The 230,686-nt window shown below is 46.0% G+C and carries 188 protein-coding genes, 3 tRNA genes, 2 pseudogenes and 3 riboswitches (1 of these 196 cut by a window edge); of the genes and pseudogenes, 67 read left to right on the forward strand and 126 right to left on the reverse strand.

The features are described 5' to 3' along the window. Positions 1-130: 130 nt before the first annotated feature. Both DWX84_RS03090 and DWX84_RS03095 read left to right on the forward strand, forming a co-directional pair. The gene (locus DWX84_RS03090) at positions 131-358 is read left to right on the forward strand and encodes a hypothetical protein (RefSeq protein ID WP_010182987.1); all 228 of its coding nucleotides are present in this window, start codon (positions 131-133) and stop codon (positions 356-358) included. Between the two features lie 77 nt (positions 359-435). Continuing rightward, the gene (locus tag DWX84_RS03095) at positions 436-687 is read left to right on the forward strand and encodes a hypothetical protein (RefSeq protein ID WP_005862263.1); all 252 of its coding nucleotides are present in this window, start codon (positions 436-438) and stop codon (positions 685-687) included. A gap of 61 nt (positions 688-748) precedes the next feature. Here the strand turns inward: DWX84_RS03095 and DWX84_RS03100 are convergent, their stop codons facing one another. After that, positions 749-1,210, reverse strand: coding sequence for a type I restriction enzyme HsdR N-terminal domain-containing protein (locus DWX84_RS03100; protein WP_005856901.1), 462 nt, complete (start codon positions 1,208-1,210; stop codon positions 749-751). Between the two features lie 56 nt (positions 1,211-1,266). Between DWX84_RS03100 and DWX84_RS03105 the strand changes: the two genes are divergently transcribed. From DWX84_RS03105 to DWX84_RS03125, 5 genes are all read left to right on the forward strand, one after another. Further along, positions 1,267-2,043 (forward strand): AMP nucleosidase, encoded by a 777-nt coding sequence (locus tag DWX84_RS03105; protein ID WP_005862265.1) that lies wholly within the window; start codon positions 1,267-1,269, stop codon positions 2,041-2,043. A 19-nt stretch (positions 2,044-2,062) separates the two neighbouring features. Beyond that, positions 2,063-3,085: a DNA polymerase III subunit delta gene (holA, locus tag DWX84_RS03110; protein ID WP_005862267.1), complete on the forward strand. Its 1,023-nt coding sequence runs from the start codon at positions 2,063-2,065 to the stop codon at positions 3,083-3,085. An 841-nt stretch (positions 3,086-3,926) separates the two neighbouring features. Next, positions 3,927-4,376 (forward strand): helix-turn-helix domain-containing protein, encoded by a 450-nt coding sequence (locus DWX84_RS03115; protein ID WP_005856911.1) that lies wholly within the window; start codon positions 3,927-3,929, stop codon positions 4,374-4,376. Positions 4,377-4,441: 65 nt separating this feature from the next. Further along, positions 4,442-5,227, forward strand: a complete 786-nt coding sequence (locus DWX84_RS03120) for a dihydroorotate dehydrogenase electron transfer subunit (RefSeq protein WP_005862271.1) — start codon at positions 4,442-4,444, stop codon at positions 5,225-5,227. Then, a complete protein-coding gene (locus tag DWX84_RS03125) occupies positions 5,215-6,132 on the forward strand; it encodes a dihydroorotate dehydrogenase (protein WP_005862273.1) in 918 nt (305 codons plus the stop codon). Before DWX84_RS03120 ends, DWX84_RS03125 begins: the two co-directional genes overlap by 13 nt. A 101-nt stretch (positions 6,133-6,233) precedes the next feature. On the opposite strand, the gene DWX84_RS03130 is transcribed toward DWX84_RS03125, so the two are convergent. Beyond that, positions 6,234-6,995, reverse strand: a complete 762-nt coding sequence (locus DWX84_RS03130) for an exodeoxyribonuclease III (RefSeq protein WP_034530498.1) — start codon at positions 6,993-6,995, stop codon at positions 6,234-6,236. A 136-nt stretch (positions 6,996-7,131) separates the two neighbouring features. Between DWX84_RS03130 and DWX84_RS03135 the strand changes: the two genes are divergently transcribed. Then, positions 7,132-7,836 (forward strand): MgtC/SapB family protein, encoded by a 705-nt coding sequence (locus DWX84_RS03135; protein ID WP_005856919.1) that lies wholly within the window; start codon positions 7,132-7,134, stop codon positions 7,834-7,836. Positions 7,837-7,845: 9 nt separating this feature from the next. Here DWX84_RS03135 and DWX84_RS03140 read toward each other — a convergent pair whose 3' ends face one another. From DWX84_RS03140 to serB, 3 genes are read right to left on the reverse strand one after another with little or no spacing between them, the layout of a single operon-like run. Beyond that, on the reverse strand, positions 7,846-8,316 hold the full coding sequence (locus DWX84_RS03140; protein ID WP_048927304.1) for a C-GCAxxG-C-C family protein: 471 nt from the start codon (positions 8,314-8,316) through the stop codon (positions 7,846-7,848). Then, complete coding sequence (locus DWX84_RS03145) at positions 8,303-8,608, reverse strand: Dabb family protein (protein WP_005862281.1); 306 nt, start codon at positions 8,606-8,608, stop codon at positions 8,303-8,305. Before DWX84_RS03145 ends, DWX84_RS03140 begins: the two co-directional genes overlap by 14 nt. Positions 8,609-8,633: 25 nt before the next feature. Then, positions 8,634-9,860 carry a phosphoserine phosphatase SerB gene (serB, locus tag DWX84_RS03150; protein ID WP_005856925.1) on the reverse strand — a complete coding sequence of 409 codons (1,227 nt, stop codon included), beginning with the start codon at positions 9,858-9,860 and terminating at the stop codon, positions 8,634-8,636. Between the two features lie 101 nt (positions 9,861-9,961). Between serB and DWX84_RS03155 the strand changes: the two genes are divergently transcribed. Next, the gene (locus DWX84_RS03155; protein ID WP_005862283.1) at positions 9,962-10,555 is read left to right on the forward strand and encodes a hypothetical protein; all 594 of its coding nucleotides are present in this window, start codon (positions 9,962-9,964) and stop codon (positions 10,553-10,555) included. Between the two features lie 24 nt (positions 10,556-10,579). Here DWX84_RS03155 and DWX84_RS03160 read toward each other — a convergent pair whose 3' ends face one another. From DWX84_RS03160 to DWX84_RS03180, 5 genes are read right to left on the reverse strand one after another with little or no spacing between them, the layout of a single operon-like run. Then, complete coding sequence (locus tag DWX84_RS03160) at positions 10,580-12,889, reverse strand: outer membrane beta-barrel protein (protein ID WP_048927303.1); 2,310 nt, start codon at positions 12,887-12,889, stop codon at positions 10,580-10,582. A gap of 45 nt (positions 12,890-12,934) precedes the next feature. After that, positions 12,935-13,342, reverse strand: a complete 408-nt coding sequence (locus DWX84_RS03165; RefSeq protein ID WP_048927302.1) for a hypothetical protein — start codon at positions 13,340-13,342, stop codon at positions 12,935-12,937. A gap of 8 nt (positions 13,343-13,350) precedes the next feature. After that, positions 13,351-13,719, reverse strand: a complete 369-nt coding sequence (locus tag DWX84_RS03170) for a GntR family transcriptional regulator (protein ID WP_048927301.1) — start codon at positions 13,717-13,719, stop codon at positions 13,351-13,353. Further along, positions 13,716-14,432: a hypothetical protein gene (locus tag DWX84_RS03175; protein ID WP_005856935.1), complete on the reverse strand. Its 717-nt coding sequence runs from the start codon at positions 14,430-14,432 to the stop codon at positions 13,716-13,718. Before DWX84_RS03175 ends, DWX84_RS03170 begins: the two co-directional genes overlap by 4 nt. Before the next feature lie 12 nt (positions 14,433-14,444). Further along, on the reverse strand, positions 14,445-15,272 hold the full coding sequence (locus tag DWX84_RS03180; RefSeq protein WP_121961124.1) for an ATP-binding cassette domain-containing protein: 828 nt from the start codon (positions 15,270-15,272) through the stop codon (positions 14,445-14,447). A gap of 657 nt (positions 15,273-15,929) precedes the next feature. On the opposite strand from DWX84_RS03180, the gene DWX84_RS03185 reads away from it, so the two are divergent. Both DWX84_RS03185 and DWX84_RS03190 read left to right on the forward strand, forming a co-directional pair. Next, complete coding sequence (locus DWX84_RS03185; protein ID WP_005856939.1) at positions 15,930-16,430, forward strand: thioredoxin family protein; 501 nt, start codon at positions 15,930-15,932, stop codon at positions 16,428-16,430. A gap of 242 nt (positions 16,431-16,672) precedes the next feature. After that, positions 16,673-17,353: a hypothetical protein gene (locus tag DWX84_RS03190; protein ID WP_048927299.1), complete on the forward strand. Its 681-nt coding sequence runs from the start codon at positions 16,673-16,675 to the stop codon at positions 17,351-17,353. Between the two features lie 98 nt (positions 17,354-17,451). Here DWX84_RS03190 and DWX84_RS03195 read toward each other — a convergent pair whose 3' ends face one another. After that, a complete protein-coding gene (locus DWX84_RS03195) occupies positions 17,452-18,825 on the reverse strand; it encodes an aminopeptidase P family protein (RefSeq protein ID WP_005856943.1) in 1,374 nt (457 codons plus the stop codon). A gap of 112 nt (positions 18,826-18,937) precedes the next feature. Here DWX84_RS03195 and DWX84_RS03200 point away from each other — a divergent pair, with 112 nt between their 5' ends. From DWX84_RS03200 to DWX84_RS03225, 6 genes are read left to right on the forward strand one after another with little or no spacing between them, the layout of a single operon-like run. After that, entirely contained in the window at positions 18,938-19,282 is a 345-nt protein-coding gene (locus DWX84_RS03200) for a hypothetical protein (RefSeq protein WP_005856945.1), read from the forward strand. A gap of 18 nt (positions 19,283-19,300) precedes the next feature. Next, positions 19,301-19,726 carry an ATP-binding protein gene (locus DWX84_RS03205; protein ID WP_005856948.1) on the forward strand — a complete coding sequence of 142 codons (426 nt, stop codon included), beginning with the start codon at positions 19,301-19,303 and terminating at the stop codon, positions 19,724-19,726. Positions 19,727-19,729: 3 nt separating this feature from the next. Further along, positions 19,730-21,109, forward strand: coding sequence for a [Fe-Fe] hydrogenase large subunit C-terminal domain-containing protein (locus tag DWX84_RS03210; protein WP_008772157.1), 1,380 nt, complete (start codon positions 19,730-19,732; stop codon positions 21,107-21,109). After that, entirely contained in the window at positions 21,096-21,440 is a 345-nt protein-coding gene (locus tag DWX84_RS03215) for a DRTGG domain-containing protein (protein ID WP_005856952.1), read from the forward strand. Before DWX84_RS03210 ends, DWX84_RS03215 begins: the two co-directional genes overlap by 14 nt. Then, on the forward strand, positions 21,437-22,183 hold the full coding sequence (locus DWX84_RS03220) for a PHP domain-containing protein (RefSeq protein ID WP_048927298.1): 747 nt from the start codon (positions 21,437-21,439) through the stop codon (positions 22,181-22,183). The genes DWX84_RS03215 and DWX84_RS03220 overlap by 4 nt, the downstream gene beginning before the upstream one ends. After that, positions 22,176-22,709 (forward strand): ATP-binding protein, encoded by a 534-nt coding sequence (locus DWX84_RS03225; protein WP_005862300.1) that lies wholly within the window; start codon positions 22,176-22,178, stop codon positions 22,707-22,709. Before DWX84_RS03220 ends, DWX84_RS03225 begins: the two co-directional genes overlap by 8 nt. A gap of 299 nt (positions 22,710-23,008) precedes the next feature. On the opposite strand, the gene DWX84_RS03230 is transcribed toward DWX84_RS03225, so the two are convergent. Together DWX84_RS03230 and gyrA are read right to left on the reverse strand one after the other, a co-directional pair. Next, positions 23,009-24,226: a lipopolysaccharide assembly protein LapB gene (locus DWX84_RS03230; RefSeq protein ID WP_005856958.1), complete on the reverse strand. Its 1,218-nt coding sequence runs from the start codon at positions 24,224-24,226 to the stop codon at positions 23,009-23,011. Positions 24,227-24,268: 42 nt separating this feature from the next. After that, positions 24,269-26,881, reverse strand: coding sequence for a DNA gyrase subunit A (gyrA, locus tag DWX84_RS03235; RefSeq protein ID WP_122377420.1), 2,613 nt, complete (start codon positions 26,879-26,881; stop codon positions 24,269-24,271). Positions 26,882-27,085: 204 nt separating this feature from the next. On the opposite strand from gyrA, the gene DWX84_RS03240 reads away from it, so the two are divergent. Further along, entirely contained in the window at positions 27,086-29,644 is a 2,559-nt protein-coding gene (locus tag DWX84_RS03240; RefSeq protein ID WP_005862303.1) for an ATP-dependent Clp protease ATP-binding subunit, read from the forward strand. A gap of 139 nt (positions 29,645-29,783) precedes the next feature. On the opposite strand, the gene DWX84_RS03245 is transcribed toward DWX84_RS03240, so the two are convergent. From DWX84_RS03245 to DWX84_RS03275, 7 genes are all read right to left on the reverse strand, one after another. Continuing rightward, positions 29,784-29,867, reverse strand: a tRNA-Leu gene (locus DWX84_RS03245). A gap of 13 nt (positions 29,868-29,880) precedes the next feature. Then, a tRNA-Leu gene (locus tag DWX84_RS03250) sits at positions 29,881-29,964 on the reverse strand. A gap of 16 nt (positions 29,965-29,980) precedes the next feature. Then, positions 29,981-30,053 (reverse strand) — tRNA-Gly (locus DWX84_RS03255). Between the two features lie 79 nt (positions 30,054-30,132). Then, on the reverse strand, positions 30,133-30,960 hold the full coding sequence (locus tag DWX84_RS03260) for a purine nucleoside phosphorylase I, inosine and guanosine-specific (RefSeq protein WP_005862304.1): 828 nt from the start codon (positions 30,958-30,960) through the stop codon (positions 30,133-30,135). A gap of 11 nt (positions 30,961-30,971) precedes the next feature. Next, positions 30,972-32,228, reverse strand: coding sequence for an amidohydrolase (locus tag DWX84_RS03265; RefSeq protein WP_048927296.1), 1,257 nt, complete (start codon positions 32,226-32,228; stop codon positions 30,972-30,974). An 11-nt stretch (positions 32,229-32,239) separates the two neighbouring features. Beyond that, positions 32,240-33,595, reverse strand: coding sequence for a dipeptidase (locus tag DWX84_RS03270; RefSeq protein ID WP_009017450.1), 1,356 nt, complete (start codon positions 33,593-33,595; stop codon positions 32,240-32,242). Between the two features lie 145 nt (positions 33,596-33,740). Continuing rightward, positions 33,741-34,886 carry an acyltransferase gene (locus tag DWX84_RS03275; RefSeq protein ID WP_008772162.1) on the reverse strand — a complete coding sequence of 382 codons (1,146 nt, stop codon included), beginning with the start codon at positions 34,884-34,886 and terminating at the stop codon, positions 33,741-33,743. A gap of 96 nt (positions 34,887-34,982) precedes the next feature. On the opposite strand from DWX84_RS03275, the gene DWX84_RS03280 reads away from it, so the two are divergent. Beyond that, entirely contained in the window at positions 34,983-35,714 is a 732-nt protein-coding gene (locus DWX84_RS03280; protein ID WP_057318756.1) for an SDR family oxidoreductase, read from the forward strand. Positions 35,715-35,748: 34 nt separating this feature from the next. On the opposite strand, the gene DWX84_RS03285 is transcribed toward DWX84_RS03280, so the two are convergent. Then, on the reverse strand, positions 35,749-36,081 hold the full coding sequence (locus DWX84_RS03285; protein ID WP_048927295.1) for a DUF3795 domain-containing protein: 333 nt from the start codon (positions 36,079-36,081) through the stop codon (positions 35,749-35,751). Positions 36,082-36,195: 114 nt separating this feature from the next. Here DWX84_RS03285 and DWX84_RS03290 point away from each other — a divergent pair, with 114 nt between their 5' ends. Continuing rightward, complete coding sequence (locus DWX84_RS03290; RefSeq protein ID WP_005862312.1) at positions 36,196-37,854, forward strand: amino acid permease; 1,659 nt, start codon at positions 36,196-36,198, stop codon at positions 37,852-37,854. A gap of 146 nt (positions 37,855-38,000) precedes the next feature. On the opposite strand, the gene DWX84_RS03295 is transcribed toward DWX84_RS03290, so the two are convergent. After that, positions 38,001-38,381: a GtrA family protein gene (locus tag DWX84_RS03295; RefSeq protein WP_005856979.1), complete on the reverse strand. Its 381-nt coding sequence runs from the start codon at positions 38,379-38,381 to the stop codon at positions 38,001-38,003. 101 nt (positions 38,382-38,482) lie between these two features. Between DWX84_RS03295 and DWX84_RS03300 the strand changes: the two genes are divergently transcribed. Next, positions 38,483-38,758, forward strand: a complete 276-nt coding sequence (locus tag DWX84_RS03300) for a putative quinol monooxygenase (RefSeq protein WP_005856980.1) — start codon at positions 38,483-38,485, stop codon at positions 38,756-38,758. 112 nt (positions 38,759-38,870) lie between these two features. Here the strand turns inward: DWX84_RS03300 and DWX84_RS03305 are convergent, their stop codons facing one another. The 5 genes from DWX84_RS03305 to aspT all read right to left on the reverse strand — a co-directional run bounded on the left by DWX84_RS03305 (position 38,871) and on the right by aspT (position 47,401). After that, the gene (locus tag DWX84_RS03305) at positions 38,871-40,214 is read right to left on the reverse strand and encodes a citrate/2-methylcitrate synthase (protein WP_008772165.1); all 1,344 of its coding nucleotides are present in this window, start codon (positions 40,212-40,214) and stop codon (positions 38,871-38,873) included. A 5-nt stretch (positions 40,215-40,219) separates the two neighbouring features. Continuing rightward, the gene (icd, locus tag DWX84_RS03310) at positions 40,220-41,497 is read right to left on the reverse strand and encodes an NADP-dependent isocitrate dehydrogenase (RefSeq protein WP_005856984.1); all 1,278 of its coding nucleotides are present in this window, start codon (positions 41,495-41,497) and stop codon (positions 40,220-40,222) included. A 24-nt stretch (positions 41,498-41,521) separates the two neighbouring features. Continuing rightward, positions 41,522-43,771 (reverse strand): aconitate hydratase, encoded by a 2,250-nt coding sequence (locus DWX84_RS03315; RefSeq protein ID WP_048927482.1) that lies wholly within the window; start codon positions 43,769-43,771, stop codon positions 41,522-41,524. A 270-nt stretch (positions 43,772-44,041) separates the two neighbouring features. Continuing rightward, positions 44,042-45,691 carry a bifunctional aspartate transaminase/aspartate 4-decarboxylase gene (locus DWX84_RS03320; protein ID WP_008779874.1) on the reverse strand — a complete coding sequence of 550 codons (1,650 nt, stop codon included), beginning with the start codon at positions 45,689-45,691 and terminating at the stop codon, positions 44,042-44,044. 12 nt (positions 45,692-45,703) lie between these two features. Beyond that, a complete protein-coding gene (aspT, locus tag DWX84_RS03325) occupies positions 45,704-47,401 on the reverse strand; it encodes an aspartate-alanine antiporter (RefSeq protein ID WP_036610880.1) in 1,698 nt (565 codons plus the stop codon). A gap of 86 nt (positions 47,402-47,487) precedes the next feature. After that, a riboswitch (cobalamin riboswitch) is annotated at positions 47,488-47,685 on the forward strand. Between the two features lie 127 nt (positions 47,686-47,812). On the opposite strand from aspT, the gene DWX84_RS03330 reads away from it, so the two are divergent. The 12 genes from DWX84_RS03330 (at position 47,813) to thiC (ending at position 64,560) form a co-directional block, all read left to right on the forward strand. After that, positions 47,813-48,730 (forward strand): sirohydrochlorin cobaltochelatase, encoded by a 918-nt coding sequence (locus tag DWX84_RS03330; RefSeq protein ID WP_005862321.1) that lies wholly within the window; start codon positions 47,813-47,815, stop codon positions 48,728-48,730. 146 nt (positions 48,731-48,876) lie between these two features. Beyond that, positions 48,877-51,258: a TonB-dependent siderophore receptor gene (locus DWX84_RS03335; protein WP_008779872.1), complete on the forward strand. Its 2,382-nt coding sequence runs from the start codon at positions 48,877-48,879 to the stop codon at positions 51,256-51,258. Positions 51,259-51,276: 18 nt separating this feature from the next. Continuing rightward, complete coding sequence (locus tag DWX84_RS03340; RefSeq protein ID WP_009017440.1) at positions 51,277-52,740, forward strand: PepSY domain-containing protein; 1,464 nt, start codon at positions 51,277-51,279, stop codon at positions 52,738-52,740. 56 nt (positions 52,741-52,796) lie between these two features. Beyond that, positions 52,797-54,209 carry a precorrin-3B C(17)-methyltransferase gene (gene cobJ, locus DWX84_RS03345; RefSeq protein ID WP_005862324.1) on the forward strand — a complete coding sequence of 471 codons (1,413 nt, stop codon included), beginning with the start codon at positions 52,797-52,799 and terminating at the stop codon, positions 54,207-54,209. After that, complete coding sequence (locus DWX84_RS03350; RefSeq protein ID WP_011966305.1) at positions 54,206-55,405, forward strand: bifunctional cobalt-precorrin-7 (C(5))-methyltransferase/cobalt-precorrin-6B (C(15))-methyltransferase; 1,200 nt, start codon at positions 54,206-54,208, stop codon at positions 55,403-55,405. Before cobJ ends, DWX84_RS03350 begins: the two co-directional genes overlap by 4 nt. After that, complete coding sequence (gene cobM, locus DWX84_RS03355; protein ID WP_121961125.1) at positions 55,402-57,183, forward strand: precorrin-4 C(11)-methyltransferase; 1,782 nt, start codon at positions 55,402-55,404, stop codon at positions 57,181-57,183. The genes DWX84_RS03350 and cobM overlap by 4 nt, the downstream gene beginning before the upstream one ends. Then, the gene (cbiD, locus tag DWX84_RS03360; protein ID WP_121961126.1) at positions 57,183-59,117 is read left to right on the forward strand and encodes a cobalt-precorrin-5B (C(1))-methyltransferase CbiD; all 1,935 of its coding nucleotides are present in this window, start codon (positions 57,183-57,185) and stop codon (positions 59,115-59,117) included. The genes cobM and cbiD overlap by 1 nt, the downstream gene beginning before the upstream one ends. A 152-nt stretch (positions 59,118-59,269) precedes the next feature. Then, a complete protein-coding gene (locus tag DWX84_RS03365) occupies positions 59,270-60,499 on the forward strand; it encodes a BamA/TamA family outer membrane protein (protein WP_005862328.1) in 1,230 nt (409 codons plus the stop codon). 103 nt (positions 60,500-60,602) lie between these two features. Further along, a riboswitch (TPP riboswitch) is annotated at positions 60,603-60,700 on the forward strand. Continuing rightward, positions 60,695-61,543, forward strand: coding sequence for a bifunctional hydroxymethylpyrimidine kinase/phosphomethylpyrimidine kinase (gene thiD / locus DWX84_RS03370; RefSeq protein WP_048927291.1), 849 nt, complete (start codon positions 60,695-60,697; stop codon positions 61,541-61,543). It overlaps the preceding riboswitch by 6 nt. Next, positions 61,536-62,132, forward strand: a complete 597-nt coding sequence (locus tag DWX84_RS03375) for a thiamine phosphate synthase (protein WP_048927290.1) — start codon at positions 61,536-61,538, stop codon at positions 62,130-62,132. The genes thiD and DWX84_RS03375 overlap by 8 nt, the downstream gene beginning before the upstream one ends. Further along, positions 62,123-62,851 (forward strand): thiamine phosphate synthase, encoded by a 729-nt coding sequence (locus tag DWX84_RS03380; protein ID WP_048927289.1) that lies wholly within the window; start codon positions 62,123-62,125, stop codon positions 62,849-62,851. The genes DWX84_RS03375 and DWX84_RS03380 overlap by 10 nt, the downstream gene beginning before the upstream one ends. Before the next feature lie 11 nt (positions 62,852-62,862). Then, positions 62,863-64,560, forward strand: coding sequence for a phosphomethylpyrimidine synthase ThiC (thiC, locus tag DWX84_RS03385; RefSeq protein WP_048927288.1), 1,698 nt, complete (start codon positions 62,863-62,865; stop codon positions 64,558-64,560). A 40-nt stretch (positions 64,561-64,600) separates the two neighbouring features. Here the strand turns inward: thiC and DWX84_RS03390 are convergent, their stop codons facing one another. Together DWX84_RS03390 and DWX84_RS03395 are read right to left on the reverse strand one after the other, a co-directional pair. Further along, positions 64,601-65,437 (reverse strand): patatin family protein, encoded by an 837-nt coding sequence (locus tag DWX84_RS03390; protein WP_048927287.1) that lies wholly within the window; start codon positions 65,435-65,437, stop codon positions 64,601-64,603. A gap of 101 nt (positions 65,438-65,538) precedes the next feature. After that, on the reverse strand, positions 65,539-66,537 hold the full coding sequence (locus DWX84_RS03395; protein ID WP_005862334.1) for a 2-hydroxyacid dehydrogenase: 999 nt from the start codon (positions 66,535-66,537) through the stop codon (positions 65,539-65,541). A gap of 112 nt (positions 66,538-66,649) precedes the next feature. Here DWX84_RS03395 and DWX84_RS03400 point away from each other — a divergent pair, with 112 nt between their 5' ends. Next, positions 66,650-68,608: a biosynthetic peptidoglycan transglycosylase gene (locus DWX84_RS03400; protein ID WP_048927481.1), complete on the forward strand. Its 1,959-nt coding sequence runs from the start codon at positions 66,650-66,652 to the stop codon at positions 68,606-68,608. On the opposite strand, the gene DWX84_RS03405 is transcribed toward DWX84_RS03400, so the two are convergent. The 8 genes from DWX84_RS03405 to DWX84_RS03440 all read right to left on the reverse strand — a co-directional run bounded on the left by DWX84_RS03405 (position 68,559) and on the right by DWX84_RS03440 (position 79,027). Next, positions 68,559-69,734 carry a HAMP domain-containing sensor histidine kinase gene (locus DWX84_RS03405; protein WP_048927286.1) on the reverse strand — a complete coding sequence of 392 codons (1,176 nt, stop codon included), beginning with the start codon at positions 69,732-69,734 and terminating at the stop codon, positions 68,559-68,561. The genes DWX84_RS03400 and DWX84_RS03405 overlap by 50 nt on opposite strands. Then, positions 69,731-70,408, reverse strand: a complete 678-nt coding sequence (locus tag DWX84_RS03410; RefSeq protein WP_048927480.1) for a response regulator transcription factor — start codon at positions 70,406-70,408, stop codon at positions 69,731-69,733. The genes DWX84_RS03405 and DWX84_RS03410 overlap by 4 nt, the downstream gene beginning before the upstream one ends. A gap of 230 nt (positions 70,409-70,638) precedes the next feature. Continuing rightward, complete coding sequence (locus DWX84_RS03415) at positions 70,639-73,764, reverse strand: efflux RND transporter permease subunit (RefSeq protein WP_122297238.1); 3,126 nt, start codon at positions 73,762-73,764, stop codon at positions 70,639-70,641. A gap of 9 nt (positions 73,765-73,773) precedes the next feature. Continuing rightward, positions 73,774-74,859, reverse strand: a complete 1,086-nt coding sequence (locus DWX84_RS03420; RefSeq protein WP_048927284.1) for an efflux RND transporter periplasmic adaptor subunit — start codon at positions 74,857-74,859, stop codon at positions 73,774-73,776. Between the two features lie 16 nt (positions 74,860-74,875). After that, positions 74,876-76,135, reverse strand: a complete 1,260-nt coding sequence (locus DWX84_RS03425; protein ID WP_122297239.1) for a TolC family protein — start codon at positions 76,133-76,135, stop codon at positions 74,876-74,878. Between the two features lie 90 nt (positions 76,136-76,225). After that, the gene (locus DWX84_RS03430) at positions 76,226-77,158 is read right to left on the reverse strand and encodes a UDP-glucuronic acid decarboxylase family protein (RefSeq protein WP_122297240.1); all 933 of its coding nucleotides are present in this window, start codon (positions 77,156-77,158) and stop codon (positions 76,226-76,228) included. 10 nt (positions 77,159-77,168) lie between these two features. Next, positions 77,169-77,630, reverse strand: a complete 462-nt coding sequence (locus DWX84_RS03435; protein WP_005857026.1) for a septal ring lytic transglycosylase RlpA family protein — start codon at positions 77,628-77,630, stop codon at positions 77,169-77,171. Positions 77,631-77,647: 17 nt separating this feature from the next. Beyond that, the gene (locus DWX84_RS03440; RefSeq protein WP_005857028.1) at positions 77,648-79,027 is read right to left on the reverse strand and encodes a cytochrome c peroxidase; all 1,380 of its coding nucleotides are present in this window, start codon (positions 79,025-79,027) and stop codon (positions 77,648-77,650) included. Positions 79,028-79,355: 328 nt separating this feature from the next. Between DWX84_RS03440 and DWX84_RS03445 the strand changes: the two genes are divergently transcribed. Then, the gene (locus DWX84_RS03445; protein ID WP_005857030.1) at positions 79,356-79,943 is read left to right on the forward strand and encodes a LemA family protein; all 588 of its coding nucleotides are present in this window, start codon (positions 79,356-79,358) and stop codon (positions 79,941-79,943) included. 14 nt (positions 79,944-79,957) lie between these two features. Next, positions 79,958-80,929, forward strand: a complete 972-nt coding sequence (locus DWX84_RS03450; RefSeq protein WP_005862349.1) for a TPM domain-containing protein — start codon at positions 79,958-79,960, stop codon at positions 80,927-80,929. A 73-nt stretch (positions 80,930-81,002) separates the two neighbouring features. Here the strand turns inward: DWX84_RS03450 and DWX84_RS03455 are convergent, their stop codons facing one another. The 15 genes from DWX84_RS03455 to ppdK form a co-directional block, all read right to left on the reverse strand. Then, positions 81,003-81,491: an NAD(P)H-dependent oxidoreductase subunit E gene (locus DWX84_RS03455; RefSeq protein ID WP_005857033.1), complete on the reverse strand. Its 489-nt coding sequence runs from the start codon at positions 81,489-81,491 to the stop codon at positions 81,003-81,005. 3 nt (positions 81,492-81,494) lie between these two features. Continuing rightward, entirely contained in the window at positions 81,495-83,285 is a 1,791-nt protein-coding gene (locus DWX84_RS03460) for an NADH-dependent [FeFe] hydrogenase, group A6 (protein WP_005862352.1), read from the reverse strand. 14 nt (positions 83,286-83,299) lie between these two features. Further along, positions 83,300-85,090, reverse strand: coding sequence for an NADH-ubiquinone oxidoreductase-F iron-sulfur binding region domain-containing protein (locus DWX84_RS03465; RefSeq protein ID WP_044546036.1), 1,791 nt, complete (start codon positions 85,088-85,090; stop codon positions 83,300-83,302). 21 nt (positions 85,091-85,111) lie between these two features. Continuing rightward, complete coding sequence (locus tag DWX84_RS03470) at positions 85,112-85,510, reverse strand: ferredoxin (RefSeq protein ID WP_044546039.1); 399 nt, start codon at positions 85,508-85,510, stop codon at positions 85,112-85,114. A 74-nt stretch (positions 85,511-85,584) separates the two neighbouring features. Continuing rightward, complete coding sequence (locus DWX84_RS03475; protein WP_005857041.1) at positions 85,585-86,481, reverse strand: serine O-acetyltransferase; 897 nt, start codon at positions 86,479-86,481, stop codon at positions 85,585-85,587. Between the two features lie 2 nt (positions 86,482-86,483). Next, on the reverse strand, positions 86,484-88,646 hold the full coding sequence (locus DWX84_RS03480) for a kelch repeat-containing protein (protein WP_048927282.1): 2,163 nt from the start codon (positions 88,644-88,646) through the stop codon (positions 86,484-86,486). 12 nt (positions 88,647-88,658) lie between these two features. Next, the gene (locus DWX84_RS03485) at positions 88,659-89,615 is read right to left on the reverse strand and encodes a hypothetical protein (protein WP_036629346.1); all 957 of its coding nucleotides are present in this window, start codon (positions 89,613-89,615) and stop codon (positions 88,659-88,661) included. Between the two features lie 41 nt (positions 89,616-89,656). Next, a complete protein-coding gene (locus tag DWX84_RS03490) occupies positions 89,657-91,450 on the reverse strand; it encodes a serine/threonine-protein kinase (RefSeq protein ID WP_158556951.1) in 1,794 nt (597 codons plus the stop codon). Positions 91,451-91,491: 41 nt separating this feature from the next. Next, positions 91,492-92,295 carry a PP2C family serine/threonine-protein phosphatase gene (locus DWX84_RS03495; protein WP_005862361.1) on the reverse strand — a complete coding sequence of 268 codons (804 nt, stop codon included), beginning with the start codon at positions 92,293-92,295 and terminating at the stop codon, positions 91,492-91,494. A 12-nt stretch (positions 92,296-92,307) separates the two neighbouring features. Beyond that, complete coding sequence (locus tag DWX84_RS03500; protein WP_048927280.1) at positions 92,308-92,823, reverse strand: FHA domain-containing protein; 516 nt, start codon at positions 92,821-92,823, stop codon at positions 92,308-92,310. Next, on the reverse strand, positions 92,820-93,074 hold the full coding sequence (locus DWX84_RS03505) for a hypothetical protein (protein ID WP_005857054.1): 255 nt from the start codon (positions 93,072-93,074) through the stop codon (positions 92,820-92,822). The genes DWX84_RS03500 and DWX84_RS03505 overlap by 4 nt, the downstream gene beginning before the upstream one ends. Before the next feature lie 142 nt (positions 93,075-93,216). After that, a complete protein-coding gene (locus tag DWX84_RS03510; protein WP_005857056.1) occupies positions 93,217-93,870 on the reverse strand; it encodes an FHA domain-containing protein in 654 nt (217 codons plus the stop codon). Between the two features lie 4 nt (positions 93,871-93,874). Then, positions 93,875-94,264, reverse strand: a complete 390-nt coding sequence (locus DWX84_RS03515) for a LytTR family DNA-binding domain-containing protein (RefSeq protein ID WP_005857058.1) — start codon at positions 94,262-94,264, stop codon at positions 93,875-93,877. A gap of 58 nt (positions 94,265-94,322) precedes the next feature. Continuing rightward, positions 94,323-95,417, reverse strand: a complete 1,095-nt coding sequence (locus DWX84_RS03520) for a HAMP domain-containing sensor histidine kinase (RefSeq protein WP_005862364.1) — start codon at positions 95,415-95,417, stop codon at positions 94,323-94,325. A 212-nt stretch (positions 95,418-95,629) separates the two neighbouring features. Further along, positions 95,630-98,350 (reverse strand): pyruvate, phosphate dikinase, encoded by a 2,721-nt coding sequence (gene ppdK / locus DWX84_RS03525; RefSeq protein WP_008772196.1) that lies wholly within the window; start codon positions 98,348-98,350, stop codon positions 95,630-95,632. A gap of 603 nt (positions 98,351-98,953) precedes the next feature. Between ppdK and rlmD the strand changes: the two genes are divergently transcribed. Together rlmD and DWX84_RS03535 are read left to right on the forward strand one after the other, a co-directional pair. Continuing rightward, the gene (gene rlmD / locus DWX84_RS03530; RefSeq protein ID WP_048927279.1) at positions 98,954-100,366 is read left to right on the forward strand and encodes a 23S rRNA (uracil(1939)-C(5))-methyltransferase RlmD; all 1,413 of its coding nucleotides are present in this window, start codon (positions 98,954-98,956) and stop codon (positions 100,364-100,366) included. A 12-nt stretch (positions 100,367-100,378) separates the two neighbouring features. Beyond that, positions 100,379-101,764 (forward strand): transglycosylase SLT domain-containing protein, encoded by a 1,386-nt coding sequence (locus DWX84_RS03535; RefSeq protein ID WP_048927278.1) that lies wholly within the window; start codon positions 100,379-100,381, stop codon positions 101,762-101,764. 68 nt (positions 101,765-101,832) lie between these two features. On the opposite strand, the gene DWX84_RS03540 is transcribed toward DWX84_RS03535, so the two are convergent. After that, positions 101,833-102,714 (reverse strand): DUF3078 domain-containing protein, encoded by an 882-nt coding sequence (locus DWX84_RS03540; RefSeq protein ID WP_048927277.1) that lies wholly within the window; start codon positions 102,712-102,714, stop codon positions 101,833-101,835. 165 nt (positions 102,715-102,879) lie between these two features. Here DWX84_RS03540 and DWX84_RS03545 point away from each other — a divergent pair, with 165 nt between their 5' ends. After that, positions 102,880-103,113, forward strand: a complete 234-nt coding sequence (locus DWX84_RS03545) for a YecH family metal-binding protein (RefSeq protein WP_048927276.1) — start codon at positions 102,880-102,882, stop codon at positions 103,111-103,113. 93 nt (positions 103,114-103,206) lie between these two features. Here the strand turns inward: DWX84_RS03545 and DWX84_RS03550 are convergent, their stop codons facing one another. Next, positions 103,207-103,470 carry a hypothetical protein gene (locus DWX84_RS03550; RefSeq protein WP_227154340.1) on the reverse strand — a complete coding sequence of 88 codons (264 nt, stop codon included), beginning with the start codon at positions 103,468-103,470 and terminating at the stop codon, positions 103,207-103,209. Positions 103,471-103,570: 100 nt separating this feature from the next. On the opposite strand from DWX84_RS03550, the gene DWX84_RS22150 reads away from it, so the two are divergent. Together DWX84_RS22150 and DWX84_RS03560 are read left to right on the forward strand one after the other, a co-directional pair. After that, positions 103,571-103,642, forward strand: coding sequence for a hypothetical protein (locus DWX84_RS22150; protein ID WP_350453580.1), 72 nt, complete (start codon positions 103,571-103,573; stop codon positions 103,640-103,642). A 331-nt stretch (positions 103,643-103,973) separates the two neighbouring features. Continuing rightward, positions 103,974-104,324, forward strand: coding sequence for a DUF1622 domain-containing protein (locus DWX84_RS03560; protein ID WP_005857075.1), 351 nt, complete (start codon positions 103,974-103,976; stop codon positions 104,322-104,324). A 356-nt stretch (positions 104,325-104,680) separates the two neighbouring features. On the opposite strand, the gene DWX84_RS03565 is transcribed toward DWX84_RS03560, so the two are convergent. Continuing rightward, entirely contained in the window at positions 104,681-104,902 is a 222-nt protein-coding gene (locus tag DWX84_RS03565; RefSeq protein WP_005862373.1) for a helix-turn-helix transcriptional regulator, read from the reverse strand. 2 nt (positions 104,903-104,904) lie between these two features. Beyond that, positions 104,905-105,384 carry a DUF2975 domain-containing protein gene (locus tag DWX84_RS03570; RefSeq protein WP_048927275.1) on the reverse strand — a complete coding sequence of 160 codons (480 nt, stop codon included), beginning with the start codon at positions 105,382-105,384 and terminating at the stop codon, positions 104,905-104,907. A gap of 925 nt (positions 105,385-106,309) precedes the next feature. Here DWX84_RS03570 and DWX84_RS21450 point away from each other — a divergent pair. The 3 genes from DWX84_RS21450 to DWX84_RS03585 all read left to right on the forward strand — a co-directional run bounded on the left by DWX84_RS21450 (position 106,310) and on the right by DWX84_RS03585 (position 110,980). After that, complete coding sequence (locus DWX84_RS21450) at positions 106,310-106,447, forward strand: hypothetical protein (RefSeq protein ID WP_008772202.1); 138 nt, start codon at positions 106,310-106,312, stop codon at positions 106,445-106,447. 102 nt (positions 106,448-106,549) lie between these two features. After that, complete coding sequence (locus tag DWX84_RS03580; protein ID WP_048927274.1) at positions 106,550-109,786, forward strand: FAD-dependent oxidoreductase; 3,237 nt, start codon at positions 106,550-106,552, stop codon at positions 109,784-109,786. 105 nt (positions 109,787-109,891) lie between these two features. After that, positions 109,892-110,980, forward strand: coding sequence for a phage integrase SAM-like domain-containing protein (locus tag DWX84_RS03585; protein ID WP_048927273.1), 1,089 nt, complete (start codon positions 109,892-109,894; stop codon positions 110,978-110,980). 69 nt (positions 110,981-111,049) lie between these two features. Here the strand turns inward: DWX84_RS03585 and DWX84_RS03590 are convergent, their stop codons facing one another. From DWX84_RS03590 to DWX84_RS03650, 13 genes are all read right to left on the reverse strand, one after another. After that, positions 111,050-112,195, reverse strand: coding sequence for a DUF4906 domain-containing protein (locus tag DWX84_RS03590; RefSeq protein WP_229103451.1), 1,146 nt, complete (start codon positions 112,193-112,195; stop codon positions 111,050-111,052). 79 nt (positions 112,196-112,274) lie between these two features. Continuing rightward, positions 112,275-113,285, reverse strand: a complete 1,011-nt coding sequence (locus tag DWX84_RS03595) for a fimbrillin family protein (protein WP_229033058.1) — start codon at positions 113,283-113,285, stop codon at positions 112,275-112,277. Between the two features lie 17 nt (positions 113,286-113,302). Next, positions 113,303-114,256 carry a fimbrillin family protein gene (locus DWX84_RS03600; RefSeq protein ID WP_227806139.1) on the reverse strand — a complete coding sequence of 318 codons (954 nt, stop codon included), beginning with the start codon at positions 114,254-114,256 and terminating at the stop codon, positions 113,303-113,305. Between the two features lie 30 nt (positions 114,257-114,286). Next, positions 114,287-115,162: a hypothetical protein gene (locus DWX84_RS03605; protein WP_229033059.1), complete on the reverse strand. Its 876-nt coding sequence runs from the start codon at positions 115,160-115,162 to the stop codon at positions 114,287-114,289. Positions 115,163-115,192: 30 nt separating this feature from the next. Next, complete coding sequence (locus DWX84_RS03610) at positions 115,193-116,089, reverse strand: fimbrillin family protein (protein WP_229033060.1); 897 nt, start codon at positions 116,087-116,089, stop codon at positions 115,193-115,195. 21 nt (positions 116,090-116,110) lie between these two features. Further along, on the reverse strand, positions 116,111-117,250 hold the full coding sequence (locus DWX84_RS03615) for a fimbrillin family protein (RefSeq protein ID WP_229103450.1): 1,140 nt from the start codon (positions 117,248-117,250) through the stop codon (positions 116,111-116,113). A gap of 16 nt (positions 117,251-117,266) precedes the next feature. After that, positions 117,267-118,370, reverse strand: coding sequence for a fimbrillin family protein (locus tag DWX84_RS03620; protein WP_121961018.1), 1,104 nt, complete (start codon positions 118,368-118,370; stop codon positions 117,267-117,269). 158 nt (positions 118,371-118,528) lie between these two features. Beyond that, entirely contained in the window at positions 118,529-119,758 is a 1,230-nt protein-coding gene (locus DWX84_RS03625; protein ID WP_005862552.1) for a fimbrillin family protein, read from the reverse strand. Positions 119,759-119,807: 49 nt separating this feature from the next. Further along, complete coding sequence (locus DWX84_RS03630) at positions 119,808-120,866, reverse strand: fimbrillin family protein (RefSeq protein WP_048927270.1); 1,059 nt, start codon at positions 120,864-120,866, stop codon at positions 119,808-119,810. A 22-nt stretch (positions 120,867-120,888) separates the two neighbouring features. Next, on the reverse strand, positions 120,889-121,932 hold the full coding sequence (locus tag DWX84_RS03635) for a hypothetical protein (protein WP_048927269.1): 1,044 nt from the start codon (positions 121,930-121,932) through the stop codon (positions 120,889-120,891). Positions 121,933-121,984: 52 nt separating this feature from the next. After that, positions 121,985-123,673, reverse strand: a complete 1,689-nt coding sequence (locus DWX84_RS03640) for a fimbrillin family protein (protein WP_048927268.1) — start codon at positions 123,671-123,673, stop codon at positions 121,985-121,987. A 170-nt stretch (positions 123,674-123,843) separates the two neighbouring features. Then, positions 123,844-124,611 carry a DNA-binding domain-containing protein gene (locus DWX84_RS03645; RefSeq protein ID WP_048927267.1) on the reverse strand — a complete coding sequence of 256 codons (768 nt, stop codon included), beginning with the start codon at positions 124,609-124,611 and terminating at the stop codon, positions 123,844-123,846. Between the two features lie 68 nt (positions 124,612-124,679). Further along, positions 124,680-127,127 carry a DUF4906 domain-containing protein gene (locus tag DWX84_RS03650; protein WP_048927266.1) on the reverse strand — a complete coding sequence of 816 codons (2,448 nt, stop codon included), beginning with the start codon at positions 127,125-127,127 and terminating at the stop codon, positions 124,680-124,682. Between DWX84_RS03650 and DWX84_RS03655 the strand changes: the two genes are divergently transcribed. Both DWX84_RS03655 and DWX84_RS03660 read left to right on the forward strand, forming a co-directional pair. Next, positions 127,015-129,414: a DUF4906 domain-containing protein gene (locus tag DWX84_RS03655; protein ID WP_229040474.1), complete on the forward strand. Its 2,400-nt coding sequence runs from the start codon at positions 127,015-127,017 to the stop codon at positions 129,412-129,414. The genes DWX84_RS03650 and DWX84_RS03655 overlap by 113 nt on opposite strands. Positions 129,415-129,567: 153 nt before the next feature. Beyond that, entirely contained in the window at positions 129,568-131,253 is a 1,686-nt protein-coding gene (locus DWX84_RS03660; RefSeq protein ID WP_005862565.1) for an AAA family ATPase, read from the forward strand. 948 nt (positions 131,254-132,201) lie between these two features. Here DWX84_RS03660 and DWX84_RS03665 read toward each other — a convergent pair. From DWX84_RS03665 to DWX84_RS03675, 3 genes are read right to left on the reverse strand one after another with little or no spacing between them, the layout of a single operon-like run. Further along, positions 132,202-133,215 (reverse strand): ABC transporter ATP-binding protein, encoded by a 1,014-nt coding sequence (locus DWX84_RS03665; protein ID WP_008779842.1) that lies wholly within the window; start codon positions 133,213-133,215, stop codon positions 132,202-132,204. Position 133,216: 1 nt separating this feature from the next. Further along, positions 133,217-134,254 (reverse strand): iron ABC transporter permease, encoded by a 1,038-nt coding sequence (locus DWX84_RS03670; RefSeq protein WP_008772222.1) that lies wholly within the window; start codon positions 134,252-134,254, stop codon positions 133,217-133,219. A 9-nt stretch (positions 134,255-134,263) separates the two neighbouring features. Next, positions 134,264-135,427: an ABC transporter substrate-binding protein gene (locus tag DWX84_RS03675; RefSeq protein WP_008772223.1), complete on the reverse strand. Its 1,164-nt coding sequence runs from the start codon at positions 135,425-135,427 to the stop codon at positions 134,264-134,266. 62 nt (positions 135,428-135,489) lie between these two features. After that, a riboswitch (cobalamin riboswitch) is annotated at positions 135,490-135,689 on the reverse strand. A gap of 66 nt (positions 135,690-135,755) precedes the next feature. Between DWX84_RS03675 and DWX84_RS03680 the strand changes: the two genes are divergently transcribed. After that, positions 135,756-136,460 carry a precorrin-2 C(20)-methyltransferase gene (locus DWX84_RS03680; protein WP_044546061.1) on the forward strand — a complete coding sequence of 235 codons (705 nt, stop codon included), beginning with the start codon at positions 135,756-135,758 and terminating at the stop codon, positions 136,458-136,460. Between the two features lie 48 nt (positions 136,461-136,508). Here the strand turns inward: DWX84_RS03680 and DWX84_RS03685 are convergent, their stop codons facing one another. After that, positions 136,509-137,021, reverse strand: a complete 513-nt coding sequence (locus tag DWX84_RS03685) for a hypothetical protein (RefSeq protein WP_048927265.1) — start codon at positions 137,019-137,021, stop codon at positions 136,509-136,511. A gap of 393 nt (positions 137,022-137,414) precedes the next feature. Between DWX84_RS03685 and DWX84_RS03690 the strand changes: the two genes are divergently transcribed. Further along, positions 137,415-139,082, forward strand: a complete 1,668-nt coding sequence (locus DWX84_RS03690; RefSeq protein ID WP_048927264.1) for a formate--tetrahydrofolate ligase — start codon at positions 137,415-137,417, stop codon at positions 139,080-139,082. 98 nt (positions 139,083-139,180) lie between these two features. Here DWX84_RS03690 and proS read toward each other — a convergent pair whose 3' ends face one another. Beyond that, positions 139,181-140,662 (reverse strand): proline--tRNA ligase, encoded by a 1,482-nt coding sequence (proS, locus tag DWX84_RS03695; RefSeq protein WP_005862574.1) that lies wholly within the window; start codon positions 140,660-140,662, stop codon positions 139,181-139,183. A gap of 108 nt (positions 140,663-140,770) precedes the next feature. Between proS and DWX84_RS03700 the strand changes: the two genes are divergently transcribed. Continuing rightward, positions 140,771-141,874 (forward strand): Gfo/Idh/MocA family protein, encoded by a 1,104-nt coding sequence (locus DWX84_RS03700; RefSeq protein ID WP_048927263.1) that lies wholly within the window; start codon positions 140,771-140,773, stop codon positions 141,872-141,874. A gap of 4 nt (positions 141,875-141,878) precedes the next feature. Here DWX84_RS03700 and DWX84_RS03705 read toward each other — a convergent pair whose 3' ends face one another. From DWX84_RS03705 to DWX84_RS03715, 3 genes and pseudogenes are all read right to left on the reverse strand, one after another. Further along, on the reverse strand, positions 141,879-143,618 hold the full coding sequence (locus DWX84_RS03705; RefSeq protein ID WP_048927262.1) for a thiamine pyrophosphate-dependent enzyme: 1,740 nt from the start codon (positions 143,616-143,618) through the stop codon (positions 141,879-141,881). Between the two features lie 72 nt (positions 143,619-143,690). Next, positions 143,691-143,837, reverse strand: a pseudogene (locus DWX84_RS03710) (cytochrome-c peroxidase); the annotation flags it as partial. Positions 143,838-143,976: 139 nt separating this feature from the next. Beyond that, positions 143,977-144,381: an HsmA family protein gene (locus DWX84_RS03715; RefSeq protein ID WP_048927261.1), complete on the reverse strand. Its 405-nt coding sequence runs from the start codon at positions 144,379-144,381 to the stop codon at positions 143,977-143,979. Between the two features lie 114 nt (positions 144,382-144,495). Here DWX84_RS03715 and DWX84_RS03720 point away from each other — a divergent pair, with 114 nt between their 5' ends. Continuing rightward, on the forward strand, positions 144,496-145,653 hold the full coding sequence (locus DWX84_RS03720) for an MFS transporter (protein ID WP_048927260.1): 1,158 nt from the start codon (positions 144,496-144,498) through the stop codon (positions 145,651-145,653). 12 nt (positions 145,654-145,665) lie between these two features. Continuing rightward, positions 145,666-148,776 (forward strand): glycoside hydrolase family 2 TIM barrel-domain containing protein, encoded by a 3,111-nt coding sequence (locus DWX84_RS03725; protein ID WP_048927259.1) that lies wholly within the window; start codon positions 145,666-145,668, stop codon positions 148,774-148,776. Positions 148,777-148,866: 90 nt separating this feature from the next. Here the strand turns inward: DWX84_RS03725 and DWX84_RS03730 are convergent, their stop codons facing one another. From DWX84_RS03730 to DWX84_RS03740, 3 genes are read right to left on the reverse strand one after another with little or no spacing between them, the layout of a single operon-like run. Beyond that, positions 148,867-150,033 carry a MalY/PatB family protein gene (locus DWX84_RS03730; protein WP_005862585.1) on the reverse strand — a complete coding sequence of 389 codons (1,167 nt, stop codon included), beginning with the start codon at positions 150,031-150,033 and terminating at the stop codon, positions 148,867-148,869. Positions 150,034-150,038: 5 nt separating this feature from the next. After that, positions 150,039-150,905, reverse strand: a complete 867-nt coding sequence (locus DWX84_RS03735; protein WP_005862587.1) for a DUF3737 family protein — start codon at positions 150,903-150,905, stop codon at positions 150,039-150,041. Between the two features lie 8 nt (positions 150,906-150,913). After that, positions 150,914-151,987 carry an alpha/beta hydrolase gene (locus DWX84_RS03740; protein ID WP_048927258.1) on the reverse strand — a complete coding sequence of 358 codons (1,074 nt, stop codon included), beginning with the start codon at positions 151,985-151,987 and terminating at the stop codon, positions 150,914-150,916. A 232-nt stretch (positions 151,988-152,219) separates the two neighbouring features. Here DWX84_RS03740 and DWX84_RS03745 point away from each other — a divergent pair. Together DWX84_RS03745 and DWX84_RS03750 are read left to right on the forward strand one after the other, a co-directional pair. After that, positions 152,220-153,137: pseudogene (locus tag DWX84_RS03745) on the forward strand (helix-turn-helix domain-containing protein). A 15-nt stretch (positions 153,138-153,152) separates the two neighbouring features. Continuing rightward, positions 153,153-154,040, forward strand: a complete 888-nt coding sequence (locus tag DWX84_RS03750) for an AraC family transcriptional regulator (protein WP_048927257.1) — start codon at positions 153,153-153,155, stop codon at positions 154,038-154,040. Positions 154,041-154,083: 43 nt separating this feature from the next. On the opposite strand, the gene DWX84_RS03755 is transcribed toward DWX84_RS03750, so the two are convergent. Next, positions 154,084-156,600 (reverse strand): glutaminase domain-containing protein, encoded by a 2,517-nt coding sequence (locus tag DWX84_RS03755; RefSeq protein ID WP_048927256.1) that lies wholly within the window; start codon positions 156,598-156,600, stop codon positions 154,084-154,086. 4 nt (positions 156,601-156,604) lie between these two features. Then, entirely contained in the window at positions 156,605-157,288 is a 684-nt protein-coding gene (locus DWX84_RS03760) for an SGNH/GDSL hydrolase family protein (RefSeq protein WP_048927255.1), read from the reverse strand. A gap of 132 nt (positions 157,289-157,420) precedes the next feature. Here DWX84_RS03760 and DWX84_RS03765 point away from each other — a divergent pair, with 132 nt between their 5' ends. Further along, entirely contained in the window at positions 157,421-158,605 is a 1,185-nt protein-coding gene (locus DWX84_RS03765) for a dicarboxylate/amino acid:cation symporter (protein WP_122297243.1), read from the forward strand. Between the two features lie 75 nt (positions 158,606-158,680). Here the strand turns inward: DWX84_RS03765 and DWX84_RS03770 are convergent, their stop codons facing one another. Then, positions 158,681-159,514 (reverse strand): helix-turn-helix domain-containing protein, encoded by an 834-nt coding sequence (locus tag DWX84_RS03770; protein WP_005857181.1) that lies wholly within the window; start codon positions 159,512-159,514, stop codon positions 158,681-158,683. Between the two features lie 150 nt (positions 159,515-159,664). On the opposite strand from DWX84_RS03770, the gene DWX84_RS03775 reads away from it, so the two are divergent. From DWX84_RS03775 to cysK, 4 genes are all read left to right on the forward strand, one after another. Continuing rightward, positions 159,665-160,774 carry an efflux RND transporter periplasmic adaptor subunit gene (locus tag DWX84_RS03775; protein ID WP_008772235.1) on the forward strand — a complete coding sequence of 370 codons (1,110 nt, stop codon included), beginning with the start codon at positions 159,665-159,667 and terminating at the stop codon, positions 160,772-160,774. A gap of 5 nt (positions 160,775-160,779) precedes the next feature. After that, on the forward strand, positions 160,780-163,983 hold the full coding sequence (locus DWX84_RS03780) for an efflux RND transporter permease subunit (protein WP_008772236.1): 3,204 nt from the start codon (positions 160,780-160,782) through the stop codon (positions 163,981-163,983). Positions 163,984-164,009: 26 nt separating this feature from the next. Then, on the forward strand, positions 164,010-165,374 hold the full coding sequence (locus DWX84_RS03785) for an efflux transporter outer membrane subunit (protein ID WP_122377421.1): 1,365 nt from the start codon (positions 164,010-164,012) through the stop codon (positions 165,372-165,374). A gap of 169 nt (positions 165,375-165,543) precedes the next feature. Next, positions 165,544-166,491, forward strand: a complete 948-nt coding sequence (gene cysK, locus DWX84_RS03790) for a cysteine synthase A (protein ID WP_005862606.1) — start codon at positions 165,544-165,546, stop codon at positions 166,489-166,491. 130 nt (positions 166,492-166,621) lie between these two features. Here the strand turns inward: cysK and hisB are convergent, their stop codons facing one another. The 9 genes from hisB to DWX84_RS03835 all read right to left on the reverse strand — a co-directional run bounded on the left by hisB (position 166,622) and on the right by DWX84_RS03835 (position 177,652). Further along, on the reverse strand, positions 166,622-167,758 hold the full coding sequence (hisB, locus tag DWX84_RS03795; protein WP_122377422.1) for a bifunctional histidinol-phosphatase/imidazoleglycerol-phosphate dehydratase HisB: 1,137 nt from the start codon (positions 167,756-167,758) through the stop codon (positions 166,622-166,624). Beyond that, on the reverse strand, positions 167,755-168,792 hold the full coding sequence (gene hisC, locus DWX84_RS03800; protein ID WP_057326548.1) for a histidinol-phosphate transaminase: 1,038 nt from the start codon (positions 168,790-168,792) through the stop codon (positions 167,755-167,757). Before hisC ends, hisB begins: the two co-directional genes overlap by 4 nt. Then, positions 168,789-170,069, reverse strand: coding sequence for a histidinol dehydrogenase (hisD, locus tag DWX84_RS03805; RefSeq protein ID WP_122377423.1), 1,281 nt, complete (start codon positions 170,067-170,069; stop codon positions 168,789-168,791). The genes hisC and hisD overlap by 4 nt, the downstream gene beginning before the upstream one ends. A 1-nt stretch (position 170,070) precedes the next feature. After that, complete coding sequence (hisG, locus tag DWX84_RS03810) at positions 170,071-170,922, reverse strand: ATP phosphoribosyltransferase (RefSeq protein WP_005857196.1); 852 nt, start codon at positions 170,920-170,922, stop codon at positions 170,071-170,073. Positions 170,923-171,166: 244 nt separating this feature from the next. After that, positions 171,167-171,499 carry a type II toxin-antitoxin system RelE/ParE family toxin gene (locus tag DWX84_RS03815; protein ID WP_036615831.1) on the reverse strand — a complete coding sequence of 111 codons (333 nt, stop codon included), beginning with the start codon at positions 171,497-171,499 and terminating at the stop codon, positions 171,167-171,169. After that, entirely contained in the window at positions 171,489-171,755 is a 267-nt protein-coding gene (locus DWX84_RS03820; RefSeq protein WP_036615828.1) for a hypothetical protein, read from the reverse strand. Before DWX84_RS03820 ends, DWX84_RS03815 begins: the two co-directional genes overlap by 11 nt. A 54-nt stretch (positions 171,756-171,809) precedes the next feature. After that, a complete protein-coding gene (locus DWX84_RS03825; protein WP_122377424.1) occupies positions 171,810-174,338 on the reverse strand; it encodes a M1 family aminopeptidase in 2,529 nt (842 codons plus the stop codon). Between the two features lie 9 nt (positions 174,339-174,347). Continuing rightward, positions 174,348-174,803, reverse strand: a complete 456-nt coding sequence (locus DWX84_RS03830) for a DUF4268 domain-containing protein (protein ID WP_005857205.1) — start codon at positions 174,801-174,803, stop codon at positions 174,348-174,350. Beyond that, positions 174,803-177,652: a pitrilysin family protein gene (locus DWX84_RS03835; protein WP_121962316.1), complete on the reverse strand. Its 2,850-nt coding sequence runs from the start codon at positions 177,650-177,652 to the stop codon at positions 174,803-174,805. Before DWX84_RS03835 ends, DWX84_RS03830 begins: the two co-directional genes overlap by 1 nt. Before the next feature lie 142 nt (positions 177,653-177,794). On the opposite strand from DWX84_RS03835, the gene DWX84_RS03840 reads away from it, so the two are divergent. Then, positions 177,795-178,964: a mechanosensitive ion channel family protein gene (locus DWX84_RS03840; protein WP_005857209.1), complete on the forward strand. Its 1,170-nt coding sequence runs from the start codon at positions 177,795-177,797 to the stop codon at positions 178,962-178,964. A 69-nt stretch (positions 178,965-179,033) separates the two neighbouring features. Beyond that, a complete protein-coding gene (locus tag DWX84_RS03845; RefSeq protein WP_057326544.1) occupies positions 179,034-180,323 on the forward strand; it encodes a mechanosensitive ion channel family protein in 1,290 nt (429 codons plus the stop codon). A gap of 277 nt (positions 180,324-180,600) precedes the next feature. Here DWX84_RS03845 and DWX84_RS03850 read toward each other — a convergent pair whose 3' ends face one another. From DWX84_RS03850 to DWX84_RS03965, 24 genes are all read right to left on the reverse strand, one after another. Next, positions 180,601-182,121, reverse strand: a complete 1,521-nt coding sequence (locus tag DWX84_RS03850) for an MBOAT family protein (RefSeq protein ID WP_011966257.1) — start codon at positions 182,119-182,121, stop codon at positions 180,601-180,603. A 9-nt stretch (positions 182,122-182,130) separates the two neighbouring features. Then, on the reverse strand, positions 182,131-183,462 hold the full coding sequence (locus tag DWX84_RS03855) for a GDSL-type esterase/lipase family protein (protein WP_048927247.1): 1,332 nt from the start codon (positions 183,460-183,462) through the stop codon (positions 182,131-182,133). Next, positions 183,434-184,882, reverse strand: a complete 1,449-nt coding sequence (locus tag DWX84_RS03860) for a hypothetical protein (protein WP_036650953.1) — start codon at positions 184,880-184,882, stop codon at positions 183,434-183,436. The genes DWX84_RS03855 and DWX84_RS03860 overlap by 29 nt, the downstream gene beginning before the upstream one ends. A 98-nt stretch (positions 184,883-184,980) precedes the next feature. After that, the gene (locus tag DWX84_RS03865; RefSeq protein WP_005862629.1) at positions 184,981-185,586 is read right to left on the reverse strand and encodes a rhomboid family intramembrane serine protease; all 606 of its coding nucleotides are present in this window, start codon (positions 185,584-185,586) and stop codon (positions 184,981-184,983) included. A gap of 72 nt (positions 185,587-185,658) precedes the next feature. Continuing rightward, entirely contained in the window at positions 185,659-186,423 is a 765-nt protein-coding gene (locus DWX84_RS03870) for a hypothetical protein (protein ID WP_005862631.1), read from the reverse strand. A 119-nt stretch (positions 186,424-186,542) separates the two neighbouring features. After that, positions 186,543-187,661, reverse strand: coding sequence for a universal stress protein (locus DWX84_RS03875; RefSeq protein ID WP_005862634.1), 1,119 nt, complete (start codon positions 187,659-187,661; stop codon positions 186,543-186,545). Between the two features lie 114 nt (positions 187,662-187,775). Then, a complete protein-coding gene (locus DWX84_RS03880) occupies positions 187,776-188,048 on the reverse strand; it encodes a hypothetical protein (protein ID WP_005862635.1) in 273 nt (90 codons plus the stop codon). Between the two features lie 139 nt (positions 188,049-188,187). Then, entirely contained in the window at positions 188,188-188,880 is a 693-nt protein-coding gene (locus DWX84_RS03885; protein ID WP_008772270.1) for a phosphatase PAP2 family protein, read from the reverse strand. A gap of 3 nt (positions 188,881-188,883) precedes the next feature. Next, a complete protein-coding gene (locus DWX84_RS03890; RefSeq protein WP_008779812.1) occupies positions 188,884-189,651 on the reverse strand; it encodes a tetratricopeptide repeat protein in 768 nt (255 codons plus the stop codon). 4 nt (positions 189,652-189,655) lie between these two features. Continuing rightward, positions 189,656-191,467 (reverse strand): BatD family protein, encoded by a 1,812-nt coding sequence (locus DWX84_RS03895; RefSeq protein WP_048927246.1) that lies wholly within the window; start codon positions 191,465-191,467, stop codon positions 189,656-189,658. A 32-nt stretch (positions 191,468-191,499) separates the two neighbouring features. After that, the gene (locus DWX84_RS03900; RefSeq protein WP_005862642.1) at positions 191,500-192,240 is read right to left on the reverse strand and encodes a tetratricopeptide repeat protein; all 741 of its coding nucleotides are present in this window, start codon (positions 192,238-192,240) and stop codon (positions 191,500-191,502) included. A 12-nt stretch (positions 192,241-192,252) separates the two neighbouring features. Continuing rightward, positions 192,253-193,272: a VWA domain-containing protein gene (locus DWX84_RS03905; RefSeq protein ID WP_005857235.1), complete on the reverse strand. Its 1,020-nt coding sequence runs from the start codon at positions 193,270-193,272 to the stop codon at positions 192,253-192,255. 13 nt (positions 193,273-193,285) lie between these two features. Then, positions 193,286-194,272, reverse strand: coding sequence for a VWA domain-containing protein (locus DWX84_RS03910; RefSeq protein WP_121961023.1), 987 nt, complete (start codon positions 194,270-194,272; stop codon positions 193,286-193,288). A 3-nt stretch (positions 194,273-194,275) separates the two neighbouring features. Further along, positions 194,276-195,250, reverse strand: a complete 975-nt coding sequence (locus DWX84_RS03915; protein ID WP_121961024.1) for a hypothetical protein — start codon at positions 195,248-195,250, stop codon at positions 194,276-194,278. 9 nt (positions 195,251-195,259) lie between these two features. Beyond that, a complete protein-coding gene (locus tag DWX84_RS03920; RefSeq protein ID WP_005857241.1) occupies positions 195,260-196,129 on the reverse strand; it encodes a DUF58 domain-containing protein in 870 nt (289 codons plus the stop codon). A 123-nt stretch (positions 196,130-196,252) separates the two neighbouring features. Then, positions 196,253-197,248, reverse strand: a complete 996-nt coding sequence (locus DWX84_RS03925; protein WP_005857243.1) for a MoxR family ATPase — start codon at positions 197,246-197,248, stop codon at positions 196,253-196,255. A gap of 168 nt (positions 197,249-197,416) precedes the next feature. Further along, positions 197,417-198,508, reverse strand: a complete 1,092-nt coding sequence (locus DWX84_RS03930) for an HU family DNA-binding protein (protein WP_005857245.1) — start codon at positions 198,506-198,508, stop codon at positions 197,417-197,419. Further along, on the reverse strand, positions 198,501-198,791 hold the full coding sequence (locus DWX84_RS03935; RefSeq protein WP_008778384.1) for an HU family DNA-binding protein: 291 nt from the start codon (positions 198,789-198,791) through the stop codon (positions 198,501-198,503). Before DWX84_RS03935 ends, DWX84_RS03930 begins: the two co-directional genes overlap by 8 nt. Positions 198,792-198,868: 77 nt before the next feature. Next, positions 198,869-200,167, reverse strand: coding sequence for a 30S ribosomal protein S12 methylthiotransferase RimO (rimO, locus tag DWX84_RS03940; RefSeq protein ID WP_048927244.1), 1,299 nt, complete (start codon positions 200,165-200,167; stop codon positions 198,869-198,871). Continuing rightward, positions 200,164-201,117, reverse strand: a complete 954-nt coding sequence (gene ftsY / locus DWX84_RS03945; RefSeq protein WP_005857252.1) for a signal recognition particle-docking protein FtsY — start codon at positions 201,115-201,117, stop codon at positions 200,164-200,166. Before ftsY ends, rimO begins: the two co-directional genes overlap by 4 nt. A 23-nt stretch (positions 201,118-201,140) precedes the next feature. Then, complete coding sequence (locus tag DWX84_RS03950) at positions 201,141-201,482, reverse strand: type II toxin-antitoxin system RelE/ParE family toxin (protein ID WP_048927243.1); 342 nt, start codon at positions 201,480-201,482, stop codon at positions 201,141-201,143. Further along, positions 201,472-201,711, reverse strand: coding sequence for a hypothetical protein (locus DWX84_RS03955; protein WP_005857256.1), 240 nt, complete (start codon positions 201,709-201,711; stop codon positions 201,472-201,474). The genes DWX84_RS03950 and DWX84_RS03955 overlap by 11 nt, the downstream gene beginning before the upstream one ends. A gap of 20 nt (positions 201,712-201,731) precedes the next feature. After that, on the reverse strand, positions 201,732-202,871 hold the full coding sequence (nspC, locus tag DWX84_RS03960; RefSeq protein ID WP_048927242.1) for a carboxynorspermidine decarboxylase: 1,140 nt from the start codon (positions 202,869-202,871) through the stop codon (positions 201,732-201,734). A gap of 413 nt (positions 202,872-203,284) precedes the next feature. Further along, positions 203,285-205,624 (reverse strand): ATP-dependent helicase, encoded by a 2,340-nt coding sequence (locus DWX84_RS03965; protein WP_048927241.1) that lies wholly within the window; start codon positions 205,622-205,624, stop codon positions 203,285-203,287. Positions 205,625-205,745: 121 nt separating this feature from the next. Between DWX84_RS03965 and DWX84_RS03970 the strand changes: the two genes are divergently transcribed. Further along, positions 205,746-205,979 carry a hypothetical protein gene (locus tag DWX84_RS03970; RefSeq protein ID WP_005862659.1) on the forward strand — a complete coding sequence of 78 codons (234 nt, stop codon included), beginning with the start codon at positions 205,746-205,748 and terminating at the stop codon, positions 205,977-205,979. Positions 205,980-206,150: 171 nt separating this feature from the next. On the opposite strand, the gene DWX84_RS03975 is transcribed toward DWX84_RS03970, so the two are convergent. Next, positions 206,151-208,364 (reverse strand): outer membrane beta-barrel family protein, encoded by a 2,214-nt coding sequence (locus DWX84_RS03975; protein ID WP_048927240.1) that lies wholly within the window; start codon positions 208,362-208,364, stop codon positions 206,151-206,153. 231 nt (positions 208,365-208,595) lie between these two features. Between DWX84_RS03975 and DWX84_RS03980 the strand changes: the two genes are divergently transcribed. Further along, on the forward strand, positions 208,596-209,522 hold the full coding sequence (locus DWX84_RS03980; RefSeq protein WP_048927239.1) for a helix-turn-helix domain-containing protein: 927 nt from the start codon (positions 208,596-208,598) through the stop codon (positions 209,520-209,522). Between the two features lie 28 nt (positions 209,523-209,550). Here DWX84_RS03980 and DWX84_RS03985 read toward each other — a convergent pair whose 3' ends face one another. Continuing rightward, on the reverse strand, positions 209,551-209,922 hold the full coding sequence (locus DWX84_RS03985; protein ID WP_005862667.1) for an RNA-binding protein: 372 nt from the start codon (positions 209,920-209,922) through the stop codon (positions 209,551-209,553). 212 nt (positions 209,923-210,134) lie between these two features. Next, on the reverse strand, positions 210,135-215,669 hold the full coding sequence (locus tag DWX84_RS03990) for an alpha-2-macroglobulin (protein ID WP_048927238.1): 5,535 nt from the start codon (positions 215,667-215,669) through the stop codon (positions 210,135-210,137). A 168-nt stretch (positions 215,670-215,837) separates the two neighbouring features. Here DWX84_RS03990 and DWX84_RS03995 point away from each other — a divergent pair, with 168 nt between their 5' ends. Genes DWX84_RS03995 through pbpC form a run of 3 tightly spaced genes read left to right on the forward strand, consistent with a single transcriptional unit; the run spans position 215,838 to position 219,848 of the window. Beyond that, positions 215,838-216,881 carry a virulence RhuM family protein gene (locus DWX84_RS03995; RefSeq protein WP_048927237.1) on the forward strand — a complete coding sequence of 348 codons (1,044 nt, stop codon included), beginning with the start codon at positions 215,838-215,840 and terminating at the stop codon, positions 216,879-216,881. 11 nt (positions 216,882-216,892) lie between these two features. Next, positions 216,893-217,330, forward strand: a complete 438-nt coding sequence (locus tag DWX84_RS04000; protein WP_121961027.1) for a DUF6078 family protein — start codon at positions 216,893-216,895, stop codon at positions 217,328-217,330. Then, a complete protein-coding gene (gene pbpC / locus DWX84_RS04005; RefSeq protein ID WP_122377425.1) occupies positions 217,302-219,848 on the forward strand; it encodes a penicillin-binding protein 1C in 2,547 nt (848 codons plus the stop codon). Before DWX84_RS04000 ends, pbpC begins: the two co-directional genes overlap by 29 nt. Positions 219,849-219,856: 8 nt before the next feature. Here the strand turns inward: pbpC and DWX84_RS04010 are convergent, their stop codons facing one another. After that, a complete protein-coding gene (locus DWX84_RS04010) occupies positions 219,857-221,305 on the reverse strand; it encodes an alpha-amylase (RefSeq protein WP_122377426.1) in 1,449 nt (482 codons plus the stop codon). Positions 221,306-221,410: 105 nt separating this feature from the next. Here DWX84_RS04010 and DWX84_RS04015 point away from each other — a divergent pair, with 105 nt between their 5' ends. Together DWX84_RS04015 and DWX84_RS04020 are read left to right on the forward strand one after the other, a co-directional pair. Then, positions 221,411-223,177 carry an alpha-glucosidase gene (locus tag DWX84_RS04015; RefSeq protein WP_121961030.1) on the forward strand — a complete coding sequence of 589 codons (1,767 nt, stop codon included), beginning with the start codon at positions 221,411-221,413 and terminating at the stop codon, positions 223,175-223,177. Positions 223,178-223,274: 97 nt separating this feature from the next. Next, entirely contained in the window at positions 223,275-223,526 is a 252-nt protein-coding gene (locus DWX84_RS04020) for a GlsB/YeaQ/YmgE family stress response membrane protein (RefSeq protein ID WP_048928452.1), read from the forward strand. Positions 223,527-223,638: 112 nt separating this feature from the next. Here the strand turns inward: DWX84_RS04020 and nhaA are convergent, their stop codons facing one another. The 6 genes from nhaA to DWX84_RS04050 all read right to left on the reverse strand — a co-directional run. Beyond that, complete coding sequence (gene nhaA, locus DWX84_RS04025; protein WP_005862682.1) at positions 223,639-225,000, reverse strand: Na+/H+ antiporter NhaA; 1,362 nt, start codon at positions 224,998-225,000, stop codon at positions 223,639-223,641. A gap of 113 nt (positions 225,001-225,113) precedes the next feature. Next, positions 225,114-226,322, reverse strand: coding sequence for a cation:proton antiporter (locus DWX84_RS04030; RefSeq protein WP_036611485.1), 1,209 nt, complete (start codon positions 226,320-226,322; stop codon positions 225,114-225,116). Between the two features lie 107 nt (positions 226,323-226,429). Next, on the reverse strand, positions 226,430-227,029 hold the full coding sequence (locus tag DWX84_RS04035) for a YigZ family protein (RefSeq protein WP_005857285.1): 600 nt from the start codon (positions 227,027-227,029) through the stop codon (positions 226,430-226,432). Positions 227,030-227,032: 3 nt separating this feature from the next. Continuing rightward, the gene (locus DWX84_RS04040; protein ID WP_005857287.1) at positions 227,033-227,254 is read right to left on the reverse strand and encodes a hypothetical protein; all 222 of its coding nucleotides are present in this window, start codon (positions 227,252-227,254) and stop codon (positions 227,033-227,035) included. Beyond that, complete coding sequence (gene uvrA / locus DWX84_RS04045) at positions 227,251-230,106, reverse strand: excinuclease ABC subunit UvrA (protein WP_121961031.1); 2,856 nt, start codon at positions 230,104-230,106, stop codon at positions 227,251-227,253. Before uvrA ends, DWX84_RS04040 begins: the two co-directional genes overlap by 4 nt. A gap of 102 nt (positions 230,107-230,208) precedes the next feature. After that, a protein-coding gene (locus DWX84_RS04050; RefSeq protein WP_048928450.1) for a potassium channel family protein crosses the window boundary here: on the reverse strand, positions 230,209-230,686 show its 3' portion. Its footprint extends 278 nt past the window's final position; only the last 478 of its 756 coding nucleotides appear in the window; its start codon lies beyond the right edge, outside the window — the gene reads right to left on this strand; it ends in the stop codon at positions 230,209-230,211.

The raw sequence follows: 230,686 nt of genomic DNA on the forward strand, positions 1-230,686 counted from the left end.
CGTGTGAAGTAAATCTGTATCATGTCACTTCTATGTCGGCACATTAAAAATGTAATTATTTTGAAATAATATGCAGCGTTTATCGTTTTATAAGCATCTAAGCTTATATAGTCATAAAAACAAGTTAGACATGAAGCCATTGATTTTATCTTTTTTTGCGGTTTTATTAGGATACTCATTCTTTTTCGATAAAGATGATGAAATAAAATTGCGTAATGTTGACCAGATATCGTTGGAATCTAATTCTACGATGCCTGAGAGGGGTGATTCTGTCACTTTGTATGCGAAAAGGCTCCCTAATACTCCGGAATATATTTTACGAATCGCAAAACCGGAGGATTATCTCTTTACGAAGTGAAATTTTCGTGTTAAAATATTTGTTTATTTGACGAATATTGCTATGTTTGTGCCCATGTAACTTTTAATGCGTGGGATATGGATTTGAAATCTACTCAATATATAGAAAAAACAGGAAGTGTCGCAAAGGCATTCCTGTTTCTTTTTCTTCTCTTTCTATCAAGCATATATAATCTGTTTAAGTTTGCCAGCCTTGAAAATGAGGAGGTAGAAGTATCAGATATGGTGCTACCTTCTAAGACTTCCGGTGATGTCGAGTATATAGAACAAGATGACTTATCTGCAAACTGTAAATTCCTAATCGATAGAACTACTCACTGGTTGGGCTGAGTAAGCCCTTATCTGATCCGTGCGAGTGCATAGAAGGGTAAGGGGGACTTATTTTAGATAATTAAACGATTTTCTCCAATAGATTGTATTCCGGTATATCTTCGAGGAAAGCATACGTCTGTTTCTCATAGTCAATTTTGCAACAAAAATGACGGATGCCGTTGCTTACGGTTAAGTATTTTACGTGTAAGACCATGTTATAACGTACGATTTGATCGAATACAGCGCTTGTTATCTCGATATGTGGAGCTTTATATTCAATAATCATTAGAGGTGCTAGAAACCGATTGTATGCAACGGTATCGCATCGTTTGGATGTTCCGTTTAGTTTTACCGCTACTTCATTCGCTAAAAGTTCTTGAGGATAGTTTTTTTCCGTGACCAAATAGTTCACGAAATGTTGTCGTACCCATTCCTCTGGCGTTAATGCGACAAATTTTCGGCGTACAGGATCCCAAATAGAAGGCTTTCCTGCTTTCTCCGTAACTTTGACTGAGAATTTTGGTAGATTTAATGGGAGCATTTGCTATATTTGCTATTTATATTCTAAACTAAAATGCACCTCAAAGGTAGTTATTTATGAGAACAAAACAAGAAATCGTAGAAAATTGGCTGCCTCGTTATACCGAGCGAAAGCTAGAAGACTTCACTAAGCACATATTACTCACTAACTTTACTAAATATGTCGAGATATTTGCGGATCATTTTAATGTCCCGATTTTGGGATTGAAAAGTTCGATGCCCAATGCCTCGGCAGAAGGGATTACCATTATCAATTTTGGGATGGGAAGTGCGAACGCTGCTACAATCATGGATTTATTGTCAGCAGTCATGCCCAAAGCGGTGCTTTTCCTCGGTAAATGTGGAGGATTAAAAAGAGCGAATGTATTAGGGGATTATGTATTGCCAATAGCGGCGATCCGAGGTGAGGGAACGTCGAATGAGTATTTACCACCTGAGGTACCTTCATTGCCCGCTTTTTCAATGCTTCGTGCCATTTCTTCCGCCATACGTGATCATGGAAAAGATTATTGGACAGGTACGATTTACACGACAAATCGCAGGGTTTGGGAATACGATAATGATTTCAAGGAATATCTTCGTAGTACGCATGCCACTGGTATCGATATGGAAACCGCAACCTTGCTTACTGCCGGTTTCGCTAACCAAATACCTACGGGTGCATTGTTGATGATATCGGATAAACCGATGGAAGAAGATGGTGTAAAAACAGAAGCGAGTGACCGGAAGGTAACTCAACAATTTGTAGGAGAACAGGTAATGTTGGGAGTTGAAGCTCTTCAACAGATTTTGGATGGTAAGAAAACCATCCGTCATATCCGTTTTAGTTGGTAATAGCGAAACCTCATAATTTATGGCAAAAAAAGAAATTACTTTCGAGGAGATTTGTAGGGATATAACAGCAAGGAAGTTTCAGCCTGTTTATGTGTTAATGGGCGAAGAGCCTTTCTTCATCGATCAAATAACAGATTTGTTATTAAAAAGCGTATTAGAGGAATCTGAGAGAGATTTCAATCAGATTATTCTATACGGCGCAGATACAGATGCCATTTCTATTATCAATGCGGCACGTCGTTTTCCGATGATGTCCGAATATCAATTGATCGTTGTTCGAGAGGCTCAATTAGTGAGAGATATAGAGTTGCTGAGCAGTTATGTGAAGAATCCTTTGTCATCAACTATTTTGGTCATAAATTACAAATATAAGACTTTAGATCGCCGTCGTGCGTTAGCGGCCGCAACCGATAAAAACGGTATTTTATATGAGTCAAAAAAGATCCCGGATTATAAAATGCCGAGTTTTATCACCTCTTTGATGCAACAGCGTTCTATCGGTATCGATCCAAAAGCCGCTCAAATGCTCTCAGATTTCCTTGGAAACGATTTAAACCGTCTCAATAAGGAATTAGATAAGCTGGCAATTATCTTGGCTGAAAAGGCCTCAAAACGCATCACACCGGAATTGATCGAGCAAAATATAGGGATTAGTAAAGAATACAATAACTTTGAGCTGATAAAGGCACTTGCCATGAAGGATATATTAAAGGCTAACCGGATCGCTCAGTATTTTGAGAAAAACCCTAAAAGTAATCCGATACAGATGACACTTCCTGTATTATTTAACTATTTCTCAAACTTGCTGATTTGTTATTATTCAAAGGATCGATCGGAATCAGGATTGATGACCGCACTTGGTTTACGGGGAACTTATCAAGTAAAGGACTATCTTTTGGGGATGAAAAATTATCCAGCGATGAAAGTTTTTAATTTGATCAGCGATATCCGAACAACTGACGCAAAATCTAAGGGAGTGGAAAACTCTTCAGCGACAGATGCAGATTTACTAAAAGAATTACTTTACAAAATTTTACATTAAACAGAAATCATAGACTTAGTGCAGGCAAAAGGGCCTTTTTTCCTAGAATGATGAAAAAGTCAAACTGGAAAAAGAGGCCTTTTTGTTTATTTATCAATTAATTACGCATATTTTATCTCTCTGAGATTTTAAAATTTATTCAATCACGTACCTTCTTCCTCAAAAATTCCAAGAAATCCATACTTAAAGCTATAATCGGTATAGCCATAGATTGCCTTCATTATCCGTTAAAGGAAAAATAGACAAGTTGGCAGTAAAATAAATAGAGTAAAATTATATTGTATACAAATATAACCGAGAAATGGATGTTTACAATCATATATACAATAAAAGTATTTGGGTAGATTACAAATGTTGGTGGTTTTTGTAATCATTATATAGGCGTTACAAATGTACCATGTTTACATTACTAATATAAATCATGGATTACTATATATTTCTTTATCCACGTAAGATTTGCTATAAATTATAAATAACCAGTTTTTTATATAGAAATATTGATTGTTTACATTAACTAAACATGTTTTTTCGTCTACAAACGTATAAAAACCCCCTAACTATACATCATATGTATTATTATATTTACATATAAATCAGATATATATGCTATTTTTCTAAAGTTTTTCTAAATACTCTATACCTCCTTCTTGAACACGGTTTACAGTTCTACCCATCACATATGTATCGGCTTGACACATATGTATCAATTTAGTTTTATAAAAATAAATTGCACAAATGGAAATATTGATTTATCTTTGTATCTGGTTTACTTTATGGAGATTTATCTTAGTAAACGGTCATAATGGCAGTATTCTAGTAAGAATTTAAGATATATATGAATATGAGAGATCGTATTTTAAAAATAATGGAACGTGAAGGACTTACCCCTTCTAAATTTGCCGAATCGATCGGTATACAGCGTTCGGCAATGTCACATATTATATCTGGGAGAAATAATCCGAGTTTGGATGTTCTGCTAAAAATACTGGAACGGTTCACTTATGTTGATTCTGACTGGCTATTGTTTGGCAAAGGCGAAATGATCCGAGAACATGTGTTAACTGAACCTAATTTGTTTACAAATATGCTTGAAAATCGTCCCAATGTACAAGTTGTTGCCGAAAATCGCAAGGAAATTGGGGTTGAGACACCTGTAAACATCCAGAAACAACCTGTTGTAGAGCAAGTTATATGCCAAGAAAAGCCTTCTAAAAATGTTAGTAAAATAATGATATTTTACTCCGACAATACGTTTGATACTTTCGTCCCTGAAAAAAACAAGAAAGACTAAGGTAAACTGTTCGGTATATACGTTATATTCATGTATCTTTGCGGATAAATTGAGTAATCGTGTATATGAAGAAGTACATCTTAGACATGAAGGTGACTGAAAACTGTCACCTTCATAAAAATTATTGCCTGCTAAAGTTAACCTCGGATGGGAATCTTCCAGAGATGCTTCCCGGACAATTTGTAGAGGTTCATGTAGAAAACTCTCCTACAACATTCTTACGTCGTCCGATTTCCGTCAACTATGTAGATAAGTCTAAAAATGAGTTGTGGTTATTGATTCAACTTGTTGGTGATGGCACGAGAAAAATGGCAGAATTCCGTCCCGGTGATATTGTAAACATAATGCTACCACTGGGTAATAGTTTTACAATTCCTTCCAAGGAACAGGAGAACAAAAGACTTTTGCTGATTGGTGGTGGTGTTGGAACCGCTCCGATGTTATATCTAGGAGCTTGTTTAAAAGATGCCGGTTTTGAGCCTACTTTTCTACTTGGGGCTCGTTCTAAGGATGATGTATTGCAATTAGATGAATTCCAGAGATTTGGTAAGGTTTATATCACAACCGAAGATGGTTCGCTAGGCGAGAAAGGGTATGTGACTAACCATACGATCCTTAAAGAGGTTCGATTTGACCAGATTTATACTTGTGGTCCTAAACCAATGATGGTGGCGGTAGCGAAATACGCAGGTGCGGAAGCTATTTCTTGCGAGGTTTCTCTTGAGAACACGATGGCTTGTGGCATAGGTGCTTGTTTGTGCTGCGTAGAGAAAAACAAGGAAGGTCATAATGTGTGTGTATGTACAGAAGGTCCCGTATTTAATATTGAGAAATTGTCATGGCTGAATTAAATGTAAACATTGGGAATTTACCGTTGAAAAATCCGGTAATGACAGCATCCGGCACGTTCGGATATGGTATAGAATATGCTGATTTCATGGATATTTCACGTTTGGGGGGTATTTTCGTGAAAGGTACCACTATCCAACCTCGTGAAGGTAATGATTATCCAAGAATGGCGGAGACTCCTTCCGGAATGTTGAATGCCGTGGGGCTTCAGAATAAGGGCGCCGATTATTTCGCAGAGCATATTTATCCGGAGATCAAGGACATCGATACGAATATGATCGTAAATGTGAGTGGATCTTCGGTTGAAACGTATGTCGAGTGTGCGGAAAAGATCGCAGAGTTGGATAGGATTCCCGCTATCGAACTGAACATTTCTTGTCCGAACGTAAAGCAAGGTGGTATGGCTTTCGGCGTTACTACGTGTGGTGCAGGAGAGGTTGTTAAGGCTGTTCGTAGGGTTTATCCAAAGACACTTATTGTAAAACTTTCTCCTAATGTAACTGATATTACGGAGATCGCTAAAGCTGTTGAAGCGGAGGGTGCGGATTCTGTTTCGTTAATTAATACGATGCTTGGAATGGCCATCGACGCAGAGAAACGTAAACCTATATTATCTACAATAACTGGAGGTCTTTCCGGGCCTTGCGTAAAACCTGTAGCTCTACGTATGGTATGGCAAACGTATCATGCGGTAAAGATCCCAATTATAGGTTTGGGAGGTATTTCAAATTGGAAAGATGCCGTGGAGTTCATGTTAGCTGGGGCTAGTGCTATCCAGATCGGAACTTATAACTTTGTAGATCCAACTGTTTCTATCAAGGTTATTGATGGATTGAATGACTATTGTGACCGACATGGTTTTAAATCAGTAAAAGAGTTGATCGGAGCATTGGATATTCAGAGATAATCTAAGTTCATTTATAGACTTTATTTCCATTTTTTCAATAATAAAAAAGGATGTGTTCGCTTACGCAAAAAGAACACATCCTTTCTTTTTATTATGAAAGATTATTCGATCTCTAATACGGCCGGACAATGATCAGAATGTACGGCATCGTTTAATATATAAGCGGCTTTAACTTTCGGCTTCATATTGTCGCTAACCATACAATAATCAATACGCCATCCTTTATTTTTAGATCTGGAATTGAAGCGATAACTCCACCATGTATATTCTTGCTTATCCGGGTTCAAGAAGCGAAATGTATCCGTAAAACCTGCGGATAAGAAGCGAGTCATCCATTCCCGTTCTTCCGGAAGGAAACCACTGTTCTTTGCGTTCCTGATCGGATCATGAATATCTATCGGCTCGTGGCAAATGTTGTAATCGCCACAGAGAATTAAGTTCGGACGGGATTTCTGTAACTCAACGACATATTTCTGGAAATCTTCCAACCATAACATCTTAAAATCCTGCCGTTCATCCCCACTAGTCCCGGAAGGATGATAGACACTTACGATCGATACATCCCCGAAATCCGCACGGAGAAAACGTCCCTCATTATCATACTTCTCGATCCCCATTCCATACTCGATATGATCCGGTTCCTGTTTCGTAAGAATGGCCACGCCACTATATCCCTTCTTTTGGGCACTAAACAAATAAGACTTATATCCTAAAGCCTCGAATGTTTCCGATGGAAACTGGTCTGGTTGTAACTTTGTCTCTTGGATACATAACACGTCTGGCTGTTCTTGAGCCAACCATTCGGGCAAGCCTTTACCTACGGCAGCCCTTAATCCATTTGTATTGTACGTTATTATTTTCAATTTTTCTAAGTTTAGAGGTGAATGACTTTTATTCTGTCTCAAAGATACAACTTTTGACGATTTTACATTGTTTTCATTCCATAATCGGTACATAGAAATTTTCTATATTTGTATAACTTAGAATGAATGACAGACTATGCTGGAACATTTGAACGATATTTTAGAGAATACTCAGATAACGGCCTCGACCGCCGCCGTACGATTAGCTATCAGCTTCGTGCTTGGCGCTATTATCGGTGTAGAAAGACAATTTCGCCGCAGGGACGCTGGTATGCGAACCTTTACCTTGATCTGTATGGGATCTGCCGCCGCCATGTTGATATCTATCTGGATACCACAAACCTATCCGAATTTCTTGAATGGAGATCCGGGGCGTATCGCCGCCCAAGTCCTTACAGGTATTGGTTTCTTGGGAGCAGGAGCTATTATTCAAAGTCATGGAAGCGTGCATGGACTCACTACGGCGGCTTGTATTTGGGTAATGGCTGTAGTAGGTTTGGCCGCTGGTGCCGGTATGTTCTTGGCCGCTTCTATCACTACGGCATTTACCTTGTTCGTATTGGTTTCTTTAGAAAGGCTGGAGCGACGTATGTATTTGGATGGTGTTAATAAAATACTTACGATAAATTGCTCAACCTCGACTCCCGATCTTAAAGGTATCCGGAAAATCTTGGAAAATAGGAGCATATTTATCGTAAGTCTTTCTTATGAGCATAATTACGACAAGAATACATCGACAATTACCTATAAAGTCAATGTGAAATCCAAGTCCTCTTACAGTGAGTTATTCACTGAGATTCGAAAACTTGGTTACATTTCACAAATACGTCTTCTAGCTTGACAATGCCGTTTATTCAAGTTCACCCTTTAGCATATGCCCGGCGATACGAGCCGCTTCCTCAACGTATTTACCGCAAGGACGTTTGGCATAATACTGTTGCGTGCGTGCGGAAGGAGCGGGATTCGTCGATGTCTCTTCCGGAGGAAGAAGGCTACGGCAAATGATCGTCCCATGTTTCTCCTTGAATAAATCCGCCATTTTTTGTACCATGCCATAGTTGCGGGCACGCGCCTCTTGATCTAGCGGATCAAATACCGGATACTTAAATCCGGCTAACATCGCCATTGCGTTTACGGTACCACAAACCTCACGCATGCGTCCGACACCTCCTCCAAAAGATACAGACATCTTTTTCGCCAGCTCTAAATCCAACTCGAAGACATCCGAATAAGCGAGGAATACAGATTGAGCGCAATTATATCCGGACTCGAAGTTGTGGACCGCTTGGTTCACACGCTCCTCTATATCAAAGGATTTCATAGTCAACACAAGCTCTGTCCGCCTTTACCGGGCCAATAATTCCTTTAGCGACCGCTACATGTTCCGGATGATTAGCGTATGTATTTACATCTTCCAAGGTAGGCAATTCAGTAGTTAAAATAATATCCCAAGTCTCCGCCGGATTACAATTAAAATCTACACGGATCATTTTCAATACGTCTATCTTATTGATTAAGGCTTCCAGTTTATCCTTAATTTCTTGCATTTTGGCTTGCTTCTCAGCCGGAGTTTGAAACTCCCTCAACTTAAACATTACAATATGTCTGATCATAATCGCTATACGTTAATTATATATATTACATCTGTTCATCCAAATACGAATCCTTGTATCCAAGGAAATATAAGATACCATCGAGGCCAATCGTAGAGATAGATTGCTTGGCGGTCGCCTTAACCTTTGGTTTGGCATGGAAGGCGATACCTAGACCGGCGATACTAATCATCGGCAAGTCGTTCGCCCCGTCGCCAACCGCTACAGTCTGGCGAATATCTACGTTCTCCACTTGCGCGATCAGGCGTAATAACTCCGCTTTACGCTTCCCATCTACGATATCACCCACATGATTACCCGTTAGCTTGCCATTCTCGATCTCAAGCTCGTTGGCGTATACATAGTCGATATTATATTTTTGTTTAAGGAAATTACCGAAATAAGTGAAACCTCCGGAAAGGATAGCGATCTTGAAGCCCACCTTTTTCAAGATACGCATCAAGCGGTCCACACCTTCGGTGATCGGCAGATTCTCGGCGATCTCCTGCATCACGGATACGTCCAACCCCTTTAATAAGGCACAACGCTGGCGGAAGCTCTCGCAGAAATCGATCTCTCCACGCATGGCTGCCTCTGTAATCGCTTTTACTTGATCGCCAACTCCGGCACGTATCGCCAACTCGTCGATAACCTCCGTCTCTATCAAGGTAGAGTCCATATCGAAACAAATCAGACGGCGCATACGGCGATACATGCTATCCTCTTGGAAAGAGATATCCATCTCAAGCTCCGTGGAAAGTTTCATGAACTCCGCTTTCATGCACTCCTTGTTTTTCGGGGTACCACGTACGGAAAACTCCACGCTCGCCTTAGGAGTACGGGCATTCTCGTCCAACGGGATACGTCCCGTGAGCCGCTTGATATCATCAATATTCATATCTTGCTCCGCTACGATCCGGGAAACACCCGCAATTTGCTTGGCCGTAAGCTTTCGGCTTAATATCGTGATGATATACCGGTTCTTGCCTTGCATACCTACCCATTTACTATATTCTTGCTCTGTAATGGGATTGAAACGGATATTGACGTCTAATTCGTAACTCTTGAACAGTAGTTCTTTTAATATATCGCCGGAATTTCCTTCCGTGCTTTGAAACAAAATACCCAATGATAAATGGTTATGGATATCCGCTTGACCGATATCGAGGATAACAGCGTTGTTCTTGGCTAGAATCTCCGTAAGAGCTGCCGTTACACCCGGACGATCCGCACCATTGATATTTATCAGTATTATTTCGTCGTTTTGTGCCATATTTGTCATTCTATTAGGCAAAAGTACGTAAGAATTATCGAAAAAGAGTACATTATATTGAACATTTTTGCTTATATTTGTTTTATCGTATTAACGACAAAATGTTTAATGAGAACCTGGCAACCTTAAAAAGTCCTGACCGGCAGGCGAAATGTATGAGAATCCAATTTGAAATCAAGGAAAAGTTGCCCGACATTATTTCTGAAATACTTCATTCAGATAAGTGGCTGACTTTAGTGAGAGATGAGAATCATGGATTGCGACGTGTGACGATTAAAGATCCCTACTTTGATTCAGAGGCATGCGTCGATATCTGGGAGCATGAGATTCATGTAACGACAGCTTGGTCTAACTACACCTATCGAATCTATCAAAAAGGTAATTCTGTTTGGTGCGAATACATTGGCGCTTATAGAGGATTGTTGGAACAAAACCTTTTGCCGACAATGACTCCGAAAGAAAACATTCTGGATTCGGAAGTATTGAACAGTTCTTTGTTTGGTGACAGAAAGGAGACCTTGAGAAATTACAGCGCGGAAAACCTTAAGCTGAAGAATTTTAGGCGGGATAATTTCGCCGCGGAATATCAACTGGCTTCTCCGCAAGACCATCCTAAGATCGTATATGATGAGTTTATTAAAGAAGGGGTTCCAATTCCCCCTCCTGAAGATAGAAAAGAAAAGTCCGGTAATTAATACCGGACTTTTTTTATTTGAGGATCATCGCATGATACCCGAATCCTCGTCACTATTCCAAAGTTTCTTGTTGGTCTCCTTGAACTTGCGGCCGAAGTCAAAATTCCAAGAGAAGGTTAGCATCAACATTCGGCTGAAGTCGTTCGCGTACATGTTCGTACGGCTGGGAGCGTAAGCGTTCCGATTTTCCTCTACCCGTTTGTACTGGCTGGAGAAAGGCATCATCAATCCGGCTCCAACGGCGAATTTTCCTTGATTGTACCGGAACATAAACATATGGATATTCTCGCCGCCATGCAATAATTCGCCGACAAACGTATTATAGCTACTTTGTATCTGGAACATAGCCATGAATTTCTTGTACATAGCCATGACGGAAGCCCGGTAATACCAATTGTTATAGGTATGCGAATAACTATTTCCTTCGCTGATATAACGATTGACTCCACCTGTCACGGATAGGCTTATGATCCGCTTGATGATAGGGCCGACACGTAATGTCAAGTCACCGCTTAGTTTCTGCCATCCTTTTTGGTTATCGGTAATGCGAATGAACTTATTGTTTTCCCGTATCACTTCCTCCATGATCCGGTCCGGGCTATTACTGTAATAAAAGTTTAAGTCTCCGGTGAATATTCCTTTTTTATATAGATAATTGGCTTGCATGTCATAACTCTTATAGGGTTTCAGATAAGGATTTCCCCGGCGTATCTGTAGCGTATCGATATATTGCTCGATGGCGCTTAGTTCCGATAGGCTAGGTGAGACATTATTTACGCTACCGTTTACCCGGAAATACATATTATCCGTAAAGTTATATTGTAAGGATACCTTTGGGCGGAACGTATAATATTGATAATCTTCCTCGCCTTCTTGCTTGAACCATGAGCGGGAGACACCTATTCCGGCGGTATAATTCAACTTCTTGACACGTCCGCTGAATTCCGTATAGAGATACGTCTCCGACTGTTTCATCTTGGTTCGTCCTCCAACCGTTCCGCTGTAGGTGTTATCCGTCCACGATTGGGTGTGTTTCAATCCTCCTCCCAATCGACCGGCCTCGAATTGCCGTTCGTAGATTCCCTCGCCGATGATGGAATATTTGTCTCCGTCCACGTTCGACAAGATATCCGATAAGAGGATATCGTTTTTCCATTCTTGATACATTTGGTTTGCGTTCGTATGTATGTACGTACCTACCATATTAAGTATCAATGTCTGCTTATGTGGTAAGGAGCGTTGGTAATAAAGGTCGAGGGAAGGACGTTTGGTAGAGTTGCTATTTGGATTCCAAGCGTATGTCTTATCTTCGGGATTATTGTTGGTATACAGGTTCTTGCCGCCACCTTTATCCTCGTCTGATAAGAAATAGCGTAGCGTAGCATTGAAATAATAATGGTCGTTATCTACCAGATTATAATTAAGAGAGAGGTTATGAGCGGTCTCGGACATTCCTCTTGGCAGACCTTCCGAGGTACGTTCCATCGTCTCGCCACTCTCTAAGCGGAAGGTCTCGACTCCTTCCGTCCAGATATGATACGGATTCCGGTAACGGACGGCGTATTGCAATCCGAACTCTGATTTCTTATGATTGAACTTCGTCGATACCTGATCGTCTCCAAAAGAGGTGGTCGGTGAATTACTAAGATCCAGATTGACAGAACCGCCGCTAGTTTCCCTCCGGACAATGTAGTCGAGTACGACAGAGGCGTTACCGTAACGTAAGCCCGGATTATCATGATATTCTACCCGGATTACCTCCTGTGGCGATAAGCCCCGGATATCGGATAGCTCCACCTTGATACCGTTGATGCAGAATTGAATCGTCCCTTCATTCGGTAGCGATACGCTATTCCGGATCGGGTCTACTTCCAAACGAGGAAGCATCAAGGCGTTCAATAGGTTGATGCCATTGCTGGAGGCCGCTTTTTGCTCGGAGGTAGGGAACGCGATCTTACGGTCCGCCGTATTACGGATAGCGGAAGCGTTGACCGTGACTTCATCTAAGGATATAGAGGAGGATGCCAATGAGATCGTACCGAGATCTATAGGCTGGGAAAGTCCCAGCACGGAGACTACCGAAGTCTTGTAACCTATGGAGGAAACAGATACTTGATAATCTCCGGCCTTGACTTTCTCGATCCGGAAAAGTCCTTTACTATCCGTCGTCGTCCCTGTGATGAATGCGGAATCGGCTGTTTGAAGCGTGATATTCGCGAACTCAAGAGGAGACTTGTCGGATAGATCGATGACTTTCCCCCGGATCTGTAATTGTTGTGCCCGAATACCCCAAGAAAAGGATATAAGAAGGGCTGCCATAATGATTTGTTTCATTATAGTACGATTTAATGATTAAGAAATAATGTGTGTATGTGCTTGTTACTTAGTCCAAATCTCTTCTCCGTTCAGACGGATCTTCTGGATATTGTTGATACGGATATGCAACGTGAGATTTTTATCTTTCCCGGCGTACCTCGCCCCGCTAACCAATAATAGAGAATCATGGCGGCTGACTTCCGGCAAATACCGTTTCATTCCCTCGTAATAGAGTAACGACCGGTCCTTTGCTTCCAGTATTTGCCCCCGGGGAAATTCGGAGGCGGTTCTCGTATCGACTTTTATGTTTTCTGCTTTCAACTCCGGATTATCTATCTGGATAATCTGAAACTTTTGCGTGAAACCTGTAAGGCATTTTTCCGACGTAAACTGGGCAACGCCGAAAGTGAGGGCTGGAACGATATATAATGTCGCTATCAAGGCGATAAATACGCGATTACTTTTTTTCATGATTGTCTTTATTTAATGGTAGATATATATAATGTATAGGCTTTCGTAAGCTCGTCGATACCTACATCTAGCAGGTGCATCTCCTTGAAGACGGCGGGAAGTACCTCTTCCACGAACTGGTTATGGCGCATCTCACGGATTTTTTGCTCGGCGTCGGAAGCGACGAAGTAGCCGATCCCACGCTTATTGTAAATAATCTCATTCGCTTGCAGACGTTCGAAGGAACGCATGACCGTGTTCGGATTCACTTCCATCTCTACTGCCAGTTCCCGTACGGACGGGATACGGCTATCGGCTTTGTAATTACCACTCAATACCCGGTCGCAAATCCGCTCGGCTATTTGGATAAATATGGATTGATTCGTATTGTAGTTCATCTTAGTTCCTTTTCTTTAAGTTTTAGATAAGCGACGTATAAGACCACGAGGGTCGCGATGAGAAATGCGGGTGTAAAGGCAAAGCTCAGCCAATACACGGCGGTATAAAGCGGGGAAGATTCATAACAAAAACTATTCATACCCGGCTGGATATTCAAGATGTTTATGCATAGATAAACAATCCCTATGATAGAAGCGATTATCAATATATATCCACCACAAGCGATTCCTAAAGCATACTTCTTGAATGTGACGTAAGAGAGGAACATCAAGGAACCGACAAACGCCAGCATGGTGAAATCTTGCAAGGTCATGATAATGTCCTTGAATGCTACAGGCTGTATATGAATGAGCATTGAGGCTATTCCCGTCCCAGTCCAGAACGTGACTTGGTATGCTAAGAATACCACGATGCCTTCGATTAGGATAGCGGCATATTTCTCTTGGTTGCTCGCGGGAAGCGTTAAGAACAATCCTCTAGGGCGGTGTATCATTAAGTTTACGTAGCTACAGAAAGCGATAAAAGTTCCTAATGATCCCAATACATATAATGTAAAGGTACGGAATCTCGTATCCCATAAAATGGAGGATAACAGGAAAAAGAAGAGGACTCCGAGGATGACCAACACCCCATAAGCTAATTTCTTCTTATTCTCTATCCAATCTTTGCGAAGTAAAAGATTGATGCGTTGTATACTGAAATCTGTTTTCATAACTATGTGTATTTAGGAGTTCATGATTCTTTGGATCTCTTTGGGATACGTTATCGCCGCGTTAAAGAGCAACTCTAAGGATACGGCTGTCTCTTCCTTGTCCTCCCGTGCGGTGACGCCTATTGTCCCTTGCGGGGTAGGCTCGGAATAAAGAGCTTTCTCTTCCGGTAGGAGTGGTCCGAAATAAAGTTTCTCGCCGATCTCGTTCAACGTCTTATTCAATAGGGTTTGCCTTTGGTCTAAGATCAATACCGTGTCGATCAAGCTTTCCAGATCCCTGACCTGATGCGTGGAGATAATAACCGTCTGATTGTCATCTATCAAAGAGGCTACCAGTCTGCGGAATGTCGCTTTCGAGGGAATGTCCAGCCCATTTGTTGGTTCATCCATTAGAAGCAGGGGCGTATGAGCGGCCAGCGCCAAGGTTATCGCCACCTTTTTCCGTTGTCCTTGAGACATTTTCGACAGGCGATCGGATAGATTGATCTCAAACGATTCTACGCAAGCCTTACAGATATCGTCCCTAAATGTCGGATAAAAAGGCGCGTACATCTTTATATATTCTATGGCGGTGACCTCAGGCATGGAGATTTCCTCCGGCAATAAGAAGATCTGTTGCAAGAAACGAGCGTTTCTCTCGGAAGGAATTTCCTCCAATACGAGGCAAGAGCCTTGATCCGGAAAGATCTGTCCGCTTAGAAGGTTTAGAAGCGTAGTCTTTCCTTCACCGTTCTTTCCCAATAAGCCACAGATGTGTCCCGATCCAACCTCAAGATTGATACGATCAAGTACCTCTTTTTTGCGGCTATAGCTGAATGAGAGTTCTTTTAATGTAATCATATGTTTAGCTGCTTTAGTGTATTAGTTTAATAGTACACTGCAAATGTAGTGGAAGTTTTTGAATAAACAAGAGGGAAGGGTATTTTTTTCCTTTTATTTTTCAAGATGGCAGTACAAGGTGATTAAAGGGAATCTCTTAATGCTATTAGCCTCTTTTCCAAGAAGGATTAGCGGTTTGCTCTTGAAGCATTGCTAATTTTTCAGTTGGTGCATGATCATCTAACGGCTGTTGGAAGATCATGCACCAACTGTTAGATGATTATGCAACAGCCGTTGGATAATCTATACTTAAAGATGAAATCGCTAAGGATTCCCTGTTATCGGTCTAAAGGTAGGGGAGCGGGAAGCTAATGATTCTTGATGATTTTGCGGTTCTCTCGGGGAGAAAAAGGTACTCTACTTCTAAATTTATGTTGCAAAACAGTTAATTTTTTGTCGATGTGTGCGCTAAAACATATAAAAAAGCTTGCTAATTTGCAGAAAATCGCTATATAATTTGGTGGAAAGAAGTATTTGGCTTTATATTTGCACCCGTTAAAGACAAGTAAGTGTCTCTTTAGCGAAAGAAACATGCTTGTTTACGATCCTGAAAATCAGGAATCGGGAGTTTGTCCCCCGGGAGATTCCCCCGATTAAGTTTAACGTAAAATTGAAAATATGAAGGTAAGAGCTTATGTTCTCATCGCATCGGTAGCGTTATTAGGAATGTCTGCCGGTTCGAAAAAGGCGAAACTTACCGAGGGTGTGAATCCCGGTGATCTAGCTCCGAGAATAGAGTTTTTGGGAAACGACGCTAAAGCCAGTTTCCACAACCAATTAGGACGTTATACATTGCTCAACTTTTGGGCGGCTTACGATGCGGAATCGCGGGCTCGTAACGTGCAATTGGCGAATGAGGTTAACAAGTTTGGTCCGGACAAAATCGCGATGTGTTCGATCTCTATGGATGAGAAAGAATCTATTTTTACCGAGACGGTAAAGATTGACAAGTTGGATCTGTCAACGCAATTTCACGAAGGACTGGGTAAAGAGTCAGAGTTGTACAAGAAGTATGATTTAAGAAAAGGTTTCAAGAACTTCTTGATTAACGACGAAGGAGTGATAATCGCCGCCAACGTCACCCCGGAAAAACTGACCGAGATTCTGAAAGCAATTTAATCAGTATTATTTAGCAAAGAGGGCTGTTCCACTTCAAGATGGGACAGCCTTTTTTTTATCGATTCACGAGTTTTCGTTTCGAGATGATGAAATATCATGTATAGTCTGAGAAGGAAATGTACGCTTTCTTTTTAAGTCCGTGTTTATTATTAACTCTTTTTGATTTATTAACCCTAATGGATAGGGTGATTGAGAAGGTCCTCTGTCTTTACTGTAAATGAACAACTAACATCCTATAAATAATGAGATCTATACTTTTCTTTATTTGTTTGATCTTTACCTTTGGGGGACAGGCGCAAGAGGAAGAAAAATCCCATATGTGGAAAGTAGAACTCTCCGGTGCCTTGAATAATAATTCAGCATGGGAGGTAGAGCCATCTGTTACTTATCTACCGATTCCTTATGTGGGAATTACTATGGGGTTGCTTTTCTGTAATACGATTGAGAAAGATAGTTATACGGGGTTTTCAAGAGATAATCAGTGGTTCTGGGATTCAGATGAGAGTAATCCGGGCTGTCATTTCTTTGCGTTACGTCCGGCCATCCAGTTAGTAACTCCCGCTTTTAAATTCGGGAAAGACAAGGATACGGGACTCTCTTTGGTCGTTTCACCCGGATTAACCATTCCTTTGCCTGTCAATCAAGAGTTTAATATAAGCTATGTTCCAAACACTCCAGGGGTATGGATACCTCAAAAATTCGATCATATAAAGAACAAGGGAGGTAAATCGTTATTTTATCATATTAAAAGTATGTTGAGCCTCTATATAGACCAGCGGTATATATTCTCTTTGGGGTATATATTCTCGAATTTTGATTTATATAGTGGAGGGCGAAACTTCGTTGTAGAGGGGAAAAGGCTTAGTATGCCTCGGATTCGTTTTATGCATTCGTTCTTTCTAAGTATTGGATACCGCTTTTAAATCGTTTCATACATTGTCTTTATCGTTTAGCCCAAAAAGGGAGAGCTGTTTTAAGGCTCTCCCTTTTGCATAAGCTTATATATAATAATGTATAGGATTTATCGAATAGCTTCCACTTCTTCCGTACGCAAAGGGATCTTCTTTCCTAATAGACGAGCGCCGTTCTCGGTAATCAGATAGTCTTCCTCGTTACGTATGCCACTGAAATCCTTATATGTAAACAACTTCTCGTAATTGATGAATTCGGTGAACTTGTTCTGGCCTCTCCATAAATCCATTAATTCAGGGATGAAGTATACACCCGGCTCGATGGTCAAGACAAAACCCGGTTCCAGCTTACGTCCCAAGCGCAATGACTTACGTCCGAATTCCGTACTCTTCGGCTGTCCGTCATAACCAACGTATACCTCTCCCAGATTCTCCATATCATGTACATCCAATCCCATCATATGGCCTAAGCCACAAGGCATAAACATGGCGTGAGCACCGGCTTTTACGGCCTCCATCGGATCTCCTTTCACGAAACCAAGGTCCTTTAAACCCTCCATGATCACTTTACAAGACAACTCATATACATCCACGAAAGGAATACCCGGGCGCAAAGCCGCTACGGCAGCTTCATGGGCGGCTACTTGAATATCATAGATGTCTTTTTGACGGGTCGTGAACTTAGAGTCGGCCGGGATGGTGGATGACATATCTCCGGCATATCCCATCTCAGTCTCGGCACCGGCGTCCAATAACAGCATATCGCCGCTCTTAATCATATGACTATGATCATGGTTGTGCAAGGTCTGCCCATTGATCGTGGCGATGATAGGGAAGGAGAGCTGGTAATTGTTGGCGAAAGCGACTTCCGCAACGGCAGCCGCTACATCCGACTCCCGGATTCCCGGACGTACGGTACGCATGGCAGTCAGGTGCATATCAGCGGTTACGATACAAGCTTTCTCGATCTCGGCGATTTCTTCCTCGCTCTTGTAATTCCGTTGGTTTACGACACCCATGATGAAAGGCACGGAAGGTTTCTCCGCGCCGGGTACGATACCCAACCATTGGAATAACTTGATCTGGTGTTCCGCACGATACGTCGGCAGATAATGGATTGGCTGGCCTTTTTGCTGGGCATTCTTCAAGTAAGTCTCGATCTCCTTGAAAGGACGGACTTCCTTGATACCTGCGGCCTCGCTCTTCTCTTTTAGGGTGGGCTGCGTACCCATCCATACAATCGCGTCTATAGTCAACTCATCGCCAAAGATGATCTCCTTATCGTTATCGATATCGATGATAGCGGATAACCCGGCGTATGGCAATCCGAAGAAATACAAGAAGGTAGAGTCTTGACGGAAGTGATACGTATTATCGGCGTAGTTCATCCCACTCTCGTCGTTTCCAAGGAATAGCAACAAACCGGAACCTATGGTTTGTTTCAGCTTAGCCCGGCGGGCCATATAAGTTTCTTTACTGAACATAAGGATTATTTTTTGTTAGTGTACCAAAGATAGTAATTAATGTAATATACTAGGCCGACATTCGAAATTATTTCTTACATTAGCCCATGTAAAATGTAACCTCTGGTACCTTATGAAGATTCAAAGAATTCAAGAACTTACCGATGCCTCCATCGTCTGTGGCTCAGAGAAACGGGAGAACGATGTGCAGTGCGCTTTTGCCAGCGATCTGATGAGTGACGTGCTTACGCTGGATTGTGGCGATGTGCTGTTGGTGACAGGACTTTGTAATTTGCAAACGATCCGTACCGCGGAGATGGCGGAAGTTTCTTATATACTTTTCGTGCGGGGGAAGAAAGTAACCCCGGATATGCTGGAGCTGGCTCGTGAGAACAATATGGTTCTTCTGGAGACAGATCATTCTATGTATCATACGGTCGGAGAGCTTTATAGCGCGGGGCTCCTTCCTATATATTAAGAAAGGAGGTCGTGAGATATGCTATTTAAGTTTGAGTTGGAGGGCGGTAATTTCTCGAAGGCGGGTTATGCGTCTAGCCAGATAAAGAAGGTCTTGAAGCAATTGGCTATCGATCCCCGGATCATTAAGCGGGTGGTCGTGGCGCTTTATGAGGCGGAGGTGAATATCGTGGCTCACGCTTGGAGAGGAACGGTTGTCGCTGAATTGGACGCTGATAAAATATCTTTGGAACTGAAGGATGAAGGGCCCGGAATCCCGGATATATCGCTAGCTATGCGTGAAGGGTATTCGACGGCATCCGAGGCCGTGCGTGAGATGGGATTTGGTGCCGGAATGGGACTTCCAAATATGAAGAAGAACGTAGATGAATTAACGATCGAGAGCCAAGTAGACGTAGGTACCACGGTACGTATGGTCACATGGTTTAATAAAGAAGGAGCGTAGACCATGGAGGAAGCTAATTTTTATCATGCCTTGAAGATTGACAATGACCGCTGTATAGGCTGTACGCATTGCATGAAAGAGTGCCCTACGGGAGCGATCCGTATCCGGGATGGTAAGGCTTTGATCCATAAGGATTGGTGCGTGGATTGCGGCGAGTGCTTGAAATCGTGCCCGACAGAGGCTATCTATGTGGAGCAGGATGACTTCCAGCGTATATTTGATTATAAATGCAGGGTAGCGTTGATGCCCACGGTATTTATCGGGCAGTTCTCAAAGTACACGACCGAGAAGGAAATTATCAGCGCCGTTATGGAACTGGGCTTTACCCATGTTTTCCAAGTAGAGTTTACCGCCGATATGATCCATAAGGAAATGGTACGGCAGATGGAAAACGCCGAGGAAAAGCCGGTGATCAGTTCTTTTTGCCCCGCTATCGTCCGGTTGATACAAGTCCGTTTCCCTGCGCTGGTGGATAATATCTTATTGGTGAAAGCGCCGGTAAACGCCTCGGCCACTTATTATCATAAGATATTGGAAGGGCAAGGTATTCCCTCGGAAGAGATCGGTATCTTTTATGTTACGCCTTGCGCGGCGAAAATCGCGGCGTTGAAGGGAGCGGAAGGTTATTCATCTACGATCAAAGGCGTGATAAATATGGATACCCTATATAATAAGGTATACCATATTCTTAAGAATCGCCCGAGAGGATATGAGCCGGAATGTGAGCTTCCTCCGCCATTAACGAAAAAAGAGATGCGATGGAGCCAGACAGGAGGGGAGGCCAAACATTTCTCCGGTCGTTGCCTCGCGATCGATGAGATCCATAATGTGATCGATTTCTTGGAACGAATGGAAACGACCAGCGAGGTACGTAACGTGGACTTTCTGGAACTGAGGGCTTGCGACCGTAGCTGTGCCGGAGGTGTATTAGCCGTAGCGAACCGTTTCCTCACGGCCGAGCGTATCATGAAGCGATCCATGAACCGGGATAAAGTACCGATGATATACGCCGCCGATAATTTCGAGGCTTTATCCTATTTGAGGCAGCATATTACGATCCGTCCGGTGCAACCGAATCCCAAACGGTTGTACGATGGAACGATCGATGAGATGCTGAAGAAAATGGAGCAAGTGCGGAAATTGATGTGCTACCTACCGGGAATCGATTGTGGCGCTTGCGGCAGCCCGAACTGTCAAAGCTTGGCCGAGGATATCGTACGCCACGAGGCTCAATTCAGTGATTGCGTATTTATGCAACGTAATATGGAGAAGCACGGTAAACTAGACCAAGAGCATGCCTTCCGTATCGTTGAGAAGACATGGGGGAAAGATCGTTTAAATAAGGATTGTTATAAGAAAGGAGCTAAATATGAAGGTTTGTGATTTAGTGAAGATGTTGAATCTTACTGTATTTTGTGGAGAAGAGGGCCTTGATACAGAGATAACCGGGGGCTATACGAGCGATTTACTAAGTGATGTCATGGGACATATCGAGGAGGGTATGCTATGGATTACCATGCAAACGCATCAGAATATACTGGCCGTGGCTACTTTAAAAGACGCCTCCGCGGTATTGATCGTGAACGGAACCTCTCCAGATGATGAGACCTTACAAAAAGGTAGGGAAGAGGCTGTCCCTCTTTTAGGAACTACACGTTCCGCGTTCGAGGCTTCCGGTATGATTTACCGCTTATTACAGAATGAGAATGGATGAAACAGTATTTAGCTGATTTACATATCCATACTTGCCTGTCGCCATGCGGCAGTCTGGAAATGAGTCCATCGGAGATCGTGCGTCGTTCCTTAGCGAAAGGTTTGGATGCTATTGCCATTACGGACCATAATACGACCTTACAATGCCCGGAGATTCAATCCCTTGGCGAGAGATTCGGACTAAGGGTCTTTGCGGGCGTAGAAGTTACGACCCGTGAGGAAGCGCATTGTCTGGTTTATTTCCCGACCGATGAATCCCGTAAGCGATTCCAACGATATTTAGAAGAGCATCTCCCTCCAATTCCAAATGATCCGGAACGTTTTGGCGATCAAGTTTGGGTGAATGCGGAGAATGAGATTCTAGGAGAAGTACCCTATCTTTTGCTCTCCGCCTTGGATCAAAGCGTAAACCAAATAGCCGCTCAAGCACGTAAGGTGGATGCTCTATTTGTAGCCGCCCATGTAGAACGTCCGTCATTCAGCTTGATCAGTCAATTAGGTTTTATAGACCCCTGCTTATCTTTAGATGCTATTGAATATAATAATCAGCAAAGATACAGTAAGTTATTGTCTATTCACGGGTATTTGAAAGAGCAGACTCAATACTCAGCCTCGGATGCTCATTGCCCCGAACAAATAGGTACTCAGCCCTCCATTTGGCAAACGGAGGAATTAACCTTCGATGGCTTACGAAAGGCTTTTGATCAAAAAGACAATCACTTAATTTTCGCCTCTCATGGATAATCTCTCGTTTCATATCACGGATATAACCGCTAATAGTATCAGAGCAAAAGCTTCTGACATAGAGATAGATATACAGATAAAGGACACATCCATATGTATTCGTATCGCGGATAATGGCTGTGGTATGGATCCGGAAACAGTCTCTCTGATCCGTAATCCGTTTTATACGACTCGCACGACACGAAAAGTGGGTCTAGGCTTACCTTTCTTGATACAAAACGCGGAGCAAACAGGCGGGAATGTGGAAATATCTTCCATACAGGGAAAAGGTACGGTAGTTGTTGCTTGTTTTGTCTCATCTCATATTGATTGTCCGCCTTGGGGAGATTTGGCGGGTACAATGGCTATGCTTATAGGCAGTAATCCAGACATAAACATTCATTTCTCATATCATTCAGATCTGGTTTCATTTGATATCAGTACGCGAGAGCTTAAAGAAATCCTAGAGGACATGCCATTAAGTCATCCGAAAGTCATGCTTTATTTGAAGGAGTTAATAGCGAATCAAATAGTTGCGTCAAGCTGAATTAATCTTTTCATATAGGTGATCTGATCTTTTCACAGCTGTGATACGATCTTTTCACATCCATGAAACAAACGTTTCACAGCCGTGAAAAGATCTGTGTCTTTACTCAAAGCAGCTACAAGCTTTGCTTGAATGCACTAATTTATCCTTATCTTGCTATTAATTTTATAATTCCCATTATGTTTAATAGTATTATGAACGATCAAAAAATGACTACTCTGCGATACATGATACACAAATAAAAAACCGCCTAGTAACCTTATATTACTAGACGGTTCCATTTATTCTGAAAGAAGAAATTACTTATTCATCTCTGCTTCAATAGCATCGAATTTATCACCCATATTCAAGTTGTAGTAAATACCTCTTAAAGCGGTCATATATTCTCTTTCTTCTGGTTTCATTTGGTGAGCTTTCTCAAAGTAAGGAAGAGCTTGCTTAAAGAATTCCTTAGCTTTGCCTAATTCCTCTTGATATTGTTTTGCGTCGTTGATCATATTAGCCTCACCTTGCTTGTTTACACCTTGGTTATAATATACACGACCTAAGTTAGAGAGAGATTCGATATAGTCAGGATTGATCGCCAATGCTTTCTTGAAATACTCTTCAGCTTTAGCGTAATCTTTCAAACCAGTCTCATAAACACGGCCCATTACATCGTAAAGCTGTGGATTGTTGGAATCCTTAGCGATAGCTGTGTTCAAATATTCAATAGCTTTCTCATTTCTATTAGAATAGATGTAATTGTTTATAAGGCTCATTAAGAAATACTGTTCCTCAGGGAATTTATTCAAACCTTCTTCCAAAGTCTTCTCTAAATTCACGGTATCTTTAGCTTGCTCATACTCATAGCATAAGTATTGATATACCTCGCTTGCTCTATAATCCGTATTTTTAGCACGCTCTAACGCTGCGATAGCTTTTTGAGAATCGCCAAGTTGGGTCGCTGCTACAGCGGCATAGAACTGAACTGTCATGAAGTTTGAATCTCTTTCAGCGACAGCCTCACCTTTAAACATCGGCATATCAGATATTTTCAGGTATTGCTCGAAGAAATCGTAAGCTTTGTTATAATCTTTCTGATCGAAATAGTAAGCACCACCATTGATGTAATATACGTGGTTTGCTCCTAGGATACCTTTGATATCTTTCGTGAACTTAGGTTTAACTTTTCCTTTTTCATTAGGAAGTTGATCTAACTCATATGCTTTCTCAAAGTATGGCAAAATACTACCCAATGCCTCGTACATAACAGGCTCGTCCGGTTGTTGGCCCAAGACTTGTTTAGTTCTTTCGTTGCTGAACTGTTGATCCTCGATAAAACCGGCAACATACCAAGTTTTAGCGTCATCCTTTGTTTCTGGATTTTCCAAAGCTCCTTTAATAAGAGTTCTGGCTTCCGAGAAATCAGGAGTTGAACCCTTAGCTATACTTTGAGCCTCATTTACAGCTTTTTTCTGTGCAAAAGAGACCGATGCTGCGACACATAGTGCCACTGTTAATAATACTCGTTTCATTGCGATAGTAATTTTGAGATTAATATTTCTATTTGTTTAAAATTATTCAGTTATTTCTTCGTTATTATCTAGCTCGTTATCCTTCTCTGATTCCGGCAGATCAACATCGGTACCTAGACTAGCTTGATTCTCACTCAACTCTCTTCCCTCATTCTCTTGTCTGGCTTCTTGTTCCGCTTTTTGCTCGGCTATCTCCTCTTCACTCTCAGACAATACTTTACATACAGAAGCGATTTCGTCGTTGCGCTTTTCTAGATTAATCAAACGAACACCTTGAGTAGCACGTCCTATTACGTTCAAATCGGCCACTTTCATACGGATAGCGATACCCGACTTATTGATAATCATTAAATCGTTCTCGTCCGTAACATTCTTGATGGCAACTAATTTACCAGTCTTCTCCGTGATATTAATGGTTTTTACGCCTTTACCGCCACGATTCGTTATACGATAATCCTCGATAGAGGAACGTTTTCCATATCCCTGCTCCGATACGACGAGTACGGTCTCTTTTTCCTTGTCCTTGATACAGATCATACCAACGACTTCATCGGTATTATCCTCGTCCAAAGTCATACCTTTCACTCCGGAAGCCGTACGGCCCATTACACGTACCGCGCTTTCATGGAAACGGATCGCCCGGCCGTTACGGTTCGCTATGATCACCTCGTTGTTGCCATTCGTCATACATACTTGGATCAAGCCATCGTCTTCACGCAATGTAATAGCGTTCACACCGTTTTGACGAGGACGGGAATAGGCCTCCAACAAGGTCTTTTTGATCACACCTTTCTTCGTACAGAATAATAGGTAATGAGAATTAATGAATTCCGTATCGGTGGTTAATTTCTTAACACGTATAAAGGCTTGTACCTTATCATCCGGCTCGATATTCAGAAGATTCTGGATCGCACGTCCTTTAGCGTTCTTAGCTCCTTCCGGAATCTCGAATACCTTCAACCAATAACATTTACCTTTTGCCGTGAAGAATAATAAGGTCGCGTGCATGGATGCCGGATAGATATACTCAACGAAATCCTCGTCTCTAGTCTCGGAACCCTTCGCTCCTACACCACCACGGCCTTGCGCACGGAACTCACTTAACGGGGTACGTTTGATATATCCCATATGAGATACGGTAATGATCATCTCATCATCCGCATAGAAATCCTCCGGATTTAATTCCTCAGAGGCGTAAACGATATCCGTCTTACGTTCGTCGCCAAATTTATCCTTGATTTCCAATAATTCATCTTTGATAACCTTCATACAAAGGTCCTCATTCTCCAGAATCTCATTCAAATAAGCGATCAACTTCTCGATCTCCTCATATTCCGCACGCAATTTGTCTTGTTCCAGACCTGTCAACTGACGAAGTCTCATCTCGACAATCGCACGTGCTTGAAGCTCAGATAAAGAAAAACGTTCGATCAAACGCTCGATAGCCTCTTGCGGGCTCTTGGAAGACTTGATAATCGCGATTACCTCGTCTATATTATCGGAAGCGATGATCAAGCCTTCCAATATATGAGCTCTCTCTTCCGCTTTCCTCAATTCATATTTTGTACGCCGGATAACGACCTCATGACGGTGCTCAACAAACGCCTTGATTAAGTCTTTTAAGTTAAGCAATCTCGGACGGCCGTTCACCAAAGCGATATTATTGACGCTGAATGAGGATTGCAGAGCCGTAAGCTTATACAATTTATTCAGCACGACACTCGAGTTTGCGTCACGTTTCACGTCAACTACGATACGCATACCGCTACGGTCGGACTCGTCATTGACATTGGAAATGCCATCGATACGCTTCTCGTTTACCAGGTCAGCGATATACTTGATCAACTCAGCCTTATTTACCAAATAAGGAATCTCGGTAATAATAATCTTCTCATGATTATTCTCCACCTCAATCTCGGCTTTACCGCGAAGGATGATACGTCCCCTACCCGTCTCGAAAGCGTCTTTCACGCCTGCGTAGCCATAAATTGTAGCGCCTGTAGGGAAGTCCGGAGCCTTGATATATTGCATTAAGCCTTCTACCTCGATATCTCCCTTGGCATCGATATAAGCGATACAACCATCTAATACCTCGCTCAAGTTATGAGTCGGCATATTCGTAGCCATACCAACGGCGATACCCGATCCACCATTTACAAGTAAGTTAGGAACACGAGTCGGCAATACGGTCGGCTCCTTCAACGTATCATCGAAGTTAAGCTGGAAATCTACCGTGTCCTTATCGATATCCCGGAGCATTTCTTCGGCGAGTTTACTCAGTCGTGCCTCTGTATAACGCATAGCGGCAGGACTATCACCGTCCACTGAACCGAAGTTACCTTGTCCGTCTACTAACGGATAACGCATAGACCATGTCTGGGCCATACGAACCATGGCGAAATATACAGACAAGTCGCCATGTGGATGATATTTACCTAAAACTTCACCAACTATTCTCGCAGATTTTTTATAAGGTTTGTCGGATGTGTTACCCAGTTCATTCATTCCAAATAAAATACGGCGGTGAACCGGCTTAAAGCCATCCCTAACATCAGGAAGAGCACGTGAAACAATGACAGACATTGAATAATCAATGTATGCCGATTTCATTTCCTCTTCGATGTTAATCTTAATAATTCTGTCTTGATCAACCATTTAGTTTTATATTAATTACACTCAATATCTCACCTCTGAAAAATTGCACTAAGGTAAGGTTTTTCCGTATACTACGAAAGAATTTGTCTTGAAATTTTGCGCCTCTGGGCTTTTCAAGGCTTATTAAGGAATAATGGCACGAAATTTGATGATAGTTGGAATAGATTATGTAACTTTGCGTAATCAGTACATATATAATATAGTATGAAAAATTATTCGAAAAGATTGATTGACGTGATTGAGTATAGCCGTGAAGAAGCGGCTAGGCTCCAGAATAGCTATATCGGGCCGGAACATTTGATGCTAGGCATCATTCGGGAAGGCGAAGGCGAGGCAATGCGTGTCTTGCGAGAGCTACATACCGATCCGATGGATATTAAACGCAAGATTGAGCAAGAAATAAAGAACACATTCGATTCTGAGGATTCTGTCCAGCATGAGATCGCTATAAGTAAGACTACAGAACGTGTCTTGCGTATGAGTATGCTGGAATCTCGTTTATTCAAGGAAGATGAGACCGATACGGAACATCTCCTATTGGCGATATTGAAAGAGGAGTTTAATGTAGCCGCCAAGGTGTTGAACGATGCGGGTATTACTTATCGTTCCGCATATAATATATTAGTAAGCGGAACCGGTTTGAACAATATGGAGGAATTCGACGAGATCAGCGACGGATATACGGATGATGACGAAGATGACGAGGACGAAGGTTTCTCCTCTCGTCGTGAGGCATCTCGCCCCTCTTCCGGTGCTGGAGCGGGAGCCGCTCAACCGAAATCCCCTAATGATACACCTGTTCTGGATAACTTCGGAACGGATATGACACGTGCCGCCGCAGAAAACCGTCTAGACCCGATTGTGGGACGTGAGAAGGAGATCGAGCGTTTGGCCCAGATATTAAGCCGTAGGAAGAAAAATAATCCGGTATTGATTGGTGAGCCGGGTGTGGGTAAGTCGGCTATCGTAGAGGGATTGGCTTTACGCATTATTCAGCGTAAGGTTTCCCGGGTGTTATTCGATAAGCGTGTGATTAGCTTGGATATGGCTTCTATTGTCGCCGGCACGAAATACCGCGGACAATTCGAGGAACGTATTAAGGCTATCTTGAATGAGTTATCGAAGAACCCGAATATCATCCTCTTTATCGATGAGATTCATACGATTGTTGGCGCTGGTTCCGCTTCCGGGTCTATGGATGCGGCGAATATGCTGAAACCTGCGTTGGCTCGTGGTGAGATTCAATGCATTGGCGCTACTACTTTGGATGAATATCGTAAGAATATCGAGAAAGACGGTGCGTTGGAACGTCGTTTCCAGAAAGTGATCGTTGATCCGACTACGGCGGAAGAAACTTTGCAGATCTTGCGTAATATCAAACCTCGTTATGAGGAGCACCATAACGTGATCTATACTGAAGATGCTTTACAAGCGTGTGTAAAATTGACAGAAAGATATATCAGCGACCGTAATTTCCCGGATAAGGCGATCGATGCTTTAGACGAGGCCGGTTCCCGTGTACATATATCTAATATCATTGTTCCGAAAAGTATCGAAGAGCTTGAGGCAAAGATCGAGGATACGAAGAATGAGAAATTAGCGGCCGTGAAATCTCAGAACTTTGAATTAGCCGCAAGTTTCCGCGATAAGGAGCGTCAGTATTTATTGCAACTAGAGGCCGCGAAAGCTAAATGGGAACAAGAGCTTCAAGAACATCGGGAGACCGTTGATGAAGAGAAGGTCGCTGAAGTTGTTGCCATGATGTCCGGTGTACCTGTTCAACGTATCGCTAAGGCAGAGAATGTCAAGCTTCTGGAAATGGCGGACGTATTGAAAAGTAAGGTGGTCGGGCAGGATGATGCTGTTCAAAAGATCGTAAAGGCAATTCAACGTAACCGTGTTGGCTTGAAAGATCCGAATAAGCCGATCGGAACTTTTATGTTCCTAGGACCGACGGGTGTAGGTAAAACTCACTTGGCCAAGAAGCTTGCTGAATATCTATTTGATTCGGCGGATTCTTTGGTACGTATCGATATGAGTGAATACTTGGAGAAATTCGCTGTTTCCCGTTTGATCGGAGCGCCTCCCGGATACGTTGGTTACGAGGAAGGTGGCCAGTTAACAGAGAAAGTACGTCGCAAGCCCTATTCGGTGGTCTTATTGGACGAGATCGAGAAGGCGCATCCGGATGTATTTAACTTGCTGCTGCAAGTCTTGGATGAAGGCCGTTTGACGGATAGTCTGGGTAGACGTATTGATTTCAAGAATACGATCTTGATCATGACTTCCAATATTGGTACCCGGCAATTGAAAGATTTCGGCCGTGGCGTTGGTTTCAATACTCAGATGGCTGGTGAGCCGGATAAGGATTTCTCCCGTAGCGTGATCCAGAAAGCGTTGAATAAAGCATTTGCTCCAGAGTTCTTGAACCGTGTGGATGATATCATTATGTTCGATCAGCTTGATAAAGCCGCTATTCATAAGATTATCGATATTGAGTTGCAGGGTCTGTATCAGCGTGTATCAAATCTGGGCTATGAGTTGTCGATCACAGACGAGGCAAAAGATTTCATTGCGACAAAAGGCTACGATATCCAGTTCGGTGCCCGTCCGTTGAAGCGTGCGATCCAGAAGTATCTGGAAGATGAGATGGCGGAGATGATTATCCGTGCCTCAGTAGGTGAAGGCGATACGATTATCGTAGACTTTGATAAGGAAGAGCAGAAAATCACGACTTCGATAAAAAAGAAAGATGCTGAATAAGTTTGTCTATGAATATAGAAGCCGGGCGTGAGTCCGGCTTTTTTTATGTTCGTCCATCTTATTCGTCTGTCATTTTGACACGCAAAAAAAGCATGACCTAATTGAATAGATCATGCTCTTATTTCTTTTTTTACTTAAGTACGCAGGATGAGACTTGAACTCACACGCCGTAACCGGCACTACCCCCTCAAAGTAGCGTGTCTACCAATTCCACCACCTGCGCATTTTAGGAAGGGTGCCCAGAACAGGACTCGAACCTGCACGATCGCAAAACCACTCGCACCTGAAACGAGCGCGTCTACCAATTCCGCCACCTGGGCAATCAATACGAGAAAGAGCGGAAGACGGGACTCGAACCCGCGACCCTAACCTTGGCAAGGTTATGCTCTACCAACTGAGCTACTTCCGCATATACAACCGCTTTGTTCTCGATTGCGAGTGCAAAGGTAGTGATTTCATTGAAACCACCAAGCCTTTGCGTTACTTTTTTATTGGATTTTTTTGACCAATTCCGTAAATAGTTGTGTCATAACAGATGCTGCTTTATTAGCCGCTACGATAACATCGGCACCATCATTTACAAAGTCGTCAGCGAAGTGATAACCTTCGTTCGTGATGACAGACATACCGAATACACGCAAGCCCGCATGACGTGCCACGATTACTTCCGGTACCGTACTCATGCCGATCGCATCTCCCCCGACTTTTCCATAGAAAGCGTACTCGGAAGGAGTCTCGAAGGAAGGGCCTGTCAAACCTACATATACACCTTTCTTTAACGGGATAGATCGGGAGGCGGCTATTTCTTCCACATAGCGGATAAATTCACGATCATAAGCACGGGTCATATCCGGGAAACGAGTGCCGAAATCCTCATTGTTCGGACCGATCAGCGGGTTCGGCATCATATTGATATGATCCCGGATGATCATCAGATCACCTACCTTGAACGTATTATTGATACCTCCGGCGGCGTTCGAGACCAAAAGGTTCTTGATTCCTAAGAGCTTCATTACACGTACGGGAAAAGTGACCTGTTGCATTGTGTAGCCCTCATAGTAATGAAAACGGCCTTGCATAGCCAAGACTTGCTTATCCCCTAGTTTGCCACAAATAAAATTCCCCTTATGCCCGGTAGCGGTAGATTTCATAAAATGTGGGATCTCCGCATAAGGTATCACTATAGGATCTGTTATTTGATCGGCTAAAGAGCCTAAGCCACTACCAAGGATAATGGCGGTCTCCGGGTTACCTTCGATCCGGCTAGCTAAATAGGCGGCCGCTTCCCGATATTGTTCGGTTTTAATCATTTCCATATTTAATCAATTTAACGTTTCATCAAGTTATAAGCTATCTCTGTCGCTTTCTCCATAATCTCGTCCTCTCCCGGTACCTTCTTATTCTCCATCAATATTTTACCATCACAGATAACGGTATCCACGCAACTGCCGTTGGCGGCGTATACAAGATTTGAGACGAAATTGAAGTTCGGGGTAAAAGCGGGGGTGTTGAGATCTATCAAACATAGATCGGCTAAATACCCTTCCTTGATCTGCCCGGCTTTTAAACTGAACATAGCGGCTCCTTCCGCAGTAGCGGCTTGCAGCATCTCATTTGCGGTCAAGGCTTCGGGATCCTTTCGCCAAGCTTTTCCTAACAGGGAAGCCAGCTTCATCGCCTCGATCATATCCAAGTTATTGGAAGAGGAACAACCGTCCGTTCCCAATCCCACGGTAATACCCAATTGGCGCATTTCCTTAAACTTAAAATGAATACCGGAAGCCAGTTTCATGTTTGAGGCCGGGTTATGTACGACTTTCACCTCGTGATCGGCCAACATGCGAAGCTCGTCATCATCGATGTAAATTCCGTGAGCGATAATCAAACGTGGAGAAAGCACACCTAACTTATATAAATAACGTACAGGAGTGAGTCCGAATCTATCGAGAGAGTCTTTCACTTCCCCCTCTGTCTCTGCTAGATGCAGATGGATCGGGATTTGATGTTCCATAGCGAACCGATGCGCCCATTTCAGAAGCTCACCGGAAACGGTATAGATGGCGTGCGGCCCGATCGAGAAGCGAACCCGTTTGCTGTAGTTATCCACATCTTGGATCAGTCGCTCGTTATGGCGTTTGCATTTCTCCGCCTCTTCTTTATCAAAACCATCGAAGCAAACGCCGGCTATGATACCTCGCAATCCCATCTCCTCCGTCACATCGGCCGTGACACGAGGGCGTTGATACATGTCGAAGAAAGTGGTCGTGCCACTTTTTATCATTTCCAAGCACGCTAATTTCGCTCCCCAATATACATCCTCACGGGTCATTTTCGCCTCATTCGGCCAGATCTTTTGCTCAAGCCATGGCATAAGCGGCATATCATCGCCGAAGCCGCGGAACAAAGTCATGGCAGCATGTGTATGAGCGTTCACGAAACCGGGAATGACGGCTTTACGGCTACCATCCAGTATCTTATCGGCAGGAAAAGACAAGCCCTCTCCTATTTGCTTGATCTCTTTTCCTTCGATATAGATATCAATCGTCCTATCGTTAAACAGGACATTCTTTATTAATATACTCATCTTCTTCCTTCTTATTTATATAAACGGTAGAATTCCGCTACCGACTCGATTCCCTTGAAGAAGATATCCAACTCCTGACTCTCGTTGGGCGAATGGATCGCGTTTTGCTCCAAGCCGAATCCCATCAGTACGGTCTTGATACCTAATACCTGCTCGAATGTAGAGATAATAGGAATGCTACCTCCGCGACGAACCGCCAACGGTTTCTTCCCGAATGCGATGCCAACAGCCTTTTCTGCCGCTTGATAAGCTGGCAAGTCTATCGGACAAACATATCCTTGCCCGCCATGGCTGGGCGTAACTTTCACTTTAACATAAGGTGGGGTCACACGAGCTATATACTCCTCAAACATTTGGGAGATCTTGGCATGATCTTGGTGTGGAACCAAACGAGTGGAAACCTTGGCATAAGCCTTTGAAGGCAATACAGTTTTGCTTCCTTCCCCCGTATATCCGCCCCAAATACCACAGATATCGAAAGAAGGCCGACAACTATTACGTTCTAGCGTAGAATAGCCTTTCTCTCCGAAAAGAGCGTCTACCCCGATCGCTTTCTTATATTTTTCCTCGTCGAATGGGATTTGGGCGATCATCTCCCGTTCTGCGGGAGATACATCCTCCACGTCGTCATAAAAACCCGGGATCGTGATGCGTCCATCCACGTCGGTGATATCTGCCATCAATTTGCAAAGTACATTGATCGGATTCGCTACGGCTCCGCCAAAATGACCGGAATGCAAATCGCGGTTCGGTCCGGTTACTTCTATTTCCCAGTAAGCCAAACCACGTAAGCCTGTCGTGAGCGACGGTGTTTCAGCGCTGACCATGCTTGTATCGGAAACGAGGATTACATCCGCTTTCAATAATTCTTTATGTTCCCGGCAAAAATCTTCCAAGCTAGGAGAACCTATCTCCTCCTCTCCTTCGAAAATAAACTTCACGTTACACTGTAACAAGCCTTCTTTAATCGCTGTCTCAAAACCTTTTACTTGAATCATACCCTGTCCCTTATCATCGTCTGCTCCACGGGCCCAAATGCGTCCGTCCCGGATCACCGGCTCGAAAGGTTCACTCTTCCACAATTCCAAAGGTTCGGCGGGCATCACGTCGTAATGAGCGTAAACCAATACGGTCGGAGCATTGGGAGATACCATTTTCTCGGCGTATACGACAGGATTGCCTTTCGTAGGCATTACCTCGGCCTTATCCGCACCAGAAGACAACAGCACCTCAGTCCAACGCTGGGCACATGTCAACATGTCCGGCTTATTCTCATGCTTGGCGCTGATTGACGGAATGCGGATTAAAGAGAACAATTCCTCAAGAAAACGATCCTTATTGGATTCGATATAAGATTTTACTGACATAGCGTTTTATTTTATCAAGTTTATAAATTGTAGCAAATATAACGAAACAGATGGGGATTGCAAGGAGTTTTATGGTATTTTAGCCGTGTTACTACAATAGGCGTGCAGTAACACGGCAAGGCGGGTTGCAGTATACGAAAGAGTTTCATCCCATGATCCATTTAGCTCGTTCACCTAATATACGGTACATGAACCAAGTAAACGCCCATGAGATTATGAAAATCAAAAGTGCCATTATGGGTACTTGCAAAGGTATCGGTAAATCAAACTTCCCGATCAAGATAAAGATCGGACCTACGACAAAATAATGTACGATATAGATTCCGAAACCATATTTGGATATTTTCGATAGTTTTTTAGCTATGAGAGTATTATGAATACGTACCTTTTGAAGAAGAATAAATACAGCTGCCGTCATTAAGACTACATTCGGACTACAGAAGGTGAAAAATAACTCCATATCCAATTCTGTTGCCTCGGGATTCGCTGCGGCCGAACTGAATCCACAATAGGTTATGGCATAACCAACCACAAACATGGCTGCGCAAATAGCGAAGGTTTTCCAAATATTCCAATTATTACCTTGTTTTAAGTAATGTCCTAATAGGAGATATCCGTTGAATCCTGCGAAATAATAAAACATGCCGAATTGATTCCACGTCGCTTCCCCGTATAAATATTTGCTGATATAGGCAGACATATAAGGCAAGAAAAGAGATACGAACCATATCCCTAAATAGACCCTCTCTTTGGAACGATCCGCCTTCTCGATCCATGCGGAGAAGAATGGCATATACAGATACAATCCGATGAGTAAATAAATATACCACATATGGTTTTCCTTAAAACTGAAATTGAACGGGATCATGGCGATGTCTTTCAATGCGTCGGATAAGGATTGTGACTCATTTCCTTGCACATAGCAGAAAAACTCACCGATTATCTCTTTCGGCAAACCTAATAGCCCTGTAACCCAAGGGAATATATTGTATAATACAGACCATATCAAAAAAGGAAATAATACCCTATATATTCTCTTTTTATAGAAAACACCTAAAGATTGTTCCCGTATAGGCAATAGTAAAAGTCCCGTCATCATAACGAAAAGAGGAACGGAGGGCCGTAAAAGAGAGCCGTAAACAGCGGCCCAATGTTTATATTCCGGTAAACTTCCGAGTGTAGGTGAGATATAAAAAGGATCTATACAATGTACTCCAATAACCATCAGCATAGCTACGGTTCGTATTACATCGAGCCACACGATATGTGACTGTGTTGTTGCGTTGTTCATGGATTTATGTGTTAAATTTAAAAGATGGGTGACAAAGATAGAGCTTAGTATGAGAATTTTGTTTATCTTTATTGTTAATTTATTGTATCAAGTATTATGGTCAAACGAATTATCATTATCGGCGCTACCTCCGGTATCGGCTATGAGGTTGCTAAGATTTATTGGAAACGAGGATATCAACTGGGATTGGCTGGTCGTCGGGTTGATCGGTTGGAGGAGTTTCGTAAGCAAGATCCGGAGCATATCCAGATAAAGCAGTTGGACGTGACCGCCGAGGATGCCGCTGATCGTTTAGACGAATTAATCCGTGATTTGGGAGGAATGGACATCTTCCTGCTTAGTTCAGGGATCGGCAACCAGAATAAAAACTTAGATACTTCCATTGAACAAGCTACGATACAGACGAATGTGACAGGCTTTACACGTATGGTACTAGCGGCCTATCGTTATTTTTCCAGTCAAGGTGGCGGGCATATATCTGTAATCAGCTCTATTGCCGGAACCAAAGGATTAGGTGTCGCTCCCTCCTACTCGGCTACCAAACGATACCAAAATATTTATATAGACGCTTTAGCCCAACTTTCCCGTATGGAGAAACAGCCTATTACATTTACGGATATCCGTCCGGGATTTGTCCGTACGGATTTATTGAAAGACGGCAGGAATTATCCTATGCTGATGTCTCCCCAATACGCCGCCTTGCGTATCGCTAACGCTATAGACCGGAAAAAGAGAAGGGCGATCATCGATTGGAGATACGCTATCCTTGTCTTTCTCTGGAGACTGATCCCTGAATGGCTTTGGGAACGGCTGCCAATACGGAATTAGGATCGGATATGTTAGAGGTTCATCTTTTTTGCTTCTACATTAGATTTTCTCTTGTGTCGGGAGCATGCTGAAGGACCGCACCGACTATCTGGCAACTATCCAATTCATCACAATCGCCACATGTATTAAAGCCTTTTCCGGATACACATTTGCGTATTTCACAATAATCACTGCAATACGCAAATTTCACTCCGTCCGTACGACACCCCATACAGTTTATAGTTGCGGCTGTAATTTCGGGCGCATTGTTCATGGCACTCCACTTTTGGGCGGTTTTTTCTCTTAGCTCATTATCATTCTTAACTGTGGCTATGCGGGCATCGCAACTTTCGCAATCTAATCCGCAACAGGCTATCAATTGTTTCATTATTTAGTTGTCTATTTATTTTCTTGTTTGTTTCTGTCCTTGCTTTTACTTTTCGGCAAACATAATAAAAATTCCTACCTTTGCGCCCAATTACTAATTTTTTAATCTATACAGATGGGTTTATTTATTAAGAAGCCTTTAGCGGATTTGATGACCGAGGCAAATGATTCGGGCAGTAAATCGCTGAAGCGTATCCTTGGCCCGTGGAGTTTGATCGCCTTAGGTGTCGGTGTTATTATCGGTGCCGGATTGTTCTCCATTACGGGTGCGGTGGCCGCCGGGTATACGGGGCCTGCCATTACTTTATCTTTCGCTATCGCCGCCTTAGGCTGTTGTTTCGCCGGGTTATGTTACGCCGAGTTCGCATCCATGATCCCGGTGGCAGGTAGCGCATATACCTATTCGTATGCCACGATGGGTGAGTTGGTCGCTTGGATTATCGGTTGGGATTTGGTGCTCGAGTATTGCGTGGCCGCTACGACCGTTAGCATAAGTTGGAGTCGGTATTTGGTCGTTTTTCTGGAAGGATTCGGAGTACATTTACCGCAAGCCTTGACGGCTTGCCCTTGGGATGGCGGTATCGTGAATATCCCGGCTTTCGTGATCGTGGTGTTAATGAGTATTTTGTTGATACGAGGGACGGAAGGAAGTTCTATCTTCAATGGGATTATCGTATTCTTGAAAGTCTCCGTAGTCTTGGTGTTCGTAGTCTTGGGATGGAAATATATCCGTATGGAGAATTATACGCCTTATATACCCGCTAATACGGGGACCCTAGGCGAGTTCGGTTTCTCCGGTATCCTACGAGGGGCGGCTATCGTATTCTTTGCTTTCCTCGGTTTCGACGCTGTAAGTACGGCGGCGCAGGAAACCAAGAACCCGAAACGGAATATGCCGATCGGGATCTTGATGTCATTAGTGGTTTGTACTATATTATATATGTTGTTTGCCCACGTGATGACCGGAGTCGTACATTACTCAGCGTTTGCTGGCCAGAATGGAATCGCTCCTGTGGCAATAGCTATCGATCATATGGGGCAAATGGATGCTTCTGGTGTGATTCGTCCGGATTACCCTTGGATGAACCGGGCGATCGTAATAGCTATTTTACTGGGGTATTGCTCGGTTATCATGGTAACGTTATTAGGACAGAGTCGTGTATTCTTGAGTATGAGCCGGGATGGGCTGCTCCCTCCCCTATTTTCCCATATCCATGAGAAATTCCGCACGCCGGCACGAAGTAATTTCCTGTTTATGTTATTGGTCGGTGCATTGGCAGCTTTCGTTCCGGCGAGCGTAGCGGGCGAGATGTGTAGTATCGGGACTTTGTTCGCTTTTACGCTAGTTTGCGCCGGGGTATTGATTGTCCGTAAGACAATGCCGGACGCTCCCCGATCTTTCAAGACCCCGTTGGTTCCGTTCGTGCCTATCGCCGGTATCATAACTTGTCTGGTAATGATGCTTTTTCTCCCGGCTGATACATGGATTCGTTTGGTATTATGGATGTTAATCGGTCTGGATATATATGTCTGCTATGGAATCAAACATAGCAAACTGGAACATATGCAGAAACATCGCTCGGGACAGACCACATTGGATATGATCGGTATTACCCTATCCGTGCTTTGCGTGATCACGGGGCTTTGGCACCAGCAAACCGTGGGATGGGGCGAGAGCAAAATCTTATTGATTATCTCATTCGTATTCGCTTTTACGCATCTAGCTTTCTATCTTTACAGACTCGGGAAGCAGTTTACGAGCCTTACCCGTTAGCGATTCAGCACGATTAGTCTCGATGGCTCACGCGACTAGTCCCGATGGTCAATACCAGTAGTGGTGAAGGCTTATGCGAGTAGTCGCGTTGACCTTCACCACTACTGGCGTACTATACCACTTCCTTTGATACGATTTATCGGATTCTAGCTCTTAAAAGTAAGCCTCTTATTCATCATAAAATTAACGGCTCCGTAAACGAAAAGTCCAAGGAACTGACCCAGATATTCATTTAGATCGATCACCTCCACCATTAAAAGCAAGAATATGAATTGAGTAGCGTAAGCGCAACCAAAAGCGATTAGGAATAAAGGAATCTCCTTCCAGAAATTACCTTTTCCGGAAGAAAATACCCAGTATTTACTCCAAAAGAAGTTATTCACCAAGGCAGCCACATATCCAGCCATGTTCGACCACAAGTAATTACAATCCAGAATATCCATTAATATCCAGATTACCAATGCGGTGATCAAAGCGTTAGAAGAACCTACAATGGCGAAACGAAGAATACGAACAGATTCCTTCATGCTGTTAATTATACGTTTCGAATGACAAATATACGGGTTTATTTCTATATTTGTGCTGTACTTTTGATCAAGTATGTAACATTCTTAAAACAATTATGAGTATGATTAGACTAAATGTATTTATTCAAGTAAGTGAGGAGAATCGTCCAGCCGCATTGGAGACAGCGAAAGAATTGGTTGAAAAGTCTTTGAAAGACAATGGCTGTATAGCTTATGATATTTTCGAGAGCTCTACTCGTAGTGATGTATTGATGATTTGTGAGACGTGGAAAGACGCTGAATCCTTATCAGCTCACGAAAAAGCTGAGCATTTCGTAACGTTGGTTCCTAAATTGCAAGGATTAGGTGCGATGAAACTTGAGAAATTTACATTTTAAGGGTTTTATGTAGGATATTATTATCAGCCTGAGCATGCTAAAAAATCATAGTTATGAATCCTTCAACTTATAACTATGAATGAAAGAAAACATAACTATGATTTTTTTAGTGTTATCGCTCGTTGATTGAGATATATTCCCTATCGTCCAAAACGTTCTTGTAAGCCGGACGGATGATGCGTTTTCCGTCAAAGTTCAACTCCTCGATACGGTGAGCGGTCCAACCCACGATTCGGGCCATGGCGAATAAGGGCGTATAGATTTCCTGTGGCAAACCGATCATCTCATAAACGAATCCGGAATAGAAGTCCACGTTCGAGGAAACCCGTTTCTTAGTTCCTTTATGCTTGGCGAAACATTCGATCGCTCTTTCCTCTAATAACTCAAGGAAGGCGAATTCCTCAGAGCGACCTTTCTCTTTTGCCAGATCACGAGCCAGTTCCTTTAATACGACCGCACGGGGATCGGAAATCGTATAGACCGCATGGCCGATACCATAGATCAAGCCTGTCTTGTTATAAGCCTCTTTGTTAAGCATCCGCATGAAATAAGTATCGATCTCGTCCACGTTCTTCCAATCCGCGATATTCTCTTTTAAATGATGGAACATATCTACTACCTGAATATTGGCGCCTCCGTGCAACGGGCCTTTCAATGAGCCGATACCAGCTGCGATAGATGAGTACGTATCCGTTCCCGTAGAACTAGTGACGCGTACCGTGAACGTAGAGTTATTACCACCACCATGTTCTGCTTGCAATACCAAGAGCAAATCCAACGTACGTGCGTCCAGATCCGTGAAATCACGTTTCAGCATGTGAAGGAAATTTTCTGCGATCGATAAGTTCTCGTGCGGATGACGGATGTGTAAAGAACGCCCCTGTGTGCTATGACGATAAATATTGTAGGCATAAGCGATAATCGTCGGGAACTTAGAGATCAATTCAATAGATTGGCGCATTAAGTTATCTCGGGAGGTGTCGTCCGGGTTTGCGTCGAAGGTATACATCTCCAATACGCTACGAGCCAATATATTCATGATGTTCTGTCCTTCCAGATCCAGAATATTCATCTTGGTCTTTTGCTCCAAGGGCATATTATCGTTCAACAGTTCTTTAAAGGCTGATAATTCCTCTTTATCGGGGAGTTTACCAGAAAGTAATAAATAAGCCACTTCCTCAAAACCGAACCGTTTTTCCTTGATGAAATCACGCGCTAAATCCTCTACGTCGTAACCTCTATAGAATAACTTACCGGGGATCGCTTTAAGACCGCCCTCTGGCAAGCGTTCGTATCCTACTACATTACCGACTTGGGTCAATCCTACTAACACGCCGCTACCATCCTCGTTACGAAGGCCACGTTTCACATTATACATCGGGAAAAGTTCGTTGTCAATCTTGCAAGCCTCTCTGGCAGCCTCGGACAATTTGTAAATTAAATATTCTTTCTTCAACATGACTATACTAATTTAATTGTTTCGATAATAGAGATGATACGATCACCAAATTCTTTGGTGCCGAGAGATTTGCCATTCGGCATAAAACGAGCCAAGTCATGAGTGGCCTCTCCAGCGGAGAAAGCTTGCTCCATAGCGGATGTAATCAGGTTAGCTGCATCACTCCATCCCATATATTCCAGCATCATCACGGATGATAATAATAAGGAAGAGGGGTTTACGAGATTCTTTCCCGCGATATTCGGAGCGGTTCCATGTGTTGCCTCGAAGATCGCATGACCACTGTTATAGTTGATATTAGCGCCGGGAGCAATGCCAATGCCACCTACCATTGCCGCTAATTGATCGGAGATATAATCGCCGTTCAGGTTCAAGGTAGCGATCACGGAATATTCTTCCGGAATTAATAGAGTGTTTTGCAAGAAAGCATCGGCTATGACATCCTTGATAATGATTTTACCGGCCTTTGAAGCTTCCACTAAGGCGGTATTGGCCGCTTCCTCGCCTTGCTCTTTCTTGATCTTCTCATATTGAGGCCATGTGAAAGTGAGATCCGCAAACTCCCGTTCCGCTAAAGCGTATCCCCATAGTTTGAAACCACCTTCCGTGAATTTCATGATGTTACCTTTGTGTACCAAAGTCACGCTCGGTAACTGATGCAATATCGCGTATTCGATAGCGGCACGCACCAGACGCTCCGTACCTTCCACAGAAACCGGCTTGATGCCGAAAGAGGAAGTTTCCGGGAAACGTATTTTCTTCACTCCCATTTCCTCGGTGAGGAACTTCAATAACTTTTGTGCCTCCGGAGTCCCTTGTTGCCATTCGATTCCGGCATAGATATCTTCTGTATTCTCACGGAAGATATACATATTCACTTTTTGCGGCTCCTTTACCGGAGATACGACTCCTTTAAACCAACGAACCGGACGGAGACAAACATATAAATCCAACGTCTGACGGAGGGCCACATTTAATGAACGGATACCTCCACCAATCGGAGTTGTCAACGGTCCCTTAATACCGACGATGTATTCACGGAATGCTTCCATAGTCTCATCGGGAAGCCAACTTCCGGTTTGCTTAAACGCCTTTTCGCCGGCTAAGACCTCTTTCCATTCAATGGAACGGGTTCCGTTGTAAGCTTGCTTGATGGCAGCGTTTACTATCTTTTGGCTAACGGGAGTGATCTCATGCCCCACGCCATCTCCTTCAATATAAGGGATCGTCACGTGATCCGGAACGAAAATATGATTACCTTTCTTTGTTATCTTACTCATGATATCAAGATTTTTTTGTTTGTCTTAGTGAGCTGTATTTAAAGCGGAACCCGCCTTGAACCATTTAATTTGTAAATCATTATACGTATGGTTAACCGGGAATGATTCTTGCGTACCATCCGCATGAAGAAGAACGGCCGTCAACGGTTTGCCCGGCTGAAAATCTTTCAATCCGATGATCGAGATATGGTCATTCTCACGGATCTTGCTATAATCCTCCTTATCGGCGAAAGTCAGTGCTAACATTCCTTGTTTCTTCAAGTTTGTTTCGTGGATACGGGCGAAACTCTTGGCTAGGATCACTTTTACATTTAGGAAGCGAGGCTCCATGGCTGCATGTTCCCGGGAAGAGCCTTCACCATAGTTTTCTTCCGCTACGACGATCGAGGAAATACCATTTGCCTTGTATTGTTTCGCTACGGCAGAAACTGCTTCATATTCATTGTTCAGTTGATTCAATACAGAGTTTGTCTTCCCATTGAAAGCGTTTACGGCTCCCATCAACATATTATCCGATATATTTTCCAAATGCCCACGGAAACGTAACCATGGACCGGCCATCGAGATATGATCCGTCGTACATTTACCTTCAGCCTTGATAAGAAGGGGCATATTCGTGAAATCCTCTCCGTTCCAAGGAGCGAAAGGCTTTAATACCTGTAGGCGATTGGATTCCGGATCGATGTTCACCACTACGTTCTTACCCGTAGGTGCCAGATAGCCGTTATCCTTTACCTCGAAACCTTTCGGCGGAAAATCCGTGCCTTTCGGTTCTTTCAGTTTCACAACCTTACCATCCTCTGTCTTCAAGGTATCGGTCAAAGGATTGAAACATAGATCACCTGCGATGGTCAAGGCTAGTGTCAGTTCCGGAGAAGCGACAAAAGCATGTGTATTCGGATTACCGTCCGCACGTTTAGCGAAGTTACGATTGAATGATGTAACGATCGAATTCTTACGGGTATTATCATCCGTATGACGTTTCCATTGTCCGATACAAGGACCACAGGCATTCGCCATAATGGTTGCGCCAATCCGTTCAAAATCACCGATAATACCATCTCTTTCCGCCGTATAACGGATTTGCTCGGAACCCGGGTTGATGATCAAGGGTGCCGCTACCGGTATTTTATCCTCATAAGCTTGGCGAGCAATGGATGCCGCACGGCTTAGATCTTGATAAGAAGAGTTGGTACAGGAACCGATTAATCCGACCTCCATCTTTCGGGGATAGCCATTCGCTTTTACTTTTGCGGCAAACTCCGAGATAGGCGTAGCTGCATCCGGCGTGAACGGACCGTTAATATGCGGCTCCAATTCGGAAAGGTTAATAACGATTACACGATCGTAAAACTTATCTGGCTCGGCACGAACGTCCATATCCGCTTCCAGATATTCACCAATAGCTTCGGCCCAGCTCGCTACCTCGTCACGTCCCGTGGCACGAAGATATTGAGCCATTGTATTATCGAATGGGAATAAAGAAGTAGTCGCTCCTACCTCGGCACCCATATTACAGATCGTAGCTTTTCCGGTCGCCGAGATGGAGGCGGTGCCCGGACCGAAATACTCGATGATAGCGTTCGTTCCACCTTTTACGGTTAAAATGCCCGCTAGCTTAAGAATCACGTCCTTCGGCGAGGCCCAACCATTCAAACTACCAGTTAACTTAACACCAATTAGTTTCGGCATCTTCAGTTCCCATTCCATTCCGGTCATGACATCCACGGCGTCGGCTCCTCCTACTCCGATAGCGACCATTCCAAGTCCTCCGGCATTCGGGGTATGTGAATCAGTTCCTACCATCATACCGCCGGGAAACGCATAATTTTCCAATACCACTTGATGGATAATGCCTGCTCCGGGTTTCCAAAAACCGATTCCATATTTATCGGAGACCGATTTCAAGAAATCATAGACCTCGCTATTGCTCTTGGTAGCCGTATCGATATCCGTCTTGGCTCCCATATTCGCTTGGATCAAATGGTCGCAATGCACGGTAGCCGGTACTGCGGATTTTTCTTTTCCGGCGTTCATGAATTGTAAAAGCGCCATCTGAGCGGTGGCATCTTGCATAGCCACACGGTCGGGACGGAAATTCACATAATCCTCACCTCTTTTGAAAAGGCGAGTCGAGCTTTCATCGTATAGATGCGCATATAAGATTTTCTCGGCCAAGGTCATCGGGCGACCACCGATACGTTCGCGGGCTGTGTCCACTCTTCTGGGGAAATTCGCATAGAAATTTCTAAGCATGTCAATGTCGTACACCATATTCATATTCGTTTTTTATTGTAAGCCTTTTCGCAAATATATTTATCTATAACCAGCTAAAATGTAATAAATAAGACATCTGCCAATGAGTCTTTGTTTTTATTATCAACAAATATATAATATAATGAAATACAATTTGTTCGATAATTTCTATGAGGTTATAGAGGTTATTTATAATCTCCCGGATAACTTAGAAAAACGGGCTAATCGCACGTTTATTAATAAAACGTACCATTAGCCCGTTTTGTTCAAGCCTTGGAGCTGTTTTTTCTACTTATCGAGACTTTCTTTCCATCTTTGAGCATAACTATGTAAAATAGATGCGATACCCTCTCCAATCCGGACATAATCTTCCCGTTTAAGGTTGGCTAAAGATGCGCGGATAGACCACTCGGGAGCATCAAAACCTCCTCCGTTCAGTAAAACCAAGGAAGTTTCCTGTGCCAGACGGAAAACGACATCCAGAGGTTCGTAATTCTTTTTTAGATATTCCACGAAATCATCCCCATAGAATTTCTTAGCCCAGACAAGCATATCGATCTCACTATAGTATCCCGCACGCAAAGGGTCGTCCAATAAGGTGAATCCGGTGCTTTCCCACAATGTGTGTAAACGCTCGTGGATCATATCCTGCATCCTTTTCTTATAGGTATTTTCCGCATCTAATAGAGCGAAAGACGCAAACAGAGACATTTGTGTTTGTTGTGGCAAGGAAAGACCGGCCGTATGATTCAAGGCTACTTGACGGCTATCGGCTACCATACGATCAATAAAGCGGATATCCTCGGGATGTAAGGATAGACTGCTATATCGTTTTTTTAGAAGCTCCTGTTTATCTCTTGGCAATTCACGGATCATCCGGTCGTAAATATTATCTTGATGTAAAGCGATTACCGCCAATCTCCATCCGGTTGCCCCGAAATATTTGGAGAAAGAATAGACACATAACGTATTCTTTGGTAATTCGGCCATCATCGAGCGAAAATGCGGAATAAATGTCGCATACACATCATCCGTAATAATCATAAGGTTGGGATTGTCGTTCCGTACGATCTCAACGATCCTATTCATCAATGCTTTTGTCAATCCGTATGAAGGCGGGTTGCTCGGGTTTGTTATGAAAGCGGCTTTCACGCTAGGATCTTTCAGGACATCTAAATCCTTTTCTTGATATTGCCACGTGTGATAGCCGTCTTTTGTCATCTTCAAGGCTTTTATCTCTATGACATTAAAAAGATAACGAGCCTGTTCCGGAATCTCTATATAAGGAGTGAATACCGGAGCGAAGAGAATGATCTTGTCTCCCTTATTCAACAAGAAATTCTGCTGCAAGGAATCGAAGATATAACACATGGCGGCAGTTCCGCCCTCGGTAGCGAAAAGGTCGAATATTCCCTCAGGGGGCTGGTTATCACATAATTCTTGGTCTAAATAATCCCGCACGAGCATTTCCGTATATTTCAAGATACGATCGGGAACCGGATATTGATCACCAATGACACCTTCCGCCCATTCGTATACAAGCTCATTCTCATCTACACCTTTTTCCGTGACCAGATATTCATAGGTACCCTTCAATAAAGTAGCGCCGGGAGATTGCGCATGTTTCTTTAGAAACTGTACGAAGCGAGACGCGATCCTTTTGCGGTTGGGAACCCCTGCGGCTCCGGCCATCTCATCTGCCAATTCGGTTTCCCGCTGGCATTCCTCCAAGGCGAACTGCCCTAATAGGAAGAATGCCTCCCGTGGAACCGTACTGATCCAGTTTGGATTTCCCCTTCCTGCGTTCAGCATGATGTGCGTACTTTTACGAGCGCTCTCATCCGCTAACTCTATCAAGATGTTCTTTAGCTCGAAAGGGCTAATCTCCGACATCTTTTTCTCATATTCTCTCGTGACATGTATTTTCTTCTTGTCCATACATTATATATATTACATGATTAGCACAATAACGACACCCCAGATGATTAATAAAGTATTACCCACCGCATAGGTAACGGTATAGCCTAAGGCTGGAGTCTCACTTCCTACGGCATCTTCCACCGCTCCTAATGCGGCAGTTGTCGTACGTGAACCCGCCGTACAACCTAAAGTAATAGCCGGGTGGAACTTAAAAACGTAACGTCCCATCAGAATACCGATGATAAGCGGGATAGATGTCGCTAAAGCACCGATAATAAATAAACTTATACCGACTTCCTTCAATCCGGTCACGAAACTGGGACCCGCCGTGATACCGACTACGGCGATAAACATATTCAATCCCAAATTATTTAATATCCAGACGGAAGGCTCCGGAATACGCCCGAAGGTCGGATGCTTAGAACGAAGCCATCCAAAGACGAGCCCGGCTATCAAAGCACCTCCACTCGTACTTAGGCTAATCGGGACACCCCCGAAATGAATCGCGAGCGAACCTAAAATTCCCCCTAAGAAAATACCGATACCCACGAAAATCAAATCGGTCTGATTGGTTGGGCGATCGGGATATCCTAAAGCCGTCGCCGCTTTATTTACCTCTGATTTCATGCCTACCAATTCCAGCATATCACCGGAATCTATCACCGTAGCGGCCAAGACCGGGATATTGATACCCGCACGCCTTACGGACTTGATGCTAACACCATGCATGAACGATTGATTGCGTAAATAGCAGATCTTTTTCCCCACGTATTCCTTATGGATCACTAGTACGGGTAACGTCTCTGCCGGAAAATCGAGCAATTCAATGTCATTGACCTCGTCGCCAATCCAGTTCTCCTCTCCGATCACGAATTCCCGGCGACCGCTTAGGACAACCTCATTTCCGGTATGTAAAACCAAATCCGGTTTAACATCGGTTACTACATTATTAATACGGACACGCTCCACGAACAAATGCCGTCCCAATTGGTCTAAATACACCTCCAACTGCTTTACGCTTTTGCCATCCTTGAACCATTCATTACTAATCTTATAGGCCCGGAAAGTTACCGGACGGGCGGCAGGCATAAAGCCCGGTTGCTCGCTCTCGTCGTTATTTCCCATTTTAGCCTCTAGCTCTTTACACGCTTTTTTCACGTAGTCGAGTCCTCCTAAAAGACGTGGCCCGATATCACTCACTAACCATGCGGATCCTGCCGTACCGAAAATATAAGTTACCGCATAGGCCACGGGCATTACATTTACCATAGCACTTTTATCCGTATCGCTAATATTCATCTGTCCGATCGTATCTTCGGCAACTCCTAATACTGCCGACATCGTCTGGGAGCCCGCCAATAATCCTGCGGCCTCGCCTGCGTTATATCCCATAAGTTTCGCTAACAAAAAAGGAGCGATCAAACAAAATATACACATGACGGCGGCGAAAAGCATTTGAGGAAGACCTTCCTTTTTCAATCCCCGGAAGAACTGTGGCCCAACGCTATATCCTACAGCGAAGAGGAACATCAAGAAAAAGACGGACTTTAACGGTCCGCTTATATCGATTTTTAATTGCCCGATCAATACACCGACCAATAATACGCTGGTAACCGTTCCCAGCGTGAACTTCTTTATCTTAAACTTGCCAATCCAGAAACCGAGAGCTAAGGTTATGAAAATAGCTAGCTCCGGATAATGTTGAAGTAAATTAGTTATCCATTCCATATCTATTTATTTGATGTTAAACAAAAAAGATGCTATTGGAACAGGGATTCTTTGAAAGATGTTGTTACTTTTCGGGATTATTTATATAAATTTGCGACCGCTTAGGTGATAGAGTTTGTCTACCGACAACTCTATAAAAGGGAATCCGGTTAGAATCCGGAACAGTGCCCGCTACTGTGAAGCTCTTGAAAAGGAAAGCGTTCTGCTATGCCACTGTCTTAAGAAAGATGGGAAGGTTGCTTTCCGAGCCAGTCAGGAAACCTGCCAAGCGAAGTAATGATTAATTCCTCCCGGGGTCAGGAGTAATTAAGAGGATAGAAATATCACCTATATCTAAAAGATGTTGGAGACGTAATAATACGTTGTCTCCGTGGGATTGATATGTAATCTAATTATTAATATATTCATATGATGAGGAAACACTTACTATCTTTCTTCTTGCTGGTCATCAGCCTAGTTTGTCGTGCGCACGATGGCGAGAATTTTGTAGCATCCGATTTATTCGCCTCTTTACAACCGGGCGATAAGGCCGCTTTATTGATGGTACATTTTGGAACAACCCATGATGATACCCGTGCCTTGACAATCGACGCGATCAATCAAAAAGCGAAAGAAGCTTTCAAAGATGTTGAGTTGCGTGAGGCATGGACTTCTCGCATTGTAATGCGCCGCTTAAAAGCTCGTGGCGTAGAGAAACTGAACCCGATCGAGGCCTTGGAAAAATTAAAGACTGATGGTTATACACATGTCTTGATCCAATCCACGAATATAATCGAAGGTATCGAGATGGAATCCTTACGTAAGGATGTTGCCACCATGAAATCTTCTTTCAAGGAGATTCGTATCGGTAATCCTTTATTGTATACACCGGAGGATTATGAGGCGGTAATCGTCGCTATCACAAAAAATGGGGCGAAAGAAGGCGCTACTTTATTGGTAGGCCATGGCACTTATACTCCGGCGACGGCTCAATATGCCATGTTGGATTATATGTTGAAGGAGAAGGGATTCAAGGATTATTCCGTAGGAACCATCGAGGGCTATCCTACTTTTGATACGATGGTAGCCCAAGTAAAGGCCAATGGAACGAAGAAAGTCTTGTTGATGCCATTTATGTTTGTCGCCGGAGACCATGCGAAAAACGATATCGCCGGTGATTGGAAAGAGGAACTGGAAAAGAAAGGCTACGAGGTAAGCGTATTTATGGAAGGTCTGGGACAGAATCCGGATATTCAGAAGATCTTCATCGAACATGCCCGTTTCATGGCTAAACATAAGATGATCGATATCGTTGATAAGAAGAAAGCTTATGCGGTAGAGAAGGACTAAAAAAGTTCTCCAAATCTATGTTTTATTCCTTTCGGAAGAAAAAGTAATTCCTTCCGAAAGAAACTAAATTTTCATTCGAAGGAAAATGGAATTTCTTTCGAAAGGGATTTCACATGCATACAATAAACAGTTATAATGCTAAATATATGAAAAGAGTTTTGACAATCTTACCGTTGACAGCCTTATGTATCAGTACGATGCAGGCACAACACAAGAATGAGTACACGAATTTCGCCGATACGACATTCAATATTCAAGAAGTCGTAGCGACCGCCGCACGCAAGCCACGTCCACAAATCACGAAGTTGGACGTACCTATGAAATATCTTCCTATTTCAATTAATAGCATTACGGCGAGTAGTTTGGAGTTGCGAGGTATCCGTAATATCCAAGATGCGGTACGCTTTATGCCGGGCGTACGATTCCAGACATCTTATGGCGCATTTCAACAATTGTCGATCCGTGGTTTCGATCATTCTATCATGATGATAGACGGTATCCGCGATGAACGTTCGGCAATAAACAACTCTTATCCCGTACCCGATCTATCCTGTATCGAGTCTATTGAATTATTAAAGGGACCGGCTTCTGTACTTTACGGACATTCAGCCGTAGGTGGAACCTTGAATATCGTTCGTAAATCCCCGTCAGAGAAACAGAGCGTTAATGCTCGATTGGCCTACGGTAGTTACGAGAATAAAGAGGCGACACTTGGCATGGGCGGTAAATTGGTCGGTCCGGTCAATTATTACGCCAATGTCAACTTTTCCGATCAAGAGGGCTGGCGTGATAATGGCAACCGTCGCTTTTCCGGTTATCTGGCATTGCAAGCTAAAATGACGGAACGTGACATATTAGATGTTCGCGGAGGTTTTAACCGCGACTTCTATGGGACGGAGATCGGTCTTCCCGATTTAATGGCAAATGATGTATATAATGTGCAAACAGGACAGTTATATCTCCATAAAAATGAGATGCTACCGGGACTTGACCGTGAGGCTCGCTACAATAACGAGTCCGACTTTATGAAGAATCACGCATGGAACGTATCGACGCAATACACACATACTTTTTGGAACGGCGCGAAACTAACAGATCGCCTTTCTTACAATAACGACGATATCAACTATTTTGGGACGGAAGCCCTCGACTATCTCGAAAGTGATGATCCGATCTATGATCATTATTATATGAAAAACGGCCAGAAAAAATATATCTGTTTGGACAGTGTATATCTTTCTTTCCCGCTTCGCTTCTCCCATATAGCCAAGACGGTAGCCAATACGCTCGAGCTAAGCGGTAAATTCAGGACGGGTGAGATAAAGCATACGTATATGGGAGGTTACTCTTTCGTCGCCTTGAATCGTACCAGCTATTCGGGCTATAATTTAGGAGATGATGTTCAGGGTCCCGGCCTTTATTCGCATGTATCCGTTTATGATCCGCATAGCATGGGATATATGACCAGTAAATTCTCGAAAGCAACGGTTACGCATCATTATTCCAACAGCCTTTATCTTCAAGATATGGTTGAGTTCAACGAGCAATGGAAGGTATTAGCCGCTCTACGTTACGACTTTTTCCGTTATATGTCCGCCAGCGCTACAACTCCTACCGGACGACGTGAGTATGAGGAGCATTCAAGCTTCAATATGATAAAGAATAAGGCGTTGACTTATCGTTTCGGAGCGGTCTATCTGCCCCATCCGAATACATCCATTTATGCGTCTTTCGCCTCTTTCTTCAAGCCGATCCGTACGTTCTATCAAGATAACGTCATTTATGTAGGAGGTGATGGAAATCGTTTCGAGCCTGCTCGCAATGAGGAAGTATTTAAGCCGGAGAAAGGATACCAAGCCGAGGTGGGTCTTAAATATCAATTGAACAATATATTAAGCGCCAATGCCAGCTTGTTCTATATCCGGAAGATGAACAGTACGGCTACGTTGACCAACAACTATCAAGAGGAAGTAAACGGCGAGACTACCACGATGAGTGTAATCGGACAGGTGGGTGTACAAGATTCCAAAGGTTTTGATTTTGATGTCACTCTTTCTCCGGTAAGCACCTTAGCGCTGACGATCGGTTATGGATTGAACGACTCCAAGATCCGGGAGATGAAAGAAATAAAGGATCCGGAATTGATCGAGGCTATCTATGGCAATAACCCGGATGAGACAAAGCAACAATTGAATAGCCAAGAAGGAAACTGGCAGAGCAACGTACCGAACCAGACTTTCTACGCATACGGCAGTTATACCATCCCTCGGGGTGTCTTGAAGAATCTGGAATTTCACTTGAGTAGCAGTTATACCGGTAAAGTATACCGTAATACATCTAACAACTCTTGGTTCGATCCGTATTGGGTAACCGATTTCGGTATGTCTTATTTGTTGAACAACAATATTCACCTTACATTCAACTTGAATAACTTGTTTGACAACAATTATTATAACCAAGCGCTCGGACAACAGATGGTGCCAAGCATGCCTCGTAATTTCCAAGTGGCTATCTCCTATACATTATAATATATAGAACATACGCTCATGAATCTATTGACAAAGATCATGCAATTTATACACAGGATACTGGGCACGGCACTCAGTATCCTGTTCCTCGTTTGGTTCCTATCGGGATTGGTAATGATCTACCATACGTTCCCGCGAGCGGACCGGGCCGATAAACGGGCGAAGATGGATATTCTCTCTCCGGAGAATCTTCCTTCGTTAGACCAGATAGAGAAACGTTTACCGCAGAACGAGCGGATAAACCATGTTACCTTAAACAGCTATTTGGGACAAACTGTTTTTCATCTCCGGACGGAGAAAGGGAGCTATGATATTCCTGCCGACTCGACGGAAAGATTACCCGTAATCGACTGGAATCATATCCAACGTGTGGCATCACTATGGAATACCTCTTCCATAGCGAAGGTAGATTCCTTGTACACCTTGGACCAATGGATTCCATTCGGTCGTTTAAAAGAGGAATTTCCGATCTATAAATTCCATTTCGCCGATCCGGAACGACATGAATTATACATATCCTCTAAATCCGGGGAGGTTTTGCAATATACGGATAAAAACAGTCGTTTCTGGGCTTGGCTCGGGGCGATCCCTCATTGGGTCTATTTCACTTCCTTGCGGCAAGACGCTGAATTATGGATAAAGGTAGTTGTCTGGTTATCCGGAATCGGGTGCGTTATGTGTATCGCCGGGATCTATTTAGGAATACGGGATTTCCGGTTAGCGAGGAGACGTCATTTGATTTCCCCTTATAAGAAGTTCTGGTATAAATGGCATCATATTCTTGGGGTGTTATTCGGTTTATTCGTCCTCACCTTCTGCTTTAGTGGTATGATGTCTTTAGCTCGTGTACAGGATTGGGGGTTGAAAGCCAAGCTCGATATAAACCCGGTTCAAGAACTGCGGAAGATGGCTCCTTCCCCACTCGATTATCCGTTGGATTACAGGGCGGTCATACAAGCCTATCCCGGCCAGATCCGTCAATTGGAATGGAGTAGTTTTGGTGATATACCCTTTTACATCGTACAAACAGACACGAAGGATATTGTCGTGAACGCAAATAAGAGTGACGGGATATCTTTATTGAACCTGCGACCGGAAGAAATCCGTTCCGTATTGTCTCAGATACATGGTATCGGGACCACGGCTGATATCAAACTGTTGGATGCTTATGATACGTATTATATCTCACGAAAAAGGAATTTAGAACTCCCGGTCTGGAAAGTATCTATTCAAGACGTGGATAATAGTTGTTATTACATTAATCCCCGTAATGGACAATACCGTTATGTAAATACGCCGTCTCGTTGGAACCATTGGATGTATCCGGCATTGCATAGCTTGAATCTGAAATTCTTGGTAGATCATCCGGTCTTATGGAATATCGTGATGTGGGGAACCATGTTGGGAGGCACGTTCGTTTCCTTATCCGGTGTATGGCTTGCGATAAAATATATCAGGCGAAAAGCGAGAAGAAAGAAGTAAAGCCTGTATATTTGTATTATATTTATTGAGAACATTGTATTATAAAATAGATTTGAATGAATAAAGGCAAGATTATAGTCGCCGGAATCGGCCCCGGTAGCGAGGCCGATATAACGCCTGCGGTTTTGGCCGCTATCCAAAGCTCGGATGTCATCATAGGATATAAATATTATTTCCGTTTTATCACCCACTTGCTTCGTGAGGGAACGGAATGTATAGATACAGGTATGAAACGTGAGCAAGCTCGTGCCGAGCAAGCTTTCGCTTATGCCAACGAGGGAAAGACTGTTTGCGTGATCAGTTCCGGTGACGCCGGTATTTATGGCATGACTCCTCTGATTTATGAGATGAAGAAAGAATCCGGAAGCGAGATCGAGATCGAGTCGTATCCGGGCATCAGCGCTTTCCAGAAAGCTGCGTCCTTGCTTGGCGCTCCTATCGGACATGATTTCTGTGTGATTTCCCTCTCAGACTTGATGACTCCTTGGGAACTGATCGAGAAACGGATTCACGCGGCGGCCATGGCCGATTTTGTTACGGCGATCTATAATCCAAAAAGCGAGGGACGTTATTGGCAACTCTATCGCTTAAAAGAATTGTTCCTGCAAGAACGCAAGCCGGAGACTCCGGTCGGTTATGTACGTCAGGCCGGACGGGAGGAGCAAGAAGTATTCGTCACTACGCTCGCAGATCTGGACCCCGAGCAGATCGATATGTTTACGGTAGTCTTGATCGGAAACTCACAAACATATCTTTCCGGGAATCATATGATCACTCCCCGGGGATATTATGGCGAGATCAAACAAAAGAAAATGGATACGGGTATCGGACAGGACATCATGATCCGTAGTTTCCGTACGATCGAGAAGGAATTGAAAAACCAAGAGATCCCGTTGGATAAGAAATGGGCATTGCTTCATGCCATTCATACGACGGCCGATTTCGATATGGAAAATATCCTTTATGCCGACCCGGATGCTGTCTCTACATTATATAATAAGATCAGCGGCGGGGAAGTTCCTACGATCATCACCGATGTAACGATGGCTGCTTCCGGCATTCGTAAGGGAGCTCTGCAACGTCTGGGTGTCGAAGTGAAATGCTACCTTCAAGACGAGCGGGTCGCTGAGATGGCTTCGAGCAAAGGAATTACCCGTACCCAAGCCGGTATTCGTCGGGCCGTGGAAGAGCATCCGACCGCTCTGTTTGTCTTCGGGAACGCCCCGACCGCCCTTATGGAATTATGCGATTTAATACGTAAAGGTAAAGCCACTCCAGCTGGCATTATCGCGGCTCCGGTAGGTTTCGTACATGTGCAGGAATCCAAACATATGGTGAAACCTTTTATCGGTATACCGAAACTAATCGTGGAAGGTCGTAAAGGAGGTAGTAATTTAGCGGCTACGCTAGTGAATGCCATCCTTTGTTTTAATGACGCAGAACAATTAAAGCCGGGAAGAGACGTATGAACCGATTTTATGTCATAGGGCTGGATGATAATATGCGGCAATACTTTCCGCCGGAGATATTGGAGATAATCTCGTCCCACCGGGTGTTCTCCGGAGGCGTGCGGCATCATGAGATCGTACGTTCGCTCTTGCCCGAGAAAGCGGACTGGATCGATATAAAAGTCCCGTTGGACGAGGTCTTCGATCGCTATCGTTCGTACGACGGTCGGGAAAGCATCGTTGTATTCGCTTCCGGAGATCCTTTGTTTTTCGGATTCGCCGTTACGATTCAAAACCGATTGCCGGATGCGCAAATCCGCCTGTACCCGTCATTTAATTCCTTGCAACTCTTGGCACAAAATCTATTGATGCCTTACCACGATATGCGGATCGTCTCCCTTACCGGACGGCCTTGGCACGAGTTCGATCGTGCCTTGATCGAAAGTGCGTCTAAGATAGGCGTGCTCACGGATCGGGAACATACGCCTACGACTATCGCTCGCCGGATGCTGGAATACGGCTATGATAATTATACCATGTTCGTGGGAGAACGGTTAGGAAATACCGAACGGCAGAGCATCCGCCAATTCAGTATACAAGCCGCGGCAATGAATAATTTCGTTCATCCGAATTGCTTGATCCTAAAGAAAGAGCGTGACGGGCATTCCCGTAAATTCGGCCTGCCGGATTCCGCGTTCGAGCATTTGAACGGACGGGAGAAGATGATAACCAAAATGCCGATCCGTTTGTTATCTTTAAGCATGCTGGATCTGAGAAACCGGGAACGTTTTTGGGATATCGGCTTTTGCACGGGTTCTGTCTCGATAGAGGCTAAATTGCTGTTCCCGCATTTGCATATCACGAGTTTTGAGATCCGGGAAGAGGGACGAAAGTTAATGACTGAGAATTGCCGTCGTTTTGGGACTCCGGGTATCGAGGCTATAATCGGAGATTTCTTATCGGTGGATTTATCAGCGTTGGAGGCTCCGGATGCAATCTTTATCGGCGGACATGGCGGGAAATTAGTGGAGATCCTTATGGTAGTTTCCAAAAAGATGAAAGAGAACGGTGTCATCGTCTTCAACTCCGTATCCGACGAAAGCAAAGCGCTTTTAGAGGAAGCGGTCCGCCAAACCGGTCTTCGGATATCCGCCCAAACCCGTATCACGATTGATGATTTTAATACGATTACCGTGAATGTTATTTATAAATTATGAGTACAATATCAATTATTCCAATATCCGATAGCAGCCGGGGGCTTGCTGAGCGAATTCTTGCTTCTTATCCCGAGGCGAAGATCTTACCATTCGGCTCTTTCTCAAAAGAGGTTTTTCACGAATCCAGTAGTTTGGTATTTATTGGAGCGATGGGAATTTGCGTACGCAGTATCGCTCCCTTCGCGGAAGATAAACATACCGATCCGGCCGTGGTTTGTATAGATAGTACCGGCAAATACGTGATTCCTGTCTTATCCGGACATATCGGTGGAGCGAACGATCTTTCCAAAGAGTTAGCGAACCTATTAGGAGCCGAAGCGATTATTACGACACAAAGCGACAACGCAAACCTATGGGCGCTCGATACATTAGGGAAGAAATACGATTGGACCTTGATCGCCAAAGATAGCAATGCCGCCATCTCCACTTTTGTCAATGGAAAACCGACAGCGCTACTCCTTGATATACGAGATAAAGGAACGGATTATTTGGAGCGTACGGTCCCGTCTCATGTCTCTATCTTTTATTCCTTCGAGGCGATACCGCAGCAAGACTATGAGTTATTGATGATCGTCAGTCCCAAACAATACGATACATCCATCCCTACGATCACCTATATACCGAAAGTCCTCCACCTAGGAATGGGTTGCCGCAAGGATATGCAAGGCGATCCTACGGTCGTTTACGAACATATTAAAGATGTATTGCGTGATAAACGCCTATATCCGGAAGCTTTGGCGGATGTAAATACAATCGATTTAAAGAAATGCGAACCGGTGCTGACATTACTGGCTTATGGAGTTATGGAATGCCCTTTCCACACCTATACATCGGAGGAGCTGAAAGATATCCCGGTACCCAATCCCTCGGAGAAGGTACTGGAGGTAACCGAATCCCCAAGTGTATCGGAAGCTTCCGCCATTTATGCGGCTCATGGTGGTCCGCTTTTGGTCGAGAAGCAAAAAGCGGATTTAGGGAAAGGAAATGAATATACCTTTGCCGTAGCGTTAGATCGGGCGGCCTGCCGCAAGGGACATATCGAGATCGTAGGAGCCGGTCCCGGCGATCCGGACTTGATCTCTATCCGCGGACGGCAAATGTTGGAGAAAGCGGATTTGATCCTGTATGCAGGAAGCCTCGTCCCGAAAGAACTTACCTTATGCGCGAAGGCAGGCGCTACAGTGCGAAGCTCGGCGGATATGAATCTGGAAGAACAGTTTGCGTTGATGAAAGAGTTTTATGATAAAGGATTGTTTGTCGTTCGTTTGCACACGGGCGATCCTTGCATCTATGGAGCTATTCAAGAGCAAATGAATTACTTTGATCAATACGGGATGGATTATCATATCACTCCGGGTATTTCCTCTTTCCAAGCCGCCGCCGCCGCTCTTTATTCCCAGTTCACGATTCCGGAGAAAGTACAAACGATCATCCTCACTCGTGGCGAAGGACGTACGCCCATGCCTGAGAAAGAGCAACTGCACAAACTGGCTCAAAGCCAAAGTACGATGTGTATCTTCTTAAGCGCCGGTGTCGTAGAGAAGGTCCAAGAGGAATTATCGCGACATTACGCTCCAACCACTCCGGTAGCCGCTTGCTATAAATTGACATGGAAAGACGAGCGGATCTACCGTGGGCAACTGAAAGATCTCGCGAAAATCGTAAAAGAGAATCATCTTACACTGACAACATTACTTGTCGTCGGGGATGCCATCGATAATCGCAAGGGTCTATCCCGCTTATATGCGGATGAATTCAAACATCTTTTCCGTAAGTAATGATACTGATCCTTGGAGGAACGACAGAAGGCCGTGTAGCTGTGCGGGTAGCGGACGAGGCAGCCGCTACCTATTACTATTCTACGAAAGGAACTTTGCAATCCATTGAATGCGCGCATGGAATCCGTTTGACCGGAGCCATGAATGCGGAGGAAATGGAGTGTTTTTGTCGTGACCACGCGATTAAGCTATTGATTGATGCGGCACACCCTTTCGCTCAAGTGTTACACCAAACGATCGAAAAAGTATCGAAATGTTTACAGATTCCGGTGATCCGTTACGAACGTCGGTATCCACCTCGTGATGAGGACTTGATTTGGTGCGATAGTTATGCAGACGCAATTCACCAAATGGAAAACAAAGGTATCCAACGGCTACTTGCCCTCAGTGGCGTGAACACCCTTGCCCCGCTCCGCCCTTATTGGCGATCGCATACCACTTGGTTCCGTATATTGGAGCGGGAGGAATCTTTGTCGTTGGCCGAGAAGCAGGGCTTCCCCCAAGAACGTCTGGTTTTCTATCGAGAAGGTGAGGATGAGTTAAAGTTGTTGGAGCAACTCCATCCGGATGCGATCTTGACAAAGGAAAGTGGTTTCTCCGGCTATTTTACGGATAAAGTGAACGCTGCCCGCCAATTCGGAATACCAGTATTTGTCGTGAAGCGTCCCGCATTACCGGAAACTTTCTACCGAGTGTATGGTGAAGACGGATTGCGCAAACAAATCGAACGCCTATTACCCGAATTCTTTCCCTTGAAAAGCGGATATACGACCGGAGCTTGTGCTACCGCCGCCGCAAAAGCCGCTTTATTGGCCTTATTATCAAGGAAGGAACAAACAGAAAGCCAGATAACATTACCCTCGGGAGAACAGATAACGTTGCCGGTAGCCTATACCGAATGGGCCGGGTGTTCCGCCACCTGTACCGTGATCAAGGAGTCTGGGGATGATCCGGACGTGACGAATCATAGCCGGATCCGGGTTACTGTTCAATTATCTCTCGATGCATCCGGTTGTGCCATCGCCGTGGCAGAGTCGTGCCACGGTGATGGCACAGCTGTGCCAAGCCGATGGCACAAGCGTGCCACGGTAATGGCACAAGAAGAATATTGTCAAGAAACAGAAAGCGACGATACGGGAAGAGTCATCTTCCAAGCAGGTGAAGGAGTCGGAACCGTGACTCTTCCGGGACTCGGCTTGAAAGTCGGCGGCCCGGCTATAAACGCCACGCCCCGTAAGATGATCCGGCAAGAGCTGATTCCACTCCTGCCCTCACCCGATTCCGTCGCTATTGTCACGGTCTCGGTTCCCGGTGGCGAGGAGTTGGCGAAACGTACCTTCAATCCGAAACTTGGAATTATCGGGGGAATCTCCATTATCGGGACATCCGGAATCGTGCGTCCTTTCTCATCGGACGCTTTTATCGCCTCGATACGGAAAGAAGCCAGTGTCGCCAAAGCGATAGGTTGCGAGACGTTGGTTATTAATTCCGGGGCGAAGAGTGAACGCTACCTTCGGAGCTTATACGCTTCTTTGCCTCCACAATCATTCGTCCATTATGGGAACTTTATCGGAGAGACGCTAAAGATCGCTGCCGATTTAGGTTTCAAGCAGGTTATCTTAGGTATCATGATCGGCAAGGCGGTGAAACTTGCGGAAGGTTTCCTGGATACACACAGCAAAAAAGTCGTCATGAACAAAGGCTTCCTTCAAGATGTAGCGAAAGAAGCAAAATGCGAGGAGGCGACCGTAGATGCAATCAATCGGATTACGTTGGCCCGTGAATTATGGGAGCTTCTTGCGGAAAAAGAACAAAATCGTTTCTTCCCATTACTTTTACAAAAATGTAAATCGTATTGCGCTCCTATCCTTCCCGACGGCGAACTAACCTTGCTGTTAATATCCGAAGAGGGCAAGGTCTTGTACCAATCTTAGCTGTAGAGACGCAGCACGCACGCTACGTCTCTACACCCCCCAGACTGTAATAGCATTTCTTTTTAGCTGTTTATTCTTTTTTATTAGGGATTCTTTAAGAATACATATTAGGAGGATTTCGTACTTTTGCCCTCTAAATATTGATTAAAATAATGTTTAGATATCTTTTAATTTATATGGCCTGCCTTCTATTCGCCTTTTCCGTAAAGGCGCAAGGTATTTCCAATGACACGATTCCAAAAGAAGTGCTGATGCTGGACGGTAAGCCTATGACCGAAAAGCAAATACAACGTTATCATAAACAATTACATAAAGACTCCATACGGGCCAACAAAAGGATCTGGTGGTCTATCCTTGGCGGACCGTCTTACACGCCGGAAGCCTCCTTTGGCGTAGGTGGCGCGGTTTTGGCTAGCTTTCGCTTAAACAAGAATGATACGATATCCCAACGATCGTTTATCCCTGCGGGATTTAACATCACCTTAAACGGGACGTTCGTTTTTGCCGGTGCCGGCACCTTATTCTTCAACGAGAATCGCTTCCGTATTTATATCAGTTACGGTTATCGGAACGAACCTTCGCATTATTTCGGGAAAGGCTATGAGACGATCGAGCAAATCGAGAAGAGCGACTCGACAACGAAATTCCATAAGAGTTCTTTCCAACTATATCCCCGTTTCGTATGGGAAGTTAGGCCTCATTTATATACGGGTCCTCTTTTTGATATTAATTTCAGCAAATCAGATGATATCAACCCGGTGATGGCCGAAGATCCTTATTTCAATAAGTTCAAACGAGATTATGTCAATATCGGTGTCGGCGGCTTGATTCAATACGATACACGAAATGACGTGGCGACCCCAAGTTCCGGTATGTTACTAAGCGCGATCGCTAAAGTGTATGGAAAGTATTTAGGCGGTGCATATAATTATGAGATGTTCGAGTTAGAATACCGCCAGTTCCAGCAAGTATTTCGTCCTCGTAGCACCTTGGCATGGATCGCCAAGACACAAATCGGTGTGGGAAACGTTCCTTTTACGGAGCTTCCTTCGTTTGGCTCTCCTTTCGATCTTCGCGGATACTATTGGGGCAAGTACCGTGACAAGACCATGGCGTATGGGATTCTGGAGTATCGTCATATGTTCGGCAGCGTGGAGAAATATAAGAGCGGTAATTTCTGGGCGAAGTGTGGTTTTGTTGGCTGGGTCGGCACGGGTACGATCGGAAACGCTCCTATCGTAGACTGGAATAAATGGAAGTTCAACTACGGCGTAGGCTTACGTATCCAAATGCAACCCGGCAAGAACTTCCGCCTAGACGTAGGCAAAGACCCGAACCAAAAAGGGATGGCGGTTTATATGAATATGACGGAAGCCTTCTAAAACCAGAAGGCTCCCGTCTACGATCTATGGAAGTATAACCTTGCGTTAAAATTATCGTTTGAAAGCCGGAAATATCTTAATATCGATTTTTTTCACTAAGTTTGCGTCATCGAAGGGGTGCCATACTATATGGGCTGAGATCATACCCTTACTACTTGATGCGGGTAATGCCGCCGTAAGAAAAACGAATGTTAAATGGATAAAAATGAAACGTACCGTTATCCGGTAGCTTTAACGATCGCGGGCTCTGATAGTGGCGGTGGTGCCGGAATACAAGCGGATATTAAGACTTTTTCCTCGCTGGGTGTTTTTGGAGCCTCGGCGATAACGGCTATAACCGCTCAAAACACACAGGGGGTGCGAGGGATCCAAGCGATCTCTCCCGAGATTTTGAGAGGACAAATCGAAGCTATTCTTGAGGACTTCATCGTAGATGCCATAAAAATAGGGATGCTACATAACAAGGATGCCGTAAAGGTTGTATCTGAGACTTTACCTTCCTTCCGACGAACTTCTATCATTTTAGATCCGGTGATGATATCCACGAGCGGAAGTAAATTATTGGAGGATGACGCCATCCGAACCATCATGGATGAGTTGTTCCCTAAAGCGACACTGCTTACTCCGAATATTCCCGAGACGGAATATCTTTCCGGTATAAAAATCAATAACGAGGCGGATATCTTATGTGCCGCCCGGAAATTGCAGGAAAAAGGATGTAACGCTATATTGATCAAAGGGGGGCATATTCCCGGAGTAGAAACGGTGGATCGGTTATTTATCAATGAGAATAATCCGATTTGTCTGGTCTCGCCAACAGTGGAGACCTTCAATACCCATGGAACGGGCTGTACGCTATCGTCCGCCATCGCCGCTTATATGGCACTCGGCCATTCATTGGTGGAAGCCGTACGATTAGCCAAGGAATATATGAATAACGCGCTCGTTCACGGGGCAAATGTATGCATGGGAAAAGGGCACGGACCTGTAAACCACTTCTTCTCACCCTCTGCCCTTCATAAAATCCGATGGAATCATGAATAAGCTGGTCGTAATTACTACACCTTATTTTTTCGCGGATGAAGCTTCTTTGATCGAACTTCTATTCGCGGAAGGAATGTCTCGTTTACATCTACGTAAACCGGATTGTAAACGTGATGAATTGGAGGGCTTATTGGATAAAATCTCTCCGGCTTATTACGACAGGATCGTTCTTCATGATTGGTTTACCTTGGCAGAAGAAAGGGCTTTAGGAGGAGTCCATTTGAACAAGAGGAACCCGGAAGCTCCACCTTTATATAAAGGCAGTATAAGTCGTTCTTGCCATAGTCTGGAAGAGATTATCGAGTATAAACCGGTATGCGACTATGTATTCCTTAGTCCGATCTTTCAGAGTATATCCAAAGAAGGATATGGTAGCGGATTCCCCTTAGATGGATTGCGAAATGCGAAGGGCATCATCGATGATAAGGTGATCGCCTTGGGAGGAATCTGCTCACAAACAATAACGAAATTAAGAGATATCCCCTTCGGCGGTGTCGCCGTTCTCGGGGCCCTTTGGGGAAACGATCCCTCCCTTCTTGTTGCGGATCAACTCATAAAACAATTCAAACGATTACAAGTATGGCCTTAAATTATTATTTCGGATATGATGAGAATGGAAGAGTCGGTCGGAGAACAACCGGATTACGCCCTCCTTTTGGTGGGAGTAACCGCTTGATGTTTATAACGCATCGTACACCTAAATATACGGAATGCGACGAGGTACGCATGGCAATCCAAGGAGGATGTTCGTGGATACAATTGCGTATGAAAGACGGGATCTATGAGGATACCGTACGTAAATGTGCCACTATCTGCGCGGACGAATGTGAGCGAATCGTGGATTTCTGCGTAAACGATGATCTGGAAGCCGCCGTGACATGTGGCGCTACGGCTTGTCATCTAGGTAAGAATGACATTCCCTTGGATATCGCTTGGGAAGTACTGAAAGACAAGTTGGATTCCAATGCCATCTTCTATATCGGGGCTACGGCTAACACGTTCGAGGATATCCGGCTGGCCGTAGAACGAGGCGCCTCGTATATCGGACTAGGGCCGTATCGCTTTACGGGTACCAAGAAGAATTTGAGTCCCATCTTAGGTCTGGAAGGTTATCGTAAAATTATCGTTCAATGTAAGGAGGCTGGCATTGATATTCCTATCTTTGCGATAGGTGGTATTACGTTGGAAGACGTAGGCCCTTTGATGGAGACGGGTATAACCGGAATCGCTGTTTCGGGCGCGATTATCAATGCCCCCGATCCCGTGGAGGAAACCCGCCGGTTTATAGAGGAAATCAATAAGTACTAAACTAAATACATATGGCTACTAAAAAGAATATGCGTATTTCCTATCCGTCCTCGGAAAAGATTTATGTCCCGGGCGAGATCAATAAGATCAAGGTTGGTATGCGTAAGATTAAATTGTTGGACACGGTAACCTTGGATGAGCATGGAGAGCGAATCTTCAAGAAGAACAATCCGGTAATCGTTTACGATACGAGCGGCCCGTATTCCGACCCCAAGATATCGATTGATATCGCTAAAGGACTTCCTCGTATACGTGAGGAGTGGTACGGTAAGCGTAAAGATGTGGTTCAATTGCCGGAATTGACTTCCGCTTATGGCCGTGAGCGATTGGCGGACGCGAGTCTGGATTCCCTGCGTTTCCCCAAGCGATACTTGCCTTTCCGGGCTAAAGAGGGTAAGAATATCACCCAGATGTATTATGCGAAGAAGCGCATTATCACTCCGGAAATGGAGTACGCGGCGATTCGTGAGAACCAGCAAATCGAGGCTTTGGGACTGAAGTCTTATATCACGCCGGAGTTCGTCCGCAAGGAAATCGCCGCCGGTCGCGCGATCATCCCGGCGAATATCAATCACCCGGAAGCCGAGCCGATGATTATCGGTAAGAAGTTCTTGGTAAAGATCAATACCAATATCGGCAACTCCGCTCTTTCCTCCGGTATCGACGAGGAGATCGAGAAGGCGATATGGAGTTGTAAATGGGGCGGAGACACGTTGATGGATCTCTCTACCGGCGATAATATCCATGAGACGCGCGAGTGGATTATCCGTAACTGCCCGGTTCCGATGGGTACGGTTCCTATTTATCAAGCCTTGGAGAAGGTGAATGGTAAGGTAGAGGACCTTTCTTGGGAGATCTATCGGGATACGTTGATCGAGCAGGCGGAACAGGGCGTGGATTATTTCACGATCCACGCAGGTTTGTTGCGTAAACATGTGGAGCTGACGGCGACTCGCCTGACGGGGATTGTCTCCAGAGGTGGATCGATCATGGCCAAATGGATGCAGCTTCATGACGAGGAAAACTTCCTGTACACACATTTCGCCGAAATCTGCGAGATACTAAAGGCATATGACGTGGCGGTCTCTATCGGAGACGGGCTTCGTCCGGGTTCTATCTATGACGCGAACGATGCGGCGCAATTCGCCGAGCTTCACACGATGGGAGAACTGACGAAAATAGCTTGGGAGCAGTTCGTACAAGTGATTATCGAAGGCCCGGGCCATGTTCCCATGAATAAGATCCATGAGAATATGAAGGAACAACAGTATGCCTGCCATGGAGCGCCGTTCTATACGCTGGGCCCGTTGACGACCGATATCGCTCCTGGATACGATCATATCACGTCGGCTATTGGTGGTGCGCAAATCGCTTGGCATGGGACGGCTATGATCTGCTATGTTACGCCGAAGGAACATTTGGGATTGCCGAATAAGGAAGACGTGCGTAATGGGGTGGTCGCTTATAAGATAGCGGCGCATGCCGCTGACTTGGCGAAAGGGCATCCCGGCGCTCAAGTACGTGATAACGCGTTGAGCAAGGCCCGTTTTGATTTCCGCTGGAAAGACCAGTTCAATTTGTCCTTGGACCCGGAAAGGGCTTTACAGTATTATAAGGAGAGTGCTGTTACGGATGGAGAGTACTGTACGATGTGCGGTCCTAATTTCTGCGCTATGCGGTTAAGTAAGGATTTGCAAGGTTGTAAATAAAATACTGTTTTGAGGGGATGAGACGGGGCATGCCCCGTCTCTACAATTGAGTGATTTGTCTTCCGCATTCGTAGCCTTCCTCATATAGTTCTTCCAGTTTCTTTGTGTCGCTTCCGGTACGGCCGACTTTAATTGGGTTTTGCGGACGGATGATGAAGGCTTTTCCTTCGGCCTCCAGTTGGTCTATGTAATCCAAGACCTCGTTGTACTGCCGGTATCGTAGTCGCAACTGTTCCCGGATCGCCGGGTATTTGTTATAAATAAAGCCGGGAAGGTAAAAATCTTTCTCTTCTTTCCGATAGCCTTTGTTACGGGTAAGGATGATGACGTTCTTGGAGAAGCCGTCAGCGATAGCCCGTCGGATAGGGATAGCGTCGCATACGCCTCCGTCGACCATCGGTATCCCGTCTACATACGTAATTGGACAGAGGATCGGTAATGTGCAAGATGCTTTACAGATATCCACCAAACGTTTCTTATCTTTCTTCTCCTCGAAATATTCCGCTTTACCCGTCAAGCAATTGCTCGTGACCATAACGAACCGATCCTTGGACTTGAAATAGGTATCGTAATCCAACGGATAATACAAATCCGGATAGACATAAAACAAGAAATTCAGATCGATATATCCCCTTCCCCGTAAGAAATGACGAAGACCTATGTAATTATATTTCTTCAATAGGTCGATATTGCTAAAACGGGAGCGTCCCCGCTGGCGGGAAGCATACGAGATTCCGTTACTCGCGCCCGCCGATACTCCGATCGTATAAGGAAACCAAATATCATGATCCATAAAATAATCCAATACTCCCACCGTAAATATGGCACGCATTCCGCCACCTTCCAACACCAAACCTGTCTGACTATCTATTTCCATATATATACCTCTGAATTAAAAAAGCCATTGCTGGGTTCCCACCAAGCAATGGCCACAAAAATATAATAAATCAGCGATAAATAATAGTTCCTTTTTAGAATTTACTTGGTCACTTCGTTCACTAAGGGACGGCCTTCCTCGAAATCCTTGATGTTCCGCAAGGTAGTCTCGGCGATATTATGCAGAGCCTCTTTCGTGAAAAACGCCTGATGGGAAGTAACGATCACATTGTTGAATGAGAGCAGACGGGCCAAGACATCATCATCGATAATCTTATCCGATTTATCCTCGTAGAAATAGTCTCCCTCCTCCTCGTAGACATCCAATCCGGCGGCAGACACTTTCTTGGTCTTCAATCCCTCGATCAAGGCGTTGGTATGAATCAGTAACCCGCGTCCCGTATTGATAATCATTACGCCGTCTTTCATCTTGGCGATCGAATCGTCGTTGATCAGATAACGGGTCTGGTCAGTCAACGGGCAATGCAAGGAAATGATATCGGACTCTTTGTATAACTCGTCTAAAGAGACATAGGTGATCCCTTCCTCCTTGGCGAATTTCTCATCCGGATACAGGTCGTTTGCCAATACACGCATCCCCAATCCTTTTAAGATATGAATCAATATCTTGGCGATCTTTCCGGTACCGATAATACCGGCGGTCTTGCCATGCATATCAAATCCCATCAAGCCATTCAAGGAGAAGTTGCCATCTCTCGTACGCCAGTATGCCCGGTGTATCTTACGGTTTAACGATAACATCAAGGCCAACGTATATTCAGCGACCGCATAGGGTGAGTAGGCCGGTACGCGTACGACCGGTAATTTCCCCCTGGCGGCATTCAAATCCACATTATTAAAACCGGCGCAACGAAGCGCCAACAATTTCACACCATTGGCAACCAAAGCGTCTATTACGGCGGCATCAGCCGTGTCGTTTACGAAAATACATACTGCGTCTACCCCTTGGGTTAAGACGACATTATTGATATTCAAATGTCCTTTATAGTAACGAATATCGAACTCATACCGCTCATTGATCTTATCGAAAGAAGCGATGTCGTAGGGTTTAGCACCAAAAAACGCGATCTTATACGCCATATAACTTTAGTTTTTTAATATAACTAAATTAAGTCCTTGATTGTTTATCGAAAAAGAAATCCATTCGTTTAATTATAGTACTTTTGTCCGCTGGGTAACAATATAGATGAGCATGAATCAATCCCATAAAAGATCTTTTATAGCAGTTCTTATTTTTATTGGCTTTCTCTTGTTTATGGCATTTTGGGGCATCGACCTGATCTTAGGGGCGTATGCGGGACATAAATTGAGTAAACTTGCCGAAAGGCATCATCTTGACATACGCTATGATAAGATCCGGTTGATGGGGCTGAGTACCGTACGTATGGAGGGATTGACCGTTATCCCGGTTGACGCTGATACGTTGATACATGCGGACAGGCTTCAAGCGAAACTGGAGCTTGGCAGATTATTGCTACTTACCCCTTCCATAGAGAGTGTACAAGCGGATAATTTGCATATTCATTTTATTAAGAAGGGAGAGAGAGCTAATTTTGATTTCCTTTATAAACCATCGAATCACCCAGGTGAGCCAGTGGAAACAGCTGTAGATGATAAGGAACGGGATTACGCACGCAAGGCTGAACGCTCCCTTAGTCTACTTTTCAATTTATTGCCCGGAAATGCCTTGGTACATGATTTATGTGTTTCTTATAGTAATAAAGGAGATGAACTAATACTAGAGATACCCGAACTCAATCTTGCTAACAATCAATTCTCTACGCATATAAACAGCACGGAGAATGGAGTTCGTAGCGAATGGATTTGCGAAGGCTCTCTCTCTGATAAGGAGCGACTCGTGAAAGCCCGTCTCTACGCCGACGAGCATACGAAGATTCCTCTTCCTTTTCTGGAATATCGTTGGGGGGCATCGGTACGTTTCGACACCTTGGCCTTCGAGCTTAAGGGACCTAAAATAGAAGAAGACATACAATCCTTACTCGGAAGCGCCTATGTGAGCGGGCTTACCATCCACCAAGAGCGTATATCTCCGGACACGGTCTTACTGGATAAAGGCTCTATACACTTCCGGACAAACATCGGTAAGAACTATATCGAATTAGATAGCGTCAGTGATATCCGGTTTAATCATCTGGATTTCCATCCTTATCTGAAGATCGTTAAAGATTCCAGTTGGCAAATCATGGCCTCTGTGAATAAAAGGGATTTCCCTGCGGATCAACTGTTCTCCTCCCTGCCTAAAGGCTTATTCTACAATCTGGAAGGCCTGAGAACAAAAGGTACCCTCTCCTATCATTTTCGATTGGATCTGGATTTCGGACAGGTAGACAGCTTGATCTTGGAATCTACTTTGAAAGCGAAGGACTTCCAGATCCTTGCCTATGGGAATACGGATTTGCGGAAGATGAATGAGCCATTTGAATATACTGTCTATGAGCAAGGCGAGCCGGTACGCTCTTTCGAGATCGGTCCGGCGAATCCCTCTTTCCGCCCGTTCAACGCCGTATCCCGTTATCTTCCTTTAGCGATCATGCAGAGTGAGGATGCCGGCTTCTTTTATCACAACGGTTTTATTCCAAGCGCTATCCGGGAATCGTTGATACAGGATATCAAGGAACGACGTTTCGCCCGTGGCGGCAGTACGCTCAGCATGCAATTGGTGAAGAATGTATTCTTGAGCCGTAATAAGACGATCGCCCGCAAGCTGGAGGAAATGTTAATCGTATGGCTGATCGAGAGCGATCATCTGACCTCTAAAGAGCGGATGTTTGAGGTTTATCTGAACATCGCCGAATGGGGCCCCATGATTTATGGAGCCGCCGAGGCCTCACGTTATTATTTCGCGAAGGAACCTTCCCAGTTAAACCTTGCCGAGTGTATTTTTATGGCCAGCATTATCCCCAAGCCCAAACAGGTCCGCTATTGCTTCGACGGGTTGCGGTTGAAGCCGTATTATGAGGATTTTTACAGGGTAATACTGGATCGCTTGGTAGATCGCGGACTTATATCTTCGGAAGAGGCGGTAGGGGTAACGCCGGAGTCTGTCGAAATAACAGGTCCGGCTAAAGAATATCTGACGGCTACCCAAAGTCGATCTCCACGCTCGTCCCAACCCCTAGATCAGAAGTAATATTCACCTTCGCCCCATAGGTGCTCAATATGCGTAGCGAGAGGCTTAGCCCGACACCATGCCCGGCGTATTCCCGGGTATTGCTCGCCCTGTAAAAGGGTTGGAAGATTCGTTTCAATTCCTCGGGAGGAATGCCGATACCTCGGTCGGATATGGTCAAGATACTGCCTCGAAGCCGCATCTCTACCGGTTTATCGTCCGAATACTTACAGGCGTTGCTCAAGATATTCTTGATCGCTATCTTCAATAAATAGGGATTGGCACTGATCATATAAGAGAAATTATCCGGGGAGAACGAGATCCGGGCCGAGGAGAACTGCATCAAGAAGTCCGCTAGGAAGATCGTCTCCATCGCGCTTTTCTGGATCTCCTTATCCCCGTGCGACAGGAACAGCAGGTGTTTGATCAATTGTATGATACGGCTCGTCTCCGTGGCGATACGTCTTAATGCCGCTTGGTATTCCTCCGGGGAGCGCTCTTTCAGCAGGCTGATCTCGCATTCGCCTTGAATGGCTGTCAGCGGATTGTTCAACTCATGCGAGGCGTTGCTGATAAACGCTTTCTCACTTTGGTAAGCAGCGTCGATCCGGTCTACCATCCGGGTCGCGTATAGTCTGCCGACAAAATAGATCAATACCGAGCTAACCAATATCAATCCCAGCAACAGCCAGCCGATCCGATGCTGGATATCCATCCCATACTGATTCCCGGAAAGGACAATCACGATGAAATTCCCCTCGTTGTCGGGATAATACAAAGCCGCTCCCATTTGCGTATCGTGCTTGAAGTGAACGATATCCTCTTGGTATAGAGATCTCACCTGCGTGGCGTCCAGATAACGGGACAGCACTTGCCGGGTCTCCAAGCTATCGGCGTTCAGCAATATCTCGGTAGCGACGGGAAGGGTTTCCTCGTAACGCTGTTGGATACGGGCATAGCTCTCGTCGTCGGTCTCGTCCTTCTCCCAATGCTTCTGTGCCGTGGCATAGGCTTTTTCCGTCAGGTAAGAATAGTACAGGCGAGAGATATAGCTCGTGGAAACCAAATAGAAGACAAGCGTCACGACGGCTATCACGCCTATGGTAATGGCCGAGTAAAAGAGAGCGATCTTGTTTCCTGTCTTCATGCTTCCATCATATAGCCCACACCCACCACGGTATGGATTAGCTTAGGTTCGAAGTCTTTGTCTATCTTCGTGCGCAAATAATTCACGTAAACATCGACCACGTTCGTATTGGTATCGAAATCCTTGTCCCAGACATTCTTTAGCAAGTTCATCCGGCTCAAGGCCGTTCCTTGGTTCTGTATGAAATATTCCAAGAGCCTATATTCCTTTACGGTCAAATCGATGACCTGCCCATTCCGTATAGCCCGATGGCTTGGAGGATCTAAGACCAGATCCCCGCACCGGAGAGCCATATGGACGGATTCGTTTCCCGATCGACGTAATAACGCCTTTATGCGGGCCTCGAGTTCTTGGAAGCTGAAAGGTTTTACCAGATAATCATCCGCCCCGGCATCCAGCCCGCTAACAATATCCTCGGTGGTTCCCAAGGCGGTCAGCATGATCACGGGGGCATGGTAACCGAACCGTTGCCGGTACTGTTTGCAAAGTTGCAGGCCATTCATCTTCGGCATTATAATATCCAGAATCAGCAATTGGAAATCGTTCTTCTGTGTCAGTTCCCAACCGGTGGCACCGTCGTAAGCGACATATACCTCATGCCCGAACTCCCGCAAGCCTCTTTCTATAAAAGAGGCGATGTTTACCTCGTCTTCTACTAATAATATCTTCGCCATTGTATCGTATGTATTAATAAGAATGTCCATCATTAGTAATGCGTACTTAGGGTGATGCTAATCGTATCACAGAGGTGAAACGTTCTTTTCACGGTTGTGATACGATCGTTTCACCTCTGTGATATGATCTTTTCACAGCCGTGAAAAGATCAGTAAGTATAATCCTTTCGCATAATAACTCCAGTCGCCCTCCCTAATAGTTCCGGACTTTCTTGCTACAAATATAGCAATTACAACCTACGTTGCACTAATTTACCGTTCTTATCATAAAGCATTCGTCGATAAAAAGCCTCCACCATCAACGGAAAGACAAAGAGGGTGAAGAACGTGGCCCCTATTAATCCGCCAATGATCACGATCGCCAAAGGACGCTGGCTTTCCGATCCGATACCGTGGCTCAAGGCGGCCGGAAGCAGGCCGATAGCGGCCATGGAGGCGGTCATTAATACGGAACGTACCCTTGATTTCACGCTCATCTTGATCGAATCTTCCAGAGGATGCCTCTCCCGCAGGTTATTCTTGATGTCCGATATCATGATCACGCCATTCTGTATACAGATACCGAAGAGGGCGATAAAGCCGATACCCGCTGAGATCGAGAAGTTGAAATTCGTGATTAATAGGGCCAAGATACCTCCGACGGCGGCGTAAGGCACGTTCAATAAGACCAGTCCGGCATCCCGGGCGTTGCCGAAAAGGACGAATAGGATCACGAAGATGATCGCTATACTTACGGGGACGACTTGGGCCAAGCGTTTGGTAGCCCGTTGTTGGTTCTCGAAATCTCCAGTCCATTTCAAGGTATAGCCTTCGGGGAGCTTTACCTGCCTCTCCACTTTTCGCTGGGCTTCAGCCACGGCGCTACCCATGTCGCGGCCCCGGACCGAGAATTTCACGGCGCAGAAACGAGCGTGGTTATCCCGGTAGATAATCAACGGGCCGGTAATCGTATGGATATCCGCCAGCTCGCGGATAGGAATCATGGAACCATCCTTTGCCGGAACCAGTATCTTGCCTATCTCATTCTCGCTACGGCGGAAAGCGGATTCGTAGCGGACCATGATATTGAACTTACGCTCGTCCTCATAAAGCAGGGAGGCGCTCTTACCTCCTATCGCCATCTCGATAATGGATTGCACGTCCTCCTTGGCCACGCCGTAGCGGGCTAAACGAGACTCGTTCAACTCGATCCGCAGCTCCGGCTGGCCGATATTCCGGATAACGCCCAGATCCTCGATACCGTCTACGGTCTCCAAGACCTTGAAAACCTCTACCGCCTTCTTCTCCGACTCGTACAGGTTCTTACCGAAGACCTTCACGGCGATGGAACCCTTCACGCCGCTGGCCGCTTCCTCTACATTGTCCGAGATAGGCTGCGAGAAGTTAAAATCCACGCCCGGATAGATCGCCAGATCCTCTTGCATCTTCTCGATCAGACCCGCTTTCGAGCGTTCGCTTTCCCACTCTTTCTCGGGATATATATCCACATGGAACTCGATGTTGTAGAAACCTGTCGCATCCGTGCCATCGTTCGGCCGGCCGGTTTGCGACAAGACCTGACGAACCTCCGGATAAGCCGCCAGCTTCCGGCGCATCTGGTTGGCCAACGTAACGGATTCATCCAAAGATATACTTTGCGGTAAGGTCGCACGGATATAAATAGAGCCCTCGTTCAGTTGCGGGAGAAACTCGCTGCCCAACAAGGTGAAGCACCAGATACCTATGGCAGCTACCAGCGTGGCGAACGTGATCGTCCGCTTCTTACGGGTGTGGCACCAGTCGAAAATACCGATCGACTTCCGATTGATCCACGCGAGGAACGGATTATGTTTCTCACGCACCTCTTTCTTTAATAGCATGGAAGATAGGACGGGTACCAATGTCAACGTAAAGATCAACGCTCCCAACAAGGCGAACCCCAAGGTATAAGCGAGCGGGCTGAACATCTTTCCTTCCACCTTCTGGAAAGAGAAGATCGGGACCAAGGCGGTGATGATAATCAGCTTAGAGAAGAAAACCGCTTTCGCACGGTCCTTCGCCGTATGACGGATAATACCCATCTTACTCATCAAATTGAAAGCGGGCATGCCTACTTCACGGGCTTTCCGGTCCAATGCCACGAAAAGCCCCTCCACCATCACGACGGCGCCATCGATAATAATACCGAAGTCGATCGCTCCCATAGATAAGAGGTTGGCGCTCATCCCCATCGCCCGGAGACAAATAAAGGCGAAGAGGAGTGCCAACGGGATAATGATCGACACGATCACCGTCGTACGCCAATCCGCCATGAAGATTAATACGATGAAAGTTACCAGCAGAATACCTTCCGCCAGATTATGTGTTACGGTCTTGACCGCCAGATCTACCAGATTCTCACGATCGTAGAACGATACGATTCGCACGTCTTCCGGCAAGGTGTTTTGTTGGATATCCTTGATCTTATCCTTCAAGGCGGTGATTACCTCGCCGGGGTTCTCCCCTTTTCGCATGACAACGATGCCTTGTACGACATCATCTTCCTCCATGCGGCCCACTTGCCCTAGGCGGGGAAGACTGGATTCGTGTACGGTAGCCAAGTGCTTGACAAGGATTGGCGTGCCATTGATATTCTTTACGACGATATTCTCGATCTCTTTTATATCGTTAATCAAGCCAATACCCCGCACGACATAGGCTTGCGAGCTTTTCGTGATCACGTCGCCGCCTACGTTGATATTACTTTTCGCGATAGCGTCATAAAGTTCCAAGGTTGTTACCCCGTAACTGATCAGTTGATTCGGGTTGACGCTAACCTCGAATGTCTTTACCTCTCCTCCGAAGCTGACGATATCCGCTACACCGGGTACGGCCCGCAACTTCCGCTCGATCACCCAATCCTGCAAGGTCTTCAATTCCCGGACGGAACGCTTATCGCTACGTAATGTATAGCGGAAGATCTCGCCGGTCGGACCATATAAGGGCTGCACTTCCGGCGTGACCCCTTCCGGCAGGTCGGCGTCGTTCAAGAGATTATAAACTTGCTGGCGGGCGAAGAAATCATCCACCTTATCTTCGAACATCACGTTGATGACGGAAAGACCGAAAAGGGTTGTGCTCCGGATATCCGTCTTTTTCTGTACCGGGTTCATGGCGATCTCGATCGGGATTGTGATAAACTTCTCGATCTCCTCGGCGCTCCTGCCCGGCCATTGGGTGATAATCGTCACCTTCGTATTCGTCACATCCGGAAACGCGTCGATCGGCGTATGGATAAAGCTGGTGATACCGGCGATTACGGTGATCGTGGTACAGAAGAAGATAAAGAATTTGTTCCGGAGGGAGAACGTTATGATATTATCTATGAATGTGTGCATATCGTCTGGTTACTTTAATTCGTTATACACCAAGAGAGCGTTCCGATCTACGATCCGATCCCCATCCTTCAAGCCGGATCGCAGGTAACAGAACTTCTCGGTTTGCTTATACACCGAGATCTCACGCATTTGCAAATATCCCTCCTTCGAGACATAGACAACGTATTCTTTACCATCCTCGAAAATCACGGCATGGGCGTTTACGCAAGGCATACTTTCTCCTTTTACCGCGCTCTGTACATATACGTTCGTAAACATTCCGGGTTTAAGCATATACTTCTCGTTCCTTAATTTGACTCTTACGCTCATGGTCTTACTTTCTCGGTCTAGCATATGATAGACCTTATCGATCGTTCCCGTAAACTCCATATCCTTATAGGCCAAAGTGGTGATACGAACGGTAGCCCCCTCTTTTACCTTGCTGATATCTCCCTCATAGACATCGGCCATCACCCAGACATCGTCGAGACCGGAAATGGTAAACATCTCCTCCCCTTGATCAGAACGGATCTGCATATCCCGGTTTATATTCTTATCGATGATAAAGCCGGAGACCGGCGCTTTCACCACATAGGTAGATGGGTCTGTTATGTTATAAATGGAATACATTTCTTGGATACGTTTGGTCTCGGCCTCGGCATCGGCTTGCTCTTGCTGGGCTTGCAGGAAGTCCCGGTCGGAAGCCATACCGCTCCGGGCCATATCTTGGGTAGCCTCCAAGTTACGGTTAGCGATAGCCAGTTGATGCTCGGCCTCCTTTCGCTGCTTGTCGATATCAGCGATCTCTCCGCTCCGGATCACCGCTAGGACATCCCCTTTCCATACGTAATCGCCAACTTCCGCATGAACGGAGGTGACATTTCCACCAAATATCGGATACACATGGGCCACTCGCTCTGGATTGAAACTGACACGGCCATTGAGCAATAACTCGTTGGTTAATGGTGTGTCACGAACCGTATCCAGTGTTATAATCTCCTGTAAACTGTCATTTAATAGTAAAGGTTCCCGGGTATCGACCGAGGTGGTCGCCTGTTTTCCGCAGGAACATACCAAGGGTACTAAAAGGATGCATGTGATTAGATGCTTATTCATATCATTTGATTTGCTTTTAATAGTTGAATACATGGCTACCCGTTACGGTATTTACCTCCTCCAAGGCCAGTAACACTTCTTTTTGAGTTTGGTAAAGTTGCAAGCAGGTTGTTTTGTAGGTCTCATAATAATCGATAAACTCAAGGAGACTGATATTCCGTTTTTGGAAATTCAAGTTCACGCCTTCGATAATCAAGGCGAAATCCTTCTCCAATCCATAGTTCGAGGAACGATAAAGCTGAATCGCCTTTTCCAATCGGCCATAGCTGGTGAATAATTCATTCTCGGCCTGGCGGCGTGCGTATTCTTCCTTATGGGCCTTTTGAGCGACGGATATTTTCGCCGCCCTGATATTCCCTTGATTCCGGTTAAATATAGGGAGAGAGACGCTCAAGCCGATCGCCCAATAATCATTGATAAAGTTACCCGCCTTATCATACGTACCCTTTACGCTCACTTCCGGGAAAGCGAGGGAACGTTGTAATCTCACGTCCGCCTCCGAAGCCTTGACGCTTGCTTGCGCCAACTTAAGATCCGGACGTTCGTATAATAAAGAGGTCAATTCAGAGAAAGGAACGGAGTCCATATCGATCTGGTTCAACACAGACTCATCGAATATCGGCTCGAAGGTATCATTGCCGGATATTCCTAGTAAAAGCCGCATGTCTCCTTGAAGGGAGATAACTTGGTTGGCGATATCATTCCGCTCTTGCCGTAAAGAGAGTAATAGGGCCTCGATACGGGACTTCTCTAATAAAGAAACATTCCCTTTCTCATTCTGCTCCTTGAGAACCACCAACAGATGAGCCAATGAATCAATCTCACGATCGTAAATAGATTGGGATTTCCGGGTGAAATAAAGCGCTATGAATTTCTCCTTCAACTCGCTCCGGAGGGTTCTCAATACCTCTTCGAATTGGTAAAGGGCCATTTCCTTATGGATCTTCTCCAAACGGACACGTTTGTTTCGCTGTCCGGCGATATAGATCAACTGTTCCACCTCTACGATCGTTTCCCCTTGTTTCCCGAAATCAAAGTAATGTCCGTTCAACCGGTTATAAACATTTTGCTCCAAAGAGACCACGGGATTCTCGAAAAGTTTGGCCTGTACTACTTGGGCCTCGGCTATATCGATATTATACCGTTCGGCTATCACTTCCAGATTGTGCTCAGAGAAACGTTGCTCGGACTCTTTCAAGGAGAGGGAGACAACAGAGGCTTTCGCCCCAGAGAAAAGAAGAGATAAAAAAAGTAAAAGAGTGACTCGTCTGTTCATTTGCGTTAAATTTTACGCAAAGGTAGAAGTCACTCTTTTATCGCTTATGAATATTTAGTTAGAATACTCTTAGGCCAAATTAGAAATTTATTAGAGAGATTTAAAGTATAATATCGTTTTCTTTAATCCTTCCTCCAAACAAACCGTAGGTTCCCACCCATCTAATTTCTCTTTGGCCAACGTAATATCGGGCTTACGTTGCTTGGGATCGTCTCCCGGCAACGGGCGGTATACGATCTTAGAGGAGGAGTTTGTCAAACGGATCACGATCTTGGCCAACTCGTTCATCGAGAACTCTCCCGGATTTCCGATATTTACCGGACCGATAAAATCATCCGAGGTATTCATCATACGAATCATCCCCTCGATCAAATCGTCTACATATTGGAAACTACGAGTTTGGTTTCCATCCCCATAAATCGTAATGTCCTTATTTTGTAATGCCTGTATAATGAAATTAGAGACGACACGGCCATCGTTCGTACTCATATTAGGCCCATACGTATTAAAGATGCGGATGATTTTAATGCGAACCTTGTTTTGGCGATGGTAATCCATAAATAAGGTCTCGGCGCAACGCTTGCCCTCGTCATAACAAGAGCGAGGCCCTATCAGGTTGACATTTCCCCAATAGCTTTCCGGCTGCGGGTGTATCATGGGATCTCCATACACCTCACTGGTAGATGCTTGTAATATCTTAGCGTTCACCCGTTTTGCCAGACCTAACATATTGACCGCTCCTAACACGGATGTCTTGATCGTCTGTATCGGATCTATTTGATAATAAACTGGAGATGCGGGACATGCCAAATTATAAATCTCATCGACCTCGGCTTGGAACGGTATAGAAACATCATGCCTGATCAACTCGAAATGTGGATTTTTCAGCAGAGGAATCACATTCTCCTTACTTCCCGTAAAATAGTTATCCAGACAAATTACTTCATTTCCTTCTTCTAAAAGACGGGCACATAAATGAGAACCGATAAAGCCGGCGCCCCCGGTGATAAGTATTTGCTTCATTATATTAAATTTATTTCGTGAATTTCACCCTATAAGGTGGATCCGGACGTAAATAATCTATATCCAGATAAGGAATCTTAGGATAGATCAAGTCCAGATAGCGGAGGTCTAAGGGGCCGGGAACGACTTCTATCCGTACCTTAGCGACACCTTTATCGATAAAATCCAATATCTCGGCGGCGCTCGCTGATACATCAATGATTCGTTTTCTATAACGAGGTCCACGATCCGTTACGCATACAATGGTACTTTTCATATTCTCCAAGTTCGTGACTCTTAAAAAAGTACCAAAAGGATACGTACGATGCGCGGCGACTAATTCTTCTTTATCATGAACCCTTCCACTGGATGATTTCCTGCCGTGGAAACGATGATGGTAATACGAAGCAAGTCCTTCCTCCTGTGCCCATATTCCTTCTCCACACTTAACTGCGGCAAATATAAGTAATATGTAGAACAAGCGGAAGGACATGTACCTTTTTTAATCAATTATTGAAGCATTTTTCCATTATATTCTCCGTTCAAAGTTCCTAGAAAAACAACGATTTTTTCAACTTCTACATCATTGATCTCCTTTCCGATCTGGAACTCATGCATGATACGGATCGCATCCTCCACGGAGGCTACGGTTCCGTCGTGCATGTACGGATAAGTCAGCATCACGTTACGAAGTGTCGGGGTTTTGAACTTATGACGATCGGATTCTTTCTTAGTCACGGCATAGCGTCCGTTATCACCGTCCGTCAACCCTGTATTCCGGTAATCGAAATAGCTGTTCTTGATACCCATGAACTCGTAAGATTGACCACCGACATTTACACCAACGTGGCAAGTAGCGCATTTATTGTCCTTGAATAGTTGATAGCCCTCTAATTCTTCCGCTGTAAGCGCGTTTTTATCTCCCATCAAGTATTTGTCGAAACGACTCGGCGTAAGCAAGGTCTTCTCAAACTCAGCGATAGCGTCCGTGATCGTAGATTGAGAATAACCTTCCGGATACACTTCCGTGAATTTCTTCGTGAAATCCTTATCTTGCGCTAAAGCCTCGCAAATCTGGTCGAATGAGGTACAACCCATTTCCACTGGGTTCAATGGAGGACCAGCCGCTTGCTCTTTTAGGTCTGCCGCACGTCCGTCCCAAAATTGAACGAAATTAAGCGCCGCATTATATACGGTCGGAGCGTTAACACCACCGAACTGTCCATTAATACCTTCCGAATATTGCTTACGGTCTACACCACCTGTGTTCAATCCGTGGCAAGTAGCGCAAGAGATCGTATTGTCCGCAGACAAACGAGTATCATGATACAGAGCAAAACCCAACTCTACCTTCGCCGGATCTGTAGGCAAGCTCTTCATTAGAGGCTGAAGAGGCTCATTCTTAAATTCTTCCGCTACGGTTTCGGTCGTGAAACGATCTTTACGGACATTCTTCGCCCATGAAATGATCACCGCTTTCTCATTGTCGTCAAGGCTGGTTCCCCAGTGCATCGGCATATGGGAATACTTAGCCGGGGGCATAGAGCCGCTTAGGGCCGTATTCTCCACCTTCGCCAAATCAACCTCTGAAACGGGCTGCCCGTTCTCCAAGGCTTCCACCATAGCAGTCAAGTCCACATAGTGAACGGCCTCCTTCATGTCTGCCTGTACTACGGGACCGATCAACGGTAAATTACCGTAAAATGGCAGAGGCGCATTTTCAGAGTGGCAGGCCAAACAGTCGTTTTCCCGCAGGATAGAGGCCACTTGCTTACCTTCATTGTCGGCAAATTTCTTGTATTCGGAAGAACCGCACGAGGTAACCGCAAAGGCTAAAGCGCAGAGTCCTACCGGTAATGCCGTCATTTTAGCATAAATTGTTTTACGCATAACTATATTTATTTAGATTTATTAAGTGCAAATATAGAACAATTCACTTACATGTACCCTAAAAGCCTTGGATTTCATTGATCAGTTTTATCTATGGGAAGATAAATAGAATCTATGCGGTGGGCTTCCATCCGCAGCATCGCGGCAAGCTCCTTCCTATAATGCCCAGTATGAGGTTCTAACAATGGGCAATATAAGGATGTTACAATGCCCATTATAAGCAGCTAACAATCGCAGTTATAAGCAGCCGCCAATCGCTATGTGGATAATCCGATTTTTTTATATAGCTTTGTCTCATTATGTATAATCAATAAATTATAAGGCAAAGATGTTTAAGAACAAAGTTGTATGGATTATCATCGCTATCGTAGCGATATTATTCTTTTGGGTGAAAGGCGTGTATAATAATATGGTAACTCAAGACGAAGGCGTGAAAACCGCATGGAGCCAAGTTGAGAACCAATATCAACGCCGTATGGATTTGATCCCGAATCTGGTAAATACGGTAAAAGGATACGCCGCGCATGAGAAAGAGACTTTAGAAGGTGTGGTCAACGCTCGTGCCGAGGCGACGAAGACTACGATTGATCCTTCTAACCTTACTGAGGAATCCTTGAAGAAATTCCAGTCCGCACAGGGTGAGTTAGGAAATGCCCTCTCCCGTTTGATGCTTGTTTTAGAGCGTTATCCAGACTTAAAAGCGAATCAAAACTTTATGGAGCTTCAAGCGCAATTGGAAGGGACCGAAAATCGTATCTCAGTAGAGCGTAAACGTTTTAATGAGGTAGCTCAGTCTTATAATACCTATATTCGCCAATTCCCGAACAATATTTTGTCCGGAATGTTCGGCTTCCAATCGAAAGCTTATTTCGCCGCTGAATCCGGTGCGGAAAAGGCTCCTAAGGTAGAATTCTAATAGCCATTCGCTGAATGAGTGAGATAAAGAATATAAGATCTAGGCGCAAGTGTCCGGTAAGCCTTTTATGGATCAGTTTATTGCTGGTTGGTTTTGCCTCTTCTATTTTCGCGGCAAAGGATTATTCGATCGAGACCATTCCGAACGTGCGTCTTTCCAACCGGTTGAACCATGTCAGTAATCCGGATGGTATCATTACCCCGGATGACGCGGCACGTATCAATCAATTATTAAATGTAGTGGAAGATAGTCTCGGTATCGAGGTAGCTGTCGTTGCCGTGAATAGCATCGGGGATCAGGATGCCCGGATGTTCGCTACGGATTTATTCAAACATTGGGGATTGGGACAAAAGAGCAAGGATAATGGTTTATTGATCCAGTTGGTGACGGAACCTTCCCAACGTTCGGTCGTTTTCGAGACGGGATATGGCATCGAGGGTGTCTTACCCGACGCGATTTGCTACCGGCTCCAGCAGCGGTATATGATGCCCGATCTAAAGGCCGGGGATTATAGCGCCGGCATGTTGAAAGGAGTCATGGCGGTTACCAAGTATTTAATGTCCAGCGACTATGAACGGGCAGGCATGACTGGCAACCGTTCTTCTTCCTCGTCCGATGATGATTTTATGTGGATATTCGTGGTGGGGATTATCGGGATGATCGGTTTCTCGGCGTTTATCGCATACTTAAAGTATCGTCCGAAGGCATGCCCCCGTTGTGGAAAGAAAACCTTTGTGTATATGGGGCAGCAGGTGATCCGGGAAGCGACTCGTTTCTCGGAAGGTCTGGCCGAAGATGTATACCGCTGTAAGAGTTGCGGGTATACAGAGAAAAAAAATCGTACCATCGACCGCATACACCGAGGAGGAGGTGGCCCTATTATTATGGGGGGCGGTGGTGGTTTCGGAGGTTTTAGCGGAGGCGGCGGCGGTGGCTCTTGGGGAGGTGGAAGCTCCGGGGGGGGCGGTTCGATCAGTCGTTTCTGAAAATACGATTATTCGCATTATTTTATACAAGCGGTCACGTAAAATCTTATGTGACCGCTTGTGTTTTTATATCCTATTGTTCTTTCAGATAGTAGTCGGAAAGTATATCCCGTACCTTCTCGGGAGTAACCCTTCCATAGACCTTCCCGCCGATCATGACCACCGGAGCCAATCCGCAAGCACCGACACAGCGTAAGCAATCCAAGGAGAACAAACCGTCCGGTGTAGTCTCTCCTACCTTTATTTCCAATTGACGTTGCATTTCTTCCAGAACATTTTCCGCGCCACGCACGTAACAGGCCGTTCCCAGACAAACCGAGATGGGGTATTTCCCCTTGGGGGTCATCGTAAAGAATGAGTAAAAAGTAACTACGCCATATACCCTTGAGACCGGGATATTCAATTCAGCGGCGATAACCTGTTGGACTTCCGGTGGTAAATATCCGAACAAGCCTTGGGCGGCGTGCAAGATATTGATCAACTCCCCGGGATCGTTGTTGCGTTCAGCGCATATCGCATGTAGCTCCGCTACTTTTGTTTTAGGCAAATGTATCTCATTCATGGCTTATTTACTTTTTTCAGTTTCTATATACATACCGATTACTTCCTTACGATCTATGTAATGTGTATGCAGTAATTTGTGGGCTTTCGGTCCGCAAGGCTCTCCCAAATACTCGCTGTATAATTGCTGGATATACGGATTCTCATGGCTCTTGCGAAGCGGTTTGTTAGCGTCTTCCCGGTAAAGAGCGGCAGCACGCCGGCGAAGTACCTCCATACGGCCTCGGTGGAACGGTTGTCCGCCACCGCCGATACAGCCTCCCGGACAAGCCATCACCTCGATCGCATGATAAGGAGAGGTACCGTTCTTCACCTCCTCGATCAATTTGCGGGCATTCCCCAGACCATGAGCGATACCGATCTTTACCGGAGTCCCATTAAAATCGATGGTAGCGCTACGAATACCTTCCAGCCCGCGTAACTCCTCGAAGTCCACTTTATCCAGATTTTTCTTCGTATATAATTCATAAGCAGTACGGCAAGCGGCCTCGATAACACCGCCGGTAGTACCGAAGATCACGCTCGCTCCGGTAGATTCACCCAACGGACGATCGAACTCACCATCCGGCAGTTCATTGAAATCTATATTCGCATAACGGATTAAACGGGCTAACTCACGGGTATATATCGAATAATCTACATCGGGATTACCTTCCACGCTAAACTCCGGGCGGCTAGCCTCATACTTCTTCGCCAAACAAGGCATGATAGATACGACTACCAAATCCTTACGGTCCACTCCCAACTTCTCGGCGAAATAGCTCTTGGCGATCGCTCCGAACATTTGCTGCGGGCTCTTGGCTGTAGATAAATTATCCCGTAACTCGGGGAAATGTTGTTCCACAAAGCTAACCCAGCCCGGACAACAACTCGTCATTAACGGTATTTTCACTTCTTTGTCTCCATTCAAGTAACTACCTAGGCGATGTAATAATTCCGTTCCCTCTTCCATAATGGTCAAGTCGGCGGCAAAGTCCGTATCAAATACATAATCAAAACCCAATTGACGCAAAGCTGAAACCATCTTGCCTGTAACCAATGTACCCGGCTCATACCCGAAATCACGTCCCAACGCTGTGCGAACCGCCGGCGCTGTCTGGGCGATAACAATTTTAGTAGGATCGGCCAAAGCGTCCAAGACCGGCTGTTGCGTATTACGTCCGCTAAGCGCGTTTACAGGACAGACGGATACGCATTGTCCACAATAAGAACAGGTACTTCCGGCCATATCCCGTTCGAAAGCTGTCGATACGGCCGCGTTAAATCCACGGTTCACGGCAGTCAAGGCGCCAACCGTCTGTATCGTATTGCACATGGTCTCACAACGGCGGCACATGATGCATTTGTTCATGTTCCGGACAATAGAAGGGGAACGATCTATCGTAAATGTAGACATTTCTCCCTTATACCGGATCTCGCGGATTCCTAGGTCGTGCGCGATCTTTTGTAACTCGCAATGTCCGTTGCTACTACATGTCAGGCATTCCGCCGGATGATTCGAGAGGATCAGCTCCATCACCGTCCTGCGGGCATTCATTACCCGAGGGGTATGTGTCCGTACGACCATACCTTCCGTACATTCCATTTTACAGGATGGGGCTAAATTTCTACGTCCCTCGATCTCTACGACACAAATACGGCAAGCTCCCGGATTATTCTCGTAGTGCAAGTCCTCCAGTTTCATATAACAGAGTGTCGGGATATGAATACCTACACTTTTTGCCGCATCTAAAATGGTGGTTCCTCTCGGCACTTCCACCTCTTTATTATCTATGATTAATTTAATTGTTTCCATGATTGTAAATGAATTTAGTGGACATAAATCGCTCCGAACTTACACTTCTCCATACAGGTACCGCAACGGATACAAGCTTGCGGATCGATAATATGAGGAATTTTCCGTCCACCTGTAATTGCATGCACCGGACAAACACGGGCACAGAGCGTACATCCTTTACATTTCTCCGGATTGATGAAATATTGAGTAAGTTCCCGGCATTGATGAGACGGACAACGATGCTCCCGGACATGCGCCAGATATTCATCGTAGAAATTATCCATCGTAGATAAAACCGGATTCGGAGAAGTCTGTCCCAAGCCGCATAAAGCGGTATCCTTAATCACCATCGCCAGATTCCTTAGACGGGTCAAATCCTCTTCGGTTCCGTTTCCACTCGTAATTTTCTGCAATATTTCATGTAAGCGTTTATTACCGATACGGCACGGTGCGCATTTACCGCAAGATTCCTCGACCGTAAAGTCCAGATAGAACTTAGCCATGGCTACCATACAATCATCCTCGTCCATGACGATCATACCTCCGGAACCCATCATGGAACCAGCGGCAAGCAAATTATCATAATCGATAGGAAGATCTAGATGCTTTTCTGTCAAGCAACCTCCTGACGGGCCACCGGTTTGCACAGCCTTAAACTTCTTTCCATCCTTGATACCTCCCCCAATTCCAAAGATAACCTCACGCAAAGTCGTACCCATAGGAACCTCGATCAGCCCCACATTGTTTACCTTTCCCGCCAAGGCGAACACCTTTGTTCCTTTGCTTTTCTCCGTTCCGATACTACTGAACCATTTAGCGCCTCTTAACAAGATCACCGGGATATTCGCATAAGTCTCTACGTTATTTACATTGGTCGGACAACCTTTATACCCGTGTTCACTAGGGAACGGCGGCTTTACGGTAGCCTCGCCTCGCAAACCTTCCATACTGTGGATCAAAGCGGTCTCCTCTCCACAAACAAAAGCTCCGGCACCGTACCGGATCTCGATATCGAATGAGAAATCAGTCCCAAATATATTCTCGCCCAGCAATCCATATTCTTTCGCTTGCCGTATGGCTATTTTCAAACGTTCCACGGCTAGCGGATATTCGGCACGGATATATACCAAACCTTTGTTAGCTCCCGTACAATATCCATTAATCGCCATAGCCTCCACAATCGAATGCGGGTCGCCCTCCAATATGGAGCGATCCATAAAAGCGCCCGGGTCGCCCTCGTCCGCATTACAAACCACGTATTTTTGAGGCGCTTGTACCTTACGGGTAATCTGCCATTTCAAGCCTGTCGGGAAACCACCGCCCCCACGACCCCGTAAACCACTATCCATGATTTCCTTGATTACTTCCTCGGGAGTCATTTCCACAAGGGCTTTTCCTAACGCTACATAGCCGTCACGAGCGATATACTCATCGATATTCTCCGGGTTGATAAAGCCACAATTTCGAAGGGCGATTCGTAGCTGTTTCTTATAGAATCCGATATGCTTGGAGTCCGGAACCAGCTCACGGGTTTCCGGATTCATATAAAGTAACCGTTCCACTTTACGGCCTTTTACCAAATGCTCCCGTACGATCTCGTCCGCATCCGATGGTTGAACTTGTACGTAAAAAGTGTTATCGGGGATCATCTTAACTACCGGACCCTTCTCGCAGAAACCGAAGCATCCGGTACGGATCACTTGTGTATCCTCTAATCCGTATTGCTCGACGGCGGCTCTCAGATTCTCGATGATCTGCTCGCTTTGTGATGCACGGCAACCTGTGCCACCGCACACCAATATATAATTCGTGTATTGTGCCATTTATGTAAGATATTAAATTTCTTATTCGGGTTTTACGGTGGTGTAAGTTACAGGAATGATGCCGTCTACCAAGATACCCTTACGGATATACTTATCTATGATCTCTTCTACTTTTGCCTTATCGACATAACCGAATACCAACGGTTCCTGACCCGGAAGCTTGATTTCGATAGTCGGTTCCGCATAACAATAGCCCATGCATCCGGTTTGAGTTACCAACGCATCGATTCTCTGCCGGTCTAAAACCTCGATAAAATAACTCATTATCTCCTTGGCTCCGGCAGCTATACCGCAAGTGGCCATAGAAACCTTAATTTGTACGAGCTGATCAGGGGTATTGCTTTTTTCACGCAGATCCAAAGACGCACGAAGAGATTCACGCATTTTCTTGAGATCATCTAATGTCTTTACTTTGTTCATGGTCATATTCTATTATTTAAGGAAAACACCGTAATGTCATTTGCACAAACATACGGAATCTCTTTCAAATAATATCATATTTCCGTGAATTTTTCTTCGACACGTGATTGAGATATCTTGGAATTGGGAGGTACACTATGGGTGAGCCAGATGTTACCCCCGATAATAGATCCTCGGCCAATAGTGATCCGTCCTAATATGGATGCGTTGGAATAAATGGTCACATAATCCTCGATGATCGGGTGACGGGGCAAATCTATCGGAAGTCCTTCCTCGTCCAGCGTAAAACTCTTGGCTCCTAACGTCACACCTTGATAAAGGCGGACATGGTTTCCGATAATGGCGGTTTGTCCCACGACAATACCCGTTCCATGATCGATACTGAAATATTCTCCGATCTGCGCCCCGGGATGAATGTCGATCCCGGTTTGCGAGTGTGCCATTTCCGTAATGATACGCGGGAGTACCGGTACGCCTAGCTCGAATAATTCATGAGCGACCCGTTGATGTAAAAGCGCATAGACCGCCGGATAACAGAATATAATCTCACTCACGCTCTTGGCTGCCGGATCACCATCCAAGATGGCCTTTACATCGGTGGACAGTAAATATTTGATATGAGGAATCCGGTTAATAAAAGCGATCGAGATCTCGGAAGCCCGGTCCTTGGAATCACAACAACGCTCTACCTCAAAACAAAGTCCATTATATATTTGCTCTTGTAAGAGATCATAGATCTTTTCCAAATAGACTCCCGTATAATATTGGATAGAGCCTAATTGAGCCTCTTGTTCCGTACCAAAGAATCCGGGGAAGATAACCGTACGTAATAGGCGCATGATCTCATGCAACGTAGCGACTGAAGGCGATGGCTTCTGATGCAACGGGATATATTTGTATTCCGGTAGATCAGGAGCCGACAGCCGTTCTACGTTCTTCTGTATCTGTTCTAAAATCGCTGTTCTATTCATCTTTAATTATCCCAAGTAGGATCGTAACTGATTAATGAGTTAGAGGCATTGCCCAAACCGATATAGATATAATTATCCAAGACATACATGCAATGTACAGACCTGTTAGCCGCTGGTAACTGGGATTTCTGGCTCCAGTTCTGAGAGTCCGGATCATAGCGCCAAATATAACCGTCCCCGTCTACGCCATATACATAATTACCATAAGCGATAGCACATAAAAGCATCCTTCCGGGGAACGAAGCCTCCTTTTCCCAAGCTACAGCGTTCTTGTCTGTAGACCAAAACTGTGTCGTATATTCCAAAGAAGGATCCGCTTTATTAATAATCCCCAGTCCGGCATATATACGGTCACCAATTACAACGGATATTCCGCCGTATTGTTTAATCGGGAAATTAGATTTCTTGCTCCAAACGAAAGCGCTCGGTTCATAAGTCCAGACTTCATCGATTAGTTCGTTACCTCTACGTCCACCTATGAGGAACGCTTGATCTTCCATTCTGCAACATGCCGCCCGATACATACCTTTAGGCCGTTGCTGGTCTGTTTGTACGGCGCTCCAAGAATTATCGGATGTGGAGTATACATATAAACTGTCACATATCTTTCCCGTGTTATCCAAACCACCAAAAGTCCATAGGCCAAATCCGATGCTGAAACATACTTGGCCCGATAATTTCTCAGGCTGAGACCTTAAGGGCAACCATTCTTTCTTAGAGGTCATATATCCCCAAAACTCATCGGTGTATTCCCTACCCGTGTCACCGCCTAACAAGAATCCCGTGCTATTAGCCAAGGTACAGAAAGAGGTAGATCCCGGTATCCGGAAAGCTCCCTCAAACCTTGCCCCTGCTCCAAATATATCCGGAGTTTGGAAGCGAACTTCCTCTCCGTAAGCGATACCATTCTTATTTTTAGCGTAAGCCCTTAAATAATAGCTCGTGTCTCCTCTCAATTCCTTTATCGTACCCGTAAACGCTTGTGTACCGGAAGAAAGAGCTACCGCTCCTTCACAATTACCAAAGGCCGGACTAGGACTAGTTCCCCAACATACACCAGCCTCTGTAACCGGTGAGGCACCTTCGGCTAAGACCTCTCCTCCTACCCATGCGGTACCGTTTTTAATAGTAGACACCTCCTTCGTATTGACTGTAGGCAACTCACTTTCCAGAATCGTATGGATACCTTCGCCTGCGCTATAGGTAGTACCTAAAGCGTTTGTCGCATAAGCACGTACGTAATACCCTTTCTGCTGTTGCATATCATAGATTTTCCCGGCAAATTCTCCGATACCCGCTCCGCAAATAATCGTATCCCCATTTTCTATTGTCGGCGATTTATCAGCACTAAAGCAGAAACCACATGCCGTGATCGGAGAATCTCCCTCGCTTATTATTTCCATGGAGAACTCCGCATAGGTAAACTCTGTCGCTATTTTCTTGAATTTGTTATCATCTAATACAGGACGACCATTCGTGGTCTTAAAGGTCTCGACTTTCGCCCCGTTATACTCACCATATTTACTTTTTGCGTAAGCTCTAACGTAATAGGTAGTTTCCGGTTTTAAATCGGAGATCGTACAATAGAACGAATCGGCTTCCATGTCTATACGAATCGTAGAGTCGGATGCTGAAGGCTCCGGATTCAGCATTAAGTAAATACCCCTTTCCTCGATTTCGGCTTCCCCTTGTTTGGTTATCATACCTCCACATTGAACGGAAGTAGACATCACGTTGACTGGCAATAAGGTCTTAACGCTTCCTAATCCATCTTTCGTCTTAAAAGGTAAAATCTCTCCATAAGCGGTATCTACCGCATTGATCGCATAGGCCCGGATATAGTAATCCAGATCATTGGTTAAGCCCTCGATCGTAGCCTCATATTTTACCTTACGCTTGGATACGGCTTTTTTATTTTTCTCTATCACAGTAAAGGTAGATTCCGTGCTCCAACAAAAACCGGCCTCTGTCACGGGAGCGCCGTTTTCTTGTAAGACCTCCCCCGATACTGTCACGGAACTAGCCGTGGACTTCAATATCTCGTCTGTCTTAACAGACGGTTTTTTAGCGTTTCGAATGCCACCATCTATATCCGGATCATTCACGCATCCGGCCATTAATAAAGCCGCAAATAGAATAGAGAAGAGTGAGTATATATGTTTCATAAATAATCAATATTAAAAGAATACACCTAAGCCAGCGTTTAGATCCAAGTACTTAAAATTAACCGTATTGCATCCAACGCTAATAAATACAGAGTTCGTTATTTTCATCATCAAGTCAACCTCGGCAGCGACCCCTTTGTATGAGGAATCAATATTCCGGCACCATACCTCTCGTGTACTATCGTAGTTTTCATAGGAATGGGTCGTGAACGAATGTAGTAAAGCTCTTTCACCATATCCCAAACCAACGGAGGCATATAACCACGGAAAGCATTTTACGATTAAACCGGCCGTTCCGGCTATACTATTTGTCTTCGAGGATTTGCCTGTATTAAGCTCATAAGATTCCCCTTCCGAATTAGAGAACTTAATAATCTGCCCTTGGTTATTACATTCGTCCGTATAATTCATAAAAGACATATTCGTCTTGAAACGGACATACCAACCGAAGCGTTGCCCCATACCTCCTACCGTGATTCCATAAGGAGATTCGATCGAATACGAGTATCCCGCAAAAAACTCCATTCGTTTCTTAGGGGATACCGCCGCAGAATCTATCGGTTGTGCCTCGGGTTCCGCCGGCTTTAACAACATCTCTTGGTATTCTTTCCAATAGGTTGCTAGCTCCTCACTTTTAGGGGTTCCGATACCTTCCGAATAATAAATGATTAATTTAGAGATGGCATCCGGATCATCTTCCGTAGCTTTGACCGTCAGGCAGTTTAAACATTTATTCATCAAGCTACGCATGGAAGGCCGCATTCGCTCGTTGGAAAGCCAAATCGTAGTCAGCTGATCAATACTGTATGCGTCGCATTGCGATACGCCTTCCTCGTACCACATTTTAGCGTCACTATAATCAAGACGTTTCATCGCTTCATCTCCCTTACGGTTGTATTCCGTACGCTGTTGCGCCAGCAGTCCGAGGGGAAATACCGCACATATCATCAATATCCAAAGTCTTTTCATATAATAGGTAAATACATGTTTAGTTGTTCATAATATTACAATCAATAATAAGTAAGGCCTTCGCTAATCAATGATCCGTCAGAATTATAAATATCAAACAAATTGTCTTCCCGTTCGAATGCCCGGCCGTTATCCGCGATACCGACACTTAGGTATTTGCAAGGAATACGTTCCTCGGCTTTCGAATCGATCGCCCCGTATCTGTTATTTGACTTCTTACGTACGATCTTATATCGTCCGAAAGCCATTTTCTCCTCATACAGGGCCTTTTTGTCCGCTATACGTTTCTCCTCGGTTTTCTCATCGCAAGCGATGATCAACCGGACTACCTCTTCCGTAAGTTTCGTATCCTTTGCTTCCGACAAATCTTTCTTAGCTCCCGAATAATCAGCTTTGGCCATTTTTTCCTTACCGGAGGCGATTAACGAGTTATATTTCTCATTCATCTCATTTTCCGATGGCTGATCCGGGAGAACATTCTCTTCTATCGTATGCTCTGTTTCCATAGGTCGTTTCTCTTCCACTTGAGGCTCTTGTTTCTCCGCTTCCTTTATCTCAGAGATAGGAGGTTCCGTATGTAAAACTGGGTGATCTGGCATTTCTACTTCTTTTGAGACATTGCTATCCGGCTCCACAGCTGAAGGTAAATCAATACTCTCGACAACCTCTTTTGTGGGCCTATTGCTATGCACTAAAAGAGCTGTAGCGGATCCTACAACGACAAATATAGCGATTCCGATAGGAATTATTTTCTTTCTGGAATTATTCTTTTCTGTTATTGGCTCCACGGTAGGTGGATTAGCCACATTGACAACAGTCTCTTCATCATCCGATCCTACTAATTTAGAATCTACAGGTGATGAATAAACCACCGTTGTTTCCTCATTCACAATCTCGAGAGATGGACTTGGGACAACCTGAACTTCCTTTTCCGCTTGAGAAAAATCCAAAGACGCCAACATCTCGCCCACCGTCTCAAAGCGATCCGCAGGAATGATTTGCATCGCTTTTATGATAACAGCCTCTGTTTTCGGGCTGATCGCCGCATTGATTTCAGAGGGGTTTCGCAAAGGACGTGCGGCACGTAGTATAGATTCTGTAGGGATTGTTCCCGTTAACAGATTATACATCGTGGCTCCCAAGGAATAAATATCCGGACGGGGCGAGAACACTTGTGTTCCTTCGTTATCGTATTGCTCTATGGATGCGAATCCTTTAGAAAGGGTTAACATCGTAGTGCTGGTCTCTTCCTGCTCGATATCGTAACGTTTGCTGACTCCGAAATCGATCAAGCGGGCGTTCCCGTTCTTATCGATCAAGATATTGCTAGGCTTGATATCCAGATGCAAGATACTCTTATCATGAACGAATTGTAACGCCTCGCCAATTTGCCGTACATATTTAAGGACCGTAGCTTCGGGCAATATCCCGTTTTTCTCAAGCATATATTTTAGCGAGAAGCCGGAAATATACTCCATGGCAATATAAGCCGTATTGTTTTCCTCGAAAACCTCCAACACGTTTACTATATAGGGATGGTGAACTTCCGATAGGATCTTTGCCTCTTTGATCAGTTTTTCCTTGAACTTGTTAAATAAGACCTTTCCCGTCTCCGAATGTACTTTTACGGCTTGAGAACCGGGTTCTCTATAACAATAATCCTTGAAGAAATATTCCTTGACACAGATAGGGACCTCCGTCTTTACGGTACCTAAAGATCCTTTAACTTCTGTGTACCAAACTCCTCTGTAGGTTATGCCAAAACCACCTTGACCAACCACATGAGTAAGTCTGTATTTTCCGTTTTGAAGAAGATGTCCGTCTGGCAGATTCATAACCTTGAATAATTCCATTTAATCTGCCAAAAGTACGTTATTTATATAAAAGAATAAAGAAAAGAGAGAATATTTTGCTTAAAACCCATGCTATCTTCCACTTTTTGAATAGGTATGATATAAAAAGAAAAGTTATCCCGGGTCTTGCCGTCACAGGCTTCCATGAGGGCGTCCTTTATTTCCGGAACAGATAAACGACCATTAAATATCTCTGCGATCTTTTCATTCTTCAGTCTTTCAAGAACCCCGTCCGTACAAAGAAAGAGGAAATCGTCGGGTTGAATATCGTTCAAGGTAATAATGTCCGCTTCTGTTGGAGTATGAGTGCCTTGTATAGCCCGGATAATCACATTCCGCTGGGGGTGGGTTAACGCTTCTTCCGGAGTGATCTTACCTAATTTAACCAATGAATTTACCAATGAATGATCTTCTGTTTGATATAAAATCTCCCCCTTCCTCAGATGATAGATCCGGCTATCTCCGATATGAGCCAATACGATTCCGGAAGAAGCGATATAGGCCATGGTGAGCGTAGTAGCCATACCCATCGCTTCCGGATGCTCTTGAACATAGGAGTCGAAACAGACTTCCGCATAATGTACGGCTTTATGGATAAACTCAGGCGTGGGATCATCCTTTAGGAACGTAGAAAAGAAAGTTTGTATGGACTCGCAAGCTAATGAGCTGGCTACCTCCCCTTTCTCGGCTCCACCCACACCATCGCAAACCATAAACAATTTTTGGTCAAGGGTCACTTGTTCGGGAAGCGGGTAAATGGAATCCTCGTTATTCGATCTGCCTCCTTTTTCCGTAATAGCACATGGCTTACCGATCGTTATAATCATAACAAATGAGTTTTATTCATTAAAACGTAAGACGGTGCGACCAATAATAATCTCGTCATTATCATTGAGCACGACCACCTCGCCATTCTCTAGGTAACTGTTATTATATAACGTATGGTTTTTACTATTATTGTCGGTAAGGAAATGTTTATATCCACCTTTTGAATCTTTTTTCACCTCAATGCAAATATGCTCGCGACTCATCGTGCGATCAGCCGTGATAATTGGCATCGTAGCTTGTGAGGCGTTCGACTTCCGGCCAATGACAACCTTCCCTTCGTGAAGAGGAAACGCTTGTTCAGGTGTATCGCCGTCTGGAAGAACCGTCAGTCTGCCGATTCCAGTCTTGACAGGTGTCACTAAAATCGTATCGGAATCGACTTCCTGATGATTACTTTTCTCGGATAATAAGGACAAAGGAATAGGCTCTTTGCATTTCGGACACTTAAAGGAGGTAATGCCGAGGGGAATCTTCCCCTCGTCTACCTTTAATCCTACATGGCAATGTGGACATTTAACCGCGATCATACGATAAACGAAATATCTGCGCCATCCATATCCGTAGAGTACAGATCCATCATATCTGTATCGGAAAGCATAACCGTATCGTCCGCCAAGGTTATAAAGTCTGAATGATCGAAAGACTCGATGCTACTATCGTCTATAACTATGGCATCGCCTAGGTCGACACCTCCTCCTTCCACGTCTATTATGACAGCATCCGCTGGCATGACGTCATTGCCGTCTAAAGTTACGAATGTATATTCCTCTTCTTGCATAACCTTTGTTCCTAATATATTAATATTCCGAAAACAAAAGTACAAAAAGCAATGGATTAATAAACTTGTTATTCTCTCTTATAATCAAACATTTGGGTTTCATGTACAAAAGAGGCTGTTTTACTATACGAAAAGAAAAGGCTCATTCTCTCACCCATTTGGCCTTACAGGAAGAAACTGGGCATTGCTTTCGGTTTTTCAATGATTCCCAAGGGATCTCACCTAAGAATGTCCCACATTTCGGACAAACATAGTCTATCTTAAATTGATTGGCGATATCCTGCAATTGCTGGGGAATCTTGGCCGACTGCTTGGCTCCTAGATAGATTCCTACCGTAGGGGCACAAATCGTTATCAGGAGGCTGATGCCGAATAGTTCCGGGCTACCTTTCCCTAAGAAGCCTATCACGACCCCCACTATTCCGGGCAAAGCAAATGGTAAGGATTGAAATAATCTGGTCTTAAACTGATTAGAGGATTGAATCTTAACTTTTGCTTGAATATAATCATCGTAGACTTTTTTCAATGCGGCAAATTCATCGCTATAATCATTATTGTATTTAAGCACCTCGGAAAGATTTAAGACATAGCTATCCCCCAAGCGAATATGATCCGTAGGAGTAACACGTTTCTTTACGATCTGGGCTCCATTCACGAACGTACCGTTAGTAGATCCCGTATCCTCCAATAATAAGTTGCCACCATCCTCACGTATCAGACGGGCATGATGGCGGCTTACATGAGGATCGTTTGCAATAAAATCGTTGTCTTTTGCTTTTCCTATCTTTATAATCATAGTCTTATTCCTTTTCCTCTTCCTCTTGAGGCTTTCCCATCTCCTTCTCAAGATTATCTTTCAGCACTTTCAACGGATCCTTGGATATTACCAACTCTTTAGGCTTACCCTCTTCCGTCAATAATAATAAACGCTGCTTAGGGAGATTTATTTGTAAGATATGATTTTTATTTATGATATGACTTTTTCCGACACGCATTAATATCTTGTTACAACCAGCGACCTGCTTCTCTAAGATCTCTTCTATTTTTCCGATATTTATAGCGAAGGTAAATTGGATGCCATTTGACAACAATAGTTTCGTATAGTTCCTGTCTGCTTCAAAATAAAGGATCTGACCAATCTTAATGCGCAACAACTCATCCCTTGTTTTTATAATTAAATACCGCTCCATACGTAGAAATTGTTTTTTCGTTTCTCTTTCAAAAACAAATATACGGTATTTTCTTTATTTAATAGGTATCTTTTGGGGGAAAGATTGGTAAAGTGCACCAAAAACAAGAGCCTTTTCCCTGCTCAGAAGAGACACCGATACGCCCTCCCAGCCTTTCAATTATATTTTGGCAGATAGAAAGTCCAAGCCCTATGCCTTGCTTTTGGTTTCGTCCTTTATAAAAACGATCGAACACATGAAGTTTTATTTCCTCCGACATTCCTTCCCCCGTATCGGTCACGGATAAAAGAACCTCGTTCTCCATGGCTTGATATGACAAGATGATGCTACCTATAGAGGTGTACTTAATTGCGTTTGTTATAAAATTGCCAAGAACTTGTTTCAAACGGATACGGTCGGAGCGTAATAAAAAGGAATCCAAAGATTCCGGATAGGTCAAAGCTACCCCTCTCGGTACTTTGATCTGGAAAGAAGCTACCGTTTCTACAATAAGTTGTCTTAGATCAAATTCCATGAAATCAAAGGTCATGGTACCAGACTCGAGCTTAGCCAGATCCAATACATCATTAACGATACCCAATAATAACTCATTATTGGTCTGAATAAGATTAATATACTCTTGTCTTAGCTCACCATCCTCTTCATCCCCTAAAAGAGAAGAGAATCCGACAATAGCGTTTAATGGCATGCGGATCTCATGGCTGATGTTTGCCAAAAAGGAGGATTTCAAACGCTCTGATTTCTCGGCCTTCAGCATTCGTTCTTCCATCGCTTTCAGTTCAGATATATCATAATTCATCAGTAATAGGATGGGGCTTGATTTCTCCAGACCCGCCTCCATTATATCCAGACGAACCCATTTCCATCCCTCGCCATCCCTGACCCGGACTTCCCCTTGATCATGATCAGTTTCTCCATGGACAAGTCGGCTCAAGGAAGTTTTCAAGCATTCACGGTCTTCTGGCTTGACATTGGAATATATGCCTACTATCTGGCTCAATGGAGTTCCCGGAACTTCACCCATATTCAGATACCATTGTTCCATCGCCACTCCTTCCCCAGTGGACAAATCATACTTTGCGCAGCCGATCTTGGCACGATGACTTATCTGAGGAAAAAAAGGCTCGAACTCTATGCCTAATGTCGTTTTCATATATATCCGTTCTCATTATATTTATGCAAAAAGAGGGTTTAGCCATAAAAAACGAATGAATTAATCGTTCGTTTTGTTGCCTTCCCCACCACTTCAATATCCTGATATATAAGATTATACCATATGACTATAAAAAAATAGAGGGTAGATTGATCACTCAATCCACCCTCCTGTCTATCGTGTGCTTAAACTATTAAAAATCAACCCCTTGATTAGTCTTCTAGAGCCGCTTGCGCCGCCGCGATACGAGCGATGGGCACTCTAAAAGGTGAACATGATACGTAATTCAAGCCAACTTTATGGCAGAACTTAACGGAAGAAGGCTCACCACCATGCTCGCCGCAAATACCACATTTCAAATCCGGACGGATGGCACGACCTTTCTCAGTTGCCATACGAACCAGCTGTCCTACACCATTTTGGTCTAGTACTTGGAACGGATCGACCTTCAAAATCTTCTTCTCTAAGTAAACCGGTAAGAAGGAAGCGATATCGTCACGAGAGTAACCAAATGTCATCTGAGTCAAGTCATTCGTTCCGAATGAGAAGAATTCAGCGCTGGAAGCGATACGATCCGCTGTCAATGCCGCACGAGGAATCTCGATCATCGTACCTACCTTGAATTCGATACGATCGCCAACTTCCTTGAATAGCTCTTCGGCCGCGGTACGGATCACCTTCTCTTGTTCCTTGAATTCATATAAGATACCTGTTAATGGTACCATGATTTCCGGTTTAGCCTCAATACCTTCTTTCTTCAAATCCAAAGCGGCACCTAAAATGGCCCGAGTCTGCATTTCCGTAATTTCCGGATATGTATTACCTAGACGGCAACCACGGTGACCCAACATCGGGTTATGCTCGCAAAGAGATTCCACACGTTTTTGGATCTCCTTAACGGACACGCCCATAGTCTCAGCCATTTCCTCTTGACCTTTCAAATCGTGAGGAACGAACTCATGCAAAGGAGGATCGAGCAAACGAACGGTAACAGGACATCCGGCCATAGCCTTGAAGATACCCTTAAAGTCCTCTTTCTGATAAGGAAGGATCTTCGCCAACGCTTTCTTACGACCTTCAGCGTCCTCGGCCAAGATCATCTCACGCATAGCTTTGATCTTCTCACCCTCGAAGAACATATGCTCCGTACGGCAAAGGCCAATACCAACGGCACCGAAGCTACGAGCGATCGAAGCGTCGTGAGGCGTATCAGCGTTTGTACGAACTTGTAATTTTGTATATTTATCGGCTAAAGCCATTAACTCCTCGAAATCACCTGATAACTCAGCGGCTTTTGTCTCAACCTGTCCGACATAGACTTCTCCGGTCGTACCATTGATAGAGATATAATCACCTTCTTTCAAAGTCACGCCATCAACGTCTACAGTCTTATTCTTATAATCGATGTTCAAGGCACCAGCACCGGATACGCAGCACTTCCCCATACCACGAGCTACAACAGCGGCATGAGATGTCATACCTCCACGAGCGGTAAGGATACCTTCTGCGACAGCCATACCGGCCAAGTCTTCCGGAGAAGTCTCAATACGGACCATGACAACCTTTTTGCCATCGGCATGCCATTTAGCGGCATCATCAGCGAAGAATACGATCTGTCCGGTAGCGGCACCCGGTGAAGCCGGCAAACCTTTTACCCACACTTTCGCCAGTTTCTCGGCTTTTTTATCGAATACAGGGTGAAGCAACTCATCTAATTTATTCGGCTCGATACGGTTCAACGCTGTTTTCTCATCAATCATACCTTGATGCAATAAGTCGATAGCGATTTTCACCATAGCGGCACCGGTACGTTTACCGTTACGGGTTTGCAAGAACCAAAGTTTACCCTCTTGTACGGTAAATTCCATATCTTGCATATCCCGATAATGATCTTCCAATTTCTCTTGGATAGCGTCTAATTGCTTATAGATTTCCGGCATGGCTTCTTCCATGGACGGATATTTAGCGATACGTTCTTCTTCTGAGATTCCGGCACGTTCAGCCCAACGTTGTGAACCGATCTTCGTGATCTGTTGCGGGGTACGGATACCTGCTACAACATCCTCACCTTGAGCGTTAATCAAGTACTCGCCATTAAACAAGTCCTCACCATTACCCGCGTCACGAGAGAAACAAACGCCTGTAGCGGAAGTATCGCCCATATTACCGAATACCATGGCTTGTACGCTAACCGCCGTTCCCCACTCGTCTGGAATACCTTCCATCTTACGATACAGGATAGCACGCTCATTCATCCAGCTATTGAACACGGCACAGATAGCGCCCCACAATTGCTCATAAGCGCAAGTCGGGAAATCCTGTCCGGTCTGGGCCTTAACGGCTGCCTTAAATTTAGAGACCAATGTTTTCAAGTCTTCAACGTCAAGCTCGTTATCTAACTTAACGCCTTTCGCTTTCTTTACTTCCTCGATGATCGCCTCAAACGGATCGATATCCTCTTTGCTTGTCGGTTTCATGCCTAATACGACATCTCCGTACATTTGAACGAAACGACGATAGGAATCCCAAGCGAAACGAGCGTTGCCCGTCTTACGAGACAAGCCTTCCACTACCTCGTCGTTCAAGCCAAGGTTCAATATCGTATCCATCATACCTGGCATGGACGCACGGGCACCGGAGCGAACTGAAACTAACAGAGGATTGGCAACATCACCGAACTTAGAGTTCATTAACGTTTCGATATTAGCGATCGCCTTCTCAACATCCGCTTTCAGCAACTCTACGACTTTATCTTTGCCTAACTCGTAATACTCTATACAAACTTCTGTTGTAATCGTGAATCCCGGAGGAACCGGTACACCAATCAGATTCATCTCGGCAAGGTTAGCGCCTTTACCACCCAGCAGATTTCTCATATCTGCCTTACCTTCGGCTTTTCCATTTCCGAACGTGTAAACTCTTTTTCTTTCCATATTCGACAGTATTGAATTTAGATTCTAGTTTTGTTGATTTCAACTGTTATATTGCTATCTCAACTTTGCAATGCTGCAAATATATGCTATTTCTACTTTGCAAGCACGAATAGCGTTAAAGATTTTTACATGTTTTACAACTATTCTTTACCATTTATATCCAGCAAATGCTTACATTTGCGTGCGGAAGTTTGTTGACGCTTCCATTTCCCATCGGATTTCCCGCCTATCTCTTTGCCCCTTACATATAATATATGATCTTTTTCTTTTATTTGTCTATTTATTTCCAATAGGAAGACTCAGGAGTTTTTTGCTGAAGAAACTTTAGTTTCTACAGCATGAAACTAAAGTTTCTCCCTAGTGGAACTAAAGTTTTTCTATAGCAAAACAAAAGTTTTCCTTATAAGAAATTTTAAGAAACTGCAATATATTGATTTATAAACACATACTATACATCCCTTTCTGTCCATAATCATATCTTCATCAATCTTGATAGAATAACGAGAACTGTTTGCCGGACTCATTTAAGTATATAGAACGAAGCTCTTTGTTCTTAGCGGAATTGTAAGTATTTTTGCGAAGCGAATTTAAAACTTAACGACATTGGCAAGAAAGAAGAAACAGTTGCCTATATTAGAAAAGGTAACCATTACGGACGTAGCCGCCGAGGGCAAGGCTATCGCGAGAGTGAACGATATGGTGGTATTTGTACCCTTCGTCGCTCCGGGAGACGTGGTTGATATTCAACTGACCCGTAAGAAGAATAGTTATGCGGAGGGGAAACCTGTATATTTCCATGAGTACTCGGCCAAACGTGCGGAGCCGTTTTGTGAGCACTTCGGTGTCTGTGGAGGTTGCAAGTGGCAACATCTTCCCTATGAGGAACAACTTTACTATAAGCAAAAACAGGTCTACGATAATCTTACCCGCATCGGGAAAGTCGAAATGGAAGAGAAACTTCCGATCTTAGGTTCCGAGCGCACGACTTTCTACCGGAACAAGCTTGAGTTTACTTTCTCAAACAAGAAATGGCTTACGGAGGAAGAGATCCAGTCCGGTGCCTCTTTCGATTGCATGAATGGTGTCGGGTTTCATATACCGGGGATGTTCGATAAGGTATTGGACATCCATAAATGTTGGTTGCAAGATGCTATATCGAACAAGATCCGTCTTTGCGTCAAGGAATATTGCCTATCTCATGAGGGATATCCTTTCTTCGATTTACGGAACCAAGAGGGATTCGTTCGTACGTTGATGATCCGTACGGCATCCACTGGGGATTTGATGGTCGTATTGGTTTTCTTCCATGAGGATGTAGAGCGCAGGGAAGCGTTATTATCTCATCTGGCGGAACGATTCCCGGAAATCACGTCCTTGATGTACGTCATCAACGGCAAATGTAATGACACGATCACCGACCAAGAAGTTCTCGTATTCAAGGGAAAAGATCATATCATCGAGGAGATGGAGGGGCTTCAATTCAAGGTAGGTCCTAAGTCTTTCTATCAGACAAACAGTGAACAGGCTTATAATCTATATAAAGTGGCTAGAGAATTTGCGGGTCTTACCGGAAATGAGATGGTGTACGATTTATATACCGGGACAGGTACGATCGCTAATTTCGTCTCTCGTCAAGCAAAGAAGGTTATCGGCATCGAATACGTACCGGAGGCTATCGAGGACGCAAAAGTGAATTCCGCCTTGAACCATATAGAGAACACGCTTTTTTATGCCGGTGATATGAAAGATATCCTTACGCAGGATTTCATAAACCAACACGGACGTCCGGATGTTATTATTACCGATCCACCACGTGCCGGTATGCATGATGATGTGATCAACACTATTCTCTTCGCCGAGCCGGAACGTATCGTTTACGTTAGCTGCAATCCTGCTACGCAAGCCCGCGATTTGAGTTTGTTGAGCGTGAAATACTCCGTCAAGAAAGTCCGTCCGGTCGATATGTTTCCTCATACACATCATGTGGAGAACGTGGTTTTGCTTGAGAAAAAATAAACATATAATATAATGTATAGGAAATACGTCCCCTTTCTGCTCTTTTTGTTCTTCTTGTATGGTTGCAACGGTAACAAACAAGAGGAGAAAGAGGACGTTTCCGTTTTCGTGGATTTACCGCAACTGAAAGCGGAAGGCGAGATCACGGCGGTGACTTTATACAGTTCTACCTCCTACTTCCAATATAAGATGCAACCCATGGGTTACGAATACGATCTGATAAACGATTTTGCCAAGAGCCAAGGTTTGAAATTAAACATCAAGGTCGCCGAGAATCCTGCCCGCCTGATCGAGATGCTTGAAGCCGGTGAGGCCGATGTTGTAGCCTACCCTATCCCAATCAATAACAAGCTGAAACAAGAGGTCATTTATTGCGGCCGGGAGGATATCTCCAGTCAAGTATTGATACAACGGGCCAATAAAGGCGATAAGCTTCTTACCGATGTCACTCAATTAATCGATAAGAATGTTTACGTAAAGCCTAACACCAAATACTCCGAACGACTGAAGAACTTGGATGAGGAACTCGGCGGAGGAATCCATATCCAAAAAGTGGAAAATGACTCCATTGCTACCGAAGATCTTATCGAGATGGTCTCCTTGGGCGAAATTCCCTATACGATCAGCGATGATAACACCGCCCGCCTAAACAAGACTTATTATTGGAATATCAATGTCGACCTAAAGGTTAGTTTTCCCCAACGCTCTTCATGGGTGGTAAGGAAAAGTAGTCCGGACTTGGCGAAGGCCATCGATGAATGGGCTTCCGATAAAACGGGTAAACATTCTTTCAAGGCAGTTACTAAGCGGTACTTTGAATTAAGCAAGCGACCTTTTACCGCAGATATTCCGGAGGTAAAGAATGGACATATTTCCCCGTATGACCCTTTTTTCAAGAAACATGCGAAAAACATCGGATGGGATTGGCAGCTGCTGGCGTCTATTTCCTATCAAGAGTCTCATTTCAATCCTACGGTTGTATCGTGGGCCGGTGCCGAGGGGCTTATGGGAATCATGCCAAATACGGCGAAGGCATTAGGTGTCACCCCGCATGAATTGAAAGATCCGGATACGGGAATCCGTACGGGAGTAGATTGTTTACGGCGCTTCCGTCAAGGTTTTTCTGAGATTACGGATCCTGAAGAAAAAGTCAAGTTTACCCTAGCGGCTTACAACGCTGGGATCGGACATATTTACGATGCGCAGCGATTGGCCCGAAAATATGGAAAAGATCCCAATAAATGGGATAATAATGTAGCGGAATATATTCGTTTGAAAAATGATCCCGAGTATTATAACGATCCTGTTTGCAAGCATGGATACTTGCGTGGCTCAGAAACATATAATTACGTGCGGGAAGTGTTGGAGCGTTATCATTACTACAAGAAAAAGTCATAGTTATAAAAAAATTCATAGCTATGAGTGAAAGTAGTCATAACTATGAATTTTCTGCAAGTAAATGCCACTTAAAAATTATAGGCGACACCTATGCCTAATATTTCCTTGAACTGGACCTTCGCCCCCCGTTTCTCTCCATTATCCTCAAAAGTTTTCACGTCGTTATCATATTTAAGCGTCGTATTGAGTGTAGCGGACAGGAATTTATTAATCTTCATGCTTATCAATACATCCCAATTGACATCGATATTTCCGAATTGATCGCTATAAGGAGTAAAAAAGTCAGCTGTAGTAATCAAGTTCACGTTTTCCATCACGATTAATTCCGCACGAGCTTTCAGGTAAGCTCCCCATTCCATTCTGAAGCGATCTCCCGGATCGACCCCGAAAGCTCCTAACTCGGAAAGGTAATCATCCTCCACGAAAGTCATCTTCGTGGAAGCCGGAGAAAGATAAACCGAATAATTGCTTTTGGGACGATATTCCATACCTACGGAGATATTCGAATACGCCGGCGCAAAGAAGTTCGATATATAATGTGTCTTATCCGGATAATTATATCCTTTGGCAAACTGGGTGTTTAAATCTCCCATCAACGTATAATACCATACATTATTGGTGGAATATCCTAATTGGGTAGACAGGGTTATATTATCGGTACTTTTCCTCATTCCCTGCGATTTAGTCTTTGATAATCCGTAATCGAGAGCGAGATTGGTTACCCATAACCAGTCACCGCTTTTATGTGTTAATGTCCCATTCAGATACGCATTTCCGGCAACAGAGTTCTCACCGCCAGCCGACCAATTCGACATCGCCGTTTGCGACAAGTTCAAACCTGTCACACCTTTCAGTACCCATTTGCCTTCCTCATATCCTTTATCATCCGTTTGACTATATGTGATTGTCGTTAATGCGACAAACAATGTCATGAAGAATATACGTTTCATATTGTGATATATTTTAGTTATTAAAAAATAAGACGTCCTATCATTTAAACAGGTTTGATTAATTTTTGTTTAGAAAAGCCTAAAGTTGAAAGGATGTCACATTTGTTACACCTTTATACGGATAAACCCCTTATTTTTGTATCCGATAATTAAGTAATTTGATTTATGGAACAGTTACATGCACACGAAGTCCTTCATATGATGGAGGGTAATAGTTATTCAGAAGCTTCTTTAAAAGAAGCGATCGTTAAGACTTTTGGTGAGGATCAGCGTTTCTATACTTGTTCGGCAGAAAATATGGATACGGATGAGTTAATCGTATTTCTGAAACAAAAGGGGAAATTCATGCCTGTCGAAAATGGTTTCACGGTAGATATTACAAAGGTTTGTAATCATTAAAGATTCTACGACACTATCAATGACTCTAGGCTAAATCAAAAGAATTTAGCCTAGAGTCATTTGCCTAAAGTTAAAAAAGACTTTCGATTCTACTCAATGGATAATACTATTCCTATAAATAATCGCAAATGATTTTTGCATCAATTCATAATCTTTATCAGAGACATAACTTGGCCTACGGTTACCCGCGTGATTTATCATCCAGACAAAAGACTCTATATACTTTAGTATCTTATTTGACTTATCACTTTTTATACGTGACAAATAATCCATTTTTCCTAAAAGATAATTACTCACTTCAAAAACACTCATCTTATTACACTCATTCAACAATGATATTAATTCAAGGTCTTCCATAATCTTTATTTTTATTACTACAAATATAATATATTTAATCAAATAAACAAATCATATAGACAGATTTTCATCTTTAATTCTTTTACATAAAATAGCAAAAATGGAAAATGAACACATCTCTAAATTATATACCACTAATCTAAATGAGATCATTGAAGTTCATTGCCATTAGATAGGAAGTAGTTTCCTTAAAAAGAAATCAGATGGTCCTACAACAATAAAAATAGGCTTAAAAGAAAAATATTTAATAGATTTGTTTTGATATTCAAATAATAAAGATTATGTTTGATGCGCATTTTGTTGCAAGTGAAAATATTGGGGATTTTTTGACGTTCTGGAATAACACAGACAGCAACCCGGCAAGTTTTGTACTACCGGGTTGTTTTTTATCCATGATTGATCCTATACGTGTAAAAGTGTGAGTCCGAAAACCTACCATACCTGCGAGCCTTCCAACAAACATTCTATAGGCCTTTTATGTTATGGTTGTAAATGGTCTATTTATGCTTACTGGTTTTTTAAATACCTTAGCGACAATAATAAGTGTGACAAGCCTTCTGATTGTCACCTATGGTGCATTAATCGGAGTCATCTCATTTTTCAGAAATGAACTTAAGCGACTTACTGGTAATTATTCCATTACTAACATAAGAAAACTAAGAGCTGTATTCGGTACATACTTACTTCTCGGACTAGAATTTTTGATAGCGTCAGATATCTTAAAAACAGTATTGGAACCAACACTTAATGAATTGGCCATTTTAGGTGGAATAGTCGTGCTGAGAACAGTTCTGTCTGTCTTTCTGAATAAAGAGATCAAGGAACTAGAGACTGAAAATAAAGATACCGAGTAGATCCCATAAAGTTTTCAAGGGAAAGTACAGAAAAATGGCGCTTAAGTCTTGCATGAACAGGATTTAAACGCCATGAAGTAAAGTTAGAAAACCAAACCGCTCGGCCTTCACAGGTGAAGCGGAAGTGGATATATTGCCTTAAACTAATACCTTATATTATTACAACCAGATTAAAGATCATAATGTTTATGCTTTTGATGAATTTCAATAGCCAAAATAAAACAGAAAATAAAAATCCGCATCCAGCGTCACTGCTACATGCGGATCAAAAATAACAAACTCTTACAAGAGTTAGGCACTACATAAAGTTGTATTATACTAATAAGCAGACTGAACCACATCAAAGTGTTGATTCCTTATGTTGTTTTTTTCTCATCATTTACATATTCCAAAATGTCGCTTGGCTGACAGTCTAATGCTCTACAAATTGCCTCTAGGGTACTAAAACGAATTGCTTTCGCCTTTCCCGTTTTTAAGATAGAAAGGTTAGATAATGTCAAACCAACTCTTTCAGAAAGTTCGTTCAAAGAAATCTTCCGCTTTGCCATCATTACATCTAAGTTTACAATAATAGGCATAATTAAACTGTTAAGTCATTCTCTGATTTCATATCTATCGCATTTTGCAATAATTTTTCAAATACAGCCACGGCTGTCGCAACTACGATAGCGGCAAAAGTAGTTACGATACAAATGGCAAGAAAACCTGCGGGGTCATCTTCTGTATTATGGGTCAACCTTATAAATAGTCCTGCCACCACGATTAAAATACTTAGTAAGATCGCACAATGCTTTATGTTCTTCAAAGTCTTTACAGAGTTTGTTGAAAACACTTTATTTTGCCCAATATAACCGAGCAACCTAAAAGCATTGTACAACGCAACAAAAAAAGCGATTGACGCTCCATATCCATATAAGATAAATGGATCAGCGTAAGTACTAAATAAATCTAGGTGTGTGGCTCGTCCCTCAGTTAAGGGAAACCAAATCAAAATAATAAGTGCCACAATACCGATAAGAACAATAACTGTTTGAAGAAATGCTGTTGAAATTCTTTTCATGACGTATGATGTTAATTTTAAACGACGTTGCAAATGTAATAAATATTTATTGATAAACAATAAATGAATAGCGAAATTCAAAAAACAGTCTCTTTCTCAAGCTAATTAAAAAATCTGGACTTGAATCGCCAGTGTAGTGTCGAAGTACAATGATCTCCCATTTGGAAGGGAGAATGGGAATAGAAGAAAAAAGAACGCCTACCTGAAAAGTGGTAGACGCTCATTGCATACGGTTATTGGGACAAATATAGAGTTTATTTCTATCTTGGATTATCCTATTCATTAATAACTACTTCATCTCTTCTCCCTTTTCATTAAAGATAGCGATAGCCTCCTTGCCCTCGATTACCAAAATCACCTTAAAGAGTTTACCTTCAGTCTTTTCCGCAACATATACCTCTTGGATCGCTGAATCCGGATAAGATTTTTAATTAAACAATCTATTCATATTAACGTAATCAATAGATATAGAACAACGGATATGCCGAATTTCGCCTATCTACAGATAATCATGACACACAACATCTTATATTTTAGCATTAACATATGGATTCCATGCGGAAACAAATAAAAATCCGCATCCAGCTTCACAGCTACATGCGGACCAAACAAATAACAAACTCTACTTATATGAAAAAACAAATACTACTAACAAATTATTATACGATGACTACTATCAAGGTGACTTCTGAGTCATTTTATAGTATAACAGAAGATTGTTTGAAAAGGTTCACCAGTAATTTCTTTTAGGCTGAGAGCTTTTCTTTTTATCGACTGTTTGAATATAAAACATTTCAAGCTGCAAATTGTTTTACAAACAAAGATAAAAATGATGATTGATCGGTTTGAGGCATGATTAAGAAGTTACTTTCTATATTATTGTTTATGATAATGCTCTTTGCCTTCCGGATGAATGCGGAAGCGGATGAGGAACACTTTTCTAACGGTTCCTATCGTTAGCGCACTAGGATTAACATTAAATGAAAGCGCTTCCGACGCTATGGTTGGTGGAGCAGTTACCCAAAACGACAAATTTCAAGTAAAACACGGCGATTACTCCTAAATATTTAGGGATAATCGCTTTTTTATGAATAGATTTCAAGTAAAATTAGGACATTTATCCAATTATATCCGTAATTTTAGCCCAATTAAATCAATAGCAATTATGGAAAGAATCGTTAATCATCCTATTTTAACAATTCCACAAGAGGGAGAACACACTTTTTTATTCAATGGCAAACCCGTAACGGGAATGAAGGGTTTTACCATCGCCGCCGCCTTACATCAGGCCGGCTATCCAGTACACAGTCATAGCGTAAATGGCCGCAACCGTTCGTTGAATTGCGGTATCGGTAAATGTGGCGCCTGCGAAATGCTGGTAGACGGAGAAGTAAAGCGTATCTGTATTACGAAAGTAGACAATGTAAAGGAAGTATCGGAAATAACAGTACAGAATTATACGACAGATTCCCAAATAGAACCCAGAGAAGAACCGGTAGAGATCTATCGAACCGATGTGGCCATCATTGGTGCCGGCCCCGCTGGATTAGCTTGTAGGGAAACCTTAAAAGAGCTAGGCTTGAACAGCATCGTAATCGATAGCAATGATAAGATTGGCGGTCAATTCTTGATGCAAACCCATGCATTTTTCTTTTTCGAGAAAGAGCGGCGCTTTGGCGGTATGCGTGGTTTCGATATAGCGAAAACTTTAGCCGGAGACGACCACTCTGGTATTTTCTTACATTCTACGGTCTGGGATATCCTACAAAATAAGCGTATCGCCGTAAAAGACATGCTTAACCATAAAAATTTTTATGTAGAAGCTCAAGCCTTGATAGTCGCTACTGGTGCGGTTCCTTTTATGCCGACCTTCGAGAATGATGATGTGCCCGGAGTTTATACAGCGGCAGTCGTACAGAAAATGATGAACGCTGAATTCACGTTACTCGGCAAAAACATATTGACAGTAGGCGCCGGTAATATAGGTTACCTAACGTCTTACCAATTGATGCAAGCCGGAGCGAAAGTCAAGGCTATTTTAGAGGCGATGCCCCATGAAGGTGGATTTCCGGTACAAGCGAATCGAATTCGCCGCCTTGGCATACCTATTTATACCTCTCATATGCTTTTGAAAGCCATTCCAAACCAGGATCGGACAGGTATCACCGGCGCGGTTGTCTGCGAATGCGAGAACTTCAAGCCAATCCCGGGAACAGAGAAAGTGATTGATGGTATTGATGTTATTAATATATGTACAGGATTGATTCCCGACAACCAATTGCTAACCAAAGGCCAATATACATTTGGAAAACGTTGTGCCGGCGTAGGTGATGCCGTACGAATCGGAGAAGGTACTACCGCCGTACTAAGAGGAAAGCAAGCCGCTTATGAGATCGCCCAAGAGCTAGGCGTACGTTTCAACTACAACGATTACTTACAAATATCTAAGGAATACATCGACTCCCAGCAACATCCGATCCGCATCAAGGAAGAGTCTCCAAGGCCCACTCCCGAACGTCAAGCCCAACGCCCTTTCGTTCGTTTGGATTGCCTATACGGTTTCGCTTGTAACCCTTGCTCTTTCGCTTGTCCTCAAAAGGCGATCACCAAAAGCTCCACCAGCGTAACGCCCGAGATCGATTACGAAAAATGTACCGGCTGTATGCAATGCGTATCCCATTGTCCGGGGCTGGCTATTTTCGGCTACGATACCCGGAAGCAAAACTTATTCTTACCGGTAGAATACGAGGTAGAAGAAGGTGCCGAGGTGTGGCTCGTCGATGATAACGGGAAGAAACAAGGCGAAGGTATCATTGAGAAAGTATTAAAGAAGCCGACAAAAACAAACGTGGCCCGTGTGAAAGCGGCAGGAATGGAAAACGATGCCTTATTGAATATCACAGGATTCATCGTAAAAGAAAACTATCCGGAGGAAATCGACTTCAAGCAAGAGCCGGAGTGTGAGTCGGAGACCTATGTTTGCCATTGCGAGGACGTATCTTTGGACGAGCTACTTTCCGCCATTGGGGATCGTAAATATATCTCCGTCGACGAGGTAAAACATATCACCCGCCTAGGAATGGGGCCATGCCGGGGAAAACGCTGCATACCCCGCCTACGCATGAAACTAAGGGAAAAAGGTATCGAACTGGTAGGCGACGCTACCCCCCGTGCTCCCCTATCTACCCGCTTCGTCCTAGGGGAAATGTATCCGCAGCGTCAGATAGCGGATACCTATAAAGTAGATTCCGGAAAGCAGGTTCGTAAGACGGAAGTCTTAATCGCCGGCGGAGGTATAGGTGGTAGCGCATTATTCCGTTATTTTGCGGAAGCCGGTAAAAAGACCGTGCTTATTAATGCGGATCGAGGATCATCATGGCGTAATATCGGTGGTGGTCGTCCAGCGTTCTCGATCCCCGAATTAGCGGAGATCGCCCGTAATAACCAAACGATATTCGAGGAGACACAAAAAGAATACGATATCCATTACCGTGAGATACGCTATATCACGTTCGCCCACGACGAGGCTACCTACAATGATCTGGAACGTTCCTGCGGTTGGTCCAACGCTTATTTGATCGACAAGAAAGACTTCCAGAAAGAGGTGTCTCCCTACTTCAACACGAACCAAAACACCTATTTCGCCGCACAAATCTCCCAGCATTGTTGGCAAGCTACCCCGGGGCGTGTGATAGACTTTATACGAAACAAAGGCAAAGAGCGGCAAGGTGAGGTTTTGGAAGACACACACCTAGTGGAAGTACACAAAAACGGTGGAAAATATCACGTCTTATTATATACGCATGATAAGCGATACATCGAATACGAATGCGATCATTTCGTGAACGCCCTCGGTTATAGCGCCGAGCGTTTCGCCCGCATGCTAGGCCTTTACACCGGCCTCTATCCGGTCAAGCACCAAGCGTTGATTACCCATCGCCTACCGAATCTGGGTAAAGACGGGGATATCCTCGATATGTTGATAGACCGCCGGAAACGTAACGACTTCTCCGCTGTCTACGGTCAGCAATTCGCCGAGACCGGACAGATTATCGCTTGCGCCTCCCCCGCTGTCGACGCTAAAGCGGAGATCAGCAACTTTGATGAGTTGAAGTTTAATACCCGTCGTTTCATGGAGATCATCTCCGAGGTGTTCTGCGATTGGATTCCATCGTTAGCCACAGTACCCGTACAAGCCACATGGTCCGGTTATTATGTAGAGCCTCGCTACATTATCGATCCGGATAACGGACTATTCGTCGGTTTGCAAGGTCACGGCTTCATGCTCGCTCAATACTTGGCTAAACTATACGTAGATAAAGCGTTAGGCCGTACCGTTCCGGATTATATGGAGCGATTGAGGCTCGATGGAGACGGAATTAGTGAGAAAGCTTTCAAATAAACTATAAATAAAACAAAACCTCCTCTACCACAATTGGTAAGGGGAGGTTTTGATAAAACCAATCTTTTCTATTTTTGTTATTCTATATCCATAAATAGTAATCATATGAATATAGAAACAACAGACAACTCCCCTTTGCTACAGGAATGTATAGAAGAATTGATCAGTAGTAAAATCGATGAGGGGAAAGGAAGAACCGCTGGGAATTACCGAAGCGCATGGAATAAATTATCCACCTTTTTAGGTCCGAGAGTAACGGAGTTTACATTTGTCGACTTAACGACCGATTTTCTTCATCACTATCTTTTATGGTTGATGCAAGGGGAAGATGGGAAACAGGCTCCCTTGAAACCGGGTAGTTTGGACTTCTACATTCGTAATCTAAAGACAATGTACAACAAGATCGCTCAAGATAAACAAATGGATGTTCCGAGAGAAAGCCCATTCTCCGGCCTGCAGATAAAGGTCCCACCCACCCGGAAAAGGGCTTTGCCAAGCCTCGACCTACAAAATCTGGCGACTCTTGAGCGGCCCAAGAACCCACACGCCTGTACGGCCCTTCACTTGGCTCTTTTCTTATTTTACGCTAGAGGTATGTGCTTCGTGGATGTCTTTAATTTGCGACACAGCAATATAAACGATGATTATATCCACTACGTACGTAGCAAGACTGGCGTAGCGATGCAAGTAAAGATCACCCCCGAGATGAAGAACATCATATTCTCTTATCGGCGTTTCAATAACCCGTGGATATTCCCTTTCTTACACGAGAAAATCAGCGGAGAGGGAGAAGTCACGGCCCAGTCTGCGCTTCGGAGAGTGAACCGCCACTTAAAGAAAATGGGAGAGCAATTACACTTCGAACAGCCATTCACTACCTATGTGATGCGGCATAGCTGGGCTTCCATGATGCTGGAGGCGAATTCGGAAATCGGCATTATCAGCCAATCCTTAGGACATATGTCCCTACGGACTACCGAGATCTATCTTGGCCGGATATCAGTATCTAAAATAGACAGGGCCTCCGATAATATGTTGAATAATTTGGTTCGCGGCTCTTCCTCCCGGCAAAGAAGTAAAAATAAGGTGATGGCTTTAAGAGACAATCCTCCTATACAAATAAAAGAGACAATCGGCAAGAAATGCAAGAAGCTCATTTCCTCGATTGCCTCTAAGTTATTCTCATTTATTTAAAATAGTTCATGCAGGAATGCCAAAGGGTAGATTCGTCAAGGCATTCCTGCACAGCCCTTAGAATGGATACTATTTCTCTTCACCAAAATTAACGGTATTCTCGACATTGTCCACATCATCAAAGACAGCCACGTTGCCGTTTGTTATCGTTACACGGAGGTCGGCACTATTAGGGCCGGCGATATTCACCGTCAGCTTATAATGATAATCCCGATAGACATTGTAATCGGTCACTAAGTCACCCCCAAGATAGAATTTATACTCTACATCGATCGGCGAAGAGTATGCTCCTCCACCCAAAGGATACTGATATTGCCCTCTTACCAATAGATAAGTGCATCCTTCCAAAGATCCGCCAGTCCCCGGCCCCATATCCTTCTTATTCTTCTCTTGCGCCGTGGTAGCTAAACCTGTACCCCGGATATTTTCCGCCATATAGAAAACTCCTTCTTTATCACCAAGTGATATTCCGGATACAGGTATCTCCTCCGTATAGAAATTAGTAGATAAAGGACTTGAAATCGTTGGATATGTCGAGTCGTCATCATATAGCCGGGTTACTTTAGGTACATTTGACATAATAACCGGTTTCGTATCAATTAACTTAAAATTGCCAGAGGCCACTGAAGAGTTCACGGTCACGGTCACTTTCGCGAACGCCCTGTACATACGGGATAATACGACCAACCTCATGTCAGCCTCTGAGCTAGAGGGATCCTTCGTATAGTTAGTCGGTCCCGAAGATAGTATATTAGTACCTGTTGGAGAGCCATCTGATGAATAAATAATACTTTTCGTTTTAGCCATCAATTCTGTTACAGAAAGGGACGTAGGGATACCACCTTCTTTTACAAATAACTTGGCGGTAACCTCCGTCGCATTCATATCCTCCGCATTTACGATGATATAAAACTCACTAGTCTCGTTCTTGAAACGCATATCATCCTTCATTAATTGAATCAATAACTGGTCATAGGTAGTGCTACTACTTCCCGGCACAGCCGTTATGCTATTCCTATCGGCAAAGACAGCTTTCAACAACTCGGTTCCATCCTTTTTAAACTGTAAAATCCATACATTATATATATTAGTATCTCCCAATTTAAGAATTTTCGGTTCCGTTCCCGCTTTCGTCTCTACATCAATCGTACCCGGTACCCTTAACAGGAACTGGAAAGCACATTCCTCCCCTCCTTCGGATGTTGATGGTATCATTTCCTCATTACTACATGCCCCTAGCAGCAAGCATAGTATACAAAATAAACTTATTCTTATTCTCATTTTCAGTTCCTCCTTATTCTCCACCAACGGGATCTGTCACATTTTTTATTTCCGTGAATTCCAATATACCCAGAGTCAGTTCTGTCTCCTTAAAGTCACCAAAGAACTTCAAGGTAAATTCAAAGCTATAGGACATACCGGGCAAGAAAGTCTTACGAGCGGTAGCATTGAATACAAAATGACCGGGCACAGATCCACCATTTCCATTTTTATCATAATCTACCGTTAAATCAATTACAAACTGTAATTCCGACCCGCTTAAAGGCAATACTATTTTACGTGGATCTGAGGTATGAGGCAGGCCTACAGCTACGGAATTATTGAAAGAGCTAAAATCCACTCCGTTGTTTTCATTCGCAACTCCATCCGAATACCATGCATTATCCCCTAGCCTATAAGTTCTTGAATCAGATAAGTTTTTCATCGTTATAAAGTTTACACGCAAGCCTTTTACAGTAACAGGAGATACACTAGCCGCTTTTACCGACACCTCCACTTGCGAGCAAAGCCGCGTGAACGGATTCGTCAAGGTAACCGACATCGTGTTTTGTCCCGCTTTCTGGGGCTGGACAGTTATATCGTTCATGAACGTATACATAAAATCTTGCCCATTTTGCACGGTCACCAGATTTCCATCACCCAATTCCGGCGCATTCTCTTCATTGTAGGAAGTGAAATAAAGGTTATATACACCGCGATACAAAAATAGGGCCTTGCCCGATTGGGCGGTGACCTTTCCATCCGCACCCACCACATAAGTACCTTCCGCCGAAGGAGTACCAGTTTCACCAGTCCCAGTCTTAGTACCGGTCTCAGTCTTAGTCTCCACCTTGAAAGCATAGACTTTAATCAACGCTTTATCATTCAAGGCTGAAACGGCCGCAGCCTTGGTTACGTTCGCTTGATAAAGATCGAACTCCAAGGCAACCTTATCACCTTCCCCTTCTTCCAAAAAAGATTCCTTTTGGCAACCCACCAACGTGACCAAAAGCCATAGACTTACAAAACTTAATACATATCTCATATCTCCTCCCTTCTTATTTAAATACCCACACTCGTATTCTGATCCGTACTATTTTGCCAATCGTATACGGTTACGCCCTCGAATGTACCTTCCATCTTATCAATACGTATCTTATAGACATAATGATAACCCGCCAACCATTTCACCCCGCTTTCGGAAGAAATAGAGGCAGTTTCAAACTCACGTTCCACCCCATCTACATCCACTGTCAAACGGAACGACAATACTTGCTCGGCAGCGTCCATCGGGGCTACGAGACAAGATATGTTCGGTTGCGTCAACGAGGTTTCCAATATTTTCGAACCGGTCAACTCTATCGAGGATGTCCCCGCTAGGCCATTCAGACGCCCTAGTTCCTCCCCTGTCCCGTTCAATCGCATGTCCGCCTTACCGATTTGCAGACGTCCGGTGTTACTACGTATATCTATTTTTTTCAGCGTTAAGATCTCATCGCTGGCATTCGCAGACTTATAGATATAGAAACTCACCTTTGTCAAGGCATGGAACAATTGAAGGCTGATTATTTTTGAGGTTTTGGAAGCCTGAACTGGCGTAGCATAAAGGTAATCGATCTGTTTACCATCGAATGTATCCGCATCCCGGACCGTGACCTCGACAGAGTACACGCCGGAGGAGGCTGTTACGTTAATGGCCTTACCTTCTTCTTCCGTAGGATAATAAGCATACACATCCGTAGCGGTACTACCCAGCAGTGGCGCGGATTCACATCCCCATGTTACTCCGGATTTGGAATACACCGGATTCACCCATGTATCACTGGAGTTCTTCAAATACAATTTCACGTTATCCACAGAGGTAGTCACAGCCTTCGTAACAGCGTCGTCAGCCAAAGAGACCGATCGCAGCTCAAGGGTGGAACCTGCCTCCACCTCCGGTATCCCGTCTGACTGGCAAGCTCCCAACAGGGAACAGAGGGCCAATCCCCAACCTAGATTATATAAATTTCTCATATTCTTCATTCTTTATAGATTTTAAATGGATCAAGTGGCGCTAATAGGATTGTCGGGAACCGTTGTCTCCGTAAACCCCATTACTTCCACAGAAGTCAATATCAATTCATCGGATGACGTGAAGTTATATACATAGTTCTTACTAGCCCCAAATGTGTATGCCGGCTGAGTAAATGTTTGTTGTGTAGCCTCTGGACTTGAAGCACCGTCAAGCGTACGGGAAACGCTTAGCTTGAAACTCATATTCGCTCCCGGTCTTAAGATACAGACGAAAGTATGCTTATCGCTAGCTGCGGCATTATCCCCTGTATGCAACATCTCGATCGTTTCAGAAGAAGAGGCACCAGTCCGGATGCCATTGCCTGCCAAGGTAGCCGTCACATTCCTATATTTTGTAGTAGCACCCCCTGATGAGGCATAATTAATTGAGATCGTGATCTTCGCCGCTACTGGCATAAAGGTAAAGTTTACCTTGTTGCTACTCAAGGTAACGTTAGAGCCGCCTTTCGCTTCCAGTTTATTGCTTTGCCAGAAATTCTCATAGGATTTCTGGTCTTGCAGAATAAAGGTGAAAGCTGCCGGATATGAGGCCGAGAATGAAGAAGCCGTAGATGATCCGGAAACCGTCAACGAGCTTCCCGCCGTTTTCGGAATCCACCCGTTCGTGGCATCCTTTCGGTAAGTCACGGTCTGGCTCCCACCATTAATCTGTATCTCATCGTCCGTACTAAAGCTACTCTTATCATAGTTCGTAGCGTCGACCGCACGGGTAGACAGAGAAGAAACGATCTCCGCCGTCACCTCCAAGGGCTGTCCACCTTCCAGATCCACCTCTGAGGTACAGGCGGGGGTGAGCAATAGCAATAAGCCTCCGGACAGGTGGAGCATGGTTTGTCGTATATTCATAGTATAATGTATCATAATGCTATATAGTTGTTAAGTTAAATTTCCTCCAGCCATGATCTCATCCGTCCATTTGCCGATGGTACAACTTTCCGGGATCAGCATGTCGTTATGCAAGGTCAAATTATATGTATAGTGGTAACCGGTCCGCAAGGCACAACCCGTTAAGGTAGCCTTGTAGGTAACACCATCGCAAGTGAGAGAGACCGTTAGATCCGTAGCGGAGGTTCCCGCGCTACCACCTACAGCCCTTAGGATACCACACCATTCATATCTCCGGGATGCATCGCCCGGGTAAGGCCGATATAGCGTGATCGTCTGGTTCGTAGATACAGCCGTACGTATCCCCGTCGCCGCTACCGTAACGGCATCATTGGCGATAGAGGTCTCACGCTTCACGGTAAACTTCAAGGTCAACTTCGAATTGACGTGCGTAAATGGCTTGCCGGTCGACGTAAAGTCCAGCGTACCGTTGCTGGATGTGGCATCACCCGTTTTCAGCAGGTTACTGGCCAGATAAGCAGCGCTCGTGGTTTGAAACTGGTTGATGGCCGAGTAATCCGCCGGAAACTGCGCCGAATACGTAACGGCAGGCTCCAAGGTCACAGGCGAGGTTCCCACCACGGTCCATGCGGAAGTCCCGTCATACCGATAGCTGGCCGATTGGGAAGCCGCCGTCCCACTTGCCTTTTTTGTCCTTGTCACCTTTATCTGATCGCCGGAAAGGAAGGATGTCCTATCGAAACCATTATCCGAGCTAATCGCCTCGCCGCTTTTGGTAACAGGGCTGATCTCGGCAAATACCGTCACCGGGATTCCCTCCGGAGCGGAAAGCCCCGTCTCTATCCCGTTCGTGCAACCGGAGAGAGCCAGCGCCATGTTTAAGGCTCCCATCCATGCTAAACTGAGGTTCATGTAATTCATATTCATATTTTTCTTTTTATGCCGTAATTAATAGCCGCCGGGCTTAACGTCTCCCGTTCCCGCTGAACCGCTCTCTGTCCAAGGGAGGATATCGGCGTTCACTGTAATCGCCCGGTTGGATAAGGTTATTTGTATTTTGTGGGTATGTCCTCTTTTCCAAGTGATCTGACTTAAGTTGGCGGATAACGTCCGGTCATCCGTAGTGTCATCCCGCTTGCCGACCACTACCGTAAGGGTCATGTCAACCGATGCCAAAGGAGCCACCAACCCATAGCCTACCTCCACCGGAACACCCGCGGCACCGCAAAGTATGGCAGTGGTATTACTCGACACATCGTTTTTAGGGGTAAAAGTGAGTTCGGCTACCTTTGTTCCTCCACCAAGCGCTCCATCCGCGATCCGCATCGTTCCCGTGCCGGTAATGAACGCATTGGAGGATGTTTTCAACGTTATCTTCTTCACGTAATCATAGGTCGCATTCACGGAACGTCCCGTGGCGGATTGCATCGTGAAGGAAAGGCGGGCCAGCGCATGTTGCAAGTAGATTTCCGGCTGATAAGTACCGCTTGAGGGGGAACCGCCGGACGGCGTGGTATTGCTGGCCGTAATAGCGATAGCCTCTCCTACCGTGTTGCTGGCGGAACCGTACATATAATCGGTAGCGTCAGAATCCCATCCCTTGCCGCCATAGAAATTCTGGTGAACGGGAAGGGTGGTCGCTATAGTATGCGTCGTGGTAGTCGTTGATTTTGTCAAGATGGCGTTCGCCGGGCTATAGGCATAGATCCGGGCCTTTACACTCGATAAATTCACAGTGGGATCGCCTACCCAATCGTTTCCGCCGCTACCTACCGACTGATAGGTGAAGGTGGAAAGGCCAGCATTTCCCGCCGTACCAACCCCGCCATAGGGAGTATAGCCGTCCTCTGCTTTAGTAACGAAAAGTTTTACCGCGTTAATCCTTCCCTCACCCTCCGTCGTGGAGGTTCCGCTTATGATGGAGCGGGTCTCGACACCGCTCATGTGGAATACGGGTTGTAAGAATGCCCCTGTCGTGTCTTCCGGCAAGGAGTCGTCGGAGGAGCAGCCGGATAAGAGCGCCAGTATCGCCAACAGGCCTACACCGAGGTGTAGCGGACGTGTGTTTTTGTAAATATCCTGTATCATAGGTCGTATAGTTTTTTTAGATAGTCGTACTTGTATTGTCGGATGATTCATTCGTCCACCCTACCACATTGAAGCCGTCCAGCTTAAGGCCGGTACCGTGGATGGAGATGGTGTATGTATATTTATTTCCGGCGGACCATTCGCCACCGTCGGTAATGGTGTCTAGTTTCATTTCCTTGCCATCTACTACGACGGTCAAGGTAGCGGCGGTAACATTTGCAGTGCCGGAGGGGAATGGTACGCCGTAATTGATGAACTCGATTCCGTCTGTGGTAGCGGCAACGGTTACGCCGCCATTTACCGTGTACTCGTACTTTACCAGTGTACCCGCCTTCGCTCCGGTTAGGTTGCCGAGGGCTCCGTCCTTTAGGCTCATGGTGGTGGTACCATTCGTTTGTAGTGTCGGGATGGGGCGACTATAGGTTATTTTTGTCAGGTTGCAAGGACCGGCGTAGTCCGTGTGTTTCTTGAACTTTAGGCTTACCAAGCAAAAGGCATGCTTAAGGCCTAGGTTTATCTTCTCGCCTTTTGAATCGGAGGCTCTGTGGCCGTTATCGGCTATGGGTTGAGTTGTTCCAAAGGTATTCGTGGAAGTGTTATAGGCTACACCATACATATAATCGTTACCGGGAACTGTGAAATCCAAGGAGGAGGCATTCGTTACCGTATTCGAATAGACTATGGCATTAGCCCGTACCGGGATGGTATAGACCGGGGAAGAGGCATTTCCGGCCGCGGTTATCGTGGTGGCATCCGTGACTGGATAGCAAGAGTAGACTATGGCTTGCTGGGTGCTTAGCCAGATCGTTTGATCCTTACCGTTTATCGTAGCGGGTTTTAAGGAACCCTCTTGGAGGGTGTATTGACCGTATGTACCTTGGGGGGATGTGCCGTAATGGTTTTCACTGGTCTCGTTATTTACGGCATATAAGCCGATGGCCTTTATATCGCCGGATGTGGCAGTGGCCTTGGTAAGGGCTACGCTGGCGATCTGCGGGGACAGGGCGACAGGGGTATCCGGATCAACCGGGGGTACGATGGGGTCTTCGCCATCCTCGCCGCCGCAGGCGAAAAGGGAAAGCGATACTGTTGTTAATAATAGGTATCTATACGGTTTCATATTTATCGTTGTTTATATTGTTCGTTTATTTGCCACCCGGTTTTATTATTACCACCCGGTCTGATTGTTACTACACAGATTTCGTGTTTTGTATTTCGTGTTTCGTGTTTTGTTGTAGAGACGGGGCGTGCCCCGTCTCTACAACCCTAGACTGTAAGTTAATTAACTTTCAAATCATCATTGCCGGTTACGGTGCCCCAAGCGGCTACGGTTACGGTGCCTATGGATAATTCCTTACCGCTAAGTTTTACGGTATAGATGTTTTCTTTCCCCTGCTCCCAAGTAACTCCTGTCGCATTATCAGCTAACGCTACCTCATAATCCGCTCCATCAATCGTAAAGATGGCTTTGGTATTATTTAGGGCTTGGTTAGTTATCGGCAAAGCCAAGATGCTGAATCGGTATGAAGCCCCTTTAGCTGCATTATCGTCTGATAAACCAGAGTCTCCTTTCTTTTTCAAGGTATAAGTAGCGCCAGTAGCAAACTCACGGATATAAGATCCCGTTGTCAAGGAACTATTATTAGCCAAGGTTCCCTTATCAATATTCATCGTAGCAAGAGGATTGCTATTACCGCTTACCTTTTGATTAGGTACATCCTTCAACTGTATCTTCGATAGCACACCTTTATTCTTATAAGTTCCATCATTGTAAATGCGGAAACTAACCAAAGTCAAGGCATGCTTCATGGTTAGATCAACAGAGGCATCTATAGAGGTTTCCTTTTTCGTGTTGCTCGCAGTTATCCAATTCGTCTCAGAGCTACCTTGGTCCGCCCACATATAATCGATTTCACCTTTCGCTGAATTAATCTTTGCCTTATTGGTATTTGTCGTTTCAGAGTTGTCTATTAATGTCGAGGGATAATCCCTATGCGCATCATCAGTCGTTCCAGCAAAGACCGTTACTGGGATTGTGGAGTTATCCGTAGCGGTATTATCAGATAATACTAGAGCTGTGGTTGTGGCTAACTCTTGATTTGTTCCGGGCTGATAAGCCGGATAATAAGCGTATATCTTTGCCACTTCGGAGGTCAGATATATTTTCTTATTCTCTCCACTTTTCCAGCCTGCGGTTCCTGTTGTCGAATAAGTATATAATGCGTAATTATTGCTTTTCGCATTCGTATAAGGATCTTCACCCGATACGACTGTCCCCTTTAAGCGTGCGTACACCGCCACGCTTTTCATGACATCATCTTTGCTAGCGTTAGCTTGGGTACCCGAATTTATCACGCTTTTCGTAAGCGTCACCCCCGCCGTAATCCCCAGCTCTACGGCATCCGGCTGGTTGGAAGGGAGGATGGAGGGGATATTGTCCTCGTTGCTACAGGCAGCCAAGAAGAAGGGAGAAAGAAAGAGTAGTTTATAGTTTATCAGTTTTCTCATGATTACTTTTTTTGATTCGTTCTATTAATTGTTCAATTCGTTTAGTCAGTCAGTGGATCAAGTCTAGGTTGCCATCGACATACGAGGGAGTCCATTCGGCTACCTCCACGGAGGAGATACCTAAAGAGGCATCGTAGATATCCAACGTGATCACGTGAGAGAAACCGGGCTTGAAATTATCCTCAGATATTTCATCACCCATCTTTACGGATACGTCGGTAAAGGTACCGATCGAAGTCTCGACCGTTATTTTTACATTGCCCGGATCGGGTGTAGGCGGCAGATACAAGCAGCCCAGATCGATGGGACCGACATTTGATGCCCCTACCGTGGCGTTGCCGGCAGGCTCAAGGATCACTTCCGAGGAACCGGAGAAGACAGCCTCGCCCGTAGCCAGCGGAACATTTACCGCCGTAGGTATGCTTTTCACGATAATCTTGTTCACCTTCACCTCCAGTCCTCCGGCATCATGCTTCTTTGCCTTGAATACCAGCTGGGTAAGCAGGTGGGCGTAATTCAATGAGCGATTCGCCTCGACCCCGGCGACGGTATTGCCCGTAAACCGGTTACCATCCCACTTATTACCCGCCAAGGGACCGGCGTACATCAAGTCCATATGCCCGTCAAGGGTATAGCTTACGGTACCCTCGGCGGCATCGTACGAGTTATCGCCCGCCACGGGAGATACGCCGACCAGATACACGTTCGCTCCCATGCGGGGATAATGGTGCTTACGAGAGGCATCCCATGAGATACTCCCGCCTACCGCCACATCAGCCGTCCGCTCTACCCATTCCTCGTAGAATACGGCGTCGGCCCAACTCGTGGTCACGTCGGATACGGGGGTGGAGAAACGATCGGCAAGACTCGTATAGTCGGGAACACCTGTGATGGCGTCGAGACGGGTCACGCAAAAGAGGGTGGTCTTGAACGCCTCCGCCTCTCCAACTTCCGCTTTCGTGCTTATGGACGTGTCCGGGTACGTCGCCCGAAGCTCGATCGGAGGATCGGCGGAAGGTATCTCACCTCCCGCCTCACCATTGTCCGAGCAAGCGGCCAACGATCCCATGACTATCATCGACAATATGTATGTAGAGAGTTGTCTCATGATGGTTGAGGGATATTTAGGATTATTTCAAGTCAACGGTTCCGCCGTTACCCTGTTTCCATTCGTTAACAGTGGCTTTCACTTCCAGTGCCTTCACATTTTCTCCTGTAGGTTTATCTGGCTCGGTAATGTTCAACGTAACCGTATGGGCATAGCCTTCTTGGGCATTCAACTTTTCACCTGCATTCTTTGAGTCCATCACCGGGACATTCAAGAAGGTACGATCCGTACCGCCTACGTTGATCGTTACGTTCAGCTTGATATCATTAGACGGAGCGAGCATCACTGCCGGGCTAATCGTAGAAGCTGTCGTGGAAAGAGCGGTTGTCGTGATATTCGGGACAGAGAAATCGGAAGCAGTAGCCCAATTCACGTCACCATTTGTCAAGTTTACGGATTGGGGCAATTGCGTGCCCAAAATCTTGATGCTCTTGATGGAGACGTTCTTTCCTTCCCATTCTCCCTTACCACCAGCTACGCTTGTGTAACTAGCGGCGAAAACCAATTGGGTGGTCTTGTGGGAAAACGTCAACTTACATCCCTCCTGACTTGGTAACGCTGCTGTTCCGGCATCTTGATCCGTACCGATCGTCATGACATCCTGCAATCCGTCTACCTTGCCGAAAACCACTTTTGAGGACTCGATTGTTCCGGAAGGAACGACCGCCGTAATATGGGAGTTTTTGGGACTCACTTCCGTATTATCATAATACAAGGTGGGAGTCAAGGTAATATCCGTCTCTTTCCCAGCCGTAAATACAGCGCCGGCTACGTTGGCACGTGTTTCCAATGCCTTTGTAGTTTCATTGATCACATTCTTGTAAACCGGATTAAAGCTACCCCAATCATGCTCGTGTCCGGAAGTCACGTCCACCATCACCACGATACCTTCCACCTGCGATCCATTCGTGATCGGGGCTTTAGTCGTGAGACCTTCCACGCTTTGTGTCAATTTGATCGCTACCGGAGCGTTCGCCGTACCCAAATCGGGAGTGATCACATCCTTGTCGTTCGAGCAGCTTGCCGCTAACAGGGCCACAGCCGCCATTGTCAAAATCTTTTTCATTTGTCTTGTAATTTTAAAGTATTAATAAAAAATATGAATTAAATAATCTGGTCTATAAATCGGCGTTGCCGCCATTGCCCGGTTTCCACGGGGTGACGGTTGCCGTTATCTTTACTTGGTACTCCTCGAAGGGATCCGGCTCCTTGGGTTCCTCGGGAGTATCGGGATCGTCCGGTTCCTCCGGATCAACGGGTATCTCAAGCGAGATCTCGATATCGTAAGCCCCTCCACTCTCGTTGCCCTCGCCGCCGAACGAGACGGGGAGATCCTTGAAATCCTGCCCGGAGGCGGGATCACCTTCCAGCGCGAGCGTCATGTCAAGCGTCAAGGAGGCCTTGGGCTGCACCAGCACGAATCCGGGGAGCGTCACTACGCCATCCACCACGGGGATACCATTCCCGTCATCGGAAGAATAGATGATCACCGAGCTGGTCTCCCCGACCGGGACCACCTCTCCATCCGACAAGGACACCTTAGCTACCGAGGCTAGCCCGTTCAGCTTGACGGCATGTACGCTATACCCGTCCGGCGCTCCCTTGACACGTAGGCGGAAGCTGAGTTGCGTCAGCAGGTGCTTATGGATCAAGGGCGTTTCCGTAGCGTCGAAACGGCGGGACAGGGAGCCGCTCCGCTCATCGGTCAGCATCAAGTCTTCCTGCCCCGTCAGCTCGTACCGTACCTCGCCGTTCACGTGGGGGGCGGCGGGGTGATAGCTGCGGATGAAAAGCGCGGAGCCGTCCGTGGGATAGTAGCGCTCCGGGTCCAAGAGGATATCGCCCTCCGTGGCCGTCCCCGTCCAATGCTCCGTGTAATCGCCGGCGGAAGTGCCTACGGCGATGGATACGGGCGTGGAGTCGAAAACGTCCACGGCGGCACGGGTCTGGATGCCGGTGTAAAGGCGGATCGGGACGGCGGGGCTTACCTTCAAGGAGAGATCCAGCGTATCACGGCCCGAGGACATGGCCTCATGCAGGCTCGCGGTCAGGTTCTCCTTGTAGCTGAAACGCTCGCCGCCGGCGGTCTCGAACGAGAGCGTGCAGACGTTGCTCCGGTCCGAGCCGTCCAGCGTCACCGTACCCAAGATACCCGCCACGGCTTGGTAAACGCCCGCCACGCCCGCAGCCGAGGCACGGAAATCAAGGTCGAGCACACCCACTCCTGTCGCTATCCGGTCGGACAGGCGCACCGACGAGGCTATCCCGTCCAAACGGCCCTCCACCTTCGCCCCGCCGAAGCCTTTCCCCGCGTCGATGGTAAGGCGCAAGATCCGGCGGATATCCTTGGGGGTCGATGAGATCGCGGTCTCATCGCCATCGGTCACCTTAATCCCCGTCACGCTCTCCACGTAAAGAGGGCTATCCAGCGATACCAGCAGGCTGTCGCTTCCCGAGGGAAGGGCGGCGGCATAGGCTTTCCCCAGATTCTCCGTATCGCCCAACCGGACCTCGGCGGGGTCGGCGCCGGCGACCAGCAGGGCGTACTCCCCCACCACGAGCCGCTCGCTCCACGACCACGTAGACGGCGTTCCGGCGGGCTCTTCCTTCCCCGCCACGCGGGAACCATCCGCCTTATAAGCGAAAACGGCCAAGGGAGTATCGCCCGTATGTCGCACGGATACCCGCAACAATCCCTCGCCGGAGCCGGGAACGGGTGGTTCCGGATCGTCCTTACCGCAAGCTCCCAAGACGAGGAAGCCGAGTAATAAAAAAGCTGTTTTTTCCGATAAATGTCTTAATCTCATATACTAGTTTATCTATAGTTTTTCCTTTCCCTCTGTACGGGCCGGTTCCCTGCCGTCGGGGAGGGTGTCTCCCTAGCGTTAGGGATGACGCCTCCCCAGCGTTAGGGACGATGCCTCCCTAGTGTTAGGGATGATGTCTCCCCTGTGCTAGGGATGATGCCTCCCCCGGATCAAATCTCATCCGGGCTCTCGGAGTCGCCTCCCCCGGCACCCACGGTGAGCGGCAGCTTGTACTCGATCGTGCGGGGAGACTTGAGCAAGGTGACGCCTTTCGAGAACTGCGTCACGATGCGTAGCTTGTACTTGCCGTCGGTCAAGGCCGGTACGCGGGCGATGATACGGCTGGGGTCGTTTTGCGTGAGGCGGCGGGTCACGGGCGTAACCTTCTCGCCGTCTTCCGACACGAAAAAGATACCTACCGAGCTGTCCGCCCCGTTAATACGGATACGGTCGCCCTCGATCAGTATGTCCTCGTTCGGGGTGATAGAGCCGTTGGACAATCCCGTGAAGGTATCGGTCACCATGCCGATGCGCCCCACCTCGGACTTGGCTCCTAGAACCTCGACGCCCACCTTGCTCAACGCGTCACGCATCTCGGCGGAGGGCACGATATCGAGCGTCAGCTTATGGATAGCGGGATCGAACTTCGCCGTCTCGCCTCCCCAAGGGCCCGTGATACGAGGCGTGTACTGGCACACCTCGGTGAGTAGGCTGTAGCCCATCATGAGGTGCTCCCGCACGATGCGGTCGCGTTGCTTGATAATGGACAGCAAGGTGTCATACTTGATCTCGGAACCTTCCTTGATGATGGCGTTGGCTATATTCTCGTTGTGCAGGGTGTCTTTTTGTGTCAATACCTCCGCTACGTAGTCGTTGTCGTCATCCTTGGTTAACAAATTCGGCCGAAGCCATACTTTCCAGTAATACTCGTTTGCCATGATTGGTTTGTTTTTAAGTTGTTTATAATTCGTAATGTGTGATCTTATTTGTTTGTATTCTTTACATGTCAGTTTGCTTGCACGCAACGGACGGCGAAACCGTAAGCCTTACCACTCACGGTCGCTGAAGGGGTCGTGGCCAAGTTGTATTTAAATTCAATGTACCAGCCATATTCATTATAATAATTTTTTCGTGAGTTCGCCCCGAATAAGGAAAAACTTGGAGCTAGTTCTCCATTAAACGAACAGGGGGTTCCATCAATATTACGCTCGGGGTCCCTTAAAAGACCGGTACTTATTTCACGCATCCTGAAAAAGGGGAACCACGCATAATCCCCTTGCGGTGTCTCATATTTTATTCCATTCATGATATGGAAGGAATTCTTGTTGACAGCGATCCCTGTCGTTTTCCAGTCGGAGTTTACTAACATTTGAAACTTGTTAGTACCCCACGAAAAACCACTCCAGATATTTTTCATTGCCGTATCATCGAAATCCGGGACTCTCCATCCGGCCGGGCATGGATCGTACAGGGCCTTCGCCGTAGGTCCCCACGAGCCATCGGCCGCCTTATAGCCTATATGGAATTTTGATGGATTCCGGATCGTATTCTCCAAACTGTTACTATTCACCTTTTCAAGATCAATAATCTCCCCATCCCCGTTAAACATTAATCCCTTGTCATCCCTTCCGCCATCGGCGGAGCCTGGCATCGGGTCTTTACGACCCCATTGATAAATATTGCCGTAAGCACGGGCGGATTCCAAGGGGTTTGTCGTAGACCACGTATTGCGAAGGGCTCCCAAATTGCGATCCATGATTACCTTGCCGAAGAAAGCTCCGGACGTGGCATCAGTCCATGCGTCTCCGGCGTACGTATGTACCGTGCCCCCGGCGCTAGCGCTCTTGGCCGTCCGGATAGCCTCTTCCCTGTTCGCCGCCGTGATCGTTCCCGACAGGCGTGCCGGCACGTAATCCGTGATCCATAGATGCCAGCTCCAGAGGATCGTGGCACCATCCACAGCGTACGCCGCGATCACGGCGTTGCCGCCTTGCGTGACCGGCACCCTCACGTGGACAAGGGCATTTGCCCTATCGCCGATATTCGTATAGTTCACCAGATTCTGATGGTTATAGCTACCCGCCTCATTGCTGACGGCGTAACCCATCACCAAATCACCCGAGGTTCCGGCGTCCTTGCTCTGCCACAAGACACGGACGCTACCGATCGTCTTATCGGACAGGTAGGTGTTCTCGCCACCCGAACCCGCCTCGTGCTTATAGGGGTTGAAGCAGATGTTCGTACCGGGACGCATCATGAAGCAGTTCGATGTCTGGACGAGGTTCGTGCTGATCACCGGGGTCTGATCCAGCAATCGGATACGGGGATCGCCACGGTAGTCGGTGTTCCGGATATTTATCGTATAGTGGTAGTTCGTGTTCTCCAGCAAGTTGAAGTCCGACACATCCTTGCCTCCCAGGTAGGCACGGTAGTACATGCGTTCCAACCCGTCATTGTTGTCCACCACGAACTCCATATAGGTAGCCGAGGTATGGGCGTATTCTTTCGTACGGTAATACTCGGAGGTCACGCTACGGGACTTGCCTTTCGCGTTGGCGGGCATCCAAGTGGTTAACGAGCCTTCGTTTGTGGCATCGACACCTTTCAAGCGGTACAAGTCCTTGTATTCCACCGTGGAGATCGGGTAAAGATCGCCCTCGAAGCGAGAGTCGGTCTCCGTCGGGGACATAAGATAATAGACAGTGGGCACTTGGCAGAGTTTTACCTCCTTCAAGGTATAGCCGGTACGCAATCCCTCGGCGAACTTCCAGTTCACCGTGAGACGCACGGCGAGGCGCTTCAAAAGGATACGGGCATCGCTACCGTCCGCGCTTTGGATGACGATCTTGCCCTCATTCGTCACGTTCACGTTCTTCAAATGGATGAAGTAAGGCATGGCGTTAATGTCGTTGGTACCACCATCCCCTATCCCATTGATGGTGGAGGCATCGGCAAGCCTTCCTTGAAGGTCGCTCCAGCTAGGGCTGCCGGAAAATTCGGATATGGCGTTCGAGGAGCCACGGGCCACGATGATAAGCTGGCAGTTCTCGCAAGCAACCAAGTCTACGGTCAATGTTGAGCCAGTGGCTTGGCTGACTGTAGGGGTTAGCTTCTTGAAATTCCTGTTGGAATCATACTGCAAGATCTGCAAGTTATGGAGTTGGTCCGGCTTGGCACTGGCCAAGGCATCCGCCTTTGTCCGGACAGCGGCAGGCACCAGACAAACGTCGAAGGCCCCATTATTCCTCGTCCCTACGCTCTTCGTCCCGGATGATCCGGCATTCAGTGACGCCGCATCCACCTCGTCGGCGATACCCACGCATAGCGATACCTCCACCGTCTTGCCTCCACCCGTAGACGGGCAGGGTGAGGGCAAGACGGTGGAGGTATCGCTATGCGTGGGATTGGCAGACTGGGAAGATGCGGCGGCATTGAGTACGAGATCTATCCACACGGAGGCTAATGAAGGCTTTGGCTTTGATGTGCGTCTGTTCTCCGGTCAAAACATGGGCACGAAGGCTATAACGGTTCCTGAAGATCCCTTGGCTACGGCCAAACCCGATAAGTTATATGGTTTGGAGATCTGGCAATACGACCGGGCGGGAAATTGCATCAATAACAGCACGCAAAACCTGGGTAATAAATCCATAGGGGAATCCTTCACCGTGCCTTTGGTAGATCCTGCGACACTGTCAACCCCCGAGACCGAATGCCAATTGCTGATCGTCGCCCGTGGATATAATGGCTCGAAAAACACGATTGAGTCCCTTAAGGGCAAGAGGCTGTCGGATATTCAGGACATGATGCTGGATTCTTCGGTAATAAACTCGATAACGACAAAGGATCAAATAAAAGTGATGCCCTATCTCTTGCTTCTCCCTCATGTCTGTATAGTGAAGGAGGGCGAGACGTATAGGATACAGAACCCGGAGGGACAGGATATCCGCGTCTTATTACGCCGTTTGGCTTCCCGGCTGACGATCACATGGGAAAACGTCTCGAAAAACACGGGATATGTCTTGAAACAAGTTATGCTTCAATCCATACCTGCCAATTACCGATTATTGCGTCATCCGGAGGACAAGGCGACATATCCCTCTTTACTGGATCAATACTCTACCTTGCAGGTTCCCGATGTAGAGGAGTCGGGCAGCTATACTTGCTGGATCCCCAGTGTGCTACGAGGCGAAAGCCCGAATGCCACGTCCCTCTATTATCGCACGAAAGCGAACGCTCCGAAAGGTAGTGTTTACGTTACGCTGGTATCACAAGATCCTGTGAATATCAAGAAAAAATTGAGTTACCGTGTCTATTTGGGAGGAAGTTCAAGTCATGATTTCAATCTGTACGACAATACGAACTATGTTTACGGGATTAAGATGTCACACTCGGAGCTTCCGGTGGATGACAAACGTATTACCATCGTGAATCCGATCGGGGCTTCCGAGAATAACAATAACTTGGTTCCCACGGCCAACTGTTTCATGATTGTTCCGGGAGGCGCCTTTTGTTTCGATCCCTATAAATATACGGTCGATGGGACGGCGGATCAAGAGAATTCCACACTGAAAGGGTGGGCTGACACGGAGGGGGGTATCACTTCCGTGGAACTTTTATGGCAGACCTTGGAAAGCGGAGATTTGGGAGATCCGGTAATGGGTATCGTAAATACCGAAGAGGATCATACGAATATTGTGGACATAAAGAGAGACGACGGTCAGGATATAACGAAGAACCCCTTGTCTGGCCAGGGGCAAGGACGGATCTATTGCCGTGTCGCCCCTAACACGACCGGAGGTAGCGGCTTGATAGCGGCGAGAAACGACAAAGGCGATATTCTCTGGAGTTGGCACGTATGGGTGACAGATTATCATCCGGACGCTACCGGGGATGCCTCGGTAGACGAGCCGGAGACAAAACGTAAGCAAAAATATACGTATGGGAATCATCCGAATCAATATCCTATCATGGATCGTAATCTGGGCGCTTTAGCCGGATATACCACGATACCCGCAGAAGAGGAGGATAGGTCGAAGGCACATGGTTTCCATTATCAATGGGGTAGAAAGGACCCTTTCCCCAGTAGTTATACTACAAAGTACGTGTCCAAAATAGAGCGTATAGATTTGACTAAATCCGTGAAAAATATATTGAATTTATATAGGCCGGATGGTGTTACTTATTATTCACGTAAGATAGTACCTTCTGCCACGACTTTTAGGGAAGCCTATAAAGACCCGTCATCTATTTATAAGCCAAGTGGCAATAACGCTGATAATCTTTCCTGGATCACGAATCTAAATGATGTAAAACAAGCTTGGGGTGGTAGTTCGGTGAAGACCGTTCACGACCCATGTCCGGCCGGCTGGCGGGTGACAAAAGTGGAGAACTATTATCCCTTATTCAATGATGTCAACCATAGCGCTACAGGTCCTAGCCTGTATTTGATGAATATGCAAAACAATGGCGAAAAGACAGATGGGGGTATCGTTGTCTATTTTGATAAAGAGCAGAGGAGGACGACCTATATCCGATATACCGGTTATTGGTATTTGAGCGATCAGTATCTTGGGATTGGTGAGAACACGTTGCTTTGGTGCCGAAACGACGTTGCAAGCAAAGCTGGCGCTAAACATTTCAGAAGGGATTATAATCTGACTGCTAAATATGGAACCTTGCCCACTTCCGGACATTTACGTGAGGCCATACCTCTTCGTTGCATCCAGGAACGGGCGAATTGATACGACGAACCATAAAGGCTCCCCCCCTTGTGCCTTGCCGTAAACGCTTGGGGAAACGTTCTTTGACATGATGAGATTAATAAGGAAAAGTGATAATCGCTGTTGTCATATAAATTGTTATATTTGTATTCACAACTCAAAATAGGGATACTTATGGAAACGAGAAGACTACCGATCGGCATCAGCGATTACAAGAAAATGATAGATGAGGGCTATTACTATGTGGATAAGACCGATTTTATCCGTCAGATAATAGAAGAAGGCGCTTTGATCACGTTGTTGCCCCGTCCGCGTCGCTTCGGCAAGACGCTGAACCTTTCGATGCTGCGGTACTTCTTCGAGAAGACGGATGGTAACGTGTTCCGCCCGTTGTTCGACGGCAAGCGTATCCGGGAGTGGAAGGATTTCGATAAGCATCAAGGTCAATACCCTGTGATCATGTTGACGTTGAAGGACTGCAAGGCGGATACGTTCGAGGACACGTTGGTCAGGATAGGCTATGAGTTGAAAAACGAGTTTACTCGCCATGCTTACTTGCTCGATTCTCCCAAGATGCGGCCTAATTACTTGGATGACTTTATGGCACTTTATGAGGGCAAGGCTTCCCGGGGGCAATTAGAGGGTTCCATTAGCTTGCTATCCGAACTGTTGACGCTTCATTGGGGTATGCCCCCTCTGGTATTGCTCGATGAGTATGACACCCCCATTCATGTGGCTTTCGACAAGGGCTTTTATGATCGGATGATCGTCTTCATGCGCAATTTTATGTCGATGGTTTTCAAGGACAATACGTCTATCTTCCGCGGTGTAATCACGGGTATCCTCCGTGTAAGCAAGGAGTCGATCTTTAGCGGGCTGAACAATATCGACGTGGATACCTTGCTGGATCGTCCGATGTGTACGGCGTTTGGCTTCACGCAAGTGGATGTCGACACGCTGCTCGACTCATACTCGTTGGGTGATCAGAAGTCAGAGGTCAAGCACTGGTATAACGGTTACCTGTTCGGGAATGAGGTGGTCTATAATCCATGGTCTGTATTGAACTATATAAATAAAGGTGGTGTCTTTGCCCCTTACTGGGTGAACACGGGCTCAGACGTGTTGCTTCGTCATTTGATAGCGGAGGGCCCCTCCCAAGTACGGAAGGGGATCGAGACGCTTGTCCAAGGCGGTAGCCTGTGTAGCGTGATCAACGACAAGCTGGCTTTCCCGGACTTGTTGTCTAGCGCGTCCAACATCTGGTCTTTCATGCTGTTCAGCGGCTATCTGAAAGCGTCGGAGGGGAGAATGACCCCGGATCACTTGATGTCGTACACCTTGGGGGTGCCGAACACGGAGGTTTCCACGGTTTTTTCTACGATCATCCGGGGCTGGATCAACGACGGCCCCGTGAAGAACGACCGCTTGGAGATGATGCTGCAGGCTTTGGACGAGAACGAGATGAATATCTTCCAGCGGCTATTGAATGACTTCGTCGTGAATACGCTCTCCTATTACGACACGAACGGCCGTGAGCCGGAAAAGGTCTATCAGGCGTTCTTGTTGGGAATGCTGGTTAGCAACGGCGCGTACGAGGTGAGCAGTAACCGTGAGTCGGGTTTGGGCCGTTACGACATCCTTCTTCGTCCCCGTGACCTTGGTGGCAGGGGTTTTATCATGGAGTTGAAAGTGTACGACCCTATGTTTGACGAGTCTGTGGACAAGGTGCTTGATTCCGCCTTGGCGCAGATCGAGAAGAAGCAATACGCCGCCACGCTCCATGCGGCTGGGGTGCGAGACATTCTCAAAATGGCGATCACGTTCGATGGCAAACGTGTGTGGGTGAAGACCACCGAGTAAAATAACACTCCTTATCCTTATTAATCCCGTCATGCGATGATATAATTGTTGTCGCATGCGTGAAGTTACACGGTACCCCCGTCGGGTATCGTGCGGTTTCGTGCGTGCCTTTCCGGACAGTAAGTCCGAAATGTTAAATGAGTAGTGATTTGTAAAGAGACAAAAAGCGAAATGCATGAAAATGTAAAAAAGGAAATAAAATGGAAGATATTGAGAATGAAGGGATGAAAGAAAAAAAGTTGTCTCTTTCTTACGCAGAAAGAGACAACAGGAGAATAAACGCTCCTATCCGCTGTTTTTCAAGCCCTTGGAAATGTTAATAGGACAAGGCATGTCACGCTTGACGGCTCGCTATTGTTTGTCTTTTTTAATTTTGACAAAAGATTTAAGCACTCACCTTGCCTTTATCAGCAATTTGAGCTACTTTTACGTCCGAAAACGGATATTTATCCGTCATTCTGAAAGTTGTCTCTTTCTGCGTAAGAAAGAGACATTTTTTTTCTCCCTACTTCTTTATTCTCAATCACTTCTATTTTTCGATTCATTTTACATTATCGTTTTTTTTACCGTTTGTCTCTTTACATCTCACTACTCATTTAACATTTAGGACTTACTGTCCGGAAAGGCACGCACGAGCTAGCACGATTCCCGACGGAAGAACCGTGTAAAGATCCATACATGCAAACTTCATATTGTTACATGACGTTGAATTAAATGTCTAATTGTTTCGATTTTGTCTATATTCATTAGGTGTAACCCCAACCATTTTCTTGAACCAACACCTGTACGTAGAAGTGACAGGAATGGTGGAATTAAAGTTGTATGTATCTTTCAAGCAATTACAGGAAAGCCGACGAAGCTAGCTTACTTTAAAACAATGGATTTGAATGGAAAAAATTCATAACTATGAATGAAGAAAAACATAGTTATGAATTGAAAATTTCATAGTTATGATTTTTCAGTATCAAAATAGGCAAGTAATTCTTCTATCGTTTGGGTGATATAGGTACCGCCGGAAGTCTCATGGATGATAAAGTGGGTGGTCTTTAAATCGCCAGTCTCAATCCAGATATTCGATTCCACTTCCCGATTCGCCAAAATTCCGTTTCGCTGGAGCGCTTTACGCACCATAGCGTATTTCTGGCCATGTCCAACGAGGCGGATCTGTCGGGAGAATTGATTATCTATACGGAATAATCCGGTATCCTTATCGAAAACAATCCCTTTCCGGGCGAAGAAATTGCTTAAATGACCACTCAATGCCAAATCCTCGGGGGTACCGGTAGAGATACCATTCGCTTTGTCCATTAACCAGATCTTATCCGATATCTGGAGAGCCAGTTCCAAATCGTGAGTGGACATAAATATCGTCTTATTCGTTTTCCGGGTTAGATGATGGAGTAATTGCATAATCTCTACCTTGCTAGGAAAATCAAGGAATGCGGTAGGTTCATCCAAGTAAATAACCGGAGTCTCCTGAGCGAGCGCCTTAGCGATCATCACTTTCTGGCGTTCTCCATCCGATAAGGTATGGACCATGCGGGATGCTAGTTCCTCAATGCGGACAAGGGCGATGGATTCTTCCACGATCCGCTTATCATCCTTGCTCAACTTGCCCCAGAAGCCGGTATACGGGCTACGTCCCATCCCGACCAATTCCCGTACCAACATATTCCGGATCTCACATTTATCGGTCAGCACGACACCGATCGTGGTGCTCAATTCCTTATCGGAATAAGCATCTATATCTTTTCCTAGGACCAATATTTCCCCATCTAATTTAGGTTGGAAAGCCGATAACGTGCGCAATAAAGTAGACTTCCCCACCCCGTTAGCACCCAGCAAACAGGTTAATTCACCACTATAGATCGTAGAGTGTATACCTTTAGCTACCAGCTTTGTACTACTCTTAGAATGGTAACCGATCGAAAGTCCGTTAATATGAATCGTATCTTGTTTCATCTTACTCGTTCAATTCATTCTTTCGTTTTCTAAATAATACCGAGGCCACTACAGGAGCACCTACTAAAGCGGTTACCGAGTTGACAGGTAACGCTCCCTCGAACCCCGGCATACGGGCGATCAAATTACAGATCAACGCCAACGCCGCACCGGCGAATAAGACCGCAGGCATTAAAATCCGATGGTCGGAAGTTTGAAATATGGCCCGGCATAAATGCGGAACGGCTAGCCCCAAGAAGATAATAGGTCCGCAATAAGCCGTGACAATCGCCGTAAGGACCCCGGCCGAGGTGATAACCAACAAACGGGCCCGCTTGATATTAAGTCCCAAATTGCGTGCGTAGCTATCCCCAAGAAGCATCAAGTTCATGGTCTTGATAAGCAGGAACGAGAGAGGGATCAAGACTGTCATAAGAATCACGAACAACGTCATCTGATTACCGGAAACACGGGCGAAACTACCCAATCCCCAAATCACGTATGCACGGATATCCTCCTCGACGCTAAAGAATTTAAGTACACCGATCACGGCGTTTGCCACGTAACCGATCATCACACCGATAATCAACAACGTGACATTTCCTTTTACCTTTTGGGAAACATACACGATCAGCGCCATCACGGATAAGGAACCGATCACGGCCGCTATCGATAAGGCGATCTCCCCCATAAAACCAAGTTTACTCAAGGCAACGCCCCCTAAACTACCGCTTAACAACACCACGAAAGCGACACCCATGCTCGCTCCCGAACTGATACCTAAGACCGAAGGTCCGGCCAATGGATTACGGAAAACGGTTTGCATCTGTAAGCCGCTGATGGATAAGCCTGCTCCCGCTACCAACGCTGTCAATGCCTGTGGTAGTCGGGATTTCCAAATAATATTCTGCCATGTAATAGGCTCATTTCCTGAATTCCAGATAATATGCCAAACCGATTGAAGAGGAATAGAGACTGACCCCAACACCAAATTCAAAAAGATTAGAACAAAAATAGCCGTGACAATCGCCAGCATCCATAGGGTATTTGAATGTCTCATCAGCGTTCCTTATTTAAGTCGAGAATAATAGACCGGCTCATGATCCGGTAATAAATCCGGATGAAAGATATGAAGCAAATCCGCTAGGACGATCTCCGGTTCTGTCGGCATACTCTCATAAAACGGCGTGTTCTTCATATTACAATAGATAATCCCTTTCTCCCGGAACGCACGGAAATCCGCATAACGAGGATCTTGCTCTTTCAATGCCTCATAGCTAAACGTTCCCGGGAAACTATTCACGATACGCCAGAAATCAGCATCGTCCGCTTGGTTATAGACCGTCTCGAAGTCTAATGTAACACCACCGGATCGCTCATCGTCTTTCAAGAAATAATCAGCGCCGGCATCCTTGAAAAGCTGTGCCAAGAAACTCTTTCCTCCTACGGCATACCAGTTTCCACCCCGTAACTCGCCACTAAAAACGATCGGACATTTTTTAACCTTGCCATCCGCCGTAAGTTCCTTTAATTCATTATACCTCTTCTCAATGGCGGCAAAACGCTCATTGCCCTCTTTCTCTACCCCTAACAACAAGCCTATGAACTTGATCCATTCAGCTTGTCCCAATGGCGTAGTCTCCTTATAACCCAAATGGGGAATCAAGGGGATACCCACGTCTTTCAGCGTCTCATAGCCTCCCCGCTTGAATGGCGATACAAGGATCAAATCAGGATTCATACTCATGATAACCTCGTTATCGAAATTTCCCTCTATACCGATCTTTGCGGTTTTACCTTCTTTCAGGCGTTCGTTCATCTCTTTATTGAACAAATGCCGTGTACTGGTAATCCCAACGACCTTATCCAAGGCACCCAATTTAATAAAATTCGATAATTGCAGGGAAGTCATACAGATAACGCTTCGGATAGGAAGCTCTATCATCGTATAATCAACGGGAATCCCCGTGGGTTTCGAACCTCTTTTTACGAACGCATAATGAAACGTGGTGCTTTCCTCGTTTTGAGGATCTTGAATATCAGCCAAGACATATTGATCCGCATAGGTAAGCTTGAATCCTTGGGCGTATAAAGGCTTAACCTGCTCTTGCGAGAATGCGGATTGCTCTACGGAAGCCGTCTTCCCTATTTCTCCTTTTTCACGGATACCTGAAGTACATGATAAAGTCAATACCGATAAAAGCAAGCATCCACCCGCTATAAACTTATTCATAATCCTTGTTTAATTGACAGTTGATCATTGACAGTTACTCTCGTCCTGCTCCACGGGACAGCAACATTTATTTATGAACCGGCAGGTCTTCTGACTTACTTCCATTCTGGACGCCTTCCCGATTACGAAACCAGTGGCCAAGGTATTGTCCGAATGTTTAGAAGTTCACAGCAGCGTGGTCTGTCCGGGATTCTCACCCGGTTCCCTTTTAATCCGCCTCCCGGAAAAAGAGATAAGCGGAGCCTATTACAGCGACAAAAGTAGTAAGAATATTTGTATACATCCGCAATTTTAAGGACTTTTGCGTTTCAAATAAAAACAGATACACATGAATCATCCTATTCACTTCGTCTCATTAGGTCCCGGTGATCCGGAATTAATTACGCTGAAAGGGCTTAAAACATTACAAAAGGCTGATATTATCTATTGTCCTGCTACACAAGGCAAGCATGGAATCATATCTCGGGCGACGGATATATTGAAAGCTATTGAGGTAGACGAATCCTTGATCCATCCGTTTATTTTGCCAATGAGTAAGGAACGGACAGATGCGTTAAACGCTTATAACGAATTGTTTCTGGATGCCCAAGCTGAATATTTGAAAGGAAAACAAATCGTGATCGTCGCCGAGGGAGACGCTGGTTTTTATTCATCTATACAATATGTATACGATAAATTCGAGGAAGCAGGAATCCCGGTCGATCGAATCGCAGGAATTCCGGCATTTATAGCGGCAGGTGCCTTGGCCGGGATACATATCGTAAAACAAGAGGAGCAAATTAACGTAATCCCCGGGACTGCGTCGTTCGATGAACTTTCGGCAAAAATAGAAAATGGAATGATCATCGTCATCATGAAATTACCGGGTTGCCAAGAGGCTATTCATACTTGTATCCGGCAGTATGCGGATAAGGCGGTTTTTCATTATTTCGAGAATGTTGGAACAGGAAAAGAATATTATACTACTGATATCACCACTATACATTCCAAGGATTTCCCCTATTTCTCCCTACTGATTATCCAACCTCGCTAAAAGAAGAAGGCTGCCCGGAGAGTAACCAAACCCGGACAGCCCATCTTATTACGCTACATGCAATATATGCTTAAGCTGATCGATATGGAAACGAAGTGTATCCATATAAGGTTTCACTGAATTATGATACATGATCGCTTTTGCGTGCATATCTTCCAACTCGCTTACTTTACGGTTCGCCTCACGCATTTTACAAGCGTTGTAGCGAATACCCGATACATGTCCTTTGATATCCTCGATCGCTTGGTTTCCCCGGTTGAAGATAGACTCTGCTTCTTCCGGAGCGTATACCGTATAGGCTTGGGCAACGTCATCCAGTAATGCCTGTTGATAAGAGCCGGCTATCGGGAGCAATTGATGGATCGCATGATGACATAAAGAATGAACCTCGTTTTGAAGCTTCTTCAATTCTACTTCCCACTTTGATTCACATACTTCATCCAATTGTTTGACTTCCGCTACGACACGGCCGCTAAACAATTCCACTACCATCTTTTCCCATGCTTCTGCTACCCACGATTTAGTAGCAAATGTAACCTGACTAAATCTTACTGTTGACATAACCTTAAATTTACATATTATATTGCTAATGTTATTAATCTCTTATCTGTTTCAATTTATCACACTCAAATCATTTTATCTTTCTTTTTATCGTTGCGACACCACAAAATTAATCAAATTATCATAGATGGATAATTTTAAAGACTATTTTATAATTCTTTAAGAGTGCGACAAGCAAAACGTATGATTTTTGCAAAGTTCACTTTACAAAAAGTTTAATTTCAAGCCTAACAGCTATCACAAAAAGCAAGATCATCGCCATCTTCGCACAAAAATATCAAAATAACACAATCTTATTATTCCATAAAGGGGGAAAACCTTGTTCCGTATCATTTTGTTATTATAATAAATTAGATTTACTTTGTTCAAACTATATAAACTTACATAAAGCACATGAAATCGGACATTGAGATAGCAAGAGAAACAGACTTGCGTAAAATTAAGGAAGTTGCGACAACGTTAGGTATCCCTCGTGAGGAAGTACAAAATTATGGCAGGTATATTGCCAAGGTTCCTATCCATTTGATCGATAAAAAGCAAATGGACCAGCATAATTTAATTTTAGTGACCGCTATCACTCCCACTAAAGCGGGAATCGGAAAGACTACGGTTTCGATCGGTCTGGCTTTAGGTCTGAATAAAATAGGGAAGAAAGCGGTGGTCGCTTTACGTGAGCCGTCTCTTGGCCCGTGTTTCGGCATGAAAGGTGGTGCTGCCGGAGGTGGATATGCCCAAGTGCTTCCTATGGAAAACATCAACTTGCATTTTACAGGGGATTTTCATGCGGTTACTTCCGCCCACAATATGATTACCGCTTTATTGGATAACTATATTTATCAGACTCGCAACACCTGCGAGGGGTTAAAGGAGATCAAATGGAAACGGGTTCTTGACGTAAACGACCGTAGCTTACGTAACATCGTATCGGGTCTAGGCGGCTCGGCGAACGGTGTCCCTACCGAGACCGGATTTGACATCACTCCCGCTTCAGAGATCATGGCGATCCTTTGCTTGGCTACGGATATAGAGGATTTGAAACGACGTGTCGGAAATATTTTATTGGGTTATACAAACGAAGATAAGCCTTTCACGGTAAATGATCTTGGCATAGCCGGAGCTATTACCGTATTGCTAAAAGACGCATTACTGCCGAACCTAGTACAAACAACGGAGAATACTCCCGCATTTGTACATGGAGGTCCTTTCGCTAATATCGCCCATGGATGTAATTCCATATTGGCCACCCAAATGGCTCTTACTTATGGAGATTATGTGATTACGGAGGCTGGTTTCGGCGCTGATCTGGGCGCAGAGAAATTCTTTAATATCAAATGTAGAAAAGCGGGGCTTTCACCGAAACTGACAGTCATCGTAGCGACTGCCCAGAGCTTAAAACTTCATGGTGGCGTTCCTGAAAAAGAAATCAAGGAACCGAATATCGAAGGATTAAAGAACGGATTCACTAACTTAGATAAACACATTGAGAATATGAAGAGCTTCGGACAGCAAGTAATCGTGACTTTCAACCGTTTCGCTACCGATACGGACGAGGAGATCGCTTTAGTGGCTGAGCATTGCAAGGAAAAAGGGGTTGGATTCGCCATGAATAACGTTTTCTCTGAAGGAGGTGAAGGGGGTACGGAACTTGCCCGCTTAGTGGTTGATACGATCGAAAATCATCCTTCCGCTCCTTTACAATATACATATGATCTGAATGATCCGATCCGTACGAAGGTACAAAAAGTGGCCCAGAAGATATACGGAGCCTCTTCGATTGTTTATACGACTTTGGCCGATAAAAAATTGCGTCAGATCGAAAGCTTGGGTATTTCCCATTATCCGATCTGTATCGCCAAGACTCAATATTCATTCTCTTCCGATCCGAAAGCTTATGGGGTCGCCAAGGATTTCGAACTAAAAGTACGAGATGTAATCATCAATAACGGAGCCGAGATGATCGTTGTCGTCATGGGCGAGATCATGCGTATGCCGGGGCTCCCTAAAGAGCCGCAAGCCCGAAAGATCGATATCGTGGATGGCATGATTGAGGGATTGAGTTAATAGACAGTAAAACAATTTAAATAAAAAAAGGTACGCCTCACACATTCAGTAAGGCGTACCTTTTTTATAACCACTCTCGCCCCGAAACCGGGGGGCGATCAATAAGCTCTGGCGAACAGTACCCGGCAAGCCGACGGTTTACCTGTCACCATACACTTACCCGGAGTCTTATCACCAGCTAAAGGAATACAGCGGATCGTAGCTTTCGTCTCGTTCTTGATCAATTCTTCTGTTTCCGGGGTTCCATCCCAGTGGGCCATGATGAAGACGCCATCCTCGATCTTCTCCTTAAATTCCTCATACGTATCTACGTTTATGATGTTAGCCTCACGGTGATCGTACGCTTTCTTGAAGATATTCGCTTGGATTTCCTCCAACAGATTCTTCACGTATTCCTCAATGCCATCACACGTGATCGTCTCCTTCTCCAAAGTATCACGGCGCATTACTTCGATCGTATTATTCTCCAAATCACGACCACCCATAGCCAAACGCACGGGAACACCTTTTAACTCGTACTCAGCGAACTTCCAGCCCGGCTTCTTGTTATCAGCGTCATCATATTTCACGGAAATGCCTAACGCTTTCAATTTAGCCACGATACCAGCGACCTTCTCGCTGATCTGCGTCAATTGCTCAGCGCTACGGTAGATCGGTACGATCACAACCTGTATCGGAGCCAAATGTGGAGGCAATACCAAACCGTTATCATCAGAGTGAGACATAATCAACGCTCCGATCAAACGTGTGGAAACACCCCAAGAAGTAGCCCAAGCATAGTCGCTCTTACCGTTCTTGTCGATGAAAGTAACGTCGAAAGCCTTACCGAAGTTCTGCCCCAAGAAATGGGAAGTTCCCGCCTGCAAAGCTTTTCCATCCTGCATCATCGCCTCGATCGTATAGGTATCCAAAGCACCGGCGAAACGCTCGCTCTCAGACTTCACGCCCTTTATTACCGGCATTGCCATATAATTCTCTGCGAAGTTCGCATAAACGTCTTGCATCTTCTTAGCTTCTATCTCCGCTTCTTCACGAGTAGCGTGAGCGGTATGGCCTTCCTGCCACAAGAACTCAGCCGTACGAAGGAACAAGCGAGTACGCATCTCCCAGCGCATCACGTTCGCCCATTGGTTGCACAAGATAGGCAGGTCACGGTAAGACTGAATCCAGTTACGGTATGTATTCCATATAATGGTCTCCGAAGTCGGGCGAATGATCAATTCCTCTTCCAGTTTAGCTGCCGGATCTACGACAACCCCCGTACCGTCATGATTTGTCTTCAAACGATAGTGAGTAACCACGGCGCACTCCTTGGCGAACCCTTCTACGTGCTCAGCTTCTTTGCTTAAGAAAGACTTCGGGATCAGCAAGGGGAAATAAGCGTTCACATGACCGGTTTCCTTGAACATATCGTCTAGGATACGTTGCATCTTCTCCCAGATAGCGTATCCGTAAGGCTTGATCACCATACAACCACGCACGGCGGAATTCTCCGCCAAATCTGCCTTAATTACCAAATCTTGGTACCACTGCGAATAGTTTACACTTCTCGGTGTAAGTTCTTTCAGCTCTTTTGCCATTTCTTTATATTTCTAAATTATACTGTTTTCCTTAATCTGAATAAGTAATGGGTTGCAAAGGTAAGAAATAATCGTATATCTTTGTAAAAACTATATATAGATAATATCATGAATATACACAAGATCACACGTTACTTACTTATGTTATGTACATTTACGTTCTTAACTCTCACGGCGAAAGGGCAAGATGGAGAGCCTTTGCGACTGGCCGTGGCAGGGGTATCCCACGGACATCTATGGGAGGTGATAAGCCGTTTGGATAGAGGCGATTTCAAGATTGTAGGAGTCGCCGAGAAAGATGATTACTTACGGGAACATAACGGTCTGCGGGATAAGCTGGATCCTAACCTATTCTATGCGGACCTTGGCGAGATGCTGGATAAGACCCATCCGGAGGCGGTCATCGTATACGAGCCGATCCACGACCATCTTCGTGTGGTAGAGGCTTGCGCACCGAGAGGCATACATGTTATGGTAGAAAAGCCATTGGCCGTCAATAACGAACATGCTACCCGAATGGCATCGCTCGCCCGTGAGAAAAATATCTTGTTGCTTACCAACTACGAGACTACGTGGTATAATACTAACCATGAGGCATTCCGCCTTATCGACAGCGGTGCTATCGGGAAGATCGATCGTATCAACGTATACGACGGGCATCAAGGTCCCTTCGAGATCAACTGCGGAAAAGAGTTCACGGACTGGTTAACTGACCCCGTGCTGAATGGCGGCGGGGCGGTTATCGATTTTGGATGTTACGGAGCCAACTTAGCCACCCGTCTCATGAAAGATGAAAAGCCTCTTAGCGTATACGCCGTACTACGGCAGAATAAACCGAATCTTTATCCCAAGGTAGACGATGACGCGACTATTATCGTGGAATATCCTTCCGCGACCGTCCAGATCATGGGATCATGGTGTTGGCCGATGGGTAGAAAAGATATGCATATCTATGGCGACAAAGGATATATCTACCAAGATACACCTAAGGAAATGCGAATTTATACCAACGGAAAGGAGCGCCAAGAAATAGCACCTTCCTTGAACGCTCCTTATAATGATTCCTTTTATTTCTTGAAAGCCGCTGTCCGTAAAGAGATTGACGTACCTCCCACGGACCTTTCCTCGTTGGAGAATAACCTAATGGTAGTGCGGATATTGGACGCTGCCATTCAAAGCGCAAAATCTAAAGCGGTTATCCAGCTCTTTTGAGAGTTTAAAACACCTCTTTCCAATGTTTTAGATTCGTATCGATGGTATCCAAGACCTCCTTGCTTCGCCCCTCCATCATTAACTTATACATGGTTTGGGCAAAACCAAGCATTTGGGAGAACTCAATCTTGGGAGGCATCGCTAATGCGTTCGGATCGGTCATGATGTTAACCAAGGCCGGTCCGTCAGCGTTAAACACTTTCTGCAAGGTGGGGAATACATCGTCGGGGTTGATCACGTTGTAGCCCGCCATTCCCATTGAAAGGGCTACCCGGGCGAAATCCGGGTTCAACATCGTGGTCTGCCAATCCGGCAGTCCAGCCACCTCCATCTCAAGTTTTACCATTCCTAGGGAACGGTTATTAAACACGATTAATTTAATCGGCAAATGGTATTGCACGATCGTAGCAAGGTCGCCCAACAACATTGAGATACCTCCATCACCACACAACGCAACGACTTGCCTACCGGGGTAAGCCAATGCCGCCCCTATCGCTTGCGGCATGGCGTTCGCCATCGAGCCATGATTGAATGATCCCAACATCTTCCGCATACCCGTAGCTTGCAAATAGCGGGCACCCCATACACAAGTCATACCCGTATCCACGGTAAATATGGCGTCGTCCGAGCTAAGCTCGTCTACGACCGAGATCACGTACTCTGGCTGTATCTTCTCTTCTTTCCCCCGGACAGCGGCGGCAGAACGGAGATTTTCCCGAACTTTCTCATATTTAGCCAACTGTTCCCGCAAGAAACTATCATCTTCTTTCTGGTGAATCAACGGAATCAACTCATCCAAAGTATCCTTCACATCGCCACAAAGCCCCATTTGTATCTTGGCACGACGCCCCAGACGATTCGGATTGATATCCACCTGTACGATCGTGTTGCTCTCTGGCATGAATGCCTCGTATGGAAAATCGGTTCCCAACAACACCAACACCTCTGCCTCGTGCATACTATAATAGCCGGAAGGCATGCCCAATAGACCGGTCATCCCCACCTCGTTCGGATTATCGTATTGGATCTCCATCTTACCCTTGAAAGAATAGGCTACCGGAGCATTCAGTAATTTAGCCAACTGCACCAATTCCGGATGGGCATCTTTCGCCCCTATTCCACAATAAAGTGTCACTTTCTTTGCGTTATTCAACAAATCCGCTAATTCCCGGATTTCCTGTTCGGCGGGACAAACCCGTTGTCGCGTAGGAAAAGAAATGGTAGAGGACAAACCCGCTGTAGCATTCTCTGCCGCCAAGTCACCTGGAAGTCCGATCACCCCGACCCCACGTGATGAGATCGCCGCTTGCATAGCGCCTTGAAGCATCCGGGGAAATTGTTCCGGCGTAGTGGCTACTTGGTTATAATAGCTACAATCATCGAATAATTTGATCGTATTTGTCTCTTGGAAATATTCCGTACCAAACTCCCGGGAAGGGATCGTGGAAGCGATCGCCAAGACCCGTGCTCCGGATCGTTGGGCATCATACAGCCCATTAATTAAATGTACATGCCCGGGGCCACTACTACCTGCGCAACAAGCCAACTCGCCTGTCAACTGGGCCTCCGCCGCAGCGGCATAAGCCCCCGTTTCCTCATGACGGACATGAATCCACCGCAATCTGCCGTTTTTCCGAACAGCCTCGTTCACCTCATTCAGGCTATCGCCTGTCACGGCGTATATACGTCGTACGCCTGCTTTTTCCAGCGTATCCACTAACTGGTCCGCAACTTTCTTCGCCATAGTTTAAACTCTTCTTTTTATTTTATAAGAAAACTATCAAGGGCTGGAGAAAGTTTTTGGAAAGGCTGATTTTTATTTGATGCAATCCGTCAATGTTCGTAAAAAAGCGACAATCGCAGTCTCCTCTTCCTGAGATAAAGCTAAGTTCCCCAGTTCATCCTTATTTACGGTCTCGGGATATTCCGCCGGGGGGAAATCCTCTACATCCCTTACATTATGAAGCTAAATAGACACTTCACGACCCCTTCCGAGGTGATACGGGCGTATTTATCGGCAAAACCTTTTTCCGGGATATGGCATATAGTAAACATATCACCAAATGTACGATTTATTTCTCAAGATATATGAGCGATGGCCTCTATTTATGGAGAGACATCCCCATGTAGATACCGATGCAATAAGGAATTAACCAGATGAACCACACAACAATGCTAAATCTGTTGAAATGCTGCTTGGCTTTTAACGAACCTTTAAAGTAAGTCCAAATCGCCCAGATCGCATGGATTAGCATCAAGCAAATAGCGATAATTCCCGTTACGGTATGCGCCGTATCATGCAGATGGGTCAGCTGGGCGATATGCTCCATCAAGCCCGTTCCAATAGCGTCCGCATAAAGTCCTAATACAAAAAACCAAAGATGCCACGCTTTTAACTGTCCTTGGAAACGCTCGCCCCAGACCCCGATCGTATAGCATATCAAGGCGGATGATATCACACAAATGGCCGTAATCAGTAAATGAATATCAAGTTGATTGAATACCATATTTTTCCTTTTTCAAAAAGAACAGAAGCTTCCTAAAAAAGTTCAGGCTATTGGCAAAGAATTCATACATTCGCGTGTCTAAATAAAAACGACAGGGCAATCCCGTTGAAAAATATGAAACAAAATATACTCGCTCTCTATCTGATCAAGTTATCCAAATGGTTCTCGCTCGTAATGCCTATCATTGTCCTTTTCTATGAGGATCATGGGTTAGGATTGCAAGACGTATTTATTTTGAAGAGTGTCTACTCGGTCGCCGCTGTCGCTTTGGAGATTCCCTCGGGCTACCTAGCGGACGTATGGGGACGTAAGAAATGCTTGATTCTAGGTTGTATACTGTTCTTTGGTGGGTACCTATGTTATTCTTTCACCTCCACTTTCACGGCATTTCTCTTTGCCGAGATCCTGTTGGGAACCGGGCAAACCTTGGTAAACGGAGCGGATTCGGCGCTGCTCTACGATACAACCGTACGATATAAAAAAGAAGAACTTTACTTGCGGTACGAGGGACGTATCACGATGATCGGTAATTTCGCCGAGGCCATCGCCGGGATATTCGGTGGATTGCTGGCCGCTTATTCCTTGCGATTGCCGTTTTACGCCCAAGCGTTTGTCGCCTTTATCGGCATTCCGGCAGCGTTCGCCTTGCAGGAATTCAATACTAAGAGTAAGGTGCAGAACCCGGTTTCCGAGATTCTCCGCATTTTGAAATATTCCTTGGTTACGAACCGTAGGCTATGCTATAACATCATGTTCTCCGGTATCATCGGAGCCGCTACATTAACGATGGCATGGTTCGTGCAGCCCGTATTGATGAAGTTGGAAACCCCGACCTCCTATTACGGTGTCATTTGGACCGTGCTCAATCTGACGGTGGGATTGTCCGCCCTCTATTCTGATCAGGTAGAGCGGTATTTCGGGATGCGTAAATCAAACACGTTTATACTACTTATAATCGTAGGTGGATATATATCGCTCGCTTATAACCTTACTTATTGGGGATTAGCGATCTTGTTCATTTTCTATATAGTCCGGGGCTTCGCCACACCGATTTTGAAAGGTTACATTAATCAAATGACCTTCTCGGAGATGCGGGCTACGGTCTTGTCGATCCGTAACTTTGTGATCCGCTTGATATTCGCTGCCATCGCCCCATTTATAGGTTGGCTAAATGATTTCTATTCTTTACGTGTCGCCCTGTTAGTTTCCGCCGGAATTATTGCCATACCCGGAATTTTATTCTTAGTTTTGCAATTCCGTAAAGCAGATTAAAAATATAATAGCATGAAAAGACAACTTATGACCGGACTGTTTGCCGCTTTGGCTTTCACAGCGGTAGCCCAGTCGAATGAGTGGCGAGACCCCGAGGTCAACGCCGTAAACCGTGCCCCGATGCACGCCAATTTCTTCGCCTACGAGACCGCCGAGGTGGCAGCGAAGGACGCCAAGGAACAATCCCAGAACTTCATGACCTTGAACGGTCCTTGGAAATTCTTTTGGGTAAAGAACGCTGACGCTCGTCCTACCGATTTCTGGCGGACCGATTACAACGACAAAGGATGGAACAATATGCCTGTGCCCGGTGTATGGGAACTGAACGGATATGGAGATCCTCTCTACGTAAACGTTGGTTACGCTTGGCGTGAGCAATTCAAGAACAACCCGCCCGAGGTCCCTACCGTTAATAACCATGTGGGTTCCTACCGTCGTGAGATCATGGTTCCTGCCAGCTGGAACGGAAAAGAGATCATCGCCCATTTCGGCTCCGTTACCTCCAATATGTATTTGTGGGTAAACGGGAAGTACGTAGGCTATAGCGAAGATAGCAAGCTGGAAGCGGAGTTTAACTTAACTCCTTACTTGAAACCCGGACAAAAAAACCTGATCGCTTTCCAAGTATTCCGCTGGTGTGATGGCACTTATCTGGAAGACCAAGATTTCTTCCGTTACAGCGGTGTCGGACGTGATTGTTATTTATACGCCCGTAACCCAAAGCAACAGATCGCCGATATACGTGTGACTCCGGATCTGGACGCTCAATACCAAAATGGCTCGTTGGCTGTCAACCTGACCATGAAGGGTAAAGGTACGGTAGAGCTTGAACTATTGGATGCCCAGAATAAAGCTGTCGCTACCCAATCCTTGAACGCTTCCGGAAAGGTCAGCACGACGATAGAAGTCTCCTCTCCCCACAAATGGACTGCGGAGACTCCTTATCTATATACTTTACGGGCTACTTTAAAAGAGGGAGGCAAAACAATCGAAGTAATCCCTGTAAAAGTAGGTTTCCGTAAGATCGAATTAAAGAACGCCCAGATACTCGTGAATGGGCAACCGGTTCTTTTCAAGGGTGCCGACCGTCACGAGATGGATCCCGATGGCGGTTATGTCGTTTCACGTGAACGCATGATACAGGACATACAGATCATGAAGAAATTCAACTTGAACGCCGTTCGTACCTGCCACTACCCGGATGATAACTTCTGGTACGATCTTTGCGATAAATACGGTATCTATGTCGTAGCCGAGGCCAATGTAGAGTCTCACGGAATGGGATACGGCGAGGAAACGTTAGCCAAGAACCCATCTTATAAGAAAGCGCATCTGGAACGTAACCAACGTAACGTCCAACGTGGTTTCAACCATCCGAGTATAATCTTCTGGTCCTTGGGTAACGAGGCGGGATACGGTCCTAACTTCGAGGCCGCTTACGATTGGATCAAAAACGAGGATCCCAGCCGTGCCGTACAATACGAGCAGGCCGGAAAGACCGGAAAGACAGATATCTTCTGCCCGATGTATTACAACTACGAGGATTGCGCTAAATACTGCGAGGACAACTCCATGCAAAAGCCTTTGATACAATGTGAGTACGCCCATGCCATGGGTAACTCTCAAGGTGGTTTCAAGGAATATTGGGATTTGATCCGTAAATACCCGAAATATCAAGGAGGCTTCATCTGGGACTTCGTGGATCAATCCGTACGCTGGACCGGCAAGAACGGGAAAATGATCTATGCTTATGGCGGCGATTTCAATAAGTTCGACGCTAGCGATAATAACTTCTGCGATAACGGCTTGATCAGCCCGGATCGTGTTCCGAACCCGCATATGTACGAGGTGGGGTATTATTACCAAGATATCTGGACAACCCCCGGCGATCTGTCGAAAGGTGAGATCAAGGTGTACAACGAGAATTTCTTCCGTGACCTTTCCGCTTATTATCTGGAATGGGAAATGCTGAAAGGTGGCAAGGTTGTTCGTAGCGGACGTGTCGATGACCTGAAAGTAGCTCCCCAGCAAACATCAACAATCCGATTGGATCTAGGCGAGACTTGCCAATGCACGGAATGGTTGCTGAATGTATCTTATAAACTGAAGAACCGTGAGGGTTTATTACCCGCCGGACATACCGTAGCCAAGGATCAGCTGACGTTGAATCCATACAAGGCTCCATCTATGGAATTGAAAAACGTGGAGACAACCAATATCGAAACCAAGGCTCCAGTCGTACAAGATAGCGATGCGAATTACCTGATCGTGGAAGGTTGTGGTTTCCGTACCGAGTTCAATCGAGAGAATGGTTATCTGATCAAATACGAGGTAAACGGCCAAGACATGATCAAGGAAGGAGAGGCTTTGACTCCTAACTTCTGGCGCGCGCCGACAGACAATGATTTCGGAGCTGGCCTACAGAAAAAGTACGCCGCATGGAAGAATCCGGAGATGAAGCTGACTTCTCTTAACCAACGGATGGAGAACAAGCAAGTGATCGTAGAGGCCGCTTACGATATGCCGACCGTATCCGCCAAGTTGAACTTGACGTACGTGATCAATAACAAGGGTGCGATCAAGGTTACCCAGAAAATGACAGCAGACAAGAATGCCAAGGTATCCCCCATGTTCCGCTTCGGTATGCAAATGCCGATGCCGAGATCATTCGAGAATATCGAATACTACGGCCGTGGTCCCGTGGAGAATTATATCGACCGCAAGGGTAACGCCGACTTGGCTATTTACCGCCAGACCGTAGATGAGCAATTCTATTCGTATATCCGTCCGCAAGAGAATGGAACGAAATCGGATATCCGCTGGTGGAAAATGCTGAACGAGGCTGGCAACGGTATCGAGGTTGTAGCCTCTGCCCCATTCTCCGCTTCCGCTTTACATTATACGATCGAGTCTTTGGATGACGGTGCCCGGAAGGATCAAAGACACTCTCCCGAAGTAGAGGAAGCTGACTTGACAAACCTTTGTCTCGATAAGGTGCAGATGGGATTGGGCTGTGTAAATAGCTGGGGAACTATCGCACTCCCGGAATATCAAATTCCTTACGGCGACTATGAGTTCACGTTCATTCTTACTCCGGTAAAACATAGCATCGAGATCGAGTAAAACGAATCTTTTATCTAGCGAGAGATATATGAAAGAAGGGGAAAGCAATTGTTGTTTTCCCCTTCTCTCGTTTTCTATCATCACTATTCTTTAACAGCCACTACCTACAAAATTCCTAAACCGTTCCAGTCCCTTTATCAGCGAGGAACGTGGACAAGCGATATTCCAACGCATGAAACCTTCGCCTTCTGCTCCATACATCGTTCCGGCATTGAGCCATAGCTTCGCTTTCTCGATCAGCAAGTGCTCCAATTCTTCCGATGATTTACCTAACTTACGGCAATCCATCCATACGAGATAAGTGCCTTCCAACAAGGTTATCGGGAAGTCCGGCAGATATTTCCCGCAAAAATCTTTCATGTATAAGTAATTCTGCCATAAATAATCGATCAGTTGCGACAGCCATTCCTCTCCCTCATTATAGGCCGCTATGGTAGCTATTACACCAAAAGGATTCACATCGCATACCTCGTTGATATTGATTGCCCGGTCTATCTTCCGACGTAGGTTCTCATCGGAACACACGATATTGGCGATCTGTAATCCAGCTATATTGAAAGCCTTGCTAGGTGACAGGCATGTCACGGAATGCCGTAGGAATTCTTCCGAGATAGATGCGAACGGCGTAAAAGTATATTCCGGAAATACGAGTTCGCAATGTATATCATCCGATACGACTGTTAAACCATTACGGATACATATCTCGCCGATATGACTTAATTCCTCACGTGTCCATACCCTTCCAGCGGGATTATGAGGATTACACAACAACATGACCTTTACCCTCGGATCAGCGGCTTTTCTCTCCAAATCCTCATAATCAATCGTGAATGTATCATGGGCATAAGACAAAGGGTTGCGGATAATCTCACATCCGTTATTGCGGATGGATGAGAAAAAACAGTTATAAACCGGAGTCTGCACCAGTACTTTATCACCCGGCTCGGTCAACACTTTGATAACGGCGGAAATAGCCGGAACAACACCGGAGGTATAAATCATCCATTCTTTCCGTATTTGCCATCCATGCCGACGTTCAAACCAACCTGTCACCGCTTCGTAATATGCATCCGGCACTTGGGTATAACCGAAAATACCATGTTCTACACGTTGCCGTAAAGCTTCGATAATAACGGGTGCCGTACGGAAATCCATATCGGCCACCCACATCGGTAGTACATCCGTGCCCACGGCACTATCCCATTTATAAGAGTTCGTACCGGTACGAGGCACTATTTCATCGAAGTTATATCTCATATTCTTTATGCGGAAAAGCAAGTACGTTCATTCCATAGCCTCAGTTGGCAATTACCCGGAGCCTTGATGTTCTCGTCGAGGATTACCTCACCATAACTTTCGGCGGTGATACTTCCCGTACGGGGATTCTTCACGCTACGGATCGAGCTGTTGATAGTCGCCTGCACGGAACTGTATTCAAAGGCTAGATCGCAATCATCTGCCATCGTACAGTTCTCCATCATAAGATCGTGGGCGTAACAAAGCGGCTGCGTACCCGAGATCTTGCAATTTACCAAACGCAGGTTCTTCGAGTGCCACCCCAAGTACTCGCCGTTAATCTCGGAATCGTATACGGTAACATTCTCCGTATTCCAGAAAGCGTCTTTCGAATTGATGACCGCATTACGGATTTCCACGTTCTTACAATACTGGAACGAGTAGTTTCCATTTTGAGCGTAGTTCCGGATTTTAATGTTCTCGCCGTGCATAAATAAATAATCAGCATGATCTATTTGCACATTTATCAATTCCACGTTCCGGCAATGCCAAAGGGTTTCTTGAGCATTGGGTAGTTGTACGTTTTCCAGTCTGATACCGTCCATCTCCCGAAACATCTTTGGGGCTTCCACCCGTGTATCCGTCATCACTAGATTTTGGGAGTACCATAACGCGGCACGTCCACCTTCGGTAAACAGGCTATTCTTGATGGTGAAGCCATCCACGTGCCAAAACGGATATTTACCCTCAAAACGACAGCCTACGGCTATGATATTGCTACACTCTTTCAATGCCGACTCCCCGGCATGAATAACGACATTGTCTAATTGTAAATCGTGAGAGGCGAACAAAGGGCGCTCACCACTAAATTCCATATTCTTTATCTGTTGCATAATGGATCTTATTTGAAGTTTTCTACAAAGAACCGTTCAATCTTATCGAAGGGAATGACATTCATCTGATCGTACAAATCCACATGATTCGCTCCGGGTATAATTAGCAATTCCTTGTTATCACCTTTCAGTTTCTTGAAAGCATCCTCGCTGAAGTAACGTGAATGCGCTTTCTCGCCATGAATAATCAATACGGCGCTACGAATCTCGTCACTATACGAGAGTATAGGCATATTGATGAAAGATAAAGCCGAGGTCTTGTTCCATCCGCCATTCGAGTTGAGCGAACGCTTGTGGTAACCACGCTTCGTCTTGTAATAAGCGTAGTAGTCTTTCAAGAATTGGGGCGCATCGTCGGGTAACGTATCGGGTAAGCCTCCCGCAAGGGCATATGAGTCGTACTTTGCGTCAGCGGTACGCTGTTCATTGAGTTGCTTGCGCAATTCATAACGTGCGTCGGTATCCATCGCATCAAAATAGCCATTAGCGTTCACACGGCTCATATCGTACATCGTAGAGGTAACGGTCGCTTTGATACGAGTATCGATAGCCGCCGCATTAAGAGCCATGCCTCCCCATCCGCAGATACCGAGGATACCGATATGTTCCGCATCCACATCATCACGTGTCGAAAGGAAATCGACGGCCGCACAGAAATCTTCCGTATTGATGTCGGGAGAAGCTACATAACGAGGCTCTCCGCCACTCTCGCCTGTATATGACGGATCGAAAGCGATCGTCAGAAATCCACGTTCCGCCAATTCCTGCGCATATAAACCCGAGGATTGTTCCTTCACGGCACCGAACGGACCGCTAATAGCGATAGCAGGCAATTTTCCATCCGCATGCTTGGGTTTGTACATATCGGCGGCAAGCGTAATGCCATAGCGATTACGAAAAGTAACTTTACTATGGCTCACCTTGTCACTCTGTGGGAATACTTTATCCCACTCCTTAGTTAGATTCAAATTCTTGTCCATTGTATGACCGGTATTAAATTGATTGTCTGTAGCGAACAGATTTCCCGTAGCGCAAAAGCATATGGCTATTGCCGTACATAATTCTCTTAATGACTTCTTCATGTCGTTCCTTGTTTATTTTTACGATGGCAAAGATAGAAGCTCAAATAGCATCCCTTTGTAGATAAATTACGGATGTCATGACCTCAATTACAGGTTTTGCGGAATCAGCCAGAAAACCTGTAAATACACATAATCCGTAACAATGGTTATATAATCCGTAATTAGGGTTATAACTATATATGAATTATCCTCTATTTTCGCATACAAAATTATTGATTAAATACGTACGGCTATGGATAAGATACTTAACTTAGATAGTGTAGACCTATATAACAAACTATATGGCCTCGAAACCCTAAATCCGCTTGTCAGTGTCATAGATTTGAATAAAGCGACGAGTAGTGTAGATCTCATCCGCTTCAATTACGGCATCTATGCGCTGTATCTAAAACTAGAGAAAGCCTGCGATATCAAATACGGACGCCAGACATACGATTACCAAGAAGGCACGATCGTTTGCTTCGCCCCCGGGCAAACAGCGGAAACAAACCCGACCACCGATAAAGTCCAAGTAAACGCACATGGTATTCTTTTTCATCCCGATTTACTGCGTGGAACGTCACTCGGAAAGAGTATCAAGAAATATACGTTCTTTTCTTACGAGGTAAACGAGGCGTTACACCTCTCGGAAGAAGAAAGATCTATCGTGATGGATTGCCTGAAGATTATCCGTATGGAACTGGAGCATGGCGTGGATAAACATAGTAAAACCTTACTTGTAAACCATATCGAACTGCTACTTAATTATTGTATGCGTTTTTATGAAAGGCAGTTCATCACCCGAGGCAAGACAAACCGGGATGTGCTGACACGTTTCGAAAATCTATTGGATGAGTATTTCGAAAGTGCACTCGCCGAACAGGACGGATTGCCTACGGTGAAATACTTTGCCGACAAGCTTTGTCTCTCATCGAACTATTTCGGTGACATGTTCAAGAAGGAAACCGGCAAATCACCGCAGGAATACATCCAAGAGAAAGTAATCGAGCTAGCCAAAGAACGTATCTCCGACACGGCGGACACAGTCAGCCAAATCGCATAATCCCTCGGTTTCCAATATCCGCAGCACTTCTGTCGGCTATTCAAGAAACGGGTAGGATACACGCCAAGTGAATACCGTGCGCAGATCGGTCTATCAACGAATCTATAGAAGGTGTTCAAGAAGATGTTAGATATTAAGACCGTATATGAATGTAACCGGTGCTTGGGATGCAAGACGCTGCACCCACAAGTAAGCCTCATCAATCTAGAGAGCCCGAACCTAGAGCAAGAGGCCGTAAAGTTCGAGTTCTATGCGATTCTCTTGATAGAAGACTGCCCGGACGGTTGTTATTGTTGCGGACGTAAGTATTACGATTATTCCAACGCTACGATGGTATTCCTTACTCCCGGTGAGATTTTCCGTATGAGCGAGAATAATACGTTACCCGACAAAGGGTACCTTTTAGCGTTCCATCCCGACCTATTGTTCCGCACGTCATTGGACAACCATATTAAGAACTATACCTTCTTCGCTTATAATAAGGAAGAGGCGCTACATCTCTCCCAACGTGAGACAGCCAAAGTTACGTGTTGTCTGGAAAACATCGAGGATGAGCTTCACCATGCCATCGATACACACAGTGGTACCATTCTATCCCGCCACATTGAATTATTATTGGATTATTGTACACGCTATTATGAGCGACAGTTCATTACCCGGGAGAATAAGAACAAGGCTATCTTGGAGAAATTGGAAAGGCTCCTCGACGAGTATATCATTTCCGGCAAATTAGAGAACGGCCAGCTACCCACCATCGAATATTGTACGGCAGAACTGAATCTTTCTGTCGCTTACTTCAACGACCTGTTAAGATTCGAGACCGGCAAAACGCTGGAGGAATATTTTCAGTTCAAACGGTTGAGTGTGGCTAAGACAATGCTACTGAAAAACGGTAATACTCCCGCTCTGGTAGCACGGCAACTAGGTTATCCGAACGTACAGTATTTCAGCCTTATATTTAAGAAGATCACAGGCATCGCCCCCAGTGAATATCCATATGCGCAAAACTAAGAAACGGAAGGAGGCCATCCCCCTTCTGTTTCTTAGAATAACATTATTTTCCTAGCTTCTTTTCCAGCATCTTCATAAAATATCCCCCGACAACCGAACGGGCTTGAAAACCTCGTTGCGTACCATCAGAAGTAAAATGCCAATCGCTTAGAGGAACACGTGAAGTCGTCTCGTTGGCATAGTTCCAGACCGGAATCATCAACGTATTAAAATCCTCCATCGATCCGGTCAAACAAGCGGACCATAAAATCCAGTCGGACTTCGTATAATCCTTCCGGTTATCCAACGGCAAACCGTATTTATTTTGCTTTGTCTTGTAATAAGCCATTTCCATAGCGGCAACCTCTTTTGGGAAGATATTCAAGCCCAGCAAGCGATCCCATACCAAGTTGTATTTCTGGCTCCAAGTACCCGGCTTATCGAAAGTCAAGCGGTAATGATCGCCATCATCTGCCATTTTTACCCACTTAGCGGCCATCTCACGGGCGGCTTCCGTATATTGCCTAGCGATATCCGTCTTGCCTAACATCTCCGCCAATTTCCCGTAGCCGGCAACTCCCATAATTGCCTTGATGGACAAATTCGTGTTATGGGCGAAATGCCCGGCGAAATCATCCGTACAAAGTTGGTTCTTCGGATCAAGGCCTTCCTTCAACAAGTAATTCGCCCATGTAGTCAAAACCTCCCAATGTTGGGCGGCATAATCGGCATTACCATCCACTACCGCTATGGCAGTCGCTAGCACAAGCATATTACCACTTTCTTCCACGGGCATATCGCCACCGTAGGTCTGACCGTTCGCAACCGGATATGTACCCACGTCGTGAGCCGGGAAAGGTTTCTTCCACAGTCCGCTCTCGCTATAATAGAAAATAGGGTTCATCATTCCTTTCAACAAATCCGTATTGTACACTAAGAATAAAGGAGCGGAAGGATACGTTATATCCACCGTTCCGATAGAACCGTTGCTGAAATTTTCTTTAGAGAGGAATAAGAGAGTCCCTTCTTTATCAGTCACCAATTTATGGGCGGCGATCGCCTGCCGGTATGCGATAGCGCATAACTCGGCGTACTTCTTCCCTCCTACGGCGCTCGTCTCGCTCATCAAAGAAGAATCAAAGGAATCGCAACGTCTCATCAGATCCTCGTAAGCAGCCTCCCCTTTCTCGAACGCCTGATGAATATCCACCTTTCCGTCGTGCTTCCAATAAGGCATCCGGTTGTCTTGGAAATACTGGATCGAATATAAATCATCGTAACCGATCATCAAATGTCCGGAGACGGTTTCCTTGGAGACCTTGCCGATCGGGTCCGTATAAGCGAGGACTGTCATTTGCTCACGCATATCCGAAGAGATACTTTGCGATCCAGCCGGTAAATTACCAGTAGTCATGAAAGCTTTCTTCGTAGCATAATACTCGTCGATCGTTGCGGAGACTCCCGGTTTCTTTGGGATAGCCAAATAGAAATATCCCCAGTCAATCCGTACATCATCCCCGGTTTTCGCCAGAACCTCTTGATCGATTGTTCCTGTCTTTAGGTAAATTAAATCAGGGGTTTCCGTTTTCTCAAAAGTCACCTCTTGATCGATCGTATTCACGGCCCATTGCGGCGTGGCTTCCATATATAATTGCACGTCGTGATCTTTACCGTCGATGGAGCGGACTTGATAGGTTATATAATTAAACGGAGAAGTCATAGCTTCCAGATCATTCAGCAAGAAGGGAGCCGTGAAAATCAAGTCCAGACTTACACCACCGCACTCAAAGGTGTAGAATGTTTGCGTAGGCATCACGTTCACGGATTTCTGGATCGCTTTCTCATCGAACGTATCTCCTCGTTTCACCTTCCGCATGATTCCCATATCCACATAAGCGCCTCCCCCATTGTTCCGGCAATGAGCGGCCAATACGTTACCCGTAGGTTTCAAGCTCTCCACCACCGCTTCCGGTATCTCTTTCAGCAAATCATAGTCCAGACCGTTCCCTGCCACGGCGATTTGCTTTCCATTTAGATACACCTCGATATTATCATCGTGCGAATATTGGAGGTAAAGAGCATCCTTGCGCACATCCGAGGGCCAGTCAAACGTACGACGTACCCAGATATCGCCTGCGGACCAATGCGTGGAACGATTCGGATTATCTTCCGTTCCGAAAGCGGCTTTTCCCCGCTTCCAACCTTTCGGATCATAAGCCTCGGCGAACCAATCACCGGCAGGCTGAGACATCGTATAATCGGCCTCCCATAGGCCATCCGAGGCCGTACCGATCACCGAGGTCACCTGTATATCGTCCATTCCCATGAAACGGTATGACTTACCATCTACTCGTATACCGCCTAGAAGCGGATAATCACGGCCGGTCCAATGCCGTACCGACTCATCATTCAATTGATCGGCAAACGACCATGCGCTTGTATAGGGATCGATCGTGACCAAAGGAACGGCCGGAGCACGTAAAGAGTTCTCTGCCGCCGCCGTATATACCTCGGAAACTTCCACTTGCGTACAACAAGATAAAGCCGTACAACAAGATAAAGCCAATAAATAGTTTCTCATCTGCTTACTTTACGGTTTTATGAATGGCCTCCAGCACGATCTTCTCCATGATCTTATAGCCTTCCAAGGTCGGATGCACACCATCTTTCGACAGGTTAGCGGGCAATCCGTTTCGCTCATCTTTCATGGCGGAATGATAATCCACGTACGTCAAGCCATTCTTATCCGCATACTCCTTGATCCACTTATTGAGCTGGATAACCTTATCGGCCGGCTTCATACCCGGTCTCCAAGGAAAATCGTATGCCGGCATCACGGAACAAAAAATCACCTTTATATTATTTACTTTCGCCAATTCCGCCATGGAGACCAAGTTACCATACACGTTCTCTAAAGCGATCACGCCGTTATTGTGGGCGATATCATTGATACCCGCCATGATTACCACTGCTTTCGGTTTCAAATTAATAACGTCTTGGCGAAAACGAACTAACATTTCCGAGGTTGTCTGTCCGCTGATCCCACGGTCTACGAAATTATTCTGGATAAAGAAGGTCGAATCCGCCGGCCACCATCCGTCTGTAATGGAGTTCCCCATAAATACCACGTTCGAAGGAACTTTCACGGTCTTGTTAGCCTCCGCGTAACGACCAAACTGAGCCCAATCCCCTTTCTCGGTCTGGGCAAATAACGTAGTGGTAGCCAATAAACAGCCCGCTACCAGTAAAGCTTGTCTCATGTTTTTCATATTACTTGATTATAAAATACAAACCAACGATCTTGTTTTCATCAAACAAAAGTAATCAAAATTGTCCACTCACCCATTCACACAAGAAAATATCTTATATTTGCTGTCATTGAAAAATAAAAACATCCGAATATGCTGAAAAAGATTCTTTCCAACACGATCGTACGGTTGATACTGGCCGTCTTGATCGGACTTCTGGTTGGGCTTGTCGTAAACGAGCCTGTGTTAAAAGCGGTCATGATCATAAAACAAATTACGGGACAGATTATTTTCTTCTTGGTTCCGTTGATCATTCTAGGATTCGTGGCACCATCCATCGCCCGCTTAAAAAGCAACGCATCCAAAGTCTTATTATTCGCTTTTAGTATCGCATACCTGTCATCGGTTGGCGCCGCTACCTTTGGCGCCGTTGTGGGTTACGAGTTAATACCGCATTTGCATATTCAAACCGCCTCGGAAGGTCTAAAAGACATCCCTCCCATGTTGTTTAATCTAGAGATTCCGCCAGTGATGAGCGTTATGTCGGCATTGGTATTGGCCGTGATGCTGGGACTTTCTACCGCATGGGTTAAATCCGAGGAGATGGAGAGGTTGCTGGAAGTATTCCAGAACATGGTACTTAAATTGGTAGAACGGGTCTTGATGCCGGTCCTGCCGCTTTTCATCGCAGCGAATTTCTGCGTTCTTAGTTATGAGGGGGCGATTACGAAGCAGTTGCCTATCTTTTTATCCGTCCTGTTGATTGTCATCATTTGCCATTACATCTGGTTGACCTTACTGTATGTAGTCGCATCGATTTACTCCCGGAAAAATAGCTGGGGCGTATTGAAATACTACGGACCCGCTTATTTGACAGCCTTAGGCACCATGTCGTCCGCCGCCACCTTGGGCACGGCCTTGACCTGCGCCAAGAAAAGCAAGATTTTGCGAGAGGAAGTAATCGACGTGACTGTCCCCCTGTTCGCGAACATCCATCTATGCGGCTCTATCTTGACGGAAGTGTTTTTCGTATTGACCGTCTCACAAATATTATATGGAAGTATGCCGGACTTCACGACGATGCTCGTATTTATCATCTTGCTTGGTTTCTTCGCAATCGGCGCTCCCGGCGTACCGGGCGGTACGGTGCTCGCCTCATTGGGCTTGATCATCGCTATTCTAGGTTTCGACGAGGCAGGAACGGCATTATTGCTTACGATATTCGCTTTGCAAGACAGCTTCGGTACGGCTTGCAACGTGACGGGAGATGGTGCCCTTACCTTAATCACGGATACGTTCGATCAAGGGCAAACGGAAAAGGCTTCCACGGCTTTATAAGAACAAACTTCCATGGTGTCTTTTTGTAGATATGGTTGATTCTTTAAGAGTCAACCATATCTACAAAAAGACATATCACTTCCTTTTCATTCGATACTCTATGGGTGACTCCCCGGTATGCTTCTTGAAATACCGTCCCAGATAGGATTGGCTGGGAAAGTTCAAGTGGTTCGTTATCTCCTGCACGGTCATTTCCGTGGTACGCAACAACACCTTTGTCTCCAATATGATATGCCGGTCTATAATGGTCTTCGCCGACTCGCCCGCCACTTGCCGGGTGATAGTGGAGAGATAACGGGGAGAGATACAAAGCTCGTTCGCATAGAAAGAGACCTCTTTCTGGTCGAGATAATGGGCATGGATGCAATTGATGAACTTATGGAACAACTCCTCCCCACGGTTGCACCCATTTTGCTGGCGGCTCGAAAAGGAGTACCTTGTCTTATCATACATATTAAGGAAGAAGCATTGCAACTGGTTTTTCACGATCATATCACGGTACACGTTATTCCGATCCATGTAAATCAGCCAAAACAGCCGGATGATCACATTTATGGTCTCCTCCTGATCGGCGGGATGCGTATAGCAAGGGCTATCCTTTATGAAGCGGAAAAAGGGCGGATCCAGCCGGAATACGGCCTCGTCGAACAAGACCTTCGAAAAGGATATATATTGTACCTTGAAATCCTCGCTACTCGCATTCAACGTCAGGATCGTATCCGGTATCAATACGATCACCGTGTTGCGCCGGATATCCCATCGGCTCAAATCGACGGATATATTCGCCGTTCCTTTATAGCAAAATAAGATCATGCCATATCCGCTCTTGTAAGGACGATCCAATAACTCCCTCAAATCGGAATCGCCTATTATGAACGACTCTCCTCTCTCTATCTCAAATGGATTCATATGTCTACTATTTTGCCCGCGAATATAAGAGATCATTAGCATATAACGGATCATTCCATCTCAAAATAAACAATCATCGCCTCATTGTGGAAACAATGGTTCGCCGATAAGCGAGTAGCTTTGCATCCGAAAATATAGGTATTAGTTAAGATGAAAAAGCAAAATCGATTGATGAAGACTGCGATCGCCTTATGGTGTATCGTAGCTGTTGGGTGTAAACAAAGCCCTGTAATCCAACAAAGTTCAGGGTATGCGACAATGACCGTATTCACTTCGGAGAAAACTTTATCCAATAATTACTCGGCGAGTATACGAGGAAAACAGGACATCGATATTTATCCGCAAGTATCCGGCTTTATTACAAAGCTCTGCGTAACGGAAGGCGAGAGTGTAAAAAAAGGACAAGTCTTATTTATTATTGATCAAGTTCCTTATCAAGCGGCCTTAAACACCGCCATTGCGAACGTAGAGGCCGCTAAGGCATCTGTAGCGACAGCGCAACTGACCTACGACAGTAAACAAGAATTGTATAAAAACAAAGTAGTTTCCGAGTTCGACCTAAAGACCGCCTACAACACTCTACTCTCGGCAAAAGCCCAATTAGCCCAAGCGGAGGCACAAGAGATAAACGCCCGTAACAACCTTTCTTACACGGAAGTGAAAAGCCCCTCGAACGGCGTCATCGGAACCCTGCCTTATCGTGTAGGCGCATTAGTAAGCGCAAACCTGCCCAAACCGCTCACCACGGTATCGGACAATTCCGAGATGTATGTGTATTTCTCCATGACCGAGAATCAGCTATTGGCCTTGACCCGTCAATACGGCTCGAAAGACAAAGCCTTGGAGAATATGCCCGAGATAGAGCTTCAACTGAACGATAAATCGCTTTATCCCCAAACGGGAAAGATCGAGACGATCAGCGGCATTATCGATCAAAACACCGGAACAGTCAGCTTGCGTGCCGCATTCCCGAACGAGGAGCAATTATTGAATAGCGGGGGCTCCGGGAATGTGATCATTCCGGTTACATACGATAACTGCGTCGTAATTCCCCAAGCCGCCACGTTCGAGATCCAAGACCGGGTATTTGTCTTCAAGGTAGTGGACGGCAAGACGCAATCCGCCCCCGTAGAAGTGACCCGTGTGAACGGAGGACAAGAGTATATCGTAAACGCCGGATTGAATAGCGGCGACGTGATCGTAGCCGAAGGCGTAGGTTTATTGCGTGAAGGAACACCGATTGAAGTAAAACAAAATTAAGAACAATGAAAGTTAGCACATTTATAGAACGCCCCGTACTGTCCGCCGTAATTTCCATCACGATTATGGTTGCGGGTATCATCGGGCTTTTCACCTTGCCCGTAGAACAATATCCGGATATCGCCCCTCCTACCGTTATGGTCAGTACGACTTACTTCGGGGCGAATGCCGAGACCATGCAGAAGAGTGTCGTAGCCCCTTTGGAAGAGGCGATCAACGGCGTGGAAGATATGACCTACATGACCTCCACGGCTACCAACTCCGGTACCGCCACGATCACGATCTATTTCCAACAAGGAACCGATCCGGACATGGCCGCCGTAAACGTACAGAACCGTGTATCGAAAGCGACCGGGCAATTGCCGGCCGAGGTTACCCAAGTGGGTGTCACGACTTCCAAGCGCCAGACCAGTATGTTACAGATCTTCTCGCTCTATAGCCCGGACGGTTCTTATGACGAGAACTTCCTCAGTAATTACATCAGCATCAACCTAAAACCAGAGATACTCCGTATCTCCGGAGTCGGCGAGTTGATGGTTATGGGTGGCGATTACAGTATGCGTATCTGGATGAAGCCCGACGTTATGGCCCAATACAAATTGATCCCCTCGGACGTGACCTCCGTGTTGGCCGAGCAAAATATTGAGTCCGCCACGGGTTCTTTAGGCGAGAACTCGGACGAGACGTATCAGTACACCATGAAATATAGCGGACGCCTGCTTACTCCGGAGGAATTCGGCGATATCGTGATCCGCTCCACCGAGGATGGAGAGGTATTGAAGCTAAAAGAGATAGCGGACATTGAGTTAGGAAAGGAGAGTTATGCCTATATCGGACAAACAAACGGTAAGCCGGGTATCTCCTGTATGGTTTTCCAGACAGCCGGATCGAATGCCACGGAGGTGAATAATAAGATCGACGCTTTTCTTGAGGAAGCCTCGAAAGACTTCCCGAAAGGTATCGAGGTCGTAAAATTGATGAGTACGAATGATTTCTTGTACGCCTCGATCCATGAGGTTGTAAAAACCTTGATAGAGGCCATTATCCTCGTTATCCTTGTGGTATATGTCTTCTTGCAGGATATCCGTTCTACGCTGATTCCGTTGGTAGCGATCGTAGTTTCCTTGATCGGTACGTTCGCCTTTATGACGGTCGCCGGATTTAGCATCAACTTGATCACTTTATTCGCTTTGGTATTGGTGATCGGTACGGTGGTGGACGATGCGATCGTTGTCGTCGAGGCAGTCCAAGCTCGGTTCGACGTTGGATATAAGTCCTCTTATATGGCTAGTATGGACGCGATGAAAGGATTAACATCCGCCATCGTCTCTACTTCATTGGTATTTATGGGCGTGTTTATCCCGGTATCGTTCATGAGCGGTACATCCGGTACATTCTATACGCAGTTCGGTTTGACGATGGCAGCGGCCGTAGGTATCTCTACCGTTAACGCGTTAACGTTAAGCCCGGCGCTTTGCGCTATCTTATTGAAGCCTTACATCAACGAGGACGGCACCCAAAAGAATAACTTCGCCGCACGTTTCCGTAAGGCGTTCAACGCCGCATTCGATTCGGTCATCAAGAAATATAAGCACGGGGTGTTGTTCTTTATCAAGCGGAAATGGCTGGCTTGGTCTTTATTGGCATGCTCCATCGTATTACTTATCGTCTTGATGAACACGACAAAATCCAGCTTGGTACCCGATGAGGATCAAGGTACGGTCTTTGTCAACGTAAGTACGGCCTCCGGAAGCTCCTTGGCTACGACTAACAAGATCATGACGAATATCGAGCAACGGATCAACCAGATTCCACAGCTTCAATCTTATTCCAAGGTTTCCGGTTATGGTTTGCTGGCCGGACAAGGTAGCTCTTTCGGTATGTTCATCTTGAAACTAAAACATTGGGATGAGCGCCCGGACAAGGAAGATAACGTACAAGCCGTGATCGGACAGGTATATGGCCGTACGGCAGATATCAAGGACGCTACGATTTTCGCCATCGCCCCCGCCATGATCCCCGGATATGGTATGGGTAACGCATTGGAAATGCATACGCAAGACAAGGCCGGTGGAGACTTAACGACCTTCTTTAACACGACCCAGCAATATCTCGCAGCCTTGCGTGAACGGCCCGAGATCGCTACGGCTTACTCTACCTTCGATATCAAGTACCCGCAATGGCGCGTGGATGTGGACGCGGCGAAATGCAAACGGGCCGGAATCACTCCGGATGCTGTTCTATCAACCCTTTCCGGTTATTACGGAGGGCAATATGTGTCGAATATCAACCGCTTCTCGAAGGTGTATAAGGTGATGATACAGTCCGATCCTAAATATCGTCTGGATGAGACCTCCTTGAATAATACGTTCGTACGCATGTCGAACGGCGAGATGGCACCGCTTAGTCAGTTTATCACCTTGACCAAGGTATACGGTGCCGAATCTTTAGCCCGTTTCAATATGTATAATTCGATCGCCGTCAATGCCGTACCGGCCAATGGATATAGCTCCGGGGATGCTATCAAGGCGGTAAAAGAGACAGCGGCCACCTCACTCCCGAAAGGATACGGGTATGACTTCGGTAGTATCACCCGTGAGGAGAACCAGCAGAGTAATACGACCATTATCATCTTCGGTATCTGTATCTTGATGATTTATTTGATCCTAAGTGCCTTGTACGAGAGTTTCCTTGTTCCTTTCGCCGTGATTCTTTCCGTACCGATGGGTTTGATGGGTAGTTTCTTGTTCGCCAAGTTCATGGGATTGGAGAATAACATTTATCTGCAAACCGGTCTGATCATGTTGATCGGGTTGTTGGCGAAGACCGCCATCTTATTGACGGAGTACGCTACCCAGCGCCGCTTGTCCGGCATGAGCCTGACCTCGGCCGCTCTTAGCGCGGCGAAGGTTCGTCTGCGCCCGATCTTGATGACCGCTCTTACGATGATATTCGGTTTGCTGCCATTGATCGTTTCCAACGGCGTAGGCGCTAATGGAAACCGCTCGTTGGGAACCGGTGCCGTTGGCGGTATGTTGATCGGTACATTGGCTTTGTTATTTATCGTGCCTTGCTTATTCATCACGTTCCAATACCTGCAAGAGAAACTACGCCCGATCCAATTCGAGCGTTCCCTTGATTGGCAGGTGCAAGAAGAGGTAAAAGAGGCCGCCGAAGAAAGAAAAGAATATTTAGATAGCAAGAAATAACCTATCCGGTTGTATATATATTGTATATGAAGAATAACATCATACTCCTTGCCGTAGCGACGCTAGCGTTGAACAGCTGCGGCATTTACAAGAAATACGAGCCTGTCACCACCCTCCCGGAGAATCTATACCGGGAGGAGATAGCCCCGGCAGACACCTTCTCCATCGGGAATATCAGTTGGCGAGACCTGTTCACCGATCCGGCCTTGCAATCCTTGATCGAACGGGGATTAGCCAATAATACAGATCTGCGGATTGCCCATCTAAAGGTGCAAGAAGCCGAGGCGGCGTTAATGACCTCCCGCCTCTCCTACCTCCCGTCGCTCTCCCTAGATCCACAGGGCACGACAAGTAGCTTTGATAAGGCGAAAGCGTCGTGGACATACAACGTCCCGGTATCGGCCAGTTGGGAGGTCGATATCTTCGGCCGGCTGACAAACGCCAAACGACAAGCGAAAGCCGCCTTGTCGCAAAGCCAAGCGTATAGCCAAGCCGTACAAACACAACTGATCGCCAATATCGCCAATTTATATTATACCTTATTGATGCTGGACCGGCAATACGAGATCACGACAGAAACCGCCGTGAAATGGCAAGAAAGCCTTCGTACCACCCAAGCATTAATGGCAGCCGGCATGACTACCGAGGCGGCCGTATCGCAAACCGAGGCTACTTGCTACTCCATCGAGACCTCTGTTAAGGATCTGGAACAGACCATCCGGGAGACCGAGAATACACTTGCCGTCTTATTGGGAGAGACACCTCAGGATATTGAGCGAGGAAGGTTGGAAGACCAATCCTTAACCCCGGATCTGGCTATCGGTATCCCGGTACAGATGCTCTCGAACCGTCCGGATGTACGTAGCGCCGAGTACGCATTGGCGCAAGCGTTCTACGGGACAGCCTCCGCACGCTCCAATTTTTATCCCTCGCTACGTCTTAGCGGCAGCGCGGGATGGACAAACAGCGCAGGTAGTTACATCGTAAATCCGGGTAAACTATTACTATCGGCGGTCGGCTCCCTCACGCAACCGCTATTTAACAAAGGAGCGAATATCGCCCAATTGAAAATAGCGAAAGCGCAGCAAGAAGAGGCCAAGCTCACTTTCCAACAAACCGTGCTCAACGCCGGAAAAGAGGTGAACGACGCACTTACCCAAGCCCAGACCGCAAAGGGAAAGATCGACTTGCGTACACACCAAATCGAATCGCTTGAAGATGCCGTCCGTAGCACCCAATTGCTGATGACGCATGGAAACACCACTTATCTGGAAGTGCTCACGGCACAGCAAACCCTGCTCAGCGCCCAGCTCTCCCAAGTAACGGATCGTTTTGACGAGCTTCAAGCCACCGTAAACCTCTACCAAGCCTTAGGAGGAGGCAGACATTAAAGATAGTCCTTTCAGACTTGTATATAATTATGATTGTAACCTCCTTTTGTGCGTGACGCATAGAAGGAGGTAAAAAAATACCCGGTTTATGGTATATGCCGTAAACAATCCATCCACTATCTTTGTCATATAAATAAAAGAATCCAGAAACAACAAAATTCATTTGTATATGGCAAGAATAGCAAGACAACTGACCGACCTTGTCGGCAACACTCCCCTGTTGGAGTTCTCTAATTTCAACGCGAGCAAGGGCCTTAAAGCCCAAGTAATCGGCAAGCTGGAATATTTCAACCCGGCTGGTAGCGTAAAAGACCGCATCGCCTTGGCGATGATCGAGGACGCCGAGGCTAAAGGCTTGTTGAAACCCGGCGCTACCATTATCGAACCGACCAGCGGTAATACCGGAGTCGGACTTGCTTTTGTCTCCGCCTCGAAAGGCTACAAATTAATCCTGACCATGCCGGATACCATGAGTGCCGAGCGTCGTAATTTATTGAAAGCGTTAGGTGCCCGGCTCGTCCTCACCCCCGGGGCGGAAGGCATGAAAGGAGCCATCGCCAAAGCGGAGGAACTGCGTGACGCGACTCCCGGTTCCATCATCCTACAACAATTCGAGAATCCCGCTAACCCGGCCGTACATATCCGTACGACCGCCGAAGAGATCTGGCGTGATACGGATGGTAAAGTCGATCTGTTTGTAGCCGGCGTAGGAACCGGAGGCACGGTCAGCGGTGTCGGTGCCGGATTGAAAGCTCACAACCCGAACGTACAAATCGTAGCGGTAGAACCTAGCGATTCACCGGTACTTTCCGGAGGCAAGCCCGGCCCGCACAAGATACAGGGCATCGGAGCCGGCTTTATCCCCAAGACCTACAACGGGGAGGTAGTTGACAAGATCCTGCAAGTAACGAACGATGACGCTATCCGTACCAGCCGGGAACTGGCCGGGAAGGAAGGGTTGCTGGTAGGAATATCTTCCGGCGCCGCTGTATACGCCGCCGTGGAACTAGCTAAACTTCCGGAGAATGAGGGAAAAACGATCGTGGCGTTGCTTCCGGACACAGGAGAAAGGTATCTCTCCACGGTTCTATATGCTTTCGAGGAATATCCTCTATAGGCTTTTATCGGTTTATCTGATGTCATAGAATCTGAGTCGAAAACACTATAGTGTTTGTGGATAAACACAATAGTATTCAGACTAAAACACTACTGTATTCGTGCACAAATACAGTAGTGTTTTTTACAGATTACAAGAGTCCTTTCGTACTCGGTAGCTCAAACCGATAAATATCCCGTCGGATCGCCATCTTGATCGAGCGGGCCAAGGCCTTGAAGATACCTTCTATCTTATGATGCTCGTTCGTACCCTCGGCACGGATATTCAAATTCATGCGGGCAGCGTCGCTCAAGCTCTTGAAGAAATGGAGGAACATCTCCGTAGGCATATCTCCCACTTTCTCACGGTGGAACTCAGCGTCCCAAACCAACCAAGGACGGCCACCGAAATCCAGCGCCACGCTACACAAGCAATCGTCCATCGGAAGGCAATACCCATAACGCTCGATCCCTCGCTTATCACCCAGCGCTTTCAGCATCGCCTCGCCAAGGGCAATCGCCGTATCCTCTATCGTATGATGCTCATCGACCTCCAGGTCGCCTTTTACCCGTACCGTCAGATCCGTACCGGAATGCTTACCGATCTGGTCCAACATATGATCGAAGAAACCAAGCCCGGTAGAGATAGATGTCTTTCCGGTTCCATCCAGATTCCAGTCCACATAAATATCCGTCTCCTTCGTGGCACGCCGTACGACCGCACGACGCTCGCCAGCAAACAGATACTCGGTGATTTTATCCCAATCATCCGTGATATAAACGGGAGACAATGAGGTAGCGTAAGCCGCTAACTCAGTCTCCGCTCCCTCCTCCGGGCGCAACCAGATACCTTTAGCGCCCAGATTATGGGCCAACTCCATATCCGTAAGGCGGTCTCCGATCACGAAACTATTCTCCAGATCGTATTCACCTGTCATATATTTCGTAAGCATTCCTGTACGAGGCTTACGATTCGGAGAATTATCCTCGGGAAAGGAAGGATCGATCAATACATCATCAAACACGATCCCCTCGCCTTCCAGTGTTTTTAGGATCAAGTTATGGGCAGGCCAGAAAGTCTCCTCCGGGAAAGAGGGCGTACCCAGCCCGTCTTGGTTGGAGACCATCACGAACTCGAAATCCAACCGCTCGCGAATGAAATAGAGGTTACGCATCACCTTCGGGACAAACTCTAGTTTCTCCAAGCTATCCAATTGATAATCTACGGGCGGCTCTTTTACAAGCGTGCCGTCTCGATCGATAAACAACGCTCTTTTCCTCGTGCTCATAATTTCATGTTTTTCATCGCATTCAATAAGCTATCATTCTCTTTCGGCGTACCGATCGTAATACGAAGGCAACCCCGGCATTTCTGCACGTTGCTACGGTTACGCACTACGATCCCTTTCTTCACGAGCCCATTATACATGGCATCCGCCTTGGCGACATTCACCAACAAGAAATTAGCGTCCGAAGGATATACTTGATAGGAGAAAGGAGGCTCGGACAGGATCTTCTCCAGCCGGTTACGCTCCGTGAGAATCTCGTTCATTTGGTGTTTCATGGTCGCCTCGTCATTCAAAAGCTCCAAAGCTTTCTCCTGCGTAAGTTGGTTGACGTTATACGGATATTTGATCTTATTCAAGACTCCGATAATCTCCGGAGAGGCGAATGCCATACCCAAACGAATACCCGCCGCTCCCCACGCTTTCGACAAGGTTTGAAGAACGATCAGGTTTGGGAATCCCGATAATTCCTTTAAGAAAGAGGGATAAGCGGAGAAGTCGATATAAGCCTCATCGATCACCACGATTCCTTCATAATTCTTCAATATCTTATAGATCGAGCCACGATCCAGGCTATTGCCACTGGGGTTATTCGGGGAACATAGGAAGATCACTTTAGTCCACTCGTCCGCCGATTCCAACACTCGGTCAGCGTCCAAGTCGAAATTCTCGTCCAAAGAGACCTTGCGACATTCCACGTTATTTACATTCGCTGCCACCTCATACATACCATACGACGGCGAGATCGTCACCACACTATCCAACCCCGGCTCGCAAAAGGCACGGATCACCAGATCGATAGCCTCGTCGCTGCCATTGCCCAAGAAGATCGAGCTACGATCCACGCCTTTCAGTACGGCCAGACGATCCTTCAATTTCCACTGCAAGGGATCGGGATAACGGTTATACGGCACATTCCACGGATTCTCATTCGCGTCCAGAAAAACGGAGGCATCCCCATGAAACTCATCACGTGCGGATGAATACGGTTTCAAATTCCAGACATTCGGTCTTACTAAATCTTTCAGGTCTTTCATATCGTGTTCAATCTAATTGTTACTGCGTTGCGGTGAGCATCCAGATGCTCGTTGGCCGCCATGGTTTGGATCGTGCTACCCAAGGCACGGATACCATCGGAAGAGATCTCTTGGAAAGTGATCTTCTTGATGAAACTATCCAAGTTTACGCCACTATATGCCTTGGCATAACCGTTGGTCGGCAAGGTATGATTCGTGCCGGAAGCATAATCGCCTGCGCTTTCCGGAGTATATGGCCCCATAAAGACACTGCCGGCGTTCTCGATTCGCTCTGCGATAGCGGTGTAATCCGCTGTTTGGATAATCAAGTGCTCGGGAGCGTATTGGTTCGTGAAGTCCACGACTTCCCGCAAATCTTTCAATACGATGATACGGCTGTGCGCTAACGATTTCTCGGTAATCTCCTTTCGAGGCAAACGATCGAGTTGCTCTTGGATGGCACGGGCCACGGGTTCCACGATCGTTTCCGAAGCGGTTACGAGGATCGCTTGGCTATCCACCCCATGCTCGGCCTGCGAGAGGAAATCGGCGGCGATAAAATCGGGATTTGCTGTCTCGTCTGCGATCACCTCTACCTCGGATGGTCCGGCGGGCATATCGATGGCGACTTCTTTTAGGCTTACTAATTGCTTCGCCGCCGTCACGTATTGATTACCGGGGCCAAAGATCTTATACACCTTGGGGACCGATTCCGTCCCATAGGCCATCGCCGCTATCGCTTGGATTCCTCCAGCCTTGAATATCTTACTTACGCCCGCAACCTCCGCGGCGAACAGGATAGCGGGATGTACTTTCCCTTCCCGGTTCGGTGGCGTACATAATACGATCTCCTTGCATCCGGCGATACGTGCGGGCACTGCCAACATCAATACCGTGGAAAACAAAGGCGCCGTTCCGCCCGGAATATATAAACCGACTTTCTCGATCGCTACCGCTTTCTGCCAACAAGTGACTCCCGGGGTAGTCTCCACTTTCTTTCCCTCGAAACGTTGTGAGGCGTGGAACTTCTCGATATTCGCCTTTGCCGTACGAATCGCCTGTTTCAAGTCCTCAGCGACCAAGGCATCCGCTTCCCGCATCTCTTCTTCCGAGACTTGAAGGGAAGAAAGGAGCACTTTATCAAACTTTTCCTCATACGCTTTTACGGCAGTGTCACCCTGCTCGCGTACCTCGTCCAATACCGTACGGACCGTATCGAACAAGGTGGTTACATCTAATGCGGGACGTTTGGTTAGTGAGCTCCATTCCTCACGTCCGGGATATTTTATAATCTCCATATTATACAATCATTTTCTCGATCGGAAGCACTAAGATACCTTCAGCCCCCAATGATTTTAGTTTACCAATAATTTCCCAGAAATGCTTCTCGGCGATCACGGATTGAACAGAGACCCATTCATCGTTTGCCAAAGGCGTTATGGTCGGGCTCTTCATACCGGGAAGCACCTCGATAATCTCATCCAGCTTTTCTTTCGGAGCGTTCAGCAACACGTACTTCTTGCCCTCGGCGACTTGAATCGCCTCGAAGCGGAATAGAAGCTCATCCAAGATCTCCAGTTTCTCTTTGGATAGATTATTGTTGGCAATCAATAAAGCCTCACAAGGAAGGACTACCTCCACTTCTCTCAATTGATTGCTTACCAAAGTGCTACCGGAGCTTACGATATCAAAGATAGCGTCCGCCAAACCAATGCCCGGGGCGATTTCCACAGAGCCGCTGATTACATGAATATCCGCCTTCACGCCTCTCTCCTCTAAGAAAGACCGTAGGATCACGGGATAGGAAGTAGCGATCGTTTTTCCCTCAAACCATTCAGCCCCCTTATATTCCTCATCTTTTGGGATCGCTAAGGATAGACGGCACTTACTAAAGCCCAGACGCTTGATCAATTTCGCCTCTTGCCCTTTCTCCACGTACTCGTTCTCTCCGACAATACCAATATCCGCCACACCGTTAGCTACAGACTGAGGAATATCATCATCACGAAGAAATAATACCTCTACCGGAAAACCTTTTGCCGATAATAACAGAATGCGTTTACCCCTGTTTAGTTTAATACCCGCTTCTTCAAGCAACATCATGGTCTCGTCGTACAGACGGCCTTTCGATTGTACCGCGATTCTCAACATAACTATATCTTATTTTTATATTATAAATATCAACAAAAAAAGGCTTACCGCAAAACGGCAAGCCTTTATCTTTTTATCATGAGTACATACATACCATTCAGCCCACCGAACTATCGCCCGCTGTAATGATGATGGTGATGCAATGTAGTCGTTATTTTCATTTCTTTTGTTATTTACGTCGCAAAGTTACAATAATAATTGAAAGAACAAATATTTCTGACAAAATATTATCACAATATCTATATTACTTCAATCCGTTCTTACGGAGCAACTCTTCTATCTCTTTCAAGCTTATAGATTCACGTTCTGCTTTGTCGTAGATGTAGAGCAAGTTGATCTCTGTCTCATCGATGGCTACCACTACCGTAAAAGAGATAACCCTTGCCCCACCGCTTTTGCCTCGTCCTTTGGAAGAGATACGCATACGGATTTTACGGCCGAGATCGGTCCCGATCTGGGGATTCGCATAGATCTCTTCCTGAAACTCTATCAAATCCGATTTCAATGAAGGATAACGTTTGCTCAAGCGTTTTACCTCTTTTTCAAACGACTTGTCAAATACTATGCTATAATTCATTGATAAGTTCTTCTAAGTGTTTCGCTCTCTTTCCACTACGCTTACGCTCTTGCATCTCTTTCAGCCCGGCATCAATCCCTGCCAAGATTTCTTCCTTGCTAATATATTCCGTTTCTTCCTCTTCGGCTTTTGTCCTAATTTTATTGTTCAGCTTTTTCAGATAGTTCTTCACACGGTTGAGCGTGTCTTTATCATCGATGCTTAACAATTCTTCGACCAAATCCATCTTTAGGCATTTTAGTTCCATTGCCGTCATACAAATACTCCTTTCTTATTAATTCGTTCTCAAGGACAAAGATAATGATTTACTTTAATACAAATGACTCGCTTGCTGCTTAATCTTATTGGAAAGCATCAAGGGGAAGTCCGGATGCGCGGTAAAAAACGCATCAACTTCTTCCCGAGCTTCCTTCGATGTATGGGCGGAAAGCAAGGAGCGAACCCAAGCGGTGGGGAAAAAGATATCGCCAGTCCGCTGTACTTCCGGCATCGCTTCCAAGGCCGGACGGATATAAGCGACCGACTCTTGTTCTCGTAGGCGATGGTTCAAATTAGCGAGAGCGGAAGAGGCCCATGGCTCCACCCTACGATTCCCGGCGATCAACAAGGAAGCGAAGACACTGTCACGTTCCGCCTTGCGGGGCGATACGGATGGGGAGATAAATTGATACTCCTTCTTCCGGTCCGGATTCTGTATGCGGGATAATTGCGTAGCGATAATCTTATCCGCTTTTTCCGGCAAATGCATCGCCAGCATATAGGATAAGCCAATATAATCACTCTCGCTCAACGTACAATCTTTCGGAGCTTTCCGTTCCTGCCATAACGTATACAGACGTTGTACCGCCTCCTCTGAATCCGCTATCGAACGATACAAACGAAACGCCTGCAAGCGATGTTGGGATACGGGATTCGTTGTCACGATCTTCCACAAGACCTGTTCCAACGGACGAGAATCCGACGGGAATATCCGCTGGCAATCTCCTAAATAGCTTAAAGCCATCGAGAACAATAAAGAATTAGACTCATTCGGTAAATACGCTAACATCTCTTCACGGAACCCTTGCGGAGAAATCGTTTTCCAACGAAGATTCTCATAAAGGGTAATCAGCAAAGATCCCTTCAACACCTCATCTTCCGATGAGCGAAGCACAGACCATAGACCGGAAGACTCCCCCTCTGTTATTTTAAAGAAGCCATAACCACGCCCATTTATATTCGGAAGAATGACACAATTTCCATTCGGAAGAAAACTTAATTTCATTCGGAAGGAATCAGAGTTTCCTTCGAGAGAAACCGGGATTTCTTCCGAATCCGTTCCACAGATCACCCGATAGGTTAATTCTTGCGGCCATTTTAAACCCCGGCCCAACGGATCACGCTGCTCTACGACCAACTCGCCGTCCTTAACCGAAGCCGTAATCTCCGGCATACCCTTCTGATTCACCCACACCTCACTCCAAGCGGCCAGATCCTCTTCCGTATATTTATTCAAGATACGGATCAAGCCCTCCCACGTAGCGTTCCCATACGCATAAGTAGTCAAGTACTCACGGATTCCCTGCTGGAAAGCGTCTTCTCCCAGAACACGTACCAACATCTCCATAATCACGGGAGATTTATCATAGATGATATTTCCATATACCAAACCGGCGTTCCGCAAATTATCCAAATCTTGCTTGATCGGATTCGCACCCGCCGTACGGTCTTCCGAATAAGACGCGGGAATATAATCCCGGATAAAATTCAACCGGTGATTCACGTCCGGATACAAAGGTTCTACGATACGGGAAGCGAAATAATTAGCGAAAACCTCTTTAGTCCATACATCATCAAACCATTTCATCGTTACATAATCGCCAAACCACATATGAGAGGTTTCATGTGCGATCAAGGAACTCCGACTCAATCGCTCATTTAAGGTAGGATGCTCATCCAGAAACATCCGGCGATCCGTATATAAAGTAGCACCCGTATGTTCCATACCCCCATATTGGAAACCGGGTAAGATAATCACGTCATATTTAGCGAAAGGATAAGGAATACCTGTAAAGTCTTCCTGCCATTCCAATGCGTCGAACACCTCATCGGCGATGGCTGGGCATTGAGCGATTTTCTTCGGATCTGTCTCCCGATGATAAATAGAGATATCCCGCCCGTTCCGGGAATAAACCTCCCGAGTCAGTTTACCGGCCACGAATGAGAACAGGTAGGTACTAAGCGGTTCCGTCTCCTTGAAAGAAATACGATTCCGACCGGAGACGCCCGTACTATCCGTTTGTGTGATAGCGCCATTCGCCACGGCCTGCCATGTGGAAGGAACTTCCAAGGTCAAGGTAAAAAGCGACTTCATATCCGGCTGGTCAAAACAAGGGAATACCGTACGTGCCCGGTCCGGAACCAATAACGTGTACAGGAACTCATCCCGTCGGTTCAAGGATTGATCCGCCGGAGTAAAAGCGATCGCTACCCGGTTCTCTCCCACCGCTACCCAATCTGAGGCTATCACGATATGCTCATCTTTCACCTCGTAGGGAATATCGCCTCCGTTCAAGGTTACGGATGTCACTTGCTCCTGTTCTCCGCGGAAATCAATAATAAGCGGCTGCTTCTCGTCTAATCGTAACGATAGCTCCACCTTTCCCCGGATCGCCTCGTCACGAGATTCCGGGATCGAGAAGAAAAGATTATAACGGACATCGGAGAAATGCTCCTTCCGGAATCGCGCCAGCTCAAGGCCCACACCGGGCCGGGACAAACCGGCCTCATCTTGTTTAACAGAGCTACAAGCAACCAGACCGGACAGTACGCAAGCTCCGATAAATACCTTTAGGTTCATATCTCGTAATTATTCTCTTAAGTATTCTGCTATACCCATAAAATTTCGTTCCAACAAATACATCTGGCTAGCCATAAACGTGAAAAAATCTCCCCAATGCGCTCGCCGATGCAAATCCAATCCTTCCTTTGCCACATAGATACGGGCCACTTGTCGGCCATTCTCACGGACAAAACAAATATCCCAGATCAAGCCTTCGGGAAAATCCTGTTCCAAGGTCTCTTTATACCAAGTCAGGCGCTCAAACATTTCCAGACGTAAATCCTCGCTACGGTGGTTTACCTCAAGAATAACGTAAGCCCCTTGGCGGTTCGCGTCGAATTTCAACTCAACGCCCTTTACCTTCGTATCATATAATGTCCAAATTTTCTTACGCCCCCGCAAATAGGGTTGCACCTCACAAAAAGCGGCGAAGCTTTCCCAAAACTCCAATTTGAGATTCTTCAGTTCCTCCTTACTATACATTATTTATAAATGTCTTTCCTTGTTACCTTAACGATCTGTCCGAATTTGGAGAGTTTCTCCATATCCATACTCTTTGAATTACCGACTATCGCATATATCATTAAATGATCTTGTATATTCTCCTTATAAAAACGAAGGATATCCTCCATAGTCATCCGATCGATGACCTCCAGATAATCCTTGTTCGGATCGCTCTCGTACCCTTCACGCCGGAAACCGGCGATCTTCAAGGAAAGAGAGCGACTAGTAGGATATTCATTATTCACCCAATTACGAATCGTCTGCTTCACCGACTCCACCCGTTCCGGACGTTCCGGCATATCATGCACCAGATTTTCCAGCACTTCCATCGCATCGATCATCTTATCCGTCTGTGTAGCCAATTTCATCACGAAACTAGCGGGCTTCTCCGATCGATTCAAAGGAGGATGTTTCAAACGGGCATTTACTTGATAAGCGAACGAACGAAACTCACGGATCTCCTGAAACATCAAGGATGACATATCCCCTCCGAAATAAGCGCTAAACAACCGGGAAACAGGACGATCTTCCTTAGCCTTCAACGGATCGATATACATATAGGCATAGATTATGCTTTGCGTGACATCCTCCATGTCCATGAAAAAGACAGTCGGCTTATCATACGTCATAAGATCACGAATATAGGGAGAGTTCGATGGAATACTTACCTCCTCCAAGGGTAAATGCAGCTTGATCTGCCGAGCGGCCTCCTCCGTAGACAATGTACCACAATAATGCAGGTTACAAGCGACCGAACGTACCTTACTGAAGGTGTCCAGCAACATCTTTCCTTTTAGTTTTTTGATTTCAGCGAACGATAATTTGGTCAAATAACGGGATTGCTCCCCAAATTTGACTTTCTCTAACAGCATATCGGCTACGTTCTCGCTGGAATTGAACAACGATTTCTCCGTTACCTTCGCCTCGTCCACAATCTGCCGTAACTTCTTGTCATCTGGCTTGGCGTGCCGCAAGAAATCGCCGACCAAAGCCATTGTTTGGGTAAAATGCCCATCAAAACCATTCACCACCACCAGAAACTCAGAATCCGTGGAATCAAAAGTCAATGTACTACCAAGTTCCTGCAATTTACCCCGAAAGACCTCAAAAGACATCGATTCCGTCGCTACGAAAGGTAGATAAGCGGACAATTTATCAAGATCACGAAGCTCCAACTGCCCCACTCCATAAGATAGTGTCAGCGAGAATATATCATTTACGGAATTATGAGTCTTATACAACGTGACAAGCGGACGCAAGGATACGACCTCGGCGTCTTTCTCAAAATCGAGAAAATGCGGTTTCAATTCTTGTACGGGTATCTTTTCCAGACGTTCCACATAAGCGGAGGAAGCATCGGAGTTCTTCGGTATAATCGGTGAATAATCCGGCTTGGGTAAGATCGTTTTTGGATAGCGTCCGGTCTTCTTCGTGACGTACATATAATTCTCCGTAAAATATTTCTTGGCGACCTCAATCACGTCTTCTCTCGACAAGGCATCGATACGGGTAACCTCATCCAAATAATCCTGCCAGCTTTTCCCTTGAGAGAAAATACGCATCATCACCTCGGCCCTTGAGTTTATGTCTTCCAATTTGGAGGCATATTCACGTTTCTGTTCCAATTTCAAGCTTTGGAACATCTCATCGCTAAAATCCCCCTCCTTAATACGGTTGATTTGTTTCCATACTAATTTCTCAGCTGCCGCATAGGTCTGGAAAAAGAACTTCGGAAATACCAACAAACCTAATATTCCAGCCTCATTCATACTTTGGTTAACCGCCATCGCACCCATCACCTTATGATCTACCGTCAGCTTATCCAAAAATCCCGTACCATTGGAGTTATTCAATAAAGATACGGCGATATTGAGCGCAACTTGATCCGGATGATTCGCAGGAACTCCCCGGAATCCCAATGCCATAATTTTCACGAAAGGCATAGGAATACGTACGCTCACTTTTTCCCGCCCCTCGAATGGTGGAAGCGCAACGATATCCCGGTGGGGCGGCTTCCCTTTTCGTATCCGTGAAAAAGTAGATTCCAAGATTGGCAAGACCTCCTCCGTATCGAAATCCCCGCTTAAGATCAATCCCATATTGGAAGCGACATAGTATTTCTCGAAGAACCGGCGCATCTCCGAAAGACGGGGATTCTTCAAGTTCTCCGCACTTCCGATAATCGGATACGCATACGGATGCGGATAGAAATAACGCTCTGTCAATTTCTCGATGGCGACGCTAGCCATCGTGTCCCCATACATGTTCTTTTCCTCATAGACCGTCTCCAGCTCACTCTGGAAAAGACGAAATACGGGATTTACCAAACGCTCACTATTGATCTCGGCCCATTGGGAGATATATTGCGGAGAGAATGTATTGAAATATAATGTATAGTCGTAAGAAGTCCCGGCATTCAACTTCGTACCACCGAAACGAGAGATCAACCGGTCGAACTCGTTCGGTATTACATACTCAGCGGCACGTACGCTCAGGTCGTTAATGATTTGCTGCAAATGGGCGCGCATCTTGGGATCCTCGGTATCCGCCAAAGCGTCATATTTCTCGGCGATAATGTCCAGCAAGACTTTCTCGGACTCATAGTCGATCGTCCCGATCTTATCCGTTCCTTTAAACATCATATGCTCGAAATAATGCGCGATACCTGTGTTTGGGGAATCTTTAGCTCCGGCTTTTACGACTACGGCTCCGAATATCTTAGGTTGGCTATGGTCCTCATTCAACCATACCGTCAAATCATTACTTAATTTATGCTCTCGTACCTGTAGAAAATCTGAGGTTGACAACAGAGATCTCATGGAATCCATTTAAGTTTATATTATTTCACAAAGATACATTTTTCAATTGGATTAATACGCTTACATTTACAAGCAATCTTAACAAAAGGGCAAATTTAACGTAGGATTGAACCTATTTTTAAGAGTAGTGTTATATCAAAAAACGATTATTATGATAAATTTAGGTAGTTGGATGAACAAAGTCCTCACCGGATGGGGTGTAGACGAGAAAATAGCGAACACATTTGACGAGGCGATCATCGCCATCTTACTAGTGGCGGTCGCTATCGGATTAGATTATTTATGCCAAGCTATTTTTGTCGGAGGGGTACGTAGTATCGTTAAGCATACGCATTATAAATGGGATACGTTATTAATTAAACGTAAGGTCGTACATTATCTCGTACATACGATTCCCGGCATTTTAGTATATGCTTTGCTCCCGATGGCTTTTATCCGAGGAAAGGAATTATTATTCATTTCCCAGAAGATTTGCGCGGTCTATATCATATTTTCCCTGCTGTTAGCGCTCAACGGTCTTCTCTTAATGATGTTGGATTTGTTTAACCAACAGGAGAAAATGAAAAACAGGCCGATGAAAGGCTTTATACAAGTATTACAAGTGCTTGTTTTCTTCGTTGGCGGCATTGTCATTATAGCAATTCTCGTCAATAAATCCCCGGCTACCCTTTTCGCCGGATTAGGTGCGTCGGCAGCTATTCTTATGTTGGTATTTAAAGATAGCATATTAGGTTTCGTGGCAGGTATACAGCTTTCGGCGAATGATATGTTGCGACCCGGCGACTGGATCACGATGCCTTCTGCCAACGCGAACGGTATTGTTCAAGAAATAACCCTAAACACCGTGAAAGTTCAGAACTTCGATAATACGATCTCAACAATCCCGCCTTATAATCTAGTAAATAGTTCTTTCCAAAACTGGCGCGGAATGGTTGAGTCTGGAGGACGTAGGGTTATGAAGTCCATTTATCTCGATTTGAATACGATCAAGTTCTGTACACCAGAGATGCTAGATACATTCCGCAAGGAAATTCCTTTATTAGCGGATTACCAACCGGATAAGGATGTAGTACCTACAAACTCCCAAGTATTCCGTGTATATGTAGAGCGTTATCTGACAAGTCTTCCTGTCGTAAATCAAGATTTGGATTTAATTATCAGTCAACTTCAATCCACGGAATATGGTGTTCCCGTCCAGATTTATTTCTTCTCCCGGAATAAAATATGGAAAGAATATGAACGGATCCAGTCGGATATATTCGACCATTTCTTCGCTATGATTCCTAAATTTGAATTGAAAGTATATCAATATTCAGACTAAAGTACGTGTTCGGATTATTTTTCCTATCTTCGTCTCCGGATTGTCTACTTAAAGTTTAAAATCGTATTTATGAGCAAGATACAAGAATGGGTATATAATTTATTAGTTCAAATGGGGTTGATAAGCGAAAATTCCAGTTACCTAGACAATATAGTGATCTTATTACTTATTATAGCCGTCACCGTTGGGATCGATTATAGTTGCCGGTATATTTTCCTTGGTATGTTCAAACGATTAGCGAGGAAGACGAAAAATCAACTGGACGATTTAATCGTGGATCGTAAGATCATCAATAAGATGATGCATATGATCCCGGCCATATTGATTTATATATTGTTACCATTCGCCTTCTCAGCCGAAGAGACACCGAAGATTTTAATATTGCTCCAAAAACTTTGTCAGATTTATATCATAGCGGTTTCTTTAAGGTTTATAAACGCTTCCTTAAATCTGATCCACGAGATCTATAATAAAAAAGATTCCTTTAAGAACAAGCCGTTAAAAGGCTTCATACAGATCTTGCAGGTTACGGTTTTCTTTATTGGAGTGATATTGATTATCAGTATTCTTATCAATAAATCCCCGGTTTCTTTACTGGCCGGATTGGGTGCGTCTGCCGCTATCTTGATGTTGGTCTTTAAGGATACGATCTTAGGTTTCGTTGCCGGCATCCAATTATCCGCCAATGATATGCTCCGGGCCGGGGACTGGATCACGATGAGTAAATATGGTGCGGACGGCACGGTTATCGAGGTGACATTGAACGCCGTGAAAGTAAGAAACTTTGACAATACCATTACGACCATCCCTCCTTACGCCTTAGTAAGCGACGCTTTCCAAAACTGGAGAGGTATGAGCGAATCCCCGGGCCGCCGTATCAAGCGCTCTATCAATATCGATATGAACAGCGTACATTTTTGTACCCCGAAAATGCTAGAGAAATTTCGTAAGATCTCTCTTATCACGGATTACATCGACGGAAAAGAACAGGAATTATATGAATACAATGAAGAGCATCATATCGATAGTTCCATTTGGGTGAACGGACGTAGACAAACAAATCTGGGTGTCTTCCGTGCTTATCTCGTACGTTACCTAAGAAGCCTCCCGGAGGTAAGTAAGGAATTAGTCTGCATGGTAAGGCATCTACAACCGACTGATACAGGTATTCCCATCGAACTTTATTGCTTCTCATCCAATAAGGTATGGGTCGAATATGAAGGAATCCAAGCGGATATATTCGACCATGTACTTGCAGTAATACCGGAGTTCGGACTAAGCGTATTCCAAAATGTATCCGGGGCGGATTTGAAGAATATCATCATCAAACTTCCCGCCGGCTCACAACCCCCAGAGTAAATGAATTCATTTAAGTCTTACGGCTCACGCAAGACTTAAATGTCACAACCGTTTGATAAATCTGGCGGGATTCCCCCCTACAACGGTATTAGATAGGAACACACTAAGATGTCAAAAAAATATCTTAGGTGCATCGGCCGACGATCCTAAGATACTTCAGTAATGAACCTAAGATACTTTGCCTATGAAATCAGTATCGGCGTAGCCTTACGGCACTAGTAGTGTAGGGTTGTGCCTATACTGGCGTGAGGCTATGCCGATATATGTGTTTGTCCCCTTAGAATTGGAAATAAATAAACGGCTGCACTCCCGCACTCTTAAACTGAACAACAATGAAAATCGCTATCGCCAATATAGCGGCCTGTATCAATAATGGGGAACGGGTCACGACTCCTCTCAAGGCATCCTCAGAGCGTTTAGGCATAAAATGCAGCACATAACCGATCACCATCAACGCAAACACCCCTTTATATCCTAAGACGAATTGCATGAACACCTCCGGATGAAAATTCGTAAAGATCTGGCGAAGCATCTCTCCCACGGCCTTCATCGAGGTAGCCCGGAACAAGATCCATCCGAAACAAACCACATGGAAAGTAATCAGGACACCTAATACCCGTCGCCAAGGCTTCATCTCGCATCCTAAGGCCTTAAAGCTACTGAAATGCCCCATGATGAACTTATGCGCAGCCAAAGCTATACCATGTAAGGCTCCCCATAAGATGAAACTAATGGAAGCCCCATGCCATAACCCGCCTAGCAGCATCGTTATCATCAGATTCATATAGGTACGAATCTTCCCCTTCCGGTTCCCCCCTAAGGATATATACAGATAATCTTTTAACCAAGAGGAAAGGGAGATATGCCAACGACGCCAAAACTCGGTAATCGTAGCCGATTGATAGGGAGAGTCGAAGTTTATATTAAAGCGGAATCCCAACAACAGAGCGATACCGATCGCCATATCCGAATAACCCGAGAAGTCACAATAAATCTGTAGCGCATACCCATAGACACCCAATAAATTCTCCACACCCGTATAAAGCAACGGAGCGTCAAAAATACGATCCACGAAATTCATACTGATATAATCCGAGATAACCGTTTTCTTGAAAAGACCACATAAGATAAGGAACAATCCCTCACCAAACTCAGATCGCGTCACCGTAGGATTCTTATACATTTGAGGGATAAAATCCCGGGCACGAACGATTGGCCCGGCAACCAGTTGAGGAAAGAACGATACATAGAAAACATAATCGATCCAACGGCCGAGAGGTTGGATCCGTCCCCGATAAACATCTATTACATAGCTGATGCTCTGGAAGGTAAAGAAAGAGATTCCTACCGGAAGGAAGATGTTCATCTTTAGCCATTCTCCCCCGGCGGCCATAGTAAACAGTTCGCCTAGGAAATTGAAATACTTGAAATACCCCAGCATACCTAGGTTTATGCAGAGACTAAGCGTAACGAATAATTTACGTTTTAATACCGATGTCGTATGCGAGATACATTGCGCTATCAAGAAATCGGAAGTAGCCGTAAATACCAGCAGCCCGAACCAAAGTCCACTACTTTTATAATAGAAATAAAGGGAAAACAGTGTCACGTAAATAATGCGAGCCAACGTATGTTTCCTTAGCGACATATAAATCATCAGGAAACCGATAAACAAGAAGAAGAACAACCCGCTACTAAACAAGATCGGGGCATTATGATGATACGTTAGGATATCTCCCAGTTTCTCCCACGTGAATTGATGATTACTAAGCCAATCTCTAAGTATATTATATTCCATATAAGATTCTTATCGGTTATTATATGATTCCATGAACGCCCTAAACAGAAGCGTTCCTTGTTCTTGATACCCTTCTTTCGTAAAGTGAATCCGATCCCGTCCCATCAAACGAGAACTATGCCATTTGCGGCACGAGTTTTTCCCTCCTGTCGTAGTGAATAAATCCCAGCAAGCGACCTCTTCTTTCTTCGCTACATTCCGGATAGCACGGGCAGCCCGCTCGGTATTATCATTACGCACATACGTTCGCTGCTTATTGACTCGCACCCTTTTGTAACATTCCGGAGGAGTCGTCAGTAAGATCGCCGTATTCGGTAGCTCCTTCTTGACGATCGCCAAGAAAGCCTCTATCTGGCCGGAAAACTCATCGGTATTAAAACGTCTGCCGAATGTCTCGTTGGTTCCCATAGAGATGATTAGTAAGGACGGTTTTAATAAAGCCAACTGACGTATATAAGCCTCGTCCGTATAATTCACATACATCGCCCCATTCACTCCGATGGAATGGTATAAGATACCCCTGCCTCCATTCTTCAGTGTCAGGCCATAATATAAATTCGTAAAGGATGAGGCCGGTCGCAATGTATTCGTGCCCTCTTTCCGTCTCGTACTCTGCAATTGTAGAGTATCGGTCAAGCAGGAGATCCGGAAAGTGTCGGCTAATACACCGGGAACACATACGGTATCCGCACGGAATGTTTGGACCGAGTCTTTCAAAGCCCCGGCAGGAAGCATGGGCATCGACTTCTCCCCTCTATATAAAATCGCCTCATTAAACTCGTATCCGGCACCATTATTCGGAGTTATCACGACATCAAAATTAATCGAGGGGGAAACAGACTTAATCCCGATCCCACCGATCCCTATCGGGGTTTTCTGGACATGCTGAATACAACGTCCGGCAATCCAATCCTTAGCGACGGATTTGATAAAGTAATCATCCGGCTCGTTGGTCTTGCTCAACTTAAAAGGAGCGATCCAGCCTCGTCCGGCATTCCCGAACGCCTGTTGGAAAAGGCGCATGACACGACCGCTTAAATGTCCGGCTTGGATATGCGAATCCCCCAACTGGACGATCGTGATAGCCGTATCTTTCCCTGCACGCAACGAATCCAGTTCATTGAAAAAATTATTCCACGCCTTACTAGAATCCGGTAAGATCAACGTATCTTTTCCCACTTTCATAGAATAAGATAAAGGAGGCAACGCTACAGTATCCCGAACCGCCAAACTATCAAGAGATACATCCCCGTTTATTCCGGCTTTAGGTTTCGGAACAGAGAAGCCCATGATCACTCCTAAAACAACCAGACTAATTAACCACTTTCTCCGCTTCATCATAAAAATCTTTTTCTGATAATAACGCTTTCAGCAAGGCATCGGCAATCTCCCGTCCACCCCTAAAGCTTAAATGCGTATAATCCTTACTAGCCCAGTTTAATTCTACGAAACGGACCATACTGTTCTCTCCTCCCATAGCACCGAATACATTCCAGAAAGGAACCCCTGCCTTTTTAGCGGCTTGCCTTTGCGCATGCAGCAAGGCTAACACGGCCGGCATCGTCTCGAATTCCCCATCGTCTTGACGGCTTCTGTCCGACACCCCCAACATCAATATATCAGCTTCCGGAAAACAAAGTTGTATATGGTTAATGACCTTTACCATCCGGCTACTATACCATCCATAATTCATCACGCTATCGCTCACGACATTCAACCCATACTGCAAGACAATCAAGTCATACGGACGGATCTTATTCAATGCTTGGCAACGGGAGACATCCAATCGCTCCAATATCATACCCGAGTTTCCCCGAAGAGAGAAATTATCGACCACGACACCTAAATGATCCTCCATAGCGACCCCTAATGCCCGGAACTCAGGAGTATTCTTAAAAGTGAAATCCGCTTCGGTGAACATCCCTTCCAACTCGTATTGGGTTACGATCGATGTGGCGGGAAGCATCTCTTGTAGGGTATCGGCGGAAGCGTTGCAAACCAAGCGCATCTCCGTATTCTTATTCTGCTCATAAATCAGTTTCAAAGAAGAGAACGTCTGAAGCTCCGGATAACGCTTAGTCGTCTTCACATGGATGGAGGCGTTTTCCTCGTTTGCCTCGAACATCATCCCAGATAAAGTATATCCATGCTCATGATCTGTCAGCATAGACCAAGTAGTCCATCCGGAGGCACGTTGCTCCACGGTTGGACGGAACTGTGCCGCTACGGATGTGACCGGTACAAAACCAACACCCCGCCCCCCAAATTCCTTCTGCATCCCGGAACGGAAATCGGCCACCATAATATCTCCTTCGATAAAAGAATCTCCAAGGAAGGCCACACGTACCGGACGATTCAATTCCCGCCTGTTTTTTAAGGCGGCGAAGAATCGTTGCAAACCGATATGTCCAAGAGAATAGTCCTCGATATGAGCCCCCAGCGAATCCGCCCCTTGAACAGCATAGACCGCTTTGTATAACGAATCACGAAGGGCCAAAGCCGCAGAATCTATTCCGGCGGAACGCATGATAGAATCCCTTAATGCTACCGAATCTACTTGAAGGGTGTCCGCTTGTTCCAATTGTTGTTTCAAAGAATCCAAGGAGAGCTTTTCCTCTTTCACCTTGAAATCCGATAAAAGATCTACCTTTTTGATCTTATACCCGAACAATGTATCCGGAAGGCTATATAAACCAAAGCTCATCAACAACGTCAGCGACAGTAACGCTAACACTCTACCCAAATTATTATCTTTGTTCATCTAACTTTTGCTTATAAGGGGACAAAGATAGACAAGTTTACCTACCCGGAAATAATCTTCGGACAAAAAATAACCTTAAATTATCCGTTCAGGGTGGATCATCCCTTAAACGTAAGTTGAGACAAAAAGAGATGCAATAACGAAGGCTCCAGCAGCATTGGGAAAATCAATCCATAAATAGCCCCGTAGAAATGGGCATTATGATTTATGTTATCTCCTGTTTGTTTCGCCATATACTGGCAATAGGCCAGGTATAGCAAGCCGAATACGATTCCGGGGACAGGCAGCACGGCGAAAAACAAGATCTTTCCCCAAGGATCAAGGAATATAGAGGTAAATAGAACCGCCGATACCGCTCCAGACGCACCGATAGAGACATAATACGGATCATTACGTCGTTTTATCAAATCATAAAGCGAAGCCACGATCATTCCCCCGAAATAAAGAGCCAGATAAGCCCCACTGCCGAATCCCATATATCGAAACGTTCGTTCAATATAGAGACCAAATGACCAGAACGTGAACATATTCACTAGCAAATGTGTCATATCCGCATGGATAAATCCATGTGTCACGATACGATAATATTCATGATTCCGGATCGTACGATATGGGATAAACGCTAATTTCATAAATAACTCCCTATTACTAAAACAGATAAAAGAGAGAATCACTGTTATTCCAATAATTAAATAAGTAATCATATATTCTATTGTTTTTCTGATGAGCCACAAAGCAAAGCATAAATTCCGGTTTATACAAATATCAGGTATATATTATCTAAGCCAAAGGAAAAACAAGAATCCCCAAAGAAAAACAGATAACAGTAAAACCAAAGGCTTCAAAACTTTATCGCAAAAATAGCTCCTTACTTTCTTTCGATCAGGAATATTTTCCACTGCGATAACACGATTCACCTTATTCGTCCTATCAAAATAGGAAGAATATAGAATCAATATATAAAAACCGAATATTTGCAAAAGAAATAGGATGGAGACTAATGGCTTTTCATATCTTTTCTGTTTCTCTTCTATTTTGAATTGCTTTAAATCAATCTCTTTTATAACCCGAATCAATGTTTTCTTTTCTTCCAATATTAAAGAATCTAGATTCTCTGAAAAAGAAGAATCTAGACTTTTTAAATTCTCATAGTACCGGACCATACTATCAATTCTATTTCTTTCTGTATTCAAAGAACTCAATTTCATACTTTCAGCAGTCATATCTATATATGATATAGAAAAAGGGAAAAGTAAGAAAGCTAAAGACAACACATTACCACTAATAACAACAAATGTTTTATTCAAGCCTCTGTTTAGTTCCTTCCAAAAAATATTTGTCAAAAAAAACACACTAAGCTGTATAATACAAGCAATACATAAAGTACGTATGGTATACCCCACTAATTGCAGCCAATTCTCCATCGCTTCTACATCTACAGTAATACCAAAGAGGGTCACCGCATAAATCAATGTTATAACCATCATTAATCTATGTTCTTTCTTTAATCCAAGTACCAGATCAAACATTCTTTCCCACATACTATCCTTATATTTTTTCGCCAAAGATACAAAGATTGCTTTAAGCACATGGTATATAATAAAAAAGTGGATAAGCCTTTTCTCATATCCACTTTTTTATTTGTTACTTGAATAAGAAGCTACTTCTTGCTATCGATTACCAATAACGGAGTATCGGTGTGGAATAACATCTTTCTCGCGATCGAAGGATTGAACATTCGGGCTAGGATATTACGGCGATATGTGCTTAGGGCTATAACATCAATTTGTTTATCACGAACAAATTTCTCGATGGCTAACAGCAAGTCACCATCGGCAAGCACCGTATGGGAAATATGGGCATGTGGATATTGTTTCTTGAAATATTCACGGACGCCTGTCAAACGAATCTCATTCCATTCATCTTTGCTGGTAGAGATATTGAATAGATGAATATTAAAATCAAAGCCTTTGATGATTTCCATGAACTCGTCGAAAGCGACCAAATCTCTCTGGTTAAACGATGTAGCGAAAGCGATATTCTTAGCGTCTCTCAAATCCGTGAAAGGAACATTCTCCGGTATCGCCAATACAGGAACCCGGTTCACCTCGATAACCTCTCCGGTCACGCTACCGATCAGATCCATATCTTTTTGGCTCTTACCTCTCGTTCCCATCACGATCAATGTCGGATGATACTCCTTGCTATAAGCGATGATCTCCTCTTCCGGCAAGCCTTCACGTAATACATAATCGTATTTTACCTTGGGTAATTCGCCAGAGGACATCTTCCGGTTGATATGCGTACAAATATTCTCCATATCGATACGGACACGTTGTAAGATATGCTGTACGGATTCCTCCTCGTTTACTTGGTAAGCTAATGTATCTCCCATCGGGATAGCAGATGGAAAATAGGGGCTGAAATAGGCGTGCATGATCATCACCTCCGCACCTACCGCATGAGCGTAATTAATTCCCAACTCACAAGCCTTGGCGGAATAATCCGAGAAATCAATCGGGATCAGAACTTTCTTGACCGCATTAACCTTCGCCTCTTCCTCCTTTGGTTCCTCAAACCACTTATTGTCTTCAATAATGCGTAAAGCATGCGGTAAATCACTCTCCTTAATACGCACACGCACTCCTGCCGAAACGACCGGCTGAATCTGGTTTACATTATGTATATAGACCTCTATGCCTTCTGTTTCGAGGATTGTCTTGAGAATCTGGGCTTTCTCGAACGTGTGGATAGCCAATGTCACTAATTTATCTTCCATACTCAATACATTTTTATAGATGAAACAATCGGGATTTATGAATTGTTGAATATAAAAAAATCCCAAAGCGTTCTTTCATTTAGCTATGGGATTTTTTATACGAATGAATTTCTCTTACGCTTTCTGTGCTTCGGCATCCTGACTCTCGGCCAGTATCTGCAAAGCACGCTCGAAAATAGTCGTATCATCTAAAACAACCAACCCTCCGTCTGGACCGGGCTCGATATGGAAACCACAACTCCGTCCATCTTGAAAATTATGTCCACCGAAATAGTTGCGAACTGTCTCAACCTTTAATCCCAACTCATCAGCGATGCGTTGTATACTTCCGTCAGGTAACGAATCTTTAATTCTTCTCAGTTCGTTAAATGTAATCGTCTTTGTCATGGCTTTCTTATTTTGAAGGTTAATACTTTTGTTTAATATTATGGCACTAACTTAGTCATTTAATAGCATTGAAACAAATTATTATTGAGAAAATCAGCAGAAAACAAATATGCTTTACGACATACTTAACGAAAATCTCTTATATTAAGCACGATACCAATTGCTCATTAAATAGAGCTATTAAAAGGATGGTCAACCAAATCGCATAGGTGATCAAACGTTTCCGGGTATCCGAGTAAATGGCCTCCGGACGTACCCAAGAATCTGCCGGAATCAATTTAGGCCTTATATAGAGGTATAACAGATATACAAGATACCCGAATAGCAGACCGGATAAAGCTCCCGGAATAATATCCGTGATAAAATGCACTCCTAAATAAATACGAGTATAGGAAGTCAAAATCGCCCAAAAGAAAATAGTCCATCCAAATAGCTTATTCCGGAAGATCAGCGCCATCAAGGTAGCGAAACCGAAAGCGTTCGCCGCATGGCTGGAGATAAATCCATACATACCTCCCCGATAACCGAACACCACCTTTACCTGATCCATAAAATCAGGGTGATGAGTCGGACGGAAACGGGTGAAGATGGGCTTACAAACATGCGAAGCGAACTGGTCGCATAGCGTGATCGTCAAGACTATGGCCAATAAGATCAACAACCACTCCTTCCAGTTCTTCTTATAGCACAATACCACCAATATAAAAAAGGCTAACGGTAGCCAAACCGCCTTGCCTGAATAGATCCACATAAAGCGATCTAAAAAAGCGGAGTCGCTACCGTTAAGCATAAAGAACGCATCACGTTCCCAAACCAATAATTGTTCTAGCATGTATCAGATTTTTTCTATGTCTTTACTAGGCATCCATCCTACGTTCCCATCCTCAAGCTCGATCTCGCTCCATTCGCCGAGCGTACTCTTCACGGTCACGTTCGTTCCCTCATGTAATACGAAAAGATCCGTACCGCTAGCGTCGGGCGAGCTTTTCACCGTAACGGTCGGGGCGAATACGATGGCATGTTTACGGTTTATCATCTCATCCTTCTGGTCGCTGGCGAATATATTGGCAAAAACAACCATGATAATAAATAGGACACCCAAATAGAAACCGATCTTCTTCAAGCGTACCCAACGGGAGAAAAAGAACAAGATCAAGCAACCGATAAACAACAGGAAGCACACGATACCTGTCTTCGCCCAAGAGTCTGCGGAACCGAGGTTCTCCACGCTCTTAAACCATTTGACCAAGAAAAAATCACCAACCGGCTCAATCTTATCGATCGTCTTCTGACGGGCCATCTGTAAATTGAAGCGAGCATCGCTATCACCCGGATCCAGCAGAAGACAACGTTCGTAGTTCAATATAGCCGGAGCGATCTTACCCGCCTTATAATAGGCATTTCCCAAATTATAATAAACGGCGGCAGACTCGCCATTGCTCTTCAAGATTCCCTCATATAGCTCGATCGCCTTCGCATAATCTTCTTTCGTATAAGCGACCTCGGCCTCCTTCAAGGCGGTATCTTGCGCATAAGCGGATCCTATCAGACATAGAGTCAATAAGAAAAACAATACCTTTCTTAAATTTATAGTCATCTTCATCTTCTTACTTTTTAATTGTATTCTCCATTTTACCAATAGCGTCTACCGTCAGCTCATACAGCTTATCCATAGCGTCTGACGCTTGGGACGGAGCGTAACGAGCGAACTCACAAGTATTCAAGATATCCATGAACTCATTCGTCAAGGATTCGTCTACACCGTATTTAGCCAATTCTGTCTCTACGTTATCCTTGGTCAGATCGGATTGCGGGATACTCAGCTTATCGCTCAAATAGCCCCACAACGCACGCAGTACCTCGTCGTAGAATTCTTCCTTCTTGTTCTCTTTCATCAGCTTGCCGGCGTTCTTCAGACGTCTAACCGCCATCTTGTTCGCCTTCTTGGTACGAACCAAGGCGATGTCGGCGTTTTCCTTCACCTGCTTACGATAAATAAAGAAGAATACGATAAACAAGATAGCCGGTACGATATAGCAAAGATAATACATAAAGGAACCGAAGAAAATACCATCACCTCCCTCGATAAAGGAGAAGCCTTTCGTCTTTAGGTAACGGATATCCTTGCCTAAGTATTTCACGCTCTCTTTATTACTGAAGTTCGATACGACCGGGGAAGAACCACTACCACCCTTGCCTTGCTCCACATGCAACTTATAAGGCTCGGACTTGATGGTCTTATAGGAACCGGACTTGATATCGAAATAGGAGAAAGCGATCGCCGGGATCTCGAAATCACCTGCGTAACGGGGTATCGCCATATATTCGATCGTCTTGCTTCCACTGACACCGGCAGTCGTGGTCTTGATGTCCATCTCTACTTTTGGGTCGTAGACATCGAAATCGTTCGGGAAAACCACTTCCGGGTTCTTCACCAACTTCACGTTTCCGTTACCCGTGATTTTCACCTTTATGGTTACAGCCTCGTCTGTCTTGACGTTGTTCGAGCTGATATTAGCCGTCATGGAGAACGTACCTACGGCACCGGAGAAAGAAGCGGGCTTACCGGAGGGCAAAGGCTTCACGTCGATAGTAACCGGAGAGGTGGTCAACACCTTGCTCACATCCCGATACGAGTCGAAGAAGCTATCGAAGATGCTACCGCCGCCCGCTTGTTGCATACGGACACGCACCACGGCATCATACTTTCCACCTTCGATCGTGATCTTACCGGAACGTTGGGGATACAGGATCACCTGACGCATCACGGCCGACTGGTAGTTACGCCCGTTGTAGTTTTCCAAGGTCAGTTGTTTCTCTTGCGGCAACTCAACCTCTTGTACCAAGAAACCCTCGAACTCCGGATATTTCAATCCCGTAATCGAGAAATTTTCCAAGGAATAGACCTTGAAAGTCACCAAGAAACCTTCTTGCTCGAACACGCTTCGTTTGGATACGTCCATCTTCACGAACAGCCGATCGTTAGAGATCGCCCCGCTCGCCGTCGTTGTCTCCGCCTCTTGCTTACCCGCCTTATCCGCCGGAAGCACCTTGATGGCCAAGCCATTCGATGTATAATTAGAGCCGTTCACCTTGATCGTTGCCGGAGCTATATTAAACGTACCTTCCTTCTTCGGCATCAAGACATACGTATACGTAACGGTTGTCTCGCTGGTACTCTTCCCGTTCACCCAGCTACTGCTATAGGAGGTGGATTGGGAGGGACCCATTAATACGTCAAAGTCTGGCATCTCCTGCACTCTCAAATCCTTGCCTTCGGCATTGACGGTGAAAGTTAAGCGAAACTGCTCTCCCATTACCACCGCTTGGGGCGCCGAGGCCTTGAAGGTCACATCCGCGGCCTTTGTCGCCACCCCAACCGTTAACATCAGGATGAATAAGAAAATTAATTTCCTCATTGTGTATCTCATTTTTTCGTTAATTATCCAGTTTACCACTCCTTCTCGGTCTTCCGGCGTTGTTGCTGTTGCATCTGCGCCTTCTTCACTTTCTCTTGAGTGTCTTTCTCGTCTTGCAGGAAGGCATCCAACATCTGCTGGGCATTGTCCTTGCTCATTTGCTCGTTGGATTGCTGTTGCTCTTGGGTCTTATCCTGTTTCTGGTCGTCTTGCGGCTGTTGTTGTTGCTGTTGCTGCTGATCGTCCTTCTGATCCTTGTTCTCCTGCTTGTCGTCGTTCTGTTGATCTTGGCTCTGATCCTGATTCTGCTGATCCGACAGCAGTTTTTGGGCCAAGGCCAAGTTATAACGGGTCTCGTCATCTTTCGGGTTCAAGCGAAGCGATTGCTTATACACCTCCACGGCCTTGCCGTAATCCTTGTTCTGCATGAAGATATTTCCCATGTTATGATACACCTCCGACAAGCGTGCCTTCCCTTCCGGCGTAGCCACCATCTTCTCCCCTTGCCCGGCGATCAATTGATATTGCTCGGCGGCCTCGGGGAACTTGCCTTGCTTGTATAGGGAGTTTCCCAGATTATAGGTTCCTTCCGTAGAGCGGGGATTCACCTCCAAGCTCTTGCGATAAGCGATCTCGGACTCGGTGTATTTCTCGCTCTCATAAAGTTTATTCCCCTCACGCACGTTCTTCCGTTCCGCTTTCTGAGCAGAGACCGCCCCGGCACTGAGCGCCAAGACCGATACCCATATCATAGATTTATATATACGTCTCATCACTTCGTCGAATTAAGAGAATAATTTTACTTTCCTAAATATACGGTTCTTACGATCCAAGGTCATGAAATCGGCGATCAAGAGGAACAAAGCTATCCAAGCGAAAATCTGGAACTGCTCGTCATACTCGGAATAGACCTTGCTATCCAGCTCCGTCTTGTTCATTTTCTCGATTTCTTTCTGAAGGGCTTTCAGGGCGGAGTTCGTATTGTCCGCACGTACGTACATACCGTTTCCGGCGGCGGCGATCTCTTGACCCATCTGCTCGTTCAGCTTCGTGATCACCACGTTTCCGTCCTTATCCTTCATATAATTATTACTTCCTTGGATGGGGATCGGAGAACCTTTCGGATCACCCATTCCCACGATGTTCACGTGGATGCCCTTCTCGGCGGCGGCTTTGGCGGCACCGATAGCGTCGTCCTCATGGTTCTCGCCGTCGGTGATCAAGATGATCGCCTTATCGGTCGTCTCGTCCGGGGTAAAGGAACGGGCGGCCAAGTTGATGGCGGCACCGATCGCCGTACCTTGCGTAGAGACCATCGACGGGTTGATAGAGGACAAGAACATCTTGGCGGAGATATAATCCGAGGTGATCGGCAACTGCGTGAAAGCGTCGCCGGCGAACACGATCAAACCTACCTTATCATTCGTAAAGCCGTCCGTCAATCGGGATAGCATCTGTTTGGCTTTATCCAAACGGTTGGGCGACACGTCCTCGGCCAACATGGAGTTGGATACGTCCAGACACACCATGATCTCTACTCCCTGACGCTTCACCGTCTCCAGTTTCGAGCCGAATTGAGGCCCCGCTATAATAAAGATAACCATGGTAATGGCTCCGAACAACAGCCAAAACTTCAGATGCTGGCGCTTGGTCGATACCTCGGGCATCAACTCGGCCAACAACGTAGGGTTACCGTATTTCTTTATCGCTTTCTTCTTCACGATCATGGCATACACGTAGAACGCCACCAATGCGGGAAGGAGAAAAAGCAAATATAAAAAGTCCGGATGCGCAAATCGAAACATAAGCCTTTTATCTTTATGGTATATTTCTCAACAATGTATTTCTCAATAAGATCTCCACCAGCAACAAGGCGAACACCAGCAAGGCCCAGTTCTTATACTCCTCCTGCTTCTTGCTGTACTCCTGTACGCTGATCTTGGTCTTCTCCATCTGGTCGATCTCGGAATAGATCTCCTTCAGGCTGGCGTTGTCCGTAGCACGGAAATATTGCCCGCCCGTGGTAGAGGCGATCTGCTTCAACGTAGCCTCGTCGATCTCTACCGGTATATTCTGGTACTGCACGCCGAAAGCGGTCTGGAACGGATACGGCGCCATGCCTTTCGTTCCGACTCCGATCGTATAGACACGCACGCCGAACGTCTTGGCGATCTCAGCGGCGGTAACCGGAGCGATCTCGCCGGCGTTGTTCGAACCATCGGTCAGAAGGATGATCACCTTCGACTTAGCGTGGCTGTCCTTGATACGGCTCACGGCATTCGCCAAGCCCAACCCGATAGCCGTTCCGTCTTGGATCATACCGCTTTGGATATCCTTGAAGAGATTCAGCAAGACCGTATGATCGGTTGTCAACGGGCATTGCGTAAAGCTCTCGGCAGAAAAGACCACGAGACCGATGTTATCGTTCGGACGGCCGTTGATGAACGACGCGGCCACATCCTTCGCCGCCTCCAAGCGGTTCGGTTTCAAGTCTTGCGCCAGCATACTCCCCGAGATATCCATCGCCAACATGATATCGATACCTTCCGTGGAAGAATTGGACCAACTATTCGTGGATTGCGGACGGGCCAAGATCACGATCAGCAGCGCTACCGCTACCATACGCAACACGAAAGGCACGTGACGCAAGTACACGATCCATGATGCCGCTCCCGGCGCCTCGAACGCCTCCGACGAGGAGACCTGCAAGCTGGCCTGACTCTTGCTCAGCTTGTAGACGTACCATCCGATCATCGGGATGAGCAACAACAATAAATATAAATAATTAGGATTCGCAAATACCATCTCTTAATCCTTTAAATTAGTTGTATCGTTCGTAGATTCGGGCTCTTGCATCTCCTCCACCTTCGTCTGGTTCACGAACAAATACGCATTCATCATACTCAAATCATTCTCATCCGGCAGCGGGTTCATCTTGGCGAATTTCACGAAGTCGGCCAATTGCAGAATCTGCCTCAAGTTATCGTACACGCTCTGCGCCTCGGAGTTCTTGCGGATCAGGTCCAAGATCTCACCGGAAGTCATCTCCATGGCATTGATACCGAAACGTTCCTCGATATACTTACGCAGCGTATCCGTGATCAAGGTGTAATACTCCTTGCTTCGTCCTTGCTGCCAGAGTTTCTGTTGCTTGATCTCATCCAGTTCCTTGATGGCCTGCTCGTGAGGCGGAAGTTTCGGCTCCTCTTTCTTGAATGGGATCAACGACTTCTTCGCACGGATCCGTTTCACGATATAGGCGATCACGCAAATCAAGAACAGGGCCAGCAAGATCCCGTAAATGATCGGATAATAATCGGCCCATACGAAAGGTGGCTTCCATACGGTCTTGATGTCGTTGAACTCCTCCGGCTTGTCCGCGTTCACGGGAATCGTGGAGACCTTCAAGGCGACTTGGTTGGAATATACAGTATCCACCCCGTCTATCACCTTCAACGGAGGCAACAGATAGAGTGACGAGTCAAACGAGGTAATCAATACATCCTGCTTGATAACGAGCCGGTCGTTCTCGATCTCCGTAGAGTCCGCCTTGGAGAGATTCAGTACCTCCACACCCGTCATCAAGGTATCGTTCGGGATCACGATCTGCACGGGGCGATCCTTATCCGCCGTTACCGTAAGGTGCAAGGTAGTCTGCTCTCCGATCAATATGGCGGCCGAGTCGATAGCGACATCGATCAACGGTCTCTGCGCATATGCCTTTCCCCCCGCAAGGGAAGCGGCGGCGACCAGAAACAGGATACTTTTCTTTATCAATTTCATCTGCTTGCTTTAATTACGTTTATCAAAAAGAGCAATCAATGCTTTCACATAATCATCCTCGGTACGGACAGAGACAGAGTCTACACGGCATTTCTTGAACGTATCGCTCATCTTCGCCTGCCGTTTCTCCCACCATTCCTTATAGGCCGCACGCACACGGGCGGAGGAACTGTCTATCCATTGCTCCTTCCCGGTCTCGGCGTCCTTGATCTTCATAAGGCCTACGGCGGGAAGCTCGGTCTCACGACGGTCGTACACCTGAATGGCTACCATGTCATGCTTGCGGTTGGCCACCGTCAGGGCGTCCTTGAAACCCTCCTTATCGATAAAATCGGAAATAAGGAAAGCCGTGCAACGCTTCTTGATGGCGTTGGTCAAGTATTTCAACACTTGGCTGATATCCGTTCTCGTCTCCTCGGGATGGAAATCGATCAGCTCCCGGATGATATATAAGATATGTTTCTTTCCTTTCTGGGGCGGGATAAACTTCTCGATCTTGTCCGAGAAGAACACCACGCCGATCTTATCGTTGTTCTGTATCGCCGAGAAAGCCAAGGTAGCGGCGATCTCGGTGATCACCTCCTTCTTCATGACGTTGACGGAGCCAAAGTCACGGCTACCGGACACGTCGATCAGCAGCATCACCGTCAGCTCACGCTCCTCCTCGAACACCTTGACATAAGGGCGGACGTAGCGGGCGGTGACGTTCCAGTCGATATCCCGGATATCATCGCCGTATTGATATTCCCTTACCTCGCTGAACGCCATACCACGGCCCTTGAAAGCCGAATGGTACTGGCCGGCGAAGATGTTACGGGAAAGACCACGGGTCTTTATCTCGATACGGCGGACCTTTTTTAATAATTCACTTGTCTCCACTTGGTAATTGAAAATTGAAAATGAAAAATTGAAAATTTATTGTTGGTAATTGAAGGTTGAGAATTGAAAATTGGCTTGTCTCTTTCGATTAATTTTCAATTTTCAATTCTTAATTTTCAATTCTCAAGGAACTTCTACTTTATTTAGTATCTCGCTGATTACCTCCTCTGAAGTCAAGTTGTTCGCCTCGGCCTCATAACTCAAGCCGATACGATGGCGCATCACGTCGTGGCATACCGCACGGATATCCTCCGGGATCACATAGCCCCTACGCTTGATGAAAGCGTACGCGCGGGCGGCCAACGCCAAGTTGATAGACGCACGAGGGGAAGCGCCGAAAGAGATCATGCTCGCCAAGTTCGGCAAACCAGCCTCAGCCGGGAAACGGGTAGCGAAGACGATATCCACGATGTAACGCTCGATCTTCTCGTCCAAATAAACCTCACGAACCACGTTACGGGCGTCGAGGATCTCCTCTTTCGTCAAGATCGGCTTGATCTCCGGACGTTCTCCGGATATATTCTGGCGTATGATTAATTTCTCTTCCTCCTTCTTCGGATAATTGATGATCACCTTCAACATGAAACGGTCTACCTGCGCCTCAGGTAACGGGTACGTACCCTCCTGCTCGATCGGGTTCTGGGTAGCCATTACCAAGAAAGGCTTCGGCAACTTGTAGGTATGCTCGCTGATCGTGACCTGACGCTCTTGCATGGCCTCCAACAAGGCACTCTGTACTTTCGCCGGGGCACGGTTGATCTCGTCCGCTAACACAAAATTAGCGAAGATCGGGCCTTGCTTTACCTGGAACTCTTCGCTTTTCTGACTGTAAATCATCGTACCGATCACATCGGCCGGAAGTAAGTCCGGGGTGAACTGGATTCGGCTGTATTTAGCGTCGATCAACGACGACAATGTTTTAATGGCAAGTGTCTTAGCCAAACCCGGCACACCTTCCAACAGGATATGTCCGTCCGAAAGCAAACCGATCAACAAGGATTCAACCAAATGCTTTTGTCCGACGATTACTTTGTCCATACCCATCGTAATCATGTTCACAAACGAGCTTTTACTTTCAATTCGCTCATTCAACTCACGAATGTCTACTGTCTGACTCATAAGATTTATTCTATTATATTGTTATTATATTGTCCCAATTTTACGTTGATTTTTTAGGATGCACAAAATTAGAAATGTTAAATTCGTATCCTTCACTTTTGCAGTTAAATAATACTAACCAACACTTCCTCGTTTTGTTTTATTTTACTTAAAAAAGGGGGATTTCTCTTACTCCCCGGCAAGTATCTCTGTTTGTAGGGCGGCGGCTTTCTCCCGCGACTCACGGCTCTTGGCATCGATGCCATACGATTCCGGTGCGGGTATCTCGATCACGGTACCGATCGGGACGTTGTTCGGGTCTTTTATAACAGCCTTATTATGTTGGTAAATATACACCCAGAATAATTTATTGCCATAATATTCCAAGGCGATCACGGTGAGGCGGTCGCCATGCTTGATCTTCACCTGCCCCAATGGTTTTGGCGCCGGTTCCACATAAGGCTCCGGTTCCGTATGCGGGGTCTTCTCCGCTACCGAGTCCGGATGAAGCATCCAAGCTGATTCTTGAACCGTGTCCTTGGCCGTATTCTTGGCTTCCGTTATCACCTCTTCTTGGGCAGGCGCCGGTTTCCAATTATTTCTTCCCAGATAGAAGAATACAGAGATTACGATTATCAAAAAGGCGACGATCATTAATACCCCCTTTTCCTCCGGTTTCCTACGGGCTTGCTCTTCCGGTCTCTCTGGTATGGGAGATGGCTCCGCGGGCGGTTCCGGTTCCAATCCACGTTCCGGTTCAGATACCGATGACGGCTCCGGATCAAACGCTTGCTCTGGCTCAGGCAATGGTTCAGGTTCAGGTTCTAGTATCGGTTCGGGCTTCTCTTTGGGCTGAGTATTTGCCAAAGGGATTTCCTTATCCGGCATTACCTCCTCCACGGACTCGTCTTCCGTTTCCTTCTCCTCTACGGACTCATCCATGTCCGAGAAATCCACGTTCTCGTTGATCTCTGTCGTCTCAAAGATAGAGAAAGGCTTGTTTACCTGTTCCCGCAGGTCTTTATCCGGCAGGAAAGAGAATTTATAATGTTCGGGGATCAAGAAACGTTCACCGGTATTCACGTGGATACTCTCCCGCTTCTCCACAGAGATAATCTTGAAAGTACCCAAGCCCTTTACTTTTACGATCTTATCCGTATAGACCCCTTCGGATACCACCGAGATAAAATCTCTCAAGAAACGCTCTACCTCTCCTCTGTCCTTGCCGGTACGCTCCGATAATAAACCGGCTAAATCTTGTATATTCAGCCGGTTATTCATGATCACCCAATTCCTTTAAACGATTCTTCACGGTCGTTCCGGGCTTGAACACGGGAACTAATTTAGGGGGAACCAGATATCGCTTCCCGTTCGCCGGATTCACGGAAATACGTTCCGCTTTCTTTTTCACCTCGAACTGGCCGAAGCCTTGCAGATAGATCGTATCGTTATCCACTAATTTCGAACTTACGACGGAACTGAGCGCAGAAAGCATGTCGGATACCTCCTTCGAGGTCCAATCCATGCGATTCGCCAATTCCGTTATAAGTTCCTTGTTTTTCATATCTAATTCCATAACAGTTCGTGCTGCTATATTAGTTATTTTTTCGTTAACCGACAAATATATTGACAGTTTTTACATCAATTCAACACTTTACCATACAGATCAAACGCTTGTGCGTCAATCACCTTTACTTGGTAAAAGCTACCCGGACTCAAGGGAGTATCCTTGGAAATCAATATTTCCGGATCTACCTCGGGCGAGTCGTATTGCGTACGTCCCACGTAGAAATCCTCCTCCTCCCGGTCTACGATCACTCGGAAGGTCTGCCCTACTTTCGAGGCGTTCACGTCGGCGGAGATGCCTTCTTGCACACGCATCAAGTAATCCAGTCGGTCTTGCTTCACCTCCTGCGGGATCTCGTCTTTATAATGCTGATAGGCATAGGTACCCTCCTCATGGCTATAGGCGAAAGCGCCCATACGCTCGAAGCGGATATCTTTCACGAAGCGGATCAACTCCTCGAAATCCTGTTCCGTCTCGCCGGGATGACCCACCATCAAGGTGGTGCGTAGATGGATGCCCGGCACTTCCCGGCGCATACGCTCCAGCAGCTCATACGTCTCGGCCTTCGTGATATTGCGGCGCATCATCCTCAACATCGGGTCGCTGATATGCTGGAGGGCGATGTCCATATACTTGCAAACGTTATCACGCTCACGCATCACCGGCAACAGGTCATAGGGGAAATGAGACGGATACCCGTAATGCAAACGAATCCACTCCACGCCCGGGATGTCGGATACCCGCTCCACCAGTTCTGGCAAGGCCATTCGCTTATAGCGATCGAGGCCATAAAACGTAAGATCTTGGGCGATCATCTGGAATTCTTTTACGCCTTGCGCGACCAAGCCACGAACCTCGTCTACGATCTCGTCCATCGGACGGGATTGATAAGCCCCGGTTATGATCGGGATCGAACAGTAGGAGCAGGTACGGTTGCATCCCTCCCCGATCTTCACGTAAGCGTAGTGTCTCGGGGTGGTGAGCACACGATCCGTAGCCAGCTCTTGATGGTACGACTTGCCCAGATCGGAGATCAACTCCTTCCAATTGAATTTCCCGTAGAAACGATCTACCTCGGGAAGTTCCTTCTCCAGATCTTTCAAGAAACGCTCCGACAAGCACCCCATCACGAAGAGCTTCCCGATCCGTCCTTTCTGCTTTTGCTCGCCCAGCTCGAGGATCATATTGATCGATTCCTCTTGGGCGTCGCCGATGAAACCGCAGGTATTCACCACCACGATCTCGCCATTGATCTTATGGGGATCATGCTCTACCGTATAGCCATTGGCAACGAATTGGCGCATAAGTTGCTCCGAGTCCACTAGGTTTTTCGAACACCCCAGCGTAATAATATCTACTTTATTTTTTCTCATTCTCCAAATAACGAATTGACAAACTCACGTTTGCGGAATACTTGCAAATCCTCCATCCCCTCGCCGAGTCCGATATATTTCACGGGGATACGGAAATGGTCGGAGATACCGATCACGACACCCCCCTTGGCGGTACCGTCCAACTTGGTCACGGCCAAGGCGTTCACCTCGGTGGCGGCGGTAAATTGTTTCGCTTGCTCGAAAGCGTTCTGCCCGGTAGAGCCGTCCAATACCAACAATATCTCGTGGGGGGCGTCCGGGATCACCTTCTTCATCACGTTCTTGATCTTGGTAAGCTCGTTCATCAAGTTGATCTTGTTATGCAGACGTCCGGCAGTATCGATAATCACCACGTCGGCATCGTTCGCCTTGGCGGAGCTCAGCGTATCGAAAGCCACGGAAGCGGGGTCCGAGCCCATGTTCTGCTTCACGATAGGTACGCCTACCCGCTCGCTCCAGATCACTAGTTGCTCCACGGCGGCGGCACGGAACGTATCGGCGGCGCCCAGATAGACCTTCTTGCCGGCTTTCTTGAACTGGTAAGCCAGCTTACCGATCGTGGTCGTCTTACCCACCCCGTTCACGCCTACAACCATGATCACGTAGGGTTTCTTGCCCTCAGGAAGTGCGAATCCCTCGGCATCCTCCGTATTGTTCTCTGTCAGCAAGCTAGCGATCTCGTCACGCAGCAGGGTGGTCAATTCTTGGGTGGTGACATACTTGTCACGGGCCACACGCTTCTCGATACGGTCGATGATTTTCAACGTGGTATCTACACCGACATCCGAGGTAATCAGTACTTCCTCCAAATTATCCAACACATCGTCGTCCACCTTACTCTTACCGGCGATCGCCTTGGTAATCTTGGAAAAAACACTCTCCTTCGTCTTCGACAGACCTTTATCCAAGGTTTCCTTCTTGTCCTTACTGAAAAAGCTAAAAATACCCATATTTATTTTGTTTCTGTTTTTATTTACTTCAAATCACACTTATCAAGTAGTTTCCGGATCTCCTTAACGGACATAGACTCAATCTCGCTCTTATCATACATCGTCACAAGAAAAATTGTTCCTTCATCAACGCTGACAAGTACCGTAAAAGTTATCACCCGAGCTCCCCCTCTCTTGCCCTGTGATTTCGAACGGATGGACATCCGGACCTTACGGAGGCCACCTCCCAAATCCGTTCCCGACAAAGGGTTCTCCAGCAGTTCGTCCCTCAACCTTAGGATATCTTCTTTCAACGACTTATATCGTTTCGCCAAATATTTCACCTCCTTAGCGAAGGGCGGTAATGCCTCAATCTTATAACTCATTCAATAGATCCTCCAATGGGCGAGAGGTTATTTTTCCCGCCTTCAAGTCTTTTACGCTCTGGAAAGCCTCTTCCAGCACCTCCCGCTCGCTTCGCTTGGCAGGCGAGAAGGTCTTCTCTTTTAAGTTCCGCAAGAGCGATAAAGCCTTACGCATAAGCTCCTCATTATCCAAGATACTCATGGCTTCTTCCATGTATGTATATTTCAACTCATTCGCTGTCATGGTCATATTCCTCCCTTTGCTTGTTTTTAATCCATCCTGTTCTTATAATCCTCATAGCCGAACGTACGGTACACCACCAGCTGGTCGTCCTTGTTCCAAAGGGCCAAGGAAGGGTGCGGTATGCCGTTGAACATATTCGTCTTCACGATCGTGTAGTGGATCATATCCTCGAAAATCAGCTTGTCGCCGATCGCCAAAGGCTTATCGAACGACCAATCCCCCATATAATCACCGCTCAAACAGCTATTTCCCCCGATCCGGTAGGTAGGTTTCCCTTCCACGGCATCCGTAGCGAAACGGATAGCCGGTTTGTAGGGCATCTCCAAGCAATCCGGCATATGGCAGGTGAACGAGGCGTCGATAATCGCCGTCTTGATACCGTGGTTCTCCACGATATCCACCACGGTTGTCAGCAAGAACCCGGTCTGCCAAGCGAAGGCGCTACCCGGCTCCATGATCAACTCCAAGTTCGGATATCTCTCCTTAAAGCCTTTCAGTAAAGCGATTAAATGCTCCACGTCGTAATCCTTACGGGTCATCAAATGACCACCTCCCATATTCAGCCACTTGACGTGAGGCAGGAAACGGCCAAAACGCCTCTCCACCTCGGCCAGCGTCCGCTCCAGATCATAGGAAGTGGACTCGCACAAGGTATGGAAGTGCAGCCCCTCGATACCCTCCGGCAACGTGTCTCCCAGCAAGTCGCCGGTCACCCCCATCCGGGAACCCGGGGCACAAGGATTATACAAGTCCGTCTCCACGTCCGAGTATTCCGGATTGATCCGCAACCCACAAGACACCCGGTTACCATCCGCCCGCACCATCGGATAAAAACGATGGAACTGAGAAAGCGAGTTGAACGTAACGTGACTACTGTATCTCAAGATCAACGGGAAATCAGCCTCCGTATAAGCCGGGGAATAGGTATGCGCCGGACTTCCCATTTCCTCGAAGGCCAACTGGGCCTCAAATTTAGAACTTGCTGTCGAAAAAGGAATGTACTCACGTACGATCGGGAACGCTTTCCATAAAGCGAAAGCCTTAAAAGCCAATATGATATTCACTCCCGCACGTTCTTTTACGCTCTTGATCAAGGACAGGTTGTTTCTCAGTAATTTCTCCTCCATCACATAGCAAGGCGAGGGTATCTTGTTGATGTCTATCATGCTGTATCTCAATATTTCATATTAACATGCAAATATAAGAAAAACATTCTGATATTACAACTATTATCGGGGTAATTCATTGAATATGTCGCAGAAAAAAGACAGTTGTGTTAACTTGCGAATACTACTGTGTTCGTAGACAAATACTATAGTACTTGGGCACAAGCACTATAGTATTTCTGGGTTCTTTTCATTCTCTTTTTAATCGAAAAAAAAGAAAGGAGGCATCTTGCCTCTATTCTTTATATTTTTATTATAATATCTATTTATATCTTATATGATGCGAAAGTGAGTTCGAAAGCCCATTCGAAAATAAACCTTTCCTTTTCTGCCAATCATTAAAATCCAACGACTTAGCTTCAAAAAGCAGTGTTCGATTCGGCATTCGAAAATGAATTCGAGCAAAAACGCACTTAGCCTAACACGCTGAGTTTGGCAAACTTAAGCAAAAGTCGCCTTTCTCCGAAATTCTTGAAGGCGACCGTCACTTTCGCATCACCTCCCTCACCTTCCATCGAGACGATCTCGCCATCGCCGAAACGGTCGTGATTGACCTTCTGGCCCACCCTCAAAACAGAGGCATCCGTGGCCGGAGCCGCCGAAAAGGACGATTCCATCGTGTTTTTTAACTTCGTAAGATGCCCTTGACGCTGTGCCGCTTGCTTCACCGGCGACACGAAATCATCCTCAACCGCCCTTGGTTGCCGGAATGGAGAGGCAAAAGCCGGGCGCCCGTAGCGTTCACGGGCCGAGGCGAATGCATCTGAAGCGCCGGCATCCGAAGGCATATCCAGATACTTAGCGTCTATATCCTTCAAGAAACGGCTGGGCGTACACATATCCGTCTTCCCGTTACGATAGCGGCTCTTCGCATAGCTCAATACGCAATTTTGCTCCGCACGGGTAATCGCCACGTAGAACAAACGACGCTCCTCCTCTACCGCTCTCGGGTTATCTTTCGATAGGGACGAGGGGAATAGGTCTTCCTCCAAGCCTACCACGAAAACATTCGTGAATTCCAATCCCTTGGCGGCATGTACGGTCATCATCGTGACCTTATCGGAGTTTTCCTCTTTATCGTTATCTTGATCGGTGAGCAAGGATACCTCCGCCAAAAAGTCGGACATGGCGACTTGCTCCATGCCCTCCTCACGCCGGATCTCGCAAAACTCGGCGATACCTTTCAGCAACTCCTGCAAGTTCTCTTGCTTGCTCACGCCCTCTACGGAACGGTCTTGAAACAGGTCGGAAACGATGCCGCTACGCTTCACCACCAAGGTAGCCAATTCCTCTGCGGAGAGTTTTTTATTCTCTTCAATGAAAACTTCAATCAAACTACGGAAATCGCTCAGTTTCTTAGCTGTACCGTTATTTATCGGTAGCGAATATTCTAAGGGGGCTTGAAGCACGGTCCATAGACTTACCCCGTATTCGGTAGCGGCACCGACAAGCTTACCTACCGTCGTATCCCCGATTCCCCGGGTGGGATAATTGATGATTCGCTTCAAGGCCTCCTCGTCGTGCGGGTTCACGATCAGGCGGAAGTAAGAGATCACGTCCTTGATCTCTTTCCGCTGGTAAAAAGACAAACCGCCGTAAATCTTGTAAGGGATGCCCCGCTTTCGCAACGCCTCTTCCAAGATACGGGACTGGGCGTTGGTACGATACAGGATAGCGAAATCGGCATACGAGAATTTCCCTAATATCCCGTGCATCTCGTTGATTCGGGCGGCTACGGTGTAGCCCTCCTCATAATCGGAGTACGAGGTGAAAACACTCACCTTGTTGCCCGCCTCCTTCTCGGAATAGACCGTTTTGGGTATCTGACGTGTATTCTTGTCGATCAAGCTATTGGCGGCGTTCACGATATTCTGGGTGGAACGGTAATTCCGTTCCAGCTTGAAGATACGGCAACCGGTATAAAGATTCTTGAATTGCAGGATATTATCTATATTAGCGCCTCGGAAAGAATAGATGCTCTGGGCGTCATCCCCTACCACGCAGATATGGCCGTGTCTCTCGCAAAGCCGTTGCACGATCAAGTGTTGGGCGAAGTTCGTATCTTGATACTCATCCACCAATACATACCGGAAGAAGTTCCGGTATTTCTCCAAGACGGCCGGATGATCCCGGAACATGATATTGGTTTGCAGCAACAAGTCGTCGAAATCCATCGCTCCCGCTTGCAGGCAACGGCTCTGGTAACGTTTGTAGATTTCCCGAAGCAAGGGGACCTTGGCATTCATATCGCTTTCCACGAGCTCTTTATTTTGCTCGTAGGCCGTATAAGTTATCAAGGAGTTCTTCGCGTTGGAGATCCGGCTCTGCACCATTCCTAGGCGGTACACCTTATCGTCCAATTGCATTTCCTTGATGATGGATTTCAGTAAGCTCTTGGAATCAGCGGCGTCATAAATCGTGAAATTGGAAGGATAACCGATATGCTCCGCCTCGTTCCGTAAAATACGGGAGAAGATGGAATGGAACGTTCCCATCCATAGCCGACGGGCCGTTTGCTCACCGGTGATGGCCGCTATACGCTCTTTCATCTCCCGGGCCGCCTTATTGGTAAAGGTCAGCGCCAAGATACTATAGGGAGGCAATCCCAATTGCAATAAATAAGCGATCTTATAGGTCAGTACCCTAGTCTTACCGGAGCCAGCCCCGGCCACGACCAAGGATGGCCCCTCATTGTAAACCACCGCTTCCCGCTGGCTCTCATTCAGTTGATTCAAATACTCTTCCACATTCATCCGTTTTAGGGATACAAAATTAGGGAAAATAAGCGATTCCACATAAAAAAGTTGGGCAGGTCGCCGATAATATATACATTTGCCTGCATATAATCAGTAGTATTAACCAAAACAAGAGACTATGGGAAATTGGGAGAGACAACAGACAATGAGGAAAGAACGGGACAAGGTCCGAAGGGAGACTTTAGGGAAGTTCTTTTTTGACTTGGCTAAATTAATGTTTACGACGATGGTATTAGGAGAAATGCTCCTATTAGCAAAAGACATCGGCGACATTAATAATTGGGGTATGTTAAATATAGGGATTTTAGGTACTTACCTATTAGCCCGAGTTGGAAATAGAATATTAAAATAATATGATTATGATAAAAGATTTAAATGGATTGACAGTGTTGATGCTCGTTGTTACCATTTTAGCCGCTATCTTCTTAGCTTGGCTTTACACAAAGCCCGGCAAGAAATGGTTGGATGAGTTATGATACCGTAGGTGGTGTGCCATATTGTGGATCATGGCACACCATCTTCTTTATTTAGCGTCCAACAGATCATCATTCCTTATGCTCCTCCCCGCCTTCTTCACGCTCGCTTTTAAATCACCGATCCGGTAGCTGATAGCGATGCCGAAACCACGGCTAAACATACGCTCGGTCTGCCGGATATGAAAGTCCGGATATCGCTCGTTAATCTGTATCGTCTTATGATCTCCCAGAAAATCTTGCGCCCGCAGCGTACAAGTCAATTTATCATTCAAGAAGCTCTTTACCACACTCAAGCCGTAAAAATAAAAGCCGTACGAGTCCATCCCCACATTCGGCTCGGAGCGCACGTATCCACCCGACAGGACAAAACGCCACCCGTACTTAAACTTCTGCGAGAAATCGACAAAAGCAGAGCCACAAAAGCCGGAATTACGCACATCCGTATCGTAAACCTCATTCCCCTCCTGCGCCCGTAAATCCAGATAATGCAACATGCTGTTCAGCGACACGCTTGTCCGGGGCGAAGGATTATAGCTTAGATAAAGGTTTCCTCCCGCTGCTTTCACGTCCACGAGATTATCATACGTACTATTCACCACATTCGCCGAATCAATGAACAGATACTCATCAATCACCCCTTTTCCCAAGGTGCAGAGCACGGAAGCCTGCACATTCAATTTCGTTCCGTAATAACTGTATGACGCCGAAAGACGATGATGTTTCTCCGATACCAATCCCGGATTTCCATACGAGATAGAGGTCCCAGACACGAACACCGTAGGATTCAAATAGCTGATATTCGGGCGACGTAAACGTAAGTTGTAAGCCAAGCGAAACAAATTCCGGTCGTCCAAGCGGAAAGCGGAGGTCCAAGAAGGAACCCAATCCGTTACACGATAATTAAAATCCTTGCCTTCGCCTTGTTTATAAGTCACGTCCTGCCAAGTATGTTCCATACGAATGCCCGGGTTCAAGCTCCATTTACCATACTTAAATCCATATCCCGCATAGGCGGAGCCTATATTCTGCACATGCCGATATTCCACCAAAGGTTGTAAATCAGCGGGTAACCAGACACCCTCACCCAACTCCTTTACCTCCGAAGTAGCGTGGCTCGTACTGTTACGCCGAATCAGCTTCAAACCGCCCTCGATGGAATGCGTACTTGTAAAAGGATTCACGTAATCAAGCTGGGCCGTATGCTCATGGGTGCGGGCATGACTGATTTGCCGGGTATAATCGGCCTCCAGTTGGGGTAACGAGACATTGCCCATCTTGTCCTTATCATGAAACACGCTATAAATATCGTTCGGGATATAATCGTACTGATAGGAAAGCGTTAGCATCTCTTCCTTATTTCGTTTGAATAAACGCTGATAATCCGCTTTTAAGGAGGCACTACCCCATTCGTTCTTCTTACTCATATCCTCGTTATAAGCATAGATTTCTTCCCCCTCTTTATCAAACCTGCTATAATGGCTATTCCAAATAGAGTTGCTGTTTCCGATATTCAAGTTTCCGGACAAGGAGATCAAATTCAATGTATCGATCTCGAAACTGCCTTCCAGACTTCCATAATGGGCCGGATATTTCACGTCTACGTCCGAGAGCATCCGGAGCTTCGCACCGTCTCCCGACTGAGTACGGAGATAATCCGACTCGCTCTCGGACGATTGTTGGCTAAACGTATAATTTCCGGAAAGCGATAATCGGCCATATTTCAGCGTAGCGAAACCACCGACACTCTTAAATAAGTTCATCACCGTAGTGTTTATACTCGCGTTATATCCCTCGAACTCCGCTCCTTTCGTCACGATATTCAAGATTCCGCTGACACCCTCCGCATCGTAACGGGCACCGGGATCTGTTATCACCTCCACTTTCTTGATCATGCTGGCGGGGATACTACGCAAGACCTCCTTGGGATTATTGGAGAACATATTCGAGGGACGCCCGTTCATATAAATCTTAAAACTGGATTGTCCGTTTACCTTCACGTTATCCTCGCCATCCACGGTCACTAGAGGGACTTTTCGCAACATCTCCAGCAAAGTATAGGTTCGGGAATCCGGGTCCTCGGCGATACTGTAAGTAGTCTTATCCGCCTCTGCCTTTATCAAGGGTTTCACGGCGACAATGTTTATCTCGGGCAAGTCCTCGTTCAAATACAATGAATCGGGAGAGACGAGTTGGGCAGTCAACGTCGAGTTCCAGTTTCCCACAAGCCCTATCAAGGCCATCATCATCAGAAATCTTTTCATATCCGTATCTTATTTGATTTGTTTTCGGGCAAAAGTAGAGGCAACAGACAACAACAACGTAAATAATCGCCGGATAAGTAGCTGACATTTCCATGACATTTCCATGACATCCGGTCATTTAGCAGGATTTAGGTCTATTTCATCCCGAATCCTATCGAAAAGGATACTTTCCTTCTATAATATTTAGTACCTTCGAGCGTTCTTTTTATGTTAATTCTAATCTAGCGAATAATGAATACACGACTATCGGCCAATCTATCCGTTTTGGGTACCTCCTTAATGCTGATCCTCTCGTTCAGCTTCGGTTTCCATAGTTATACGGAAGCCAAGAAAACGATCGTGACAGACTTGAATCAAGCGTTGCAACAAACGATCCTGCAAAACTCCCACCTATGGATGAGCCAAGATTCCATACGCACCTATGCCAATCTATCCAAGCTTTTCGGCAATCCGGTATCCATAGAAAGTTATAACAAGGACTTTTCCGACGCATTGAGTTATACGCCCGACAAGAAGAAAACGGGAATCGTGATCCACGTACTCAATAAAGATCCTCAAACCGAAAACGCTCCCGCTAATACCAACAAGAAACTCAACGAATATTATATCGCCAGCGATACGATTATCTGGGCTTCATCCATAGCGAACAGCCCCAATACTGCCACGGATCATATCGGGATCTCATTCCAAGGGTACGCCAATTGCTCCACCCTTGCGGTTATCGGGCTATCGGACAAATCTTTGCCCGGCCTATTCCTCGGGCTTGCCTTTTTATCCGCTATCCTGCCCCTATTGCTCAAACGCTATAGAAAGGAACTGATAATGCCTCAGCCTATCCATCCGGAAAAGACCATCTCTTTCGGTAATTTGAACCTTTCTTGCGAGACCGCCTCCTTCTATAAGGAGAATGAGGAGAAACTAAAACTCACCCCTCAGCAATATGCCTTGATGGAGATGTTTTTCCTATCGCCTACGCATATCTTGAACCGCTCGGATATCTGCGAGAGCTTATGGCCGGGAAAGATCAACGCCGACGAGACCTTGAACACCTTGATCCGAAGGCTACGGCCTTTAGTGGAGGAAAACAGTAACCTAAAGATCACGACAGACAGAGGACGAGCTTATGCGCTTGAAATAAAAAAGAGCGACCATCTCTGATCGCTCTTTCCTTTTTATCTAGATAGAATTAATATCTTCCACCATCCCGGTTAGAACCATAACCGCCACCTCTGTTAGAGCCATAGCCACCGCCTCTGTTGGAACCGTAACCGCCACCTCTGTTGTTATTGAAACGACCACCTCTGTCGCCTCTATCCTCTCTAGGTCTGGCTTCTGTTATATTGATGACTTTGCCGTCATAACTTGCTTGGTTTAACTCCTCGATAGCCTTTTTAGCTAGCTCATCATCGCTCAGCTCAACGAAACCGAAGCCTCTTGAACGGCCGGTTTCTCTATCCATAATAACTTTTGCTGAAGTAATCTCACCGTAATCAGCAAATAACTGTCTTAAGTCCTCATCAGAGATGTTGTAACTTAGATTTGAAATGTAAAGATTCATTTTGTAAACTTTAATTAAATGGTTAATTGAGCTGAGTATGTCGACTAAAAAAGTTTACCTAACAAATCAAGTTGTGAGCCAATACTTTCTAATACTAACTTAAATCAATCTCAAATATGCTGCGAATGTAATGGTTTTATTCGAGCATACAACTATAAATCCAATAAATTTCGAAAAAATATAAGGGCGGGGTCTGCCCGCCCCCCACGAAATTAGAATACGGTAACTTCTTGTCCCGCGGTATTCGCACGGATTAAATAATCGTACATCGCCTCGCAATACACCGGAGGCAAGTAGAAGCGACCCGGGTAGACTGCGCAAAGATTGATCTTCACGGTCACTTGACTGCCTGCCGGCAGACGGTCTATATAACTATAAACACGGTCGTCACGAATATCCTGATAATTCACTCCGGCGGTCAGGCTGTCCGTAGCAGCTCCATTCAGGAAGCGGGTATTCAGTATTTCCCATCCGGCAGGGAAGATCTCCGATAATACCAAATTATTATATCCCCGGGCCGAAGGGTTCTTTACCGTAACCACGGCGGAGAAATTCGTACCTTGCTCCAATTGGGCGACATTGACCGGACGTCCGTTCAAGTCCACATAGCTAACCGCCAACGAGACACCATTCGCATACGCTTTTTCCTCTCCCTGCTCCGGTATTCCCTCGGTTATAATACGGGCGAAGAGCGTAGATTTACCCGTGTTCTTCAACTCGACGCTCGCCGAGGTTCCCGCCTTATCCAATAAGGTCTCGGACCATATATTCTTATCCGTTTTCACCTGTCCATCCTTTCCGCCACAAGCGTACGTGAAATCCATGGCCCCGTCTACCCGATATTTAGCTAGGTAGTCCGACAAGGCAACTAAAGCGAATGCCGTAGATTGTGTGCTCAACCAATCATCCGAAGAAAGCTGTTTGGACAATTCTTCCACCAAAGTAGCGGCCTCCTTGCCTTTATCCAACAAGCAAAGCGTCATTAACTGGATGGATTGATCCCGGACATCACTGCCGAACGTCTCGTCATACTCGGAATAACCGGAAGGAAGAGCCGTCGTCTTACTGATCAAGTCTTGAGCGACATCCTCACGGCCGACCAAGGCATAGGCGGAAGCTAGCGACCAGCGACTCATGGAGGCCAAGTCTTTCATCTCTTTCAAGCGGTTCATGGCACCCATCTCCGGCGACCCGGCCAAAGCCAATACATACAGGCGATAGGCTTGGGTAGTCTCTTCCGAATCCATATAATAAGAGGTAGCCGGCTTCCAATTACGGGCTACCCAGCGTAGATTATTCAATACGCTTTGTTTCATGGCCTCGGGAACCAAGTAGCCTTTCTTCGAGGCTTCCAGCAAGAAATGAGTAGCGTAAACCGTACCCCAGCCATTGCTGCTCGTTCCACCCGGCCAATAGGCGAAAGCCCCATCTACGGTCTGGTAAGAGCGCAGACGGCGGATCACCTCTTTCACGGCCTCCTCCGTGGATTTCGCCTGTTGAGGGGTCAAATCCGTAAACGAGGAGATATAAAGCTGCGGGAATCCTTTCGAGGTGATCTGTTCCAGACATCCGTGAGGATAACCCAACAAATAAGATAGACGTGAGGATAAGTTCACGGGGGCGATATCCGACACTTCCAAAGTCAACTGGTTCGTACCCGTGGCACCCGGCATCGCAACCGTCTCTTTCCAAGACTTGCCGGCCTCCAAGGTAGCGGCGGTAACTTTCACTTGCGGGCGGCGTACCGTACGGATCTCCAGTTCCGTCTCATAAACGGATTTATCCCCTTTACCCGTAGCGGTTATCGTTACCTTCCCGATACCCGGGTTCTTCTTCACCCGGATACGGAACGAGGCTTGCTGATCCCCTTTCCGCTCGAAGCTCAAGCTCCTCGTCGCCTCGCCGACCACTTCCATATTCGAGCTGCAAGCGATAGATACATTCACGGCCCCTACGCCATCCTCGGTAGCGAATACCGTAGCGGGTACTACCATCTCCTCGCCCACGCCGATCACCCGGGGCAAGGTTCCTAGCAGCATTACGGGCTTACGTACCATCACGCTCTTATCGGCATGTCCATAAGCCTCCCCGTTTCCGGCTACCACCATGATCTTGACACGCCCGTTATAATTCGGCATCTGATAGGTATGCCGGGCGGTCTTCCCCTTCTTCAGCAAGAACGGGCCGTCAAATCGCACCACGGGCTTGAAGCGGTTCACGATCGCTTTCGGGCCTTTGTTCAGCGCATCGTCGCCGCCGATACTGAACAATTGCTCGATACGGCCGCCGTAAGCGCCAACCACGTAGTTATACAAATCCCATGTATTCACGCCCAACGCTTCCCGGGCGTTAAACGCCTTCCAAGGCTCCGGCGTACGGAAACGGGTCAGGTCCAGCAAGCCCTCGTCCACGACCGCCAGCGTGTAAGCCATCTCCTTTCCATTCTTCTCGGAGACGGAGACGGTATAAGAGGCATCCGGTTTCAACTCGGCGGGAGATTGGATAACCGGAGTCAGATGGCTCTCCGGAGAAGTTACCGTGAACGGGACCACGCCATACAAGCGGATCGGCAAATCGTTCTTCGTGATGCCATGAGGCTGCAAAAGGGTGATATAGACGTAAGCGTTCGGCTGCATATCTTTCGTCACATCCAGTCTCACGGTCGTTTGTTTATCCTCGCACGTATGTTCCGTCAAGGAAAGGACACGCACGCCGTTCTCTATACTGATAATCGCACGGCTTCCTTTCGTAGAGGGGAAGGTGACTACCATCTTCTCGCCGGGCGTATAACTATCCTTATCGGTCTTGAAACTAAGCATCGTGGCGGACTCGCTGCCATCGGTGTTACGTCGGCCCTCGTTATAAGGCCAGTCGAAATAACTCATCACTCCCGTAGAGTGCTTACTCTCCTTATCTTTCACGGAGATGAAATACGTTCCCCACTCCTTATCCGGGAAAGAGAGCTGGAACGTACCCCGGCCGTCCCCATCCGTACGGACGGTAAATGTCTTTACCGGCTTATTGTAGGAATCCGATACGTAATTGGCCAGACCGCTACTGTTGGAATCCCACCACCAATACCAATAGACCTTATATACTTTCACGTCTAATTCCGTATTCGCTTGCGGTTTCCCTAAATAATCAACAGAAGCGACCTCGTAGGTATAATTGGCTCCGGTATTTAGTTGTTCCTTATCTTTCTGCGGAGATTTGATACCGGCATACCGGCGATAAGGCGAGTAAAGCATCCGGTCCGCGTCGATACTGAAATCTCCGGATTCCTCATAGACCCGGGTCACTAGGTTTGCCTGCAACATTCCGGGAGCGGTAGAACCCAGCTCGAAGCGGGCTTGTACCGTGGCATCGCCCCGCTCATTGGTAACGCCGGAGATCAGCTTGCTCTCTTCCGTATTAAATACACGGGAAGGATCGTCGAAATAGAAACCCTTATAGCCCTCGAAGGTAGTCGGGGTAGCGATAAAGGTTCCTTGTATATCATATTTCAAGTTACGGGCGATAGCTCCTTGCAGCCATTCCACATGCAGGCGGGCATCCATAGGCTCACCACGCAACAAGGTCTTCTCCGGCATGGATAAGGCGATCTTCAGGCGGTTTGGCTTGATGGACTCGATGCGTAAGCGCTTCGAGAAAGAGACACCACCCACTTGTACCTTCACGTTCCAAGCGCCTGTAGGAGCGTCCGCCTCAGTAACGAAATCGAAGGCGTAAAGCCCCAGCTCGCCACGGGTCTGCGTCTTACGGGCATACATTTGCCCTAACGGGTTGTACAGCTCCATCACCACCGGATGCTCTGCCGGCAATTGCTTCGCCCGGTCGTTCAGCATAAAACCCAGATGCAACGTATCACCCGGACGCCATACGCCTCGCTCACCATAGATAAAGCCCTTGATCCCTTTCTGGACGACCTCGCCCGATACATCGAACGAGCTGAGCGAGAGAGCCGATCCGTTATCCACCCGCAGATAGGAACGTTGGGTTCCCTGTGAGGCGATCAGGTAGAACGGACGTCCCGAGGAGAGATCCAGCCGTACCTGTCCCTTGTCATCGGTCGTGCCCGAGGCCAACGCTTGGTGTTGGTAATTATAGGCGGTAACCGTAACTCCTCGCTCCGGCTCCGTATTCTGTATATTATGCACCAACACGGTCATATCATTATCCTGCCCCATCAAGGCGACCAGTCCCAAATTGGTAGCCAAGATATTCTTTCCCTCTACCTTATTAAAGTAATAACTATCCGAGCAAGGATCGTTCCATTCTTTCCAATTATAACTAGACCAATCGTATTGACGGTAATAATACGCTCCCTCGTCAAAACGGGCGGACTCTTCCTTGAAACGGATCTCGTCCGAGGCCAAGATCTGCTCCTTCGAGATCTTCACCGTATCATTCCCGCAAGGATAGGCCGACAAAGGCCGGTCAAACGAAAGCTCCAGACGGTAGATAGCGCCCGGTTCCGGCTCGATCAACCGCTTTAAATCGACCGCAAACGTATTCCACCGGGACAGGTCAAGACCCTCCTCATCCAAGAAGATCGTCTTACGGGCGATCAAGCGTCCGACACGCATCAGCTCCCCGGACTCATCCAAGTTGTTCGATTGCAGGAACTGACCGATATTCTGCTCCAATATCTTGATAACGCTCACCGTAACCCCTCGCAAATAAATCGCTTGGAAAGGAACGGATAATTGCGTGGATTGCGGGATGATCACTCCTTTCCCGATAAAACGGACACCGGGTTTCTGCTCATCTAGGATTATTTGACGCACGACAGCCTCTTTCAGGTTCAAGCCGCTCTTGCTGCGGATGCCTTGGTTCAGGTGGATATTCATCACGCCCTTTTGCCACAAATCGGCATCCGGATATAGGCGTAGCTTGTTTCCGTCCACGGTTACGGTCTCCGACGTATTCTCGGCGATAAAGGCCAAGCCTCTCATATCTTGGCCCACATCCAATAACTTCGTGAAAGCGACCTCCACGTAACGCTCCGGCTCGGACACATACGTCACGTCGTACACCGAGAAATCATTCTGATCCGGAACGCTCACTGTCACGACATCGGCCTTTTCCACGCCTAGTTTATTAGAAGATACGGAAAGCTTGAGTGTCCGTTCCCCCTCCATCCCGGCGGAGACATTGAATAAGGTCACCTCATGTTTCTTTCCATCCGGGCTGTGTTGCCAAGTAGCGTCTACCTTCTCCGAGAAATCCACCAACGACTCCACGGTCTCCGGAGATTCCTTATCCGGCGTGAAAAGCACGGCGGTCAGATCGTACCCATTCTCGTTTTTCTTGTTGATATCCATCGATTCCAGATTCCCCCGAAGGGCTAAAGGGAGCGTGGTAAAACCAAAAGCGAACCACTTATCCTTACCTTCCGCCTCAAACCATTCGGACAAATCGGCGTTCACCTGATAAGAGGTGTTTCGCTCAAAGCCTTTCTCCGGCTTGAATACCAACGTCCGGTTATTCTCGAAAGCCCATTTCCCCGGCACATCGGGCTTGAGGCGCACGAGTTTCCCCAATCGGTCCGCCTTTAATCGATCCGCCGGGATCTCTTGATTAAAGATCAGGTAAACGGGAGAATACCGGGAAATCTTCCCGGTAGTAAACGCCTCTACATTCGGATTATAAGGGGGGAGATCTTGATCCGTGGAGCTTGTCGTATGACAACTTGTCAAGATAGACAAGAGACAAAGTACGCAGAATAAACCGATAGACCGTATCATACACATGAATGTTTAAATGGTTAATCCACAAATGTACATAAATAGAAGGATTTCTCTCCTATACTTTCAGACAAACTGATAATTTTCGTACATTTGTCTTAAATATGGAGCGACCAGTATGCCACCAAAGAAGTACAGGAGTCGCTAAACAAGAGGAAAGAAAAGTATATGGCGAAGAAATTCGAAATTCGAAATAGCACGGCGGAATTCCTTATCTTCATGCTAGAAGGTAAGGAAGATGGCATACAGGTAATGTATCATAACGAAACCATCTGGTGCACGCAGAAAGCGATGTCTACCCTGTTTGACTGCTCTACAGACAATATCGGATTACACCTAAAGAACATCTTTACATCCGGTGAATTACGGAAAGATTCAACTACCGAGTTTTTCTCGGTAGTTCAAATCGAGGGCGGACGGCAAGTATCCCGAAAAACATTGTTTTATAACCTTGATGCGATCATTTCTGTCGGTTATCGTGTAAACAGCGTTCGTGCTACACAATTTCGCCAATGGTGCACATCGGTCATCCGTCAATTCGCTATCCGTGGTTATGTGATAGACAAGAAGCGTATGGAGAACGGCTCTTTCATCGGTGAAGATTATTTTGAACATCTACTAGCCGAGATACGGGAGATACGGTTAAGCGAGCGTCACTTTTACCAAAAGTTGACCGATATCTATGCTACCGCTATTGACTATAATCGTGACGCACCAACCACCCGCCTCTTTTTCCAAAAGGTACAAAATAAGATACATTATGCCGTACACGGTCATACCGCCGCCGAGTTAATCGTGAACCGAGCCAACTCGGAAAAAGAACATATGGGACTGATCACATGGGAAAATGCGCCTAAAGGGAAGATCGTAAAAACAGATGTGGCCATTGCCAAGAACTACCTTAACGAGATGGAGTTGGACGACATGGGACATTTAGTCAACGCAGTTCTGGATATGGCAGAGCGCATGGCTAAACGACATATACCCATGACCATGGAAGACTGGGCAAAACGTATCGACCTGATACTCGAAGCCGGAGGTAATGACTTATTGACCAACGCCGGCAAGGTGACAGCCGAATTAGCCAAAGCTTTCGCAGAAGCCGAGTTCGAGAAGTATCGGGTCATTCAAGACCGTCTCTTCCAATCGGATTTTGACCGTTTCGATAGCGAGACCTTGTTCCCGACAGATTTCAATCCCGATAATACATAAATAGCAACATCATGACCAAGAAACTACACAAGGAAATCCCCATCGACTACGCCGTCTGCCAGCAACAAGATTGCCCTCGGGCCGGAAAGTGCCTGCACCAGATCGCCTACCAACCGCTCATCGAACAACCGGCAACCGTATTACGGCTGCTGAACCCCACCCTCTGTACCCGGGATGGGGCTTGCCCCTACTTCCGAGACTCCGCTCCCGTCACCTACGCACGGGGTTTCACCGGAATACAGAGCCGGATGTTCCCGGCGCAATACCAGCAATTCATGTCGATACTCATGTCCCATTTCGGACGTAACCCCTACTTCGAGCGGCGAAGGGGCGAATTTCCACTCTCACCTAAAGAGCAAAGGATCGTGCTAAACGCCTTGCGAAGGGTCGGAGTGACGGAAGAGCTAAGGTTCGATCATTATGAGGAGAGTGTCAATTGGTATGATTGAGGCAGTACTCTTTATAAAGTACCGCAATACTCAGCCGGACAGTACCGCAGTACTTCTTAAGGAGTACCGCAGTACTTTGCGCACAGTACTACAGTACTTCCTACGGAGTACTGGCAGATGCCTCAGCCATCTATCCAAGTCGCTACTACCGAGGCCGGGACGAGTGCCATGGCGCCTCCTCGCATCCCTCTTGGGGATCGGCGTGACGGCGTGGTGTATCCTGTATGGCATCGTGCCCCGGCAATTATTTCCCGCCCCCTGCTCTACCTTATTATATTCGGCCGAGGGCGAGCTTTTAGGCGCACGTATCGCACCGGACGGGCAATGGCGTTTCCCGGCGGCGGATAGCTTGCCTGATAAATTCGTGGATTGCTTGCTCACGTATGAGGATAAACGGTTCTTTTACCATCCCGGTATAGACCCCGCCGCCATCTTCCGGGCGATCCGCTTGAACGGGAAAGCGGGGCGTGTGGTGAGCGGAGGAAGTACCTTGACCATGCAATTGGCACGCATAGCGAGAGGGAACCAAAACCGGACCTTCTACGAGAAAACGATCGAGATGTGCTGGGCGCTCTTTCTAGAAACCACCTATAGCAAACAAGAGATACTGAACCTCTATGCCTCGCACGCTCCCTTCGGGGGAAACGTGATCGGGCTGGAGACCGCCGCATGGCGTTATTTCGGGCGAAGCGCCTCCGAGCTATCGTGGGCCGAGAGCGCTACGCTGGCCGTCCTTCCCAACTCCCCCGCCTTGATCCACCCCGGGAGAAACCGGAAACAACTGAAGGAGAAGCGGGATCGCTTATTGGCTTCCCTTCAAAAGAAAGGTGTATTGGAGGAGACCGAATACGAGCTGGCCTGCATGGAGCCACTTCCCGAAGCCCCTCTCCCTTTACCTAATGATGCCCCTCACCTGTTAGAAAGACTGGCTGCGGAACAACCGGGGCAACGCATCCAAACCTCCGTCCGCCAAGCCCTGCAACGGCAGACACAGGCCCTCGTAAACCGTTATGCCCGTGAATACAGTTCCAACCATATCCATAATCTGGCGGCGATCGTAGCGGACGTGGAGACCGGGGAGGTATTGGCCTACGCCGGAAACGCTACCTATCCGGCCGACGAGCGGCGGGGGAACCAAGTGGACATCATCACCTCGCCCCGCAGCACGGGAAGTATTCTCAAGCCCTTCCTGTATGCCGGTATGCTGCACGACGGGCTGTTGCTCCCCTCCATGCTGGTATCGGACGTGCCCTTGAATATAAATGGCTTCTCCCCCCATAATTACAACAAGACATTCTACGGGGCGGTACCGGCCCATGTAGCCATAGAGCGCTCCTTGAACGTTCCCTTGGTACGTATGCTCTCCCAGTATAATACCGGACGCTTTATGTCTTTACTGAAATCGTGGGGAATGACTACCTTACGTTTCTCCGAGGAACATTACGGGGCCTCCTTGATCTTGGGAGGGGCCGAGGGAACCTTATGGGATCTTTCCGGTATGTATGCCTCCATGTCTCGTGTGCTTAAACATTACCGTACTTACAACGGACGCTATAATCCGGCGGACATCCATCCGCTGACTCCCTTTCCGGCGGAGAGGAAGGAACCCATCCGTTCCCTTACCGATAGCCGGCTCACCGATAAGGCTCTCCTTTCCTCCGCGGCCCTGTGGTACACGTTCGAGGCGATGTCCGCACTGAACCGTCCCGAGGAAGAAGCCGACTGGCAACAATTCAAGTCGATGAAACGGATCGCATGGAAGACCGGGACGAGTTACGGGGGACGAGACGCTTGGGCGATCGGCACGACCCCCCGCTACGTTGTCGGCGTATGGGCAGGTAACGCTTCCGGCGAGGGCCGTCCGGGACTTACGGGTGTCGGCAACGCCGCCCCGGTCCTTTTCGATCTCTTTTCCCTATTGCCCGGTGGCGAATGGTTCGACCTGCCCTACGATGAGACGCTTCCCCTGGTGATCTGCCGGAACAGCGGACATAAAGCCTCGCCCTACTGCGAGCAAACGGACACCTTATACATGCCGCTGTCCGGCAATAACACGGGGATTTGCCCCTACCATAAGCTCGTGCATCTATCGGCGGACGGACGGTACAGGGTCAATAGTTCCTGCGAGTCTGTCGACCGGATGATCAGCCGCCCGTGGTTCGTGCTTCCTCCCGCGCAGGAGTATTACTACCGCAACTATCACATCGATTATATCCCGCTCCCTCCGGTAAAACCCGGCTGCGGGCAAGACCTGAACCGCCAGATCGAACTGATCTATCCCGAGCATAACGCCATTCTCTACCTTCCGAAAGGCTTCTCCGGAAAGTCCGAGAAATTTATCTTCAAGGCCGCCCATGCCCGCCGTGACGCTACGATTTACTGGCATCTGGACGAAAGCTATCTGGGAGAGACCACCGAGAATCACCAGATCAGTTGCTCCGTGAGCCAAGGAAAACATCTCCTTACCCTCATCGACAACGAGGGGAACCAAAAGAAAATACAATTCGAGGTCAAGTAAAGCATCCGTTAAGCCTTGACCTTGCCCCAAACAGCCAATTTGCCTCCCTTGACAAGGAAACAGCCTTTCCCTTCCTCATCAATCGTCACGGTATCTTTTACCGAGCCTGTGATCTCATGCCATACCTCGCCTTTCCGGTTCTCCCCCACAGACATTGTTTTCTCTCCATCTTCCCCGTTCGAGATAACCACCGCCAAGCCCGAATCAGCATGTCCCGGATCTCCCAAGCGTACGAAGCCAATCGTGTTCGGATGATCAAAATAATCCACCTCTTCCCCGTACGCATATTCTTTCCGGGCACGCAATAGCATATCCAATACCTTACGATGGGGAGATTTCTTCCCTTTTACGCCATAATAATCCCCATAAAAGATACACGGATACCCTTTCTTCATCAACAGGATCAAACCGTAGGCGGAAGGTTTGAACCAATCCTTCACCTGCGACTCCAAAGAACTGTTTTTCTGGGAATCATGGTTATCCACGAAGGTGACGGCTTGATCCGGGCATATCTCGACCAAGGTCCCTTTTAATAGATCGCGTAAATCATAGTCACGACCTTTCTCGGAAGCCTCATTCAAGTTATAATGTAAGGCTACGTCAAACAAATCCACGTTATATTCTACTTGCGACAGGTAAGCCTCCAACGATTCGGTATCGTTTTTCCAATATTCCCCGACAGCGTAGAAGCCCTCTCCCCGATCCGTTCTCACCGCCTCCAGAAAATGCTTGATAAACTGGTCGTTCATATGCTTGATCGCATCGAGTCGCATACCGTCCAAGTTTAGTTCGTTCGATACCCAGATCCCCCATTCCTGCATCTCACGCACGACTTCAGGGTTATCGAAATCCAGATCGGCGAACATGAGATAGTCGTAATTTCCATTCTCATCATCGACTCCCTCACTCCAATGTTTTCCCTCTCCCAAAATCTGGAATATACCTTCCTTCTTGCGGGACACATCATAGTCCGTCCCGGAGAAATGAAACCAATGCCATTTAAAATTAGAATACATATTGCCACGCCCCGGGAAGTCGAAGCCAGTCCATCCCTCTATCTCATGGGGTTCGCTGGTAGCGTTTTCCCGTTGCCCAGGATCTACCTCTTGCGCCATAAACCACTCGGTATAATCGGCTCCCGCCTTATGGTTCATCACGGCATCCAGATATACGCCAATCTGGTTCCGGTGAAGTTCCTCGATCATTTCTTGAAGTTCCTGTTTAGTTCCATACTTGGTGCGTATGGTCCCTTTTTGGTCGAACTCCCCCAAATCATATAGATCATAGGTTCCATACCCCTCGTCCGCTTGCTCATGGCCTTTGTACACGGGTGGAATCCATACGGCGCTGATCCCGATCTCATGTAAATGCGAGGCATCATCCTTCAGCCGTTTCCACAGCATTCCATCGTTCGGCAGATTCCATTCGAAATACTGCATCATTACTCCATTTTCCATATGTTTCTTCTATTTGTTGATAAAACAACACTTCTCAAGCGTCATAAGTTGCTGAAACTAACCACCACATCCTTTTGTTATAGTAAAAAACTAAAGAATAATAAGATGGATTCAAAGCATGTTACAGAGAGTACGTCCGGTCAAGAGGACATTCAAAAGACTTGGTGGAAAGAAGCGATTATATACCAAATCTATCCCCGTAGCTTTCAAGACAGCGATGGCGACGGAATCGGTGACTTAAACGGTATCACCTCCCGCTTGGATTATATACAAAGCTTGGGTGTGGATATCATCTGGTTAAACCCGATCTTTCTCTCTCCCAACGATGATAATGGTTACGACATCAGCGACTATCGGGAAATCATGCGAGAATTCGGTACGATGGAAGATTTCGACCGCCTCCTGAAAGAGATTCATAAACGGGAGATGCGACTGGTACTGGACTTGGTAGTAAACCATACCAGCGACGAGCATCCTTGGTTCGAGGAAGCCCGTAAATCCAGACATAATCCCTATTATAATTATTACCATTGGTGGCCGGCCGAGAAAGGTGAGCCTCCCTTGCGCCTCAGCTATTTCGACGAGGAAGGCAACGCTTGGATGTATAACAAGTCAACCGACTCGTATTACCTGCATTATTTCTCCCGGAAACAACCCGACTTAAATTGGGAGAACCCGGAGGTACGCCAAGAGATTTTCGATATGATGCGCTTCTGGTTCGATAAAGGGATAGACGGTTTTCGCATGGATTCCATCTCTCTTATCGCCAAAGATCCCTCATTCCCTCTCATAGATTCCAAGAAATATCCGGATATCTTTTCTTTCTATGCCAAAGAGCCTCGCCTACACCTCTATCTTCACGAGATGAATCGGCAGGTATTAAGCAAATACGATTGTATGAGTGTTGGAGAAGGTTCGGCCGTGATGGTAGATGATGTCGCTAAATTTGTCGATCCGGCCCGGGAAGAGTTGAATATGCTTTATCATTTCGACGCCGCCCGCATCCGGAATACAACCCTACCGGACAATCCGGAATCCGGTATAGACTATAGCTTGATCGCCCTAAAGAAGATGTTTACGGAATGGGATAAGGCGGTAGATAAGGGTTGGCCCTCGATCTACTTGGGTAATCATGACCAGCCCCGTATGGTCAGTCGCTTTGGTAGCGATAAGGATGAGTTCAGGGCCTTGTCCGCCAAGATGCTTATTACTTTTCTGCTTACGATGAGAGGAACGCCTTATTGGTTCGCCGGGGACGAGATAGGTATGCGTAACATTCGGTTCGACCATATCGAGGATTATAACGATATCGATACGATCAACCGCTATAAGAAAGCGAAAGCAGAGGGTAAAGATCCGCAGGCGGTATTGGACGAACAGAAAGAGACCGGACGAGACAACGCCCGCACTCCTTTCCAATGGGATCGCTCGCCGGAAGCGGGATTTACGGCAGGAACCCCTTGGTTAAAGGTAAATCCGGATTATACTTGGATAAACGTAGCGGACGAAGAAAAAGATCCGACCTCCATACTTAATTATTTTAAGAAAGTAGTCAGTTTCCGTAAGGAGAATCTGAGTTTGATTTATGGCAGTTATCATTTGCTGGATGCGGAGAATCCCCAATCCTATACCTTCTTACGCAAGACTGGGGCCGACACTTATCTGATTATGCTCAATTTCTCCCCCAAGGCGGCAATCTCCACTCCGGGGATAGATATGAGTAACGCACACGTCCTATTGGACAATTACGGGGACCGAAGTCATATGGCGCCTCAAAAAGATATCACGCTCCGTCCTTTCGAAGCGATTGTCTTTCAATTGAACCATCCCGTCTATGAATCCTTCATCGATTCGCTAGATCTTTTGGAATGATTCGTTAAAAAGAGATACAAAGCGCAACCAAAGACTTTTCGGATGTGTTTAAATACAAAGCATCAGAACTTTTAAATAAAATATAAAACTATTCGTTATGGGATTTATTTGGTCTATTATCATCGGTATCGTTGCCGGCTATCTGGCTGGTAAGATTATGCGTGGAGGAGGTTTCGGGATCATTGTTAATTTGATCCTAGGTATTATTGGAGGTGTATTGGGTGGCTGGGTATTCAGTTTACTAGGCATATCGGCCGGTGGTATCTTAGGGAGCTTGATAACCTCTACGGTCGGAGCTATTTTGTTATTATGGATCGGCTCGCTATTCAACAAATCCAAAGAGGTTTAAGAAGGCGTGCTCAATTATCAAATCATATATTACATGGCAACAAGATCTCACGAAACTTTAGTTACGGCATAATATAATGTAAAAGGCAGTCCTTGCCGGACTGCCTTTTTATTTAGATCGTTTCCACTTTTTCTTTAGGTAAAACCCATTTCAATACCAGATAACCGCAAAGACCGGATATAAACGATCCCGTGAATACACCCAGCTTCGCCTGATTCAAGAGATCGGCACCCGCCGCCGTACTGCCGTCAAAGGAAAGATTCGCTATGAACAAGGCTACCGTGAAACCGATTCCTCCCAACATGGATACTCCAAATAAATTACGCTTGCTCATCCCTGTAGGCATGGAGGCAAATGGCGTACACGCGAACAAGTAAGAGAAAGAGAATATACCTAATGTCTTTCCTACAAATAGGCCCACGAACACCGCCAACGGTACATTAACTAATGTCTGGGGTTGGATATCCCCGAATGTCACACCGGCATTCACGAAAGCGAATAAAGGAAGTATCACATAGTTTACCAAAGGATGCAACTTATCAGCGATGGTCTGCAACGGACTGATCGTTTTATCCGCCAACGTATGGATGTTATTCAATACCTGAATTTGTGTAGGTGTAAGTACTTCCGCTTTACGGGACTGACGAACCTCGGTATAGTCCAGCATATTCAAATACCCGGTCATATCACACGTGAAATCATCTAGCTTAACAACCGGACGGGCTGGAACCGTAAAGGCGATCAACACGCCGGCGATTGTCGGATGGATTCCTGACTCCAGAAATAGCAGCCAAACGATAAAGCCACCGATATAGAAAAACAATCGGTTATGTACCCGGAACTTTCCTCCCACATACAACAAAGCGAGGACTATCAGGGATATCAACAAAGGCTCGAAAGCGATATGCCCGCTATAAAACAGGGCGATAATTATGATACCTCCAATATCATCCACCACAGCCAAGGCGGTCAAGAAAATACGCATGCTCAACGGCACCCGCTTCCCCAACAAGCCCAATACGGCCAAGGCGAAAGCGATATCCGTAGCCATCGGAATAGCCGCCCCGTTTACCTCGGGAGGCGTATTACATACTAACATATAAAATAAGACCGGCACGATCATTCCACCACAGGCGGCGATAATAGGCAATAGCGCCTTCCGCACGGAACTCAACTCACCGATCAAAACCTCTTGCTTGATCTCCAGACCGATCACGAAAAAGAAAACCGCCATAAGGGCGTCGTTCACGAAAGCCAGCATAGACATGGTCTCGCCATGATGCGCGAAGAAGTTAAACTGCCCGGCTTGCAGATCGATTGGAAAAGCTAATAATAAATGATACTTATGTGCCCAAGGCGAATTGGCCAAGACCATAGCGATGATGGTGGCGGCGAATAGTAAAAGACTGGCGTTCGGCTTCTGTATAGCGAAGCGACGCAACGGTTTAAGGATAACATTAATCGTACGGTCCATAAATAATAAGTTAGATGAAGGTCTTCAACAATTGATCGTACTATGACTATTCCCGTTCCCTCCCAAGAGGGAAACGGGATATCATCTTGAAATACCTTCAAGTGTTTTTTCTATTAATTGACTGCTTTGGCTTTTCCTGCTTGCTCCAGGTTATAAGCGCTGCGTGTGAGTTTCTCTACCCAGATGACAAAGATACCAGTTAAAATTAAATTAAACACAATAGTTAACACAGAAATTATCAACATAGGGCCACCTAATCCATATCCCAAGGCTATGAAAATAACGCCGGCTCCTACCTCTCCACGGGTAAACATACCGATAGACAGCGCCAAACGCTCCCGTTTCATCCGGTCACGGTAGAAAAACAAAGGAAATAGTTTACCGATATTGGATAAGAATGAGACGATTACGACGTGTAAAGCGATCATCGACCATGACATCATCGGCTGGGAACCTGTCACCGTAGTTACTTCCGCCGCTTGCTGAGCGAAATCCACGCCCATAAACACCGGCATGCTCACTCCGACAAGGAACATAAAGAGATAAGAGATAAAATCGGACACTTGGTGCTCGATCTTGGTATCGATATGCTTATGCCGCATGATCATACCTACGACAAACGCAGGTAAAAGTACCTCGATATGGATGCTAGCCTCCTCCCCGTACATATGTTTCGATACCAGATAAATCACTTGCGTGATACCAAACGTCACGACGGCATAGAACAAGATGGCTTTCCAGTCTTGACGTACATTATAATATCCCATTTTCTTCCAGCCCAGGATCAAGAGCAATACCACAACCAGAATAATGACCCCCAATTGCCAGCGCAAGCCGATCATCATGATTTGCAACGGGATCATCAACAGGATCGTATCCAAGTCGTCGAAGATCGCCAATACCTGTACTTTCTTATATACCCAAGAGGCTTTTAGCCCGGCGGCGGCCAACATCGTAAACAAGATACCCGCCGAGGTAGGCGCGGCGAACCGGCTTAGCAACAGGTTCTCCTTCCAAGCGTCCCAACTTCCCCATAAATCGCCCGGAAGCAAGACAAACATATAATATAAAGCCACGAATATCCACGGAAACGCAGCCGTAGCCATCGCTATGAAATAATCTTCGGTATAAGACTTCCACCGGGTCTTATCAATCTCGAACTCACGCCCCACATTAATCATGATAAACGCAAGGCAAATAAACAAAAATGTATTAGAGATCGTCTTTACCAGCGAATACTGTTCCCCCACCATAGCGGGAAGCATTTGCGACACGACCAAACCCAACACTAGAAAAAGAGAGAATAAAAGAACTTTTTTCATTCAGATAAAACTATATTAATATTTACACAATAAAATGCAGGGGCAGGGTTCCTCATGAGCCTTGTCTCTACAAAAAACAATTGAAAATTGAATTAGTTGATCGCTTGCTACTCTTTTAGATAAGCGGTCTCAACCTTTAACAAACGATTTTTGAGGCGTTCAGCCTCTCCTTTACGGATACGAAGCGTCATCTCGCAATCCATCTCGAACTTCTGTGAGATGATAGCGGGGTTATCCTCTTTTACGATACGCATGATCCCGTTCAGGTATGGGTATTCGAAAACGACCGTGATGTCCTCGTCTACCGTACGTTCCTCGATCTCGGCGGCGGCGATAGCCTCGGCGGCGGCCGTGCGATAAGCGACGATCAGCCCACTGGTTCCTAACTCGATTCCACCAAAGTAACGTACTACGACAATCAATAAATCGGTCAGCTCATTCGAGTTGATCTGTCCGAGGATCGGTTTCCCGGCCGTGGAAGAAGGCTCCCCGTCATCGTTGGCCCGGAACGTCTGCCGCTCTGGACCTAACATATACGCCCAGCATACATGGCGGGCATCATAATATTGTTTACGGTATTTCTCCAGTTGCTCCTTCACCTCTTCCACCGTACGCACGGGGATAGCATACGAGATAAAGCGGCTGCGCTTCTCGGTATAATATCCCTCGGCTACTTGCTTGATGGTCTTGTAACTGTCGTCTGCCATAAATCAATCCGGTATTTTAGTGTTAGACACTTCCTCCCGGTACGCCCGGAAATCTTTCATGATCTCTTCGATCTCCTCGATGAAATAAGGATCTTTCACCTTATTCCTCACCTCCTCATAATAGGTCTCTATGGCAGCCAACGCACATACGTCCTGCCCTCTCAGCACGAAGTAAGGTTCCTCCTTCTCCACGCACTGCTTGATCATTTGTATAGGATTCTTCATTTTTTCTTATTTGCTATATCTAACTCTTCTTTCAAGAACGGAGCCGTAAACCCGACGCCACTCTTCGCTAAAGCCTCCGGAGTCCCGGTGAAAAGGACGTTACCTCCACGGCGACCGCCCTCGGGGCCCATATCGATCAAGTAATCGGCGCTTTTGATAACATCGAGGTTATGTTCGATAACGATGATCGTGTTGCCTTTATCCACCAACTTGTTCAATACCCCCAGCAAGACCCGGATATCCTCGAAGTGCAGACCGGTGGTAGGTTCATCCAATACATAAAGCGTCTTTCCCGTATCCCGCTTCGCCAGCTCGGTAGCCAGCTTGACACGTTGGCTCTCGCCACCGGATAAGGTAGTAGAGGGTTGCCCCAACTTGATATATCCCAGACCTACATCCTGCAGGACCTTGATCTTGGATAAGATAGTCGGGATATTCTCGAAGAACTCCACTGCCATATTAATCGTCATATCCAAGATATCCGCAATTGATTTCCCACGAAAACGAACCTCTAGGGTTTCCCGGTTATATCGCTTGCCGTGACAATCCTCGCAAGGCACCAGCACGTCCGGAAGGAAATTCATCTCGATCGTCTTATAGCCATTTCCCTTACAGGTCTCGCACCGTCCGCCCGATACGTTAAAAGAGAAACGTCCCGGTTTATACCCTCTCACCTTCGATTCCGGAAGTTCCACGAACAGATTCCGGATATCCGAGAATACCCCCGTATAGGTAGCCGGGTTGCTCCGGGGGGAACGACCGATCGGAGATTGATCCACATTCACGATCTTATCGACATGCTCGATTCCCTCGATGGCGTCGTATGCCAAGGGGTCTTCCAGCGAGCGATAGAAATGCTGGCTCAAGATCGGTTGCAGCGTGCGGTTTATCAAGGTAGACTTTCCGCTACCCGACACACCCGTGACGCAAATAAGAGTACCCAAGGGGAAAGACACGTCCACATGCTTCAGGTTATTGCCGCTGGCTCCCTTGATCGTAATAAACTGCCCGTTGCCTTTCCGACGCTCGGCAGGAACGGCTATCTCCGTGTTTCCATTCAGATAGGAAGAGGTCAAGGTATCTACACGCAGCATCTCCTTGGGCGTTCCCTCAAAGACGACCTCACCCCCCAGACGACCCGCTTTAGGCCCCATATCCACCACGTAATCGGCACTCAGCATCATATCCTTATCATGCTCCACGACGATCACGGAGTTTCCCGTATCACGCAATTGCTTCAAGGAGTTAATCAGACGGACGTTGTCCCGCTGGTGCAAACCGATACTCGGCTCATCCAATATATAAAGTACGTTCACCAATTGGCTTCCGATCTGGGTAGCCAAACGGATACGCTGGCTCTCGCCACCGGACAAGGTAGCGGAACCCCGGTTCATGGAAAGATAATCCAATCCCACATCCAGCAAGAAGCGCAGGCGGGAGCGTATCTCCTTCAATATCTCCGTAGCGATCCGAAGCTGTTTCGGGTCCAGCTTCTCCTCGATACCCTCCAGCCACTCGTATAATTCCGAGATATCCATGGCCGACAACTCGGCGATATTCTTTCCCGCTATCCGGTAGCTCAACGCCTCCTTATTCAACCGCCAGCCGTTACATTCCGGACAAGTGGCCATCTTGATGAATTGTCCCGCCCATTTCTGCGCCGAGGCGGATGCCTCGCTCTCCTGTTGCATCAAGATATACTTGGCGACTCCCTCATACGACAAGAAATAGTTAGACGATCCTAACGAGTCATTCTTGATCTGCAACCGCTCGTCCGTACCGTTCATGATCTCGTCCATCGCCTCCTCGGGAATATCCCGTATAGGCGTCTTGATCGTCACGCCATGCTTTTGGCAAAGCGCCTCGATCTGCCAGAATATCAACGAATTCTTATATTTACCCAAAGCGACGATGCCACCGCTATATATACTTAAGGATGGATCGGGAACGATCTTGTCCATATCCAACAAATTGACCTGTCCTAAGCCTTTACATTTCGGACACGCTCCTTGAGGGGAGTTGAACGAGAAATTATGCGGAGCCGGCTCACTGTAAGACAATCCAGTCACCGGGTCCATCAAGCGACGACTATAATGGCGAACCTCGTTAGTCTCGGCATCCAGTATCAGCACAAGGCCATCGCCTTGCTTCATGGCGATCTTCAAGCTCTCTTTCAAACGACGCTCGTCTGCCTTGGAGACAATCATCTTATCGATCACCACCTCGATGCTGTGCATCTTATAACGATCCAGCTTCATCCCATGGAAGATCTCTTTCAACTCGCCATCGACACGGACGTTCAGATATCCTTTTTTACGTATCTGCTCGAAAAGTTCCTTATAGTGCCCCTTACGATTACGGACCAACGGAGCCAAGAGATACGTTTTTTTCCCGTTGTACTCATCCAAGATCAGCCGTAAGACTTGATCCTCGGTATATTTCACCATCTTCTCCCCGCTCAAATAGGAATAGGCCTCTCCCGCCCTAGCGTAAAGCAAACGGAAAAAGTCATAGATCTCGGTAGTCGTACCGACGGTGGAACGAGGATTCTTATTGGTTGTCTTTTGCTCAATGGAGATAACCGGACTCAGACCCGTTATCTTATCCACATCGGGTCTCTCCATATTCCCTAAGAAATTCCGGGCGTAAGCCGAGAATGTCTCCACATACCGCCTTTGTCCCTCAGCGAAAATCGTATCGAACGCCAATGATGACTTGCCGCTACCACTCATGCCGGTAATCACCGTCAACTTATTCCTCGGAATCTCTACATCTATATTCTTCAGATTATGAACACGTGCGCCAAGTATGGATATGCGCCCGCCTTCCAATGCCTGCTTATCTTTTATCATCTTTTACCTATCTGGTTTTAGGGGCCGTAAAGATACGAAAAAAACAGAAGCCAATCAAACTTTCCAGCAAATCATAGTGTAATCTCAGCCACTTCCTTCCGCCTATTTACTCCCTTTGTCCTTCACCTCTGGCTGGGGAGAAGGAGCCTGTATGTTCTCATAAAACCTCTTTTTCTCCTCGTTACTTTTTTGGACAAGGCTTGTCACATATACCGTAAATATTGGAAACATCATCATGCCCAAAGCAGCCAATACGACTGAGAGGACTCGTCCCGTAACCGTAATAGCGGATATGTTAGAGCCAACCGTCGTCACATCCATAAACGCCCACCATAGAGCGTCCCCATAATTAGCCACCAACGGGTTCACCTTATGCTCCAAGACAAAAAATATAAGACTTGAGAAATAAACCGTGGCCAACAACATCGTCAAGTAAGAAACAAACAAGCCGGATGCCTTATTATACGATAACCATCCCACCACGATCGCCAACGCATACCCGCCCCGTACCAAAGGAACGAAACGTAAGAAATAACTAAGCTCGGGTGAGGTGATAATATGATAATATTCTATTATATTT

It is taken from the genome of Parabacteroides sp. AF21-43 (assembly GCF_003635435.1).
In the GTDB taxonomy this organism is placed as follows: domain Bacteria; phylum Bacteroidota; class Bacteroidia; order Bacteroidales; family Tannerellaceae; genus Parabacteroides; species Parabacteroides distasonis.

Coding starts and splice junctions, on each gene's coding strand:
- DWX84_RS03090 (WP_010182987.1), top strand. CDS start 131: ATGAAGCCATTGATTTTATCTTTTTTTGCGGTTTTATTAGGATACTCA.
- DWX84_RS03095 (WP_005862263.1), top strand. CDS start 436: ATGGATTTGAAATCTACTCAATATATAGAAAAAACAGGAAGTGTCGCA.
- DWX84_RS03100 (WP_005856901.1), bottom strand. CDS start 1,210: ATGCTCCCATTAAATCTACCAAAATTCTCAGTCAAAGTTACGGAGAAA.
- DWX84_RS03105 (WP_005862265.1), top strand. CDS start 1,267: ATGAGAACAAAACAAGAAATCGTAGAAAATTGGCTGCCTCGTTATACC.
- holA (WP_005862267.1), top strand. CDS start 2,063: ATGGCAAAAAAAGAAATTACTTTCGAGGAGATTTGTAGGGATATAACA.
- DWX84_RS03115 (WP_005856911.1), top strand. CDS start 3,927: ATGAGAGATCGTATTTTAAAAATAATGGAACGTGAAGGACTTACCCCT.
- DWX84_RS03120 (WP_005862271.1), top strand. CDS start 4,442: ATGAAGAAGTACATCTTAGACATGAAGGTGACTGAAAACTGTCACCTT.
- DWX84_RS03125 (WP_005862273.1), top strand. CDS start 5,215: ATGGCTGAATTAAATGTAAACATTGGGAATTTACCGTTGAAAAATCCG.
- DWX84_RS03135 (WP_005856919.1), top strand. CDS start 7,132: ATGCTGGAACATTTGAACGATATTTTAGAGAATACTCAGATAACGGCC.
- DWX84_RS03140 (WP_048927304.1), bottom strand. CDS start 8,316: ATGAAATCCTTTGATATAGAGGAGCGTGTGAACCAAGCGGTCCACAAC.
- DWX84_RS03145 (WP_005862281.1), bottom strand. CDS start 8,608: ATGATCAGACATATTGTAATGTTTAAGTTGAGGGAGTTTCAAACTCCG.
- serB (WP_005856925.1), bottom strand. CDS start 9,860: ATGGCACAAAACGACGAAATAATACTGATAAATATCAATGGTGCGGAT.
- DWX84_RS03155 (WP_005862283.1), top strand. CDS start 9,962: ATGTTTAATGAGAACCTGGCAACCTTAAAAAGTCCTGACCGGCAGGCG.
- DWX84_RS03160 (WP_048927303.1), bottom strand. CDS start 12,889: ATGAAACAAATCATTATGGCAGCCCTTCTTATATCCTTTTCTTGGGGT.
- DWX84_RS03165 (WP_048927302.1), bottom strand. CDS start 13,342: ATGAAAAAAAGTAATCGCGTATTTATCGCCTTGATAGCGACATTATAT.
- DWX84_RS03170 (WP_048927301.1), bottom strand. CDS start 13,719: ATGAACTACAATACGAATCAATCCATATTTATCCAAATAGCCGAGCGG.
- DWX84_RS03175 (WP_005856935.1), bottom strand. CDS start 14,432: ATGAAAACAGATTTCAGTATACAACGCATCAATCTTTTACTTCGCAAA.
- DWX84_RS03180 (WP_121961124.1), bottom strand. CDS start 15,272: ATGATTACATTAAAAGAACTCTCATTCAGCTATAGCCGCAAAAAAGAG.
- DWX84_RS03185 (WP_005856939.1), top strand. CDS start 15,930: ATGAAGGTAAGAGCTTATGTTCTCATCGCATCGGTAGCGTTATTAGGA.
- DWX84_RS03190 (WP_048927299.1), top strand. CDS start 16,673: ATGAGATCTATACTTTTCTTTATTTGTTTGATCTTTACCTTTGGGGGA.
- DWX84_RS03195 (WP_005856943.1), bottom strand. CDS start 18,825: ATGTTCAGTAAAGAAACTTATATGGCCCGCCGGGCTAAGCTGAAACAA.
- DWX84_RS03200 (WP_005856945.1), top strand. CDS start 18,938: ATGAAGATTCAAAGAATTCAAGAACTTACCGATGCCTCCATCGTCTGT.
- DWX84_RS03205 (WP_005856948.1), top strand. CDS start 19,301: ATGCTATTTAAGTTTGAGTTGGAGGGCGGTAATTTCTCGAAGGCGGGT.
- DWX84_RS03210 (WP_008772157.1), top strand. CDS start 19,730: ATGGAGGAAGCTAATTTTTATCATGCCTTGAAGATTGACAATGACCGC.
- DWX84_RS03215 (WP_005856952.1), top strand. CDS start 21,096: ATGAAGGTTTGTGATTTAGTGAAGATGTTGAATCTTACTGTATTTTGT.
- DWX84_RS03220 (WP_048927298.1), top strand. CDS start 21,437: ATGAAACAGTATTTAGCTGATTTACATATCCATACTTGCCTGTCGCCA.
- DWX84_RS03225 (WP_005862300.1), top strand. CDS start 22,176: ATGGATAATCTCTCGTTTCATATCACGGATATAACCGCTAATAGTATC.
- DWX84_RS03230 (WP_005856958.1), bottom strand. CDS start 24,226: ATGAAACGAGTATTATTAACAGTGGCACTATGTGTCGCAGCATCGGTC.
- gyrA (WP_122377420.1), bottom strand. CDS start 26,881: ATGGTTGATCAAGACAGAATTATTAAGATTAACATCGAAGAGGAAATG.
- DWX84_RS03240 (WP_005862303.1), top strand. CDS start 27,086: ATGAAAAATTATTCGAAAAGATTGATTGACGTGATTGAGTATAGCCGT.
- DWX84_RS03260 (WP_005862304.1), bottom strand. CDS start 30,960: ATGGAAATGATTAAAACCGAACAATATCGGGAAGCGGCCGCCTATTTA.
- DWX84_RS03265 (WP_048927296.1), bottom strand. CDS start 32,228: ATGAGTATATTAATAAAGAATGTCCTGTTTAACGATAGGACGATTGAT.
- DWX84_RS03270 (WP_009017450.1), bottom strand. CDS start 33,595: ATGTCAGTAAAATCTTATATCGAATCCAATAAGGATCGTTTTCTTGAG.
- DWX84_RS03275 (WP_008772162.1), bottom strand. CDS start 34,886: ATGAACAACGCAACAACACAGTCACATATCGTGTGGCTCGATGTAATA.
- DWX84_RS03280 (WP_057318756.1), top strand. CDS start 34,983: ATGGTCAAACGAATTATCATTATCGGCGCTACCTCCGGTATCGGCTAT.
- DWX84_RS03285 (WP_048927295.1), bottom strand. CDS start 36,081: ATGAAACAATTGATAGCCTGTTGCGGATTAGATTGCGAAAGTTGCGAT.
- DWX84_RS03290 (WP_005862312.1), top strand. CDS start 36,196: ATGGGTTTATTTATTAAGAAGCCTTTAGCGGATTTGATGACCGAGGCA.
- DWX84_RS03295 (WP_005856979.1), bottom strand. CDS start 38,381: ATGAAGGAATCTGTTCGTATTCTTCGTTTCGCCATTGTAGGTTCTTCT.
- DWX84_RS03300 (WP_005856980.1), top strand. CDS start 38,483: ATGATTAGACTAAATGTATTTATTCAAGTAAGTGAGGAGAATCGTCCA.
- icd (WP_005856984.1), bottom strand. CDS start 41,497: ATGAGTAAGATAACAAAGAAAGGTAATCATATTTTCGTTCCGGATCAC.
- DWX84_RS03315 (WP_048927482.1), bottom strand. CDS start 43,771: ATGGTGTACGACATTGACATGCTTAGAAATTTCTATGCGAATTTCCCC.
- DWX84_RS03320 (WP_008779874.1), bottom strand. CDS start 45,691: ATGGACAAGAAGAAAATACATGTCACGAGAGAATATGAGAAAAAGATG.
- aspT (WP_036610880.1), bottom strand. CDS start 47,401: ATGGAATGGATAACTAATTTACTTCAACATTATCCGGAGCTAGCTATT.
- DWX84_RS03330 (WP_005862321.1), top strand. CDS start 47,813: ATGAGGAAACACTTACTATCTTTCTTCTTGCTGGTCATCAGCCTAGTT.
- DWX84_RS03335 (WP_008779872.1), top strand. CDS start 48,877: ATGAAAAGAGTTTTGACAATCTTACCGTTGACAGCCTTATGTATCAGT.
- DWX84_RS03340 (WP_009017440.1), top strand. CDS start 51,277: ATGAATCTATTGACAAAGATCATGCAATTTATACACAGGATACTGGGC.
- cobJ (WP_005862324.1), top strand. CDS start 52,797: ATGAATAAAGGCAAGATTATAGTCGCCGGAATCGGCCCCGGTAGCGAG.
- DWX84_RS03350 (WP_011966305.1), top strand. CDS start 54,206: ATGAACCGATTTTATGTCATAGGGCTGGATGATAATATGCGGCAATAC.
- cobM (WP_121961125.1), top strand. CDS start 55,402: ATGAGTACAATATCAATTATTCCAATATCCGATAGCAGCCGGGGGCTT.
- cbiD (WP_121961126.1), top strand. CDS start 57,183: ATGATACTGATCCTTGGAGGAACGACAGAAGGCCGTGTAGCTGTGCGG.
- DWX84_RS03365 (WP_005862328.1), top strand. CDS start 59,270: ATGTTTAGATATCTTTTAATTTATATGGCCTGCCTTCTATTCGCCTTT.
- thiD (WP_048927291.1), top strand. CDS start 60,695: ATGGATAAAAATGAAACGTACCGTTATCCGGTAGCTTTAACGATCGCG.
- DWX84_RS03375 (WP_048927290.1), top strand. CDS start 61,536: ATGAATAAGCTGGTCGTAATTACTACACCTTATTTTTTCGCGGATGAA.
- DWX84_RS03380 (WP_048927289.1), top strand. CDS start 62,123: ATGGCCTTAAATTATTATTTCGGATATGATGAGAATGGAAGAGTCGGT.
- thiC (WP_048927288.1), top strand. CDS start 62,863: ATGGCTACTAAAAAGAATATGCGTATTTCCTATCCGTCCTCGGAAAAG.
- DWX84_RS03390 (WP_048927287.1), bottom strand. CDS start 65,437: ATGGAAATAGATAGTCAGACAGGTTTGGTGTTGGAAGGTGGCGGAATG.
- DWX84_RS03395 (WP_005862334.1), bottom strand. CDS start 66,537: ATGGCGTATAAGATCGCGTTTTTTGGTGCTAAACCCTACGACATCGCT.
- DWX84_RS03400 (WP_048927481.1), top strand. CDS start 66,650: ATGAATCAATCCCATAAAAGATCTTTTATAGCAGTTCTTATTTTTATT.
- DWX84_RS03405 (WP_048927286.1), bottom strand. CDS start 69,734: ATGAAGACAGGAAACAAGATCGCTCTCTTTTACTCGGCCATTACCATA.
- DWX84_RS03410 (WP_048927480.1), bottom strand. CDS start 70,408: ATGGCGAAGATATTATTAGTAGAAGACGAGGTAAACATCGCCTCTTTT.
- DWX84_RS03415 (WP_122297238.1), bottom strand. CDS start 73,764: ATGCACACATTCATAGATAATATCATAACGTTCTCCCTCCGGAACAAA.
- DWX84_RS03420 (WP_048927284.1), bottom strand. CDS start 74,859: ATGAATAAGCATCTAATCACATGCATCCTTTTAGTACCCTTGGTATGT.
- DWX84_RS03425 (WP_122297239.1), bottom strand. CDS start 76,135: ATGAACAGACGAGTCACTCTTTTACTTTTTTTATCTCTTCTTTTCTCT.
- DWX84_RS03430 (WP_122297240.1), bottom strand. CDS start 77,158: ATGAAGCAAATACTTATCACCGGGGGCGCCGGCTTTATCGGTTCTCAT.
- DWX84_RS03435 (WP_005857026.1), bottom strand. CDS start 77,630: ATGTCCTTCCGCTTGTTCTACATATTACTTATATTTGCCGCAGTTAAG.
- DWX84_RS03440 (WP_005857028.1), bottom strand. CDS start 79,027: ATGCGTAAAACAATTTATGCTAAAATGACGGCATTACCGGTAGGACTC.
- DWX84_RS03445 (WP_005857030.1), top strand. CDS start 79,356: ATGTTTAAGAACAAAGTTGTATGGATTATCATCGCTATCGTAGCGATA.
- DWX84_RS03450 (WP_005862349.1), top strand. CDS start 79,958: ATGAGTGAGATAAAGAATATAAGATCTAGGCGCAAGTGTCCGGTAAGC.
- DWX84_RS03455 (WP_005857033.1), bottom strand. CDS start 81,491: ATGAATGAGATACATTTGCCTAAAACAAAAGTAGCGGAGCTACATGCG.
- DWX84_RS03460 (WP_005862352.1), bottom strand. CDS start 83,285: ATGGAAACAATTAAATTAATCATAGATAATAAAGAGGTGGAAGTGCCG.
- DWX84_RS03465 (WP_044546036.1), bottom strand. CDS start 85,090: ATGGCACAATACACGAATTATATATTGGTGTGCGGTGGCACAGGTTGC.
- DWX84_RS03470 (WP_044546039.1), bottom strand. CDS start 85,510: ATGAACAAAGTAAAGACATTAGATGATCTCAAGAAAATGCGTGAATCT.
- DWX84_RS03475 (WP_005857041.1), bottom strand. CDS start 86,481: ATGAATAGAACAGCGATTTTAGAACAGATACAGAAGAACGTAGAACGG.
- DWX84_RS03480 (WP_048927282.1), bottom strand. CDS start 88,646: ATGAAACATATATACTCACTCTTCTCTATTCTATTTGCGGCTTTATTA.
- DWX84_RS03485 (WP_036629346.1), bottom strand. CDS start 89,615: ATGAAAAGACTTTGGATATTGATGATATGTGCGGTATTTCCCCTCGGA.
- DWX84_RS03490 (WP_158556951.1), bottom strand. CDS start 91,450: ATGAATCTGCCAGACGGACATCTTCTTCAAAACGGAAAATACAGACTT.
- DWX84_RS03495 (WP_005862361.1), bottom strand. CDS start 92,295: ATGATTATAACGATCGGTAAGCCATGTGCTATTACGGAAAAAGGAGGC.
- DWX84_RS03500 (WP_048927280.1), bottom strand. CDS start 92,823: ATGATCGCGGTTAAATGTCCACATTGCCATGTAGGATTAAAGGTAGAC.
- DWX84_RS03505 (WP_005857054.1), bottom strand. CDS start 93,074: ATGCAAGAAGAGGAATATACATTCGTAACTTTAGACGGCAATGACGTC.
- DWX84_RS03510 (WP_005857056.1), bottom strand. CDS start 93,870: ATGATTATAAAGATAGGAAAAGCAAAAGACAACGATTTTATTGCAAAC.
- DWX84_RS03515 (WP_005857058.1), bottom strand. CDS start 94,264: ATGGAGCGGTATTTAATTATAAAAACAAGGGATGAGTTGTTGCGCATT.
- DWX84_RS03520 (WP_005862364.1), bottom strand. CDS start 95,417: ATGAAAACGACATTAGGCATAGAGTTCGAGCCTTTTTTTCCTCAGATA.
- ppdK (WP_008772196.1), bottom strand. CDS start 98,350: ATGGAAAGAAAAAGAGTTTACACGTTCGGAAATGGAAAAGCCGAAGGT.
- DWX84_RS03535 (WP_048927278.1), top strand. CDS start 100,379: ATGTATAGGAAATACGTCCCCTTTCTGCTCTTTTTGTTCTTCTTGTAT.
- DWX84_RS03540 (WP_048927277.1), bottom strand. CDS start 102,714: ATGAAACGTATATTCTTCATGACATTGTTTGTCGCATTAACGACAATC.
- DWX84_RS03545 (WP_048927276.1), top strand. CDS start 102,880: ATGGAACAGTTACATGCACACGAAGTCCTTCATATGATGGAGGGTAAT.
- DWX84_RS03550 (WP_227154340.1), bottom strand. CDS start 103,470: ATGGAAGACCTTGAATTAATATCATTGTTGAATGAGTGTAATAAGATG.
- DWX84_RS03560 (WP_005857075.1), top strand. CDS start 103,974: ATGCTTACTGGTTTTTTAAATACCTTAGCGACAATAATAAGTGTGACA.
- DWX84_RS03565 (WP_005862373.1), bottom strand. CDS start 104,902: ATGCCTATTATTGTAAACTTAGATGTAATGATGGCAAAGCGGAAGATT.
- DWX84_RS03570 (WP_048927275.1), bottom strand. CDS start 105,384: ATGAAAAGAATTTCAACAGCATTTCTTCAAACAGTTATTGTTCTTATC.
- DWX84_RS21450 (WP_008772202.1), top strand. CDS start 106,310: ATGAGGAACACTTTTCTAACGGTTCCTATCGTTAGCGCACTAGGATTA.
- DWX84_RS03580 (WP_048927274.1), top strand. CDS start 106,550: ATGGAAAGAATCGTTAATCATCCTATTTTAACAATTCCACAAGAGGGA.
- DWX84_RS03585 (WP_048927273.1), top strand. CDS start 109,892: ATGAATATAGAAACAACAGACAACTCCCCTTTGCTACAGGAATGTATA.
- DWX84_RS03590 (WP_229103451.1), bottom strand. CDS start 112,195: ATGATACCATCAACATCCGAAGGAGGGGAGGAATGTGCTTTCCAGTTC.
- DWX84_RS03595 (WP_229033058.1), bottom strand. CDS start 113,285: ATGAGATATGTATTAAGTTTTGTAAGTCTATGGCTTTTGGTCACGTTG.
- DWX84_RS03600 (WP_227806139.1), bottom strand. CDS start 114,256: ATGAGAAATTTATATAATCTAGGTTGGGGATTGGCCCTCTGTTCCCTG.
- DWX84_RS03605 (WP_229033059.1), bottom strand. CDS start 115,162: ATGAATATACGACAAACCATGCTCCACCTGTCCGGAGGCTTATTGCTA.
- DWX84_RS03610 (WP_229033060.1), bottom strand. CDS start 116,089: ATGAATATGAATTACATGAACCTCAGTTTAGCATGGATGGGAGCCTTA.
- DWX84_RS03615 (WP_229103450.1), bottom strand. CDS start 117,250: ATGATACAGGATATTTACAAAAACACACGTCCGCTACACCTCGGTGTA.
- DWX84_RS03620 (WP_121961018.1), bottom strand. CDS start 118,370: ATGAAACCGTATAGATACCTATTATTAACAACAGTATCGCTTTCCCTT.
- DWX84_RS03625 (WP_005862552.1), bottom strand. CDS start 119,758: ATGAGAAAACTGATAAACTATAAACTACTCTTTCTTTCTCCCTTCTTC.
- DWX84_RS03630 (WP_048927270.1), bottom strand. CDS start 120,866: ATGAGACAACTCTCTACATACATATTGTCGATGATAGTCATGGGATCG.
- DWX84_RS03635 (WP_048927269.1), bottom strand. CDS start 121,932: ATGAAAAAGATTTTGACAATGGCGGCTGTGGCCCTGTTAGCGGCAAGC.
- DWX84_RS03640 (WP_048927268.1), bottom strand. CDS start 123,673: ATGAGATTAAGACATTTATCGGAAAAAACAGCTTTTTTATTACTCGGC.
- DWX84_RS03645 (WP_048927267.1), bottom strand. CDS start 124,611: ATGGCAAACGAGTATTACTGGAAAGTATGGCTTCGGCCGAATTTGTTA.
- DWX84_RS03660 (WP_005862565.1), top strand. CDS start 129,568: ATGGAAACGAGAAGACTACCGATCGGCATCAGCGATTACAAGAAAATG.
- DWX84_RS03665 (WP_008779842.1), bottom strand. CDS start 133,215: ATGAAACAAGATACGATTCATATTAACGGACTTTCGATCGGTTACCAT.
- DWX84_RS03670 (WP_008772222.1), bottom strand. CDS start 134,254: ATGAGACATTCAAATACCCTATGGATGCTGGCGATTGTCACGGCTATT.
- DWX84_RS03675 (WP_008772223.1), bottom strand. CDS start 135,427: ATGAATAAGTTTATAGCGGGTGGATGCTTGCTTTTATCGGTATTGACT.
- DWX84_RS03680 (WP_044546061.1), top strand. CDS start 135,756: ATGAATCATCCTATTCACTTCGTCTCATTAGGTCCCGGTGATCCGGAA.
- DWX84_RS03685 (WP_048927265.1), bottom strand. CDS start 137,021: ATGTCAACAGTAAGATTTAGTCAGGTTACATTTGCTACTAAATCGTGG.
- DWX84_RS03690 (WP_048927264.1), top strand. CDS start 137,415: ATGAAATCGGACATTGAGATAGCAAGAGAAACAGACTTGCGTAAAATT.
- proS (WP_005862574.1), bottom strand. CDS start 140,662: ATGGCAAAAGAGCTGAAAGAACTTACACCGAGAAGTGTAAACTATTCG.
- DWX84_RS03700 (WP_048927263.1), top strand. CDS start 140,771: ATGAATATACACAAGATCACACGTTACTTACTTATGTTATGTACATTT.
- DWX84_RS03705 (WP_048927262.1), bottom strand. CDS start 143,618: ATGGCGAAGAAAGTTGCGGACCAGTTAGTGGATACGCTGGAAAAAGCA.
- DWX84_RS03715 (WP_048927261.1), bottom strand. CDS start 144,381: ATGGTATTCAATCAACTTGATATTCATTTACTGATTACGGCCATTTGT.
- DWX84_RS03720 (WP_048927260.1), top strand. CDS start 144,496: ATGAAACAAAATATACTCGCTCTCTATCTGATCAAGTTATCCAAATGG.
- DWX84_RS03725 (WP_048927259.1), top strand. CDS start 145,666: ATGAAAAGACAACTTATGACCGGACTGTTTGCCGCTTTGGCTTTCACA.
- DWX84_RS03730 (WP_005862585.1), bottom strand. CDS start 150,033: ATGAGATATAACTTCGATGAAATAGTGCCTCGTACCGGTACGAACTCT.
- DWX84_RS03735 (WP_005862587.1), bottom strand. CDS start 150,905: ATGCAACAGATAAAGAATATGGAATTTAGTGGTGAGCGCCCTTTGTTC.
- DWX84_RS03740 (WP_048927258.1), bottom strand. CDS start 151,987: ATGAAGAAGTCATTAAGAGAATTATGTACGGCAATAGCCATATGCTTT.
- DWX84_RS03750 (WP_048927257.1), top strand. CDS start 153,153: ATGTTAGATATTAAGACCGTATATGAATGTAACCGGTGCTTGGGATGC.
- DWX84_RS03755 (WP_048927256.1), bottom strand. CDS start 156,600: ATGAGAAACTATTTATTGGCTTTATCTTGTTGTACGGCTTTATCTTGT.
- DWX84_RS03760 (WP_048927255.1), bottom strand. CDS start 157,288: ATGAAAAACATGAGACAAGCTTTACTGGTAGCGGGCTGTTTATTGGCT.
- DWX84_RS03765 (WP_122297243.1), top strand. CDS start 157,421: ATGCTGAAAAAGATTCTTTCCAACACGATCGTACGGTTGATACTGGCC.
- DWX84_RS03770 (WP_005857181.1), bottom strand. CDS start 159,514: ATGAATCCATTTGAGATAGAGAGAGGAGAGTCGTTCATAATAGGCGAT.
- DWX84_RS03775 (WP_008772235.1), top strand. CDS start 159,665: ATGAAAAAGCAAAATCGATTGATGAAGACTGCGATCGCCTTATGGTGT.
- DWX84_RS03780 (WP_008772236.1), top strand. CDS start 160,780: ATGAAAGTTAGCACATTTATAGAACGCCCCGTACTGTCCGCCGTAATT.
- DWX84_RS03785 (WP_122377421.1), top strand. CDS start 164,010: ATGAAGAATAACATCATACTCCTTGCCGTAGCGACGCTAGCGTTGAAC.
- cysK (WP_005862606.1), top strand. CDS start 165,544: ATGGCAAGAATAGCAAGACAACTGACCGACCTTGTCGGCAACACTCCC.
- hisB (WP_122377422.1), bottom strand. CDS start 167,758: ATGAGCACGAGGAAAAGAGCGTTGTTTATCGATCGAGACGGCACGCTT.
- hisC (WP_057326548.1), bottom strand. CDS start 168,792: ATGAAAGACCTGAAAGATTTAGTAAGACCGAATGTCTGGAATTTGAAA.
- hisD (WP_122377423.1), bottom strand. CDS start 170,069: ATGGAGATTATAAAATATCCCGGACGTGAGGAATGGAGCTCACTAACC.
- hisG (WP_005857196.1), bottom strand. CDS start 170,922: ATGTTGAGAATCGCGGTACAATCGAAAGGCCGTCTGTACGACGAGACC.
- DWX84_RS03815 (WP_036615831.1), bottom strand. CDS start 171,499: ATGAATTATAGCATAGTATTTGACAAGTCGTTTGAAAAAGAGGTAAAA.
- DWX84_RS03820 (WP_036615828.1), bottom strand. CDS start 171,755: ATGACGGCAATGGAACTAAAATGCCTAAAGATGGATTTGGTCGAAGAA.
- DWX84_RS03825 (WP_122377424.1), bottom strand. CDS start 174,338: ATGAACCTAAAGGTATTTATCGGAGCTTGCGTACTGTCCGGTCTGGTT.
- DWX84_RS03830 (WP_005857205.1), bottom strand. CDS start 174,803: ATGTATAGTAAGGAGGAACTGAAGAATCTCAAATTGGAGTTTTGGGAA.
- DWX84_RS03835 (WP_121962316.1), bottom strand. CDS start 177,652: ATGGATTCCATGAGATCTCTGTTGTCAACCTCAGATTTTCTACAGGTA.
- DWX84_RS03840 (WP_005857209.1), top strand. CDS start 177,795: ATGATAAATTTAGGTAGTTGGATGAACAAAGTCCTCACCGGATGGGGT.
- DWX84_RS03845 (WP_057326544.1), top strand. CDS start 179,034: ATGAGCAAGATACAAGAATGGGTATATAATTTATTAGTTCAAATGGGG.
- DWX84_RS03850 (WP_011966257.1), bottom strand. CDS start 182,121: ATGGAATATAATATACTTAGAGATTGGCTTAGTAATCATCAATTCACG.
- DWX84_RS03855 (WP_048927247.1), bottom strand. CDS start 183,462: ATGATGAAGCGGAGAAAGTGGTTAATTAGTCTGGTTGTTTTAGGAGTG.
- DWX84_RS03860 (WP_036650953.1), bottom strand. CDS start 184,882: ATGAACAAAGATAATAATTTGGGTAGAGTGTTAGCGTTACTGTCGCTG.
- DWX84_RS03865 (WP_005862629.1), bottom strand. CDS start 185,586: ATGATTACTTATTTAATTATTGGAATAACAGTGATTCTCTCTTTTATC.
- DWX84_RS03870 (WP_005862631.1), bottom strand. CDS start 186,423: ATGTGGGAAAGAATGTTTGATCTGGTACTTGGATTAAAGAAAGAACAT.
- DWX84_RS03875 (WP_005862634.1), bottom strand. CDS start 187,661: ATGGAAGATAAATTAGTGACATTGGCTATCCACACGTTCGAGAAAGCC.
- DWX84_RS03880 (WP_005862635.1), bottom strand. CDS start 188,048: ATGACAAAGACGATTACATTTAACGAACTGAGAAGAATTAAAGATTCG.
- DWX84_RS03885 (WP_008772270.1), bottom strand. CDS start 188,880: ATGCTAGAACAATTATTGGTTTGGGAACGTGATGCGTTCTTTATGCTT.
- DWX84_RS03890 (WP_008779812.1), bottom strand. CDS start 189,651: ATGAAGATGACTATAAATTTAAGAAAGGTATTGTTTTTCTTATTGACT.
- DWX84_RS03895 (WP_048927246.1), bottom strand. CDS start 191,467: ATGAGGAAATTAATTTTCTTATTCATCCTGATGTTAACGGTTGGGGTG.
- DWX84_RS03900 (WP_005862642.1), bottom strand. CDS start 192,240: ATGAGACGTATATATAAATCTATGATATGGGTATCGGTCTTGGCGCTC.
- DWX84_RS03905 (WP_005857235.1), bottom strand. CDS start 193,272: ATGTTTCGATTTGCGCATCCGGACTTTTTATATTTGCTTTTTCTCCTT.
- DWX84_RS03910 (WP_121961023.1), bottom strand. CDS start 194,272: ATGGTATTTGCGAATCCTAATTATTTATATTTATTGTTGTTGCTCATC.
- DWX84_RS03915 (WP_121961024.1), bottom strand. CDS start 195,250: ATGAAATTGATAAAGAAAAGTATCCTGTTTCTGGTCGCCGCCGCTTCC.
- DWX84_RS03925 (WP_005857243.1), bottom strand. CDS start 197,248: ATGAGTCAGACAGTAGACATTCGTGAGTTGAATGAGCGAATTGAAAGT.
- DWX84_RS03930 (WP_005857245.1), bottom strand. CDS start 198,508: ATGAATAACCGGCTGAATATACAAGATTTAGCCGGTTTATTATCGGAG.
- DWX84_RS03935 (WP_008778384.1), bottom strand. CDS start 198,791: ATGAAAAACAAGGAACTTATAACGGAATTGGCGAATCGCATGGATTGG.
- rimO (WP_048927244.1), bottom strand. CDS start 200,167: ATGAGAAAAAATAAAGTAGATATTATTACGCTGGGGTGTTCGAAAAAC.
- ftsY (WP_005857252.1), bottom strand. CDS start 201,117: ATGGGTATTTTTAGCTTTTTCAGTAAGGACAAGAAGGAAACCTTGGAT.
- DWX84_RS03950 (WP_048927243.1), bottom strand. CDS start 201,482: ATGAGTTATAAGATTGAGGCATTACCGCCCTTCGCTAAGGAGGTGAAA.
- DWX84_RS03955 (WP_005857256.1), bottom strand. CDS start 201,711: ATGACCATGACAGCGAATGAGTTGAAATATACATACATGGAAGAAGCC.
- nspC (WP_048927242.1), bottom strand. CDS start 202,871: ATGATAGACATCAACAAGATACCCTCGCCTTGCTATGTGATGGAGGAG.
- DWX84_RS03965 (WP_048927241.1), bottom strand. CDS start 205,624: ATGAATGTGGAAGAGTATTTGAATCAACTGAATGAGAGCCAGCGGGAA.
- DWX84_RS03970 (WP_005862659.1), top strand. CDS start 205,746: ATGGGAAATTGGGAGAGACAACAGACAATGAGGAAAGAACGGGACAAG.
- DWX84_RS03975 (WP_048927240.1), bottom strand. CDS start 208,364: ATGAAAAGATTTCTGATGATGATGGCCTTGATAGGGCTTGTGGGAAAC.
- DWX84_RS03980 (WP_048927239.1), top strand. CDS start 208,596: ATGAATACACGACTATCGGCCAATCTATCCGTTTTGGGTACCTCCTTA.
- DWX84_RS03985 (WP_005862667.1), bottom strand. CDS start 209,922: ATGAATCTTTACATTTCAAATCTAAGTTACAACATCTCTGATGAGGAC.
- DWX84_RS03990 (WP_048927238.1), bottom strand. CDS start 215,669: ATGATACGGTCTATCGGTTTATTCTGCGTACTTTGTCTCTTGTCTATC.
- DWX84_RS03995 (WP_048927237.1), top strand. CDS start 215,838: ATGGCGAAGAAATTCGAAATTCGAAATAGCACGGCGGAATTCCTTATC.
- DWX84_RS04000 (WP_121961027.1), top strand. CDS start 216,893: ATGACCAAGAAACTACACAAGGAAATCCCCATCGACTACGCCGTCTGC.
- pbpC (WP_122377425.1), top strand. CDS start 217,302: ATGAGGAGAGTGTCAATTGGTATGATTGAGGCAGTACTCTTTATAAAG.
- DWX84_RS04010 (WP_122377426.1), bottom strand. CDS start 221,305: ATGGAAAATGGAGTAATGATGCAGTATTTCGAATGGAATCTGCCGAAC.
- DWX84_RS04015 (WP_121961030.1), top strand. CDS start 221,411: ATGGATTCAAAGCATGTTACAGAGAGTACGTCCGGTCAAGAGGACATT.
- DWX84_RS04020 (WP_048928452.1), top strand. CDS start 223,275: ATGGGATTTATTTGGTCTATTATCATCGGTATCGTTGCCGGCTATCTG.
- nhaA (WP_005862682.1), bottom strand. CDS start 225,000: ATGGACCGTACGATTAATGTTATCCTTAAACCGTTGCGTCGCTTCGCT.
- DWX84_RS04030 (WP_036611485.1), bottom strand. CDS start 226,322: ATGAAAAAAGTTCTTTTATTCTCTCTTTTTCTAGTGTTGGGTTTGGTC.
- DWX84_RS04035 (WP_005857285.1), bottom strand. CDS start 227,029: ATGGCAGACGACAGTTACAAGACCATCAAGCAAGTAGCCGAGGGATAT.
- DWX84_RS04040 (WP_005857287.1), bottom strand. CDS start 227,254: ATGAAGAATCCTATACAAATGATCAAGCAGTGCGTGGAGAAGGAGGAA.
- uvrA (WP_121961031.1), bottom strand. CDS start 230,106: ATGATAAAAGATAAGCAGGCATTGGAAGGCGGGCGCATATCCATACTT.